The organism is Citrobacter sp. MGH105 (assembly GCF_001037485.2).
Classification (GTDB): Bacteria; Pseudomonadota; Gammaproteobacteria; order Enterobacterales; family Enterobacteriaceae; genus Citrobacter; species Citrobacter portucalensis.
Map to the genome: position 1 here is coordinate 4017700 of NZ_CP073048.1, position 230686 is coordinate 4248385.

Annotated in this window: 201 protein-coding genes, 4 tRNA genes, 3 rRNA genes and 1 pseudogene (2 of these 209 running past the window's edge); 88 read left to right on the top strand and 121 right to left on the bottom strand. The window is 52.0% G+C overall.

The window, feature by feature from the left end:
* Positions 1-928 carry the 3' end of an EAL domain-containing protein gene (locus SK35_RS19390; protein WP_048214850.1) on the top strand. 1295 nt of this gene lie to the left of the window's left edge, so only the last 928 of its 2223 coding nucleotides appear in the window; its start codon lies off the left edge, out of view; it ends in the stop codon at positions 926-928.
* Positions 929-1113: 185 nt separating this feature from the next.
* On the opposite strand, the gene SK35_RS19395 is transcribed toward SK35_RS19390, so the two are convergent.
* Together SK35_RS19395 and SK35_RS19400 are read right to left on the bottom strand one after the other, a co-directional pair.
* Positions 1114-2502, bottom strand: a complete 1389-nt coding sequence (locus SK35_RS19395; protein WP_048214851.1) for an APC family permease — start codon at positions 2500-2502, stop codon at positions 1114-1116.
* A gap of 343 nt (positions 2503-2845) precedes the next feature.
* Entirely contained in the window at positions 2846-4264 is a 1419-nt protein-coding gene (locus SK35_RS19400) for a glutamine synthetase family protein (protein ID WP_003830879.1), read from the bottom strand.
* Between the two features lie 212 nt (positions 4265-4476).
* Here SK35_RS19400 and puuD point away from each other — a divergent pair, with 212 nt between their 5' ends.
* From puuD to cbdX, 13 genes are all read left to right on the top strand, one after another.
* Positions 4477-5241, top strand: coding sequence for a gamma-glutamyl-gamma-aminobutyrate hydrolase (puuD, locus tag SK35_RS19405; RefSeq protein ID WP_043015313.1), 765 nt, complete (start codon positions 4477-4479; stop codon positions 5239-5241).
* Positions 5242-5266: 25 nt separating this feature from the next.
* Positions 5267-5824, top strand: coding sequence for an HTH-type transcriptional regulator PuuR (gene puuR, locus SK35_RS19410; protein ID WP_003830877.1), 558 nt, complete (start codon positions 5267-5269; stop codon positions 5822-5824).
* Between the two features lie 138 nt (positions 5825-5962).
* Positions 5963-7450 carry an aldehyde dehydrogenase PuuC gene (puuC, locus tag SK35_RS19415; protein WP_048214852.1) on the top strand — a complete coding sequence of 496 codons (1488 nt, stop codon included), beginning with the start codon at positions 5963-5965 and terminating at the stop codon, positions 7448-7450.
* Positions 7451-7452: 2 nt separating this feature from the next.
* Positions 7453-8733, top strand: a complete 1281-nt coding sequence (locus SK35_RS19420; protein WP_048214853.1) for an NAD(P)/FAD-dependent oxidoreductase — start codon at positions 7453-7455, stop codon at positions 8731-8733.
* 208 nt (positions 8734-8941) lie between these two features.
* Positions 8942-10069: a hydrogenase 1 small subunit gene (hyaA, locus tag SK35_RS19425; RefSeq protein ID WP_156174772.1), complete on the top strand. Its 1128-nt coding sequence runs from the start codon at positions 8942-8944 to the stop codon at positions 10067-10069.
* Positions 10066-11859, top strand: coding sequence for a Ni/Fe-hydrogenase large subunit (hyaB, locus tag SK35_RS19430; protein ID WP_048214855.1), 1794 nt, complete (start codon positions 10066-10068; stop codon positions 11857-11859). The genes hyaA and hyaB overlap by 4 nt, the downstream gene beginning before the upstream one ends.
* A gap of 18 nt (positions 11860-11877) precedes the next feature.
* Positions 11878-12612 carry a Ni/Fe-hydrogenase b-type cytochrome subunit gene (gene hyaC / locus SK35_RS19435; RefSeq protein ID WP_048214856.1) on the top strand — a complete coding sequence of 245 codons (735 nt, stop codon included), beginning with the start codon at positions 11878-11880 and terminating at the stop codon, positions 12610-12612.
* The gene (gene hyaD / locus SK35_RS19440; protein WP_048214857.1) at positions 12609-13190 is read left to right on the top strand and encodes a hydrogenase 1 maturation protease; all 582 of its coding nucleotides are present in this window, start codon (positions 12609-12611) and stop codon (positions 13188-13190) included. The genes hyaC and hyaD overlap by 4 nt, the downstream gene beginning before the upstream one ends.
* 5 nt (positions 13191-13195) lie before the next feature.
* Positions 13196-13597 carry a hydrogenase-1 operon protein HyaE gene (gene hyaE / locus SK35_RS19445; protein WP_032942446.1) on the top strand — a complete coding sequence of 134 codons (402 nt, stop codon included), beginning with the start codon at positions 13196-13198 and terminating at the stop codon, positions 13595-13597.
* The gene (locus SK35_RS19450; RefSeq protein ID WP_048216354.1) at positions 13597-14454 is read left to right on the top strand and encodes a hydrogenase expression/formation protein; all 858 of its coding nucleotides are present in this window, start codon (positions 13597-13599) and stop codon (positions 14452-14454) included. Before hyaE ends, SK35_RS19450 begins: the two co-directional genes overlap by 1 nt.
* An 89-nt stretch (positions 14455-14543) precedes the next feature.
* The gene (gene appC, locus SK35_RS19455; RefSeq protein WP_048214858.1) at positions 14544-16088 is read left to right on the top strand and encodes a cytochrome bd-II oxidase subunit 1; all 1545 of its coding nucleotides are present in this window, start codon (positions 14544-14546) and stop codon (positions 16086-16088) included.
* Between the two features lie 11 nt (positions 16089-16099).
* Positions 16100-17236 carry a cytochrome d ubiquinol oxidase subunit II gene (gene appB / locus SK35_RS19460; protein ID WP_048214859.1) on the top strand — a complete coding sequence of 379 codons (1137 nt, stop codon included), beginning with the start codon at positions 16100-16102 and terminating at the stop codon, positions 17234-17236.
* 13 nt (positions 17237-17249) lie between these two features.
* Positions 17250-17339, top strand: a complete 90-nt coding sequence (gene cbdX, locus SK35_RS19465; RefSeq protein WP_003830863.1) for a cytochrome bd-II oxidase subunit CbdX — start codon at positions 17250-17252, stop codon at positions 17337-17339.
* Between the two features lie 52 nt (positions 17340-17391).
* Here cbdX and SK35_RS19470 read toward each other — a convergent pair whose 3' ends face one another.
* Together SK35_RS19470 and pdxR are read right to left on the bottom strand one after the other, a co-directional pair.
* On the bottom strand, positions 17392-18105 hold the full coding sequence (locus SK35_RS19470) for a GNAT family N-acetyltransferase (protein ID WP_032942443.1): 714 nt from the start codon (positions 18103-18105) through the stop codon (positions 17392-17394).
* A gap of 192 nt (positions 18106-18297) precedes the next feature.
* Complete coding sequence (gene pdxR, locus SK35_RS19475) at positions 18298-19767, bottom strand: MocR-like pyridoxine biosynthesis transcription factor PdxR (RefSeq protein ID WP_048214860.1); 1470 nt, start codon at positions 19765-19767, stop codon at positions 18298-18300.
* A gap of 124 nt (positions 19768-19891) precedes the next feature.
* Here pdxR and SK35_RS19480 point away from each other — a divergent pair, with 124 nt between their 5' ends.
* The 4 genes from SK35_RS19480 to SK35_RS19495 all read left to right on the top strand — a co-directional run bounded on the left by SK35_RS19480 (position 19892) and on the right by SK35_RS19495 (position 24312).
* Positions 19892-20341, top strand: a complete 450-nt coding sequence (locus SK35_RS19480) for a GNAT family N-acetyltransferase (RefSeq protein ID WP_032942441.1) — start codon at positions 19892-19894, stop codon at positions 20339-20341.
* Between the two features lie 167 nt (positions 20342-20508).
* Positions 20509-21513, top strand: a complete 1005-nt coding sequence (locus SK35_RS19485) for a LacI family DNA-binding transcriptional regulator (RefSeq protein WP_008783828.1) — start codon at positions 20509-20511, stop codon at positions 21511-21513.
* Between the two features lie 153 nt (positions 21514-21666).
* Positions 21667-23118 (top strand): Na+/H+ antiporter NhaC, encoded by a 1452-nt coding sequence (gene nhaC, locus SK35_RS19490; protein WP_008783827.1) that lies wholly within the window; start codon positions 21667-21669, stop codon positions 23116-23118.
* Positions 23119-23130: 12 nt separating this feature from the next.
* Positions 23131-24312: a MalY/PatB family protein gene (locus SK35_RS19495; protein ID WP_048214861.1), complete on the top strand. Its 1182-nt coding sequence runs from the start codon at positions 23131-23133 to the stop codon at positions 24310-24312.
* A 209-nt stretch (positions 24313-24521) separates the two neighbouring features.
* Here the strand turns inward: SK35_RS19495 and SK35_RS19500 are convergent.
* The 11 genes from SK35_RS19500 to proB all read right to left on the bottom strand — a co-directional run bounded on the left by SK35_RS19500 (position 24522) and on the right by proB (position 37599).
* A tRNA-Thr gene (locus SK35_RS19500) sits at positions 24522-24597 on the bottom strand.
* A 165-nt stretch (positions 24598-24762) separates the two neighbouring features.
* Entirely contained in the window at positions 24763-25227 is a 465-nt protein-coding gene (locus SK35_RS19505) for a methyltransferase family protein (protein ID WP_048214862.1), read from the bottom strand.
* A 265-nt stretch (positions 25228-25492) separates the two neighbouring features.
* Positions 25493-26941, bottom strand: a complete 1449-nt coding sequence (locus SK35_RS19510) for an EAL domain-containing protein (protein ID WP_048214863.1) — start codon at positions 26939-26941, stop codon at positions 25493-25495.
* A gap of 517 nt (positions 26942-27458) precedes the next feature.
* Complete coding sequence (locus SK35_RS19515; RefSeq protein WP_048214864.1) at positions 27459-28154, bottom strand: fimbria/pilus periplasmic chaperone; 696 nt, start codon at positions 28152-28154, stop codon at positions 27459-27461.
* Positions 28151-29758 carry a fimbrial protein gene (locus SK35_RS19520; RefSeq protein WP_048214865.1) on the bottom strand — a complete coding sequence of 536 codons (1608 nt, stop codon included), beginning with the start codon at positions 29756-29758 and terminating at the stop codon, positions 28151-28153. The genes SK35_RS19515 and SK35_RS19520 overlap by 4 nt, the downstream gene beginning before the upstream one ends.
* A 10-nt stretch (positions 29759-29768) precedes the next feature.
* Positions 29769-32261, bottom strand: coding sequence for a TcfC E-set like domain-containing protein (locus SK35_RS19525; protein ID WP_048214866.1), 2493 nt, complete (start codon positions 32259-32261; stop codon positions 29769-29771).
* 58 nt (positions 32262-32319) lie between these two features.
* Complete coding sequence (locus tag SK35_RS19530; RefSeq protein ID WP_048214867.1) at positions 32320-32997, bottom strand: hypothetical protein; 678 nt, start codon at positions 32995-32997, stop codon at positions 32320-32322.
* Positions 32998-33049: 52 nt separating this feature from the next.
* Positions 33050-33637: a common pilus major fimbrillin subunit EcpA gene (gene ecpA / locus SK35_RS19535; RefSeq protein ID WP_003830835.1), complete on the bottom strand. Its 588-nt coding sequence runs from the start codon at positions 33635-33637 to the stop codon at positions 33050-33052.
* 598 nt (positions 33638-34235) lie between these two features.
* Entirely contained in the window at positions 34236-34955 is a 720-nt protein-coding gene (locus SK35_RS19540; protein WP_048214868.1) for a Crp/Fnr family transcriptional regulator, read from the bottom strand.
* 278 nt (positions 34956-35233) lie between these two features.
* A complete protein-coding gene (proA, locus tag SK35_RS19545) occupies positions 35234-36484 on the bottom strand; it encodes a glutamate-5-semialdehyde dehydrogenase (RefSeq protein ID WP_048214869.1) in 1251 nt (416 codons plus the stop codon).
* A gap of 11 nt (positions 36485-36495) precedes the next feature.
* A complete protein-coding gene (gene proB / locus SK35_RS19550) occupies positions 36496-37599 on the bottom strand; it encodes a glutamate 5-kinase (RefSeq protein WP_003031373.1) in 1104 nt (367 codons plus the stop codon).
* Between the two features lie 289 nt (positions 37600-37888).
* Here proB and phoE point away from each other — a divergent pair, with 289 nt between their 5' ends.
* Positions 37889-38944, top strand: a complete 1056-nt coding sequence (gene phoE, locus SK35_RS19555; RefSeq protein ID WP_003830831.1) for a phosphoporin PhoE — start codon at positions 37889-37891, stop codon at positions 38942-38944.
* Between the two features lie 181 nt (positions 38945-39125).
* On the opposite strand, the gene crl is transcribed toward phoE, so the two are convergent.
* The 3 genes from crl to gpt all read right to left on the bottom strand — a co-directional run bounded on the left by crl (position 39126) and on the right by gpt (position 41388).
* Positions 39126-39527: a sigma factor-binding protein Crl gene (gene crl / locus SK35_RS19560; RefSeq protein WP_008783790.1), complete on the bottom strand. Its 402-nt coding sequence runs from the start codon at positions 39525-39527 to the stop codon at positions 39126-39128.
* A gap of 57 nt (positions 39528-39584) precedes the next feature.
* Positions 39585-40829 (bottom strand): esterase FrsA, encoded by a 1245-nt coding sequence (frsA, locus tag SK35_RS19565; protein ID WP_048214870.1) that lies wholly within the window; start codon positions 40827-40829, stop codon positions 39585-39587.
* A gap of 100 nt (positions 40830-40929) precedes the next feature.
* Complete coding sequence (gene gpt, locus SK35_RS19570; RefSeq protein WP_003031380.1) at positions 40930-41388, bottom strand: xanthine phosphoribosyltransferase; 459 nt, start codon at positions 41386-41388, stop codon at positions 40930-40932.
* Between the two features lie 261 nt (positions 41389-41649).
* On the opposite strand from gpt, the gene pepD reads away from it, so the two are divergent.
* Entirely contained in the window at positions 41650-43107 is a 1458-nt protein-coding gene (gene pepD / locus SK35_RS19575) for a cytosol nonspecific dipeptidase (RefSeq protein ID WP_008783788.1), read from the top strand.
* Positions 43108-43258: 151 nt separating this feature from the next.
* On the opposite strand, the gene dinB is transcribed toward pepD, so the two are convergent.
* Positions 43259-44314: a DNA polymerase IV gene (gene dinB / locus SK35_RS19580; protein ID WP_048214871.1), complete on the bottom strand. Its 1056-nt coding sequence runs from the start codon at positions 44312-44314 to the stop codon at positions 43259-43261.
* A gap of 331 nt (positions 44315-44645) precedes the next feature.
* Here dinB and dpaA point away from each other — a divergent pair, with 331 nt between their 5' ends.
* Positions 44646-45386 carry a peptidoglycan meso-diaminopimelic acid protein amidase gene (dpaA, locus tag SK35_RS19585; RefSeq protein WP_003830823.1) on the top strand — a complete coding sequence of 247 codons (741 nt, stop codon included), beginning with the start codon at positions 44646-44648 and terminating at the stop codon, positions 45384-45386.
* Here the strand turns inward: dpaA and SK35_RS19590 are convergent.
* Together SK35_RS19590 and lpcA are read right to left on the bottom strand one after the other, a co-directional pair.
* Positions 45357-46124, bottom strand: a complete 768-nt coding sequence (locus SK35_RS19590) for a class II glutamine amidotransferase (RefSeq protein WP_003031388.1) — start codon at positions 46122-46124, stop codon at positions 45357-45359. The two genes, dpaA and SK35_RS19590, sit on opposite strands and share 30 nt — an antisense overlap.
* Before the next feature lie 129 nt (positions 46125-46253).
* Positions 46254-46832: a D-sedoheptulose 7-phosphate isomerase gene (gene lpcA / locus SK35_RS19595; protein ID WP_016151815.1), complete on the bottom strand. Its 579-nt coding sequence runs from the start codon at positions 46830-46832 to the stop codon at positions 46254-46256.
* Between the two features lie 239 nt (positions 46833-47071).
* Between lpcA and fadE the strand changes: the two genes are divergently transcribed.
* From fadE to SK35_RS19610, 3 genes are all read left to right on the top strand, one after another.
* Positions 47072-49516: an acyl-CoA dehydrogenase FadE gene (gene fadE, locus SK35_RS19600; RefSeq protein ID WP_003830821.1), complete on the top strand. Its 2445-nt coding sequence runs from the start codon at positions 47072-47074 to the stop codon at positions 49514-49516.
* A 110-nt stretch (positions 49517-49626) separates the two neighbouring features.
* Positions 49627-50394 (top strand): amidohydrolase, encoded by a 768-nt coding sequence (locus SK35_RS19605; RefSeq protein ID WP_048214872.1) that lies wholly within the window; start codon positions 49627-49629, stop codon positions 50392-50394.
* A 179-nt stretch (positions 50395-50573) separates the two neighbouring features.
* Entirely contained in the window at positions 50574-50984 is a 411-nt protein-coding gene (locus tag SK35_RS19610; RefSeq protein WP_003830819.1) for a Spy/CpxP family protein refolding chaperone, read from the top strand.
* Between the two features lie 15 nt (positions 50985-50999).
* Here SK35_RS19610 and SK35_RS19615 read toward each other — a convergent pair whose 3' ends face one another.
* The 9 genes from SK35_RS19615 to SK35_RS19655 form a co-directional block, all read right to left on the bottom strand.
* Positions 51000-51719 (bottom strand): EAL domain-containing protein, encoded by a 720-nt coding sequence (locus SK35_RS19615; RefSeq protein WP_032942423.1) that lies wholly within the window; start codon positions 51717-51719, stop codon positions 51000-51002.
* 1 nt (position 51720) lies between these two features.
* The gene (locus SK35_RS19620) at positions 51721-53388 is read right to left on the bottom strand and encodes an O-antigen ligase family protein (protein ID WP_048214873.1); all 1668 of its coding nucleotides are present in this window, start codon (positions 53386-53388) and stop codon (positions 51721-51723) included.
* Between the two features lies 1 nt (position 53389).
* Complete coding sequence (locus SK35_RS19625; protein ID WP_003830815.1) at positions 53390-53932, bottom strand: fimbrial protein; 543 nt, start codon at positions 53930-53932, stop codon at positions 53390-53392.
* A 9-nt stretch (positions 53933-53941) separates the two neighbouring features.
* Positions 53942-55006 (bottom strand): fimbrial protein, encoded by a 1065-nt coding sequence (locus SK35_RS19630; protein WP_020996610.1) that lies wholly within the window; start codon positions 55004-55006, stop codon positions 53942-53944.
* Positions 55003-55608 carry a fimbrial protein gene (locus SK35_RS19635; RefSeq protein ID WP_048214874.1) on the bottom strand — a complete coding sequence of 202 codons (606 nt, stop codon included), beginning with the start codon at positions 55606-55608 and terminating at the stop codon, positions 55003-55005. The genes SK35_RS19630 and SK35_RS19635 overlap by 4 nt, the downstream gene beginning before the upstream one ends.
* Positions 55609-55620: 12 nt before the next feature.
* Positions 55621-56397, bottom strand: coding sequence for a fimbrial biogenesis chaperone (locus SK35_RS19640; protein ID WP_156174774.1), 777 nt, complete (start codon positions 56395-56397; stop codon positions 55621-55623).
* A gap of 26 nt (positions 56398-56423) precedes the next feature.
* Positions 56424-58895 (bottom strand): fimbria/pilus outer membrane usher protein, encoded by a 2472-nt coding sequence (locus tag SK35_RS19645; protein WP_048214876.1) that lies wholly within the window; start codon positions 58893-58895, stop codon positions 56424-56426.
* 41 nt (positions 58896-58936) lie between these two features.
* Entirely contained in the window at positions 58937-59485 is a 549-nt protein-coding gene (locus SK35_RS19650; RefSeq protein ID WP_020996612.1) for a fimbrial protein, read from the bottom strand.
* Between the two features lie 69 nt (positions 59486-59554).
* Positions 59555-60103: a fimbrial protein gene (locus tag SK35_RS19655; RefSeq protein WP_003830808.1), complete on the bottom strand. Its 549-nt coding sequence runs from the start codon at positions 60101-60103 to the stop codon at positions 59555-59557.
* Positions 60104-60853: 750 nt separating this feature from the next.
* Here SK35_RS19655 and SK35_RS19660 point away from each other — a divergent pair.
* Both SK35_RS19660 and SK35_RS19665 read left to right on the top strand, forming a co-directional pair.
* Entirely contained in the window at positions 60854-61537 is a 684-nt protein-coding gene (locus tag SK35_RS19660; protein WP_228553202.1) for a winged helix-turn-helix domain-containing protein, read from the top strand.
* Between the two features lies 1 nt (position 61538).
* Positions 61539-62057 (top strand): hypothetical protein, encoded by a 519-nt coding sequence (locus tag SK35_RS19665; RefSeq protein WP_003830806.1) that lies wholly within the window; start codon positions 61539-61541, stop codon positions 62055-62057.
* Between the two features lie 155 nt (positions 62058-62212).
* On the opposite strand, the gene SK35_RS19670 is transcribed toward SK35_RS19665, so the two are convergent.
* Together SK35_RS19670 and dnaQ are read right to left on the bottom strand one after the other, a co-directional pair.
* Positions 62213-62289 (bottom strand) — tRNA-Asp (locus SK35_RS19670).
* 133 nt (positions 62290-62422) lie between these two features.
* Positions 62423-63151 (bottom strand): DNA polymerase III subunit epsilon, encoded by a 729-nt coding sequence (dnaQ, locus tag SK35_RS19675; RefSeq protein WP_095533177.1) that lies wholly within the window; start codon positions 63149-63151, stop codon positions 62423-62425.
* Here dnaQ and rnhA point away from each other — a divergent pair.
* A pseudogene (gene rnhA, locus SK35_RS19680) lies at positions 63105-63683 on the top strand (ribonuclease HI). The gene dnaQ and the pseudogene rnhA sit on opposite strands and share 47 nt — an antisense overlap.
* On the opposite strand, the gene SK35_RS19685 reads toward rnhA, so the two are convergent.
* A complete protein-coding gene (locus tag SK35_RS19685; RefSeq protein ID WP_048214878.1) occupies positions 63680-64402 on the bottom strand; it encodes a class I SAM-dependent methyltransferase in 723 nt (240 codons plus the stop codon). The pseudogene rnhA and the gene SK35_RS19685 sit on opposite strands and share 4 nt — an antisense overlap.
* A gap of 33 nt (positions 64403-64435) precedes the next feature.
* Here SK35_RS19685 and gloB point away from each other — a divergent pair, with 33 nt between their 5' ends.
* Both gloB and mltD read left to right on the top strand, forming a co-directional pair.
* Positions 64436-65191 (top strand): hydroxyacylglutathione hydrolase, encoded by a 756-nt coding sequence (gene gloB, locus SK35_RS19690; protein WP_008783773.1) that lies wholly within the window; start codon positions 64436-64438, stop codon positions 65189-65191.
* Between the two features lie 71 nt (positions 65192-65262).
* Positions 65263-66621 carry a murein transglycosylase D gene (gene mltD, locus SK35_RS19695; protein ID WP_048214879.1) on the top strand — a complete coding sequence of 453 codons (1359 nt, stop codon included), beginning with the start codon at positions 65263-65265 and terminating at the stop codon, positions 66619-66621.
* 49 nt (positions 66622-66670) lie between these two features.
* On the opposite strand, the gene SK35_RS19700 is transcribed toward mltD, so the two are convergent.
* The 3 genes from SK35_RS19700 to SK35_RS19710 form a co-directional block, all read right to left on the bottom strand.
* Positions 66671-67441: a class I SAM-dependent methyltransferase gene (locus SK35_RS19700; RefSeq protein WP_048214880.1), complete on the bottom strand. Its 771-nt coding sequence runs from the start codon at positions 67439-67441 to the stop codon at positions 66671-66673.
* A 76-nt stretch (positions 67442-67517) separates the two neighbouring features.
* Positions 67518-68318: an endonuclease/exonuclease/phosphatase family protein gene (locus tag SK35_RS19705; protein ID WP_008783770.1), complete on the bottom strand. Its 801-nt coding sequence runs from the start codon at positions 68316-68318 to the stop codon at positions 67518-67520.
* Between the two features lie 131 nt (positions 68319-68449).
* Entirely contained in the window at positions 68450-69625 is a 1176-nt protein-coding gene (locus SK35_RS19710; RefSeq protein WP_048216355.1) for an MFS transporter, read from the bottom strand.
* Between the two features lie 104 nt (positions 69626-69729).
* Here SK35_RS19710 and yafC point away from each other — a divergent pair, with 104 nt between their 5' ends.
* Positions 69730-70644, top strand: a complete 915-nt coding sequence (yafC, locus tag SK35_RS19715) for a DNA-binding transcriptional regulator YafC (protein ID WP_008783768.1) — start codon at positions 69730-69732, stop codon at positions 70642-70644.
* Positions 70645-70665: 21 nt separating this feature from the next.
* Here the strand turns inward: yafC and dkgB are convergent, their stop codons facing one another.
* The 7 genes from dkgB to gmhB all read right to left on the bottom strand — a co-directional run bounded on the left by dkgB (position 70666) and on the right by gmhB (position 77742).
* On the bottom strand, positions 70666-71469 hold the full coding sequence (gene dkgB, locus SK35_RS19720) for a 2,5-didehydrogluconate reductase DkgB (protein WP_048214881.1): 804 nt from the start codon (positions 71467-71469) through the stop codon (positions 70666-70668).
* Positions 71470-71633: 164 nt separating this feature from the next.
* Positions 71634-71710: transfer RNA gene (locus SK35_RS19725), tRNA-Asp, on the bottom strand.
* 54 nt (positions 71711-71764) lie between these two features.
* Positions 71765-71880, bottom strand: a 5S ribosomal RNA gene (gene rrf / locus SK35_RS19730).
* A 94-nt stretch (positions 71881-71974) separates the two neighbouring features.
* Positions 71975-74882, bottom strand: a 23S ribosomal RNA gene (locus SK35_RS19735).
* 221 nt (positions 74883-75103) lie between these two features.
* A tRNA-Glu gene (locus tag SK35_RS19740) sits at positions 75104-75179 on the bottom strand.
* A gap of 85 nt (positions 75180-75264) precedes the next feature.
* Positions 75265-76806 (bottom strand): 16S ribosomal RNA (locus tag SK35_RS19745).
* Together the 16S, 23S and 5S rRNA genes with 2 tRNA genes alongside form the textbook arrangement of a ribosomal RNA operon.
* 369 nt (positions 76807-77175) lie before the next feature.
* On the bottom strand, positions 77176-77742 hold the full coding sequence (gene gmhB, locus SK35_RS19750; RefSeq protein ID WP_003829138.1) for a D-glycero-beta-D-manno-heptose 1,7-bisphosphate 7-phosphatase: 567 nt from the start codon (positions 77740-77742) through the stop codon (positions 77176-77178).
* A gap of 189 nt (positions 77743-77931) precedes the next feature.
* Here gmhB and metN point away from each other — a divergent pair, with 189 nt between their 5' ends.
* The 6 genes from metN (at position 77932) to proS (ending at position 83526) form a co-directional block, all read left to right on the top strand.
* Complete coding sequence (gene metN, locus SK35_RS19755) at positions 77932-78963, top strand: methionine ABC transporter ATP-binding protein MetN (RefSeq protein ID WP_003829140.1); 1032 nt, start codon at positions 77932-77934, stop codon at positions 78961-78963.
* Positions 78956-79609, top strand: a complete 654-nt coding sequence (locus tag SK35_RS19760) for a methionine ABC transporter permease MetI (RefSeq protein WP_003018471.1) — start codon at positions 78956-78958, stop codon at positions 79607-79609. Before metN ends, SK35_RS19760 begins: the two co-directional genes overlap by 8 nt.
* A 44-nt stretch (positions 79610-79653) precedes the next feature.
* Complete coding sequence (gene metQ, locus SK35_RS19765) at positions 79654-80469, top strand: methionine ABC transporter substrate-binding lipoprotein MetQ (protein WP_003829145.1); 816 nt, start codon at positions 79654-79656, stop codon at positions 80467-80469.
* A 116-nt stretch (positions 80470-80585) separates the two neighbouring features.
* Positions 80586-80990, top strand: coding sequence for an Rcs stress response system protein RcsF (rcsF, locus tag SK35_RS19770; RefSeq protein WP_003018477.1), 405 nt, complete (start codon positions 80586-80588; stop codon positions 80988-80990).
* A complete protein-coding gene (gene tsaA, locus SK35_RS19775; RefSeq protein WP_008786279.1) occupies positions 80987-81694 on the top strand; it encodes a tRNA (N6-threonylcarbamoyladenosine(37)-N6)-methyltransferase TrmO in 708 nt (235 codons plus the stop codon). Before rcsF ends, tsaA begins: the two co-directional genes overlap by 4 nt.
* A 113-nt stretch (positions 81695-81807) precedes the next feature.
* A complete protein-coding gene (proS, locus tag SK35_RS19780; protein ID WP_048214882.1) occupies positions 81808-83526 on the top strand; it encodes a proline--tRNA ligase in 1719 nt (572 codons plus the stop codon).
* 44 nt (positions 83527-83570) lie between these two features.
* On the opposite strand, the gene nlpE is transcribed toward proS, so the two are convergent.
* From nlpE to SK35_RS19795, 3 genes are read right to left on the bottom strand one after another with little or no spacing between them, the layout of a single operon-like run.
* Positions 83571-84269, bottom strand: coding sequence for an envelope stress response activation lipoprotein NlpE (gene nlpE, locus SK35_RS19785; RefSeq protein ID WP_085951559.1), 699 nt, complete (start codon positions 84267-84269; stop codon positions 83571-83573).
* Positions 84270-84299: 30 nt separating this feature from the next.
* A complete protein-coding gene (gene arfB, locus SK35_RS19790; protein ID WP_032942412.1) occupies positions 84300-84722 on the bottom strand; it encodes an alternative ribosome rescue aminoacyl-tRNA hydrolase ArfB in 423 nt (140 codons plus the stop codon).
* Positions 84719-85264, bottom strand: coding sequence for a YaeQ family protein (locus SK35_RS19795; protein ID WP_003018497.1), 546 nt, complete (start codon positions 85262-85264; stop codon positions 84719-84721). Before SK35_RS19795 ends, arfB begins: the two co-directional genes overlap by 4 nt.
* A gap of 188 nt (positions 85265-85452) precedes the next feature.
* On the opposite strand from SK35_RS19795, the gene SK35_RS19800 reads away from it, so the two are divergent.
* Both SK35_RS19800 and rof read left to right on the top strand, forming a co-directional pair.
* On the top strand, positions 85453-85653 hold the full coding sequence (locus SK35_RS19800; protein WP_048214883.1) for a YaeP family protein: 201 nt from the start codon (positions 85453-85455) through the stop codon (positions 85651-85653).
* Positions 85640-85900, top strand: a complete 261-nt coding sequence (rof, locus tag SK35_RS19805) for a Rho-binding antiterminator (protein ID WP_003018503.1) — start codon at positions 85640-85642, stop codon at positions 85898-85900. Before SK35_RS19800 ends, rof begins: the two co-directional genes overlap by 14 nt.
* Positions 85901-85942: 42 nt before the next feature.
* Here the strand turns inward: rof and tilS are convergent, their stop codons facing one another.
* From tilS to rpsB, 20 genes are all read right to left on the bottom strand, one after another.
* Complete coding sequence (gene tilS / locus SK35_RS19810; RefSeq protein ID WP_048214884.1) at positions 85943-87238, bottom strand: tRNA lysidine(34) synthetase TilS; 1296 nt, start codon at positions 87236-87238, stop codon at positions 85943-85945.
* A 61-nt stretch (positions 87239-87299) separates the two neighbouring features.
* Positions 87300-87689 (bottom strand): VOC family protein, encoded by a 390-nt coding sequence (locus tag SK35_RS19815; protein ID WP_048214885.1) that lies wholly within the window; start codon positions 87687-87689, stop codon positions 87300-87302.
* A gap of 66 nt (positions 87690-87755) precedes the next feature.
* Positions 87756-89894 carry a lysine decarboxylase LdcC gene (gene ldcC / locus SK35_RS19820; protein WP_048214886.1) on the bottom strand — a complete coding sequence of 713 codons (2139 nt, stop codon included), beginning with the start codon at positions 89892-89894 and terminating at the stop codon, positions 87756-87758.
* Between the two features lie 99 nt (positions 89895-89993).
* Complete coding sequence (gene accA, locus SK35_RS19825) at positions 89994-90953, bottom strand: acetyl-CoA carboxylase carboxyl transferase subunit alpha (RefSeq protein WP_003829164.1); 960 nt, start codon at positions 90951-90953, stop codon at positions 89994-89996.
* A 12-nt stretch (positions 90954-90965) separates the two neighbouring features.
* Positions 90966-94448: a DNA polymerase III subunit alpha gene (dnaE, locus tag SK35_RS19830; protein WP_032942408.1), complete on the bottom strand. Its 3483-nt coding sequence runs from the start codon at positions 94446-94448 to the stop codon at positions 90966-90968.
* A 24-nt stretch (positions 94449-94472) separates the two neighbouring features.
* Positions 94473-95069, bottom strand: coding sequence for a ribonuclease HII (rnhB, locus tag SK35_RS19835; protein WP_048214887.1), 597 nt, complete (start codon positions 95067-95069; stop codon positions 94473-94475).
* A complete protein-coding gene (gene lpxB, locus SK35_RS19840) occupies positions 95066-96214 on the bottom strand; it encodes a lipid-A-disaccharide synthase (protein WP_003829168.1) in 1149 nt (382 codons plus the stop codon). Before lpxB ends, rnhB begins: the two co-directional genes overlap by 4 nt.
* On the bottom strand, positions 96214-97002 hold the full coding sequence (gene lpxA / locus SK35_RS19845; RefSeq protein WP_003018525.1) for an acyl-ACP--UDP-N-acetylglucosamine O-acyltransferase: 789 nt from the start codon (positions 97000-97002) through the stop codon (positions 96214-96216). The genes lpxB and lpxA overlap by 1 nt, the downstream gene beginning before the upstream one ends.
* A 3-nt stretch (positions 97003-97005) precedes the next feature.
* Positions 97006-97461 carry a 3-hydroxyacyl-ACP dehydratase FabZ gene (gene fabZ / locus SK35_RS19850; protein ID WP_003018528.1) on the bottom strand — a complete coding sequence of 152 codons (456 nt, stop codon included), beginning with the start codon at positions 97459-97461 and terminating at the stop codon, positions 97006-97008.
* Between the two features lie 103 nt (positions 97462-97564).
* Positions 97565-98590: a UDP-3-O-(3-hydroxymyristoyl)glucosamine N-acyltransferase gene (lpxD, locus tag SK35_RS19855; protein ID WP_003018531.1), complete on the bottom strand. Its 1026-nt coding sequence runs from the start codon at positions 98588-98590 to the stop codon at positions 97565-97567.
* 3 nt (positions 98591-98593) lie between these two features.
* Positions 98594-99079, bottom strand: coding sequence for a molecular chaperone Skp (gene skp, locus SK35_RS19860; RefSeq protein ID WP_016151765.1), 486 nt, complete (start codon positions 99077-99079; stop codon positions 98594-98596).
* A gap of 122 nt (positions 99080-99201) precedes the next feature.
* Entirely contained in the window at positions 99202-101619 is a 2418-nt protein-coding gene (gene bamA / locus SK35_RS19865) for an outer membrane protein assembly factor BamA (protein ID WP_048214888.1), read from the bottom strand.
* A 29-nt stretch (positions 101620-101648) separates the two neighbouring features.
* Positions 101649-103001 (bottom strand): sigma E protease regulator RseP, encoded by a 1353-nt coding sequence (gene rseP / locus SK35_RS19870; protein ID WP_048214889.1) that lies wholly within the window; start codon positions 102999-103001, stop codon positions 101649-101651.
* Positions 103002-103012: 11 nt separating this feature from the next.
* The gene (gene cdsA / locus SK35_RS19875; protein WP_003829174.1) at positions 103013-103870 is read right to left on the bottom strand and encodes a phosphatidate cytidylyltransferase; all 858 of its coding nucleotides are present in this window, start codon (positions 103868-103870) and stop codon (positions 103013-103015) included.
* Between the two features lie 12 nt (positions 103871-103882).
* Entirely contained in the window at positions 103883-104641 is a 759-nt protein-coding gene (gene ispU, locus SK35_RS19880; RefSeq protein ID WP_048214890.1) for a (2E,6E)-farnesyl-diphosphate-specific ditrans,polycis-undecaprenyl-diphosphate synthase, read from the bottom strand.
* Between the two features lie 187 nt (positions 104642-104828).
* Entirely contained in the window at positions 104829-106025 is a 1197-nt protein-coding gene (ispC, locus tag SK35_RS19885) for a 1-deoxy-D-xylulose-5-phosphate reductoisomerase (protein WP_003829176.1), read from the bottom strand.
* A gap of 183 nt (positions 106026-106208) precedes the next feature.
* Complete coding sequence (gene frr / locus SK35_RS19890; protein ID WP_003018547.1) at positions 106209-106766, bottom strand: ribosome recycling factor; 558 nt, start codon at positions 106764-106766, stop codon at positions 106209-106211.
* Between the two features lie 139 nt (positions 106767-106905).
* Positions 106906-107631 carry a UMP kinase gene (pyrH, locus tag SK35_RS19895; protein ID WP_003018549.1) on the bottom strand — a complete coding sequence of 242 codons (726 nt, stop codon included), beginning with the start codon at positions 107629-107631 and terminating at the stop codon, positions 106906-106908.
* A gap of 145 nt (positions 107632-107776) precedes the next feature.
* A complete protein-coding gene (gene tsf, locus SK35_RS19900; RefSeq protein ID WP_003018551.1) occupies positions 107777-108628 on the bottom strand; it encodes a translation elongation factor Ts in 852 nt (283 codons plus the stop codon).
* Positions 108629-108764: 136 nt separating this feature from the next.
* A complete protein-coding gene (gene rpsB / locus SK35_RS19905) occupies positions 108765-109490 on the bottom strand; it encodes a 30S ribosomal protein S2 (protein WP_003018553.1) in 726 nt (241 codons plus the stop codon).
* A 449-nt stretch (positions 109491-109939) separates the two neighbouring features.
* Here rpsB and map point away from each other — a divergent pair, with 449 nt between their 5' ends.
* The 4 genes from map (at position 109940) to SK35_RS19925 (ending at position 114872) form a co-directional block, all read left to right on the top strand.
* On the top strand, positions 109940-110734 hold the full coding sequence (map, locus tag SK35_RS19910) for a type I methionyl aminopeptidase (protein ID WP_048214891.1): 795 nt from the start codon (positions 109940-109942) through the stop codon (positions 110732-110734).
* Positions 110735-110847: 113 nt separating this feature from the next.
* A complete protein-coding gene (glnD, locus tag SK35_RS19915) occupies positions 110848-113520 on the top strand; it encodes a bifunctional uridylyltransferase/uridylyl-removing protein GlnD (protein ID WP_048214892.1) in 2673 nt (890 codons plus the stop codon).
* Between the two features lie 31 nt (positions 113521-113551).
* Positions 113552-114376 (top strand): 2,3,4,5-tetrahydropyridine-2,6-dicarboxylate N-succinyltransferase, encoded by an 825-nt coding sequence (gene dapD, locus SK35_RS19920; RefSeq protein ID WP_003829186.1) that lies wholly within the window; start codon positions 113552-113554, stop codon positions 114374-114376.
* A 109-nt stretch (positions 114377-114485) separates the two neighbouring features.
* Positions 114486-114872 (top strand): DUF3461 family protein, encoded by a 387-nt coding sequence (locus SK35_RS19925; protein WP_005132126.1) that lies wholly within the window; start codon positions 114486-114488, stop codon positions 114870-114872.
* A gap of 87 nt (positions 114873-114959) precedes the next feature.
* Here the strand turns inward: SK35_RS19925 and cdaR are convergent, their stop codons facing one another.
* The 3 genes from cdaR to dgt all read right to left on the bottom strand — a co-directional run bounded on the left by cdaR (position 114960) and on the right by dgt (position 119346).
* Entirely contained in the window at positions 114960-116117 is a 1158-nt protein-coding gene (cdaR, locus tag SK35_RS19930; RefSeq protein WP_003018564.1) for a DNA-binding transcriptional regulator CdaR, read from the bottom strand.
* Positions 116118-116265: 148 nt separating this feature from the next.
* Positions 116266-117699, bottom strand: coding sequence for a serine endoprotease DegP (degP, locus tag SK35_RS19935; protein WP_003829191.1), 1434 nt, complete (start codon positions 117697-117699; stop codon positions 116266-116268).
* Positions 117700-117828: 129 nt separating this feature from the next.
* Positions 117829-119346: a dGTPase gene (dgt, locus tag SK35_RS19940; protein WP_048214893.1), complete on the bottom strand. Its 1518-nt coding sequence runs from the start codon at positions 119344-119346 to the stop codon at positions 117829-117831.
* Between the two features lie 83 nt (positions 119347-119429).
* Here dgt and mtnN point away from each other — a divergent pair, with 83 nt between their 5' ends.
* From mtnN to SK35_RS19955, 3 genes are read left to right on the top strand one after another with little or no spacing between them, the layout of a single operon-like run.
* Positions 119430-120128: a 5'-methylthioadenosine/S-adenosylhomocysteine nucleosidase gene (gene mtnN / locus SK35_RS19945; RefSeq protein WP_048214894.1), complete on the top strand. Its 699-nt coding sequence runs from the start codon at positions 119430-119432 to the stop codon at positions 120126-120128.
* Positions 120121-120921, top strand: coding sequence for a vitamin B12 ABC transporter substrate-binding protein BtuF (gene btuF, locus SK35_RS19950; RefSeq protein WP_003829197.1), 801 nt, complete (start codon positions 120121-120123; stop codon positions 120919-120921). Before mtnN ends, btuF begins: the two co-directional genes overlap by 8 nt.
* A 37-nt stretch (positions 120922-120958) precedes the next feature.
* Entirely contained in the window at positions 120959-121582 is a 624-nt protein-coding gene (locus SK35_RS19955) for a TRIC cation channel family protein (protein WP_003829199.1), read from the top strand.
* Between the two features lie 119 nt (positions 121583-121701).
* Here the strand turns inward: SK35_RS19955 and erpA are convergent, their stop codons facing one another.
* The 3 genes from erpA to clcA are packed head-to-tail and all read right to left on the bottom strand — an operon-like array spanning position 121702 to position 123549.
* Complete coding sequence (gene erpA / locus SK35_RS19960) at positions 121702-122046, bottom strand: iron-sulfur cluster insertion protein ErpA (RefSeq protein WP_008786260.1); 345 nt, start codon at positions 122044-122046, stop codon at positions 121702-121704.
* The gene (gene yadW, locus SK35_RS19965; RefSeq protein ID WP_122973801.1) at positions 122039-122104 is read right to left on the bottom strand and encodes a small protein YadW; all 66 of its coding nucleotides are present in this window, start codon (positions 122102-122104) and stop codon (positions 122039-122041) included. Before yadW ends, erpA begins: the two co-directional genes overlap by 8 nt.
* Before the next feature lie 23 nt (positions 122105-122127).
* Complete coding sequence (gene clcA, locus SK35_RS19970; protein WP_048214895.1) at positions 122128-123549, bottom strand: H(+)/Cl(-) exchange transporter ClcA; 1422 nt, start codon at positions 123547-123549, stop codon at positions 122128-122130.
* A gap of 168 nt (positions 123550-123717) precedes the next feature.
* On the opposite strand from clcA, the gene hemL reads away from it, so the two are divergent.
* The gene (gene hemL, locus SK35_RS19975; RefSeq protein ID WP_048214896.1) at positions 123718-124998 is read left to right on the top strand and encodes a glutamate-1-semialdehyde 2,1-aminomutase; all 1281 of its coding nucleotides are present in this window, start codon (positions 123718-123720) and stop codon (positions 124996-124998) included.
* 113 nt (positions 124999-125111) lie between these two features.
* Here hemL and fhuB read toward each other — a convergent pair whose 3' ends face one another.
* From fhuB to hrpB, 6 genes are all read right to left on the bottom strand, one after another.
* On the bottom strand, positions 125112-127151 hold the full coding sequence (fhuB, locus tag SK35_RS19980) for a Fe(3+)-hydroxamate ABC transporter permease FhuB (protein ID WP_156174801.1): 2040 nt from the start codon (positions 127149-127151) through the stop codon (positions 125112-125114).
* A 14-nt stretch (positions 127152-127165) separates the two neighbouring features.
* Positions 127166-128056 (bottom strand): Fe(3+)-hydroxamate ABC transporter substrate-binding protein FhuD, encoded by an 891-nt coding sequence (gene fhuD, locus SK35_RS19985; protein ID WP_048214898.1) that lies wholly within the window; start codon positions 128054-128056, stop codon positions 127166-127168.
* Positions 128056-128853 carry a Fe3+-hydroxamate ABC transporter ATP-binding protein FhuC gene (gene fhuC / locus SK35_RS19990; RefSeq protein WP_003829206.1) on the bottom strand — a complete coding sequence of 266 codons (798 nt, stop codon included), beginning with the start codon at positions 128851-128853 and terminating at the stop codon, positions 128056-128058. The genes fhuD and fhuC overlap by 1 nt, the downstream gene beginning before the upstream one ends.
* Before the next feature lie 47 nt (positions 128854-128900).
* Positions 128901-131159 (bottom strand): ferrichrome porin FhuA, encoded by a 2259-nt coding sequence (fhuA, locus tag SK35_RS19995; RefSeq protein WP_048214899.1) that lies wholly within the window; start codon positions 131157-131159, stop codon positions 128901-128903.
* A gap of 305 nt (positions 131160-131464) precedes the next feature.
* Positions 131465-134005 carry a bifunctional glycosyl transferase/transpeptidase gene (gene mrcB, locus SK35_RS20000; protein WP_048214900.1) on the bottom strand — a complete coding sequence of 847 codons (2541 nt, stop codon included), beginning with the start codon at positions 134003-134005 and terminating at the stop codon, positions 131465-131467.
* Positions 134006-134140: 135 nt separating this feature from the next.
* Positions 134141-136570, bottom strand: coding sequence for an ATP-dependent helicase HrpB (hrpB, locus tag SK35_RS20005; protein WP_048214901.1), 2430 nt, complete (start codon positions 136568-136570; stop codon positions 134141-134143).
* 73 nt (positions 136571-136643) lie between these two features.
* On the opposite strand from hrpB, the gene thpR reads away from it, so the two are divergent.
* The 24 genes from thpR to SK35_RS20125 all read left to right on the top strand — a co-directional run bounded on the left by thpR (position 136644) and on the right by SK35_RS20125 (position 159813).
* Entirely contained in the window at positions 136644-137174 is a 531-nt protein-coding gene (gene thpR, locus SK35_RS20010) for an RNA 2',3'-cyclic phosphodiesterase (protein ID WP_048214902.1), read from the top strand.
* 15 nt (positions 137175-137189) lie between these two features.
* The gene (gene sfsA / locus SK35_RS20015) at positions 137190-137894 is read left to right on the top strand and encodes a DNA/RNA nuclease SfsA (protein WP_048214903.1); all 705 of its coding nucleotides are present in this window, start codon (positions 137190-137192) and stop codon (positions 137892-137894) included.
* A gap of 177 nt (positions 137895-138071) precedes the next feature.
* Positions 138072-138527, top strand: a complete 456-nt coding sequence (gene dksA, locus SK35_RS20020) for an RNA polymerase-binding protein DksA (RefSeq protein WP_003829221.1) — start codon at positions 138072-138074, stop codon at positions 138525-138527.
* A 70-nt stretch (positions 138528-138597) separates the two neighbouring features.
* On the top strand, positions 138598-139494 hold the full coding sequence (gene gluQRS, locus SK35_RS20025; protein ID WP_048214904.1) for a tRNA glutamyl-Q(34) synthetase GluQRS: 897 nt from the start codon (positions 138598-138600) through the stop codon (positions 139492-139494).
* A gap of 71 nt (positions 139495-139565) precedes the next feature.
* Positions 139566-140963, top strand: a complete 1398-nt coding sequence (gene pcnB, locus SK35_RS20030) for a polynucleotide adenylyltransferase PcnB (RefSeq protein WP_204528218.1) — start codon at positions 139566-139568, stop codon at positions 140961-140963.
* A gap of 110 nt (positions 140964-141073) precedes the next feature.
* A complete protein-coding gene (gene folK / locus SK35_RS20035; protein WP_048214906.1) occupies positions 141074-141565 on the top strand; it encodes a 2-amino-4-hydroxy-6-hydroxymethyldihydropteridine diphosphokinase in 492 nt (163 codons plus the stop codon).
* A gap of 591 nt (positions 141566-142156) precedes the next feature.
* Positions 142157-142741, top strand: coding sequence for a fimbrial protein (locus SK35_RS20040; RefSeq protein WP_048214907.1), 585 nt, complete (start codon positions 142157-142159; stop codon positions 142739-142741).
* Positions 142742-143201: 460 nt separating this feature from the next.
* On the top strand, positions 143202-143789 hold the full coding sequence (locus SK35_RS20045) for a fimbrial protein (protein ID WP_048214908.1): 588 nt from the start codon (positions 143202-143204) through the stop codon (positions 143787-143789).
* Between the two features lie 78 nt (positions 143790-143867).
* Positions 143868-144602: a fimbrial chaperone gene (locus SK35_RS20050; protein ID WP_048214909.1), complete on the top strand. Its 735-nt coding sequence runs from the start codon at positions 143868-143870 to the stop codon at positions 144600-144602.
* 29 nt (positions 144603-144631) lie between these two features.
* Complete coding sequence (locus tag SK35_RS20055; RefSeq protein WP_048214910.1) at positions 144632-147235, top strand: outer membrane usher protein; 2604 nt, start codon at positions 144632-144634, stop codon at positions 147233-147235.
* A 16-nt stretch (positions 147236-147251) separates the two neighbouring features.
* Entirely contained in the window at positions 147252-147824 is a 573-nt protein-coding gene (locus tag SK35_RS20060; RefSeq protein ID WP_048214911.1) for a fimbrial protein, read from the top strand.
* Between the two features lie 16 nt (positions 147825-147840).
* The gene (locus SK35_RS20065; protein WP_048216356.1) at positions 147841-148431 is read left to right on the top strand and encodes a fimbrial protein; all 591 of its coding nucleotides are present in this window, start codon (positions 147841-147843) and stop codon (positions 148429-148431) included.
* Positions 148432-148437: 6 nt separating this feature from the next.
* Positions 148438-149013 (top strand): fimbrial-like protein, encoded by a 576-nt coding sequence (locus SK35_RS20070; protein ID WP_048214912.1) that lies wholly within the window; start codon positions 148438-148440, stop codon positions 149011-149013.
* A gap of 19 nt (positions 149014-149032) precedes the next feature.
* Positions 149033-150301 carry a fimbrial protein gene (locus SK35_RS20075; RefSeq protein WP_053071024.1) on the top strand — a complete coding sequence of 423 codons (1269 nt, stop codon included), beginning with the start codon at positions 149033-149035 and terminating at the stop codon, positions 150299-150301.
* A 110-nt stretch (positions 150302-150411) separates the two neighbouring features.
* Positions 150412-151206, top strand: a complete 795-nt coding sequence (gene panB / locus SK35_RS20080) for a 3-methyl-2-oxobutanoate hydroxymethyltransferase (RefSeq protein WP_048214913.1) — start codon at positions 150412-150414, stop codon at positions 151204-151206.
* 11 nt (positions 151207-151217) lie between these two features.
* Complete coding sequence (gene panC / locus SK35_RS20085; protein ID WP_048214914.1) at positions 151218-152072, top strand: pantoate--beta-alanine ligase; 855 nt, start codon at positions 151218-151220, stop codon at positions 152070-152072.
* 95 nt (positions 152073-152167) lie between these two features.
* Positions 152168-152548 (top strand): aspartate 1-decarboxylase, encoded by a 381-nt coding sequence (gene panD / locus SK35_RS20090; protein WP_003018640.1) that lies wholly within the window; start codon positions 152168-152170, stop codon positions 152546-152548.
* Between the two features lie 279 nt (positions 152549-152827).
* Complete coding sequence (locus SK35_RS20095; protein ID WP_048214915.1) at positions 152828-153433, top strand: fimbrial protein; 606 nt, start codon at positions 152828-152830, stop codon at positions 153431-153433.
* Positions 153434-153512: 79 nt separating this feature from the next.
* Positions 153513-154265: a fimbrial chaperone gene (locus SK35_RS20100; protein WP_048214916.1), complete on the top strand. Its 753-nt coding sequence runs from the start codon at positions 153513-153515 to the stop codon at positions 154263-154265.
* A gap of 67 nt (positions 154266-154332) precedes the next feature.
* Complete coding sequence (locus SK35_RS20105; protein ID WP_048214917.1) at positions 154333-156930, top strand: outer membrane usher protein; 2598 nt, start codon at positions 154333-154335, stop codon at positions 156928-156930.
* A gap of 22 nt (positions 156931-156952) precedes the next feature.
* Positions 156953-157537, top strand: coding sequence for a fimbrial protein (locus SK35_RS20110; protein WP_082193789.1), 585 nt, complete (start codon positions 156953-156955; stop codon positions 157535-157537).
* A 26-nt stretch (positions 157538-157563) separates the two neighbouring features.
* Positions 157564-158121: a fimbrial protein gene (locus SK35_RS20115; protein WP_048214919.1), complete on the top strand. Its 558-nt coding sequence runs from the start codon at positions 157564-157566 to the stop codon at positions 158119-158121.
* Between the two features lie 18 nt (positions 158122-158139).
* Positions 158140-158739, top strand: a complete 600-nt coding sequence (locus SK35_RS20120) for a fimbrial-like protein (RefSeq protein ID WP_048214920.1) — start codon at positions 158140-158142, stop codon at positions 158737-158739.
* 12 nt (positions 158740-158751) lie between these two features.
* Positions 158752-159813 carry a fimbrial protein StkG gene (locus SK35_RS20125; protein ID WP_048214921.1) on the top strand — a complete coding sequence of 354 codons (1062 nt, stop codon included), beginning with the start codon at positions 158752-158754 and terminating at the stop codon, positions 159811-159813.
* A 1-nt stretch (position 159814) separates the two neighbouring features.
* On the opposite strand, the gene SK35_RS20130 is transcribed toward SK35_RS20125, so the two are convergent.
* The 4 genes from SK35_RS20130 to SK35_RS20145 all read right to left on the bottom strand — a co-directional run bounded on the left by SK35_RS20130 (position 159815) and on the right by SK35_RS20145 (position 163343).
* Positions 159815-161044, bottom strand: a complete 1230-nt coding sequence (locus SK35_RS20130) for a polysaccharide deacetylase family protein (RefSeq protein ID WP_048214922.1) — start codon at positions 161042-161044, stop codon at positions 159815-159817.
* 61 nt (positions 161045-161105) lie between these two features.
* On the bottom strand, positions 161106-161546 hold the full coding sequence (locus tag SK35_RS20135) for a PTS sugar transporter subunit IIA (protein ID WP_048214923.1): 441 nt from the start codon (positions 161544-161546) through the stop codon (positions 161106-161108).
* A 103-nt stretch (positions 161547-161649) separates the two neighbouring features.
* Positions 161650-162420 (bottom strand): ABC transporter permease, encoded by a 771-nt coding sequence (locus SK35_RS20140; RefSeq protein ID WP_003829467.1) that lies wholly within the window; start codon positions 162418-162420, stop codon positions 161650-161652.
* A complete protein-coding gene (locus SK35_RS20145) occupies positions 162417-163343 on the bottom strand; it encodes an ABC transporter ATP-binding protein (protein ID WP_003829469.1) in 927 nt (308 codons plus the stop codon). Before SK35_RS20145 ends, SK35_RS20140 begins: the two co-directional genes overlap by 4 nt.
* Positions 163344-163451: 108 nt before the next feature.
* On the opposite strand from SK35_RS20145, the gene can reads away from it, so the two are divergent.
* The gene (gene can, locus SK35_RS20150) at positions 163452-164114 is read left to right on the top strand and encodes a carbonate dehydratase (RefSeq protein ID WP_003018654.1); all 663 of its coding nucleotides are present in this window, start codon (positions 163452-163454) and stop codon (positions 164112-164114) included.
* Between the two features lie 70 nt (positions 164115-164184).
* Here can and hpt read toward each other — a convergent pair whose 3' ends face one another.
* The 3 genes from hpt to cueO all read right to left on the bottom strand — a co-directional run bounded on the left by hpt (position 164185) and on the right by cueO (position 168428).
* The gene (gene hpt / locus SK35_RS20155; protein WP_003018658.1) at positions 164185-164721 is read right to left on the bottom strand and encodes a hypoxanthine phosphoribosyltransferase; all 537 of its coding nucleotides are present in this window, start codon (positions 164719-164721) and stop codon (positions 164185-164187) included.
* Positions 164722-164972: 251 nt separating this feature from the next.
* Positions 164973-166628, bottom strand: coding sequence for a methyl-accepting chemotaxis citrate transducer (tcp, locus tag SK35_RS20160; protein WP_048214924.1), 1656 nt, complete (start codon positions 166626-166628; stop codon positions 164973-164975).
* Between the two features lie 183 nt (positions 166629-166811).
* Positions 166812-168428, bottom strand: coding sequence for a multicopper oxidase CueO (gene cueO, locus SK35_RS20165; protein WP_048214925.1), 1617 nt, complete (start codon positions 168426-168428; stop codon positions 166812-166814).
* Between the two features lie 153 nt (positions 168429-168581).
* On the opposite strand from cueO, the gene SK35_RS20170 reads away from it, so the two are divergent.
* Complete coding sequence (locus SK35_RS20170) at positions 168582-168929, top strand: YacC family pilotin-like protein (RefSeq protein WP_032941691.1); 348 nt, start codon at positions 168582-168584, stop codon at positions 168927-168929.
* 30 nt (positions 168930-168959) lie between these two features.
* Here the strand turns inward: SK35_RS20170 and SK35_RS20175 are convergent, their stop codons facing one another.
* The 6 genes from SK35_RS20175 to acnB all read right to left on the bottom strand — a co-directional run bounded on the left by SK35_RS20175 (position 168960) and on the right by acnB (position 176246).
* Entirely contained in the window at positions 168960-169727 is a 768-nt protein-coding gene (locus tag SK35_RS20175; RefSeq protein ID WP_008786221.1) for a DeoR/GlpR family DNA-binding transcription regulator, read from the bottom strand.
* A gap of 9 nt (positions 169728-169736) precedes the next feature.
* Positions 169737-170720, bottom strand: a complete 984-nt coding sequence (locus SK35_RS20180) for a D-threonate 4-phosphate dehydrogenase (RefSeq protein WP_081365281.1) — start codon at positions 170718-170720, stop codon at positions 169737-169739.
* Positions 170710-171981 carry a D-threonate kinase gene (gene dtnK / locus SK35_RS20185; RefSeq protein ID WP_048214927.1) on the bottom strand — a complete coding sequence of 424 codons (1272 nt, stop codon included), beginning with the start codon at positions 171979-171981 and terminating at the stop codon, positions 170710-170712. The genes SK35_RS20180 and dtnK overlap by 11 nt, the downstream gene beginning before the upstream one ends.
* Positions 171978-172931 (bottom strand): 2-keto-3-deoxygluconate permease 1, encoded by a 954-nt coding sequence (locus SK35_RS20190; RefSeq protein WP_048214928.1) that lies wholly within the window; start codon positions 172929-172931, stop codon positions 171978-171980. Before SK35_RS20190 ends, dtnK begins: the two co-directional genes overlap by 4 nt.
* A 180-nt stretch (positions 172932-173111) precedes the next feature.
* Positions 173112-173474 (bottom strand): protein YacL, encoded by a 363-nt coding sequence (yacL, locus tag SK35_RS20195; RefSeq protein ID WP_048214929.1) that lies wholly within the window; start codon positions 173472-173474, stop codon positions 173112-173114.
* A gap of 174 nt (positions 173475-173648) precedes the next feature.
* Positions 173649-176246 carry a bifunctional aconitate hydratase 2/2-methylisocitrate dehydratase gene (gene acnB, locus SK35_RS20200; protein WP_048214930.1) on the bottom strand — a complete coding sequence of 866 codons (2598 nt, stop codon included), beginning with the start codon at positions 176244-176246 and terminating at the stop codon, positions 173649-173651.
* Positions 176247-176694: 448 nt separating this feature from the next.
* Here acnB and SK35_RS20205 point away from each other — a divergent pair, with 448 nt between their 5' ends.
* Together SK35_RS20205 and SK35_RS20210 are read left to right on the top strand one after the other, a co-directional pair.
* Positions 176695-178281, top strand: a complete 1587-nt coding sequence (locus SK35_RS20205; RefSeq protein WP_048214931.1) for a DUF3300 domain-containing protein — start codon at positions 176695-176697, stop codon at positions 178279-178281.
* A gap of 10 nt (positions 178282-178291) precedes the next feature.
* Positions 178292-179086 carry a DUF2950 family protein gene (locus SK35_RS20210; RefSeq protein ID WP_032942377.1) on the top strand — a complete coding sequence of 265 codons (795 nt, stop codon included), beginning with the start codon at positions 178292-178294 and terminating at the stop codon, positions 179084-179086.
* A 120-nt stretch (positions 179087-179206) separates the two neighbouring features.
* On the opposite strand, the gene lpdA is transcribed toward SK35_RS20210, so the two are convergent.
* The 4 genes from lpdA to pdhR all read right to left on the bottom strand — a co-directional run bounded on the left by lpdA (position 179207) and on the right by pdhR (position 186302).
* A complete protein-coding gene (gene lpdA / locus SK35_RS20215) occupies positions 179207-180631 on the bottom strand; it encodes a dihydrolipoyl dehydrogenase (RefSeq protein ID WP_003829486.1) in 1425 nt (474 codons plus the stop codon).
* A gap of 175 nt (positions 180632-180806) precedes the next feature.
* Positions 180807-182696 (bottom strand): pyruvate dehydrogenase complex dihydrolipoyllysine-residue acetyltransferase, encoded by a 1890-nt coding sequence (gene aceF, locus SK35_RS20220; protein WP_003829487.1) that lies wholly within the window; start codon positions 182694-182696, stop codon positions 180807-180809.
* 14 nt (positions 182697-182710) lie between these two features.
* Positions 182711-185374 carry a pyruvate dehydrogenase (acetyl-transferring), homodimeric type gene (gene aceE / locus SK35_RS20225; protein ID WP_048214932.1) on the bottom strand — a complete coding sequence of 888 codons (2664 nt, stop codon included), beginning with the start codon at positions 185372-185374 and terminating at the stop codon, positions 182711-182713.
* 163 nt (positions 185375-185537) lie between these two features.
* A complete protein-coding gene (gene pdhR / locus SK35_RS20230) occupies positions 185538-186302 on the bottom strand; it encodes a pyruvate dehydrogenase complex transcriptional repressor PdhR (protein WP_003018699.1) in 765 nt (254 codons plus the stop codon).
* A 564-nt stretch (positions 186303-186866) separates the two neighbouring features.
* On the opposite strand from pdhR, the gene aroP reads away from it, so the two are divergent.
* The 3 genes from aroP (at position 186867) to SK35_RS20245 (ending at position 190755) form a co-directional block, all read left to right on the top strand.
* Complete coding sequence (aroP, locus tag SK35_RS20235; protein ID WP_103014383.1) at positions 186867-188240, top strand: aromatic amino acid transporter AroP; 1374 nt, start codon at positions 186867-186869, stop codon at positions 188238-188240.
* A 158-nt stretch (positions 188241-188398) separates the two neighbouring features.
* A complete protein-coding gene (locus tag SK35_RS20240) occupies positions 188399-189805 on the top strand; it encodes a glycoside-pentoside-hexuronide (GPH):cation symporter (protein ID WP_003829494.1) in 1407 nt (468 codons plus the stop codon).
* The gene (locus SK35_RS20245; RefSeq protein WP_048214934.1) at positions 189805-190755 is read left to right on the top strand and encodes a glycoside hydrolase family 43 protein; all 951 of its coding nucleotides are present in this window, start codon (positions 189805-189807) and stop codon (positions 190753-190755) included. Before SK35_RS20240 ends, SK35_RS20245 begins: the two co-directional genes overlap by 1 nt.
* A gap of 92 nt (positions 190756-190847) precedes the next feature.
* Here SK35_RS20245 and ampE read toward each other — a convergent pair whose 3' ends face one another.
* Both ampE and ampD read right to left on the bottom strand, forming a co-directional pair.
* On the bottom strand, positions 190848-191702 hold the full coding sequence (gene ampE / locus SK35_RS20250) for a beta-lactamase regulator AmpE (protein ID WP_032942372.1): 855 nt from the start codon (positions 191700-191702) through the stop codon (positions 190848-190850).
* Entirely contained in the window at positions 191699-192262 is a 564-nt protein-coding gene (ampD, locus tag SK35_RS20255) for a 1,6-anhydro-N-acetylmuramyl-L-alanine amidase AmpD (protein ID WP_032942371.1), read from the bottom strand. The genes ampE and ampD overlap by 4 nt, the downstream gene beginning before the upstream one ends.
* An 87-nt stretch (positions 192263-192349) precedes the next feature.
* On the opposite strand from ampD, the gene nadC reads away from it, so the two are divergent.
* From nadC to hofC, 4 genes are all read left to right on the top strand, one after another.
* A complete protein-coding gene (gene nadC / locus SK35_RS20260; protein WP_003837454.1) occupies positions 192350-193243 on the top strand; it encodes a carboxylating nicotinate-nucleotide diphosphorylase in 894 nt (297 codons plus the stop codon).
* A gap of 243 nt (positions 193244-193486) precedes the next feature.
* A complete protein-coding gene (gene ppdD, locus SK35_RS20265) occupies positions 193487-193924 on the top strand; it encodes a prepilin peptidase-dependent pilin (RefSeq protein WP_048214935.1) in 438 nt (145 codons plus the stop codon).
* 9 nt (positions 193925-193933) lie between these two features.
* Complete coding sequence (gene gspE / locus SK35_RS20270) at positions 193934-195319, top strand: type II secretion system protein GspE (protein ID WP_048214936.1); 1386 nt, start codon at positions 193934-193936, stop codon at positions 195317-195319.
* Positions 195309-196511: a protein transport protein HofC gene (hofC, locus tag SK35_RS20275; RefSeq protein ID WP_048214937.1), complete on the top strand. Its 1203-nt coding sequence runs from the start codon at positions 195309-195311 to the stop codon at positions 196509-196511. The genes gspE and hofC overlap by 11 nt, the downstream gene beginning before the upstream one ends.
* 57 nt (positions 196512-196568) lie before the next feature.
* Here the strand turns inward: hofC and SK35_RS20280 are convergent, their stop codons facing one another.
* The gene (locus SK35_RS20280; protein ID WP_003829510.1) at positions 196569-197612 is read right to left on the bottom strand and encodes a GMP reductase; all 1044 of its coding nucleotides are present in this window, start codon (positions 197610-197612) and stop codon (positions 196569-196571) included.
* Between the two features lie 225 nt (positions 197613-197837).
* Here SK35_RS20280 and coaE point away from each other — a divergent pair, with 225 nt between their 5' ends.
* The 3 genes from coaE to yacG are packed head-to-tail and all read left to right on the top strand — an operon-like array spanning position 197838 to position 199405.
* Positions 197838-198458 carry a dephospho-CoA kinase gene (gene coaE / locus SK35_RS20285; RefSeq protein ID WP_048214938.1) on the top strand — a complete coding sequence of 207 codons (621 nt, stop codon included), beginning with the start codon at positions 197838-197840 and terminating at the stop codon, positions 198456-198458.
* Entirely contained in the window at positions 198458-199201 is a 744-nt protein-coding gene (gene zapD / locus SK35_RS20290; protein ID WP_003829513.1) for a cell division protein ZapD, read from the top strand. Before coaE ends, zapD begins: the two co-directional genes overlap by 1 nt.
* A 9-nt stretch (positions 199202-199210) precedes the next feature.
* Positions 199211-199405 carry a DNA gyrase inhibitor YacG gene (yacG, locus tag SK35_RS20295; protein ID WP_003018740.1) on the top strand — a complete coding sequence of 65 codons (195 nt, stop codon included), beginning with the start codon at positions 199211-199213 and terminating at the stop codon, positions 199403-199405.
* A gap of 173 nt (positions 199406-199578) precedes the next feature.
* Here yacG and mutT read toward each other — a convergent pair whose 3' ends face one another.
* From mutT to leuO, 23 genes are all read right to left on the bottom strand, one after another.
* Positions 199579-199968 (bottom strand): 8-oxo-dGTP diphosphatase MutT, encoded by a 390-nt coding sequence (gene mutT, locus SK35_RS20300; RefSeq protein WP_008786200.1) that lies wholly within the window; start codon positions 199966-199968, stop codon positions 199579-199581.
* A gap of 56 nt (positions 199969-200024) precedes the next feature.
* The gene (gene secA / locus SK35_RS20305) at positions 200025-202730 is read right to left on the bottom strand and encodes a preprotein translocase subunit SecA (RefSeq protein ID WP_008786199.1); all 2706 of its coding nucleotides are present in this window, start codon (positions 202728-202730) and stop codon (positions 200025-200027) included.
* A 60-nt stretch (positions 202731-202790) separates the two neighbouring features.
* Positions 202791-203297 (bottom strand): secA translation cis-regulator SecM, encoded by a 507-nt coding sequence (gene secM, locus SK35_RS20310; RefSeq protein WP_003829520.1) that lies wholly within the window; start codon positions 203295-203297, stop codon positions 202791-202793.
* Between the two features lie 283 nt (positions 203298-203580).
* Entirely contained in the window at positions 203581-204498 is a 918-nt protein-coding gene (lpxC, locus tag SK35_RS20315) for a UDP-3-O-acyl-N-acetylglucosamine deacetylase (protein ID WP_006686706.1), read from the bottom strand.
* Positions 204499-204598: 100 nt separating this feature from the next.
* A complete protein-coding gene (gene ftsZ / locus SK35_RS20320; protein WP_003018753.1) occupies positions 204599-205750 on the bottom strand; it encodes a cell division protein FtsZ in 1152 nt (383 codons plus the stop codon).
* 62 nt (positions 205751-205812) lie between these two features.
* Positions 205813-207075 carry a cell division protein FtsA gene (gene ftsA / locus SK35_RS20325; protein ID WP_003018755.1) on the bottom strand — a complete coding sequence of 421 codons (1263 nt, stop codon included), beginning with the start codon at positions 207073-207075 and terminating at the stop codon, positions 205813-205815.
* Entirely contained in the window at positions 207072-207905 is an 834-nt protein-coding gene (gene ftsQ, locus SK35_RS20330) for a cell division protein FtsQ (RefSeq protein ID WP_003018758.1), read from the bottom strand. The genes ftsA and ftsQ overlap by 4 nt, the downstream gene beginning before the upstream one ends.
* 1 nt (position 207906) lies before the next feature.
* Positions 207907-208827, bottom strand: a complete 921-nt coding sequence (locus SK35_RS20335) for a D-alanine--D-alanine ligase (protein WP_048214939.1) — start codon at positions 208825-208827, stop codon at positions 207907-207909.
* A complete protein-coding gene (murC, locus tag SK35_RS20340) occupies positions 208820-210295 on the bottom strand; it encodes a UDP-N-acetylmuramate--L-alanine ligase (protein WP_003018763.1) in 1476 nt (491 codons plus the stop codon). Before murC ends, SK35_RS20335 begins: the two co-directional genes overlap by 8 nt.
* Positions 210296-210346: 51 nt before the next feature.
* Entirely contained in the window at positions 210347-211414 is a 1068-nt protein-coding gene (murG, locus tag SK35_RS20345; RefSeq protein ID WP_048214940.1) for an undecaprenyldiphospho-muramoylpentapeptide beta-N-acetylglucosaminyltransferase, read from the bottom strand.
* Complete coding sequence (ftsW, locus tag SK35_RS20350) at positions 211411-212655, bottom strand: cell division protein FtsW (protein WP_003829529.1); 1245 nt, start codon at positions 212653-212655, stop codon at positions 211411-211413. The genes murG and ftsW overlap by 4 nt, the downstream gene beginning before the upstream one ends.
* A complete protein-coding gene (gene murD / locus SK35_RS20355) occupies positions 212655-213971 on the bottom strand; it encodes a UDP-N-acetylmuramoyl-L-alanine--D-glutamate ligase (RefSeq protein ID WP_048214941.1) in 1317 nt (438 codons plus the stop codon). Before murD ends, ftsW begins: the two co-directional genes overlap by 1 nt.
* A gap of 2 nt (positions 213972-213973) precedes the next feature.
* Positions 213974-215056, bottom strand: coding sequence for a phospho-N-acetylmuramoyl-pentapeptide-transferase (gene mraY / locus SK35_RS20360; RefSeq protein WP_003018774.1), 1083 nt, complete (start codon positions 215054-215056; stop codon positions 213974-213976).
* The gene (gene murF / locus SK35_RS20365) at positions 215050-216408 is read right to left on the bottom strand and encodes a UDP-N-acetylmuramoyl-tripeptide--D-alanyl-D-alanine ligase (protein WP_048214942.1); all 1359 of its coding nucleotides are present in this window, start codon (positions 216406-216408) and stop codon (positions 215050-215052) included. The genes mraY and murF overlap by 7 nt, the downstream gene beginning before the upstream one ends.
* Entirely contained in the window at positions 216405-217892 is a 1488-nt protein-coding gene (murE, locus tag SK35_RS20370) for a UDP-N-acetylmuramoyl-L-alanyl-D-glutamate--2,6-diaminopimelate ligase (protein WP_048214943.1), read from the bottom strand. Before murE ends, murF begins: the two co-directional genes overlap by 4 nt.
* Positions 217879-219645, bottom strand: coding sequence for a peptidoglycan glycosyltransferase FtsI (ftsI, locus tag SK35_RS20375; RefSeq protein ID WP_048214944.1), 1767 nt, complete (start codon positions 219643-219645; stop codon positions 217879-217881). The genes murE and ftsI overlap by 14 nt, the downstream gene beginning before the upstream one ends.
* Positions 219646-219660: 15 nt before the next feature.
* Entirely contained in the window at positions 219661-220026 is a 366-nt protein-coding gene (gene ftsL / locus SK35_RS20380) for a cell division protein FtsL (RefSeq protein ID WP_006686695.1), read from the bottom strand.
* Complete coding sequence (rsmH, locus tag SK35_RS20385) at positions 220023-220964, bottom strand: 16S rRNA (cytosine(1402)-N(4))-methyltransferase RsmH (RefSeq protein WP_003018789.1); 942 nt, start codon at positions 220962-220964, stop codon at positions 220023-220025. Before rsmH ends, ftsL begins: the two co-directional genes overlap by 4 nt.
* 1 nt (position 220965) lies before the next feature.
* Positions 220966-221424 (bottom strand): division/cell wall cluster transcriptional repressor MraZ, encoded by a 459-nt coding sequence (gene mraZ / locus SK35_RS20390; protein ID WP_048214945.1) that lies wholly within the window; start codon positions 221422-221424, stop codon positions 220966-220968.
* A 613-nt stretch (positions 221425-222037) separates the two neighbouring features.
* Complete coding sequence (gene cra / locus SK35_RS20395) at positions 222038-223042, bottom strand: catabolite repressor/activator (protein ID WP_003018794.1); 1005 nt, start codon at positions 223040-223042, stop codon at positions 222038-222040.
* 264 nt (positions 223043-223306) lie between these two features.
* Positions 223307-223798 (bottom strand): acetolactate synthase small subunit, encoded by a 492-nt coding sequence (gene ilvN / locus SK35_RS20400; RefSeq protein WP_003829566.1) that lies wholly within the window; start codon positions 223796-223798, stop codon positions 223307-223309.
* Positions 223799-223800: 2 nt separating this feature from the next.
* The gene (gene ilvI, locus SK35_RS20405; RefSeq protein ID WP_075551215.1) at positions 223801-225525 is read right to left on the bottom strand and encodes an acetolactate synthase 3 large subunit; all 1725 of its coding nucleotides are present in this window, start codon (positions 225523-225525) and stop codon (positions 223801-223803) included.
* 318 nt (positions 225526-225843) lie between these two features.
* Positions 225844-226791, bottom strand: coding sequence for a transcriptional regulator LeuO (leuO, locus tag SK35_RS20410; protein ID WP_020996231.1), 948 nt, complete (start codon positions 226789-226791; stop codon positions 225844-225846).
* A 654-nt stretch (positions 226792-227445) separates the two neighbouring features.
* Between leuO and leuL the strand changes: the two genes are divergently transcribed.
* The 4 genes from leuL to leuC all read left to right on the top strand — a co-directional run.
* Positions 227446-227532: a leu operon leader peptide gene (gene leuL, locus SK35_RS20415; RefSeq protein WP_048998978.1), complete on the top strand. Its 87-nt coding sequence runs from the start codon at positions 227446-227448 to the stop codon at positions 227530-227532.
* A 90-nt stretch (positions 227533-227622) separates the two neighbouring features.
* Positions 227623-229194, top strand: a complete 1572-nt coding sequence (gene leuA / locus SK35_RS20420) for a 2-isopropylmalate synthase (protein ID WP_003829569.1) — start codon at positions 227623-227625, stop codon at positions 229192-229194.
* Positions 229194-230285, top strand: a complete 1092-nt coding sequence (leuB, locus tag SK35_RS20425) for a 3-isopropylmalate dehydrogenase (protein WP_003829570.1) — start codon at positions 229194-229196, stop codon at positions 230283-230285. The genes leuA and leuB overlap by 1 nt, the downstream gene beginning before the upstream one ends.
* Before the next feature lie 2 nt (positions 230286-230287).
* Positions 230288-230686 carry the start of a 3-isopropylmalate dehydratase large subunit gene (gene leuC, locus SK35_RS20430; RefSeq protein ID WP_048214947.1) on the top strand. The gene runs 1002 nt beyond the window's last position, so the window shows 399 of its 1401 coding nt (coding positions 1-399); its start codon is at positions 230288-230290; its stop codon lies off the right edge, out of view.

Here is a 230686-nt window from a genome sequence, read left to right on the forward strand (position 1 = left end):
AGGGCTATCTTGTGGTGTGGCATATACCACCGAGAAAAACCTGATTAAAAATTTATCACAAGCAATTAAGCATCTTAATACCCAAAGCTACATCTCGTTAATGCAGGGGCAACCGTTGTTACTCAGCCCGCAAGTGCCAGGTGATAAAATTGTCAGCCAGGCTGTCATTCGTCATATGTTGCAAAAGGCAATTGACAGAAAGTCGTTTGAGCTTATGGCTCAACCCATCGTATCAACGATGCTGGTTGTTCAGCCGATCGTTTCAACCACGGGACTGACACGTTATCACGAGATACTTATTCGGATAAAAATGGTTGATGGTAAGTTAATCTTTCCAGACACCATCCTACCAGTTGCTCGCGAGGCAGGATTACTTCCTGCGCTGGATATCACTGTTATAGAGCAAACATTTCGTTTTATACAGTCACGGCAGAAATCTGACCCAAACAGTCACTTCTCCATTAATCTGACGCCTGACTCGCTTAATAAAATTGATTTTCTTGATAATGTTTTTACATTGTTTAGAAAATACTCAATAGCACCTGAACGTATAATATTTGAAGTCATTGAATCAGATATTATTGACAACGCTAATGTCACTGATGTTCTGAGAGCGCTACGTAAAGCCGGTTCTAAAATTGCTATTGATGATTTTGGCACAGGAGCATCAAGCTATTCACGACTACGAACGTTAGACGCAGACATTCTGAAAATTGATGGTTCATTCATCCGTAATATATTGACCGATGAATTTAGTCGATGCGCCGTCAGATCCTTCTGCGAAGTAGCAAAACTCAAAAACATGGAAGTAGTCGCTGAGTTTGTTGAAAATGAGGAAATTGAAAAGATGCTAATTACGATGGGTATTGGTTGGTTACAGGGATACCATATAGGGAAACCCGTTCCTATTGAGTTGGCTGAATTATAATTCAGTAATTATAATAATAATTATATTCCTACATTGTTTTACTTACCGGCTCCCGTGCCGGTTTTTTATTCCCTAAAACAAGCGGTATATTAATTAAAGCAGGTATGCCGCGGCCGTTTGCCGCGACATACCGTGTTTCATTTTTAACTCAACTCAGCCGAATGCTACGGCCAATTCAGCTTCCATCACTCCCAGGCGCGCTCAGATTTCGCGGCGTCAAACTGCGGCGGCGGTTTGCGAAAACGTCCGGTCAGCCAGGCAAGATACACCAGCCCAACGCCGGCCCATACCAGACCCAGCGTCAGCGATGTCACCTCAAGATTCACCCACAGTACGGCAACCGTGGCGGCACCGACCATAGGCAATACCAGATAGTGCAGCTTCTCCTGCCAGGTATGCTTGCGTCCTTCACGATGCCAGAAGTGGTTAAACACGGAGAGATTAACGAACGTAAAGGCCACCAGCGCACCAAAGTTAATCAACGCCGTGGCAGTCACCAGGTCAAAAAACAGGGCCGACAGCGCCACAATCCCGACCATGATGACGTTCAACGCGGGAGTACGCCATTTGGGATGGACATAACCAAAGTACTTCTCCGGGAAGACGTTATCGCGGCCCATCACGTACAGCAGACGCGAAACGCTGGCATGCGACGCCAGACCTGAAGCCAGCGTATTCACAAAGGTGGTACACAGGAAAATAGACTGGAACAGCTTGCCGCCGACATACAGCGCAATCTCCGGCAGCGCCGCATCCGGGTCTTTAAAGCGGCTAATGTCCGGGAAGAACAGTTGCATAAAGAACGAGGCGGCAATGAAGATCAGCCCACCGTACAGGGCGGTGAGGAAGATAGCTTTCGGGATGGTGCGCGCAGCATCCGGCGTCTCTTCAGATAGTGTCGTTACCGCATCAAAGCCGAGAAACGAGAAGCAGACGATGGTCGCCCCGGTGATAATCGGGATCAAATGCGCATTCTGGCTGATAAACGGTTGCAGCGACCAGACGGTCCCAACCCCTTCCCCTTTGTGCAGCCCCTGCACCACGAGGAAAATGAACACCACGATGATCGCCACCTGCACCAGTACAAACAGCGCATTGAAGTTGGCTACCAGATTAACGCTTTTCAGATTGGCCGCGGTGAGGATCGCGACGAACATCACCACCCAAATCCATGGCGCAACCCCCGGGAACAGCGCGGAAAGGTAAATTTTCGCCAGCAGGACGTTAATCATCGGCAGGAAAAGGTAGTCAAGCAGTGACGACCAGCCGACCATAAACCCCACGTGCGGATTGATGGCTTTCTGCGCATAGGTATAGGCCGAACCGGCCTGTGGAAACTGGCGCACCAGCTTTCCATAACTGATGGCGGTAAACAGTACTCCCGCCAGGGCCAGCAGGTAGGAGGCCGGAACATGGCCATTGCTGATACCCGAAACAATGCCAAAGGTGTCAAACACCGTCATTGGGGTGAGATAGGCCAACCCCATCACCACCACCTGCCACAGCTTCAGGGATTTACGCAGCTGTGCTTTGCCCGGCTGGGCAGAATGATCAGCAGAAGAGTTAGTCGACATAATTTTCCTCCCCGCTACGAGTCCAGATCTGCGTTCGAAACGTGGGTACAGCAGACCTGGGTCGTGTCGGGGAGGAATGGCATAAAAAAGGCGTCAATGTGGTACGGCGCAGATGCGGTCCGTATTTACTGCGGGAGCCATGAATACTCACGCGGGGCGGGTTTTTAAACATTGGCATCATCACATTTCCTCGTCACAAACTCTGTCGGTTATCTGAAGACCCGTTGTCGCCCGCGCTCCATTACGCGACATCCGGGAAATGGCAGGTATTCCTGCAATTTTTACGGGCTGGCTCCGCTCAGCCCGCATGATGCGACTTCTTTTTCAATGACCTGTACAACGGTCAGGCGTTTTTCAGCATCCACTCAATTTCAGTGTCGGTAATCAGACGTTCAAACTGGATAAGCTCATCGTTTTTACAGGCGTGATACACATGGCTAAACCGCTCACCCAATAGTTCACGCAGACTGTCATTTTGCATAAACTCCCACAGCGCATCGCTCTGGCGAATCGGGAACGGCAGCCCTTCCTGCTCCAGACCGTTACCCTCAACTTCTTCTTGTAACGGCAGTTCGTTATCCAGACCGTGAAGGATCCCCGCCAGAATGGTCGACATCACCAGATACGGGTTGGCATCAGCCCCCGCTACGCGATATTCAACCCGATGGTTATCACGGTCGCCGCAGGGAATCCGCAGCGCTACCGTACGATTGTTGTGCCCCCAGGACGCCTGGGTCGGAACATACATCCCCGGCTGGAAGCGGCGATAGGAGTTCACATTCGGCGCCAGAAGCGCCATTGATGCGGGCATCAGATCAATCATCCCAGCGAGCGCACGCTTTAATAACGCGGAATCATCGCCATTCGCATCAGCCAGCACGTTCTCACCTTTGTTATTCATGACGCTGATGTGGATATGCATCCCGCTACCGGCATGCTCCTCATAAGGTTTTGCCATAAACGTGGCATGCATCTTATGTTTCTCCGCCACCAGCCGTACCAGACGTTTCAGCGCCAGCGCGTCATCGCAGGCGTCGAGCACGTTGTCGGTATGGTAGAGGTTGATTTCAAACTGCCCTGGGGAGGCTTCAGCCACCGCGCCGTCGGCCGGGATCAGCTGCAAACGGGCCAGTTCATCGATATCGTTCAGCACATCAGCAAAGTGGTTCAGGTTATCAACCGAATAAACCTGACTTTGGGTATTTCGATCGTCCGTTCCCGGCGCGCATGGCGGCTGCAGATAACCTTCGGGGTCACGCTTACGATCGAGTAAATAGAACTCCAGCTCTACCGCTACGACGGGGAACAGACCGCGCTGGCGAAGTTTCTGCCAGAGTCGGTTTAGTACGTTCCGCGGCTCAACGTCAAAGGGAGCGCCATCTTCATCCAGCATCGTCAGCATCATCTGCGCAATAAATTCCGGATCGGCAGCCGAAGGGGTTAACGTACCTGCCACGGGTACACAGGTCCGATCGGGTTCGCCAAGCTCCTGGCCTAATCCCGCCTCTTCGACCACATTGCCCAGAATATCCATCGCGAAAACGGATGCCGGGAAATAGCAGCCTTTCTCTAACTTATGCAATCCCGCAACGGGAAGGCGCTTACCGCGAAAACAGCCATTAAGGTCGGTTAACAACACATCCACATACTGCGTATTAGGATAGCGTTCCAGATACTGCTTAACTTCGCGCGCAAACGCGCTACTTCGTCTCTCTTCAGAATGCTGAACAAAATTCTCAACTTCTACGATATTGGTTTCCATGATTCACCGCCGTTGGCCTGGTAAGCTGTTCTGTGATTTGACTGTTAAATATAATGTCCACCATTCGACTCTGGATGCAAACAAATTGTTTGTCAAATGTTAAATTAAGTTTGCTAGAAGGTTATTCCGCTGCTAGATTGAGAAAATAATGAACGGAATGGCACAACAAGGAACCGTTTGGCAATAATTTATTCCAAAACGTGAGGTCGATCATGGGCAATATATTTGACAAGCCAGTTATTGGTGTAGTGATGTGTAGGAACAGGCTTAAGGGTCACCAGACCCAGACTCTGCAAGAAAAGTACCTGAATGCGGTATTAAATGCCGGTGGATTACCGATAGCGCTTCCCCATGCGCTTGCGGAACCCGAATTGTTGAACGCGCTGTTACCGAAACTGGACGGTATCTTCCTGCCAGGAAGCCCAAGCAATGTGCAGCCGCACCTCTATGGTGAAAATGGCGATGAGTCTGACGCCGATCCCGGGCGTGATCTTCTGAGCATGGCGCTAATTACCGCCGGGCTCGAAAGGCGCATTCCCATTTTCGCCATCTGCCGGGGCTTGCAGGAATTAGTTGTCGCCACTGGCGGGACTCTGTATCGTCGCCTGTGCGATCACTCACAGTTCCTGGAACATCGTGAAGATGCGGAACTCCCGGTGGAGCAGCAATATGCACCATCTCATGAAGTCCAGGTTCAACAGGGAGGATTGCTATCTCAGTTAATACCAGGTTGCAGCACGTTTTGGGTTAACTCCTTGCATGGTCAGGGCGCAAAAACCCTTGGCCCGCAGCTGCGCGTGGAAGCACGCTCGCAGGATGGATTAGTGGAAGCTGCCAGCGTCCATGACCATCCTTTCGCGCTCGGCGTGCAGTGGCACCCGGAATGGAACAGTAGCGAATACGCCCTGTCGCGTTTGTTACTTGAAGGTTTTATCACCGCTTGTCAGAACCACCTCGCTGAAAAACAGCGACTCTGACCACTACAGTTAAGGAAATGCAATTATGAGCGATGACGGCCTGGCGCCGGGTAAACGTTTGTCAGAGATCCGCCAGCAATTGGGTCTTTCGCAGCGTCGTGCCGCCGAACTGTCTGGGTTAACGCATAGCGCCATCAGCACCATAGAGCAGGATAAAGTCAGTCCTGCCATCAGTACGCTGCAAAAGCTATTGAAAGTATATGGGCTGTCGCTCTCCGAGTTCTTCGCGGAACCGGAAAAGCCTGACGAACCGCAGGTGGTTATCAATCAGGATGATTTGATTGAGATCGGGAGTCAGGGAGTATCCATGAAGCTGGTACACAACGGAAATCCGAATCGTACGCTGGCAATGATGTTTGAAACCTATCAGCCAGGCACGACAACCGGGGAGAGAATTAAACATCAGGGTGAAGAGATTGGCACAATACTGGAAGGTGAAGTGATACTGACAATCAACGGTCAAACGTATCCTCTTGTTGCAGGGCAAAGCTATGCCATTAACACCGGCATACCACACAGCTTCAGCAACACCTCGGCAGGGATCTGCCGCATCATCAGTGCCCACACTCCCACCACTTTCTAATAAGTAGCGGCCTGAGTTTCTCAGGCCTTCTTAAATAACGCGCATTAACAGGGTACATCCCTGGGGCATCGTGCAGCCTGATTTTGCCTGAAAAAGATCAGCAACGAACTTTATCTTATTGATATAAAAGGAGTAGCTATGAACTTTCAGAATCTTAAATATTGGCGTGAGAAAGCCAGCCATTATTCACCAGAGACCCGTTTATTTATTAACGGCGAATATTGTGCCGCCGCTGATAACGAAACCTTTATTACGCTGGATCCGGCAGGACAACGTCCTCTGGCTAAAGTCGCCCGCGGTAAAAAAGCGGATGTGGACCGCGCGGTCACCGCAGCCCGTACCGTCTTTGAACGCGGAGACTGGTCGCAAGCATCACCCGCAGAGCGCAAAGCGGTACTGCACAAACTCGCCGATTTAATGGAGCAGCATCACGAGGAGCTGGCGCTACTGGAAACGCTCGATACCGGTAAACCGATTCGCCATAGCCTGCGTGATGATATTCCCGGCGCGGCACGCGCCATCCGCTGGTATGCCGAAGCTATAGATAAAGTCTATGGCGAAGTTGCCACTACCTCGGTGAACGATCTGGCACTGATTGTGCGCGAACCGGTGGGCGTGATTGCCGCCATTGTACCGTGGAATTTTCCTCTACTGCTGGCCTGCTGGAAACTCGGCCCGGCACTGGCTGCGGGTAACAGCGTGATCCTCAAGCCTTCCGAAAAATCACCGCTGACCGCCATTCGCCTGGCTGCGCTGGCTAAAAAAGCAGGTTTGCCCGATGGCGTTCTCAGCGTTGTTAGCGGGTATGGTCACGAAGCGGGTCAGGCGTTGTCACAACATCCGGATGTTGATGTGATCACCTTTACCGGCTCGACCCGTACCGGCAAGCAACTGCTCAAAGACGCTGGCGACAGCAACATGAAACGCGTCTGGCTGGAGGCCGGAGGTAAAAGCGCCAATATCGTGTTTGCCGACTGCCCGGATCTGCCGAAAGCCGCCGCTAATGCAGCGGCAGGTATCTTCTATAACCAGGGCCAGGTTTGTATCGCCGGGACGCGTCTGCTACTGGAAGAGAGCATTGCCGACAAGTTCATCGCCCTGCTGAAAGAGCAGGCGAAAAACTGGCAGCCCGGCAACCCGTTGGATCCGGAAACCACGATGGGCACGCTTATCGACAATGCGCATGCCGACACCGTGCACGGTTTTATTCGCGACGGTGAAGCGCAAGGCACGCTGGCGCTGGATGGCCGCAGCCACGTACATCCGGCCGCTATCGGCCCGACTATTTTTGTCGATACCGCGCCGCAAGCCCACGTCAGCCACGATGAGATCTTCGGCCCGGTACTGGTCATCACCCGTTTTAGCAGCGAAGCCGAAGCCCTGGCGCTGGCCAACGACAGCGACTACGGCCTGGGTGCCGCGGTCTGGACCCGCGATTTGTCGCGCGCCCATCGCATGAGTCGTCGCCTGAAGGCCGGTTCGGTCTTCGTGAATAACTACAACGACGGTGATATGACCGTGCCGTTCGGCGGTTATAAGCAAAGCGGCAACGGGCGAGATAAGTCCCTGCATGCGCTGGAAAAATTTAGCGAACTGAAAACCATCTGGATCTCCCTGGAGTCTTAATCATGACTGAACATACCAGCAGTTATTACGCCGCAAGCGCCAATCAGTACGAACCGTTTCCGACCCTTAGCGAATCGGTTAGCTGTGATGTTTGCGTCGTGGGCGGTGGTTATACCGGACTCTCCTCCGCCCTGCATTTAGCGGAAATGGGTTACGACGTGGTGCTACTGGAATCCGCGCGTATTGGTTTCGGGGCCAGCGGACGTAACGGCGGTCAGTTGGTGAACTCCTACAGTCGCGATATCGACGTCATCGAACGTACCTACGGCCCGGACGCCGCTAAAATGCTCGGTGGAATGATGTTTGAAGGCGGCAATATCATCCGCGAACGCATCAAGCGTTATCAGATCGAATGCGACTATCGTCCCGGCGGGCTGTTTGTAGCGCTGAACCACAAACAGATGGAAACTCTGGAAGAGCAGAAGTCGAACTGGGAACGCTACGGCAACACGCAGCTTGAACTGTTAGACAGCAGTGAAATTCGTCGCGAAGTCAGCAGCGATCGTTATGTCGGCGCGCTGCTCGACCACAGCGGTGGTCATATTCACCCGCTGAACCTGGCGATTGGCGAAGCTAACGCCATTCGTCTGAACGGCGGACGCGTCTTTGAGCAGTCGCCAGTCACCCGTATTCAGCACACCAGCCCGGCGGTGGTCAGCACTGAAAAAGGCCAGGTGACGGCCCGCTTTGTGATCGTCGCGGGCAACGCCTATCTCGGAGACAAACTCGAACCTGCGCTGGCAAAAAGCAGCATGCCGTGTGGCACGCAGGTATTAACCACCGAACCGCTGTCGGCGGAGATGGCGCGCTCGCTGATACCGAAAAACTACTGCGTGGAAGATTGTAACTACCTGCTCGATTACTACCGTCTGACCGGCGATAACCGCCTGCTGTACGGCGGTGGCGTAGTCTACGGCGCTCGCGACCCAGACGATATTGAGCGTCTGGTGATGCCGAAACTGCTGAAGACCTTCCCGCAATTGCAGGGGGTAAAAATTGATTACCGCTGGACCGGTAATTTCCTGTTAACGCTGTCTCGTATGCCGCAGTTCGGCCGTCTTGATACCAACATTTACTATATGCAGGGCTACAGCGGCCACGGCGTGACCTGTACTCACCTGGCAGGGCGCCTGATTTCCGAACTGCTGCGCGGGGATGCCGAGCGCTTTGACGCGTTCGCCAAACTGCCGCACTACCCGTTCCCAGGAGGCCGCAGCCTGCGCATTCCGTTTACCGCCATGGGGGCGGCATATTACAGCTTACGCGATCGCCTTGGGGTTTAAGTTCTTCCGCGATAAACCCGACGCACAGGGCGATCCCCCCTGTGCGTTTTTTTATTCCTGGAAAGCGAAAAACAGGTAACAGGTACGAAAATATCGCAATAGGACATAACCACACTCTTTGCATTGTTTCTCCCTTCCGATCGGATACGCTTTTTTAGATATCGCTGGCGGCATGCGCCAGAACTCAACGGGGGAAGAAACGCGTGTTATGAATACGAATAATGAGGAGACCTTTTATCAGGCGATGCGCCGGAAGGGAGTGAGCCGACGCAGTTTTCTTAAATACTGTAGCCTCGCCGCAACATCGCTGGGATTAGGGGCTGGAATGACGCCCCGAATAGCCTGGGCGCTGGAGAACAAACCCCGGATCCCGGTCGTCTGGATCCACGGACTGGAATGCACCTGCTGTACCGAATCGTTTATTCGCTCCTCGCACCCACTCGCCAAAGACGTCATCCTCTCTCTGATTTCCCTCGATTACGACGACACGCTGATGGCCGCCGCCGGAACGCAGGCCGAAGAGGTATTTGAAGACATTCTGAGCCACTACCACGGCCGATATATTCTGGCAGTCGAGGGCAACCCTCCGCTGGGCGAGCAAGGGATGTTTTGCATCAGCAGCGGGCGCCCTTTTATTGAAAAGTTAAAACGAGCCGCAGCAGGAGCCAGCGCGATTATCGCCTGGGGAACCTGCGCCTCCTGGGGCTGCGTACAGGCTGCCCGGCCTAACCCCACCCAGGCTACGCCGATCGATAAGGTGATCACCGATAAGCCGATCGTGAAAGTGCCCGGCTGCCCGCCGATTCCGGATGTCATGAGCGCCATCATTACCTACATGGTGACGTTTGGAAGGTTGCCTGAACTCGACCGTCTTGGGCGTCCGCTGATGTTCTATGGTCAGCGTATTCACGATAAATGCTACCGCCGCGCCCACTTTGACGCCGGGGAGTTCGTTGAGAGTTGGGACGATGACGCCGCCCGCAAAGGCTATTGCCTGTACAAAATGGGCTGCAAAGGGCCAACCACCTATAACGCCTGTTCCACCACCCGTTGGAATGGTGGCGTTTCTTTCCCCATCCAGTCCGGCCACGGTTGTCTGGGATGTTCGGAAAACGGCTTCTGGGATCGCGGTTCGTTCTACAGCCGCGTGGTTGATATTCCACAAATGGGGACGCATTCAACCGCCGATACCGTGGGCCTCACCGCGCTAGGCGTCGTGGCGGCCGGTGTCGGTGTTCACGCAGTCGCCAGCGCCGTCAATCAACACAACCGCCACAAACAGCAACTAGCCGACGCCGGACAACAGTCTCCAGACAATAAGGATAAACAGGCATGAGCAATTCGTATCAAACTCAGGGATATACAGTCAATAATGCCGGTCGCCGTCTGGTTGTGGATCCCATTACGCGCATTGAAGGCCATATGCGTTGTGAAGTGAACATTAATGAGCAAAACATCATCACCAACGCGGTTTCCTGCGGCACCATGTTCCGCGGGCTGGAGATCATTCTACAGGGGCGCGACCCGCGCGATGCCTGGGCATTCGTCGAACGAATTTGCGGAGTGTGCACCGGCGTACATGCGCTCGCCTCGGTCTATGCCATTGAGGACGCTATTGGCATAAAGGTGCCCGACAACGCCAACATCATTCGCAATATTATGCTGGCGACGCTGTGGTGCCACGACCATCTGGTGCACTTTTACCAGCTAGCCGGAATGGACTGGATTGACGTGCTGAATGCCCTGAAAGCAGACCCGCGCGCCACATCGCAGCTGGCACAAAGCCTTTCAGCCTGGCCGATGTCTTCTCCGGGCTACTTTTTTGACGTTCAAAATCGCCTGAAGAAATTTGTCGAAGGTGGTCAACTGGGGATTTTCCGCAATGGTTATTGGGGACATCCGCAGTACAAGCTGTCGCCAGAGGCCAACCTGATGGGCTTTGCCCACTACCTGGAAGCGCTCGATTTTCAGCGCGAGATCATCAAAATCCATACGGTGTTTGGCGGTAAGAATCCGCATCCGAACTGGATTGTCGGCGGGATGCCGTGCGCTATCAATATCGATCAGAGCGGCGCGGTTGGCGCTGTCGATATGGAACGCCTGAACCTGGTGCAGTCAATCATTACCCGCACCGCTGATTTCATCAACAACGTCATGGTACCTGACGCGCTGGCTATCGGCCAGTTCAATAAACCCTGGAGCCAGATTGGCACCGGGCTTTCTGATAAGTGCGTCTTAAGCTACGGCGCGTTCCCGGATATCGCCAATGACTTCAGCGCGAAGAGCCTGTTGATGCCTGGCGGCGCGGTGATTAATGGTGATTTTAACAACGTCATGCCGGTGGACCTGGACGATCAGCAGCAAATTCAGGAGTTTGTCGATCATGCCTGGTATCGTTATCCGAACGATCAATTAGGTCGCCACCCGTTCGAAGGGATTACTGAACCCTGGTACAACCCGGGCGATGTCAAAGGCAGCGATACCGATATCAAGCAGCTCAACGAACAGGAACGCTATTCGTGGATTAAAGCCCCGCGCTGGCGGGGACACGCTATGGAAGTTGGGCCGTTGGCGCGTACGCTGATTGCCTATCACAAAGGGGATGCCGCCACGATTGAATCCGTGGATCGCATGATGTCCGCCCTCAAGCTGCCGCTGTCGGGCATGCAGTCGACGCTGGGCCGTATTCTGTGCCGCGCGCACGAAGCGCAGTGGGCCGTGAGCAAGCTGCAATATTTCTTCGACAAGCTGATGACCAACCTGAAAAACGGCAATCTGGCTACCGCAAATACCGAAAAATGGGAGCCAGCAAGCTGGCCGCAGCACTGCCGCGGGATCGGTTTTACCGAGGCGACGCGCGGAGCATTAGGCCACTGGGCATCGATTCGCGACCAGAAGATCGACCTGTATCAATGCGTGGTGCCGACCACCTGGAATGCCAGCCCGCGCGATCCAAAGGGACAAATTGGCGCTTACGAGGCGGCGCTGATGGGCACCCAAATGGCGATACCGGATCAACCGCTGGAGATCCTGCGCACCTTGCACAGCTTCGACCCCTGCCTGGCATGTTCAACCCACGTACTCGGCGACGACGGCAGTGAACTTATCGCCGTCCAGGTTCGCTAAGCGTTAAGGAACGGAACGATGACTGGAAAAACATCCCTACGCGTCAGGGAGGCGCGTGATACTGCCACCAGCCACTATGTGTTTGAAGCGCCAGTACGCTTGTGGCACTGGCTGACGGTGGGCTGCATGTTGGTGTTGATGGTGACCGGATACTTCATTGGCCGACCGCTGCCGTCGGTCAGCGGTGAGGCCACTTATCTGTTCTACATGGGCGACATCCGGCTGGTGCATTTCGCCGCCGCCATGGTGTTCACGGTGATACTGTTGATGCGCATTTACTGGGCCTTCGTCGGTAACCGCTATTCACGCGAACTGTTTATCGTGCCGGTCTGGCGGCGCAGTTGGTGGCAGGGTGCGTATTCTGTGGTGCGTTGGTATCTATTTCTGGAAAAAAAACCGGGAGATGATATCGGTCATAACCCCATCGCGCAGGCGGCGATGTGCGGTTATTTCCTGCTTTCCGTTTTTATGATCCTCACCGGTTTTGCCTTATACAGCGAACATAGCCAGTACGCCATTTTTATCCCTTTCCGCTATGTGACGGAGTTTTTCTACTGGACCGGCGGGAACTCTCTCGATATCCACAGCTGGCATCGGTTAGGGATGTGGTTCATCGCCGCCTTCATCGTAGGCCATGTGTATATGGCGATTCGTGAGGACATCATGTCTGACGAGACCGTCATCTCAACCATGATTAACGGCTTTCGTAGTCATAAGTTTCCTAAGGGTCAGCACGATAAGGAGGCGTCATGAGCGAACCTAACGTCATCGTGATGGGCTTAGGCAACCTGCTGTGGGCAGATGAAGGGTTTGGTATTCGCCTCGCTGAGCGCCTGTACGCTCATTATCACTGGCCTGAATCGGTAGAGATTGTTGACGGCGGCACGCAGGGACTGAATCTGCTGGGCTACGTTGAGCAGGCCAGCCATTTGCTGCTGCTTGACGCCATCGACTACGGGCTCGCACCAGGCACCCTGCAAACTTACGCCGGAGACAAAGTCCCGAGTTACCTCAGCGCCAAAAAAATGAGTCTGCATCAGAACAGCTTCTCTGAAGTGCTGGCTCTGGCGGATATTCGCGGCCATCTCCCCGCGCACATCGCTCTGGTGGGACTACAGCCGGTACAGCTGGACGACTATGGCGGCAGCCTGACCGACATCGCGCGCGCTCAGCTCCCGGCGGCAGAACAGGCCGCGCTTACGCAACTGGCCGCGTGGGGCATTGCGCCACAGATAAGCGATGAAACGCGTTGCCTGAACTATGACTGCCTGTCGATGGAAAACTATGAAGGCGTGCGTATTCGCCAGTATCGCGTAACGCTGGAGAGATAATTAACATGTTGAATGACCAACCGTTTTCTGCGCTATGGCAGCGAATGCTGGCTAAGGGCTGGCAACCGCTGAGCGCATCTGAATTGGATGACTGGATAACCCGCGTGGGTGATGGCGTGGTCCTGCTCAGTAGCGATCCCCGCCGTACACCGGAAGTCAGCGATAACCCGGTCATGATTGCCGAGTTGCTCCGCGAGTTTCCCCAGTTTGACTGGCACATCGCCATGGCGGATCTTGAACACAGCGAGGCGATCGGCGATCGCTTTGGCGTGTTCCGTTTTCCGGCTACCCTGGTGTTTACCCAGGGTGAGCTGCGCGGCATTCTCAGCGGTATCCACCCGTGGGCCGACCTGCTCAACCTGATGCGTCCCCTCGTTGAACAACGCATACCGCCGGAGTCTGCATGATGAGCGATTCCTTTTTTCATCTGCTGGGGCCGGGAACGCAGCCGGGTGATGACAGCTTCAGCATGAATCCCTTGCCCCTCACCTGCCAGGTCAACAGCGACCCCAGCATGGCAACACTGGAAAACTGTCCGCACAGCCCGGCGGTGATGGCATTGTTAGCCGATGTGCGCCACCAGCTCACCCAGAGAATTCCCGCCAAACAGGATGTGCTGGGATGGGATTTATCCGCGCTCAATGCAGACGATCTCACCTTTCTGAATACGCTACTCGGCGAAGGCGAAGTTTCCGTGCGCATTCAGCATGCTGACGGCAGGGCGAGCGAGATTCAGGAGTCGATTTTCTGCGGTATCTGGCGGGTGCGTTGTCAGAATGACAAGGGGCAATGGCAGGAACATCTGGAAGCAGGTAGCGCGCCACGGGCGCTGTGGCAGGCGGCAACAATCAATACGCTGCCGGACGATAGCCTGCTGCCTCCGCCTATAGATGGGTTGATGAATGGCCTGACGCTGGCCCAGGAACTGCTGGCGCACGTGCGCGATCCGGCAGCGCAACCCCATAGCATTAACCTCACCCAACTGCCGATTAGCGACGCGGATCGCCTGTTCCTCGCCCGCCAGTGCGGCGAAGGACACATTCAAATCCGCACCATCGGCTACGGCGAGAGCCAAATCGACGCCACGGCGCTGCGCCATGTCTGGCATGTTCGCTGTCTGGATACCCTGAAAGGGCTTCTGCTTGAGAGTTATGAGATCTGTCCGTTGCCGGAACTGGTGTTGGCCGCACCGGAAGATCTGCTCGACTCGCTCGAGCGCCTGGATGAAGTCTGCGGCTGGCTGGCATCCGGCCCGCCTGCCTGATCCCCCTCTTTAGACCCGCGTACTTTTCTACTGCGGGTCTGGCGTTTTCTTCCTTACCTATTCACTCTCTAATGCCTGATGGAGTTCGCATGTGGGACGTCATTGACTTATCGCGCTGGCAGTTTGCGCTGACCGCGCTGTACCATTTTCTGTTTGTTCCCCTGACGCTGGGGCTGATTTTTTTGCTGGCCATCATGGAAACCCTGTTCGTGGTGACCGGCAAAACAGTCTACCGCGACATGACGCGTTTCTGGGGAAAGCTATTCGGTATTAACTTTGCGCTCGGCGTGGCAACCGGCCTGACCATGGAGTTTCAGTTCGGCACTAACTGGTCGCTCTATTCCAACTATGTGGGTGATATTTTCGGTGCCCCGCTGGCGATGGAAGCCCTGATGGCTTTCTTTCTTGAATCCACCTTCGTGGGGCTGTTCTTCTTTGGCTGGCAGCGCTTAAACAAGTATCAGCATTTACTGGTGACCTGGCTGGTTGCGTTTGGCTCTAACATCTCGGCCCTGTGGATCCTCAACGCCAACGGCTGGATGCAGTATCCGACAGGCGCTCGCTTTAATATTGATACCCTGCGCATGGAGATGAGCAGCTTTAGCGAGCTGGTCTTTAACCCCGTCAGCCAGGTGAAATTTGTGCATACCGTGATGTCCGGTTATGTCACCGGCGCCATGTTCGTGATGTCTATTAGCGCCTGGTATTTGCTGCGTGGTCGCAATCGCGAGTTCGCCCGGCGCTCCTTCGCGGTGGGTTCCGTCTTTGGCACGCTGGCTATCCTCGGCACGCTACAACTGGGTGATAGCTCAGCCTATGAGGTCGCCCAACTCCAGCCGGTAAAACTGGCGGCAATGGAGGGCGAATGGCAAACCGAACCGGCCCCCGCGCCCTTTCATGTCATCGCATGGCCGCAGCAGGAGAAAGAGCGTAACGCCTTTGCCGTGAAGATACCGGCCCTGCTGGGTATTCTGGCGACCCACTCTTTAGATACCCCAGTTCCAGGACTCAAAAATCTGATGGCGGACGCGTTGCCACGCCTGCAGCGGGGCCTGGAGGCGTGGTTACTGATGCAGGAAATTGCCAAAGGTAACCGCACGCCGCAGGTGCTGAAGGCTTTCCACGCCGTAGAAAATGATCTGGGTTACGGCATCCTGTTGGCGAACTACGCGCCTGATATGAATCATGTGACCCCCGCGCAATATCAGGCCGCGCAACGCGGCGCAATTCCGCAGGTGGCCCCCGTGTTCTGGAGCTTTCGCATCATGATTGCTTGCGGTTCGCTGCTGCTACTGGTGATGGCGATTGCGTTGATACAGACCTTACGCTGGCGTATCGACCAGCATCGCTGGGTACTGCGCATGACACTGTGGAGCCTGCCGCTCCCGTGGATTGCCATCGAAGCTGGCTGGTTTATGACGGAGTTTGGCCGCCAGCCATGGGCGATTCAGGATATTTTGCCGACATGGTACGCCCACTCCGCGCTGAGCGCAGGCCAACTGGCCTTCTCGATGGGGCTAATTCTCACGCTTTACACCCTGTTTTTAATTGCTGAGGTCTACCTGATGCAGAAATACGCGCGCCTTGGTCCAGATGCAATGCATAACCAGCAACCAGCGCAACAACAGGGATAAAGGAGACAATCATGTTGGATTATGAAACGTTGCGGCTCATTTGGTGGCTGCTGATTGGCATCATTCTGGTGGCCTTTATGGTCACTGACGGATTTGATATGGGGGTCGGCTGCCTGTTACCGCTGATCGCGCGAAACGATGACGAGCGACGGGTGTTAATCAATAGCGTCGGGGCGCACTGGGAAGGTAACCAGGTGTGGCTTATTCTGGCGGGTGGTGCATTATTCGCGGCCTGGCCGCGGGTCTATGCCGCCGCATTTTCGGGGTTTTATGTGGCAATGATCCTGGTGCTGTGTGCCCTTTTCTTCCGCCCGTTGGCCTTTGATTATCGCGGCAAAATAGCCAATGCACGCTGGCGTGCTATGTGGGACACCGGGTTGGTTATCGGGAGCCTGGTCCCTCCTGTTATCTTCGGCGTCGCGTTCGGCAACCTGTTCTTGGGCGTGCCTTTTATCTTCACACCACAGCTTCATGTGCAATACCTGGGCACTTTCTGGCAGTTACTCTCCCCCTTTGCGCTGCTGTGCGGCGCATTAAGCCTGATGCTGGTTATTCTGCAAGGGGGCATGTGGATCCAGTTGAAGACCGACGGCATTCTTCACCAACGCGCGCTCTCTGCTACCCGTCGTAGCGCAATGCTGGTCGTGCTCTGCTTTCTGTTAGCCGGTTACTGGCTATGGACGGGGATCGACGGCTATGTGCTACTTAGCCAGGAGCCGAATGGTCCTTCCAACCCGCTATTAAAAATGGTAACGACCTCACCGGGCGCATGGATGGCGCACTTTTATCAGTCACCACTGCTGTTAATTATTCCGCTGCTTGGCATGATTTTCCCGATGCTCGCGATCTATGCCTGCGGGCAACGTCGGGCCGTATGGGGATTTTTGTGCGCTTCACTGACCCAGACCTGCGTGATCTTCACCGCCGGAATCACCCTGTTTCCGTTTGTGATGCCTTCAAGCGCGTATCCGCTCTCCAGCCTGACGGTGTGGGACAGTACCTCCAGCCAGATGACGCTCAGTATCATGCTGGTTATTGTGCTGATTTTTCTACCGATCGTTCTGCTTTATACCGTGTGGAGTTATTACAAAATGCTGGGACGAATCAATGTAGAAACGATCCGCCGCCACAATCACGAACTTTACTAGGGAGGACCGTACGATGTGGTATCTGTTTTGGTTTGTCGGCATTCTGCTGATGTGCGCACTCTCCACGCTGGCGCTGGTCTGGCTGGAGTCGCGGCAGAAATAATTCTGCGCGTACGCTACGCTTTCTGGCTCTCCGGTTTATTCGGGGAGCTTTTTTATCCCCTTTCCATCAGTTCGCCAAGGCGCCGAATCTGCCGTCCCTGGCTATCGAAATTACCCTCATCGAGCCACAGATCGTAGGCAGGTCGAAGTGTCGGGTACTCGCCGTCGATGATTGAGTACCATGCGGTATCACGATTTCGTCCACGGGTAACGATAGCCTGCCGAAATATACCTTCAAAACTGAAGCCAAAGCGCTCTGCCGCCCTACGGGAAGGCGCATTGAAGGCATCACATTTCCATTCAAAGCGGCGATAGCCCAGATCCTCAAAAACGTACTTTAAAAGCAATGAGATGACTTCCGTTGAAATTCGTGTGCGTTTCATGCGTACGGAGTAAGAAACATGCCCTACCTCAATCACACCATTTGCGGGATCAATCCGCATCAGTGCAAACGTACCAACAGGTTTCATACTGGTTAAATCGATCACGGCAAAATGCATCGGATCTGTCTGTTCTTCCATGTTTTTTAAATAAACCAGGAAGGCATCAAAAGTTTCAAAAGGCCCGACCGCCAGATATGTCCAGTCGCGACAATCGCTTGCTTCGCAGTACGCTTCATACAACTCTTTTGCATGGCGTTCGGTGTTAATGCGTTCAAGCTTACAATAGCGACCTGTAATTTGCTGAGCCTGTGGAAAGGGTGCGCCTTTCCAGTCAGACAAAGTCATACCTACGGGTTGTTGGAATTGATTAAAGACGCCCGGCATATCTGTACCTCTTACAAAACAGAACTAAACCAGCGCAGGGTATGATCAAACTGAGCGGCCCAAAAGAACCACAATGCGTGTTTTTAACGGATCCACACTCTTTAATTGTACAAAAAACAAACTCTATATTTTTGCCCGTAGCGAAAGAAACGTATTTACTGCATTAATGCTAAGAGCTGAATAAATTATAATTTAAATAACCTGAGCCAAACGGCGAATCCCATCAACAATTGCCTCTACCGGATGATTTGCAAAACCAATCAAAATCCCCTGTCGTGAGACATCGCTCTGGTAATAACGACTTAGTGATAGTATTCCCATCCCTAGTAATCTGGCTTGCTCCTCAACTTCATTTCCGGTTAATCCGTTTTGTAGCCAGCACACAATATGGACGCCAGAGTCAGAAGGCTGCACAATCATTTTATCAGCCAGGTATTCTTGAATAGCATTGACCAGCGCAGTTCTTCTTTCATAGCATGCCTTACGAATTCGGCGCACATGACTGGCATAGTGACCATCCTCAATAAAATTCGCCATCACAGCCTGTTCAAGATAACTGGTGCCAAGATCGGAAAAATATTTCGTCACCATAATCTGTTCTTGTAAACCCGGCGGGACAACTAAAAAACCTAAACGGAATTCCGGGTACATCATTTTAGAAAATGTTCCGGCGTAGATTACGCGTTGATTCTGATCTAATCCTTGCAGAGCTTGTAAAGAACGGTCGGCATAACGGAACTCGCTATTATAGTCATCTTCAAATATCCATGCCTGATTCGACTTCGCCCATTCCAGCAACTCAAAACGCCGGGATAAACTTAACGTTCCACTTAATGGATATTGATCCGACGGGACGACATAGGCCAGCTTAGCGTCAGGAAAATGATCAATACCATAGCGGACGTTCATTCCCTCGCTATCTACCGGTACCGGCCTCACCATCGCGCCAACTGACATGAAGGCTCCGCGAGCGCCTTTGTAACCCGGGTCGTCCAGCCAAACGTCACTTCCTGCCGACAGCAATGCTCGTGCAGTAATGTTCAATGCCTGTTGAATACCATTTACGATGACTATCTGATCTTCGTTACAGTTCACTCCACGCGTTGTTTTAATGTAGCGGCAAACCGCTTTTCTCAAAGGAAGGTACCCGCAAGGATGAGTGTGAGCGCCCAGTTGATGCCGGGATTGTCTCCAGACACGTTGCAGTAGCTTTCCCCATAACGCATGCGGGAAGAGATCCGTACACCCGACACCAACCGCAAATAGGCGGTTCATGCCGCGCCCTTCATACTCATTTGACCACAAATCGCGAACAGGATTATTTCGGCTGTGAACCTGTTCATCAGGCGAGACGACGCCCCCCGACGCTATCTTTGGATAGCTATTGCTGATACTCCGATCCGGAATATTATGTGAGACATATGTTCCAGACCCTTTACGGGTCTGGATATACCCTTCATCTAATAGCCTGTCATAACCGGCGATCGCTGAGTTTCGTGAAATTGACATCATCTCGGACAATGCCCTGGTTGACGGCATTTTTGTTCCTGGCGGCAATCGCCCTTCGAGGATGTGATCGCGGAGGATGTGGTAAACCTGCTCCTTAACCGCGCCTTTTCCTAAAACAAATCCTTGAAATAAAGGCGCATTGTTTTTCTTCATTGTATTAACCTTTATACTAAAAGTGGATCCTATCAATATATCGAAAGTGTCTCTTTACGAGAATTTATAAAGTTCTTAGTATCATCATACTAACACATTACTCGTATAAAATATCAGGATATATATGACTAACATGAATACCGTTACTATTGAAAGTGCAGAACAAAAAGACTACGCCAGCTGGCTTCCTTTATGGATAAACTATCAAACTTTTTATCGCACTAAAATTTCAGATGAAGTAACAAAATTAACGTGGGAGCGTTTCCTTACCCCGAGCGAACCTGTTTATTGTGCTGTTGCCAAATATGATGGAAAAATAGTGGGACTGGTGCATTATCTCTTTCACCGTTCAACATGGGCAGAATCCAACTATTGCTATCTCGAAGATTTATTTGTTAGCGAAGAGGTACGTGGTCAACATATCGGTAAACAGCTTATCGAGTATGTCCAACAACAAGCCAAAAAACACCACGCGTCAAGATTATACTGGCATACGCATGAAACCAATCTCCGTGGACAACGTCTGTATGACTGGGTGGCCCAAAAGAGCGGGATGATCGAATATCGTATGTAAGGATAATAATACTCAGGATAGTATTTAATTATTCAGTACTAAAAATAAGCCTCTGAGTAGATATACTCAGAGGATGTCTCGGTGACAAATCCCCCCAACCTGAATAAGATAAGGAAAAGGCCCAGCGATAAGCAAATTCTTAAGAATCAAAAAGGTAAAGAGCCAGCATGGCAACGATAAAGGATGTTGCAGAGTTAGCGGGAGTGTCCACCGCAACAGTTTCACGTGTTATTAATCAAACCGCATGGGTTGAACCCGTGACGCGTGAGCGTGTTGAAAAAGCCATGCGCGAACTGAACTATCATCGCAATGCCGCCGCTATTGCATTAGCGAAACGCAGCGGTGACATGCTCGGGTTATTGACCGGCAACCTTGCCGATCCCTTTTTTGCCAGGCTTGCCCGAGGCGTGGAAGAAGTATCACGCCAGCAGCAATTTCGGCTGATGGTATGCAGCGGTGGCCACGATGAAGGAATGGAAAAATCAGGACTCGATTTTCTGATAAACCAGGGCTGTGAAGCTATTGTGGTCCATGCCAGTAGACTGTCTGAAAAGGAACTGTTGCGATATGCCGCTCATTTTCCTGCCATGGTGGTCGTGAACCGCTATATTGCCGGGATGGCCAATCGCTGCGTGTGGCTGGAAAATAGTCAAGCAGCTAAAACAGCCACGCTACATCTCCTGGAACAGGGGCACCGTTGTATTGCCTGCGTGACAAGTGATTTACCGATTATCGATCGCCGTGAGCGGCTGGAAGGCTATCGCCAGGCGCTGGCCGAATATGGCATTACGCCAGATAAAAACTGGGTGATTAGCGTACCCTTCAATGAAGAGGGTGGCGAACGCGCTGCGCATCAGTTGCTTAATTGCGGCATTCCTTTCACCGCAGCGGTGACGTTTAATGATGTAATGGCCGCCGGGATTATGCGCATCCTCCATCAGCAGGGAATTACACTTCCGCAGCAGCTTTCGATCGTTGGATTTGATGATGTGGTGATGGCCCGCTATCTCTACCCCGCACTCACAACAATGCATTATCCCGTTGAGCGCATGGCTCGCTGCGCTTCGCAGCTGGCGATACAGCTTTTTAAGGGCGCAACTCAGCGTCCCAGCGTGAATAGTTTCACTGCGGATTTAGTGATCCGCGATTCTGTTCTTCCCCCCTCTCTCTGAAATCAATGCGTAAATCGTCAAGCCCCTGAATTGTGATCGACTTCAAGTTTAACGTCTTCATGTAATCGCTTACATGAGGGCCAATGAGCGATCACAGTCAGGCAAAAGGGTGTTCTCTACTCTTGAGCGACCTTACAGACTGGAGATTCATGAATGAATGCCTCTCAAAATCAGAAAAAAACACTCTCATTTGGACTGGCAGTGATCCCTATTTTAGCCATGCTACTGCTGCTAATTATTGGCTACGGCATCATGGGGCTACGTATTGAGCCTTTATTGCTATGTTCTGCTGCAGTCGCCGCGGGCATGGCCTGGTGGCAAGGGTATTGCTGGGAAGACATCATTAATTCGGTGGTTGATAAACTCGCCAAAGCAATGCCGGTTATCATGATTCTTATCTGTGTCGGCGGCCTGATTGGTACATGGATGTTCAGCGGCACCATCCCTTACATGGTGTACTGGGGACTTAAACTCATCAGCCCCGAATACATTCTCATCGCCGCCTTCTTTTTGACCAGCGTCGTATCGGTGTGTACCGGAACCTCCTGGGGTTCCGCCGGAACGGTTGGCGTAGCATTGATGGGCGTTGCCGCCGGACTGGATGTTTCGATGGCAGCAGCGGCAGGTGCCGTTGTTTCTGGCGCTTACTTCGGTGACAAGATATCGCCGCTGTCAGACTCCACCAACTTTGCGGCCATTGTTGCAGATACCACCCTTTTCGAGCATATCCAGCACTTATTGTGGACCACTATTCCCAGCTTTCTGCTTGCCGCCGTGGTTTATCTTATTGCCGGCCACAGCAATATGCTCGGCGAGGTCGCCACGCCGCAACGGGTTACCGATATTGTCAACGCTCTGGAGTCGCTATACCACTTCAATATCATTCTGATTTTGCCGCCAGTTATTGTGTTGTGGGGCGCGATTCGTAAAAAGCCAGTCATTCCTTTAATGCTGAGTGCATGCGTATTAGCCCTGATTCTGGGCGTTGTCATGCAAGGACTCAGCATCAAGCAGGGACTGGATGCCTTTATAGATGGATTTAACATTACTATGTTCCCGCAAGGGAGTGAGGGCATTATTGCTGATGTTCCGCGCCTGCTGAACCGCGGCGGAATGTTCTCAATGATGAGCACTATCCTTCTGGTATTTTGCGCATTCTCTTTTGCCGGTGCCTTAACGTTAACCGGCGCGCTCAACATTATCATTAACCGCTTACTGACGGTCATTCACAGTGTCGGTCAGTTAATTGCGGCAACCATTGGTACCACCCTTCTGGTGACCGGAGCAACAAGCGACGGCAAGCTGGCTCTTCTGGTTCCAGCTGAACTGTTTAAAGACGCATATCGTCGTATGGGACTGGATACCAAAAATCTGTCCCGCACCATTGAAGACGCTGGCACCGTCATTGAGCCGTTGTTGCCGTGGACCGCTGCCGGAGTTTATATGGCCACGACATTAGGAGTGAGCACGCTGGATTTATTGCCATGGGCGATTCAGTGCTATGCCGCAATCTTCTTCGCCTTGATTTACGGTTTCACGGGAATCGGTATTGCGAAGGCACCATCAGTGGCAGAAACAGAAAAAAATATCACGGCAACAGAATAGGGAGAGCATGTAATGGATTTTAATAAGATTATCGATCGTCACGATACCGCCTCGCTGAAATGGGACTTTATGGCGCGATATTTCGGCGAGGATACACATCAACTGTTGCCAATGTGGGTGTCTGATTTTGACTTTACTTGCCCGCCCGCTGTTCAGGAAGCTTTAACTCATCGCGTCGGGCACGGTATTTTTGGTTACAGCGAACGACCACAAAGCTACTTTGATTCATTAATTTCATGGTTCTCAACCCGGCATCAGCTGGAAATCAAGCAAGAGTGGATCTGCAGTATTGAAGGTGTTGTCCCGGGATTATCGCTACTCGTACAAATGCTGAGTCAACCCGGTGAAGGCGTGGTCGTTCAGGGGCCTTATTATGGTTCATTCGCTAAAATTATCTCTCTGAACGGCAGACAGCTGCTGGAAAATCCGTTGTATGAGGACCCGGCTACCGGTTATCAAATGGATTTTGCTCACCTGGAAATGTTATTCCGGACTGAACGTCCACCATTAATGATTTTATGTAATCCGCATAACCCAACCGGTCGTTGTTGGTCTGCACAGGAGCTGGAACAGCTACTTACGCTATGCGAGACCTATGATGTGACGTTGCTGTCTGATGAGATATGGGCAGATTTATTGCTTCCTGGAGAACAATTTACTTCAGTTCTGCATCTGGGAGAACGCTGGCATTCGCGTGTAATTTCAGCCACTTCAGCCAGTAAAACGTTTGGTTTGTCGACATTGCGTATTGCTAATTTTCTGATACCGGCACCGGCATTGCGTGAACACTTTTTACGCCGTCTGGATGCGCATGGACTTGATGTATTCAATGCGCTATCCGTCGAGGCGAGTACGGCTGCATGGCAACATGGTGCGTCATGGTTAGACGAGTTACTTGGCTATCTGGCTGAAAATCGACGCTGGTTTATTCAACAAATCGATGAATATCTCCCATGGGCTCGGGTTGTTCCTTCCCAGGCAACGTATCTATTGTGGATAGATTGCAAAGCGCTTGGACTGGATGATGAGCAGCTCAAATGGGTAATGCTTGATGTTGCCGGTATTGCGCCTTCAATGGGAAATGGCTTTGGTCCTGCTGGAAATGGTTTTATCCGGCTGAACATGGGATGTCCACGCGCCTACCTCGAAAAAGCGGTAGAGGGGTTGAAGCGTATTGCATTTACATCCTGCTGAATCTGCTCAGTAAATGAATCGGCCCTGGCACAGGGCCGCTCGATATTATCAGCCATTTCGACGAGGCCTGATTAACGGCCTCTGAACTACCAACCAAGAATGGCGATACGGAGAACGTGGGGCAGGTTACCCGGAAAATAAGATGTGCGCTGAAAACCGCAGTAAACGGGGTTTGCGTTGATTTCGGTAGACCTGGGAAGAGTTTGAAATGGTGCCGATAATAGGAGTCGAACCTACGACCTTCGCATTACGAATGCGCTGCTCTACCAACTGAGCTATATCGGCCCTGATAAGGACATGCCCACGAATGTGAACACGGGGTAGAAGGTTAAAACTAACCGGGCGATGCGTCAATGGCCTTGCGAATCAAACGCCTATTTTTGCATCATCCGGATTCAATTACGCACGAATCGTGTCGTCACTGGCTTCCTTGTACGCGGCAAGGGAATTCTATAACCAGCGGCGAACACGCTGCTCATAGCGTTTCCATTCCAGCCCGAAATGTTTTCGCAGTTGTTCCTCTTCAAAATCAATATGCAATCTGGCAACCACTAGCATAAACAGCGGTGCAGCCAATATTCCAATCAGGCTACCGACGTAAAGAGCAAAAGCTAACTGGAGTCCACTCATTCCAAGATAGATTGGATTGCGGCTCCAAGCATAACATCCGCCAGTAACAAGTGTGGTCGATTTCTCTGCATGCAGTGGGTTTAGCGTCGTACGTTTCTTCCGCATCTGCCACGCGGTATGCAGTATCATCGCCAGACTGACGCTAGCCAACAATGCACTTATTACGATAGTCACCGCGCCAAATGTGAAACGCGGGATCGCCGTCAACGCATCCGCGATGAGGAATAATAATAGGATGAGTGGTGGTGGAAGCCAGACTCTTAATTTTGTCAGGAAAGGACGCATGGCTACGGGCTAACCTCAGTACCTGTTTGATTAACGCTGATATCACTATAAATACCCCGTTTAAGATACATAAACAAACGGTGCATACTTCACTGCAGGACTTTTTACTTAACCAGACAGACAGGCAGCGATGCAAAGACGCCAATACCAGAGGCGTCTGCCCCTGGTGTTCAGGAAAAAATCATGCTGCAGGCCATGTCAGCTCAGAGCACATACTCGTTTAAAGGTTTTACCCTTCATATGTAAAAACCGTGTCAAAAATGAATTACGTAGATAAAGGTGAATCCGACGCTGATTCAAACAAATCTACAGACTGCTGGTAATACCGGATAAAATCATTAAATGTCACTGGCGGTAGAAACTGATACCCCTGCAGATAGTCAACATTATTTTTTCCCAGCCATTGTTGCTGATAGTCATTTTCAACGCCCTCGGCCACCGTACGTAACCCCAGAAGTCCTGAAAGGTGAGTAATTGACTCGAGCATAGGGATATATTGATCAACCTCTTTAATTTCCTTAATGAAGCTTTTATCAATTTTGATTACATCCAGGTCTAACTCATTGAGATAGCAGAGATTAGCGTATCCAGTACCAAAATCATCCAAAGCAAACAACACACCTTTATTTCGTAACGAACGAATAAGTTCTTTGATTGCAGGAGTGATCGTGAACGTTTGGTTCTCTGTTATCTCTATCATCAATTTTATCGGCAGACCTTGCGTTATCTCCATAAAATTAAGGCATTCCCAATAGAATACGGGATTATTTAAACCTGACGGACTGACATTAAAAGAAACGAACAGAGTTTTATTAATGCTTGCGCCTCCAGAGACCAGATTGCGCGCAACAGCGGTCATTAAATAGCTAGTTAACTCATTGATTAAGCCACTTTTTTCAGCCAATGGAATAAACTCTCGCTGAGAAATAGCATAGTTATGTCCCTGTGGCCAACGAGCCAATACCTCAACACCACAAACGTCGCCCCTGATATTCACGATGGGCTGAAAATAAGGAATGATCTCCTCATTCCTTATTGCCATACTCAGTCTACTAGTATCCGAAACATCATATGCGTCAGTGTAAACCGCATCCCCATTCACATTATTATTGATTATAGAGCTTTCATTTAATAAATTATTTCGGGTTAAAAAGATAACAGTTTCATTAAAATTGGAAAAGCCGAGGCGAGCAGTAATTTTATCCCGATATCGATACACTGACTTAATTGTTAGCGAATTAGCAATACAGAAATCATGCAGTTTTTCTTTTGTGAATGATGAATACAGCATTTCTTCTTCAAATTCAGTCAAGTTAAAAGTAAACATCGGTGAATCTTTATTGACTTCCACAACTTTGTTAGGTGCCAATAGACTCTCTTTTAATTGAGCGATCAACTGCTCCGACAATTCCCCCCCATTGATAAAGGAATATTCTTCATATCCCCGATTAACAGGCAGGGTTTCGCACATCCGCAGAACAATACAGTGTATGTTGATGAACTGTGTACTGTTTCTCTGAAGCCATTTTTTGACCAATAATAATGGCAACCGGTTATCGATCACCAGCAAGCAGGACGGATATTGCGACATAACTGACTGCGTGCCAGAAATAAATGTCCGTGCATCGATCAATACCAGATTTGGTAACCATGCTTTTATTCCTGAAAAAAGGAAAGTATCATAACTGAGCAGAAAAATTTTTTTCGTATTCATAGTTATCACCAACTTAAATTTATGGCATAGCAGGTCCCTCGCTCTATTCACGAGAGAATATACAACACCTTCGACCTCCAATAATCATAAGGCGATTCGTGATATAACTTTATCCATAAGCCATATCACGTAAATTCAGAATTTATAATCACAGTTATCCATATGAGTATTCTCATCACACCGTAAGTTCCATTTAAAAATTGAAAAAGAAAAAACTCCATTTCTTAATCAGTACAAATCCCTTTACTCACTTTCACTTCATTACAAAACAAAAAGCTATAAATACAAAATTTACAAAACATATAACTACAGTGACCAACAGAATAACATATTACCGTAGTTTATGCTGACCGACAAACTAAGAGAGGATGTCGTAGATCTTGTATTCATAAACATTTCCGGCAATATGCACGACATATTGTTTCATCGACTCTAAATTTATTGCTACATTTTCTATAGCGAGTGACAGTATAGGTTCAATATATAATCAGGGCATATTGGTTCAGACCCAACACCCTTAATGATTAAGCTTTAAGCAACCCTGACCCACGGGTAGGTATTTCTGCAACGCTACGATAAATTTCCGGTTTTTTGTTTTCAACTCACTACTATGCCAGGTTTCCCCCGGTAACACATAACGCATGGTGGCTTCATCATCAGTTGAGTGACACCCCTGGTGTACGATAATTTTGAAAAAAGTATTCCCTGTGTTTTTCAACGTCCCGTTTATCTCATCAATGGTGTAGCCCAGGTTCATTTTCCTCGGACGAACGACCAATATGGTATCCATAGCGATCACCGGGAGAGCCTGTCCGCCTTTCCCTTGATTACGCTCGGTAAACAGCGTTATCGGCATTTCACGAAACAGTATTCGGTAATAGCGTTCTTTATCATCCTGCGGGCCACGATAGAAAATCTTAAAAAACTCACTTGCCTGCGGTGCCAGTGAAAAACGGAGCGGAGTAAACAAAAGTTCGCCTTCGGCAATAGCACTTCTGTTTTCACCTCCCGGTCCCGGTTTATCTATTTTAACTGCGCTAATACTGTACACGTTCTGTTTCTGGCTATCGTTATAGATTCGTTTACTGATAAATGATTTATCCGATGGCATCTCATAAATAGTCGACTCCAGATAGACGGCCTGTGCGGAGCATGCAGTCAGCCCAAAAAGAAAGACAAATGCCCATCTTAGCGCCAAACGGCAGTGGCTCATGGCGTCACTCCCACCCAGTTCGCCGTCACTTTGATCTCTCCGCTGGCACTGACAACACCTTCCCAATCCGCCCCAGAAACGGTCAACATCGAACGCGAATCATTCATTGGGAAAAGCAATTTCAAATCAGTCGCAAAATAGCTTCCATCATCTGTATTATTTGCGTCCCAGGGCGTCTGTTGCCATTGCGCATCTCTCATGCTGATTGCCGCTTCACTGCAGCTATTTCGTTTTTGCACCACGCCCCCCGACTCACTGTTGTATTGCAGAAAGGCGGGAATTGGGACGGACAGCCCGCCTTGCGCAGACGTAAACAGGCAGTAAGGCACATTGTTTATCGTCGTACTTTCCCCAATAACTTGTGCGGTAATGCTATCAGCCTGACGAGGCCCCGAGACCGTCACGGTGTAATCCATTTCAATCGGAGCGGTCTCGCCAATTGTGCCGCTGCCGCTTGCCGAGGTGCTGTTATCCGATGAGATAATACTGATCCCATATTCCTTTGGCACAATATTGAGCTGTAGCGAAGGAGTAAACTGGTAATACCCCGACTCTGGCGTCACGCTATTTGTAAAAGCAAATGTAAATGGTTGGCTGTTGGTGATACTGACGCCACTGTCCACCATATTTTTCAGGAATGTTTTCGACAAAAAGACATAGACATACTCGCCACCATTACTAAAAATATTATAATAAATCGACGTCGAGCTAAAATTAGTCCAGGATTGACCATCACCAGAATATTTAATTGTGGCAGCTGCCGGTGTAAAACCAAGCAAACCGCTATCCGCATACATACGAATACGTAGTGAAGCCGTCAGGTTGCTGGTTTGATTTAAATTGTATGAAATCATCTTACAGATAACGCCATCTTCACGACTGACCACACCCAGCTCACAATAACCACTGTCTTTAGTGATGCTCGGCGTACCATCACTGGCAACCCATAACTCCTGAAATGCATTGGTAGAAACCAAAGACAAATGACCTATTTTATTTAATGTATAAGGTCTGATGTACCAATTACCGCTGCTCTGGTCTTTACAACGCTGTCCAGCCGCATAATCATAGTCAATCGTGGTTCGACAAAAATTAAGGTTATATGTCTCTGCGCTTCCGACCGACATATTGCGGAAGTATTCATACGCCGAGTCTGTCAGCGATGCAAAACCATAGTATCCACCGGCGATCCCGGATCCGGTTGCTTTAGTGTGATAAAAACCAAATTGATCGGTTAGCTCGGCAGCAATGTAGCCAGATGCTGGGCAATTAGCACCAGTGGTGCAACGAATACCCCGGAATGGTTCACTGATTGGCGAATTATCAATCCACATATCCTTGTAATATGTGGTATTGGCTACCCAACCAACGATCCCCATATATCCCAGGCTATCCTGGTCGTTTCCATATTTTACCCAGGTGTTCGACCCACTAATTCGAGGATCGAGGGAGGACGGGGTAATAAAGTATTCGTTATCAACATTGTTTTCTATAAACAAATAATTGTTATTGACTGCTGCCTGAGTGGATGCCGAGAGCGCCCAGGCAGATGGGGATAACACGGCAAAGGCACACCCAAAAATAAGAGATAGAGATTTATTCATTATTAATACCTTATCGTTGTGCCATCGTGGTTTGCGTTGCACATTTCACATCGCCAACCCACGCCGCGCCGCGTGCTTTTTCCAGATCCAGATCGGCTTCACATACCCCGCCATTGGCAGAAATTAACGTAATAACCGGATACTTTTTATCAATATCGATAGCAAACTCACCTTTTGCATCCGTACGTGTTTTACCGATGTGGTTATGAATATCGGTATTTGCAGCCAACTGTCCATCGGGATAACGAATGCGACCGAATACGGTGACCATGCTTTTCACTTCAGGGTTGATAACGCCAACGTTGCCCGGATAAAGCGTCAGTTCCTGTTTGCGCCCTGAAACAATATCGAAGCTGTCTTCAGAATTTTTATCATTAAGGATCTCCAGCTTGTACTGAGCATAAGGCGGCAACGCAATAAAATTTGATTTACCGCTGAGAAGATAATTGCGGTTATTAATCTTCGCAGCCAGTTTCCCCTCGCCGGTCAAATCTGTTTTTACGATAACGCCAGAACGCTGTCTCTCTTTACTCAGACCGAAGTCTTTACCTGCCCATGCCAGAGAACCTTGGGAAGAGAAGTTCATATTGGTGGAGTTGTCAGCAGAACGTGTTACCGATACGGTGCCAGCGTTATATTTCGTGTCATAACTTAGATTGCCGTTTACCGAATAATTATTGTCGTAATGCTGTTCACCACTCAGACGCGTTGATGCCGATAATCCGACCGATTTAATCGGCCCTTCAGCATACTGTTTTCGTGCACTGAGATTACCCTGGGTGCTGCCATAGCGATCTCGGGAGACGCCCATGCTCAACCAGGTCGCCAACGGCAAGGATAAGTCCAGGCTGACATAACGTTCCTGTCGCCCATCGTCATTTCGGTTGTTGTAGTAATAACGCTGAATTCCTGCACGTAACCCAATCGTGGCATACCTTCCCGAATAGAGAGTCGTATTGTAATCCAGATTACGGTATTTATTGCCTGAGTAACGATTCTCCGTCTGACTAACGGTGAGTGAACCACCATGAGGAATAAACTTTCCGAGGTTAAGAGTTCCGCCAATGGAATAGTTATCACGCTCCTGCATAGGCAAGCGATCGCCAATTTTACTGTCTTCACGAGATGCCCAAAAGGAACCATATCCCTCAGGGACATTGAGATTAATGTTACTGATGTTTCGCCATGATGAATCGTTCGCTACCAACATCTGATTGCCAATACTGACGTATTCATTCACATTCAGCGTGACATCCGTTTCATTAACCGCATTGTTGTCAAAACCGTAGATCGTTGATTTCAGGCCCAGCCCCGACAATATCGTCAGCGTCACCGATGCTGCCCCCCCGGCAATCCAGGTCTGCTCATTACCCAAATCCTGATAGTGGTTACGCTTATAGCTCACCCGATCATAGTCCAGCGAACCACCAAAAAACTGCCATGAGAGCTGATGAATGCCGGCAGTTTGTTGGCGAGCAAAGATCTTATTAACCCGGCTGACACGACTATTAATTGTCCGCCCATTGACCACGATATCTACCGTGACGTCGTAAACACCATACGGAAAGCGACTGGTATCAATTTCATAGCTGCCCATATTAAAGTTCTGCACGCTGAGCAAACGTCCATCGCGGAAGACATGAACCTCACCAGCGGCTGGCAAAAATACGGTAATCGGCGTGAGTGAAAGTGCGGTATTCTCAACAACCGTACTTCCTTTATTCCCGTAGCTCACACCGTAAATTTTCCCACCATTCAGCGCATTCAGGCTGGCAATAGACTGGACATTCCATGTATCAAGCATCCCCAGCGCCAGTCGATACCCTTCATAATCGCGCTCATACATCGCACGATAAAGTTTACTGGTACCATTGCTGTCACCGATGCCGTAAAACGAACCGTTAACATTAATGTGGTGCTCCCGCAGCGATGTTGTATTGTCCATCGTCAGATAGCTGCGGGTACTGCTGCCATTTCGGTAATCGTTATAGTAGGTACCAAAGTTGTAGTTCAGGACGTTAGACAGAGTTTCAACGCTGGAAGGTCCAAGCAAGCTACTGCGCGCGACAATCGCTTCAGTTAACGCATCTTTGCTGACAATCATCTCCAGGTGAAATGATGAGACATTAAGTTGCAGTCGAGCATCATCTGACAGTTCAATATTCGTATTATCGTGAAACTTTACATCACGGATTTTTTCCACTAACGCGCGGGTTTTCTCGGATAACACAGCATTATTGGGCAATTCAGCAAGAGTCAGTGCTTTAACTGTAATATTGCCATCAACAAGCGAAATCACCGCATCGGCAATTTTTTGCTGACTTTTCTCATCAGTCTCGTTGTAACGTATATATACCGGCACCGTCATTCCCTGCTCCAGTGAACGGGCGAAAGCGCTGGGAATAACGTAATTACCCACTTTTACTGGGGCTGCATGTGAAGTTCCTGGTGTCAGCGCAAGAAAAAGACAAATGCTACCGCCAACAATATATGTTGTTGTCATATGCATCCTTACAATCCGGTATTTTTATTTATCCCGTACAGATGGCTGCTATTGACCATCACTTCACTGTAATAAACTGCTTACCATGCCAGATACCGATGCGTGAGCGGCTATTACTAATGTCGGTGAACTGCAGTTTTATTTTTGTACCTGGCATAATGTAATAACGTTCACGACAGCCCCGTCCCTGATCGCGAGCATTATCTTTGCAAGCTCCATAGGCGATTACTCGAAATGAAACATTGCCAGTATTGCTAATAACATCACCATTACGGTTATATTCAAAACGTTCTTTTCGCGGCGCAACGACCAAAATCGTGCCAATTTCTGCTGACGCTGTCGCAACAGCCAATTTATTGGCCCTGGTTTCCGCGCTCTCGGTGACCGGCTCATCTATCCATTGCAGACGATAATAACGCTCGATATCATCAATTGGCCCTTTATAAAAGAAGCGAAAAACATCCTTTGCCTGACCAGGCAGAATTAGATTGGCAGGCGTAGAGAGTAATTCCCCGGAATTAACGGGTTTTATTTCGACTCCGCCCGCTAAAGGTGATGACAGTTTTTTTACCGATACGCTGACATAACGAGCCGAATCTGTCGTATTAGTAATTTCTTTCGATAATGAACTCTCAGCAGAAGTCATTATCGACGTGATATCACCAACGTTAATTGCCCAGCTGGAAAAAGAGATTACCAACCCTACCAACATTGCTGCCGGTAAATATTTATTCATGACACCATTCCTGATAAATTCGGGAGAATTTCTCCTCCCGAAATTTTTTTTCTTAGGCGGACGGAGTCGTCCAGGTTGCATTGAACTGTACTTTTACATCACCAGTCCAATAGCCGTCTGGCAGTGCAGAGTAATCCGTTACCGGCGTGCTACCATCAGAAGTCGCAGACGCAATGGTGAATTTGAAGTTGGATTGATCGCTGACGCGGTCAGCACCGTTGTAAGCGCCATCAGCCATCAGGCTTTCAAGACCAGAAGTCGAGCTGGAATTTACCAGGACAGTATCTGATGAATTAGTCAACGCGGTGCCATTCCATGCCACCCCTACGTTCAGGGTAGACGCATCGCCACTGGCGTTGGTCAGAGTATTGCTAATAATCTGAGCGGTCAGTTCAAAATCAGTTGCCGTTTCCTGGCCCTGAATAGTCACATCAAACGCGCCATCCTGGGAGTTGAAGCCATTCAGACCTTCCGCATACTGGAAAGTCAAAGAGTTTAGCGGAGTGACGACCAACATGCTGGTGGTATCTTTTGTTGCCGTCGCGTCCCACGAGGCCGTTGCAGAAGCAGTGACATCTGCCATTGCATTTGCCGCAACAAATACAGACGCCAGAGAGGTCACTAATAATAATTTTTTCATTTTTATCTTCTCCTAAGAACAAACTCACCACCGAGTCTTATTATTAAGTCACTCCAGCGGTTCCATTAATTGCGAGCCATAATTGCCGCGCCCAAAAATTATCATTTGAATTAAGTAACATCTCAACAAACCCTGAAACGCAAAAATTACAAAAAGACTAAGAATTTTCCCACTAAAACGATAATATAAGAAGTTTCCTAAGTTTAATTTACTTAAATAACACCATGACTCAGAACTATCACCCAAATAAATAAGACAAATCAAACAATTCATCTTTTTTATGTTTTTGATAAATATCAAAAAGATCATACAAATACCACGAGAGTAAAACCCTTACAAAACATAAAGATAATTAACACCTCCATAGTTTCTCTATAATGCTTATTATTTGTTGCAATTATGCTAAATTTTTAACACCGCAAGAAAATTCTCATGATATATCCATTTGCACGGGAATATTCTTATAAATAAATCATTCACCTACAGAAACTACATTCTAATTGATAATTATTTGACAAAATTAAAACCAGGAATTTTCCATATAAAATGAATATTCCTGGCTTATCAGAAGAGATAATAATTATCGTTAAATAGAAAATTAGATAAAACGTTTTAAACCAAGATAACTATTAATTGTTACGGTACGTACCCTATGTAAGGTAATCAAATTCTGCTGTTCAAGTGATTTTAATGAGCGGCTAACGGTTTCAATTTTAAGATCGAGATAACTGGCAATTTCCTCCCGAGAAAATGGCAAGCGAAGCGTCGTTTCTGGCCTGCCGATGCGTAAATGCATCTCGTAAAATTCCACCAGGAAAGCCGCGATCCTGGCCTCAGCATGTTTATTCGCATAGCGCCGCAGTTTTTCAACAATGAATCCATTGTCCCTGCAGAGAAACTTGATGACTGCGGCAGCTACCGAAGGCTCCTTCTCTGCTACCTTGAACAACCGCGCAATATCAATGTGGCAAACCTCTGCAGCCGTTACGGCCTGGATAGTTGTCAGGTACTTCCCCCCTTCGACAGCATCCAGCGCCATGATATCTCCCGGAACATAAAAGCGGCTGATAAAAACGTTATCGCCACATTCCACGCTGGACTTGCAGTACCCCTCATGGATAACAAAAAGCATATCCGCGGTTTCATCCTGCCGAGCGAGTATCTCCCCAGCTTTAAACCGCCTTCTTTTGTCTATTAATTTGTATTGATTATCACGATCAATCGCCGCTCCCTTTGGGCACAGCGAACAATGACGGGGAGGAAACGGGTTGCCAAGCGGCACAACAGGAATGCTTAGTTTGTGAATATCCGATTTCACGCAACAACTCCTCATAAAAATGAGATTGATTCTAATAGATCGGGCCATGGGAACAATACGTGAAACGAAGACCAGGAAAATTCATGCAGGCAGGGAAAATTCTGTGATACGCCGCCTTTCTGACGTCAGAGAATGCATAGGTCAGATCCAGACTGGTGCGGATGATGTTAAAAACGCAGGATAAAAAATGCGGCGGCGGGGTGAAGGTTAGTATTAACTGGGTGATGCCTTAATAGCCTTTTAAATCAGATGGCTATTATTGCATCACCCAGTTTCAATTACGCACGAATCGTGTCGTCACCAAAGCCAACCCACTTGTATGTGGTCAGTGCTTCCAGTCCCATTGGGCCACGAGCGTGCAGTTTTTGCGTGCTCACCGCCACTTCCGCACCCAGTCCGAACTGGCCGCCATCGGTAAAACGAGTAGAGGCGTTTACATACACGGCAGAAGAGTCCACTTCATTCACGAAACGGTTGGCGTTGCTGAGCGTGCGCGTCAGTATGGCGTCCGAGTGCTGGGTACCGTGTTCGCGAATATGGGCGATAGCACCATCCATATTTTCGACCACCACAACGTTCAGATCCAGAGACAGAAACTCGTTATCCAGCTCTTCCGGTTTTAGTGGCACCAGTTTGGCAGGGCCATGCAGAACCTGCATCACGATTTCATCACCGTGCAGCGTAACACCGCTATCCGCCATCTTTTGGCTTAACGCAGGCAGGAAACGCTCAGCAATATCCTGATGCACCAGCAGAGTTTCTACAGTGTTACAGGTGCTTGGACGCTGGGTTTTAGCGTTAACGATAATCTTCAGGGCCGGGGCGATCTCCGCGGTATCATCAACATAAATATGGCATACGCCAATACCGCCGGTGATGACCGGGATGGTCGACTGTTCACGGCACAGCTTATGCAGACCCGCGCCACCGCGAGGGATCAGCATATCGATGTACTTATCCATTCGCAGCATTTCGGCGACCAGCGCGCGGTCCGGGTTATCAATTGACTGTACGGCAGCCGCGGGTAAACCGCAGGCTTCCAGCGCCTTTTGGATAACCGCCACGGTGGCGGCGTTCGTCCGGTAGGTCTCTTTCCCACCGCGCAAAATCACCGCATTGCCGGTTTTCAGGCACAGTGAGGCAACGTCAACGGTGACGTTTGGACGCGCTTCATAAATCACGCCAATCACGCCCAGCGGGACGCGACGACGCTCCAGACGCAGACCGCTATCCAGCAGGCCGCCGTCAATCACCTGCCCTACCGGGTCGGCAAGATTACAGACCTGGCGCACATCGTCAGCAATCGCTTTCAGACGCGTAGGCGTCAGCGCCAGGCGGTCGAGCATCGCTTCGCTCAGGCCGTTGGCTCGCGCCTGCTCAACATCTTGTATGTTCGCGCTGAGGATGCTTTCCGTTTGCGCTTCCAGCTCATCAGCAATGGTTTCCAGTACGCGATTTTTTTCGCGACTGGAGAGCAGCGCCAGCTTGTATGACGCGGCTTTGGCAGCAATGCCCATTTGTTCCAGCATATGCTTGTTCCTTAACGGGTGATCATGTCGTCGCGATGGACAGCAACCGGACCGTATTCGTAGCCCAGGATAGTGTCGATCTGTTGTGAGTGATGTCCGGCAATACGGCGCAGCGCATCGCTGTTATAGCGGGTGACGCCGTGGGCAATATCGCGCCCTTCGAGATTGCAGATGCGGATCACTTCACCACGAGAAAAGTTACCTGTCACGCTTTTAATGCCTTTTGGCAGTAATGAGCTGCCGCGTTCCAGAATTGCTGCGGTCGCGCCCTCATCGACGGTAATCTCCCCGGCAGGCGGCGCGCCAAAGATCCAGCGTTTACGATTCTCCAGCGGAGAGGCCTGAGCATGAAAACGCGTCCCAACGGAAACGCCTTCCATCACGTCGCCAATCACGCCCGGCTTGCTGCCTGCGGCAATAATGGTGTCGATCCCGGCGCGGCACGCGACATCGGCTGCCTGCAGTTTTGTTCCCATGCCGCCGGTTCCCAGACCCGAGACGCTGTCGCCGGCAATGGCGCGCAACGCATCGTCAATACCGTGAACGTCTTTAATCAGCTCCGCCTGCGGATTGGTACGCGGATCGGCGGTGAACAGTCCCTGCTGATCGGTCAGCAGCAGCAGCTTATCGGCTCCGGCCAGAATCGCCGCCAGCGCGGAGAGGTTGTCGTTATCGCCGACTTTAATCTCAGCGGTCGCTACGGCGTCATTCTCATTAATGACAGGAACAATGTTGTTATCCAGCAGCGCGCGGAGTGTATCGCGGGCATTGAGGAAGCGCTCTCTGTCTTCCATATCTGCACGCGTCAGCAGCATCTGCCCGATATGAATACCGTAAATCGAGAATAGCTGTTCCCACAGTTGAATCAGTCGGCTCTGCCCGACCGCCGCCAACAGCTGTTTCGAAGCTATCGTTGCCGGGAGCTCCGGGTAACCAAGATGCTCACGTCCGGCGGCAATCGCACCAGAGGTAACGATAACAATACGATGCCCTGCGGCATGGAGCTGCGCGCACTGGCGAACCAGTTCTACGATGTGGGCGCGGTTCAGGCGGCGGGATCCGCCCGTTAACACACTGGTGCCAAGTTTTACCACCAGCGTCTGGCTGTCACTCATGATTCTCTGCCATTCAAAATTGGGGAAAATGATATCAAACGAACGTTTTAGCAGGACTGGCCCCGGTTGCCAACAACCAGCGCACAAAGCATGAAATTTTATTGCGCAGGATCAGCAAGCGTAGCGGCAGATTTTGACGCATTTATTACAGAAACAAAAAAACATCCTTTTTTAAAAATATTCTTACTTTGTCATAAAACGTTCATTGCCAGACGTTAAAAACCCTCCTGTCTTTTAACGGGGATCACATCCAGTGAATATTAGCGCGTACTTTTAATCAGGAATGAAAATGAAAAAGAGCACTCTGGCATTAGTGGTGATGGGAATTGTTGCGTCGGCATCCGTACAGGCAGCGGAAGTGTATAACAAGAACGGCAATAAGCTGGATTTGTACGGCAAAGTAAAAGCCATGCATTACATGACGGATTATGACAGCAAAGATGGTGACCAAAGCTATATCCGTTTAGGTTTTAAAGGTGAAACGCAAATTAACGATCAACTAACCGGTTATGGTCGTTGGGAAGCAGAGTTTGCCGGCAATAAAGCTGAAAGCGACTCTAACCAACAAAAAACACGTCTGGCCTTCGCCGGTGTGAAATTAAAAGATTTTGGCTCGTTTGATTATGGTCGTAACCTGGGTGCGCTGTATGACGTGGAAGCCTGGACCGATATGTTCCCGGAATTTGGTGGCGACTCCTCCGCACAGACCGATAACTTTATGACCAAACGCGCCAGCGGTCTGGCAACTTACCGTAACACCGACTTCTTCGGCGTCGTGGATGGCCTGGATCTGACCCTGCAATACCAGGGTAAAAACCAGGATCGCGATGTGAAAAAACAGAACGGCGACGGTTTTGGTACTTCTGTTACCTATGACTTTGGCGGCAGCGATTTCGCGGTGAGCGGCGCTTATACCAACTCCGATCGAACCAACCAGCAGAATCTTCAAACTCGCGGTACGGGTGATAAAGCTGAAGCCTGGGCAACCGGCTTAAAATATGATGCTAACGATATTTATATTGCGACGTTCTATTCTGAAACACGCAATATGACGCCAATTTCCGGCGGCTTCGCCAATAAAACACAGAACTTCGAAGCGGTTGTTCAGTACCAGTTTGACTTTGGTCTGCGTCCGTCACTGGGTTATGTGCTTTCTAAAGGGAAAGATATTGAAGGCGTCGGCAATGAAGACCTGGTGAATTATATCGACGTGGGCGCAACGTATTATTTCAACAAAAATATGTCCGCGTTTGTTGATTATAAAATCAACCAGTTGGATAGCGATAATAAACTGGGCATCAACGATGATGACATCGTTGCTGTCGGTATGGTCTACCAGTTCTAATTATACCCGTCATATTTCAAGCTGCATGTGCGTTGGCTTTCCTCGCTCACCCCAGTCACGTACTTATGTACGCTCCTGGGGATTCGCTGCGTCGCCGCCTTCCTGCAACTCGAATTATTTAGGGTATAGCATAAAAAAATGCCGGATGGGGTTGCGCCGCCATCCGGCATTTTACTGTTCATTATGCCGTTAACTTAACCGGTTCATCCTTAAAGTCGTCAGCAGGTTCCAGCGCCAGATTCAGCGTCGTTAACAAGCCACGTAATTTTTCATGGAATTCACGTAAGGTGTATTCCAGTCGCTCTACCACTTCAGTCTCTTTCACCGGCACCGCCGTCCAGTTACCGTCTTTATCAAACAAACCAAACTGATAGCTGTACGTGAAGCGTTTTTCCTGCGCCTCCAGTTCCATCCACCAGCCCCAAAACTCGCGTTTCTCAGGGGCGGGTTTCACGTTGACGCAAACAGCCAGACAATCGAAAAAAAATCGATTATCTTCGCACTGCCCTTCCCGGATATACGGGCCAAGCGCGGTGAATTTCTTGATCAATCTACTTTTCGGATGCCCACTCGGTAACGTCATTACGATCTCCTTAGGTGAAGCACCTGTTTTACCAAATCGCTAAAATTTAGCAAACTTTTAACACAATCTCTGATTGATCCAACCGGTTATTTCCTGCAGCCCTTTGTCAAAATTGCGATACACCGGGTTGAAGGGGATCTCCAGTAGCTTACCGTCTGAAGATGAAGATGTGATTAAACGTGACTCTTCTTCCGGGCTAAACGGGTCGTTCTTCCAGAATCCTGAGAGCATTGGCGTCGGGCAGCGTCGACCCAGCAGGCCCTGCACTTTTAATGAATAGCGATTAAGCTCAACGCGCAGCGCTTCATCGGAGGCGTCGTGCATCCCCAGGCGGCTGGCCAGAACGTCAAGGTACATTTCCGGGACGCTTGCCTGACGCTGCGGATCGCTCAGCAGCGCATGCACGACCGGCCCCAGACAGGCCACCGCCTTCAGCCGTGATGATTCCAGATACGCCAGACGTACCGCTACGTTAGCGCCAAAGCGGAAACCGAAGGCCGCCACGCGGGTGTGATCCACCCAGGGAACATTAGGCAGCGCTTTTAATACATGCTGATGCAGCAGGCTGGAATCCTGAGTCAGTTTCCATTTTGACGAGAAACCAACCGACGGCATATCCAGCGTCAGCATGGCTATACCCCGTGGGGCAAAATAGCGCTCATACAGGGTGTAGTAATCCGTTTGCATGGAATCGAGGCCACCACACATCAGCACCGTCGGGAACGGACCGTCACCTTTTGGCATATGTAAGAAGCCGGTGATCGGCGCGCCGCCAGCGACGGGAAACTCCATCTCACGCAGCGTGCCCGGTAATCGCTGTGCGGCCTCTTCATAGGCACGATTCGCCAAAGCCTGTGCCTGCTCTGCCAGCTCATCGCCTTTCAGGTGTGGGTAAGCGGCAATGTTGTACAACGTAGACGCATGCAGCCAGTGGCGTCCGCTCACCTGCGGATCCTCTTCCATAGACGCTTTCTGTTGCCAGTCCATCGCCTGCTTCGCCCACTCATAGATCCAGTTCCCACCGCGATAGCCGATAACCGTATCGTAGAGTTCTTTATCTGTACGCTCGGCTTCGCTCATCACGATACGTGCCTGCACCTCAAGGATTTCACGCGGGTCGACGCCGCGCCAGATCCACATCAGGCGATTCACCATGCGATACCAGTGCGGAATGGTTTTGCCATCCAGGGCAGATTGTACGGACGGCTGCGCGCCGTGATTAAAACGACGAACCAGTGTTGACGTTTCAGGGTGTTTGAAGCGGGGTTTAAACAGGACTTCGCTGAGGTTAGCCTGTGACATGATTGCAGCCTCCATGAGTACTCACTAAGGCATAGTGTAACCTGACACAGCACAAAAAGAACAACGCCCGGCAGTTGCCAGGCGTTGAAAACTTTTTAGATTAGCGACCAGAGATCGGCGGGACGAACACTACGCCCATATCCCACGGCTGCTCAATCCAGGTATCCTGAGGGATATCAACAACATAATCATTCACCAGCGGGCGACCAGCCGGCTTAGCGAAGATAGTGACGAAATGCGCTTTAGGATACATTTCGCGAATCGCAACGGCTGTACCACCGGTGTCAACCAGGTCATCAATTACGATGAAACCTTCACCGTCGCCTTCGGCACGCTTCAGCACTTTCAGTTCGCGCTGGTTGTCGTGATCGTAGCTGGAGATGCATACGGTATCGACATGACGAATACCCAATTCACGCGCCAGCAATGCGCCCGGCACCAGACCACCACGGCTAACGGCAATAATGCCTTTCCATTGTTCAGAAGGCATCAGGCGGCTTGCCAGTTTACGTGCATGGATCTGCAACATGTCCCAGGTGACGACGTATTTTTCGCTCATGTGAAGTGTCCCAGCCTGTTTATCTACGGCTTAAAAAGTGTTCGAGGGGGAAATAGGTTGCGCGAGATTATAGAGATCTGACGCACTAAAAACCAGTGTTTCGCGGAATCCGCGCCTCTTTTTGCATGCTTTATGCTAGCCGTCAGCGGAGAAAGTGGTATTCTCAATCGCATCGCGCAAGCCTGGCTTGTGGTGTTTTTAATTCTGCTAACCCCGTGGCCTGCAAGCAAGTTTTGTAGGACATCGCCAAGGAGACTCAACGTGTCTGAACTGTCTCAATTATCCCCGCAACCGCTATGGGATATTTTTGCCAAAATCTGTTCTATTCCTCATCCGTCCTATCATGAAGAGCAGCTCGCTGAACACATTCTGAGCTGGGCCCAAGAGAAAGGTTTCCACGTCGAGCGCGATCAAGTCGGTAATATCCTGATTCGCAAACCCGCAACTGCAGGTATGGAAAACCGCAAGCCGGTCGTTCTGCAGGCGCACCTGGATATGGTCCCGCAGAAAAACAACGACACCGTGCACGACTTCACTAAAGATCCTATCCAGCCTTATATTGACGGCGAATGGGTGAAAGCCCGTGGCACCACGCTGGGTGCGGATAACGGCATCGGTATGGCGTCTGCGCTGGCCGTTCTGGCTGATGACAGCGTGGTACACGGTCCGCTGGAAGTGCTGCTGACCATGACCGAAGAAGCGGGTATGGATGGCGCGTTTGGTCTGCAGGCTAACTGGCTGCAGGCAGATATCCTGATCAACACCGACTCAGAAGAAGAAGGTGAGATCTACATGGGTTGCGCAGGCGGTATCGACTTTACCTCTAACCTGCCGCTGTCCCGTGAAGCAATCCCGGCTGGATTCCAGAGCTTTAAGCTGACGTTAAAAGGCCTAAAAGGCGGTCACTCCGGCGGCGAAATCCACGTGGGTCTCGGTAACGCGAACAAACTGCTGGTACGCTTCCTGGCGGGCCACGCTGAAGAGCTGGATCTGCGTCTGGTTGATTTCAACGGCGGTACGCTGCGTAACGCGATTCCGCGTGAAGCCTTTGCCACCCTCGCCGTGGCTGCAGATAAAGTTGATGCGTTAAAAGCGCTGGTCAACACCTATCAGGAAATCCTGAAAAACGAACTGGAAGCCAAAGAGAAGAACCTGGCTCTTCTGCTGGATGCCGTAACTCAAGACAAAGCCGCGCTGACCGCTCAGTCTCGCGACAGCTTTGTGCGTCTGCTGAACGCCACCCCGAACGGCGTAATCCGCAACTCTGACGTCGCCAAAGGCGTGGTTGAGACCTCTCTGAACGTCGGCGTTGTCACAATGACTGACGACAATGTTGAAATTCACTGCCTGATCCGTTCCCTGATCGACAGCGGTAAAGACTACGTGGTGAGCATGCTGGATTCACTGGGTAAACTGGCTGGCGCGAAAACCCAGGCAAAAGGCGGATACCCAGGCTGGCAGCCGGATGCTAACTCTCCGGTTATGCACCTGGTTCGTGAAACCTATCAGCGTCTGTTCAATAAAACGCCGAATATCCAGATCATCCACGCTGGTCTGGAATGTGGTCTGTTCAAGAAACCGTATCCAGATATGGACATGGTTTCCATCGGGCCAACTATCACCGGTCCGCACTCCCCGGATGAGCAGGTTCATATCGAAAGCGTCGGCCATTACTGGACGCTGCTGACTGAACTGCTGAAGTCTATTCCGGCGAAGTAAGATTCTGCGCTAAATGCCGGATGACGCTACGTTTATCTGGCCTACATGCTGGTTTGTAGGCCGGATAAAGTTGTTACGCAGCCATCTGGCCTGCACGCTGGTTTGTAGACCGGATAAGGCGTTTACGCCGACATCCGGCAATTGTTCTGAGTCACAGCCCCAACAGTAGCTGTCTTTCCATTTGTGGATCCAGCAGCGTGACGTGTAATCCCACCAGCCTGACGCCTCGCCCTCCCCTACGCTCGTCCCAGGTCTTGCGCGCTGTCGTAATTAAGTCATCTTTATTTAAGCGCGGCCAGACGTGCTCCTGCGTAGTCTGCTGAAAATCATTAAACTTGAGTTTTATCCCCTGGCGAGCGATCAGCAGATCCGGCTTTACCTTTGCCAGACGCCGTTCCAGCTCAGGATAGAGCCGTTCAATTATCGCCTCACACTCCGACCACTCGTGAATATCTTCCGCCAGCGTACGCTCCACGCCGACGGATTTACGCAGCCTGTCGTTGTTGACGTCCCGTTCGTCAATCCCCTGACTGCGCTCCCACAGCATACGACCAAACTTGCCGAAGCGTTTGAGCAGCATTGCCAGGTCGTATTTTTGAACATCTTCGCAGGTACGTAATCCCATTGATTCCAGCTTAGCGGCGGAGACTTTGCCAACGCCGGGAATTTTGCCTAACGGTAATGTTCTGAGGAATTCAGGAACATCGGCAGGGGTAATCACATATTGCCCATTGGGTTTGTTGAGATCGGAAGCTATTTTTGCCAGAAATTTTACCGGCGCAATTCCGGCAGAGGCGGTTAACTGTAACTCGTTAAAAATTGTCTGGCGGATTTCCTGAGCGATCAGCGTAGCTGAGCCGTGGCAGTGGGTGCTGTCGGTCACATCCAGATAGGCTTCATCCAGCGAAAGTGGTTCTATCAGCGAGGTATAGCGGGAGAAAATAGCCTGAATCTGGCGGGAGGCTTCTTTATAGGCCTCGTAACGACCAGGTAATAAAGTGAGATGCGGACACAGCTTTAATGCCATTCCCGTTGGCATTGCGCTACGCACGCCAAATTTGCGCGCCGGGTAATTGGCCGTGCTGATGACCCCCCGACGTTCTCGACTGCCACCAATAGCAATGGGAATATCACGCAGGGCGGGGTTGTCGCGCATTTCCACCGCCGCGAAAAAGCAGTCCATATCGACATGTATGATTTTACGCATCGTTTGTCTCCCACATTACTGTTTAAGTATACAGTATTTTTATGTTGTGAGAAGTATGGTTGTACCTAATGCTGGGCCGTTCCTGACCCATTATCCATCCAGCACGAATAAGACCCAATGAAGCGCAGTAACCAGCAAAATACGCCAGTGTCTGACTGCCTTTAAGCGCAATTTTCCGTATAAAGAAAAACTAAAGTGTAAACGCCGCACGAGAGACTTGCGAAAAACTCTCTTGGTGCTAATGTGAGCGCTCCAGATCCAGATTTATCCGATTTGGGGATTCTTTTTGCCGTCCTGGCGTGTGTGATCGTTTTATCAAGGAATAAGCAGTATGCGTAAAATCGCATTTTTTCTTGCGATGCTTTTATTGCCGTGCGTTTCATTTGCCGGTTTGCTGAGCAGCAGCAGCCCGACTACGCCTGTCAGCAAAGAATATAAGCAGCAATTAATGGGCTCCCCCGTTTATATCCAGATCTTCAAAGAAGAGCGAACCTTGGATCTGTACGTCAAGATGGGCGAACAGTATCAATTGCTCGACAGCTATAAGATCTGCAATTATTCCGGCGGCTTAGGGCCGAAACAGCGTCAGGGTGATTTCAAAAGTCCGGAAGGATTTTACAGCGTACAGCGTGGACAGCTGAAACCGGATAGCCGCTTCTATAAAGCGATTAACATTGGTTTCCCTAACGCCTACGACCGCGCACACGGTTATGAAGGTAAGTACCTGATGATCCACGGTGCCTGTGTTTCCGTCGGCTGCTACGCAATGACCGACAACGGCATTGATGAGATTTTCCAGTTTGTGACAGGTGCTCTGGTGTTCGGGCAGTCCAGCGTACAGGTTAGCATTTACCCGTTCCGCATGACCGATGCCAACATGCAACGCCATAAGTTCTCGTATTACAAAGATTTCTGGGCCCAGTTAAAGCCGGGATACGATTACTTTGAACAAACACGTAAACCACCGACCGTTTCCGTCGTCGATGGTCGTTACGTCGTCAGCAAGCCGTTGAGTCACGAAGTGGTTCAGCCGCAACTGGCATCAAACTACACGCTCCCCGAGACAAAATAATGCCCACTCGCCTGGCATAATCTTTTGCCAGGTTTCATTGCCGGTTAACGGTTGAGTGGCAATCACGGTGACCACATCATTGGGTGTGGTCTCTGAGCTAAAATCGATTTCCACGTCCTGATCCAGCAATGTCGCCACGCCAAACGGCGCACGACGCGTGATCCAAAACAGGTTGGTCGAACAGAAGGCCATCACATAGCGCCCGTCAGACAACAGCATGTTGAAGACGCCCTTCTCCCGCAGTTCTCCTGCCAGCATCGCGATATATTTAAACACTGCCGTCATATTGCCAGGCGTGCGCGGATAACGCTCCGTCAGCTTGTGGAGCAGCCAGCAGAACGCTTTTTCGCTGTCGGTTTCCCCGACCGGACGGAAATTTCCGGTTTCCAGCGATTTATAGCCACTGAGCTGTCCATTATGAGCATAGGTCCAGTTGCGTCCCCACAGTTCGCGGGTAAAGGGATGGGTATTTTCCAACGCCACTTCGCCACGGTTCGCCTGACGAATATGGGCAATCACGGAACAGGATTTAATGGGGTAGTCTTGTACCAGTTTGGCGATAGGCGAATTAAAGCTGGGTTGCGGATCTTTAAACGTACGGCAGCCCTTACCTTCATAAAACGTAATACCCCAGCCGTCTTTGTGCGGCCCGGTCCCTCCGCCGCGCTGAACCAGCCCGGTGAAGCTAAAGCAGATATCGGTTGGCACATTGGCGCTCATCCCGAGCAGTTCGCACATACATCACCTACCTTAACACGGTGCTCTGCCTGATGGCGCTGCGCTTATCAGGCCTACGTGGAGTTCATGTAGGCCGGATAAGACGTCTTCACGTCGCCATCCGGCAAAAACACAGAATAAATTACCCGCTTACTTAACCATCTCTTTTTCGATCAGCTGGATCAGGATATGGATCACTTTGATATGAATTTCCTGAATACGGTCAGCGTAGCCAAAGTGCGGCACGCGAATTTCGATATCCGCGCTGCCCGCCATTTTTCCGCCATCTTTACCGGTCAGGGTGATCACTTTCATCCCTTTCTCACGCGCTGCGGCAATCGCTTTAATTACGTTACCGGAATTACCCGAAGTCGAGATGCCTAGCAGGACATCACCTTCACGACCCACGGCTTCTACGTAGCGAGAGAACACATAATCGTAACCAAAATCGTTGCTGACGCAGGAGATATGGCTGACGTCAGAGATAGCGATAGCAGGGTAACCAGGACGGTTTTCACGATAGCGTCCGGTCAGCTCTTCGGCAAAGTGCATCGCGTCGCAATGGGAACCGCCGTTACCGCAAGAAAGTACCTTACCGCCCGCTTTAAAGCTGTCTGCCAACAGGACCGCCGCGCGCTGAATGGCGTGAATATTGGCGTCATCTTTAAGAAAATTAGCCAGCGTTTCCGCCGCTTCGCTCAGTTCGTTACGAATAAGATCCTGGTACATGAGGATATCCTTCAGCATGAATGTAAATGACAAGATGCAGTGTACCGGATAGCGCTACCAGCGAGAAGTACAAGCCACAGGAATGGCGGCGGCTTTTGATTTTTTGTGCCGGTTAAAACAGCAACAATGTGAGCTTTGTTGTAATTATTTTGTAAACACATTGCTAAAAGAATTTACATCCACTACAAACATATCATCACAAGTGGTCAGACCTCCTACAAGCAAGGGAGCTTTTCGTTATGATGATTTTGAGTATTATCGCTACGGTTGTTCTGCTCAGCGTTCTGTTTTATCACCGCGTGAGCTTATTCCTCAGCAGTTTAATTTTGCTCGCTTGGACGGCTGCGCTTGGCGTGGCTGGCCTGTGGTCAGTCTGGCTGCTGGTTCCTCTGGCCATTATCCTCGTGCCGTTTAACTTTACGCCGATGCGCAAATCCATGATCTCTGCGCCGGTGTTCCGCGGCTTCCGTAAAGTCATGCCACCGATGTCGCGTACTGAGAAAGAAGCGATTGATGCGGGTACAACCTGGTGGGAAGGTGACCTGTTCCAGGGCAAGCCTGACTGGAAAAAACTGCATAACTATCCTCAACCGCATCTGACCGCTGAAGAACAAGCGTTTATTGATGGTCCAGTGGAAGAAGCGTGCCGCATGGCGAACGACTTCCAGATCACTCACGAACTCGCGGATCTGCCGCCGGAACTGTGGGCATATCTGAAAGAACACCGCTTCTTCGCGATGATCATTAAGAAAGAGTACGGCGGGCTGGAATTCTCAGCATATGCTCAGGCTCGCGTTCTGCAGAAACTCTCCGGCGTTTCCGGGATCCTGGCGATCACCGTTGGCGTACCTAACTCATTAGGCCCAGGCGAACTGCTGCAACATTACGGCACCGAAGAGCAGAAAAATCATTACCTGCCGCGTCTGGCTCGCGGTCAGGAGATCCCATGCTTTGCTCTGACCAGCCCGGAAGCAGGCTCCGACGCAGGGGCGATCCCTGATACCGGCGTGGTTTGTATGGGCGACTGGCAGGGCCAACAGGTGCTGGGTATGCGCCTGACCTGGAACAAACGTTATATTACGCTGGCGCCTATCGCCACGGTACTGGGTCTGGCATTTAAACTCTCTGACCCGGAAAAACTGCTGGGTGGTGAAGAAGATCTCGGCATTACCTGTGCGCTGATCCCAACCTCAACGCCGGGCGTACAAATTGGGCGTCGTCACTTCCCGCTGAACGTGCCGTTCCAGAACGGTCCGACCCTCGGTAAAGATGTGTTTGTACCGATTGATTACATCATCGGTGGTCCGAAAATGGCCGGTCAGGGCTGGCGCATGCTGGTGGAATGTCTGTCTGTGGGACGTGGTATTACCCTGCCGTCTAACTCGACGGGCGGCGTGAAATCAGTCGCAATGGCCACCGGCGCATATGCGCACATTCGTCGCCAGTTCAAAATCTCCATCGGCAAGATGGAAGGTATTGAAGAACCGTTGGCACGTATTGCCGGTAACGCCTACGTGATGGACGCTGCGGCATCACTGATTACCTACGGCATTATGCTGGGTGAAAAACCGGCGGTGCTGTCGGCTATCGTGAAATATCACTGTACCCACCGTGGGCAGCAGTCAATCATCGATGCGATGGATATCACTGGCGGTAAAGGCATTATGCTTGGCGAAAGCAACTTCCTCGCCCGCGCTTATCAAGGTGCGCCAATCGCCATTACCGTTGAAGGTGCCAACATTCTGACCCGTAGCATGATGATCTTCGGTCAGGGTGCGATTCGCTGCCATCCGTATGTTCTGGAAGAGATGGCTGCGGCACAGAGTAACGATGTGAATGCGTTCGACAAGCTGCTGTTCAAACACATCGGTCACGTTGGCAGTAACAAAGTGCGCAGCTTCTGGCTTGGCCTGACACGTGGCTTAACCAGCAGCACGCCAACCGGCGATGCGACCAAACGTTACTACCAGCACCTGAACCGTTTGAGCGCCAACCTGGCCCTGCTTTCAGATGTGTCCATGGCCGTACTGGGCGGTAGTCTGAAGCGCCGTGAACGTATCTCCGCGCGTCTGGGCGATGTGTTAAGCCAGCTGTATCTGGCCTCTGCGGTACTGAAACGTTATGACGATGAAGGCCGTAATGAAGCGGACCTGCCGTTGGTTCACTGGGGCGTTCAGGATGCGTTGTACAAAGCGGAACAGGCGATGGACGATCTGCTGAAAAACTTCCCGAACCGTCTGGTCGCGGGCTTGCTGAACGTGGTTATCTTCCCGACCGGTCGTCACTACGACGCGCCGTCTGACAAGCTGGACCATAAAGTCGCGAAGATTTTGCAGGTTCCGAGTGCTACTCGTTCTCGTATTGGTCGCGGTCAATATCTGACGCCAAGCGAGCATAACCCGGTTGGTTTGCTGGAAGAGGCGCTGCTGGATGTCATTGCAGCCGACCCTATCCACCAGCGGATCTGTAAAGAGTTGGGTAAAAACCTGCCATTTACCCGTCTCGACGAACTGGCGCACAATGCGCTGGCGAAAGGGCTGATTGATAAAGATGAAGCCGCGATTCTGGTGAAAGCCGAAGCGAGTCGCCTGCGCAGTATCAACGTGGATGACTTTGAACCCGAGGAGCTGGCGACTCAGCCGGTAAAGCTGCCAGAGAAAGTGCGTAAAGTCGAAGCCGCATAACGATATACGCACAACGTTTAGCCCCGCTTAATGCGGGGCTTTTTATTGCCACATTTTCATTAATGCTCATGCTACAGTGTCAAAATGTTGTTCAACGAGGAGCCTCGATCGTGCCTGGTTTGAAAATTACTCTGCTGCAACAACCCTTGATCTGGATGGATGGCCCGGCCAACCTGCGCCATTTTGACCGACAACTGGAAACCGTCGCCGGACGTGATGTCATCGTGTTGCCCGAGATGTTTACCAGTGGATTTGCCATGGAAGCGGCAAATAAATCGTTGCCGCAGGAAGAGGTCGTCAGTTGGATGCGCGCCAAGGCGCAACAGACTAACTCCCTGATCGCTGGCAGCGCTGCTATCCAGTCTGAACGCGGCCCGGTAAACCGCTTTTTTCTGGTTGAGCCCGAAGGTAATGTGCATTTCTACGACAAGCGCCATCTGTTCCGCATGGCGGATGAGCATCAGCATTACCAGGCGGGTGACGCGCGCGTTATTGTTGAATGGCGCGGCTGGCGCATTCTGCCGTTGGTCTGTTATGACCTGCGTTTTCCGGTATGGTCGCGCAATCGCAACGATTACGACCTGGCGTTGTATGTTGCCAATTGGCCTGCGCCGCGTTCGCTGCACTGGCAGCTTCTGCTTGCCGCACGGGCGATTGAGAACCAGGCTTATGTAGCAGGATGTAACCGCGTGGGCACAGACGGTAACGGCCATCATTATCGCGGTGACAGCCGGGTGATTAATCCGCAGGGTGAGATTATTGCCACCGCCGAGCCGCATCAGGCCACACGCATTGACGCCGAGCTGTCACTCTCAGCGCTGCGCGAGTATCGCGAGAAGTTTCCCGCCTGGCAGGACGCCGACCCGTTTACGCTATAACTATCGCCTTCACTCCCGCTGCGCTACGTTTCTTGTGGCGGGATTGTTTCACTCCGTAACCAACCGCAAAACAAATTCGCGTGGCGACATGCGGTGAGCATCGTATTCTGCAAAGGATAATCACTCGTAACCAGCGGGTGGCAGACAATGTCGATAATTTCCTTATCAGGATTTCAATAATGAAGAACTTCTTACGCATGACTTTGCTGGCGGCTACCTTAGCGGGCGCTTCTTTTAGTACGCTTGCAGCAAACGTATCCAATGTTCCTGCTCCAGCTCAGGACCCGGTCGTTCAGCATCTTAAGCTGACCAACGACCAGGTGGCGCAGATTAAAAAACTGCACCAGCAACTTGAAACCAACGTAAGCCAGATTTCGGTGAAAGATGTTAAAGACGGCGCGTTGATTGACGTCATCAAGTCCGGGAAATGGGATGAAGCTGCCGTTCAGAAACAGCTTTCTGCGTTCAGCAACATCGAACAGCAGGCGCGTTATTATCGCGTAAAATACTATTTTGACCTGAACAAAGTGCTGACCCCAGAACAGCGCCAGCAGGTGCAAAAAGATATCGCACAGACGCTGAGCGAGTAATTGTCAGAGCCTGAGTCAGCAATGATTCAGGCTTTTCGGTAAAATTTCCTGCTCAAACAGAAAGCCCTGTACAGCATCTGCGCCGCTCATACGGCAAATGGCATAATCCTGTGGCGTTTCTACTCCCTCAATGACAACCCGCTCACCCAGCCCACGAAATTGATTGACCAGAACCCTCAACTGCCACTCCGATGTTCTGAACTGATGAAACATTCCACTTTCAATTTTGATGGCATCGAAACGGATGCCCGACAGCCGCCAGACAAAAAATAGCTCAGGCGAAACATCATCCAGCCACACGCGAAACCCGTGACGCACCAGCGTTTTTACGGCGATGCATACGGCCTGCTGCTCTGCCTTATCCAGGCGCATCATGGAGCCCGGATCCTGAATTTCAATAACAATCCTCCCCTGATGCACCTGCTTTGTGAGACGTGTGATCCATGACAGACTGGTCAGCATCCTGACGGATAAATTCAGCGAATAGCTTCCAGAGAGAGCCAGCACCCGCTGCATTTGCCATAGAAAAAGCTGCTGTTTTGCCGCAATGGAAAGGTGCTTGAAAAACAAATCCAGTGGGAGCGGTGTGCGTACCTGGCTTAACACCTCACAGACATCCAGCGATGCGTCATCAAAAAAATGAATGCGCTGCAAACGGATCCCGGTGATCCGCAGCAGTTCGGCGTTGCGGGGAAGTTCTGGCACATAACGGGCCTGTTCACTGAATCTGTTCATATCATTCCATTATTTTATTAAAAGGACGCCGTGCATCCTGCAGCCACGGGATACGGCGATCGTTTGGGTATATCAGGCAAAAGCGCGTCGCCAGACGATGCGCCTCGACCAGGTCGCGCTGTTGCAACGCCAGTAAGATTTGCGTGAAGGAGACATTAGGGTCTGGGTGAACGCGCACATAGTCAGGCGCCCAGCGGCGAACCTCCTCCAGCCAACGTGCGTCCCGGGAACGCTGATACCGTTGCAGATACCCCATCTGGACATCAAACCGATAGCGACTGGTAAGAAGCCAGCCTCCGACAGGGAGCGGTTCGGCAAGTTGCCACTGCGTTGACTGCCTCTCCGCCAGCGTCAATTGCTGTTGCGTGTGCAGCGTGAGAAGCAGCAATGGCGCGACGGTCAGTAACGAGATAAACCCTGCCGCGCGAATCAGCGACGTCGACGTAAGCGCCAGGCGTATTCCCGTTCGCGCGTTGTCTGCACATCGAAGCAGCAGGATCAACAGCAGCCAGTGTGGCGTTGACTGCCTGACGGGGTATTCCGTCAACATATGAATAACCACCGGCAGTGCCGCCACCAGGCAGGCACGACGCCAGCAATTACCGTGCAGCCAGAGCCATAAACCTCCCGCTATAAAACAGAGTGCCCCCGCCAGCCCAACCAGACCGCCCTCCACCAGCCACAGCACCAGTTCGTTGTGCGGATGCGAAATGCTGCCCAGCCCCAATGGCCCCGCGCATTCGAGAAATACGGCAGCAAAACTGCCCACGCCCCACCCCATCCACGGGCGTTCGGCAAATAATTCCAGCGACATTTTCAGCACCGTCCAGCGCACTTGAGAAGTCGTCAGATGATCGACCGTGACCACTGACAAAAAATGGCGAGCGGCTGCGCCTGTCGCCACGCCTAACGCCAGCGGCAGTAGAAGCAGCAGTAGCGTGCGCCGTTGCGCCGGGAAAACCGCCAGCAGCAGCACTTCACCGACGACCAGAGACAGGTAGCCGGTTTGCGACTGAGATTCATGCAGCACAAATCCCATCAACACCAGGCCCATCCCAATGACAATTCGATACCCGTCGCGTAGCCGTAAAAAGAGCAGTACTGACAGCAGCACGCCGCAGGCCGTGAAGCTGGCCAGCAGATTGACCTGCTGAAAAATCCCGTAGGGCCGCGTGCCGCGTCGCCAGGCAAACTCCCAGTACTCAACGCCCGGCAAATGCCAGTACTGATAGACAAACGCCAGACATTCAATCACGCACGCCCCCCATAACAGAGCCAGCAGCGCCGTCAGGGTGTTTGCCGTGAGCGGAATTTGTAATGTGACCAGATAGACGCTCACACCTCCCAGTAACGTCCCCGCCACCAGCAGTGCCTCGGCCTGCCAGACATCAGGCGTTAGCAGGCAAAGCAACGTCAGGATGAACGCCCCGACTGTAAAACACGCAGCGGGCACAGTGATGCGCCAGCGTTGGCGAGGAACCAGCATCAATACGCTTGCAGCCAGTACAACAGCGTAGATCCAGCTCGTAATATTAAGCGGCAACGACAGGCCGCTGCCGCCGTTGTTCGGCCAGTAGAGATGCATGGCCCCACACCAGAAAAACAGACTAATACCGAGCAATAATTTCTGCGCAGGCAGCGGCGCAATGCGATTCAGTACGTTCATCATGCTACTGGTAGTTCAACGTCCAGGTCCCGCTGGCGCTGAACGGACCGTATTCGAGAGACTGATTTTTTATCGCCGATGGCTCCGCTGCGACCCACGCCAAGAAATTCAGCGTCATCGAACCTTCTGTTATCTCTTTGACTGACGTGCTCTCATCAAGGCGGATTGCCGTGCCGTCCTCTTCGCTCATCCCAATCCCGATCCCTGACGCACCGCCTTGTTCACTACTATCCAGCGCCAGATGATCGGTCAGCTCCGCATCCTCACGACCGCTGAAGGTAACCGAGATCCCACGGAAAACCTCCGGGTTGCAGTCGCGTAACTGGATGCTGAATTTTTCCGGCTTACTGCGCCCCGAGAGATAGAGATCCTGTGTCGCGATTTGCTTGAAATCGACCTCGATTTTGTCGCCTCCCGGTGCAAGGCTGCAGGCCAGGGCTCTGATGGTGCCGTGAAAATACATATCGCCGCCGACCAGTTTGGTGTCGGCCTGCGCCATGCCACCTAGCAGTAACATACTGGTCGCGAATAACGCCGAGAATCTCATGACATCCCCCTACTGAAACTGCGCGACAACGGTGGCAGAGGCTTCAAATTCACCTTCTTTCACACTTCCCACGCCCGGCTTTGCCACCGGTGCGGCGGTGAGATTCCAGTCGCCCTGATTCTGGTAAAACCCCTTCACGTTGTAGAATTGATTGGGCACGACGGTGCCACCACTCTCGTCTTTAAGCATAATGCCGAGATCGTCGCGCTTTTGTCCGCCGCTCAGCGTGCCAAGGAGATTACCGTTAAACCCCGCCGTGCCTGACGCCGTGGTCGTTTGTATACCAAGATTAATGTTCAGCGCACCCTGATCGAAGCTCCCGCCTTCACAGACCACATGTATAGGGACTGACTTGCTGTAGTTAGTGCCGTTGAGCCGGGCAGCGGATCCAGGCAGATCGCCAAACTCAATGCTGATTTTGTCTCCCCGGTTGAAGGTGCATTTGTCCGGGACAGTAATTAGCCCGGATTTAATCACCACGCGAGAAATCGCCGTGGTTGGCGTAGGTCCCGCGCTTCCCATGCGCCCGGCCACCTCCACCAGCGACTGGGAAGTGATATTGATGCCATTGATAATGGGTTTAGTGACAATAAACGTCACTTTCCCTTTTGAACCACTTTCAACGTTAGTCGCTCGCGTGTAGCCCTTACGTTTTTTACAGCTGTTGTTGCTGTTGCGGTTTGAAACGTTGGTAAAAGGCGCCTGCACATATTTTTTATAGCCCCCGGCAACCCACACCTGAACTTCCACATCCAGATACTCGTTTAGCCGAAAACGGTTCGCCCCCTGATTTGAAGGCGGCATCGTGGTTGTGGTGGTGTAGTAAATTGGTGCTCGGGAGATGTCAGCCTGTTCGCAATAGAAATTCACCACATACCAGCCGCCCAGATTCCATGGGAACGGCTCCGTTCTGCCACCCACGTGGTTTTTGCTGACATCCAGCGAGCTCAGTTCAATATCGTACTGATGCGGCGACCCACCTTCCGGCTCACCTTCTCCCTGTGTAAATGCCTGCCCGGCCAACGGACAGCCTGCCAGCACCACCCACAACAGCGTTTTACGTAATACGCTCATAGATACTCCAGCTTAAGTCTGACCAGACCGTTAAATTCTCCGGCGGTCACCTCTCGCCCAAAAGATTCCAGCGCGGCAAGAAAATGAATGGCGTTATCGCCCGGTTTGAGGATCCACATGCGTTGCGGTTGGTTCAGGTGGATTAACTGATTACGTTCAGTCAGTAGTCGGATGCCCGCGCCGCGAACATCGCCACGAATACGCCCCAAATCGCTGTTTTCCGGTGCGCCTTCAGCCATTAGCGTCATCGAAACACCACGCTCCACCGTGCTGTGCGCAAGCTCAGGCATCTCACTGGTCTGCCCAGGGAAATCCCTTAAGGTATGACCGGAGCCCTTTAAACAGCCATTCAGATACAGCGTGACCAATACCGGATCGCTGCGATCGCCGCCCTGGCGAAATCGGCTGGCGGAAATATCACCAAGATCGATAGTCTGATCGCGGGAGGCCATATCCAGCACGCACGGCGAAACGAACACCCGACCATGAAAGCGGACGTTGCCATACTCGCCGGACACGTTGCTCATATCCTGGCGACCGCTTGTGGCCTGAACCGAGCAGGCCATGCCCGCCATCAGCAGAGCGCAAAGCATCTTTTTCATTTACGAATCCTGTTACCGGGGCTGTTGCTCCATCGGCAATGCTTTACACACATTGCCTGTGCAGCTGAATTTCAATTCGGGATGACCGCCAAAATCGTTCACATACATCATGCTGAACTGGCTAACGCTGCCGTCGGCCACGCTGAAATCGAGAGATGACTTTGGTGAAACCATAATCCCAGGGAAGTCAGTCAGCCTGTCGCCGCCCTGCGCCTCAGACTTGCGGCTTAAGCCGATTAAGGTAACGAAGTACGGCGTTGGGTTATCCACACTCCAGCGCTGCCCCTGCTTATGAAAGACCAGTTGGTTTTGCCACACGGCGCCCGGTGTTTCCGGCACGATGGCGGTCGGACGGTAGAACAGTTTGATGCGCGACTGCATCGCCAGTTGCAGCACGTTCGGCTTATCCGGCTTGGGCGGAATTTCACGCACATTCAGGTAGAACAGACTTTCGCGATCCTGCGGCAGAGCGTTAATACCGCTGGTTTTTGTCACACGCGCAATGCCCTTTTGCCCGCCGTTAATCCGTTGCAGCGGCGGTAAAACCATCAACGGCGAGGTAATTTTTGTTCCATTAGCGTCTTCCACCCACGACTGAGCCAGAAACGGAATGCTCGGACTGGTGTTGGTTAAGTTCGCGCTGACAGATCGCGCATCACCAGTGATGATCAGACGGGTACGGTCAAGTGCAATGCCCGCCCATGAGGCGTTGATCTCTGCAATAAAAAGCAGACCGCAGACCACGGGTTTGAGCCAACGCTGCACGGAGTAAAATGCTTGATTTTTCATGACAAAATTCATTCAGGTTATTGATATTATTCACAAGGCAACAGCACGTTACCTTCCGGGTTGATTTGTTGCGGCACCTGTAAGTGACACTGCGCGCGACCGCCCCAGGCAACAGAAAGACGCTCGGCTGGATTCACACCCGCAATCCAGGCCATGCCGTTTTCCATCACCATGGCGACGCTGACACCGTTGGCGTTAAACACTTCGGCACCAAACGGCGGTACCGAACCATCTTTCAGGCGCAGCAGCGCCATCATTTTTTGCCCCTGCGCCACAGCGAAGCGCTGATAACCAATCGCGCCTTCCGTCAGGGTGTTGGTGACGATGGCTTTGGTCGCGGAAATGTCCTCGTCCATTGCGTCCACATCGATACGGGTATCAAAGCTGTGATAGCTGACGACGTCCGGTACGACGGCAATACCGAAGCGGTTTGAGTGCGCCTGTTCGCCGTTCAGCGGTACATTCGCCACACCGTCGGTATCAACCATCACCCTGGCGGTATTCATCGACGCCTGGCTGTTGTGTAGCGCCGCGCCATGACGCGTTGCGGTAAAGCCGCCGCGCATCGTGCCGCCAACGGAGAAATAGCGTGATTGCTGCCAGCTGACGTTAGATTCCAGTTCCGCCATCATGCTGCGATGCTTGTAGTAGCCATCAAACGCGGTGTGCCCTTCACCGGAAACCCCTGCGCGCAGTCGCCATGGATTGTTACGGTCGCGGTTATCGGAATACGAAACCATCTGACTGGTCTGGCTGCCGCTGTTTTGCACTTCATAATCCATTGAGCGGCCATCGCTCCATGGCACCGAAATGGACAGCGAAAGGCTGTCGTCCCGTTTGCCCTGATACTCAGAGCGGTAAGCGGCAAGGTTGGCACTGATCCCCTGAATGCCTGCGAACGAAAAGCTGTGCCCCATCGACATCCCGTAACGATCCTGAGAGCCACGATCCCAGTAATTCTGGTGGGTATAGGTCAGGTACAGCGTGGTCGCTAATTGCGGGTCGTCAGCAAAAAAGGTCTTGTTACCGGTGATGGTGTACATCTCTTTTTCGTTGCCGGCGCTGTTGTTATTTTCATACTGCTCGTCGAGGAACTGCGAGAAGGTGCGGAAGTTACGCTGTGAAAAACGGTAACCGGCAAAGGTGATGGCGCTGTTGTATTCATCAAAGGTTTTGGCATAACTGAGCTTAAAGGACATCCCTTTTTGTTCAGCCTGATGCTTCACCCGGCTCACGGATTGCGTCGCATCAGCCGACAGCGCGCCCAGCCAGCTCAAATCCCGCCCAATCCCCATCGACCAGGCGTTATAGCGATCGCCAGTGAGTAACGCGCCACCGTATAGTGACCACGCATTGCTGACCCCCCATGAAAAATCACCGCTATAAAATGCAGGTCCCTGGACGTCGTGGTTATAACGCGATGGCTTACCGACGGCGGCGTTGTAACGAACATAGCCCGGGCGCGTCAGATAAGGGATATCGGCCGTATTGACCTGAAAGGTTTGTACGCTGCCATCCTGCTCTTCGACGCGAACATCCAGCGTGCCGCGTACCGAGCCGTGTAGATCCTGAATATTAAATGGCCCCGCAGGAACGGTGGTTTGATAGATAACACGCCCTTGCTGACTGACGGTGACCTTCGCATTACTGCGGGCGATGCCGTGCACTTCGGGCGCGTAGCCCTGCAAATTCGGTGGTAGCATGCGCTCGTCGCTGGCGAGGTTAGCCCCGGTAAATCGCACTGAATCAAACACCTGGGAATTCAGATATATTTCACCGACCGTCAGTTTTGCAGCCTGCATCGGTAACGGGCGATAGGCATAGATCTGATCCCAGTCGATACGCCCACGATTTTCATCCGAAGCATAATTGGCCTGATACTGGCCACGAAAGCGCCACGCACCGAGGTTAAAGCCCGTCTGTCCATAACCAGACAGTGAGCGGTAATGATCGCCACCTTGTTCGTAATGTGTGGCCTGGCCCGAAACGCTGTAGTCGAAAATCAGTCCCGCGACGCCGTTATCCCAGCGCTCCGGCGGCGTCCAGTCTGGATCGGTATATTTCATCCATGCCTGAGGCACGGTAATGTCCAGTACGCCTGCGCTATTATTCAGCACCACACCCGGCAGGCGGGAAATGTCATAGCAGGTCGCGCTAATCGGATGAATATAGGTCAGCGCCTCTTCTTTGAGCGCCAGTAATTCGAGCTGTTGCGGCGTCAGGCACGCCATGGATTTATGCGAGTTGGCAGGATCAACGATATAACGGATCGACTGCTGAGGGATCTCCTGGCTGTTAATACGAACATCCAACAGATATTCTCCGGGAGTCACAAAGTTGCCTTCGGAAAAACGCTGTAAATCGACATTTTGTCTGTCACTGGCATCCAGGACGTCAGTATTAAATTCAATAGACTCATCCGCTTCAGCCCATGAAGAGGCACAGACCAGAGCAATTAAAAGCGCCAGACGTTTTTTATCTGTTTTCAGCGTGATCATTTTCGTTCGCAAACCTTCAGATACCCGAATTGCTGTGCAGCTCAGAGATAATTCACAACAAAATGCGTGACTGCAGTAAATTCACCAGACGTCATTCTTCCGTCGCGGGAGATCAAATAAGCCGTAAAATTGAGCGTGTTTTTCCCGGGGTTAAGCGCATAATCCGGTGATGGCTCACCTAAATGAATTTGCTTGCCTTTGCCGTCATATATTTCTATCGCTAAATTTTCAGTTTCCGATTGCACGCTCAGATAATCAGGATTGTCACTATCCGGTGCGCCGGAAAAGGTAATATTGGCGCGTTGGAACAGATTCCCAGGGTGTTGAGAATCCCCTAATGAACATCCCAGCAAATGAATGCTGAAATCATGCGCAGATACTTTTTCAGGTTTTCCGGAAATATCTCTGGCTGAGAGGTCATCAAATTCAACCAGCAGCGACCGGTCGCGTGGATCGACATAACAGGCAGCCTCAATAATATTTCCCCGCATGCGCATTTTGCCGGGCGTACTGACAAGACGATGGGTGTCAGCCAAAACCCATGCAGGCGATATGAAGATAAAAAGCAGTAAAATACGCCATCCAGGCATCACCGCATTTCCTTTCAGTTATTCGCAGGAAGGGTTAAGCAGGCGCATAATTGCGCCCGCAGCAGATCGTTACTGATAATCGATCTGGAAATTAACGGTAGATTCGAAGTCACCCGGGGTTACGGCTGCGGATGCGTTGTTGGCCTGCAGGTAAGCAACGAAATCAATGTCGGTTTCGCCATCGGTAATGTTGACCTGAGATGCGGCTTCGCCCCATTTCACATCCTGATTACCACTGTCAATCATACCGATGCCCGCGCCCTTTGCTGTACCCGAGGTAAATGCAGCCAGCGCATTGTTGTCGGTATCAATCGTTGCCGGGGTGTAGGTTACTGTGGCGGTTTTCGCAACAGTTGTATCGCAGCCCTGCAGAACGATTTTGGCATGCTTAACACCAGCACGTTGGTTGTCTTTTAACTGAGAAGTTGGGATCTCACCAAAATTAACCTGCACCGGGCTGGATTCAGGGGCCAGACCGCATGCGGAATTAACCAGAGAACCAGTGAAGTGAATTTTACCGTTAGTCGGTTCAACATTTTTTGCAGCGAAAGCAGAAGATGCAGTAAAAGTCATTCCCGCCATCAGCGCACAAGCCACAGCCACGTTTTTCATTTTCATATTACTACTTAACCTTATATCTGTTTTTTGGTTATTCCGACGATCTATTTCCACAGACAATTTATGCAAGGGAAACCCTGATCTGCTGGTGGCGGAAGCGCATTTCCTTGCAAACAATCCATCTCAAGCCACCCTGTATTTTGAACTTCATTGGTATTCCATCCGAAATACCGCCCACAGTTGTTTACGCTGTTTCGGGGCTTATATTAAGTCGACGAAAAAATGACACAATGCAAAAATCCGGTATTAATCAAACTCAGGGAATCGTGTTGTAACACTGTCTGTAGAGCGATCGTTTACCTAAAAAACAGCCAAAAAACACGCCAATACCAGTGTTAATGTCTATTATTTATAATTTTTATAGAGTTTTTATCTATCAACTATTTTTTTATTTAGCCAGAAGAACAGGCAAAATGTATTTATGAATGTTTTGTAAAAATGAAATTGGGCATCAAAATCGAGTAATGACAATAAGATAGTGAAAGAGAGGAAGGAGATTGGAGGATTCTATTAGATATATTAAGAGATTGTTATATAAATATTAATAAAGCGATCTATGGTGCAATCATTTTTTATAAATGAATTATGTTATGCTATTGCTTCCCCCACTCGAATGCGAGATATCCTGCTTTAAAGGAGACATCAGTGATTTCTCATATACCAATAAACAAAATTAAATCCGTAATTATTGGTGAAGGCTTAGTTTTCAGACCACATAAAAATACCCTAAAAGACCTGGCATCTGGTGAAATGGCCACATTGAATAATGTGGCAACACAATTACTGCTCTATCTGTTGCAAAATGGTAAAGAGATATCCTCACGCGATGAAATTCTGCGGAATGTTTTCCAGCATAATGGCGCCAGAGCGACGGATGCTAATCTCAATCAGCACATTTCATTTCTGCGCAAAGCAATAACGTCTACGGGCCATCCTGCAGAACTGATCGTCACCATTCCGCGAATAGGATTTCGGATGAGCGACGCCAGTATCAATATTCAGCAACTGGAGGAATCGCAAGCGCCCACCAGAATAGTCAATGTTGCATTGACGCCTAGGAAAAAGAAACGAAACCTGTGGCCTGTCACGATAACAACGTTAATTACCAGCATCGCCGTGCTGGCGACAGCGTGGTTAACATGGATACCCAATGAAATCGCGATGACGGACGCGGCGATCCTGCGGACTATCGACTACGAGCAATGCCGTGTGCATATATTAGGAAACGCCCTCACCGACACCATAACCGAAAAAAAAGCGCTGGATATTTTCAAGTCCGTGGGTATTAACCCCAACTGTTCGTACCCAAAAGATCTGTATCTCAATACCTGGGCGAGCAACCATAATCTGGTTGAGTGGTCGTTTGCCGCTGAATGCGGGCTAAACCTCGGCTATTACCATTGCATCAGCCAGTATCGCCATCATGAGGAATGATATGAAGCAGGAAAGCGATCACTCTCCTTTACTATGGTCAGTCGTGATTGCCATTTTTGGGCTAGCGGCTATCGCTTTTTTTATTATCGCCGGGAATGCGAAAAAACAAGAAATCAGTTTTTCCTGCTCCTCGGAATTCACGTCGATACTCGACATCCAGAATACAAAAAAGGAACTCCACGGAATAATGCTGATAACCAGCTACAACTCCGGACACCTTTCATTGTCAGTCCAGGGGAAACTCAAAAGTGACGACGGCGAGTTCGCTGTTAACCGAAAACTGTTTTTTCGCTATGCCCGTCCACTCGGCCATACCGCAGGCGTTTTTATGCTCACTCCCGATGGTCGGGAAAAATCCCCCGATGATGATGCAACGGACGCTGTCGACTATCTCTTCTTCGACGCTTACGAACGTGCCGACAAGCTGTATATGCTAAAGCACCTGAATGAGGAAACGGTTCTTATTGGCGATAACTTTTCACCCCGCTTCGCCTGCGTGATGAATCACTTCGCGAGTTAATCGCCTTCTGGATATCCGTCGGGTTAAGGATGACCTGATGTGTTGCCCACCCGAAAGCTCGGGCGCGGTCGATAAAGCGTGGTAATGAGAATATTATTTTGGCAGGCTAAAACGACGAAAGCCTGAATCATTTCTGATTCAGGCTTTCTGAATAGTGGCGGAATGGACGGGACTCGAACCCGCGACCCCCTGCGTGACAGGCAGGTATTCTAACCAACTGAACTACCACTCCGCGTTGTGTTCCGCTTGGGAACGAAGCGAATATTACGGATTGCCTCGCGCCTCGTCAACGCTTTTTCTCACGTTTTTAATCGTTTGCTGCAAAAATCACCCGAATGGCCATTTTCATACGGTAAACGTACAAACTATGCCCGCCAGAGGCAACTTCCGCCTTTCTTCTGCACCAGGTCAAGGCGTGACTCATGGGCCGCTAACTCTTCATCAGTGGCGAAAACAACGCGTAGTTTACTGGACTGTCGCACAATACGCTGGATCCCCGTGTCATTCTGCTGCTGGCTGTCGCCTTCCATTGAGAACGCCATCGTGGTCTGCCCGCCGGTCATCATCAGATAAACGTCGGCCAGAATCTGGGCATCGAGCAATGCGCCGTGCAGGGTTCGTTTACTGTTGTCTATCTCATAGCGCGAGCATAACGCATCAAGGCTGTTTCGCTTGCCAGGAAACATTTTCCTCGCCAGCGCCAGGCTATCGGTTATTTTGCAAAATTCATTCGTCTTCGGAATATCACGCTTGAGCTTCGCGAATTCGTAATCCATAAAGCCGATATCGAACGATGCGTTATGAATGACCAGCTCCGCGCCGCGAATGTAGTCGAGAAACTCGTCGGCTACATCGGCAAACGTAGGTTTATCGAGCAGGAATTCGTCTGCGATTCCGTGTACGCCGAACGCTTCCGGGTCCACCAGCCGGTCCGGCTTCAGGTAAACGTGGAAGTTATTGCCGGTCAGGCGGCGGTTCACCACTTCAACCGCACCGATCTCAATGATCTTGTGGCCTTCATAGTGGGCGCCAATCTGGTTCATACCGGTGGTTTCGGTATCGAGGACGATCTGTCGTGTAATTCCAGTGCTCATAACGGTCATTTATGTCAGACTTATCGTTTGATTTCGATTTGCTAAAACAGGAAGTCTACCAGAGATGCTTAAACAGGTAGAAATTTTCACCGATGGTTCTTGCCTGGGAAATCCAGGGCCTGGTGGTTATGGGGCGATTTTACGCTATCGCGGGCGCGAAAAAACCTTTAGCGAGGGCTACAACCTCACCACTAATAATCGCATGGAGCTGATGGCGGCAATCGTTGCGCTGGAAGCCCTGAAAGAACAGTGTGAAGTGATACTCAGCACGGACAGCCAGTATGTGCGTCAAGGCATTACGCAGTGGATCCACAACTGGAAGAAGCGCGGCTGGAAAACAGCAGATAAAAAACCGGTGAAGAACGTCGATCTGTGGAAACGTCTCGATGCCGCGCTGGGGCCGCATCAAATCAAATGGGAATGGGTTAAAGGCCATGCGGGCCATCCGGAAAACGAACGCTGCGATGAGCTTGCGCGCACCGCGGCCATGAGCCCAACTCAGGATGATATTGGGTATCAGACTGAGGCTTAAGCGTCCGGTTTACGGTATTGCCGGGTCGCGCCAACGGCATGACGGATAGGCGTTTTGCTTTTATTTTGTTTCATCGGGTTGAGCGTAAGCGGAATGGTTCGCTTGCGCGCAACCACCAGCTGTAAACAGCCCAGCGCGGGGATATGGGCACTTAACATTTTCCCGCCCTTCTTGTTCCAGGGCAGAACATGAAAACGACTATAGTGCAGCACTTCAAAATTCAGTAATGATAGCCAGTCCAGTTGACGCATGAGGGTAAACATCCGACTGTTATAGGGCGATGTCTTGCGCAATACGGGCACCAGTTTACGCAATCCCATCAAGCTTACCGGGTTAAAACCGCTCAGAATCAACCAGCCGTCATCAATCAACACGCGATCGGCTTCACGCAGTAGGCGATGCGGATCGGAGCACCACGGTAACGTATGGGCCAATAAACAGACATCCACGGACTTATCGGCAAAGGGAAGATGCAAAGGATCGGCCGTCACCTGCATGGGAGATCCCTGCAAAGAAACATTTACCTGATGAGAAACCGCGCACGCTTCAGAATCGATTTCTGCGCTTAAATTACCAACCTTAAGCAGATGAAAACCGTACATTTTTGCAAACCACGGGTTAAGCTGATGCTCCAGCGCCTCACGATAGTGTTCGCCCCAGGGCAAATCATCCCAGCTAACGGGCGCTACGACAGTTTGAGGGATCCTTGCCGGTTTCATCACAACCTTCCGTTACGCATTGAGAGGTAATATATGAATCTTAACAGTATTCCTGCATTTCAGGACAATTACATCTGGGTCCTGTCAAATAATGACCAGCATTGTCTGATTGTGGACCCGGGTGAAGCGGCTCCTGTTTTGAAAGCCATTGCAGAGCATAACTGGGTGCCGGAAGCCATTCTGCTAACCCACCATCATCAGGATCACGTGGGTGGAGTGAAAGAACTCCTGCAACATTTCCCACAAATAGTGGTATACGGACCGGCTGAAACGCAAGATAAGGGAACGACACACGTAGTTGAAGATGGCGATATTGCACTCGTTTTGGGGCATGAATTTAGGGTAATTGCTACTCCGGGTCACACTTTAGGACATATCTGTTACTTTAGCCACCCTTACTTATTTTGTGGTGACACGCTCTTTTCTGGCGGTTGCGGTCGACTTTTCGAAGGTACAGCAACTCAAATGTATCAATCACTTAAAAAAATAAACGAACTTCCTGACGATACATTAATTTGTTGCGCACATGAGTACACATTAGCAAACATGAAGTTTGCCTTAAGCATTCTCCCGCACGATTCGTTCATAAATGAATATTATCGTAAAGTTAATGAGTTACGCGTAAAAAAACAAATGACACTACCCGTAATTCTGAAAAATGAGCGGCGAAATAATCTTTTTTTGAGAACGGAAGATATTGATTTAATTAATGAAATCAACAAAGAAACAATATTGCAACAACCTGAAGAGCGTTTTGCCTGGTTAAGGTCAAAGAAAGATACGTTCTGACAATTCCGGGTTGCCTTTTGAAAACTTCGCCGTTATGATCGGTCGTCTTTTAAGCAACTATTGACACACACATGAAGGCAAAAGCGATATTACTCGCCTCTGTCCTGCTTGTTGGGTGCCAGAATACTGGTAACGTCCAACAACACGCACAGAGCCTTTCTGCAGCTGGTCAAGGGGAAGCAGGAAAGTTTACAAGTCAGGCGCGATGGATGGACGACGGAACATCTATCGCTGCTGATCAAGATTTGTGGGCTTTCATTGGTGACGAGCTAAAGATGGGAATTCCGGAAAACAGCCGGATTCGCGAACAGAAACAGAAGTATTTACGCAATAAGAGCTATCTCCACGATGTAACTTTACGGGCAGAGCCGTATATGTACTGGATAGCCGGGCAGGTTAAGAAACGTAACATGCCTATGGAACTGGTACTACTACCCATAGTGGAGAGCGCTTTTGATCCTCACGCAACGTCTGGCGCCAATGCCGCAGGTATTTGGCAGATCATTCCGAGCACGGGGCGCAATTATGGTTTAAAACAGACCCGCAGTTATGATGCACGTCGCGACGTTGTGGCTTCCACCACCGCCGCGCTGGACATGATGCAGCGTCTGAACAAGATGTTTGATGGCGACTGGCTGCTGACCGTTGCTGCTTATAATAGCGGTGAAGGTCGTGTCATGAAGGCAATCAAAACGAACAAAGCTCGTGGTAAACCCACTGACTTCTGGTCGTTGCCATTGCCTCAGGAAACGAAGCTATACGTGCCCAAAATGCTGGCATTGAGCGATATACTCAAAAACAGCAAACGCTATGGCGTGCGTCTGCCAACAACAGACGAAAGCCGCGCGTTGGCACGTGTTCGCCTGAGTAGCCCGGTTGAGATGGCTCAGGTTGCTGATATGGCGGGTATTTCCGTCAGCAAGCTGAAGACCTTCAATGCAGGCGTGAAAGGCTCCACGTTGGGTGCCAGCGGCCCGCAATATGTGATGGTGCCAAAGAAGCATGCAGAGAAGCTGCGTGAGTCTCTGGCTTCAGGCGAAATTGCAGCCGTGCAGTCAACGCTGGTCGCGGATAACACGCCGCTGAACAGTCGTAGCTACAAAGTTCGCTCTGGCGATACGCTTTCTGGCGTCGCGTCACGCCTTGGCGTGAGCACCAATGACCTTAAGCAGTGGAATAATCTGCGCGGGTCATCCCTGAAAGTGGGTCAAAGCCTGACGGTGGGTGCGGGTACCAGCGCACAGCGTCTGGCGAACAACAGCGATAGCATCACCTATCGTGTGCGTAAAGGCGACTCGCTGTCGAGCATTGCCAAACGTCACGGAGTTAACATCAAAGATGTCATGCGCTGGAACAGCGATACGGACAATCTACAGCCAGGCGATCAGCTCACGTTGTTTGTGAAAAACAACGGTATGCCGGACTCCTGATAGCATTGTAGAAATGAAGGCACTGGATTCCCCCCAGTGCCTTTTTTATTTATCCCGCTTTATGTGCCTCAACCATTATCGTGTCGCTGGTAAACGAGCCATCTTCCTGTAACGCAAAGTAGGCTTTCACGTCTGCAGAAGCACTTTGTTGGTATGCACGAATCGCGTCGCTCAACGCCGCGGGCGTACGCATCCTCGCGACCCACGAACTGAACTCCAGTGGCAGGCGATCGGTTAACAAAGTATCGGCAATCAAATTGGCATCGTTGATTAACGACAGCCACTCTCCACTGGAATAGTTACGAACGTGCGAGGTATCGCGTAACGCCTCCACGGTTTGCAACCAGATATCACGTACTGGGTGGCCTGGCGACATCACATCCATCACAATTAATACACCACCGGGCTTCAGAACGCGGTTCACTTCCCGCAGCGCGCGTCCGACATCATGCCAGTGATGCGCAGAATAGCGGCTAATCACCACGTCAAATTCGCTATCTTCAAATGGCAGACTTTCGGCATAACCCTGGCGTGTGGCGACATTCTCCAGGCCTCTGTCATTTGCCGCCTCAGCGACCACCTCAAGCATCTGCGACGATAAATCATAAGCCACAACCTGCTTTACGTGTTGCGCGGCTACAAAGCTGGCATGCCCCGCTCCACATCCCATATCCAACACACGGGCCTGCGGAAATGCCGACAACCTTTCCCCCAGACGCTGCAAGTCACGGCCAGAGGCGTGCACCGTACTGGTTAAATAGGCATTAGCCTGAGAGCCAAACTGTTTTTCAACGTTGTCATGGTGAGAGCGTGTTGTCATTGTGTTGTCCTTCGGTTGTTGTGAAATAGGAAGGGCAACCATCACAGGCCTGCCCTACGGCAGACCTGACACACCGTTATTGTTCAGGTTTGCCGGGACTGAATTCAACGAGTAGCGGGTTGTGATCGGATGCACGGGTGACCAGCACAGAGGCTTCACTCACGTTCAGACCACGATAGAACACAAAATCGAGAGGGCGACCAAACGCGCGTCGGCGCTGATCGTCAGTAAAACGTACCTGGCGCAGCGACATTTCACGCGCAAAGCGGTACAGCGCATTCATCCGTCGACGACTCCAGGCATTAAAATCACCGGCCATAATAACCGGACCGCTGTGATGAGCAATCTGATCGCCAATGGGAAGTAACTGCTTACTATAAACATCGACGCCGAGGCTAAAGTTAACCGCGTGGATATTCACCACCATTAATAATCGAGAGTCAGGCAGCGGATACACCGTTACCAGAGCCGATTTTGCCAGCCGTAAAATAGGCTCACGCTCGCGCAATGGACAACAGTAAACAGGATGAGCAGCAGAGAGCGTCATGACGCCAGAGGGATGCTGAGGCAGCACAAAGGCAGGAACCTGATCGGCAGCAAGGTAGTTAGCGGTCGCAAACTGCACCAGTTCTGGCGTGGTTTGCGCTTCCTGTAATAATACCAGATGCGCATCTTTGCCAAAATTCTTCAGCACCGACTGCCATTCTGCGCGCTGCTGTTTAAAAATATTCCATACCAGCACGCGAATGCGGTCTTCACTACTTAACGGAACGCCTGCGGGTAATGCCTGGCCAATATGCGCAAACGACCCCGGCGGTAAAATCCGCTCGGCGGGTTGTCCGGCAACATAACGCATGGCATAGGTGTTTTTTCGCACTTTAGACTTTCAAACCTCTGTAACGTCAACCAGTCCGCAGCCGGACTGGTTCTTCTGTTATAGGGATTTTAGCACTCACTTTCAACGAACAATTGCAGTTTGTTTTGTAAGTGGGCGCTTACATCAATGATTTACCCCAGAGCAACACGCACGGGTTTATCAAGACGACCGCTGACACCCATCAGCAGGAAAGCTACCAGAACAATGAGGGCGCCAATCCACGGCGTCTGTGCTAAACCATAATGCTCGACCGTTTGCCCGCCAATCACTGACCCCAGCGCAATCCCAATGTTAAACGCCGCAATGTTTAGCCCTGACGCCACATCTACAGCATTAGGCGTAAATTGCTCAGCTTTCTGTACCACGTAGACCTGCAATCCCGGTACGTTACCAAAGGCAAAGATCCCCATCACCAGAATGGTAGCCAGCGCGGCGTATTGCGTGGAGGCCGTCAGTTGGAAGACCATCAGCAGAACAAACAGCGCGGCGAAAATGAATTTCAGCGCCGGAACCGCACCATGTTTATCCGCCAGCTTACCGCCCCAGATATTACCGATAGCCACTGAAACACCGTAACCCAGTAAGATCCAGCTTACTGCTGCGGGAGAGAATCCCGCCAGATCCTGCATCATCGGTGCAAGGAAGGTGAATGCCGTGAATACACCGCCGTAGCCCAGTGCCGTAACGGCGTAAATCAGCAACAGACGGGGATGAGTCAGCACCTTCACCTGGTCGCGAATGCTGGCGGCAGCACGACCGGGAATGTTGGCAGGGATCAGTAACTGGCTACTGATCAGTGCAATCACGCCTAACATTGATACCGCGAGGAAAGTCTCACGCCAGCCAAAGTGCTGACCGATAAATGTTCCCAGCGGCACGCCGGTGACTAGCGCCACCGTTAAGCCACCAAACATAATGGCAATGGCGGAAGCCGCTTTCTCTTTTGGCACCAGACTTGTCGCGATGGTAGAACCAATCGAGAAGAATACGCCATGTGCCAGCCCAGTCAGCAGACGAGCAACAATGAGTGTCATATACCCGGGTGCCTGCCATGCCAGCATATTCCCCGCCGTAAACAGAACCATCAGCGCAACCAGTAACTGTTTACGTGGCAGGCGTCCGGTCAGAGCGGTCAGTACCGGCGCGCCAATTGCCACACCCAGCGCATAGATTGAAACCAGCATCCCGGCGGAAGGTAACGAGATCGCCAGCTGTTGAGCGATGGTCGGCACCAGACCAACAATCACAAACTCGGTAGTGCCTATAGCGAAGGCACTTATTGTTAGTGCAAATAAAGCGAGAGGCATAAATAACTCCGTAACATCAGTAATCAGATGACACGCAGTATGCCTGGATGTTTTAATGACAAAAATATTCAAAATCTCAATATAATTTTGCGTCAGGTGCAAAAATGAAAGCAACCTCCGAAGAACTTGCAATTTTTGTGGCGGTAGTGGAAAGCGGCAGCTTTAGCCGGGCGGCAGAACAGCTTGGACAAGCCAATTCTGCGGTCAGCCGGGCAGTAAAAAAGCTGGAGATGAAACTGGGCGTCAGTTTGCTTAATCGCACGACCCGACAGCTAAGCCTGACCGAAGAAGGAGAGCGCTACTTCAGGCGGGTGCAGCAGATACTGCAAGAGATGGCTGCAGCAGAAACTGAAATCATGGAGTCGCGTAATACTCCGCGCGGCCTGCTGCGCATCGACGCAGCAACACCGGTGATGTTGCATTTCCTGATGCCACTAATCAAGCCGTTCCGGGAACGGTATCCCGAGATGACGTTGTCTCTCGTCTCCTCAGAAACGTTCATCAATCTTATTGAACGAAAAGTGGATGTTGCTATACGAGCGGGTACACTGACTGACTCGAGTCTACGTGCGCGTCCGCTATTTACCAGCTATCGTAAGATTATTGCCTCACCGGACTACATTGCCCGTTTTGGCAAGCCAGAGAGCGTCGAGGAGTTAAACCAGCATCTGTGTCTGGGGTTTTCCGAACCGGTTTCACTCAATACCTGGCCGATTGCCTGTAGCGACGGACAGCTGCATGAGGTTGAGTGCGGAATTTCTTCCAACAGTGGAGAAACGCTAAAACAGCTTTGCCTGAATGGCAACGGCATCGCATGTCTTTCAGATTATATGATAGATAAAGAGATCGCGCGGGGTGAACTGGTGGAATTATTGGCAGATAAACGTCTGCCGGTAGAGATGCCTTTTAGCGCAGTTTATTACAGCGATCGTGCCGTCAGTACGCGCATCCGGGCATTTATCGACTTTTTAAGTGAATATATAAGAACAGCTCCCGAAGGAGCTGTGAAAGAGGGTTAATGGGTACAGAGGGTCAGGCAATTAATCCCAATCAGGGGCCAGACCTTCCGGGCTGACCAGACGATCGTTGCAGTCCAGTGCCGCGATCGCTTTTTTATCTTCGGCATCCAGATGCAGTTCCAGCGCCAGCAGGTTGCTTGCCAGGTTTTCACGTTTGGTAGAAGAAGGAATTACGGAGTAACCTTCCCCCATTGCCCATGCCAGAATAACCTGCGCCGGGGTCGCGTTATGTTTAGCGGCAATGTGCGCAATCACTTCATCTTTCAGCGCTTTACCGTAAGCCAGCGTCATGTAAGAGGTGATGTGGATACCGTGTGCTTTCGCCCAGTCAACCACCTTACGGCTCTGCAGATACGGAGAAAGCTCAATCTGGTTAGTCGCGATATTCTCTGCACCTACTGCGGCAATGGCTTTTTCCATCAGCGGAATGGTGAAGTTTGAGATACCAATTTCACGAGTCAGTCCCTGCTGTTTTGCTTCGAGCAGCGCCTGCATGAATTCCTCAACAGATACCGCATCACCTGGAGATGGCCAGTGGATCAGCGTCAGATCGACATAATCTGTACGCAACTTCTTCAGGCTTTCTTTCAGGCTTGGGATCAGTTTTTCTTTGCTGAGATTTTCAATCCAGATCTTGGTGGTGATATACAGCTCGTTATGCGGTACGCCACTTTCGGCAATCGCCTGACCAACAGCCGCTTCATTATCATAGATTTGTGCAGTGTCGACAGCACGGTAGCCTAGCTCAAGCGCCGTTTTAACAGAAGCGATAACCACGTCGTCTTTCAGGCGAAAAGTACCTAAACCGAATGCAGGGATAGTCATAGAATTCCTCTTTTTAATCACTATGTTCGTTAACTGAGAGGATTATGAGCTTAAGCTCTTTATAGAAAAAGAGTGAAAAATGCAGAGGATTTTTGCGGATTCAGCAATAATTAAATTGCAAACAAAGAAAAAGCCCTGAGCGTTAGCTCAGGGCTCTTAATAAGTGGCGGAACGGACGGGACTCGAACCCGCGACCCCCTGCGTGACAGGCAGGTATTCTAACCAACTGAACTACCGCTCCACCGAATTTCTTTGTCACCACCCGGATTTTCATCCCGGTTTACTGCAATTTGATGCCTGGCAGTTCCCTACTCTCGCATGGGGAGACCCCACACTACCATCGGCGCTACGGCGTTTCACTTCTGAGTTCGGCATGGGGTCAGGTGGGACCACCGCGCTACAGCCGCCAGGCAAATTCTGTTTATCAACACGCTTTTGCATGTCGATGTAATCTGTAATCAAGCTGAATTTCGACGTCTCTTCGCCAAAACACCTTCGGCGTTGTAAGGTTAAGCCTCACGGTTCATTAGTATCGGTTAGCTCAATGTATCGCTACACTTACACACCCGACCTATCAACGTCGTCGTCTTCAACGTTCCTTCAGGACCCTTAAAGGGTCAGGGAGAACTCATCTCGGGGCAAGTTTCGTGCTTAGATGCTTTCAGCACTTATCTCTTCCGCATTTAGCTACCGGGCAATGCCATTGGCATGACAACCCGAACACCAGTGATGCGTCCACTCCGGTCCTCTCGTACTAGGAGCAGCCCCCCTCAATTCTCCAGCGCCCACGGCAGATAGGGACCGAACTGTCTCACGACGTTCTAAACCCAGCTCGCGTACCACTTTAAATGGCGAACAGCCATACCCTTGGGACCTACTTCAGCCCCAGGATGTGATGAGCCGACATCGAGGTGCCAAACACCGCCGTCGATATGAACTCTTGGGCGGTATCAGCCTGTTATCCCCGGAGTACCTTTTATCCGTTGAGCGATGGCCCTTCCATTCAGAACCACCGGATCACTAAGACCTGCTTTCGCACCTGCTCGAGCCGTCACTCTCGCAGTCAAGCTAGCTTATGCCTTTGCACTAACCTCCTGATGTCCGACCAGGATTAGCTAACCTTCGTGCTCCTCCGTTACTCTTTAGGAGGAGACCGCCCCAGTCAAACTACCCACCAGACACTGTCCGCAACCCGGATTACGGGTCTACGTTAGAACACCAGCCATTAAAGGGTGGTATTTCAAGGATGGCTCCATGCAGACTGGCGTCCACACTTCAAAGCCTCCCACCTATCCTACACATCAAGGACCAGTGTTCAGTGTCAAGCTATAGTAAAGGTTCACGGGGTCTTTCCGTCTTGCCGCGGGTACACTGCATCTTCACAGCGAGTTCAATTTCACTGAGTCTCGGGTGGAGACAGCCTGGCCATCATTACGCCATTCGTGCAGGTCGGAACTTACCCGACAAGGAATTTCGCTACCTTAGGACCGTTATAGTTACGGCCGCCGTTTACCGGGGCTTCGATCAAGAGCTTCTCCTTACGGATAACCCCATCAATTAACCTTCCGGCACCGGGCAGGCGTCACACCGTATACGTCCACTTTCGTGTTTGCACAGTGCTGTGTTTTTAATAAACAGTTGCAGCCAGCTGGTATCTTCGACTGATTTCAGCTCCATGAGTAAATCACTTCACCTACATATCAGCGTGCCTTCTCCCGAAGTTACGGCACCATTTTGCCTAGTTCCTTCACCCGAGTTCTCTCAAGCGCCTTGGTATTCTCTACCTGACCACCTGTGTCGGTTTGGGGTACGATTTCGTGTTACCTGATGCTTAGAGGCTTTTCCTGGAAGCAGGGCATTTGTTACTTCAGCACCGTAGTGCCTCGTCATCACACCTCAGCGTTAATAAGATACCGGATTTACCTGGAACCTCCGCCTACATGCTTAAACCGGGACAACCGTCGCCCGGCTAACATAGCCTTCTCCGTCCCCCCTTCGCAGTAACACCAAGTACAGGAATATTAACCTGTTTCCCATCGACTACGCCTTTCGGCCTCGCCTTAGGGGTCGACTCACCCTGCCCCGATTAACGTTGGACAGGAACCCTTGGTCTTCCGGCGTGCGGGTTTTTCACCCGCATTATCGTTACTTATGTCAGCATTCGCACTTCTGATACCTCCAGCATACCTCACGATACACCTTCAACGGCTTACAGAACGCTCCCCTACCCAACAACACATAGTGTCGCTGCCGCAGCTTCGGTGCATGGTTTAGCCCCGTTACATCTTCCGCGCAGGCCGACTCGACCAGTGAGCTATTACGCTTTCTTTAAATGATGGCTGCTTCTAAGCCAACATCCTGGCTGTCTGTGCCTTCCCACATCGTTTCCCACTTAACCATGACTTTGGGACCTTAGCTGGCGGTCTGGGTTGTTTCCCTCTTCACGACGGACGTTAGCACCCGCCGTGTGTCTCCCGTGATAACATTCTTCGGTATTCGCAGTTTGCATCGGGTTGGTAAGTCGGGATGACCCCCTAGCCGAAACAGTGCTCTACCCCCGAAGATGAATTCACGAGGCGCTACCTAAATAGCTTTCGGGGAGAACCAGCTATCTCCCGGTTTGATTGGCCTTTCACCCCCAGCCACAAGTCATCCGCTAATTTTTCAACATTAGTCGGTTCGGTCCTCCAGTTAGTGTTACCCAACCTTCAACCTGCCCATGGCTAGATCACCGGGTTTCGGGTCTATACCCTGCAACTTAACGCCCAGTTAAGACTCGGTTTCCCTTCGGCTCCCCTATTCGGTTAACCTTGCTACAGAATATAAGTCGCTGACCCATTATACAAAAGGTACGCAGTCACACCCCGAAGGATGCTCCCACTGCTTGTACGTACACGGTTTCAGGTTCTTTTTCACTCCCCTCGCCGGGGTTCTTTTCGCCTTTCCCTCACGGTACTGGTTCACTATCGGTCAGTCAGGAGTATTTAGCCTTGGAGGATGGTCCCCCCATATTCAGACAGGATACCACGTGTCCCGCCCTACTCTTCGAGTTCACAACACATGCACTTTTGTGTACGGGACTTTCACCCTGTATCGTGCGACTTTCCAGACGCTTCCACTAACACACATGCTGATTCAGACTCTGGGCTGCTCCCCGTTCGCTCGCCGCTACTGGGGGAATCTCGGTTGATTTCTTTTCCTCGGGGTACTTAGATGTTTCAGTTCCCCCGGTTCGCTTCATTACGCTATGTATTCACATAATGATAGTGTGACGAATCACACTGGGTTTCCCCATTCGGAAATCGCCGGTTATAACGGTTCATATCACCTTACCGACGCTTATCGCAGATTAGCACGTCCTTCATCGCCTCTGACTGCCAGGGCATCCACCGTGTACGCTTAGTCGCTTAACCTCACAACCCGAAGATGTTTCTTTCGATTCATCATCGGCTTGCAAAAATTTGAGAGACTCGAACACACCGCTTTTCATTTCTTATTACGGAGAAATGAAACAGTGTGTCGTTTCAATTTTCAGCTTGATCCAGATTTTTAAAGAGCAAATATCTCAAACGTGACTCGTAAGTCAGTTTTGAGATACTTCGGTCGGCGACTTTCACTCACACATACCAGCAAGTGGCGTCCCCTAGGGGATTCGAACCCCTGTTACCGCCGTGAAAGGGCGGTGTCCTGGGCCTCTAGACGAAGGGGACACTGAAGTCTCAATCGCAAGACGCCTTGCTATTTACTTTTCATCAGACAATCTGTGTGAGCACTGCAAAGGTCGGTTCTTTAAGGTAAGGAGGTGATCCAACCGCAGGTTCCCCTACGGTTACCTTGTTACGACTTCACCCCAGTCATGAATCACAAAGTGGTAAGCGCCCTCCCGAAGGTTAAGCTACCTACTTCTTTTGCAACCCACTCCCATGGTGTGACGGGCGGTGTGTACAAGGCCCGGGAACGTATTCACCGTGGCATTCTGATCCACGATTACTAGCGATTCCGACTTCATGGAGTCGAGTTGCAGACTCCAATCCGGACTACGACATACTTTATGAGGTCCGCTTGCTCTCGCGAGGTCGCTTCTCTTTGTATATGCCATTGTAGCACGTGTGTAGCCCTACTCGTAAGGGCCATGATGACTTGACGTCATCCCCACCTTCCTCCAGTTTATCACTGGCAGTCTCCTTTGAGTTCCCGGCCTAACCGCTGGCAACAAAGGATAAGGGTTGCGCTCGTTGCGGGACTTAACCCAACATTTCACAACACGAGCTGACGACAGCCATGCAGCACCTGTCTCAGAGTTCCCGAAGGCACCAAAGCATCTCTGCTAAGTTCTCTGGATGTCAAGAGTAGGTAAGGTTCTTCGCGTTGCATCGAATTAAACCACATGCTCCACCGCTTGTGCGGGCCCCCGTCAATTCATTTGAGTTTTAACCTTGCGGCCGTACTCCCCAGGCGGTCGACTTAACGCGTTAGCTCCGGAAGCCACGCCTCAAGGGCACAACCTCCAAGTCGACATCGTTTACGGCGTGGACTACCAGGGTATCTAATCCTGTTTGCTCCCCACGCTTTCGCACCTGAGCGTCAGTCTTTGTCCAGGGGGCCGCCTTCGCCACCGGTATTCCTCCAGATCTCTACGCATTTCACCGCTACACCTGGAATTCTACCCCCCTCTACAAGACTCTAGCCTGCCAGTTTCGGATGCAGTTCCCAGGTTGAGCCCGGGGATTTCACATCCGACTTGACAGACCGCCTGCGTGCGCTTTACGCCCAGTAATTCCGATTAACGCTTGCACCCTCCGTATTACCGCGGCTGCTGGCACGGAGTTAGCCGGTGCTTCTTCTGCGAGTAACGTCAATTGCTGCGGTTATTAACCACAACACCTTCCTCCTCGCTGAAAGTACTTTACAACCCGAAGGCCTTCTTCATACACGCGGCATGGCTGCATCAGGCTTGCGCCCATTGTGCAATATTCCCCACTGCTGCCTCCCGTAGGAGTCTGGACCGTGTCTCAGTTCCAGTGTGGCTGGTCATCCTCTCAGACCAGCTAGGGATCGTCGCCTAGGTGAGCCGTTACCCCACCTACTAGCTAATCCCATCTGGGCACATCCGATGGCAAGAGGCCCGAAGGTCCCCCTCTTTGGTCTTGCGACGTTATGCGGTATTAGCTACCGTTTCCAGTAGTTATCCCCCTCCATCGGGCAGTTTCCCAGACATTACTCACCCGTCCGCCACTCGTCACCCAAGGAGCAAGCTCCTCTGTGCTACCGTTCGACTTGCATGTGTTAGGCCTGCCGCCAGCGTTCAATCTGAGCCATGATCAAACTCTTCAATTTAAAAGTTTGATGCTCAATGAATTAAACTTCGTAATGAATTACGTGTTCACTCGTTGAGACTTGGTATTCATTTTTCGTCTTGCGACGTTAAGAATCCGTATCTTCGAGTGCCCACACAGATTGTCTGATAAATTGTTAAAGAGCAGTTGCGACGCGCTTTAGCGCTCTGTCGCGAGGTGGCGTATATTACGCTTTCCTCTTTCAGAGTCAACCCTCATTTTCAGGTTTTTCTCTTCAACCGAACCGGCTGTTTGTGTGAAGTGATTCACATCCGCCGTGTCGATGGAGGCGCATTATAGGGAGTCGACTCAGGAAGACAAGCGGAAAAATGCATTTTTGTTTCAACCGCTCACCTTTTATCCACAACGCTTACTTTTGCTGCTTTTTTATCGCCATCGGCAGGTCTGCCAGACTATTTATGACCAAATCTGCCGCATTTTCAGCTTCTGGCGTGACGGGTTTGCCTGTGCGCACCAATACCTTCGTGCCAACATTCGCAGCTGCCGCCGCCTGCATATCTTCAATTTTGTCGCCTACCATATAAGAAGCGGCCATATCGATGTGCAAGAAGTCTCGGGCGGAGATAAACATGCCAGGATGTGGTTTACGACAGTCGCAGACCTGACGATACTCTTCTACAGTACCCTGTGGGTGATGCGGGCAGTAGTAGATGCCATCCAGCTCAACGTCGCGATCGGCCAGCGACCAGTCCATCCATTCGGTCAACGTTTCAAACTGCGCCTCAGTAAATTTACCACGCGCGATACCAGACTGGTTCGTCACGATAATAAGCGCGTAACCCATCTTTTTAAGTTCACGCATGGCATCAATAACGCCGTCGATAAACTCAAACTCGTCGATCTCATGTACATAACCGTGGTCCACATTAATGGTACCGTCACGGTCGAGAAAAATTGCGGGTACAGACTTTGCCACCTTTTATAGCTCCTGAATAAGGCATGTGACTCTAGTATCGCATGTTTCAGCGGGCAAGAAAGTGCTCATCGTGCAAAGCCCGATTGATTTAGACGTCTGGATGCCTTAACATCCATCTTGTTGACGGCTTCGACCGTACCTGACAGACGAAAATGCCACGGCTAACTTAATTACGATAATAAATAACCAATGATTAAACTTTCGAATATCACCAAAGTGTTCCAGCAGGGGACTCGCACCATTCAGGCGCTAAATAATGTCAGCCTGCATGTTCCTGCCGGGCAGATTTATGGCGTTATTGGCGCCTCCGGCGCCGGTAAAAGTACGCTCATCCGCTGCGTTAACCTACTCGAACGCCCTACCGAAGGCAGCGTTCAGGTTGGCGGTCAGGAGCTGACCACGCTTTCTGAGTCGGAGTTGACTAAAGCTCGCCGTCAAATCGGTATGATTTTTCAGCACTTTAACCTGCTCTCTTCCCGTACGGTGTTCGGTAACGTCGCACTACCGCTGGAACTGGATAATACGCCAAAAGAAGAGATCAAACGCCGCGTAACAGAACTGTTGGATTTGGTTGGTCTTGGAGACAAGCACGATAGCTACCCGGCCAACCTTTCCGGTGGACAAAAACAGCGTGTGGCGATCGCCCGTGCGCTGGCAAGTAATCCCAAAGTGTTGCTGTGCGATGAAGCCACCAGCGCACTCGATCCGGCAACGACCCGCTCGATTCTGGAATTATTGAAAGATATTAATCGTCGTCTGGGACTCACCATTCTGCTGATTACCCACGAAATGGACGTTGTAAAACGTATTTGTGACTGCGTGGCGGTCATCAGCAATGGTGAACTGATTGAGCAAGACACCGTTAGTGAAGTGTTCTCACATCCGAAAACGCCGCTGGCACAGAAATTTATCCAGTCCACGCTGCACCTGGATATTCCGGAAGATTATCTGGAACGTTTGAAAGCGGAGCCGGAAGCCGACAGCGTGCCGATGCTGCGTATGGAATTCACCGGCCATTCGGTCGATGCACCGCTACTTTCTGAGACGGCCCGTCGGTTTAATGTGAATAACAACATTATTAGCGCGCAGATGGATTACGCCGGCGGTGTGAAGTTCGGCATCATGCTGACTGAAATGCACGGCACACAGGAAGATACACAAGCAGCCATCAGTTGGTTGCAGGAACACCATGTAAAAGTAGAGGTACTGGGTTATGTCTGAGCCGATGATGTGGCTGCTGGTTCGCGGCGTATGGGAAACGCTGGCAATGACCTTTGTGTCCGGTTTTTTTGGCTTTGTGATTGGTCTGCCGGTTGGCGTGTTGCTGTACGTAACACGTCCGGGGCAAATTATTGAGAACGCGAAGCTCTACCGTACGCTCTCTGCGCTGGTGAACATTTTCCGTTCCATCCCGTTCATCATCTTACTGGTGTGGATGATTCCGTTCACCCGCATGATCGTAGGCACCTCTATCGGACTGCAGGCAGCTATCGTTCCGCTGACCGTCGGTGCCGCGCCGTTTATCGCCCGTATGGTGGAAAACGCGCTGCTCGAAATCCCGACCGGGCTGATAGAAGCCTCTCGTGCGATGGGCGCCACGCCGCTGCAAATTGTACGTAAGGTATTACTGCCAGAAGCACTGCCAGGACTGGTCAATGCGGCCACCATCACCCTTATCACGCTGGTTGGTTACTCCGCGATGGGCGGTGCCGTCGGTGCCGGTGGTCTTGGACAGATTGGCTATCAGTACGGCTATATTGGTTACAACGCTACCGTAATGAATACAGTACTGGTATTGCTCGTCGTTCTGGTTTATTTAATTCAGTTATCCGGCGATCGCATCGTCCGGGCTGTCACGCACAAATAACGTTGCACACAACACTAAAAACTCATTAAGAAAAGGAAATAAGCATGGCGTTCAAATTCAAAACCTTTGCGGCAGTTGGAGCCCTGATCGGTTCTCTGGCACTTGTGGGTTGCGGTCAGGATGAAAAAGATCCTAATCACATCAAAGTGGGCGTTATTGTTGGCGCAGAGCAGCAGGTTGCAGAAGTCGCGCAGAAAGTGGCAAAAGAAAAATACGGTCTGGACGTTGAGCTGGTCACGTTTAACGATTACGTTCTGCCTAACGAAGCGCTGAGCAAAGGCGATATCGATGCTAACGCCTTCCAGCACAAACCGTACCTGGACCAGCAGATCAAAGATCGCGGTTATAAGCTGGTTGCTGTAGGCAATACTTTTGTTTACCCGATTGCGGGCTACTCCAAAAAAATCAAATCACTGGATGAGCTGCAGGACGGTTCCCAGGTCGCGATTCCAAACGACCCGACTAACCTTGGTCGTTCCTTGCTGCTGCTGCAAAAAGTGGGCTTAATCAAACTGAAAGACGGTGTTGGCTTGCTGCCGACCGCGCTGGACGTGATTGAAAACCCGAAAAACCTGAAGCTGGTTGAACTGGAAGCACCGCAGCTGCCGCGTTCCCTGGACGATGCACAAATCGCACTGGCGGTCATCAACACCACCTACGCCAGCCAGATCGGCCTGACTCCGGCAAAAGACGGTATCTTTGTTGAAGATAAAGATTCCCCGTACGTAAACCTGATTGTAACTCGTGAAGACAATAAAGATGCTGAGAACGTGAAGAAATTCGTTGAAGCATACCAGTCTGACGAAGTGTACGAAGCAGCAAACAAAGTCTTCAACGGCGGTGCTGTTAAGGGCTGGTAATTTTAGGCTGTTTACAGAATCTGTAATATCATCAGGACGGGCGCTTGCCCGTCTTGTCATTTATGCAAGCACCTGATTCAATATCTGACGTTTAGATCATTCATTGAGGAAATATTATGCGTGCTTTACCGATCTGTTTAGTAGCACTCTTGCTGAGCGGCTGTTCTATGTTAAGCAGATCCCCTGTTGAACCCGTTCAAAGCACCGCAACCCCGCCGAAAGCGGAGCCGGAAAAACCGAAAGCACCGCGCGCTACGCCGGTAAGAATCATTACTAACGCTGAAGATTTAGTAGGCAAACCGTTCCGCGATCTTGGCGAAGTTAGCGGTGAATCCTGCCAGGCTTCAAACCAGGATTCCCCTCCGAGCATTCCAACCGCACGCAAACGCATGCAGATTAACGCATCAAAAATGAAAGCTAATGCGGTATTGCTGCACAGTTGCGAAGTGACCAGCGGAACGCCGGGTTGCTATCGTCAGGCGGTTTGCATCGGTTCTGCACTGAACATTTCGGCGAAATGAGCCATTTTCAGTTCGAGCAAATAGGCGTTATCCGCTCACCTTATAAAGAAAAGTTCGCCGTTCCACGCCAGCCCGGTCTGGTGAAAAGCGCCAGCGGTGAACTGCATTTGCTCGCACCTTATAACCAGGCCGATGCCGTTCGCGGCCTGGAAGCCTTCAGTCATTTGTGGGTGATTTTTGTTTTTCACCAGACAATGGAAGGTGGATGGCGTCCAACCGTGCGCCCTCCCCGCCTTGGCGGCAACGCCAGAATGGGTGTCTTTGCCACGCGTTCAACGTTTCGTCCTAACCCTGTTGGCATGTCGTTGGTTGAGCTACGGGGCATCCGCTGCCATAAAGAGCACGTGATCCTCGAACTCGGTGGGCTGGATCTTGTTGATGGCACGCCAGTCGTAGATATAAAACCGTATCTGCCGTTTGCCGAATCGTTACCCGATGCTCGCGCCAGCTATGCTCAGGATGCCCCCAAGGCCAGCATAGACGTGACGTTCAGTGAAGATCTCGCGGAGCAGCTACCGAAGCTCGAACAACGTTACCCGCATCTTCGTCAGTTTATTGCCGAAGTGCTGGCGCAGGATCCGCGTCCTGCCTATCGTAAAAACGAGGAAGAAGGCAAAACCTACGCCGTCTGGCTGCTGGACTTTAACGTCCGCTGGCGCGTCACGCCGTCAGGATTTGAGGTCTTTGCTCTGGAAGCCCGCTAATTTGCGTCGCGTACTCTTTTGACATCCCTTTCTCGCTGGTAAACTAAACCACTTTTGTTTTGTGCCAGGCTCGTTTTGAGCCTGTTCGATCGTTCAACTGGAACCGTAACAACATGCGTACTAGCCAATATCTGCTCTCCACTCTGAAGGAGACACCTGCCGACGCCGAAGTCATCAGCCACCAGCTGATGCTGCGCGCCGGGATGATCCGCAAGCTGGCCTCCGGGTTATATACCTGGCTGCCGACCGGCGTGCGCGTCCTGAAAAAAGTCGAAAACATCGTGCGTGAAGAGATGAACAACGCCGGTGCGATCGAGGTGTTGATGCCGGTCGTTCAGCCTTCTGAACTGTGGGAAGAGAGCGGCCGTTGGGAACAATACGGCCCGGAACTGCTGCGAATTGCTGACCGTGGCGATCGTTCGTTCGTCCTCGGCCCAACGCATGAAGAAGTGATCACCGACCTGATCCGTAACGAGCTGAGCTCTTACAAACAGCTGCCGCTGAACTTCTATCAGATTCAGACCAAATTCCGTGACGAAGTCCGTCCACGCTTCGGCGTGATGCGCTCCCGCGAATTCCTGATGAAAGATGCATACTCTTTCCACACCTCTCAGGAATCCCTGCAGGAAACCTACGACGCGATGTACGCTGCGTATAGCAAAATCTTCAGCCGTATGGGACTGGATTTCCGTGCAGTACAAGCGGATACCGGTTCTATCGGCGGCAGCGCCTCTCACGAATTCCAGGTGCTGGCGCAGAGCGGCGAAGACGATGTGATCTTCTCCGACTCCTCTGACTATGCGGCGAACATCGAATTTGCCGAAGCCGTTGCGCCGAAAGAGCCGCGCGGGGCAGCAACCCAGGAAATGACGTTGGTAGATACGCCGAACGCTAAAACCATCGCCGAACTGGTTGAGCAGTTCAACCTGCCTATCGAAAAAACCGTGAAAACCCTGCTGGTGAAAGCGGTTGAAGGCAGCAGCTACCCGCTGGTCGCCCTGCTGGTTCGTGGCGATCACGAGCTGAACGAAGTCAAAGCGGAAAAACTGCCGCAGGTTGCCAGCCCGCTGACCTTTGCCACCGAAGAAGAAATTCGTGCGCTGGTAAAAGCAGGTCCTGGCTCGCTCGGTCCGGTGAATATGCCAATTCCGGTGGTTATCGACCGTACCGTTGCAGTAATGAGCGATTTCGCTGCCGGTGCCAACATCGACGGTAAACACTATTTCGGTATCAACTGGGATCGCGACGTGGCCACCCCGGAAGTTGCTGACATCCGTAACGTGGTCGCCGGCGACCCTAGCCCGGACGGCAAAGGTACGCTGATGATCAAACGCGGTATCGAAGTCGGCCACATCTTCCAGTTGGGTACCAAGTACTCTGAAGCGATGAAAGCCGCTGTTCAGGGCGAAGATGGCCGTAACCAGACGCTGACTATGGGCTGCTACGGTATCGGGGTCACTCGCGTAGTCGCTGCTGCTATTGAACAGAACTTTGACGATCGTGGCATCGTATGGCCAGATGCCATTGCCCCGTTCCAGGTCGCCATTCTGCCGATGAACATGCACAAATCCTACCGTGTGCAGGAGTTGGCTGAAAAGCTGTACACTGAGCTGCGCGCGCAGGGTATCGAAGTGCTGATGGACGATCGTAAAGAGCGTCCGGGCGTGATGTTTGCCGATATGGAACTGATCGGTATCCCACACACCATCGTGCTGGGCGACCGTAACCTCGACAACGACGATATCGAATACAAATACCGTCGTAACGGCGAGAAAGAGCTGATTAAAACCGGCGACATCGTCGACTTCCTGGTCAAAGCCATTAAAGGCTAATACCAACAAAAAGGCCCTGATTATCAGGGCCTTTTTTCTATCGATTAATTACACGCTTTACCAGGGATAAATTTCGCGTCTTTATCCGCCATCAACGTTTTCACTTTCTCACCCGTATCCGGGTTTGACTCCAGCGTGAAATGCGCCTCAAGCGTCAGCAGTACGGACTGTCCGTTTTCCGCACGAGCGGCTAAATAGTCGCGTTCAAGCTGAGCGTTATTCGCCACCGGCATCCGTTTACCCGTTGCGCAGTCGGTAAAGATTGCCGCGTCAGCCATGTAGAAATACATGCCTCGCATCGGCATTGGCGTCACCGGTAAGCTGGCGGAAACCGGCTGGAGCGTGTAGTTAAACTGTGACTCAATCGGGTTACCTTCACGATCGAGCATTTCCAGCGCCTCGCCTTTAGCCCGGTAGTACGATTTTTCACCTTTACTGTCGGTCAGCACCAGTTTGTCGGCTGTACGCGCCCATGTGCCATAAGAGGCAAACGAAGACGGTTCATCCCGCACGCCCTGATAGCGTTCGTTCATCACCCATGTGCCGTCTTTTTCCAGAAACAGAGAGGTTTCAATCCCTTCGCAGTCCGCGCAAGGTAAGATGCCACGCCAGCTTTGCTGCATCGGTTTTAATTCTGCCGCCCGCGTCGGCTGTAGTACTTCAACTTCAGTACGGTTATTACAGCCGATCAAGGAAAAAAGCGTGCATGCAGCGACCACGGACAATATTGCTGTTTTCACTATCAATTCCTTATTAATTTTTATTCCCGCTCGTCAGTCTTGCGTTCGACGAACTCTCCCGCGCAGTGCTTTCACTGTGGATTTTTGCGCCTTCGATGACAACCTGCGCTCTTTCGAGGCGCGCGTAGGGCGAGTTGCCTGTCGGCTTTTTTGCACCGCGGTTAATTCTTTTATCACCGCCACCAGTCGGGAGATTGCCGCTTCCCGATTGAGCTCCTGGCTACGGTATTCCTGCGCCTTAATGATAATAATGCCATCGCCGCTAATCAGATGATGGCTGGCGGCCAGCAGGCGTTCCTTGTAATACTCTGGCAGGCTCGAGGCCCGAATGTCAAAGCGCAAATGGATAGCCGTCGAGGTCTTGTTAACGTGCTGACCACCCGCGCCTTGTGCCCGAATCGCCGTGATTTCCAGCTCATTATCAGGGATAGAGACGTTTCGGGAGAGAACAATCATGAACGCGGCTGCCACGCAGTCAGATGAATTTCCAGATTGTTCTGAGAATCGGACAGCCAAATAGCGCCGTCCTGAATAGTCGCCTGCAGCGCCATTGTACGACCAGCAAAATCACTCAGTTGCGCCAGCTGTTCATCATCCAGATACCACACGGTGAGATTTTTAAACTGCGCACATTTGTTCTGGTTTTGCTGCCACCAGATCTGAGCCGCACGGCTGTTGTAGGCAAACAGAGCAACCTCACCAGACTGGGTACAGGCTTTCTTGATACGGCGCTCATCCGGCAGACCCAGCTCAATCCAAAGATCGATGCCCAGATGGTCGTTACGCAGCCATGCTTCAGGCTCGTCTTCCGCGCTCAGGCCACGCGTGAACTGCAGCCGTTCATCGGCATATTTAATCCAGGCCAGCAGGCGCAGCATCATGCGCTCCTGGGTTTCAGAGGGGTGACGCGCCAGCGTCAAGGCCGCGTCAAGAAACTGGTTGCGGTCAAGATCCGCTACGTTGACGACGGCTTTATAAATTGTCGCTTTAAGCGCCATGGGAGAACTCCTTTCGAATCAGGCGCACATTGTAGCGAAAACTGCGGCAAAAGGCTGCTAACTGCTCACCTATCAAGGCGCTGATATTGCTTGAATGAGTATGGTATAGTCACCTTGCTAAACAGAGTTTATCTTCGTAGGCTTAGACTTGCATCCACGGTTAAGTCAGAGTGCTGACAGGAGGGCATGTGGAAAAATATTGTGAGTTAATACGCAAGCGGTACGCGGAAATCGCCAGCGGAGACTTAGGGTATATCCCGGATGCGCTGGGTTGCGTATTGAAGGTGCTTAATGAAGTGGCGACAGACAGCGCCCTTCCAGAGTCGGTCAGGGAAAAAGCGGCCTATGCTGCCGCGAACTTACTGGTGAGCGATTATGTCAATGAATGAAACGTATCAACCCATCAACTGCGATGATTACGACAATCTTGAACTCGCCTGCCAGCACCATTTGTTACTGACGCTGGCGTTAAAAGATGGCGAAGTTTTGCAGGCGAAAGCGAACGACCTGGTTTCACGCAAAAACGTGGAGTATCTGGTCGCAGATGTCGCAGGTGAAACCCGGGAGCTTCGTCTCGACAAAATTGCCAGCTTCAGCCACCCGCAAATCGGTACCGTGGTGGTCAGCGAATCCTGATTATTTTGGTGCCGGATAACGGTGCAAAGCACCTTATCCGGCCTACTTTCCACACCAAATCAGACTCACGCCTTCTTCATCATCCGCCGCTCCCTCACGCGTCACGAAAACACCCGCAGCCGCAATCAACGTTTCGCCGTAAAACAGCAGCGGTGTGGTATCTCGTCGCCAGGGCGGGATCCCCTGCTCCTGCCAGATTTTCTTTAATTTCCGTCCACCGTTACGCCCGACAATATGCAATAACCCTGGTGCTTTGAAACGAATGCTGACAGCTTCATCCGCTTGCGGCATGCGCAATTCACCCGCAGAGATTAACTGAACCGAACCCAATCCGGCAGGCAGCGCCAACGGTGTTTTCCACTCTAGCCATGGGATAACGGTTTCGCTTTGCCCATCGACTGACTTCACCCACCACAGCTGTGACTGATAACGGCGGACCTCGTACTCCCCGAGGCGAAAACAGGGTGAGGCATCTTCCCGCGCCAGCGCCACTTCCTGCCAGATACGTTCCAGTCCATCACGAGAAGGCATCGGCGCATTTAACCCCGCCAGCCAGCGACGAAGCAGCGCGGCACGACGCACGTCGCTCATCATCATTAACGGTGCCAGTAACAGTGTGCCGTGGGCTGTGATGCAATTGGCTAAATCGCTGGCCAGCAGTTCATCCAGTAAACTCTCCTGCTCAGCACACAGCGCGGCGCTGCGGGCTACGGCTTGCGCGAAGTGCGGCCAGCGCTGTTGCAGCAATGGGGTAACGCACAATCTGAGGAAATTGCGATCGTAGGTATCATCCTGATTGCTTTCATCTTCAATCCAGCATAATTCATGCTGCCGCGCCCATGCTTCAAGCGCCTCTCGCGTTTGCGCCAGCAGCGGTCGAATCAGCTGGGTTCCGGCGAACGGTGAGTTTTCGCCCATGGCGGAAAGTCCGGCAGGGCCGCTGCCGCGCTTAAGCGCCAGCAAAAAGGTTTCACACTGGTCATCGAGATGCTGGGCGGTCATCAGCACCTCGCCCGGTAGTAAGGTCTGCGCAAATGCCTGATAGCGCGCGCGTCGTGCCTGAGCTTCGATGCCCAGGCCATCGTCCTCAAGGTGTACCCGCTCAACCACTAGCGGCACCTGCCACTGCATACATACTGACTCACAGTGCTGCACCCAACTGTCTGCATGTGGGCTTAATCCGTGATGAATATGGATTGCGCGTAAAGCGACCTCAGGATGCTGCGCTCGCCACTGCACCAGCTGATGCAGGAGTACGGTTGAGTCCAGCCCGCCGCTAAAGGCGACCAAAATCGATTGAGAATTCAGCAGTGAAGTGTTCAGCGTGAGTGTCGTCATGATGGTTACTTACAATGGCATTGCCCGGCACGTTACCGGGCTAACGCCACAATGACAAGCCTTACAGCTCGTACAGTTCGAGGGGCAATCCGTCCGGATCGTTGAAAAACGTAAAGCGTTTACCGGTAAATGGATCGATACGTATGGATTCACACTTCACGTGGTGTGCTTCCAGATGCGCGATCGACTTTTCCACATCCTCCACGCTGAACGCCAGATGACGCAAACCGCAGGCTTCCGGTCGGCTCGGACGGCAAGGTGGAAACGGGAAAGAAAAAAGCTCAATCACATACTGGCCGTTCAATGCCAGATCGCCTTTCCACGAGTCTCTCTCTTCCCTATAGGCTTCGCTCATCAGTGTAAAGCCAAGCACATCGCAGTAAAATGCCTTACTTGCCGCGTAGTCCGTCGCAATAATGGCAATATGGTGAACCTGTTTTAATCTCAGCATAGCGTCATCGCCTCTTTCATTTTTCTGTCAGAACGTTACTCGTACGTCTTAGGGTCAGGCAAGTCGTTATGCCATTTTTAAGACTCTCACGCGATACACACCATCCTCGCCCAGTTTAGCGCCATGGATATCGGTTTCAAATCCCGGGTAGCGCTGCCCCACCGAACACAGCATCAGAAGAAAATCGAGGACAGCCCGGCTTTTGGCAGTGATCATTTCCCCGGGCATCAAGAGCGGCACGCCGGGAGGATAAGGCAGGATCATATTGGCGGACACGCGTCCTACCAGTTGATCAAGTGCCACGGTTTCCACCTCACCTTTGATCTGCCGCTGCCAGGCCTGGTGCGGTGTCATTTTCATTTCCGGCAAGGTATCAAATGCCCGCAGCATCAGTCCGGAGAGATCGTGCTGGCGGATCAGCTTATGGATCCCCTGTGCCAGATCCTGAATACGCATATTGCGATAGAAATCGGGATCTTCAGCATACAGATCCGGCAGCATATTTTTCACGCGTAAATTCAGATCGTACGAGCGCTTAAATTCCGTCAGGCCACGTAGCAGCCCCATCGCCCGGGTTTTATCTATGCCAATACTGAACAGGAACAACAGGTTATACGGTCCCGTTTTTTCGACGACGACGCCGCGTTCATCAAGGAATTTCGCCACCAACGCCGCGGGGATCCCCTCTTCGCTCATATTTCCCTGTTCATCCATTCCCGGCGTCAGAATCGTGACCTTCACCGGGTCGAGGAACATGTGGTCGGCATCAGCATCAACAAATCCGTGCCAGTCTTCACCTGGCGCTACCGGCCAACATTCTGCTTCATCGACCTTTTCCGGCTGCCAGATATCAAAGAACCAGCCATCCGACTCTTCGCGCAGACGCTGCACTTCTTTACGGAAATGCAACGCCCGTTCCACCGAACGATTGATTAACCGCTTGCCGGAATTACTACGCAGCATTGCCGCCGCCGTTTCTATCGACGCCACAATCGGGTAGCTCGGAGACGTGGAGGTGTGCATCATAAAGGCTTCGTTGAACGTGTCTTCATCATAGTCACCCTTAATGTGGATCAGCGAAGCCTGTGACAACGCCGCCAGCATCTTGTGGGTGGACTGGGTTTCAAATATCACCTTTCCCGGTACCCGTTCGCCGCTCATCCCGCTTTTCCCCTGATATATCGGATGAAAATGGGTATACGGCACCCAGGCTGAATCAAAATGGATGGAGGGCACATCCAAGGTTTGCTTGATCCAGTTGGTGTTATAAAGCAGCCCGTCATAGGTGGAGTTGGTGATCACCGCGTGTACCGGCCATTGCGCCTGAGTCGTCTCTTCTACCTTGCGTTCAATACTTGCATGGGTAAATTCCCGACGGGGTATACCGCCGAGGATCCCCAACGCGTTACGCGTAGGCTTCAACCAGATTGGCACCACATCGCTCATCATCAGCAAATGCGCCAGCGACTTATGGCAGTTGCGGTCAATCAGTAGCGTACTGCCTGCAGGCGCAGCATACATACCGACAATCTTGTTCGATGTCGAGGTGCCGTTAGTCACCATATAGCTCTGTTCGGCACCAAAGGTGCGAGCGATGTACTCCTCCGCTTCAAGGTGCGGACCGGTATGATCAAGCAATGAGCCCAGTTCGGTTACGGAAATGGACACGTCGGCTTTCAGCGTATTGCCGCCAAAGAAATCATAGAACAGGCAGCCGACCGGGCTTTTCTGGTACGCCGTACCCGCCATATGTCCAGGCGTACAAAAGGTATACTTCCCTTCCTTCACATAGGTAAACAGCGCCTTGGTGAACGGAGGCGTAATGTTATCGAGGTATTCGCTGGTGTACTGGCGAATGCGGGTGGCAATGTCTTCAGACTGACCCAGCGCATACTCAAAAAACCACAGCGCCATGCGCAGGTCGTGCGCACTGACATCCATCGTCGAATGGGTATTAATAAAGGCATAGAGCGGGAGATACTCGTTGAGCTGGTTGATGTCACTGCACAGCTCAAGGCTATATTCATCCCAGTCAAAAATGACGCCGCAAATTCGCGGGTTGTGTTCGATAAACTTCAGCAGGTCGACACTATTCTGCGGCCAGATAATCTGAAATCCCTGCTGTTGCAGCGCACGCTCAAGTTCCTTGATGGGCTCATCTTTATAAAAGACGCCATGCGGTCCCATGATGGCAATGATATTCATGCGTTCCTCCTGGAAAAACCTTAGTTAATCATAGCCTGGTCAAACCGCAGGTAAAAAAAAGGGCCACAACGTAGTGGCCCTTTTCAGAATAAATGCAGTTTACGCGTAACCGTAGCTCATCAGACGCTGGTAACGACGGTTTTTCAGATCGTCTTTGCTTAACACGTCGAGATCGGCGAGATCGGCCAGCAGCTGTGCTTTCAGGGACGCAGCCATCACTTCTGGATTGCGGTGTGCACCGCCTAACGGTTCCGGAATGATAGAGTCGATAAGCTTCAGCTCTTTCAGACGCGGGGCAACAATTCCCATCGCTTCTGCGGCCAGCGGTGCTTTGTCGGCGCTTTTCCACAGAATGGAAGCACAACCTTCCGGGGAGATAACGGAATAGGTGCTGTATTGCAGCATATTCACTTTATCGCCTACACCGATCGCCAGCGCGCCACCGGAACCACCTTCACCGATAACGGTGCAGATTACCGGTACGCTCAGACGCGACATTTCACGCAGGTTGCGCGCGATCGCTTCTGACTGACCACGCTCTTCCGCGCCCACGCCCGGGTAAGCCCCTGGGGTGTCGATGAAGGTAATGATCGGCATGTTGAAACGCTCGGCCATTTCCATCAGACGCAGCGCTTTGCGATAGCCTTCCGGCGCTGGCATGCCGAAATTACGGCGAATCTTTTCTTTGGTCTCACGGCCTTTCTGATGACCAATGATCATCACCGGACGGCCATCCAGACGCGCGATACCGCCAACAATAGCTTTATCATCCGCATAGGCACGATCGCCCGCCAGCTCATCAAATTCATCAAACGCCAGGCGGACATAATCCAGGGTGTACGGACGCTGTGGATGGCGCGCCAGTTGGGCTACCTGCCATGCGCCAAGATCGGCGAAGATTTTACGCGTCAGTTCTACGCTTTTTTCACGCAGACGATGCACTTCTTCATCGATGTTAATATCCAGTTTCTCATCCTGACGGCTAACCGCAGTCAAAGAATCGATTTTTGCTTCCAGCTCTGCAATCGGCTGTTCAAAATCAAGGAAATTCAGACTCATAGTATTCCTGTATTAGTCAAACTCCAGTTCCACCTGCTCCGAACCAATAAGGCCACGGAGATCGTTTAGCAAACGATCGCTCGGAGAGACACGCCACGTCGCGCCAAAACGCAACCGCGCACGTGCATCCGCCCTCTGATAGTAGAGATGTACTGGAATTGTCCCCGAGCGGTGGGGTTCCAGAGACTGACGGAGTCGGTTTAAAAGCTGGTCATCAATTTGCCTGTCCGTCAGCGAGATAGCAAGCCCGCGAGCATATTTTTCCCGGGCTTCGTCAATATCCATGACTTCACGGGCCATCATTTTAAGCCCGCCGCTGAAGTCATCAAAGCTGACCTGTCCGCTGACGATAAGTATGCGGTCTTTTTCCAGCAATTGCTGGTATTTATCCAGAGCATCGGTAAACAACATAACTTCCAGACGTCCGGAACGGTCATCCAGTGTACAGATGCCGATACGATTGCCGCGCTTGGTGACCATTACCCGCGCAGCAATGACGAGCCCCGCAGCCGTGGTGACTTTACCACGTTCTGTCGGATGCATGTCTTTCAGCCTGTAGCCTCCGACATAGCGCTCAATTTCTTTTAAATACTGGTTGATGGGGTGTCCCGTCAGGTAAAGCCCCAACGTTTCACGCTCACCATCTAATACCACCTGCTCCGGCCACGGTTGGCAACTGGCATAGGATTGTTCAATTTGCTCCGGTTCTTCCGCCAGCACGCCAAACATATCGGCCTGACCGATGGCTTCGGCTTTTGCATGCTGATCGGCGGCTTTTAGCGCATCGTTGAGCGAATTCATCAACGCCGCGCGATGCGGGCCAAGGCGATCAAACGCCCCGGACATGATTAGCTTTTCCAGCACCCGGCGGTTAAGTTTTTTGATATCCGTGCGCGCACAGAGATCAAACAACTCACGGAAGTAACCACCTTCGTTACGCGCCTCAATAATAGCTTCAATTGGTCCTTCACCCACGCCTTTTATCGCGCCGATGCCATAAACAATCTCGCCATCATCATTCACGTGAAAATGGTAAAGACCGGAGTTGATGTCCGGCGGCAGGATTTTGAGCCCCATACGCCAGCATTCATCTACCAGCCCGACCACTTTCTCGGTGTTATCCATATCGGCGGTCATTACCGCCGCCATAAACTCAGCAGGATAATGCGCCTTCAGCCACAGCGTCTGGTAAGAGACCAGCGCATAGGCTGCGGAGTGCGATTTGTTAAATCCGTAACCGGCGAATTTCTCCACCAGGTCAAAGATTTTCATCGCCAGTTCGCCGTCTACGCCGCGCTTTTTCGCCCCTTCTTCAAAGGTGCCGCGCTGCTTAGCCATCTCTTCCGGCTTTTTCTTACCCATCGCACGACGCAGCATATCCGCGCCGCCAAGGGTGTACCCGGACAACTCCTGGGCAATCTGCATAACCTGTTCCTGATACAGGATAATGCCGTAGGTCGGCTCCAGTACCGGTTTCAGACACTCATGCTGCCATTGTACGTCCGGGTAGGAAATCTCTTCGCGACCATGCTTACGGTCGATAAAGTTATCTACCATCCCCGACTGTAGCGGACCTGGGCGGAACAGAGCCACCAGTGCGATCATGTCTTCGAAGCAGTCAGGCTGCAGACGTTTGATCAGGTCTTTCATACCGCGGGATTCAAGCTGGAAGACCGCCGTGGTCTCCGAGCGTTGCAGCATATCGAAGCTTTTCTTATCATCCAGCGGGATAGCCGCAATATCCAGCGGTGGCTCACCGTTCTTTTCACGGCGCGCGTTGATCATTTCCAGCGCCCAGTTGATGATGGTGAGCGTACGCAGGCCGAGGAAGTCGAACTTCACAAGACCGGCATATTCCACGTCGTTCTTATCAAACTGAGTAACCGGGTGCAGCCCCTGCTCATCGCAGTACAGAGGCGCAAAATCAGTAATTTTTGTCGGTGCGATAACCACACCACCGGCGTGCTTACCGGCGTTACGCGTGACGCCTTCCAGCTTACGCGCCATATCGATCAGCGCTTTAACCTCTTCATCTGCCTCATAGATTTCCGGCAGTTGGGGTTCGGCTTCAAAGGCTTTTGCCAGCGTCATGCCCGGATCGGGCGGCACCAGTTTCGAAATACGGTCAACGAAACCGTACGGATGTCCCAGCACGCGGCCCACGTCGCGGATAACCGCTTTTGCAGCCATTGTACCAAAGGTAATAATCTGCGAAACCGCATCACGACCGTACATTTCCGCCACGTGCTCGATGACCTGGTCGCGTTTCTCCATGCAGAAGTCAACGTCGAAGTCGGGCATTGAGACACGTTCCGGGTTAAGGAAACGTTCGAACAGCAGGTCAAACTCCAGCGGATCGAGATCGGTAATTTTCAGCGCATAGGCGACAAGTGAGCCAGCGCCGGAACCACGTCCCGGGCCTACCGGTACGCCGTTATCTTTCGACCACTGGATAAATTCCATAACGATCAGGAAGTAGCCTGGGAATCCCATCTGGTTGATAACTTTAAGTTCAACTTCCAGACGTTCATCGTAAGGCGGGCGCTTCTGCGCACGAACTTCAGGGTCAGGGAACAAAAATTCGAGACGTTCTTCCAGCCCTTCGCGTGATTTCGCCACGAGGAAATCCTCGGTGGTCATATCGCCGGTCGGGAACTGCGGCAGGAAGTATTCGCCCAGACGCACCGTCACGTTGCAGCGTTTGGCTATCTCGACGGTGTTTTGCAGCGCTTCCGGAATATCCGAGAACAGCTCGCACATCTCATCTTCGCTGCGCATGTACTGCTGCGGCGAATAGTTGCGCGGGCGTTTCGGGTCATCAAGGGTAAACCCGTCGTGGATTGCCACGCGGATTTCATGCGCATCGAAATCTCCGGTTTCAAGGAAGCGGACATCGTTAGTCGCTACCACCGGTAGACCACGCGTTTCGGCCAGTTCTACGGCTGCGTGCAGATAATTTTCTTCATCTTGCCTGCCGGTGCGAATCAGTTCGAGGAAATAGCAATTGGGAAAATGTTCTTCGTAAAACGCCACGCACTCGTCAACCAGTGCGCTATTGCCGCGCAGCAGGCTGCGTCCGACATCGCCCATACGACCGCCGGAGAGCAAAATCAAACCTTCTTTTAGCTCAACCAACCAGTCCCGGTCGATAACCGGTCCTTCTGCGCCATAGCCGCGCTGATAGGCTTTCGAAATCAACAACGTCAGGTTCTGATAGCCGGTATTATTTGCGGCCAGCACGGTGAGCTGCGTGAGTTCATCGCCCAACAGCTCACTGCGGACATGAAAATCTGCGCCAACTATCGGCTTAATACCCGCACCGTGACCCGCTCCGTAAAACTTCACCAGACCACACAGGTTGGTAAAATCGGTGATCGCCAGCGCAGGCATGCCTAACGCGGCCGCCTTTTTCACCAGCGGTCCGGTTTTCGCCAGCCCATCGATCATGGAGTAGTCGCTGTGCACCCGTAGGTGGACGAAACGTGGTTCAGACATCTTCAGATTCCTTCGACACAAGAATCAGGACGAGAGTCCCAGTGCGCGTTTGACGGGGCCAAAGCTGCGGCGATGGTGCTCAGTCGCACCATGCAGTGCCAATTTTTCCAGATGAAATGCGGTTGGATAGCCTTTGTGCTGTGCAAAACCATACTGTGGAAAAACCGTATCCAGCGCCGCCATTTCAGCGTCACGGGTCACTTTTGCCAGAATCGATGCGGCGCTAATCTCCGCCACGCGGCTATCACCTTTGACCACCGCCATCGACGGTACCGGTAATGCCGGGCAACGATTGCCGTCAATCAGCACGTATTCGGGCGCAATATGTAGACTCGCAACAGCACGCTGCATGGCCAGCATGGTGGCATGCAAAATGTTCAGCTCGTCGATTTCATGCGGTTCCGCCCGACCAAGGCTCCAGCTTAACGCTTTTTCTTTAATTTCATCAAACAGCGCCAGGCGACGTTTTTCTGACAGTTTCTTTGAATCGTTAAGACCGATAATAGGGCGAGCCGGATCCAGAATGACGGCAGCTGTGACGACTGCGCCAACCAAAGGGCCGCGCCCGACTTCATCCACACCCGCTACTAAATGCGTATGCGGATACACAAATTCAATCATTGCGCTAACTCCAGGACCGCATCCGCTGCCTGCTCATCAGCATTGCAACGGATCTGCTGGTGCAGTTCACGGAATGTGTCGTGCATCGCATGGCTGGTTTTACCATTCGCCAGCAACGGCAATAGCGCTTGCGACAGCGCCTGCGGTTCACACTCTTCCTGCAACAGCTCTTTAACCAGTTCTCTTCCCGCCAGCAGGTTAGGTAGCGAAACGTAATCAGTCTTCACCAGACGCTTCGCCAGCCAGAAGGTGAAGGGTTTCATACGGTAGCCAACCACCATAGGGCATTTTGCCAGCATACATTCCAGCGCGGCGGTACCTGAAGCCAGCAGTGCGGCATCGCTGGCCACCATTGCTTCACGTCCCATCCCATTGAGCAGATGTACAGAAAGCTCCGGTGCAACTTCAGCTTTGATTCGCTCAAACTGCTCGCGGCGTTTGGCATTCACCAACGGCACCACCACTTCGAGATCCGGATAATGCTGGCGTAATAGCTGCGCCGTTTTCAGAAAATCGGCGCTGAGCATCTCCACTTCTGCACCACGGCTTCCTGGCAGTAGTGCCAGGCAGTGAGCGTCATGGGGAATGCCCAGAACATCACGCGCCGCATTTTTATCCGGGTCCAACGGCATGGCATCTGCCATGGTATGACCGATAAAGCGGCACGGGACGTTAAATTTGTCATAAAACGCTTTTTCGAAAGGCAGAAAGGCCAGCACCATGTTGGTGGATCTGCCTATTTTGAAAACGCGTTTCTGTCGCCACGCCCAGACGGACGGACTGACATAATGAATGGTTTTAATGCCCTGTTTTTTCAAGTTCCCTTCGAGGGTAATATTGAAATCAGGCGCATCAATGCCGACGAAAACATCCGGCTTTAAGTCGGTGAATCGGCGAGTGAGGTCGGCACGAATATGCAGTAAACGGCGCAGGCGTCCGAGCACTTCAACAATGCCCATGACCGCCAGCTCTTCCATTTCGTACCAGGCTTCACAGCCTTCGGCCTGCATCAGCGGACCCGCCACGCCAACAAAGCGCGCATTGGGAACGCGAGCCTTGAGTGCACGGATTAACCCTGCACCAAGAATATCGCCGGAGGTTTCTCCGGCGACGAGGGCAATCGTTAAAGGACGCTGTTCAGTCATTAACGAATCAGGCCACGCGTTGAGCGCTCAAAGAAGTCGCTGAAAGCCTGAACTTCGGGGTACTGTTTCGCCAGTTCCGCGATTTCGGGTTTCACTTCTTCCAGCGTTTTACCGCTACGGTACAACGCTTTGTAGGCGTTACGAATCGCGGTAATCGCTTCGCGGGTGAATCCACGACGCTTCAAACCTTCGATATTGACGCCAAACGGCGTCGCGTGGTTGCCCTGGGCGATAACGTACGGAGGCACATCCTGGGCCACACCAGAACAGCCACCAACCATCACATGCGCACCGATGATGCAGAACTGATGCACCGCGGTCATGCCGCCGATGATAACAAAATCATCAAGCGAAACATGTCCGGCAAGCGTGGCGTTATTCGCCAGAATACAGCGGTTGCCTACCGTACAATCATGCGCGACGTGCGCATTAATCATCAGTAAGTTATCGCTGCCCACCTTCGTCACTCCACCGCCCTGCACTGTGCCACGATGAATGGTGACGCTTTCGCGGATGCGGTTGCGATCGCCAATTTCCACACGGGTCGGTTCACCAGCATATTTAAGATCCTGGTTAACTTCACCGATGGAGGCAAACTGATAGATCTCGTTATCGCGACCAATTTTTGTATGGCCATTCACGACAACGTGAGACTTCAGTACGGTACCCTCACCAATTTCAACATGGGGTCCAACAATACAAAATGGGCCAATGTGAGCATTGGCACCAATGCTGGCGCCCTCTTCTACAATGGCGGTCGGGTGAATAAAGGCGGATTTATCAATCACGTATCAGGCCTCCCGGCTACGGGCACACATCATCGTTGCTTCGCACACAACTTTACCGTCGACCAGCGCAACCCCTTTAAAACGGGTCAGGCCACGGCGCGTTTTCTCGAAAGTCACTTCCATGATCATCTGATCGCCAGGCACGACAGGACGCTTAAAGCGTGCTTCATCAATACCCGCGAAATAATACAGTTCGCCTGGTTCCAGTTTTCCTACGCTTTTAAACGCGAGGATACCGGTAGCCTGTGCCATCGCTTCCAGAATCAATACGCCAGGGAAAATAGGTTTACCCGGGAAGTGGCCCTGAAAGAAAGGCTCATTAACGGATACATTTTTCACTGCGCGCAGAAAACGACCTTCTTCAAAATCCAGCACGCGGTCAACCAGCAAAAACGGAAAACGGTGCGGCAGAAGCTCTAAAATCTCTTCAATATGCAGAGTATGAGTGTTAGTAGTCAAAATACTCTTCCTGTCAAAATATACTAAAAGGCAATAATAACACGGCCTGTCGCAATCGTATGAATGGGACAGGCCGAAAAGTCAGACATGCAAAAACGGTGCTTTAGTCTTGTTGATTAACCTTGCGCTCAATCGCTTTGAGGCGCTTGCTCATATCATCAATATTCATCACCAGTGCAGCTGTTTTACGCCATACCTTGTTGGGTTGTAGCGGAATGCCTGAGGAGTAGACGCCAGGTTCAGTGATAGGACGCATCACCATACCCATGCCAGTTACCGTAACTTTGTCGCATATTTCCATATGCCCATTGATCACGCTGGCACCGCCAATCATGCAATAACGGCCAATCTTCAGGCTACCCGCCATAATGACGCCACCGGCTACCGCCGTATTGTCGCCAATCACAACGTTATGCGCAATCTGGCACTGGTTATCAATGATAACACCATTACCGATCACAGTATCGTCCAGAGCACCACGGTCAATGGTGGTACAAGCGCCGATCTCGACGCGATCGCCGATAATCACGCGACCAAGCTGGGGGATCTTCACCCAGTTACCACGATCGTTCGCGTAACCAAATCCATCAGATCCAACGACGGTGCTGGACTGGATCAGGCAATTTTCACCGATCTGGATGTCGTGGTAAATCGTCACATTCGCCCACAAGCGTGAACCTGCACCGATTTTGGTATTTTTTCCGACGAAGCAACCTGCACCGATAACCACGTTATCGCCCAGTTCTACGCCAGACTCAATGACCGCATTTGCGCCCACAGAGACATTATTACCCAGCTTCGCCGTTGCATCGATCACTGCACTGGGTGCAATGTTCTGTGCAGGCTGAGGCGTGGTATCTAAAATTTGCGCCATACGTGCATAGGTCAGGTAGGGATTCTTCACTACCAGCGCCGCACTCTTAGCAAAAGGAAGATCGTCCTGCGTCATCACAACGGCAGACGCCTGGCATACGCCTAAATGTTCACGGTATTTAGGATTCACCATGAACGTGATATTGCCAGTTTGCGCAGATTGCATGGACGCTACGCCGGTGATGACGATATCGCCATCACCGTGTAATTCTGCATCCAACTGCTCTGCTAAATCAGCCAGTCGAATTGAAGGCATTACTTATTTAACCTGTTTCAGTACGTCAGCGGTGATGTCTTTTACATCGCTGCTGTTGTATGCAACGGTGTTTGCGTCAACGACCAGATCGATGCTCTGGCTGTTAGCAACAGATTTCACAGCTGTCTGGATACGAGTAACCAGTTTGCCACGTTCTTCGTTGGAACGACGTGCACGATCCTGCTCGAAAGCCTGAGCTTTCTGAGAGAAAGTCTGGCGCTGAGCCATGACGTCTTTTTCCAGCTTGGTACGATCGCTACCTGCTTTCATTGATTGCAGACGCTGCATTTTAGATTGCAGATCGGATTCCATACGCTGCAGTTCGCTGGCTCGGCCTTTGAACTCGTTTTCCAGCGTAGCAGAAACACCCGTCTTCTGTGCAACCTGTTGGAACAGGCTACCCATATTGACGATTGCAATTTTGTCAGCAGCCTGTGCGGACGTTGCCATCGCTAAACCGAGACCTGCAGCTAATAACCACTTTTTCACAATTAACTCCTTACCATCCCATTTGCACCCGAAGGTGCAGTTCTTTGCGTGGCCAGGCGATCCCATGCAAGATCGCCTAAAGTCATCGCTACACTACCACTACATTCCTTTGCGAAGAACAGTTACCAGGTTTTACCAATGTTAAACTGGAACTGTTCCGCTTTGTCTCCATCGTACTTCTTGAACGGCTGGGCGTAGGAGAAAACCAACGGCCCCAATGGGGACATCCATTGTAACGCGATACCCGCTGACATACGGATATTGCTCGGATCGCTGTAGTCAGGCACACCGACAGCTCGTGTTTCTGCGCTATCCTGCCAGTTAGTATCCCAAACGGTACCCATATCCCAGAAGAAGGAGGTACGGACCGAGTTAGCATACTTATCGCTGATAAACGGCGTCGGGGTAATAAACTCCAGGCTGGCGACAGCCATGGCGTTACCACCGACCGCATCGTCTGATTTACAGTCTTTATTGTCCTTGTTCGTGCACTCTTCGTAGTTGTCAGGGTCCCCTGCATAAGCCCCTGATTTATAGACTGCTTTTGGACCGATGGTATTCGACTGGAAGCCACGCACGGTGCTGGAGCCACCGGCATAGAAGTTCTCGTAGAACGGCATTTCTTTACTGCCAATACCGTCGCCATAGCCTACCTTCGTACGTCCTAACACTACCCACTTATGATCGTCATCGATCGGCACATAGGTCGCGGTATCCATCGACACTTTGTAGTATTCGTTATCAGAACCCGGAATGGTCACTTTGCCGTTCAGGTTGACGCGAGTACCTTCCGTTGGGAAGTAGCCACGGTCAAGCTTGTTATAGGTCCAACCATAGTTAAAGGTGAAGTCATCGGCAGCAAAGCTGTTGGTGTTGGTCTCACCCATTGACTCAAGATAACGATCCATCGCAACCTGCGGCTGCATATTGGACAGTTTGTTATGTACATAACCCAGGCCCGCACGCAACGTGTTGTATTCGTTGACCGGGAAGCCCAGCGTCACGTCTGTACCATAACTTTTGTTGGTATAGTCGGACAGGTCTGCATCATCCGCTTCAAAGTCGTTATAGAAGACTCGGCCACCAAGGCTCACACCATCAACAGTGAAGTACGGGTTAGTGACAGACAACTCAGTATAGGTTTGGTAGTCGTTTTTGGTGCCGTTAATCCCAACAGAATAACCGGTACCTAACCAGTTATCCTGCTGAACACCAGCCTGGAAGCTCACGCCGCTCTCGGTACCGTAACCGACGCCGAAGTTAAAGCTACCGGTGTTACGCTCTTTAACCTTGTAGACAACATCAACCTGATCTGGACGGCCTGGAACACGCTGAGTATCAGTATCAACGGTTTCAAAGTAACCCAGACGGTTCAGACGCTCTTTACCCTGGTCGACCAAATCGCTGCCCAACCATGCGCCTTCCATCTGACGCATTTCGCGACGCAGAACGGAGTCTTTAGAAGTGTCATTACCTTCAAAACGGATCTTACGCACATAGAAACGGTTACCCGCATCCACGTTTACACGCAATTTAACGGTTTTGTCAGCGTCGTTGATTTCAGGCTGCGACTGTACGCGCGGATAGGCATAGCCATAGCGACCCAGAAGCTTCTTGATGTCATCTTCCATTTTGGTCACTTTGGTGCCGTTATAGAGTTCACCTGGCTCGATCTTCGTCAGGGTCTCAATTTCGGCGGAGTGCCCGGCCAGGTTACCGCTCACCTGAACCCCAGAAAGCTTGTACTGCTCGCCTTCAGTGATGTTAACGGTGATGTAGATGCCTTTTTTATCCGGCGTCAGGCTGACCTGAGTGGAATCAATATTGAAGCGAGCATAACCGCGATCCAGATAGTAGCTACGCAGGGTTTCAAGGTCGCCCGCCAGCTTCTGTTTCTGGTATTTACGATCGCCCACCACGTTCCACCACGGCACTTCGTCACGCAACTGGAAGTGAGAGATAAGTTCGTCAGTCGAGAAGGCATGGTTGCCGACGATATTGATCTGTTGGATCTTCGCCGAAACACCTTCCTGGAAGACCAGCTTGAGGTCAACGCGGTTACGCGGCAACGGCGTCACCACCGCTTTCACACTGGCGCTGTACTTACCGACGCTATAGTAGAAATCTTCCAGGCCCTTTTCGATATCGGCAAGCGTTGTGCGATCCAGAGACTCGCCAACACGCACGCCAGACGCCTCGAGGTTTTGCTTCAGCATGTCATCTTTCACCGATTTGTTACCGGAGAAAGTGATGCTGGCAATCGTCGGGCGTTCTTTTACCTGAACCAGAAGGGTATCACCATCGCGCAGGACGCGGACATCCTCAAAGTTTCCGGTGGCGAACAGAGCACGAATGGTATTACTGATGTCTTCATCATTAACCGTGTCGCCTGTGCGCACCGGCATACTGAGGAGAGCCGCACCAACGGCGACTCGCTGTAGGCCTTCGAAATGAATGTCCTTCACTACGAACCCTTCAGCACCGTATACGGTGGCGCTGCTAAACAGCAGCGACGCTATGAGCAACTTTTTCATCGCCATCGTTATTATGCGTTCTTCCTAACACTCTCTTACAACCGAGAGAAATCATTGAAAAGTGCAAGCCCCATTAACAACACCAGCAAGATTGAGCCAATGCGATAACTAAAGTCTTGAACCCGCTCGGATACCGGACCGCCCTTCAGCTTTTCAATCGCCAGGAACAGCAGATGCCCCCCGTCAAGAACGGGCAACGGAAACAGGTTGATTATCCCTAAGTTCACGCTGATAAGCGCAAGGAACATCAGGTAATAAATAATCCCGAACTCCGCTGACATCCCAGCCCCCTGGGCGATAGAAATCGGCCCACTGAGGTTGTTCAGTTTTACATCACCGGTAATCAATTTTCCCAGCATACTGACCGTCAGCTTCATCAACTGCCACGTTTTATCCGAGGCTTCGAGGATGGCGCTGAATGGTCCATACTGGCGTACAGTCTTATACTCATCAGGCAGAGGAATAACTTTAGGCACCACGCCCGCAAACCCTTCTGCCTTACCGTTAACCTGTTTTGAATCTGGGGTTAACGTTAAAGACAAGGAACTTCCTTGTCTTTCAATATCTAGCGCTAACGGCGTATCCGGATTATCGCGCACCAGCGTCACGAACGTCATCCATTGCGTCAGCGACTGACCATTGACTTTAACGATCCTGTCGCCAGCTTGCAAACCTGCCTTACTTGCAGCGGAGTTAACCTGCACTTCTGACAGTACCGGTTCAATCTGCGGACCACGCGGACGCATGCCCAAACTAGAGACAGGATCCTCTTTGTCTGGCTCAAATGCCCAATGGCGTAAATCCAGCGTTTTGTCCTGTCGCTGGTTACTGCCAAATTGCGCCACGCTGAGGGTCGTATGCTCATCGCCAATTTTGGATACCAGTTGCAATCGCACGGCATCCCAATCAGGGGTTTCGATGCCATCAACCGCTTTTAGTTCCGTACCCGGCTGAATTTGCGCCTGTGCAGCAATCGAGTTGGGTGTTATTTCACCAATAACCGGACGAACGCCAGGGACGCCAATGATAAACACCAGCCAATAAGCAAAAATAGCAAAAAGGAAGTTTGCAATCGGACCTGCGGCGATAATAGCAGCACGTTGTCCAACCGTTTTATTGTTGAAGGCGTAATGGCGCAATTCCGGTGCGACCGGTTCAGCGCGCTCATCCAGCATTTTGACGTAACCGCCGAGGGGAATCATGGCGATGACGTATTCCGTACCTGATTTATCGGTACGCCGCCAAAGCGCTTTTCCAAAGCCAATGGAAAAGCGTTCGACGCTGACTCCGCAGCGCCGCGCAACCCAGAAATGACCAAATTCATGCACGGTGATAAGCACACCAAGTGCGATGATGAATGCAGCCAAATTCCAGAGAATACTCAGCATAAGACCATCCGTTAGAGCGTCCTGAACACCAGTAACAACAGGCAGGCAAAGACCGGTACCGCAGCCGTCAGGCTATCAATACGATCCAGAATACCGCCGTGTCCTGGAATTAAGTGACCACTGTCCTTAATACCTGCTTCACGCTTAAACATACTCTCGGTCAGGTCACCCAGCACGGAGGCCAGGGCTGCAACGATGGAGCAAATGAGCAAGGTGACAGGCGCAACTTCAAGATTCGCCCACATGCCATAACCCCATGAGATCACGGCCGCAGTGGCGAGTCCGCCAATAAAACCCTGCCAGGTTTTACCAGGAGAAACCTTCGGTGCCAGCTTATGTTTGCCAAACAGCTTACCAAACATATACGCACCAGAGTCCGCTCCCCAAACGAGGATCATGACATACAGCAGCCATAGCGCGCCACTATAATGATTCTCATCATAGTGCCATGCACGTAGCGCCAGCATTCCCCAAAAGAACGGGACAATGGTTAACACGCCGAAAATTATGCGTAATGTTTTGGAATTACGCCAGACCGACGCAGAACCTGGGTAAAACAATACCAGTAACAGCGCTACGACCCACCAGCCCAGCGACGCCCACAGCGATACTTCAACCAGCGGTTGATGGATATCGCGATGGTATTCTGGCAGCAAAAATAGCATCAGTGCCAGCAATAGCCCGCACAAAACCGCCAGCCAGACTCGCTGCGTACGCGTGGTAAAACCGCTTAACTGTCCCCACTCCCAGGCGGCCAACATACAGACGACCAACGTAACAATGGCGAACCCCACCGGCGGCAGCAAAAACAGCGCCGCGATGACAACGGGTATTAAAACAAAAGCAGAAATCAGGCGATACTTCAGCAAAAGCGACCCCCATCAGGCTTTTTCATCACCGGGTTCGGTGCCGCCGAAACGACGCTCACGATTAGCAAAGGCATGCAGCGCACCTTCAAAGTCTTGTTCATCGAAATCGGGCCAGAGAACATCGGTAAAGTAAAGTTCGGCGTAGGCAATTTGCCACAACAGAAAATTACTAATTCGGTGCTCTCCCCCAGTCCTTATCACTAAATCCACAGGAGCCAGCTCATGCATACAAATTTGCTGCCCAAGCATCTCTTCATCGATTTGCTCAGGATGCAGCGCACCGTCCTGCACCTGTTGTGCCAGTTGCCTGACTCCCTGGACAATATCCCACCGTCCACCGTAATTCGCTGCAATATTCAGCGTCAACCCGGTATTCTGGGCGGTAATCGCTTCTGATTTGCGAATCCGTTCTTGCAAACGTGAGTTAAATCGACTGATATCCCCGATAATACGCAGGCGTACGTTATGGCGATGTAGGTTTTTCACTTCGCTATCAAGTGCCCACACAAACAGTTCCATTAACGCGCTCACTTCCTGCGCAGGTCGGTTCCAGTTCTCACTGCTAAAGGCATACAGCGTTAACGCATCAATACCGTTATTTGCAGCAAAAGAGACAGCCCGGCGGACGGATTTTGCTCCAGCCTTATGCCCAAAGGCGCGAATCTTCCCTTGCTTTTTCGCCCAGCGGCCATTGCCATCCATGATAATTGCGACATGGCGACAACCATGTGCTGGCAAATTTTCGCTTAATGGTTTAGTTGCAGACAACATAACGCGTTATTAGTCCCTGAAAGGATTTACGGTACTCAGGAATACTGAAGCCTATCCACAAAAAAGCCGTGTCAAACCACGGCTTACCCGACCGAAAAAAAGCAAATACCCGCGATCGGGTGGCGCAGACTATATCACTGAAGCCCAACGCTAACAAATAGCACGATTCTCCGTAGAGGGATTATCATCAGCTTGAGAGTCGCATCACTTCTTTTCTGGCGACTTCCCGCGCGATGGCATCGACCTTCAACACGTCGTCAACGCTCTGCGGTTCCTGCAAATCCATCTTATCCAGTACAGATAAATTGAGATCGGCAATATCGGTAAATCGGATCTGCTGCGCCAGGAATGCGGCAACGGTAATTTCATTCGCGGCATTGAGTGCGGTCGTCGCCGCCTGACCTTGCTCAAACGCGTCCATCGCCAGTTTCAGGCACGGATAACGCTGGTAATCAGGTGCGGAAAACGTCAACGCACTGAGTTTGCAAAAGTCGACAGGCTTAACACCGGACGTCACACGTTCTGGCCATGCCATCGTATGGGCAATAGGTGTACGCATATCAGGTTCACCCAACTGCGCCAGAACACTACCATCCTGATAACGGACCATCGAATGAATAACCGACTGCGGGTGAATCAGCACTTCCATCTGGCTTGCACTGGCATTAAATAACCAACGCGCTTCAATGTATTCCAGACCTTTGTTCATCATGGTGGCGGAATCGACAGAGATTTTTCGTCCCATCGACCAATTCGGATGACGGCATGCCTGATCGGGGGTCATAGAGACCAGATCGCGCAATGGCGTTTCACGGAATGGGCCACCAGACCCGGTAAGCAGAACTGACATGACGCCGTTTTGCTCAAGGTCAGCGTATCCCAGATTGTGTTGGATTGGTTGCGGTAAACTCTGAAAAATCGCGTTATGCTCGCTATCTACCGGCAAAAGCTGCGCTTTGTGGCGTTTCACGTCGTCCATAAACAGACGGCCGCAGGTCACCAGCGATTCTTTATTCGCCAGCAAAATGCTTTTGCTCGCACGAATTGCCGCCAGCGTCGGCAGCAAACCCGCTGCGCCGACAATCGCCGCCATGACCTGATCAACATCATCCAGCGCAGCCATATCACAGGCAGCCTGCTGCCCGCTCATCACCTCGGTACGGCTACCCTGTGCCAAAAGAGCAGCTTTTACCTGTGCCGCGCTTTTTTCATCATCCATTACCGCATAGCGAGGTGCAAACTCCAGGCATTGCTCTACCATACGGGCAACATTTTTACCCGCCACCAACGCAGCAACACGAAATTTTTCCGGGTTATGGCGTACTACATCCAGCGTACTGCAACCAATGGAACCGGTTGATCCCAGGATGGTTAATTGCTTCATCGGACATCCAGAAGAATTTTACTCGTCATACTTCAAGTTGCATGTACGTTGGCTTTACTCGGCCTTTGGCGTCACCGCCTTCCTGCAACTTGAATTATTTAGAGTATGTAGACAGAAAAAAGCAAAACGCCGCCATCCAGCCTTCTCAGGCCTTCTAAGCGGCGTTTTTAGCGTACAGGCGAATCAGAACTGCATCAGTTCTGCTTCTTTCTCTGCCAGCGCCGCATCAACTTTCTTGATTGCTGCGTCAGTCAGTTTCTGTACGTCGTCCTGAGAACGGCGATCGTCATCTTCGCTGATCTCTTTTTCTTTCAACAACGCTTTCACTTTGTCGTTTGCATCGCGGCGTACGTTACGTACCGCAACACGCGCGCCTTCAGCTTCACCACGTACGATCTTGGTCAGATCTTTACGACGTTCTTCGGTCAGCGGCGGCAGCGGAACGCGGATGTCAGAGCCCGCAGAGCTTGGATTCAGACCGAGGTCGGAAGCCATGATTGCTTTCTCAACGGCTGGACCCATAGAACGGTCAAATACGTTGATTTTCAGGGTACGGGAATCTTCAACCGTTACGCTTGCCAGCTGGCGCAGCGGAGTCGGCGTGCCGTAATATTCCACGACAATACCATCCAGCAGGCTAGGAGAAGCACGACCCGTGCGAATTTTGCTGATTTGGTTTTTGAATGCTTCGACGCATTTGTCCATGCGTACTTCAGCATCTTTTCTGATATCGTTGATCACGTTACGAATCCTTGAAAGCTTGTTTCAGTCAGACCATACCCGCCACGCAAGATGTGACAAGTATAGTCTTGATTAATTTTGAGGGACGTATCCCGCGACATTAAAGCGGAATATTACCTGCATTTAGCCGCAACGGGAATTATTCCGTGATTAACGTGCCTTCTTTTTCACCCATAACAACACGGCGCAGTGCACCTGGTTTGTTCATGTTAAAGACACGAATCGGTAATTTGTGGTCACGAGCCAGCGTGAACGCGGCAAGATCCATTACTTTCAGCTCTTTATCCAGTACTTCAGTGTAGGTCAACTGTTCGTACATAGTCGCCGTTGGATCTTTAGCCGGGTCGGCAGTAAATACGCCATCGACTTTGGTGGCTTTCAGAACCACATCCGCTTCAATTTCAATACCGCGCAGGCAGGCTGCAGAATCGGTGGTGAAGAACGGATTGCCGGTACCCGCAGACAAAATAACAACGCGGTTGTTACGCAGCAGGCTGATAGCTTCGGCCCAGCTGTAGTTATCACACACGCCGTTCAGAGGAATTGCGGACATCAAGCGAGCGTTCACATAGGCGCGGTGAAGCGCATCGCGCATCGCCAGACCGTTCATTACGGTGGCTAACATGCCCATGTGGTCGCCCACAACGCGGTTCATCCCCGCTTTCGCCAGACCAGCGCCACGGAACAGGTTACCACCACCAATCACTACGCCAACCTGAATACCCAGCTCAACCAGCTCTTTGATTTCCTGAGCCATGCGGTCGAGGATGCTTGCATCAATACCGAAGCCTTCTGAACCTTGCAGAGCTTCGCCACTTAACTTAAGCAGAATACGTTTGTAGACGGGTTTTGCATTGGTAGCCATGTTTCTTTCCTGAGACTGTCAACGAATGAGATGAGTTAATTCCAGCGACATTGTATGTCGCTTTTCAGCATGACCACTATAGCGGTTCGCTGAATTTACAAGCCAGACACAAAAAGAAGCCGCCCTCAGGCGGCTCCTTTAAAAATTAAGACTGCTTGGACATCGCAGCAACTTCTGCTGCAAAGTCAGTCTCAACTTTCTCGATGCCTTCACCCACTTCAAAGCGGATGAAACCAGTTACGTCAGCGTTATGCTCTTTCAGCAGCTGACCAACAGATTTGCTCGGTTCCATGACGAAAGGCTGACCGGTCAGAGAAACTTCGCCGGTGAATTTCTTCATGCGGCCTTCAACCATTTTCTCTGCGATTTCTTTCGGCTTGCCAGACTGCATAGCGATGTCCAGCTGAACCTGGTATTCTTTTTCTACCACTTCAGCGGAAACGTCTTCCGGCTTAACGAATTCTGGTTTGCTTGCAGCAACGTGCATTGCCAGCTGTTTAACCAGTTCTTCGTCAGCGCCAGTTGCAGCAACCAGAACACCGATACGAGCACCGTGCTGGTAGTTACCCAGAACTTCGCCTTCCAGGGAAGCAACGCGACGGATGTTGATGTTCTCACCGATTTTAGCAACCAGAGCAACACGTTCTTCTTCGAACTGTGCTTTCAGAACTTCAACATCAGTGATTTTGCCAGCAACGGCAGCGTCCAGTACTTTGTCAGCAAATGCCTGGAAACCAGCATCTTTAGCAACGAAGTCAGTCTGGCAGTTAACTTCCAGAATGAAAGCGATGTTGCCGTCGATTTTGGTTTTGATTACGCCGTCAGCAGCAACGTTGCCTGCTTTTTTCGCCGCTTTGATTGCACCGGACTTACGCATGTTTTCGATTGCCAGCTCGATGTCGCCATTAGCTTCAGTCAGTGCTTTTTTGCAATCCATCATGCCTGCGCCAGTACGCTCACGCAGCTCTTTTACCAGGGATGCGGTAATTTCAGCCATTCTAAAATCCTCGGAAGATTTGATCTGCCCGGCATGAAACCGCACAGATTTAAAAGTGAAAAAGGGGGCCATATACAGGCCCCCTAACCAAACGTGATACTACCTGGTCTATAAGGGCTCTAACGAGCGTGCCTTATTATTCAGCTTCTACGAAGCTTTCTTCCGCCTGGGAAGCCAGATCCTGAGAACGGCCTTCACGAACGGTAGTAGCTACAGCGCCCAGGTACAGGGTCACAGCACGGATTGCGTCGTCGTTACCCGGGATAACGAAGTCAACACCGTCCGGATCAGAGTTGGTATCAACGATAGCAAATACTGGGATACCCAGGTTGTTTGCTTCTTTGATAGCAATGTGCTCGTGGTCAGCATCGATTACGAACAGAGCGTCCGGCAGACCGCCCATGTCTTTGATACCGCCCAGGCTGTTTTCCAGTTTCTCAAGCTCACGAGTACGCATCAGCGCTTCTTTCTTGGTCAGCTTTTCGAAAGTACCGTCCTGAGACTGAGTTTCCAGATCTTTCAGACGTTTGATAGACTGACGAACGGTTTTCCAGTTAGTCAGCATACCGCCCAGCCAGCGATGGTTCACGAAGAACTGGTCGCAGCTGTTAGCAGCTTCTTTCACCGCTTCGCTTGCAGCGCGTTTAGTACCAACGAAAAGGATTTTACCTTTACGAGCAGAGATCTTGTTCAGTTCAGCCAGAGCTTCGTTGAACATCGGTACAGTTTTCTCAAGGTTGATGATGTGAACTTTGTTACGCGCACCGAAGATGAACGGCTTCATTTTCGGGTTCCAGTAACGGGTCTGGTGACCGAAGTGAACACCAGCCTTGAGCATGTCGCGCATGGAAACAGTTGCCATGATTAAAACCTCTATATATAAAAGTTGGGGTTAAGCCTCCACGCATCCCATATTACCGACCCCAAAGGGCACCCCGGAATATGTGCCGATACGTGTGTGTTGTTACACAAAGTGAGATTTGTCGCTCCCGTCCATCGTGTGTAGTCTTCGAATGGATCGGAAGTCCGGCGCGCTTTATACCACAAATACGCCACCGACACCAATAATTGTTGGCGGTCTGTGCTGAATGAACGATGAATTTCGTGTTACAGGAAGGCGGCAAATTTTTGAATCCCCGGGAGCTTACAACCAGTAAGTGACTGGGGTGAAAAAATGTAGCCAACGCATCTGTGGCACGAAAGGCGAAGTTCAGAATGATTCTCAATTTGGCAGCATGTATGCGGGACTGATACCATTGGCAGCACTTAAACAATTATTGCCGATATCATCGGCACTGATGGACAGAATTTATGGCTATCTCAATCAAGACCCCTGAAGAAATCGAAAAAATGCGCGTCGCTGGCCGCCTGGCCGCTGATGTACTGGAAATGATCGAACCGTTTGTTAAACCGGGCGTCAGCACCGGCGAGCTGGATCGCCTCTGTAATGACTACATCGTGAATGAGCAGCAGGCCATTTCCGCCTGCCTGGGCTATCACGGCTATCCGAAATCCGTATGTATCTCTATTAATGAAGTGGTGTGTCACGGGATCCCGGACGACGCGAAGCACCTGAAAGATGGTGATATCGTTAACATCGACGTGACCGTGATTAAAGACGAATTCCACGGCGATACCTCTAAAATGTTTATCGTCGGCAAGCCCACCATTCTTGGCGAACGTCTGTGCCGTGTAACGCAGGAAAGCCTGTATCTGGCGCTGCGGATGGTTAAACCGGGCATTCGCCTGCGCACGCTGGGCGCTGCAATTCAGAAATACGCGGAAGGCGAAGGTTTCTCTGTTGTTCGTGAATACTGCGGTCACGGTATCGGTCGCGGCTTCCATGAAGAGCCACAGGTTCTGCACTACGATGCAGACGACGGTGGTGTGGTACTGCAGCCTGGCATGACGTTCACCATAGAACCGATGCTGAATGCCGGTGATTACCGCATCCGCACCATGAAAGACGGCTGGACGGTGAAAACCAAAGACCGGAGCTTGTCTGCACAGTACGAGCATACTATTGTAGTGACGGAAAACGGCTGTGAAATTCTGACGTTACGCAAGGATGACACTATCCCAGCGATCATCACACACGGCGAATAATGTTTTGCCTGATGGCGATGCATTCGCATCTTATCAGGCCTACAAATTGTACTACTTAGTAGGCCGGATAAGGCGTTCACGCCATCATCTGGCTTTTTAATGGGTGGCGCATAATGAATACTCTTCCTGAACAGCACGCAAATACTGCCCTCCCCACCCTGCCTGGCCAACCGCAAAACCCAGGGACATGGCCACAGCAAGATCTCAACTGCTCCGGCATTAAAGCGCATATCGACACCTTCCAGAACTGGTTAGGCGAAGCGTTTGACAGTGGAATTTCCGCAGAACAGCTCATTGAGGCCCGCACCGAATTTATTGACCAACTGCTACAGCGTTTGTGGATAGAAGCTGGGTTCGGGCAAATAGCCGATCTGGCGCTGGTTGCCGTTGGTGGCTACGGACGAGGCGAATTGCACCCGCTTTCCGATATTGACCTGCTGATCCTGAGTCGTAAAAAGCTGCCTGATGCGCAGGCCGAGAAAGTCGGTGAGCTGTTAACGCTGCTATGGGACGTGAGGCTGGAGGTTGGGCATAGCGTGCGTACGCTGGAAGAGTGTCTGCTGGAAGGATTGTCAGATTTAACCGTCGCCACCAACCTGATTGAAACTCGCCTGCTGATCGGCGATGTGGCGCTGTTTCTGGAGCTGCAAAAGCATATTTTTAGCGAAGGTTTCTGGCCTTCCGACAAGTTTTACGCCGCTAAAGTGGAAGAGCAGAATCAGCGCCATCAGCGCTATCACGGCACTAGCTACAACCTGGAGCCGGATATCAAAAGCAGTCCCGGCGGCCTGCGCGATATCCATACCCTGCAATGGGTGGCCCGCCGCCATTTTGGCGCCACCTCACTGGACGAAATGGTCGGCTTCGGCTTTTTGACACTGGCTGAACGCGCCGAGCTGAATGAATGTTTGCATATCCTGTGGCGGATTCGCTTCGCCCTGCATCTGGTCGTTAGTCGTTACGACAACCGCCTGCTGTTTGACCGCCAGCTCAGCGTGGCGCAACGGCTAAACTACGGCGGCGAAGGCAACGAGCCTATCGAGCGGATGATGAAAGACTATTTCCGCGTCACCCGACGGGTCAGCGAACTGAATCACATGCTGTTGCAACTGTTCGACGAGGCGATCCTCGCCATGCCCGCCGATGAAAAACCGCGCCCGATTGATGACGACTTCCAACTGCGCGGCACGTTGATCGATCTGCGCAACGACGATCTGTTTATCCGCAAACCAGAAGCGATACTGCGGATGTTTTACATCATGGTGCGTAACAGCGCGATCAGCGGGATTTACTCCACCACGCTGCGCCATTTGCGTCATGCCCGCCGTCATTTAACGCAGCCGCTGTGCTACATCCCGGAAGCGCGATCGCTGTTTCTCAGCATGTTACGCCATCCGGGCGCGGTGAGCCGCGGTCTGCTGCCGATGCATCGCCACAGCGTGTTGTGGGCCTATATGCCGCAATGGTCGCATATTGTCGGCCAAATGCAGTTTGACCTGTTTCATGCCTATACGGTGGATGAACACACCATCCGCGTAATGCTCAAGCTGGAAAGTTTTGCTAACGAAGAGACCCGTCAGCGCCATCCGCTGTGTGTGGATCTATGGCCGCGTCTGCGACAGCCGGAGTTGATTCTGATTGCCGCGCTGTTCCACGATATCGCCAAAGGTCGCGGCGGCGATCACTCGGTACTCGGCGCTCAGGATGTGCTCAAGTTCGCCGAACTGCACGGCCTGAATTCCCGCGAAACGCAGCTGATCGTGTGGCTGGTGCGCCAGCATTTGCTGATGTCGGTGACCGCTCAGCGCCGCGATATTCAGGATCCCGAAGTAATTAAGCAATTCGCCGAAGAGGTACAAACGGAACACCGTCTGCGCTTTTTGGTGTGTCTGACCGTCGCGGATATTTGCGCCACCAACGAAACGCTGTGGAATAGCTGGAAGCAAAGCCTGCTACGCGAGCTGTACTTCGCAACGGAAAAACAACTCCGTCGTGGCATGCAAAATACGCCGGATATGCGTGAGCGTGTACGCCATCATCAGCTTCAGGCGCTGGCGCTACTGCGAATGGACAGCATTGATGAAGAAGCGTTGCACCACATCTGGTCACGCTGTCGCGCCAACTACTTCGTGCGTCACAGCCCAAATCAGCTGGCCTGGCATGCGCGCCATCTGCTGCAACACGATCTCAGCAAGCCGCTGATCCTGCTCAGCCCACAGGCCACGCGCGGCGGGACAGAAATTTTCATCTGGAGCCCTGACCGCCCTTACCTGTTTGCCGCCGTCTGCGCCGAACTGGACAGGCGTAATCTTAGCGTCCACGATGCGCAGATTTTCACTACCCGCGATGGGATGGCGATGGATACGTTCATCGTGCTGGAACCGGACGGCAGCCCGCTGTCTTCAGACCGACATGAAGCGATCCGTTTTGGACTGGAACAGGCCATCACGCAGCGCAGTTGGCAGCCACCGCAACCGCGTCGCCAGCCGGCAAAATTACGCCACTTTACCGTCGATACTGAGGTCACCTTTTTGCCGACCCATACCGACCGAAAATCATTCCTGGAGCTTATCGCTCTCGACCAGCCCGGCCTGCTGGCGCGGGTCGGGCAGATTTTTGCCGATCTGGGAATTTCGCTGCATGGCGCCCGAATTACAACCATTGGCGAGCGAGTAGAAGATTTATTCATAATCGCCACCGCCGACCGGCGCGCCCTTAATAATGAGCTGCAGCAGGAAGTGCATCAACGGTTGACAGAGGCCCTCAATCCAAACGATAAAGGGTGATGTTTTTATTTATTATGGAAAGAGTTTAACAATGCAGCAGTTACAGAACGTTATTGAGTCCGCTTTCGAGCGCCGTGCCGACATTACTCCGGCAAATGTAGATACCGTAACCCGCGAAGCGGTGAATCAGGTTATTTCTTTACTGGATTCCGGTGCACTGCGCGTCGCAGAGAAGATTGAGGGTCAGTGGGTCACGCATCAGTGGCTGAAAAAGGCGGTCCTGCTCTCTTTCCGTATTAACGATAATCAGGTCATCGAAGGTGCGGAAAGCCGTTACTTCGATAAAGTACCGATGAAATTCGCCAACTACGACGAAGCGCGCTTCCAGAAGGAAGGTTTCCGCGTGGTTCCGCCTGCGGCCGTGCGTCAGGGTGCGTTTATCGCCCGTAACACCGTGCTGATGCCATCTTACGTAAACATCGGCGCTTATGTTGATGAAGGTACGATGGTTGATACCTGGGCGACAGTCGGTTCCTGTGCGCAAATCGGTAAAAACGTACACCTGTCCGGCGGCGTTGGCATCGGCGGTGTACTGGAGCCGTTGCAGGCTAACCCAACCATCATCGAAGACAACTGCTTCATCGGCGCACGCTCTGAAGTGGTTGAAGGCGTGATCGTCGAAGAAGGTTCTGTTATCTCCATGGGCGTGTACATCGGTCAGAGCACCCGTATTTACGATCGCGAAACTGGCGAAGTACATTATGGTCGCGTTCCGGCAGGCTCCGTGGTCGTCTCCGGCAACCTGCCGTCGAAAGATGGTAAATACAGCCTGTACTGCGCGGTGATTGTGAAGAAAGTCGATGCCAAAACGCGTGGCAAAGTGGGAATCAACGAACTGTTGCGCACTATCGACTAACAGCGATTTGAAAAAGCGGGCTTAGCCCGCTTTTTTTACATCTGCGAGTGGCATAAACAAGGCTTTTCGTTAATTATTCAATGGTTATAGTGAGCTTAAGGGTACCGCTATGTATGACAATCTGAAAAGTCTGGGCATTACTAATCCTGAAGAAATCGATCGTTACAGCCTGCGGCAAGAAGCCAACAACGATATCCTGAAAATCTATTTCCAAAAGGATAAAGGCGAGTTTTTTGCCAAGAGCGTGAAGTTCAAATATCCCCGTCAGCGCAAAACGGTGGTAGCTGATGGCATCGGCCAGGGTTACAAAGAAGTGCAGGAGATCAGTCCCAACCTGCGCTATGTGATCGATGAACTGGATCAGATCTGCCAGCGCGATCGCAGCGAAGTCGATCTTAAACGCAAGATCCTTGATGATTTACGCCATCTCGAAAGCGTCGTGACCAACAAGATCAGCGAAATTGAAGCCGATCTGGAAAAACTGACGCGTAAATAACCGCACGTGAATGTATTCGTAGGCCGGGTAAGGCGAAGCCGCCACCCGGCATTTTGCCTGATAAGCGTAGCGCCATCAGGCAATTAATCAATGCTGCTCATCTAACTGTAACGCCACATACAGCAGCAGTCGGTCGTCAAAATTCCCCAGATCCAGCCCGGTCAGTTCTGAAATACGATTCAGGCGATATTCCAGCGTATTACGATGAATAAACAGTGCCTTTGAGGTCGCCAGCGGCTGGACGTTATGACGAAACCATGCCGCCAATGTCCGACGCAGCAACCCATTGTTATCCATCGCTTTCAGCCTCACCAACGGACGCGCCAGCTCATTGGCCTGCCAGCCGCCGCGCAGGCTGTCCAGCAGTACTGGCAGCATCAAATCCTGATAGAAATAGCTACGGCTTTCCGGCATCCGCTGTTTACCGACCATCATGGTGGTGCGCGCCGTACGATACGAACGGGCAATGCTACCAGGCCCGGTAAAATAGTTGCCCAGCGACACGCGAAAACGCAGCTGTCCGTTCTCTTTCATGCGGGCAATAAGCTGCTCAACGCGCTTGCGATGATCTTCAGCGTCCCAGCGGCCAAACTGATTGAGCGCCGGTTTCAGCACCACCATCTCAGTCAGGGAAACAATCGCAATCAGATTATTACGCTCTGGCGTGGTCAACGCATTCTGTAATTGCTGTAGTTCAGCCATCGCGCTGTCAACACCAAGCTGACCGCTGTCGACCTCCACTACCGCCACCACGCGCGGCTGGTTCAGATCAATGCCCAGGCGCTGGGCCCATTCCATCAGCGCTGGCGTATTCTCTTCCGCCTGAATCAGGTTCATCACCAGCTCTTCACGCAGACGGCTATCCTGCGCTAACAGATGCATCAAGCGCGACTGTTCCAGCATCATTTCGGCGGTCATGCACACTAACTCGCCGTATTTGCGCAGATGCTCCGGTTCGCCGGTAAGACCGATAACGCCAACGATTTCGCCTTCCAGACGCAGCGGCAGGTTTATCCCCTGACGCACACCGTGTAAATGCCGGGCCACCGCATCGTCAATATCGACCACCCGACCTTGCGAAAGTACCAGCAGCGCCCCTTCGTGCAATTCACCAATACGTTCGCGATCGCCGCTGCCGATTATCCGCCCACGGGCATCCATTACGTTGATATTGGTATCAATGATGCGCATGGTGCGCGCCACGATATCCTGCGCCATTTTGGTATCAAGATGCCAGCCAGCCATAAACCCCTCCTGTGAGCAGAGCTCAAGCATAGGGAAGATAATAAGCGGCGACATTGTGCAAATGCACAAAGCGGAAGGGAGAAGTATGGAGTTGTGGGAAGTATCACAAAAAGAAACCCCTTCCTGTGCAGGAAGGGGTTGAGGGAGATTACTGCATCAACAGATAGATGGAGCTGTCACCACGCTGAATGTTCAGCGCCAGTACGGCTGGTTTGCTGTCGAGGATTTTGCGCAGTTCAGCGATGTTTTTCACCGGCTGCTGGTTCGCACCGATAATCACATCCCCTTTCTTCAGGCCAATCTGTGCAGCCGGAGAATTCGGTTTCACGTCGCTTACCACGACACCTTTGTCCTGTCCTTTATTGCTCATATCGGCACCTTCAATGCCTTTAAAGATAGAGCTGGAGTCAACCTGAGTCTGGCTGCTCTGCTGCAATTCCAGGTTCACGGTGACCGGCTTACCGTCACGCAGCAGACCCAGGGTGATTTTGCTGCCAACCGGCATCGTACCGACCTGCGCACGCAGGGCGGCGAAGCTGCTAATAGGTTTGCCGTTCAGGGAGGTAATCACATCCCCAGCTTTAATCCCCGCTTTCGCTGCAGAAGAGTTCGGCATCACCTGGCTGACGAATGCGCCACGCTGGGCGTCAACTTTCATCGCTTTCGCCAGCTCAGAGCTCAGTTCGGTACCCATAATACCCAGCTCGCCGCGTTTAACCTGGCCGAACTCAACCATCTGTGAAGTCAGGTTTTTCACCATGTTGCTTGGGATCGCAAAACCGATACCGATGTTACCGCCGTCCGGCGCGAGGATCGCGGTGTTAATACCGATCAGCTCACCGTTCAGGTTGACCAGCGCACCACCGGAGTTACCCCGGTTGATCGCAGCATCCGTCTGGATAAAGTTCTCGTAGTTTTCCGCATTCAGGCCGCTACGGCCCAGTGCAGAAACGATACCGGAAGTCACCGTTTCACCGAGGCCAAACGGGTTACCAATTGCCACGGTGTAATCACCCACGCGCAGCGCATCGGAATCTGCCAGCTTAATCGCCGTCAGGTTTTTCGGATCCTGAATTTGGATCAGCGCGATATCGGAGCGCGGATCTTTACCCACGATCTTCGCGTCAAATTTACGACCATCGCTCAACTGAACTTTAATCACCGTGGCGTTATCTACCACGTGGTTATTGGTCACGACATACCCTTTCGCGGCATCAATAATTACGCCGGAACCGAGTGCCATAAATTTCTGCTGCTGGCCGCCGCCATTGTCAGCGCCCGGTGCGCCGCCCTGGCAGAACGGCGAACTCTGGAACGGAGAACCGTCCTGGCAGAACGGTGAATTATCACCGAAGAACTGCTGGAAATTACGCGGCATGCGCGGCGTATTTACCGTCGTGCTCCCCTCGACGTTAATACTTACCACCGATGGCATCACTTTTTCGAGCATCGGGGCCAGGCTTGGCATCTGTTGGGCGGTCATTGCTGAAGACGACGTCTCAGCCGCTGTAGCAGACAGGGGGGACAACGCCAAACCTAAACTCAGAGCCAGTGCACTCATTGCTAATGTGGTTTTTTTCATGTGTTTCGTTCTCGATTAACAGGTAACGCAAAATTGCTGTATACGTCAGAGTCGTTTTATAGCGCTAAGTTCCAGAATTAAGTTTAAGGAAAAAGTAAAATTTTATTGTCCGTCTTTACAAATGAGTATTTATTGTTCTACGGCCATCAAGCGACGATATTCATCCCAGGCATACAAATCCGTCATCCCGCTGATATAATCCTGGATCAACCGGCAGCGATAATAATATTCCAGAACCGAATACTCAGCGCACCCCGTCGATATTTTACTAACCGCCTCAACATACGCAAGACGATGGCGGGTAGACAACTTCTGAAATAAACGGGACTCGATAGGAAAACGTTTTACTCTTTCATTGTCGACCAGTTCAGAAAAATCTGACTGAGACATTTTTAATAACGGCTGATAGATCTCCAGCAACCCGCTGATCACCCGATAGCCCTGTAATTCCAGTTGTTCAACATCCGGATGGCTAAACACATGTTTTACTGCCACATTTTTATAAACGCCCAGTAGCTGGCTGAAGCTACTGGCATCTTCTAGCAGCGCATGATTAAAGCTGCCTTCATAAATCTGCGGCAAATTATCAATAAACCGCTGGGCCGCATACGGCACCAGTTTATTCAGCGTATTGACGCGTAAATACATAAAGAACTGATCTTCGGTACTCCGGCTTAATGTATTTGAACGTGATTTTTCCCAGGCGTTCTCAACAACCTGGATAAACAGGGAACCTTTTTCATGTTGCCCCCACGCCTCATGCAGATGGTGATAAAGCTGCTCGACGCTAAAGATTCTTTTCTCAACGGCATCTTCCAGATCCGCTACGCAATAAGAGATATCATCGGCAGCTTCCATAATCCAGGTTAATGGAAAGCGACTGTAAGGCGCTAATGATAATTCTTTACGCAACCGCTCAATATACGGTTCTTCAGAAAGGTAATAACCCGGCTTCTTCATTAAATAATTGTGTGTTTCGGGTGCACTGCCGCGCCACCACGCTGGACGGGTATATTTTAAAATACCGCCAACCTGCGCCCAGGTAAGGTTCATACGCATCAACGTATGCACAAGCCGAATACCCTGCGCATTGCCTTCAAAATGGCACAGGTCCTGGCGTACCTTACGGCGAATATCATTCAGCGACTCCTCGCCTTCACGCAACCGTAATGCCGCCACCTGGCAGCGGTCATCACTTAGGGGCTGACTTTCTGCGTCTGCGGGATACAGCCGCTGGCGGAACCAGTCATTAATCGCCGCTTCCCCAAAATGGCCAAACGGCGGATTGCCAATGTCATGCATCAGGCAGGACATTTCGACAATACTTTCAAACGGCCCCGTCAGTTCATCCAGGCCATACTGCTCCAGCAACTTTTGCTCTTTTAGTCGGCTGAGGATCTCTTTCGCGATATAGCGGCCAACCTGCTGAACTTCCATTGAGTGCGTTAAACGCGTGCGCACCGCCGCATTACGTTCCAGCGGAAAGACCTGGGTCTTTTGTTGCAGTCGGCGAATTGCCGGTGAATTGATAATACGTCCGCGATCGCTTTCGAAAATACGCAGGATCTCATGCTCAGTCTTCACGCCCTGCGGCGAACGGTAACGACGATGCCAGTTTATTTTTTTTCGGAAATCGATCTGTGCCATGTCCTCTCCCGCCTGAGAAATGCGCTACCCCTTAAGCGCATGATAGACTATGCCCTCAAATCTGGCTTATCGCGAGTAAATCTATGAAAATCGGCATCATTGGTGCAATGGAAGAAGAAGTTACGCTGCTGCGTGACAAAATCGAAAACCGTCAGACCATCGCGCTCGGCGGTTGTGAAATTTACACCGGCCAACTGAACGGTACAGAGGTTGCGCTGCTGAAATCGGGTATCGGTAAAGTGGCTGCGGCACTGGGCGCTACGCTGCTGCTTGAACGCTGCAAGCCGGACGCCATCATTAATACCGGTTCTGCGGGTGGCCTGGCCTCTACGCTGAAAGTCGGGGATATCGTAGTTTCTGACGAAGCGCGCTATCACGACGCCGACGTCACTGCCTTTGGTTATGAATTTGGTCAGCTACCGGGCTGCCCGGCTGGTTTTAAAGCCGATCCTACGTTGATTGCTGCCGCAGAGTCTTGCATCGCCGAACTCAATCTGAACGCCGTTCGCGGACTTATCGTCAGCGGCGACGCCTTCATTAATGGTTCCGTGGGGCTGGCTAAAATTAAGCATAACTTCCCGCAGGCGATTGCCGTTGAGATGGAAGCGACCGCAATTGCGCACGTTTGCCACAACTTTAACGTGCCATTTGTCGTGGTTCGCGCTATCTCTGACGTTGCCGATCAGCAGTCCCATCTCAGCTTTGACGAATTCCTGGTGGTTGCCGCGAAGCAGTCAAGCCTGATGGTTGAAACGCTGGTACAGAAACTGGCGCATGGCTAAATTACTCTCCAGGGCGCTGGTCGCCCTGCTTTTCACTCTCCCGGCGTTCCTTTACGCCGCACCGCGTGTTGTGACGCTTTCTCCTGCCAATACTGAACTCGCTTTTGCCGCTGGCATTACCCCCGTTGGCGTCAGCAGCTATTCAAACTACCCGCCAGAAGCCAAAAATATTGAGGAAGTCTCAACCTGGCAAGGGATGAATCTTGAACGTATTGTGGCGCTGAAACCTGATTTGGTTGTCGCCTGGCGCGGGGGAAATGCTGAGCGGCAGGTGAATCAACTAACCTCTCTGGGTATTAAGGTCATCTGGGTGGACGCCGTTACCATTGAGCAGGTTGCCGATGCGCTACGCCAATTAGCGGCATGGAGCCCCAAGCCTGAACAAGCTAAACAGGCGGCGCAAACCATGCTTGATGACTATGCTTTACTTAAATCTCAGTATGCCAACAAACCGAAAAAACGCGTGTTTCTCCAGTTTGGTGCCAATCCTCTGTTTACCAGTGGAAAAGGTTCTATTCAGCACGAAGTTCTTGAGGTATGCGGCGGAGAAAACATCTTTGCCGGTAGTCGGGTTCCCTGGCCGCAGGTTAGCCGTGAGCAGGTCCTGGCACGAGCCCCCCAGGCTATTGTTGCCACAGGCGGTCCGGGCGAAACTCTGAAAATTGAGCAATACTGGGGAAACCAGCTAAAAATACCCATTATTACACTTAATAGTGACTGGTTCGAACGCGCGAGCCCGCGTATTATCCTCGCCGCAAAACAACTCTGTAATGCGCTTTCACAGATAAATTAGCGCCTGCCCCCACCAGGTCTGTTGTGAGGATTTAAAAATGCTCGTCTATTGGCTTGATATTGTCGGCACCGCAGTATTTGCAATCTCTGGCGTATTACTGGCCGGAAAATTACGTATGGATCCGTTTGGCGTCCTGGTACTCGGCGTGGTTACCGCCGTTGGTGGTGGCACGATCCGCGATATGGCGCTGGATAATGGACCGGTTTTTTGGGTTAAGGATCCGACCGATCTGGTGGTGGCGATGATCACCAGCATGCTGACGATCCTGTTGGTACGTCAACCAAGACGCATACCGAAATGGATCCTTCCGGTGCTGGATGCCGTTGGTCTGGCGGTGTTCGTGGGTATTGGGGTCAACAAGGCATTTCTCGCAGGAACAGGGCCGCTGGTGGCGATTTGTATGGGGGTGATTACCGGCGTTGGTGGTGGGATCATTCGCGATGTGTTAGCTCGTGAAGTCCCGATGATTTTGCGCACCGAGATCTACGCCACAGCCTGTATTATCGGCGGGATCGTGCATGCGACAGCGTTTTATACCTTTGATGTTTCACTGGAAAACGCCAGTATGATGGGGATGATTGTCACGCTGCTGATTCGGCTTGCCGCCATTCGCTGGCATCTGAAATTGCCGACGTTTGCGCTGGATGATAACGGGCGTTGATATGACGATACAGAACATGTAGGCCGGATAAGGCGTTTACGCCGCCATCCGGCACATTGCCCGGTGGCGCTACGCTTACCGGGCCTACAACATCAGACCATCAGTATTACAGACAGCAATCAGATGCTGAAAGAAGAACCACACCCGCAGGTGCTTTTCGCATTCGGGTTAGTCACAACGAAGCGGGAACCTTCCAGACCTTCGGTATAGTCAACCGCGCCGCCCACCAGATATTGCAGACTCATCGGATCAACGACCAGACCAACACCTTGTTTCTCGATGGTCATATCACCTTCATTGACCTGATCATCAAAGGTGAAACCGTACTGGAAACCGCTGCAACCACCGCCAGTGATATACACGCGTAATTTCAGATTCGGGTTATCTTCGTCAGCGATCAGGCTTTTAACTTTATTGGCTGCTGCTTCAGTAAATTGCAGTGGCAGCGCTACGTCATCACTCATATTTTGCTCCAAACGACATCGGCAATTGGGTAAATTTCAACCCAATATTTTGGGCCATTATCTAATACCCTGGTATTTCGTTCAAGTATTCTCGCCAGCGGCAGTCCCCTGGCTTTTTGCCGCCTGCTCCGCTTCCTGTTTTGCCAGCGTACGAGCCAGGATAGTCGAGTATAGCGGCTTTCCGCCCATAAATTGGGCTAATAGTGTTGCGCCAAGACAGGTAATAATCATTGGCAAAATGAGCTGATAGTTATCGGTCATCTCCAGCACCAGTACAATACCCGTTAGCGGCGCACGCACCGAAGCAGCCAACAAAGCCCCCATTCCGGCAATGGCAAAGGTTCCGGCCTCCAGGTGATACTGCGGAAAAGAGGCTGCCGCAGCCATACCGAACGCCGTACCAAGCAACGTCCCCAACGCCAGCATCGGGGCGAAGATCCCACCGGGCGCACCGGATGAGAAGCACAGCAGTGTGGTGACGACCCGGGTGATAAATATAAACAGCAGTAGACCGACGCTAAAATTGCCTGCTGCGGCAATCGGGATCAGGTTAAAGCCACCGCCTGCCGCTTCAGGTTGAATTAATCCCAGGATCCCACACAGACCGCCGATCGCGCCGCCCATCAGCACCCATTTTTTAATTTCACCACCGTGAAAGCGCTGGAACATATCCTGAGTGCGCAACACCATGGTATTGAACAATGGCCCGACACAGCCAAAAATAAGCCCGAGCACGAGATACAGCCACAGCGTATTCACCGGCGCATTAGACAGTTTCCCGACTTCAATTATCGGGGCTTCACCGTTGAAAATACGAAACACAATGCTCGACATAATAACGCCGGTAAACACGGCTTTGATCGACACTAGGTTATAGCGAAACTGCGGGCGCATCTCTTCAATAATGAACAGGATCCCCGCCAGCGGAGCGTTAAACGCCGCCGAAAGGCCCGCTGCGGCACCGGTAGCCAGCAGGGTATGCCGCGCTTCGGCGCTGCGCATACGGAAAATATCCAGCACCATGCGTCCAATGTTGCCGCCAATCTGCACGGTCGGCCCTTCTCGCCCGAGCACCATGCCAGCACCCAGCGTGCCCATGCCGCCGATAAATTTCACCGGCAGGACACGCCACCAACGCACAGGTCGCAGCTCTTCCAGCGCACCTTCAATCTCAGGGATCCCCGAACCACCGGCTTCCGGCGCAAATTTACGCACCAGGAAATAGCCGACCATCGCCAGCAACGCCGAGAGAATAAACGCCAGCGGCCACAGCAGAATGTCATGGTCCGCAACCTGAGCCAGCGCGCCAATGCGCTGATTCTGCACCCAGGTCACCGCTTTCTCAAATGCCACGCCAACAAGCCCTGTCACAGTACCCACTACTGCAGCCATCAACAGGATCGCCAACGGCGTTTTGTCTCGTTCCAGGAGACGACGAATTTGATCCCTGCGGCGTAAACGCACAATTTGCTGTGCTTCAAAAGAGGGAGTGTCTGTCTTCATCAGATGATCATTAATTGGTAATACAAATACGGAATCGGCATTCTACTCGCACATTTCGCGAAAATCCCCTGCAAATCGCATTGTTTCAAATGCGTAAAACTTTCATAACCTTCTCTGAATAACTAGAATAGCGGGCATTTACTTTTTCTACGAACCAGGACCCCATCCATGAGTAAGTCTGAAAATCTCTACAGCGCAGCACGCGAACTTATCCCAGGCGGCGTTAACTCCCCCGTTCGCGCCTTTACTGGCGTGGGTGGTACTCCGCTGTTTATCGAAAAAGCGGACGGCGCGTATCTGTACGATGTCGATGGTAAAGCCTATGTCGATTACGTCGGTTCCTGGGGACCGATGGTACTGGGTCACAACCACCCGGCAATCCGTAATGCGGTGATTGAAGCTGCGGAACGCGGTTTAAGCTTCGGTGCACCGACCGAGATGGAAGTGAAAATGGCGGAGCTGGTCACCGAATTAGTGCCGACCATGGACATGGTGCGCATGGTGAACTCCGGTACGGAAGCGACAATGAGCGCAATCCGTCTGGCGCGCGGTTTCACCGGTCGTGATAAAATCATCAAATTTGAAGGCTGCTACCACGGCCATGCTGACTGCCTGCTGGTCAAAGCCGGTTCCGGCGCGTTAACGCTGGGCCAGCCGAACTCCCCTGGCGTTCCAGCTGATTTCGCGAAACACACCCTGACCTGCACCTATAACGATCTCTCTTCAGTGCGTGCAGCGTTTGAACAGTACCCGCAGGAGATCGCCTGTATCATCGTTGAGCCGGTCGCCGGCAACATGAACTGCATCCCGCCGCTGCCAGAATTCCTGCCAGGCCTGCGTGCATTGTGCGATGAGTTTGGCGCGCTGTTGATTATCGATGAAGTGATGACCGGTTTCCGCGTGGCACTGGCCGGTGCGCAGGATTATTACGGCGTTGTTCCGGACCTGACCTGCCTGGGTAAAATCATCGGTGGCGGGATGCCCGTTGGCGCATTCGGTGGCCGTCGTGATGTGATGGACGCGCTGGCGCCGACCGGTCCGGTTTACCAGGCGGGTACGCTGTCCGGTAACCCGATTGCAATGGCGGCGGGCTTTGCTTGTCTGACCGAAGTGACCCAACCGGGTATTCATGAAACGCTGAACGAACTGACAACGCGTCTGGCGGAAGGTCTGTTGGAAGCTGCCGAAGAAGCGAATATTCCGCTGGTGGTTAACCATGTGGGCGGGATGTTCGGGATTTTCTTCACCGATGCAGAAACCGTAACCTGCTATCAGGATGTGATGGCATGCGACGTCGAACGCTTCAAGCGCTTCTTCCACATGATGCTGGATGAAGGAATTTATCTGGCGCCGTCTGCCTTCGAAGCGGGCTTTATGTCCGTGGCGCACAGTGAAGACGATATCAATAACACCATCGACGCCGCGCGCCGGGTGTTTGCGAAATTGTAAACAAGAGAACGTGCAGAAATGTAGGCCGGGTAAGGCGAAGCCGCCACCCGGCTTTTTTATTGCCGGATGTCGACTAAAAGTGTCTTATCCGGCCTACATGAAAGGGGTCAGCCTCAGCGACTCTGCTTTCTCAGCAGATAGATAAAGTACGGCGCACCAATAAACGTCGACAATAATCCCGCCGGGATCTGATACGGAAACAGCACCATCCTGCCGCACCAGTCAGCAAAGACCAGCAACACGCCACCCGCCAGCGCCGAAATCAGCATATGCGGCATCGCCCGGCGAAAACCCATCATACGGGCAATATGCGGAGCCATCAGCCCGACAAAGCTCAACGGTCCAATAGTCATGGTGGCTGTCGCCGTCAGCCCTGCCGCCAGCAGCAGTAACCCCACGCGTGATGGCGTGATAGCCATACCGACAGCCCGCGCCGTATCGCCGCCTAGCGGTAAAATTGTTAGCCAACGGCGGCACAGTGGCGTCATCGCCAGCAGAATCACCATCACAATCCCGGTACGCAGTACCTGCTCTCCGCTCGCGTTATAGGTTGAACCAGAAATCCAGGTCAACACGCCCGCCATGCGCGGATCGCCGCTGGCTTGCAGCATCATCAGCAGCATAGTAAAGGCCGTACTGAGCGCCATACCGGCCAACAGCATACGGTGCGGTGAAAAACCACCGCGCCCGGCAGCTATCATAATGATAAGCAGAGTAGCCGCGGCCCCGAGGCTTCCGGCAGGCAGCAGCCAGCCAAAAGCATTTCCGGGGACCAAAAACAGCATGAGCACCACGCCAAATGCCGCACCGGAGCTAATGCCCAGCACTTCCGGGCTGGCCATCGGGTTGCCCGTCAGACGTTGAATAATACAGCCCGCTACCGCCAGCATCACCCCGGCAATCAGGGCCGCCAGAATGCGAGGCCAGCGCCAGGGCATCAGCTCATCCAGCATCGCGCCGCTAGCCCATGTCCAGCCATGTGCGTCGCGGCCAAACGACAGCGCCACCACGAGGGTTAGCAGCAAGATTACGCCACCCGCCAGCGCAAACATCAGCACATTCTGACGCTCAGCGGCGATGCGATTACTGACGTTCATATCCGGGGCGCTCATACTCCTCAAGCGCGGCAACAACCACAGTAGCAACGGTGCGCCAATCAACGCCGTCACTGAACCGGTGGAGACTTCCATCCATACGCGGGTCAGCCACAGAATGATTTGGTCGGAGAGCCAGAGGATCAACGCACCAATCAGCGGGGCCAGTACCAGACGTGCCAGCAAACGACGCGCACCGAGCATTTTCGCCAGCAGCGGTGCAAACAGGCCAATAAAGCCGATAATCCCAACCGCGTTAACCAGTAAGGCGCTGATGACAATGGCCAGCGATAACGCCGCCAGACGTGCCAGCGACAGCGCCAGACCGAGGTTGCGCGCCACGCCGTCATCCAGTCCCATCAGCGTCATTGGGCGTAATAACAACAGAGTCAGCATCACACCGCCCAACAGCTGCGGCCACAGACGCTGTACGCCGCTCCAGTCGGTTTGCGTTAACGTGCCGCTGCTCCATAAAAACATGCTTTGCAGCTGATCGTGATGGAAGATAACCATCAACTGGTTAATCGCCCCGCAGTACAGGCTGACCACCAGCCCGGCAAGGATTAACGTCACCGGAGAAAGACGCTTGCCCCAGGCAACGCCAAACACCAGCGCCCCAACGACACATGCTCCCGCCAGCGCCGCAAATTGCGTGGTCAGCGCACCAGGAATAGCCCACAGCGTGGTGACCGTAATGCCCAACTGCGCACCGGTCGCAACGCCCAGCGTGGTTGGCTCCGCCAGCGGGTTACGCAACACCTGCTGAAACAACACGCCGACCAGACCCAGCCCGGCGCCGACCAGTAGCGATATCGCCAGCCTCGGCAGCAGGCTATAGTGAAAAACCATCTGCTCAATGATGTCGATATCCGGTGACCAGATAGCCTGTTGCCACTGACTGCGCGGTAGCGCAACGGAGAAGTTAACCCATGTCAGCCAGCAGGCAGCAACAAACAGCACCAACAACAGCAACGCCGGATGGCGGCTTCGCCTTATCCGGCCTACAAAGCGCCCAAACCGTAGGTCGGATAAGGCGCTTTTCGCGCCGCCATCCGGCATTTCAAGTTTCCTGTTCACGCTTTGCCTCCCAATGCATTATCCAGAATGCGGGCAAAATGCATGGCCGATAGCGTTGCGCCATAAAACCAAACGGCAGGCACACGTTGAAAACGTCCGCCACGGACAAACGGCATCGCCTGCCATAATGGCGTAGACATCAGCGCAGCCATCTCTTTATCGTTGCCGTGATCAAAGCACAGCACATCGACATCCTTATAAGCAGCCAGACGGTCAATACTCACGGCAGTACTGCCCCAGAAGTTTGTTTCTCCCTGCCAGGCGTTAGGGATCCCATATTCGTCCAGTACGTCCTGGAACAGGCTGTTTGAACCAAACACCAGCATATGCCGCGAATCAAGCAGGGATGTCAGGAGCACGGGACGCGCGCCGCGTTGCATAAAGCGCGGTTTCAGGCTGGCAATAAAACGATCGTACTCAGTCAAATGGCGTTCAGCAGAGGCTTGCAGATTGAACAATTGCGCCATTTCCTGCAGCGACTGTCGCGCAACGGCCAGCGGCTTTTTGCCATCGCTGAAATTAAATCCCCGGCCTGGTGCAATCCGCGCCAGCTTTTCAGGGGAAGGACCATAGCCTGCCGACCAGAGCAGAAATGAGGGCTTCATTTCGGTCAGCAGTTCGAGATTGGGCTCCGTACGTAGCCCGACGTCAATTACCGAGTCCGGCAGAGGAGGCTCACTGACCCACAGCTTGTAGTTAGGGATATCTGCGATGCCGTACGGCGTAATACCCAGCGCCAGCAGCAGCTCTACCGGCAGCCATTCCAGCGCTACAATGCGCTGTGGATCAACCGCCGCGGCGTGCGCCGTATTCATCCGCCACAGCAGAGGCGACAGCGCCATCGCCGTAAGCAGCCGCCGACGGGTAATATGATGTAATCCGATCATTAATAGACAAAACTCACGGGTGCGGCACCGGCCGGATGCGGCAAAATGCCCATCGGGATACCGTAAATTTGTTCCAGAGTTTCACTGCGCATCAGTTCAGCAGGCGTTCCTTGAGAAATCATCTCACCGCCGCGCAGCGCAACGAGGTAATCGCAATAGCGGGCCGCCATGTTGATATCGTGTAGCACCGCTACCACCGTCAGCCCACGCTGCTGGCTTAAGCGGTGCACCAGCGCCAGCACGTCAACCTGATGGGCAATATCCAGCGCGGAAGTTGGTTCATCAAGCAGCAGACAACGGCTGTCCTGTGCCACCAGCATGGCAATCCACGCGCGTTGGCGTTCCCCACCGGACAGGCTATCGACCAGACGGTGCGCCAGCGGCTTTAAACCTACCAGCGAAATGGCTTCTTCTACCTTCTCTCTGTCGGCAACGCCAAAACGCCCCAGCGCCCCGTGCCACGGATAACGACCAATCGCCACCAGTTCGCGTACGGTCATCCCTTCTGCCTGCGGCAGCTGTTGCGGCAGATAGGCGACCTTGCGGGCAAACGCTTTACTACTCCAGCTCTCCAGCGGCTGTTCGTCGAGCAGGATTTCACCTTCTGACGGCGGCTGATGACGTCCCAGCATTTTCAATAATGTCGATTTACCGGAACCGTTGTGGCCGATAAGACCCGTCACTTTCCCTACAGGAAAAGTTAATGAGAGAGGATGCAAAAGCGTGCGGCCAGGCACACGAAAGGAGACATTACGCAACGCAAAAGTGGTGTCGGGATGGGATCTGTTTTCCTGCATAGCAGCCAACTTGTAAAACGGGCACGCAAAGCGTGCCCAAAGAGAAATTAGAAACGGAAGGTTGCAGTTGCAACGACCTGACGTTCTGCGCCCCAGAAGCAGCCATAAGTATTGAAGCAGCTGGCGACGTATTCACGGTCAAACAGGTTGTTCACATGCAGCGCCACGTTGGAGCCAGCCATACCAACACGCGCCAGATCGTAACGTACTAACGCATCTACCAGCGTGTAGCTTCCCACTTTGAAGGAGTTTGCCGGATCGCCATAGCTGGAACTAGTATAACGAACACCCGTACCCAACGTCAGCCCGGAAAGCGCGCCATCATAGAGGGTGTAATCCCCCCACAGTGATGCCATATGTTTTGGCACCTGAGCAGGCGTGTTGCCTTTGTAGGTAGTGTCGGTGGTGTATTCCGCGTTGGTGTAGGTATAAGAACCAACCACGTTAACGCTGGCTGACAGCGCCGCTTTCGCTTCAATTTCCACACCACGTGAGCGAATTTCACCGCCTTCAACTGACCAGATCGATCCATTCGGGTCGGCCATCAGGTTGTTGGTTTTGGTCAACTGGTAAACGGCACCGGTCAACACGATCGGACGATCGCTCGGTACGTACTTCACGCCCGCTTCGTACTGCTTACCTTTAGATGGCGCAAAGATATTGCCGCTTTCCCCAACCTGAGAATTAGGTTCAAACGATTCGCTGTAGCTGAAATACGGGGTTACACCGTTATCGAACAGGTAGTTAACACCGCCACGCCAGGTGAACTGTCTGTCATCACGGGAGTCCAGCACGCCAGAAACGCGGTTCAATGAGTCCTGCTTAGCCCAGTCGTAACGGCCGCCCAGAGTGACCAGCACCTTATCCCACTGCATCTGATCCTGAGCGTACAGGCCAGTTTGTTCCTGTTTATTCAGGACACGATAAGGTGCGCCTGGTCCATTATGCGCCCCAAAATCAAAGTCGCTACGGTCAAGGTTATAGATATCAGACGGCGCTACCGAACCAGCCCAACCGAACCAGGAGTTGATATCATTACGCATACGCATATAGTCAACGCCGGTCAGCAATGTGTGATCCAGGGTACCGGTGGCGAATGTGCTCTGCAACTGGGTATCAACAGAGAAATTCTGCAATTTTTCATTATCGTCAACGTACTGACGAGTCAGCGTGTGATCCCAATCTGACTGAGGGATGCTTTTACATGGACTAGCGTTGAGTGCTGCCTGGTTTTTTGTATACAGCGGATCGGAGCACATGCCGTAGCCGTACACGCTTTTCTGCGACACTTTGTTTTGCGCATAACGCAGGTTCTGACGTACGGTAAAGGTGTCGTTAAATTCGTGGTCGAAGCTGTAGCCCACCATCTTCTCGTTACGAGAGTAGGTATTGTTGTCCGCACCTTCGTTGAAATCGGTCGGCAGACGTGAACCATTTGGCAGCTTAGACACGGTCCCCTCTTTCGGCAACCAGCCGTAATAACCGGTTTCCGGCTCGTTCTGGAAGTAGGAGAGGAAGGTGAAATTCGTCTTATCATCCGGACGCCATGTGAAAGATGGCGCGATGGCATAACGCTGTTCTTCTGCGCCTTGCTGCTGCGCATTCGCGGAACGCGCCAGGCCAGTCAGGCGGTATGAGTACACACCATCGTCATCCAGCGCATCGCTGAAGTCAAAACCGGTCTGGAACAGGCTGTCAGTGCCCATTTTGAACTGAACTTCTTTCAGGGGCTCTGTTGTCGGACGTTTGCTGACCATATTCAACAACCCACCCGGGTTGCTCTTTCCGTACAGAACGGAAACCGGACCGCGCATCACTTCGGCGCGCTCCAGCATATAAGGGTCGATGACCGCATCATTGTAGAAGTTGCCCTGCATCTTCAGGCCATTCAGATAGTTATTCTGACTTTGGCCGTCGGCGGCAAATCCGCGAATAATCAGGTAGTCATAGGTATTGGACGCGCCACGTGTACCCACGGCAACGCCCGGGGTGTAGCTGAGCGCCTCTTTGACCGATTTTGGTTGATGCAACGCCATCTCTTCGGCGGTGACCACTGAAATAGACTGAGGAACTTTTTGAATCGGAGTGTCGGTTTTGGTCGCCGTAGCAGACTGTCGTGCAGCGATGGTTGCCGCAGGCCCCCATGCGCTTTCCTGCGGAGCAGGTGCTGCAGTTACGGTGATGGTTTCTTCTTTCGGGTCAACCGCCGCCTGTGCATAGACAGACATGCCGCTAACCGCTGTGGCTACCACTACTGCGATTTTACGCAGTGATGAACTTGGCTGAGCAGTTTTAAGACGCGCCATTGGTATTTCTCTGATGAAAGTGAATGATAACGTAAACGAGAATTATTATTATAACGGCAGCATAATATTCGAAACTCTGGCGAGATAGCAAGCAATACGCGTCCCTACTAAAACTGAGGGGTTAAGAAATAACCAGATGAAAAGAAAGGGTTAATAAATTAGGCTGAAATGTTTTAACGGATAACGTACCGGATGGCTACCTTAATTCCGTAGGCCTGATAAGCGCAGCGCCGTCAGGCAAGGCAAACTAAAACCATATAGCGCAAAAAATGAAAAACCCGCCGAAGCGGGTTTTGAGGCAGGCATTAGTTACCGCCAAACATCTCTTTAATCCAACCGGCTACGCCATCGCCGTCCTTCTTCTCCTGCTGCGGCGGTTGCTGCTGTTGAGGCTGCTGTTGCTGCGGCTGCTGAGAAGATTGATCGAACGGATTACCCGACTGCTGCAACATCTCACCTTGTTGACACAGTGAATCCGGATCGGTGGTCCATACCGGAAGCGTGCGCATACCCCCGCTACAAACGAAGTTACCGTCGTAGTCTACGCCCATATCCACCACATCCTCCGGTGGCGTCAGCACCAGCGGTGTTGGCGTCTGGTTGGCCAGATAACGCTGATAAATCGACATCGCGCCGCTGGCACCGTACAGCTTGGTTGGCTGGTTGTTATCGCGGCCCACCCAGGTGATGGTCACCTGGCTGCCGTCGATCCCGGCAAACCAGGTATCCACGTTGTTGTTGGTGGTCCCGGTTTTCCCTGCCAGATGCAGACCCGGATACTTCGCGCCAAGCTGGCGACCCGTACCACGCTGAACCACCTGCTGCATAGTCCACAGCGTCATATACGCCGCCTGCGCCGGAACAGCACGCTCGGCCTGTGGGAAGCTCTGGTACAGCACGGTACCATCTTCGGCAATCACCGAACGCAGCGCCGACAGCGGCGCGCGGTTCCCACCGCTGGCGATAGTCTGGAACGCCTGCGCCACTTCGATTGGCGTCAGGTTTAACGCACCCAGCAGCATGGCCGGAACCGGGTTAAGCTGATCTTTCGGCGCACCCAGCTTCAACCAGGTATCGGTTACAGCAGGCAGGCCCAGCGCCATCCCCAGATTTACCGTTGGCACGTTCATTGAACGCGTTAACGCATCCACCAGCATTACTTTGCCGCTTTCGCTATAGCGACGGTCATCGTTCTGCGGTGACCACACCTGGCCGTTCGGCTGACGCAGCGCAATCGGCGCATCGGCAATCCAGGTATTCAGGCGGTACAACTTCGGCTGGCTGAGCGCGGTCAGATAGGTTGCAGGCTTGGCCAGAGAACCAATCGAACGACGCGCCTGCATCGCACGGTTATAGCCCGCAAACTGCGGTTCTGCTCCGCCGACCATGGCGCGAACTTCACCACTAAAGCGGTCAACGACCACAATCGCGGTTTCCAGATCGCTCAGCTTACGCTGTTTCTTCAATACCGGAATGCCTTCCACCGCCGCTTTTTCTGCGGCGTCCTGCGCCACGGAATCAAAGGTGGTGAAAATCTTCACGCCGGAGAGATCTTTAACTTTATCGCCCAGCTTCGCCTGGAGCTCCTGACGCACCATCTGCATAAAGGCAGGCTGCGGGGAGATCACCCCACCACGCGGCTGTACGCCTAGCGGACGCGCGCTCAGCATGTCATACAGATCCTGGTCGATAATCTGCTGCTGCTGCAGAAGACGCAGAACCAGGTTACGACGCTCCAGCGCCAGCTTCGGGTTACGCCACGGGTTGTAGATCGACGCCCCTTTAACCATCCCCACCAGCAGCGCCTGCTGGTCGAGGCTCAGCTCTTCTACCGGACGACCGAAATAATAGAGGCTCGCCAGCGGGAAGCCGCGAATCTCGTTATCACCGCTTTGGCCGAGATAGACTTCGTTCATGTACAGCTCAAGAATGCGGTCTTTGCTGTAACGCGCATCCATGATCAGCGCCATATAGGCTTCGTTGGCCTTACGCCAGTAGGAACGTTCGCTGGACAGGAACAGGTTTTTCACCAGCTGCTGAGTCAGCGTACTGGCCCCCTGTACCGTACGACCCGCCGTCAGGTTCGCCAGCACCGCACGACCAATGGAATAGAGGCTGATACCGTCATGTTCATAGAAGTGACGGTCTTCGGTCGCCAGCAGCGTATCCACCAGCAGATCCGGGAAGCCGCTACGCGGAACAAACAGGCGCTGCTCACCGTTAGGTGAAGAGAGCATGGTGATCAAACGCGGATCAAGACGGAAAAAACCGAACTGGCGGTTGTTATCCATATTCTCGATGGTGTCCAGATGATCGCCGTCAAAGGTCAGACGCGCACGCACCTGCCCTTCTTTGCTGTCCGGGAAGTCAAACGGACGACGAATCATCTCAATGCTCTTCGCCTGCACGGTAAATTCGCCCGGACGCGTCATCTTCGTCACCTGACGGTACTGCGTGGCCTCCAGCAGCTTCACCATCTCGTTCTTGCCGATAGGCATTTCTGGCTCAAGGTTAACCATACGGCCATAAACTGCCGCAGGAAGCTGCCAGACTTTGCCATCAATACGGCTACGAATTTTTTGGTCCAGATAAACGCCGTAAATGGCGATCAGCACCAAAAAGACAATCGACAGTTTTACCAGCAGCCAGAACCAGCCGCGCTTACCACGAGGCTTACGCCCTTTGCCTTTACCCTTACGCGGCATCGGTTCTTCATCCTCATAGTCATCATCATCATAATCGTCGTCATACTCTTCATCTCTGAGTTGACGACGGCTCACCTTTTGTTTCACCGGACGCGAGGGTTTCCCTTTACGTCCAATTGGCTCGCGGTCATTCCCCGCCATGCTTTTTCTCCGCAACATTCAGGCGCAAGGGCCCGATTCTCTGTTCTTCCGTCCTGCGACAGAAGAAGAAATCTCTCAATTATTACCGCTCTTTCGCCGGATGCGGCATAACGCCTTATCCGGCCTACAGTTACATTACGAATACTTTTTGGTGCGCCGCGTTGGCGCAGTATTCGCCGGATCGTCCGGCCAGACATGTTTGGGATAACGCCCTTTCATCTCTTTTTGCACCTCGCGGTACGATCCCTGCCAGAACGCGCTCAGATCGCTGGTCACCTGTAGCGGTCTTTGGGCCGGAGACAGCAACTCCAGCACCAGCGGCACGCGCCCCTGGGCAATGGTTGGGGTCTTTGCTTCACCAAACATTTCCTGCATCCGAACCGCCAATACTGGAGGATTATCCTCATGATAGCGAATGGCAATCCGGCTTCCCGTCGGCACAGTGTAATGCGCAGGCAGCTCACTATCCAGACGTTGCAACATTGACCAGTCCAGTAAACCGCGCAACGCCTGTCCCACATTGAGTGCTTTTAATGCGCGTAACGAGTGCACACCGCTCATGTGCGGCAGCAGCCAGGTCTCCAGCGACGCCAGCAGAGAATCCTCATCTACCGCGGGCCAGTCATACTCTGGCAACCAGTTTGCCGCACATTGCAGACGCAGTCGAAACTGCTCGGCTTCCGACGTCCAGTTGAGCACACTTAGCCCTTTATCGCGAATGCCATTCAACATCGCCTGATGCAACTCCTCTTCCGAGGGTTTGGCTAATGGCTGTACTTTTACCGTGAGCTGACCAATGCGCGACCGACGCAATGCCTTTAACGTTCCCTGAGTCTCATCCCATTCGATGGTGTCGGACTGTTGCAGCAGCTCAGGACATGCCTGCATCAGCGCCTCAATATCCAGCGGCAGAGCCAGCAAAATACGCGCGTCTGGCGCAGCGCTACCCTGCAACAAAAGTGGCGCTATCAGCCATTCATGGCGTCCTGAAGCGTCATCAGCATCCAGCATTGCGCCCATGCCATTCGCCAGTTGATAGCGCCCTTCCTGCCCGCGTCGACGCGCGATCCGATCGGTAAACGCCCGCGCCAGCAATGAGGGGAGCAACGTGCTGTCGGGCTGTCCGCTGCTAACGTTAAGCCGTTTCAGCAACTGTTGACTGCGCTGCTGCCAGGCGGGCTGATTTCGTGAAAACGCCACGGTCAGATCGGTACTTCCGCCGCGCGGCGGCTCTTCCAGAATCGCAGCCAGTTTTGCCGCCGTAGCCGCTTCGGTATTATTTTTGGCACCGACCAGCATCGCCGCTAAACGAGGATCGTTACCCAATGCCGCCATTTTCTGTCCGCGAGCACTGAGCCTGTCGCCCTCAAGCGCGCCCAGCATCTGCAACAGCCGTTTTGCCGCCTGCAGATTGATGGCGGGCGGCGTATCCAGCCAGTTCAGTTGTTCAGGTTCGGTACATCCCCATTGCAGCAACTCCATCAGTAGCCCGGACAGATCGCTCTGCAATATCTCCGCTTCCCCCTGCGCTGCCGCTCTTTCTGCCTGCTCTTTGGCAAGCAGATGCACGCAAATACCGGGCTCCAGACGACCCGCACGTCCCGCGCGCTGAGTCATCGAAGCCTGGCTGATGCGCTGGGTAATCAGTCGCGTCAGACCGGTACGCACGTCATAGCGCGCCACGCGTTCCTGGGCGCAGTCCACCACCAGTCGGATGCCTTCGATCGTTAAGCTGGTTTCAGCAATATTGGTGGCCAGCACCACTTTGCGTTTGCCTTGCGGCGCGGGCACAATCGCCTGACGCTGCTCGGAAAGCGTTAACGCGCCGTACAGTGGACACAGCACAACATCGCTGCCTACACGCGTAGCCAGCTGCTCCTGTACACGCAGGATTTCGCCCACACCCGGTAAAAACAGCAGCAGTGACCCACCTTCATGGCGCAATAGCTCCGCCGTCGCTATCGCTACCGCTTCATCAAAACGCAAATGCGCCGCCAACGGCTGATACCGCCGCTCAACGGGAAATGCGCGGCCTTCAGAAACGATCGTCGGCGCATCGGGCAACATCTGCTGCAAACGCCCGTTATCCAAAGTGGCGGACATAATCAACAGTTTCAGATCGTCCCGCAGCCCTTGCTGCACATCCAGCAATAGCGCCAGCGCCAGATCAGCCTGTAAACTCCGTTCGTGAAATTCGTCGAGGATCACCAGCCCGACGCCTGTCAGTTCAGGATCGCGTTGGATCATCCGCGTCAGGACGCCCTCTGTTACCACTTCCAGCCGGGTCTGCGGCCCTACGCAACTTTGTGCGCGCATGCGATAACCCACGGTTTCACCCGGCTTTTCGTTCAGCAATTCCGCTAATCGTTGCGCCACATTGCGCGCTGCCAGGCGGCGCGGCTCCAGCAAAATAATCCGCCCCGTAATACCGCGATGCTCAAGAAGTCGCAACGGCAGCCAGGTCGATTTCCCGGCACCGGTCGGCGCCGTCAGCAGAACCTGCGGCGAGGCATCAAGGGCGGTAAGCAGTTCAGGCACTACGGCGGCAACGGGCAACGACGTCACAAATGGCTCCAGAGGGTTAACATTCTTCGCGCTGCATTGTAGCATCGCGTTAATTCATAACCGAGTATCCATCATGTCTGAGCCAAAAAGGCTGTTCTTTGCGATTGAATTGCCAGCCGGGGTTCGGGAGCAGCTAATCCACTGGCGGGCCGCGCAGTTCCCCCCTGAAGCGGGTCGCCCCGTCGCGGCTGATAATCTGCATCTGACGCTGGCCTTTTTAGGCGACGTCAGCGCTGAGAAGCAACAGGCGCTGTCGCAGCTCGCGGGGCGTATTCGCCAGCCGGGTTTTACGCTCAAACTCGATGATGCCGGGCAATGGTTGCGATCCCGGGTTGTGTGGCTGGGAATGCGTCAGCCGCCGCGCGGATTGCTGCAACTGGCGAATATGCTGCGGGCACAGGCCGCACGCAGCGGTTGCTACCAAAGCCCGCAGCCGTTTCATCCACATATCACGCTGCTGCGCGATGCCGGCCACGCGGTGCCAATCCCGCCACCGGGCTTTGGCTGGTCGTTTCCAGTCACGGAATTTGCGCTTTATTCCTCCTCATTTGCGCGAGGACGCACGCGTTACACGCAGTTGCAACGCTGGACGCTGACTGAATAATCAAAGGGACTGTTTATGCAATTTTCTCCACCTTTACAACCAGCAACGCTCATCCAGCGCTATAAGCGCTTTTTAGCGGATGTGATCACACCAGATGGCACAGAGTTAACGTTACACTGCCCAAATACCGGTGCGATGACTGGATGCGCAATGCCAGGTGACACCGTTTGGTATTCGACATCAGAAAATACTAAACGCAAATATCCACATACCTGGGAATTAACGCAAACTCAATCCGGTGAATTTATTTGTGTTAACACGCTGTGGGCCAACAGATTAACGAAAGAGGCGATTCAGCAGGCGTTAATTTCAGAAGTTTCAGGCTACAGCACTTTGAAAAGTGAAGTAAAATACGGCGCCGAAGGGAGCCGCATCGACTTTTTGTTACAGGCAGATTCCCGACCTGACTGCTATATTGAAGTGAAATCAGTCACGTTGGCGGAAAAAGAGCAGGGTTATTTTCCCGATGCCATCACTGAACGAGGTCAGAAGCATCTTCGGGAATTGATGAGCGTAGCGGCTGAAGGCAAGCGGGCAGTGATATTTTTCGCCGTGCTACATTCAGCCATTACACGGTTTTCACCCGCGCGCCATATCGATGCAAAATATGCGCAATTATTAGTTGAAGCACAGCTTAAGGGGGTTGAAATTCTGGTTTATAAAGCGGAACTTTCTGCCCACGGTATGACTCTTAAAGAGCCGTTGCCCATTACCTTGTAATGGTGTAAATATCTGGTCAATTAGTATTCTGGGCGCGTGGGCAAATACGCTTTTCCTCACAGGGTTGTCAAGTGTTACGTTTAGATAATTGCTATCCGGAAAAGCATCTGCTATTTATAGCGACCTGATTTTTCCCCCGAACATGGGGATCGATAGTGCGTGTTAAGGAGAAGCAACATGCAAGAAGGGCAAAACCGTAAAACATCGTCCCTGAGTATTCTCGCCATCGCTGGGGTGGAGCCGTACCAGGAGAAACCGGGCGAAGAGTATATGAACGAAGCCCAGCTGTCGCACTTCAGGCGTATTCTTGAGGCATGGCGCAATCAACTTAGGGATGAAGTCGATCGCACCGTAACTCATATGCAAGACGAAGCGGCTAACTTCCCTGATCCGGTGGACCGCGCCGCACAGGAAGAAGAATTCAGCCTTGAGCTGCGTAACCGTGACCGTGAGCGCAAACTGATCAAAAAGATCGAGAAGACGCTGAAGAAAGTAGAAGACGAAGATTTCGGCTACTGCGAATCATGCGGCGTAGAAATTGGTATTCGCCGTCTGGAAGCGCGTCCTACAGCCGATCTGTGCATCGACTGTAAAACGCTGGCAGAAATCCGCGAAAAACAAATGGCAGGTTAATTCCGGTCATTTTTACCACGTTTACTACAGGCGGGAGCTTCTCCCGCCTTATTATTTGTTAGTCCGCAAAATGAGCGATTCACACTATATAGGCCGCTTCGCCCCTTCCCCTTCTGGCGAACTGCATTTCGGTTCACTAATTGCCGCCCTCGGGAGTTACCTGCAGGCCCGCTCACAGCGCGGAATCTGGCGAGTGCGCATTGAAGATATTGACCCCCCTCGTGAAGTTCCCGGTGCTGCAGATACGATTCTGCGTCAGCTGGAACATTACGGACTGCACTGGGATGGCGATATTTTATGGCAATCCCAACGTCATGATGCCTACCGCGAGGCGCTCGCCTGGTTACATCAACAGGATCTGAGCTATTACTGCACCTGTACGCGGGCGCGTATTCAAAGCGTCGGCGGTATTTATGACGGCCACTGCCGTGAGTTACGCCTCGGACCAGAGCAGGCGGCTGTCCGCATAAAGCAACGCCATCCGGTGATGCAGTTTACTGACCAACTGCGCGGTGAGATTCAGGCTGACCCGCAGCTTGCGAGGGAAGATTTTATTATCCACCGACGCGACGGGCTGTTTGCCTATAACCTCGCTGTGGTGGTTGATGACCACTTTCAGGGCGTAACGGAGATTGTACGCGGCGCCGATCTTATCGAACCCACGGTGCGGCAAATCTCTTTGTATCAGCAGTTTGGCTGGCAAGCGCCTGACTATATTCATCTTCCGCTGGCGCTCAACGAACAAGGCGCTAAACTTTCAAAACAAAATCATGCACCTGCGCTGCCGCAAGGCGATCCGCGTCCGGTGATTATTGCCGCGCTGCGCTTTCTCGGCCAGCGTGCCGATATCCCGTGGCAGGATATGCAGGTTGATCAGATCCTGGAGTTTGCCGTTGAGAATTGGCGTCTGACAGCGGTGCCTGATTCGGCGATCTTAAATCCGGCATTCTCAAATGCATCATGCTGAGCTATGATTAGCCGCTATTTTTACACAGCAACACTTGTTCTGATTGAAGTTTGACACTACCGAGGTGCACTATTTTTACCCGAGTCGCTAATTTTTGCCGCAAGGTGCTAAGCCGCGAGGAGCGCGAGGCTGAGCTCGCCGTCGCCCGTCCACATATGACGGTAATTCCGCGTGAGCAGCACTCTATCTCCCGCAAAGATATCAGTGAAAATGCCCTGAAGGTAATGTACAGGCTCAATAAGGCCGGATACGAGGCATGGCTGGTTGGCGGTGGTGTACGCGATCTTTTGCTGGGCAAAAAACCGAAAGATTTTGATGTCACCACTAACGCAACGCCGGATCAGGTGCGCAAACTGTTTCGTAACTGTCGCCTGGTCGGTCGCCGTTTCCGTCTGGCCCATGTCATGTTCGGCCCAGAAATTATCGAAGTGGCGACTTTCCGCGGTCATCATGAAGGCAGCGAATCCGATCGCACAACATCGCAGCGTGGGCAAAACGGTATGCTGCTGCGTGACAACATCTTCGGCTCCATCGAAGAAGATGCCCAGCGTCGCGACTTCACGATCAACAGCCTGTATTACAGCGTGGCCGATTTCACCGTACGTGATTACGTCGGGGGAATGCAGGATCTCGAAGAGGGCATCATTCGCCTGATCGGTAATCCGGAAACGCGCTACCGCGAAGATCCTGTACGTATGCTGCGCGCCGTGCGCTTTGCCGCCAAGCTCGACATGCGTATCAGCCCGGAAACCGCGGAGCCTATCCCGCGTCTGGCTACCTTGCTTAACGATATTCCTCCTGCACGCCTGTTTGAAGAAGCGCTCAAGCTGTTACAGGCAGGCTATGGGTACGAAACCTATAAAAAACTGCGTGAGTACAGCCTGTTCCAACCGCTGTTCCCAACCATTACGCGCTACTTCACCGAAGACGGTGACAGCCCGATGGAACGCATCATTGCCCAGGTACTGAAGAATACCGATAACCGCATTCACAATGATATGCGCGTTAACCCGGCGTTCTTGTTTGCTGCCATGTTCTGGTATCCGTTACTGGAAGCCGCACAGAAAATTGCGCAAGAAAGCGGTCTGGCCTATTACGACGCTTTCGCGCTGGCAATGAACGACGTGCTGGACGAAGCCTGCCGCTCGCTGGCGATCCCGAAACGTCTGACCTCACTGACCCGCGATATCTGGCAGTTGCAGTTACGTATGTCCCGTCGCCAGGGCAAACGCGCCTGGAAGCTGATGGAGCATCCAAAGTTCCGCGCAGCTTACGACCTGTTAGCGCTGCGTGCTGAAGTCGAACACAACGCGGAATTGCAGCGACTGGCGAAATGGTGGGGTGAATTCCAGGTTTCAGCGCCGCCGGAACAAAAAGGCATGCTGAACGAGCTGGATGAAGAGCCAGACGTACGCCGTCGCCATCGTCGCCCGCGTAAACGCGCGCCACGCCGCGAAGGTTCCGCGTGACCAATCGCGTATACCCAATGGATTTCGGGTTGCATCAAGGCGGCGACACAGCGAACTCCCGGGAGCGTACATCAGTACGTGACTGGGATGAGCGAGGAAAGCCAACACAGATGCAGCCTGAAAGACGACGGGTATATATCGCTATTGGCAGCAACCTCGCCTCCCCGCTGGAACAGGTGAATGCTGCCATACAGGCGATCGGTGAAATTCCCGACAGCCGCATTATGGCCGTCTCTTCATTTTACCGCACACCGCCATTAGGCCCACAGGATCAGCCCGATTACCTGAACGCCGCCGTGGCGCTGGAAACCACCCTCGCCCCCGAAGCGTTGCTGGACCATACCCAGCGTATTGAACTGCAACAGGGCCGCGTGCGCAAAGCTGAACGCTGGGGGCCGCGAACGCTGGACCTCGACATTATGCTGTTTGGCGATGAAGTGATTAACACCGAACGTCTGACCGTGCCGCACTACGACATGAAAAACCGGGGCTTTATGCTGTGGCCGTTAGTTGAAATCGCGCCAGAACTGCTCTTCCCTGGCAATACTCCGCTCCGTACTTATCTCGCCCAGAATTACCCTCAACGTCCTGCTCTCTGGTAATAGCACTGATTTCCGGAACACTGCGTGAAGAGGCGCGGCACGATTTATGCCCGTATAACCATTCAACGTTAACCACGCAATCACAACATGGTCATAACCATTTGATATAACATTCAATATTATATTTTTCGACAATCATACAAAGCGTTAATATTTTAAATCACCAATTAACATTGCCCTTGTTATTTTTTTTACAACAATATTGTATTTTTTCTAATCAATAAAAAAACATCAATCACAGTGATATAAAAGATAAACCATATCCAAGCATTCTTTTTTTCTCTACATAAAAACTGTCACAGAATCAATACGTCTAATACAAACATCAACAAGATAAATGCTATAAATGCAAATATCTCCATCCTCTCAACAATCTACGCTTAAAAATCTTACAGAAACAATAATCAGTTGAAAAAATCAACCTCCAATAAATATGAAATTCAAATATCATTTGCGTTAAAAATAATAACATCAAAACAAATAGATTTTATGAATTTTACATTTCATGCTGATATTTGCTTTAATCCACTCGCAATAATTTATTCACCAGTTATTTTTAAAGACATTAAGTTCTAATAAGGACATTACGAAATGAATAAGACGCTACTCGCTATAGCATTCTCTACAGCGCTGCTCTCCTCTTCCGCTTTTGCCCTCGATGGTGGTCAGGTAGACTTTGCCGGTCTGGTCAGCGACAACACCTGTACGCCGCACGTGAATGGCGGCAGCCAGGACGGTCAGGTTCAGTTGAACACGGCTGTCACGGCGGATGTTGCGAGCGACAAGGGCGTTCAGGGCAGTGAGCCTGGCGTACAACCTGAACCGTTCTACATCACCGTAGATTGCGGCTCCAGCAACACCAACTCGAAAGCGCACCTGAGCATGGCTTCAACGTTCTTCAGCAACAGCCTCGGTACGCTGAACAACGATGACTCTATCTCCAACCCGGCTACCGGCGTTAACCTGGCCATCCATGCGATCGATGCTTCCGGATCTGCACTGGCCTATACCCAGGTCAAAGTAAACGACGCTGCCGATATTCACGATGCATCTTTTGATGCTGACGGCGTCGCCAAATTCAACTTTGTCGTCTCATATGTAAGGCAGTCCAGCGCCGTTCCGGTGACAGCAGGCTATGTGAAGTCTAATACGGCCTATACTTTAACCTATAATTAATTGTTAATATTCATGGGGTTATCGAAAGCAACAAGATAACTCCATCATTTACCCCTGAAAACCAAATACAGCCGATGATATTAAATTGCTATTGAGCAGAATATTTTAAGATTTAATTAAACATGCTTTTATTTTTTTTCATCATACATGATGAATGTCAAATAAAAACAAATACACCAAATATATACATGATAACAATAAACCAAAAGAAAACAATAAACCAAAAATATAAAACACGGTTATTTTTATCGCAAACATAATATAAGCAGCATAAATATCATGGTATTTTTAGAGGGTCGGTCATGGCAGAACAAAAGCGAAACCAATACATAAACAAAATATTCATTCCGTGAATATCATAATGAGAAACATCCTTGCTCGGTATTTTTCTATTTCCAGCGCGAGTTTTATAATCTCGGCGGTCTGAAATGACATTTATTTTTAATAAGGATATTTCAACATGAAATTAAAGTTAATTGCTTTATCACTGGTGCTGTCTGCCGCCTCTACAACATCTGCATTCGCCCTTGATGGCGGCCAGGTAGACTTTGCCGGTCTGGTCAGCGATAACACCTGCACGCCGCACGTGAACGGCGGTAGCCAGGACGGCCAGGTTCAGTTGAACACGGCTGTCACGGCGAATGTTGCAAGCGACCCAGGTGTACAGGGCAGTGAGCCTGGCGTACAACCTGAACCATTCTACATTACCGTAGACTGCGGCTCCAGCAACGCCAACACGAAAGCGCACCTGAGCATGGCTTCAACGTTCTTCAGCAACAGCCTCGGTACGCTGAACAACGATGACTCTATCTCCAACCCGGCTACCGGCGTTAACCTGGCCATCCACCAGGTCGATGATTCTGGCTCCGCGCTGGCCTATACCCAGGTCAAAGTAAACGACGCTGCCGATATTCACGATGCATCTTTTAATGCTGACGGTGTGGCAAAGTTCAACTTCGTCGTTTCTTACGTTAAGCAGTCTGATGCTGTCCCTGTAACCGCGGGCTACGTGAAATCCAACACAGCGTATACCGTAACCTACGAATAATCATTCGTATTTGGCAGGAGGGGCATCGTGTGCTTTATCACAATTTCCCTCCTTATATACCAACATGGAGGAATAACTATGACCAGGATGTGTCGCTCCCTTTCTTTTGCTATTACTGCACTATTGGCTGTCCAACCGGCATTTGCAGATATTGTCCTTTCCGGCACGCGTATTATTTATAAAGCCGCACAAAAGGACACCACCATTCGACTGGAAAATAAAGGCTCGACACCAGCGCTAGTACAAAGCTGGCTGGATGACGGCGATCCAAACGCTGATCCCAGTACCATCAATGTACCCTTTAACGCCACACCACCGGTTTCCCGTATCGAACCGGGACGGGGACAAACGGTAAAATTGACCTATACAAGCAACAGCACATTACCTAATGATCGCGAAAGCATCTATTGGTTTAACGTGCTGGAAGTTCCCCCCAAAATGAAAGATGCAGAGGTAAAAGATAAAAATATCCTGCAATTGGCTTTCCGCACGCGTATCAAAATGTTTTACCGCCCGGACGGACTGGCAGGTATCGCATCAGAAGCCCCGCAGAAATTGCAGTGGCGCATCCAGCAAAAAGCAGGGAAACCCGTCATTCATGTGACTAACCCTACCGGCTATTTTGTCTCGTTTAATAAAATTGAAGCCGTTGTTGGCGGACGAAAATATGCTGTTTCCGCTTCAATGGTTGCCCCCAAAGGCGAATCCGATTTCACCATTTCTGGCTTAACCGGCACACCCACCAAAACCAGCATTAACTATATTGCGATCAGTGATTTTGGCGGCGCAATTAACGGCAAGGTGAATATTTAACGCTTACCTTTACTCTTTGGGATGCGCCAATGAAACTGCTGTCGAAAAATTTCAGGGTTACTTTCCTGGCCCGCTTTATTGTCTGTACTCTATTACCCGGCAGCTTTTGCGCATGGGCTGAAAATGAAACGATGGAGTTTGACAGCTCGTTTTTAATGGGACCGGGATCAAGCCAGGTCGATCTTAGTCGTTATTCCGACGGTAATGCGATCTCCCCTGGCGTCTACGATGCCAGCGGCTACGTTAATAACGATCTGGTCACCACGCTGAAGGTCGAGTTCATCGATATCGCGCATAACGGTAAAACACAGGCATGCATTACGCCCAAGATGCTCAGCCAGTTACATATTCGTTTGCCTGACGATATACCCGAAAAAGCCGTACTGGTGAAACGTGAGGAAAGCATTAACAACTGCCTTGATCTCGCGCTCGCTATTCCCCAGTCAACCAACCACTTTGACGGCGGCGACCAGCGTCTGGATATCGGCGTACCACAAATGTGGGTGCAAAAAGGTTTCGCCAACTATGTTGATCCTTCGCTGTGGGATGACGGCATCCCTGCCGCCATGTTGTCGTACAACGTCAGTGCGTGGAAAAATGAGAACGACTACGGTACTGAAGACAGCGTCTATGCTGGCTTTAATGGCGGTGTAAACCTGGGCGCATGGCATTTCCGCGCACAAGGCAACTACTCAAGGCAAAAGGACGGCGGCAGCAATATTGACTATCAAAACCGCTATATGCAGCGAGATATCGCCGCGCTACGCTCCCAGTTGATCATTGGTGAATCCGGCACCAGCGGTGAGGCTTTCGACACCGTCAACCTACGCGGTATTCGCCTTTATAGCGAATCACAAATGCTGCCACCGCAGCTTGCCAGCTATGCGCCAACAATTCGGGGCGTGGCCAACAGTAACGCCAAAGTCACCATTACACAGAACGGCTACAAAATTTATGAGACCACGGTCCCGCCAGGGCCGTTTGCGATTGATGACCTCTCGCCATCCGGGTATGGCGCCGATTTAGAGGTCACCATTACCGAAGCCGACGGCTCGAAGCATAGCTTTAGTCAGGCGTTTTCATCTCTGGTACAAATGATGCACCCTGGTGTTGGCAAATGGGATCTCAGTGTGGGCCAGGTCAACGACGATAGCTTACGTGATGAGCCGGGATTGGCACAGGGCACGTTCTATTACGGTTTTAACAACACATTCACCGGTTTTAGCGGTATTCAGGCCACAGACAACGGCTATCTTGCTGGGTTATTGGGGTTGGGGATGAACACCCTAATCGGTGCTGTCTCCTTTGACGTCACCCAATCACAGACTAACGTTCCTGACGATAAAACATACAGCGGTCAGAGCTACCGCGTGTCGTGGAATAAATTCTTCGCACCGGCGGACACCTCATTGAACATCGCCGCCTACCGCTATTCGACGAAAGACTATTTGGGTCTGAGCGATGCGCTGAGCATTATTGATGATGCCAAACACAGCGACAGTGACACTGCCCACGGCATGAACAACTATTCGCGGATGAAAAACCAGTTCACCATCAGCCTGAATCAAAGTCTGAAAAACGGGTATATCAACTACGGTTCGCTCTATCTGAACGGCAGTTGGGCCGACTACTGGGTAACCAATGATTCCCGCAGCAGTTTCTCTGCAGGCTACAGCAATAGCCTGGGCTGGGCCAGCTACAGCATCAACGTGCAACGCACCTATGACGAAGACAATCACCGCGATGACTCGGTCTACCTGAGCGTGACAATCCCACTGGATAAATTGCTGGGCACCGACCGGGACAGCGGCGGCTTCCGCACACTGAACAGCAGCGTCAGCAGCGATTTCGACGGTAGCAATCAATTCAACACCAGCGCCAGCGGATACAGCGCCGATAGCCGCTGGAACTACAGCATCAGTACCGCCTACGACATGGAAAAAGAGGACAAAGATCTCTCCACCATTAGTTCCTACGTAAGCTACGACTCCAACTACGGCAATATCACCGCGTCCGCATCGGCCAGCAATGACAGCTCGCGTCAGTATTCATTAAATACCGATGGCGCCTTTGTGCTGCACAGCGGCGGGCTGACCTTCAGCAACCAGAGCTTTAGCGACGGCGATACGCTAGTGCTTATTGATGCCCCTGGCGCGAAGGGCGCGCGTATTGATTACGGCAACAGCACAATCGACCGCTTCGGCTACGGTATCGGCAATTCATTAACGCCGTACCGAGAAAATATCGTCTCACTCGATATTAACGAACTGGATAACGATATCGAAATGAAAAGCACCAGCGCAACCGTGATCCCACGGCGCGGGGCCGTAGTAATGAGCCAGTTCGCAACCGATCAGGGGCGTTCCGCGATTATTAACCTGGTCCGCAGCGATGGTCAGCCGATTCCGTTCACCGCTGAAGTCTTCGACCAGAATAATAATATGCTCGGCACTGTTGGCCAGGGCAGCCAGGCGTTTGTCCGTGGTATCGATGACAGCGGCGAGCTGGAAGTGCGCTGGAGCTTACAGAACCAGGCACAGCGCTGCCGTTTGCATTATCAGGTTGCTTCAGGCAATGAAGACGCGCCAGGTAAGACCCTCGTCCTCAACGCCGTTCCTTGCAAGATGCAATAGATTACGAGGATAAAGGATGAGAAAACACCACGTAGTCAACGTACTGGCGCTCACTTACGCACTGCTGGCGTCGCCAGGCTTTGCCAGTACTCAGGGACTGAGCCTTAACTTCACCGCAGTCATTGAAGAGACCACCTGTGTGATGAAAGTCACCAGCCTCAATAACTCGTCTCTCAGCGGCAGCGACACTCAGTATGCGCTCACCATCCCGAATATCGGGATTTCTGAGCTGCTTAACGTTACCGCCAATACAGAAGGTAGCTTCAGGCTCAAGCCACAAGAGTGTAATAACGACATAGCCTCAATCACGATGACCGTGAAAGGAACAACGCTTTCAAACAGCAACTACATGCTGCAAAACGCGCTGACCAGCGGAAATGCCGAAAACGTCGGTCTTGGCTTTAAGCCGGACGGCGAAGATGACACGGCCCGTCTGAAACTCGACGGCACGGAAAAAACGACCTGGAAACAAAGCCAGATCGCTGACGGTATGGATCTAAGCGCCTTTTTTCGTCGTGCCAGTACCTCATTAATCCCAACGGCTGGAGACTTTCAGGCCAAGGTCACCTTTACTTTTACCTATCAATAGCAGGGAGGCTATGTTGATGCGATATTTATTTCGGCTATGTGGCGCACTGTCGGTTCTCCTCCCCGCATTGCCGGGCTACGCGGGCACAAACTCGCTGGAGATGACGGTTTCCACCACGATTACACCATCAACCTGTCAGGCAGCGCTACACGACAACACCGGCAAAGTAAATGGCATTGTCGATATTGGCGATGTCTATATTCCACAAATCGTGAATAAAACCAACTCACAGGCTTTTTCACTGGTATTCAGCAACTGCGTGGGGCTGGCCAAAAAACAGGCTACCGTCACCCTAACGGCGAAAACCGGTTGCGATGGCGCTTCTGGCGGTGGCAACGGCTTTCGCAACGCGCTAAACGGTAGCGACGACGCTGCCAACGTGTCCGCGGAAATCTGGACGACGTCAACACCAGCCAGCAGCGGCAGCAAACAGCTAAGTTGCGCCAGCCCGGTACAGCAACTGGTCGATCTGGCCCAGGCCAGCGATGAAACCACGGTCGCCATACCGCTCAGCGCCCGCATCGTGCTGTCCTCTGGCAGCACCGTCGCGGATTTACACACTGGCGCCTTCTCTACCCAGGGCCTGTTCACCATTACCTATGAGTAAGACACGATGAGCAAACTATTGCGCAGCGCCATCACCATTGGCTTTTTGTTACTGGCCCCCGTGCTCGAGGCCGACACCGATGTAGAAATTAGAGCCAATGTAGTTAATACCAGCTGTGAAGTCTCAGTCGACGATAACGGTCTGGTGGATTTAGGTACAAAAAGCTACGACTATTTTGCCAGCGGTGTAACTGCGGAAGATCCCTACCAGGGCGGCAGCACCTTTTATATCCACGTTAAAGACTGTATGCCGGTCAGCGGCAAAGATCCGTCGAAACTCACCATTCATTTTTCGCCACTATCCGGTAGCTTCGCCCCCGGCTCCGCACAGATTTTTGCCAACGACGCCAGCGACGGCGCGAAAAATGTTGGGGTGGTGATTTTTTCCGTCAACGATGCCAACAATATCTATAACGTAATGAACACCGACGGTACACCGCGTAGCCAATATGACGTCACCGCCGCCGACTACGCCGATAGCCGCTATTCGTTTTACGCCCGGATGCAGAAAGTACAGTCCGGCCAGGCCATCGTCAGCGGCGCGGTGAAGTCCAGCGTGCTGGTGTCAGTGTATTACGAATAAAAATTACAAGGAGATAGCAATGAGAGGGAACACACCTGCGCAATATCGTAAATTTAAAGGACGGCAGACGGTACTTTCCGTTGTTGTGTCTACTTTATTGGTCATATTGTTATCTTTTCCCGCAGCGGGTTATGCGCAGACAGATACCTTTGTATTAGGCAACGGGGAACATAACTATGAGTATGGTGGCCCATCAAGCGATGGTACTAACCAGTTAATTTATCCGAGCGGGCGCACCGTCTATTTCAGCCGCACAAATGCGCTGGCACCCGCGAACGTCACCATCAACTGGAACGGTGCCCATGGCTCATCATCGGCAAATAACAGTCTTTATTGCTACGTTTCAGATCAAGGTCAGAGCACTATGGGTACCTTATCAGTGGAGTCCGGCCTCGTTTCTGCGGGTAGCTACGGCGGAGTCGATATTTTTAAAACAAACATTACCGGGCTCTATTTCTCGCTGGAGTTACGTAGCTTTGGTTCATATACCCTCAAAGTCAGTGCCCCAAATTTGCAGATACAGAACGGTATTATGCACAACGTGATTTCAGTCAGCGATAATGGCGGCTGTAAGGGCCCGACTCAATCAGGACCAGGATATTACTATACCTGGGGTGGGCTGGGTTACTATGCCGCGGTAACATTTTACACCGATCAAACTTATACTCCGGGCAACTCAACGATCACGCTGCTCAAAAATGGCGATTATCATGTGCGCTTCTGGAACGAGAACGTAGGGGCCGGTATTAAGAGTTATTATCTGAATGCTACCTTTGATATAAGCGCAGTAACCGTCGCAGAACCCACCTGCACCACACAACCGGTGGCCAGCGGCAGCAGCGTTAGCGGTACTACCGTCGATCTTGGCCACTACAGCCCGAACGACATTATTAACGGCGCTACGGCGGTGCCGTTTTCAATCAAGCTGGCGGGTTGTAGGGGCCTGCGCAATATCAACGTGACGCTCACCTCCACCACTGTCGCTAAAACCCCCACTCTGCTGGGTAATATACTGACCAGCAACAAAGCCACTGGCGTGGGTCTGGAAATCAGCGGCGCGGCCAATAGCTATAGCCAGCAGATGGTGATGATCCCCAACGATACCACCTCGATCTATAACGATCAGCGCGATACTTCCAGTGATGACAATATCTACGGTAGCAGTGAAAATGGTGTCGTCCAGTCGCAAACCCTCAATTTTTTGGCGACGCTCAAACGTGACGGCACCCAGCAAATCGGGTCAGGGAATTTCAAAGCGAACGGCATATTCACCATCGACTACCCCTAATGTCTGTTTAAGTGGTGGTCGATAAGTTTCCCACAAAGGGCTAACGCTTTTCTGATTCATTCCCCTACAATGCGGCCATTCTATTCATCAATATTATGGCCGGAGAGGTTATGAGCAAACCCACTACTATCGCTGTGCTGCAGAAATGCAAACAAGAGAAAAAGCGCTTCGCCACCATTACCGCGTACGATTACAGCTTCGCCAAATTATTCGCCGATGAAGGCATCAATGTGATGCTGGTCGGTGATTCGCTGGGCATGACGGTACAGGGACACGACTCCACCCTGCCCGTCACCGTTGAAGACATTGCTTACCACACCCGGGCTGTACGTCGCGGCGCGCCCAACTGTCTGCTGCTCTCCGACCTGCCGTTTATGGCTTACGCCACCCCGGAACAGGCATTTGAAAACGCTGCTGTCGCCATGCGTGCGGGCGCAAATATGGTCAAAATTGAAGGCGGTGCCTGGTTGGTAGATACGGTGAAAATGCTCACCGAACGCGCCGTACCGGTTTGTGGTCATCTGGGATTAACGCCTCAGTCAGTGAATATCTTCGGCGGCTATAAAATTCAGGGCCGAGGCGATGCCGGACAGGTACTGCTGGATGACGCACTGGCCTTAGAAGCAGCGGGCGCTCAACTGCTGGTGCTGGAGTGCGTACCGGTTGAGCTGGCGAAGCGCGTCACTGAAGCGCTGACGATTCCGGTGATTGGAATTGGCGCCGGTAACGTCACCGACGGGCAAATCCTCGTCATGCATGATGCGTTTGGTATTACCGGCGGCCACATCCCGAAATTTGCGAAGAATTTCCTCAATGAAGCAGGCGACATGCGCGCCGCAGTGCGGCAGTATATGGCTGAAGTGGAGTCCGGCGTTTATCCGGGCGAAGAGCACAGTTTCCATTAAGGAGTCTTGTCGTGTTAATCATTGAAACCCTACCGCTGCTGCGCCAGCATATTCGTCGTCTGCGTCAGGAAGGCAAACGCGTAGCACTGGTTCCCACCATGGGCAACCTGCACGACGGCCATATGAAACTGGTCGATGAAGCAAAAGCCCGGGCTGATGTGGTGGTAGTGAGCATTTTCGTTAACCCGATGCAGTTCGACCGACCGGATGATCTGGTGCGTTATCCGCGCACACTGCAGGAAGATTGCGAAAAGCTGAACAAACGCAAAGTTGATTATGTCTTTGCACCAGCCGTTGAGGAAATCTACCCGCAGGGTCTGGAAGGTCAGACTTTCGTTGATGTTCCCGGCCTCTCTACCATGCTGGAAGGTGCCAGTCGTCCAGGTCACTTCCGTGGCGTTGCCACCATCGTCAGCAAGTTGTTTAACCTGATCCAACCCGATATCGCCTGCTTTGGTGAAAAAGATTTCCAGCAACTGGCGCTGATCCGCAAAATGGTAGCGGACATGGGTTATGACATTGAAATCGTTGGCGTACCGATTATTCGTGCCAAAGACGGTCTGGCCCTCAGCTCACGTAACGGTTATCTGACGGCAGAACAGCGTAAAATCGCGCCGGGCCTGCACAACGTGATGAACGGTATCGCTGAAAAGCTGATTGCGGGTAATCGTGAGCTGCAAGAAATTATTGCCATTGCGGAACAAGAGCTGAATGAAAAAGGCTTTCGCGCCGACGATATTCAGATCCGCGATGCCGACACGCTGCTGGAGTTGACTGAAACCAGTAAACGCGCCGTAATTCTTGCTGCCGCCTGGCTGGGTCAGGCGCGTCTGATCGATAATCAAAGCGTTACATTAGCCCAGTAGACAGGGGTTAAAAATCGGGCAATACTGCCTGAAGATTTCTCAAAGCAGGCCAGTCACGCCTGCTTAGCCAAGGTAAACGACAGGGTATAGACGTTATGATTCGCACCATGCTGCAAGGCAAGCTCCACCGCGTAAAAGTCACGCAGGCGGACCTGCACTACGAAGGCTCCTGCGCCATCGACCAGGATTTCCTTGATGCCTCAGGTATTCTGGAAAACGAAGCTATTGATATCTGGAACGTGACCAACGGTAAACGTTTCTCAACCTATGCGATTGCTGCTGAACGCGGCTCCAGAATCATTTCAGTGAACGGTGCAGCGGCGCATTGCGCTGATGTTGGCGATATTGTAATTATCGCCAGCTTCGTCACCATGTCTGACGAAGAAGCCCGTACATGGCGTCCGAAAGTGGCCTATTTTGAAGGCGACAACGAAATGAAGCGCACAGCGAAAGCTATTCCGGTACAGGTTGCCTAAACTTCAATAATAGGACAACCCTTCCAGAAAACATATTTTGGGGTGGGTTGTCTTTAATTTAATATTACGAATAAATAATATTATTTATTATTTATACCATCATTTAAATAAGGCACTTTAATTTTACTTAAAAGAACGTGAAGTATTTCTAATAAATAACACTATTCCCTTTCACCTTCCCCCTCTATAAAATGCGTTTGAAATATAATATTTCAACAAATAAGATATATGAAAACATATCTTATATTTATGCTTAATACCTAAATATGGACATTAGAAATGTTTTTTAGAAAATATGGCGTAGCAGCTTTTATTGCAATGACTTTGAGTGCGGGTTCTGCAATGGCTGCAGAGCCTGATACAGGTACCATTACTTTCCACGGTCTGGTTTCTAACAATACCTGTAAAATCTCTCTTGATCATAAAATCGATCAAGATGGTAATGATTTTGACGTTACTCTGGATACCGTTTTTGTTAAAAACTTCGCTACCGCACTGGGTGAAAACAGCACTCTGGGCGAAAAACAGTTCACTCTGAATCTGAGTGAATGTGATAACGCAACGGTAAAAGATGCCTCCGCTCAGTTTGATTCCTGGGGCGGTTCCAGCTCAACCTCCGGTGGCCTGTTAGTACCACCGGCGAATCTGCAGGGTGCCGCAGAAAACGTTAACCTGGTGCTGGCTAACAACGGCAACGGCGCTACCGATCTGATCAAAGTTGACCAGACTAACAACACCCAGAAAGCCACTATTTCCGCTGATGGCACCGGTGACCTGTTCTACCGCGTAGCCTACACCCAAGGCCAGAAGTGGAATGCAGACAGCAGTCCGGTAACGGCAGGAACCGTACAGGCGCAAGTTGCCTTCACCGTTATTTATAACTAATCCTTTTATTTAAAAAGATTAGCCAATCCCTCAGCGGCTGTGCTGGGGGATTTTAAAGTGTGCCTACAGGGAGGGTAAAATGGTCAATATGGTTATTACAAAGGGATTTAAAGCCACCTGCTTCGCTGCTGCGGCCTTCGCGGCATTTACAACATTCCAGGTAAACGCGGATATCGTCATTTCCGGAACACGTATTGTGTACCCGCAGTCATCAAAAGACGTGATTGTGAATCTGGATAACCGAGGCAATAAACCGCTACTGGTGCAAACCTGGCTGGATGACGGGCGTGACGGTGTTAATCCGCAGGAGCTAAAACTGCCATTTGTCATTACGCCTCCGGTATCTCGTATCGATCCACAAAAAGGGCAATCCTTACGTATTACGTATATGGGTAGCGCATTACCTCAGGATCGAGAATCGCTGTTTTGGTTTAACGTGCTGGAAATCCCGCCAAAATCAAAAGCGAAAGAAGGCGAAAGTTTAAATCAACTTCAACTCGCCTTTCGCACCCGGATCAAACTATTTTTCCGCCCGGATGGTCTGAAGGGCACGCCTGGCGATGCGGCTACAAACCTGAAATGGTCGCAGAAAAAAGAAGGCAATACGCTTTCGTTGTTTGCCCAAAATGACAGCCCGTACAACGTTTCCGTTTCCAACGTAAAATTAAAAATGGGCGGTAAAGAATATACTGTCGACAGCAAATCCGTTTTGCCCTTTAGCGGAGTCAGCATGCCCGTAAAAGGTCTTTCGAATAATATTAGCGGTACCGTTATCTATAACACCATTAATGATAATGGTGGCACAGATAAGCGAGAAGCAAAAATCGACTAATCACTTATAACAATTACGTACCAATATAGCGGGCAATTATTGCTCGCATTAATTACTCGGAAAAACAATGCTATTTCAACGCTCATTATTATGTCTTGCTATTGGCACAGCACTCCCTTTTTCTGTTTCTGCAGCAAATTCAGAAGCCGAAAAAACCGTTGTTGAGTCGGACGAAGCCGTAGAATTTAACGAGCAATTTTTACTTAATAGCGGTGCGAATATCGATATTAGTCGCTATGCGTATGGCAACCCGGTACTTGCCGGAACCTATCGTGTTAAAGTGAATCTTAACAATGCATTGAAATCCACCTCTGAAATTACCTTTAATGAAAACGGTACGCCACGCGCCAGTGCATGTCTGACACCGCTTTTACTCACCAAGGCAGGCGTTGACCCCGCAGCAATGCGCGATGACGTCGAGCTCGACGACAACACCACGTGTCTGGATATAAAAAAATACTACCCCGGAGCAACGGCGAATTACGATTCCGGCAAACAGGCTATGGATCTCAACTTCCCGCAGATTTATATCCTGAAGCGCCCCGCCGGGTACGTTGACCCATCACTGTGGGAAGATGGAGTTCCGGCAGCCATCGTCTCTTATGATATGAACGCCTGGCACAGTGAAGGCAATGGCACAACATCCGATACCGCCTACATGGGTCTGCGTTACGGTTTAAATATGGGGCCGTGGCGTTTGCGTTCCCGAGGTAGCCTTAACTGGAACAAAGATACTGGTAGTGAATACAACAATCAGGACGTTTATTTACAGCGAGATATCACAGCGCTGAAAGCACAAATGGTAATAGGCGATTCCTACACCCGTGGCGATGCGTTTGACTCCTTCAGCCTGCGCGGGGCGCGCATGTATAACGATGACCGCATGTTACCGATGGGATCCAGCAACTACGCGCCCGTCATCCGCGGCGTAGCCAACAGCAACGCCAAAGTCACGGTGATGCAAAGTGGCAATAAAATCTACGAAACGACCGTACCACCGGGTGCATTTGAGATTAACGACCTCAGCACCACGGGTTACGGTAACGATCTGCTGGTCACCGTAGAAGAAACCGACGGCAGCAAACGGAGCTTTACCGTCCCCTTTTCTTCTGTCACCCAAATGTTGCGCCCTGGCGCGACACGTTGGGATATCGGCGTCGGCGAGCTAAACGATGATTCTTTGCATGATAAACCGCAGGTGGGTTATGCGCAGTTTTACTATGGCCTAAACAACACCTTTACCGGCTATATCGGCGCGCAATATACCGATATGGATTTCTATGCTGGGTTATTAGGCCTGGCAATGAACACCGGCATTGGCGCATTCGCCTTTGATGTGACGCAATCTCACGCCAGTATTGATGATCTCGGCACGCTCAGTGGGCAAAGCTACCGGCTGACCTACAGCAAAATGATCGAGGCGACCAATACCTCATTTAACGTCGCCGCTTATCGTTTTTCTACTGAAGACTACCTCAGCCTCAATGACGCCGCGTCTCTGCAAGACAGCGTTAAGCACCAGCAATATGCCCAGCAAAGTTATCGCTCAGGTGATGAGCTTTATGCTGATTACCAACGTACCAAAAATCAGGTACAGCTCAGCATCAACCAACCCTTAAACCAGGGAGAAACAACCTGGGGTTCTGTATATGTCAGCGGAACATGGCAGGACTACTGGAATGATGCAGGATCAACGGCCAACTATAGCGTGGGTTACAACAACAGTTTTGCCTACGGCAGCTATAGCGTGTCATTACAACGCGCCTATAACCAGAACGGCAGTAAAGACGACAGTATCTATCTCAGTTTCAGTATTCCGTTGAGTATGTTTTCCCACAGTGGGGAACGTTCGGACAGCTTCTCCAATATCAATATGGGCCTGCGTTCTGACATGAAGGGCGGAACTAACGTCAACTCCACCGCCAGTGGCAATACCAAAGATAATGACATCAGCTACTCCGTGAGCGCCGCGTCAAGCAGCGGTAATTACGGCAACCTGAATCAGGTGAGTGGTTTTGGCTCCCTCAACAGCAGCTATGGCCCATTAGGACTTTCCGCCTCGTTTGGTGACGACAATAGCCGGCAATATTCCGCCAGCTACAGCGGAGGTATGGTGCTGCATTCTGGCGGCGTGGCGTTCGCGCCGGGCAGCATTGGCGAAACCGATGCCGTCGCGCTGGTGAAAGCCAGCGGCGCACAGGGCGCAGGACTAGGCTACAGCAGCAGCGAAATCGGCAGCTCGGGATATGGCATTTTGCCGTATATGTCAGCCTACCGCGAAAACCGGGTTTCTCTGGATATCAGCTCGCTGGAGAACGATGTTGAAGTCAAAAGCACCAGTACGGTTACCGTACCGCGCAGCGGTGCCGTTGTGCTGGTGAATTTTGAAACCGATGAAGGCCGCTCACTGATTCTGGAATTACAGCGCAGCGATAAAGGCTTCATTCCTTTAGGCGCAGATGTCCTTAACGAGAAAAATGAAACTGTCGGTACCGTCGGCCAGGCCGGGCAAGCCTACGTGCGCGGCGTGGAACCACAGGGAGAACTTCGCGTGGTGTGGGGCAGTGGCAAAGAAAGCACCTGTACGGTGCGTTACCAGATAACTGAAACCACGGCAAAAGCGGGGCTAACCCCAGTACTGAACAATCAACTTTGCCACATGTAATTACCTGTTTAGGGAAAAACTAATGAGAGTTTATATGAAAAGAAACCGCCTCACTCTTCCCATTGCGGCATTTGTCGCAATGGCAGCCTCTGGAAGCGCGCTTGCCGCTAATTCCACAAACCTTGATGTTAACTTCACGGCCACAATTAAAGAAACCACCTGCGATATGAAACTGGTCGGTGGTACAGGCTCCGATACGATACAAGAATTAATCATTGGTAATAGTAGCGGTGAAGTTCGTATTGATGATGTAAGGGCGGGGACGGCAACGGCAGATTTTAAATTAGTGATTGTTGAATGCCCTGCGTCTCTTCAATCGTTAAAGACATCAATCAACGGAACGCCATCCGGGTATTCAACAAAAATATTAACGAATGGAACTAAAGGCTCAGCCGACTACACAGGGGTGTCAGTAGCGCGCTCATCCAAACCTGATGAACCTTTTGTTATTAATTCCACCGTCGATTCAGAACGTCTGGTCTGGAGTGAGGCAGAAATTAACAGTAAAGAGGTTCCGCTGATCGCCATCATGAAAGAGACCAATGCTAATTCGGCCACAACAGGGGCTTTCTCAGCCGTTGCGACATTCGTATTTACCTACGAGTAATTAACGCGGAACTACGGAGCATCACTATGAAATTTAAATCAGCTTTAATCGCATTATCCGTTTCTGCCGTCTTATTCTCAGGAATGGTCAGAGCCGCTATTACCGGTACCGACAGTGTACAAATGACCTTTAGGACCACAATTACAACCGGTACCTGTAAAGCTATCGTCGTTAATGGTGAGGGCCAAAATGTCAGCACTATTGGCTATGGTGAGACATATAAATCGGATCTTAACAAGAAAGCGATGCCGCTGAGCATTGCCTTCAGCAACTGCTCCGGCGTAACAATCGCAGAAGTAGAAGCTAAAGCGGGCACAGGTGGTACCTGCTCCGGTGATAATTTAGACGGAGACTCTTATGCGGCTGGCTTTAATACCGCTTTCGAAATTTGGGGCGGTGATGCAGATACGGGTGTGCAACTGTCTTGTAAAACGCCACCAACTGCACAAGAGGTGACTATTACCAACGGTGCCGGTACCTACCCAATGACGTCACGTATTGTCGTGGCAAACGGTAAAACCCTGAGCGACGTCACCGCCGGTAATGTCACGGCTCCGGTCACCTTTGTTGTGACATACCCTTAATTTTCAGGTGTTTTTCTCATGCAACTATTACCGTTTCTTTTACGCCAGCCCGGTCTTGTGTTGCTTATGGGTCTGACGGGCTGGCTTTGGTCTGGCATCAGCCAGGCGGGTTCCAATTTAGATATCAATCTGACCGCCAGTATTGTTAACAGCACTTGCAAACTCAGTCTGGAAAATGGGGGGGAAGTCTACCTCCCCAACGTCACGCGGGCATGGTTTTATAATAGCGACGGCAGCAGTAAATATGCGCCTACCGACGAGGCGGGTGGCACGCCTTTTAACGTGCGTCTCGAAGACTGTGCAGATAACGGTAGCATCAAGCAATTGATATTCAGCTTTACGCCGCAATCTGGTTTTTGGAGCAATCAAAACCAGGTATTCAAAAATGATGCCACGACAGGTGCTGCACAAAACGTTGGTATCGTCATATTCTCTGCGGACCATAAAACTAACGTCTTAAACAGCGATGGCAGTTCTAACGTGATTTACGACGTCAGCGGGAAAAGTAGTTCTCTGTATTTAACGGATTATCAGTTTTACGCGCGCTATCAGAATACGGGCGCAGTTGTCAGCGGCGTTGTCACCAGTAACGTGCTGGTGGATGTGAACTACGAATAAAAGGAATTATTGATGAGACTGAAACACTTTTGGCTCGCGCTTATCGCAATTGGTGCATCGGGCGCAGCGCATGCCGCCATGGAGTGTAAATTTAATGACGGCAACACCCGGACAATTATGCCGGGCATGTCAACGATGATCGTCCCGCTTCCGCCAGGAACCATTTCGGTCCCCACACAGATCAGCCCCACGATCCTTCTTGAATTTGACACGCCTCTGCAGTCCTCCTGTAACGTTGGTAACGACGGTGAAAGTGTCTGGCAAATGACCGATAACGCATTGCTGTGGGGAAACGTAAACGGTCACGCAACGTTTCGTACCAACGTGGAGGGAATTTACTACACCCTAGCGATTTACCCGGACGCCAATACCGTCACTGCATGGTTTCCCCCGCAAGCGGGCAGTTACTATGAAACAGGCGATGCGAATAACGACGAGGGCGTCGTCAATGCCAGATACTGGCACGCCCGGATGGATATTTATCAGGACCCCACATTTAAAGGGCTTCCTACAAACGTGGAGTTTTTAACGGCAGCAGGCGGCATGCTAGGGCATGCGGTGATTGGCGACCCTCATACCGGAACCGAGAGCGATCACCCCCGCGTGCCGATCAATATCAATGATATGTCGTTCCAGCTCCCGCTGCATGCACCTTCCTGCGTGCTTCGTGCGCCGACCACCGTAGACCTTGGGGACTGGTATCGCTCCGATCTGGAAAACGATAACACAACAGAGGTGTCGTTTAAAATTGAGGGTTCCTGCGCAAACGTCATTGAGGTCGATGCGAAAGTGGTATCGGAACACACCACGTCAGATGGGGCATTATTTACCAATTCCATTACCAGTAATTCCAGCGTTACCGCGGCAAAAGGTGTAGGTGTAAAACTGCGCACTCCCGCATATTCACAGATCCACAATAACCAGTCAGAGACTATCGCTGCGGGCAACCCGATAGGTGCGCCTGTTTATCAGGTTAGCGCCACTTATAACGCAAAGCTGGTGAAAACCAACACCGAAGCCGTAACGCCTGGCGTTTTCGGAACGACCATCACCTTCCAGGTGACCTACCAGTAAATTACCCCTGCGGCTGGTTGCTGATCAGCCGCGACATGGTCTCCAACGAATCCGTGCGCAGAATATACAGCCTTTTGAGCAACATCGGGTTATCGCCAGGCTTCACCTTCCCTTTCACCGTCGTCACCGCCAAGTGAAAACCGGCATTATGCGCCGCTTTCACCGCCGTCGCGTTATAACCGCCAAACGGATAGGAAAGATAGAGCACATGCGGATTAAACTGCCCGAGCGCCCGACGAGAGTGTTCAAAATCAAACAGAATATTGTGATAGTTACGGCTGAGTAAAATTGGCCGCCTTTGGCCATCCACCCGATGCAGGAAATGGGTGTGCGACTGGAAATCGAATACGTCTTTGATCCCTTCCATCTCGGAAATACTCATAAACTGCAGCGATTTCGGATCCCACTTTTGCGGGTGACGCTTGATACGTGAGCTAATGATAAACGCCGTCGCCTTAAAGCCATATTGCTTGAGGACGGGATGCGCATAGCGGCTAACGGACTTCAGACCATCATCAAACGTAATAACGACCGAACGCGCCGGAAGGTTCGCGCGATTATTGAGGTAGTCTTCCAACTGATACATCGTCAGCGTGGTATAGCCCATATCGCGCAGCCAGGTCATCTGGTTACTGAACGCGCGCACTGAGGTGGTGGTTGAGGTATGACGAAAACGCGTGTTCTCTTCATCGCGCAGAATATGATGATAGGTCAGAATCGGGATACCGTTATCCTGCTGGGCATCCAGCGCGCTGATATAGGCCAGCCGCTCGCCGATGCGAATCTGATACCAGGTCTGATTCAGTCTGTCTTTCAACCGACTGAGCACCGGATAACGTAGATTCTCTGCCAGCGTACCAAACGGTGCGCTGCCAACGTCCGGTGCGTTATAGACCGGAGTATCTTTCCACGTGATCAGGTTCTGGTTACTCAACGGTTTATTTAAGTCACCCAGGCCGTCTTCCACACGCTGACGCCCCTGCACAGGTTCCAGGTGCCCTTTGTCGATGTAGCCTTTGCCAAAACCGAAGTTGAAGGTGTAGTAATCCTTTGCATCCGGTTCAACGGCAATAATCTGTCCGGCGCGTAAATTACCGACAGTCTCCGTCTTATTGCCAACATGCGCCCAGATCACCGCATCCTCCGTGGTTTGCATATAGCGAGCGGGCAAGGCCGCACCTACGCCACCAGAGAACAGGAGCAACAAAACAAACAGAACGCGCATAACCATATGAGATAACCGAGGCGAGAAACCTCGGCTATTGTAGCAAAAGCATCATCAATACCAATGATTAATACTCATACAAATCATGCTTCAACACGAAGGGGGGATTTTTTTGTTGTTGATGCCAGAGGCTGGAGACTTCGGGGCCGCCAAGCGCGACGATGCAATCGCGAAACGCAGAACTGCTCAGTAATTCCCGCGACGAAAGCATTCGTTCAAGCAATGGATAGCTGATACCTGAAATCACTTCACACTGGGGATGTTTATGACTCATTAACGAGGCTACACGGTATGGCGCAGCCCCGGCCATATCCGTCAGGAATACTACCCCTTCACCAGAGTCTGTGGCATGCAGGGCATGGCACATCATGCGGCTTAACATATTCGAGCTGAGCCCACGCCAGAAACTTACCGCCTGACATTGCTCCAACGGACCGTACTTTTTCTCCAGACGATGCAGCATATCCTGTGCCTTATCGTCATGACAGGTAATTACCCAACCTAACATTGCCTACCTCCTTAGCAGGCAAGTAGTTTATCAGGGTGATAAATCGGTAATGGTGATAAGCATCAAAAGTCTTCCTCTCCCGAGTCAGGAGAGGAAGAAAGAATTAGCTACGTAGGCCGCGTCCGCGCTGAATCAGGTACCAGCACAGCAAGTAAAATGCCGCAATGAACACCACCAGCACGCCAAACGTGGTGACCAGCGGAACATCATGAATACCCAGGAAGCCGTAGCGGAAGCCGCTAATCATGTAGACAATTGGGTTCAGATGCGAAAGTCCCTGCCAGAACGGCGGCAGCAGCGTTAACGAATAAAATACGCCACCCAGATAGGTCAGCGGCGTCAGCACGAAAGTTGGGATCAGGCTGATATCGTCAAAGGTTTTAGCAAAGACTGCGTTCAGCAAACCTGCCAGCGAGAACAGTACCGCCGTTAACACCAGCGTGAGCGCCACAAAGACCCAGGAATGCACCTGGAACGGTACGAAGAACAGTGAAATAGCCGTGACCAGAATGCCTACGCACAGGCCACGCGCCACGCCGCCGCCGACGAAACCGGCGATAATCACGTGCGTCGGCACCGGGGCGACCAGCAGCTCTTCAATATTGCGTTGAAACTTGGCGCTAAAGAACGACGAGGCCACGTTGGCATACGAGTTGGTGATCACTGCCATCATAATCAGCCCCGGCACAATAAACTGCATGTAGCTAAAGCCATGCATTTCGCCGATACGCGAGCCGATCAGGTTACCAAAGATAATAAAATAGAGCGTCATGGTGATGACGGGAGGCACCAAAGTCTGGACCCAGATACGCATAAAGCGGTGGATCTCTTTCGCCCAGATGCTTTTCAGCGCAACCCAGTAAAGCTGCATCATGCGCGATCTCCTTGTTTTTCATGCACCAGAGAAACAAACAGTTCTTCCAGTCGGTTGGCTTTGTTACGCATACTCAATACCTGAATGCCCTGCGCGCTCAGCTGAGAGAAGACGCTGTTGACCCCTTGTTCACGCAGAACCTCCACTTCCAGCGTGGAAGTGTCGACCAGTCGGTACTGATAACCTTCCAGTTTCGGCAGCGGACTTTTTGGTGCCAGATCGAGGATAAAGGTCTCAGATTTCAGCTTGGAGAGCAGACTCTTCATCGAGGTGTTTTCCACCAGCTCGCCGTGCTGAATAATGCCGATATTACGACACAGCATTTCCGCTTCTTCGAGATAGTGAGTGGTCAGAATAATGGTGGTGCCTTTGTCGTTTAAATCCTTTAAAAAGCCCCACATTGAACGACGCAGCTCAATGTCGACGCCCGCCGTTGGTTCATCCAGAATGAGTAATTTCGGCTCGTGCATCAGCGCACGGGCAATCATCAGACGACGTTTCATCCCACCAGACAGCATGCGCGCGCGCTCGTTACGTTTTTCCCATAAATCGAGCTGCTTTAAATATAGTTCGCTGCGTTTGACCGCTTCTTTATGCTCAACACCGTAGTAACCCGCCTGGTTGACCACGATCTGCTGCACGGTTTCAAACGGGTTAAAGTTAAACTCCTGCGGTACCAGTCCAAGCTGGCGTTTCGCGTTAACCGTATCTTTTTCAAGATCGTATCCGAAGACACTCACCCGCCCGGAGGTTTTATTCACCAGCGAGCTGATTATTCCAATGGTGGTGGATTTTCCTGCGCCATTCGGTCCCAAAAGCGCATAAAAATCACCCGCTTCGACTTGCAAATCTATCCCGCGTAACGCCTGAACGCCACCGGGGTAAGTTTTTTTAAGTTGTTGAAGTTCCAGAGCAATGGTCATGTTTTTATACTTACCTTACGTTCTGACATTTTATATATAGTTTAAATAATGATGGAGTTACCCTATATTAGCCCATCGAATTTATCTGGCTTCGGGTCGTGCTACTCCATGAAAGACATAGATACACTCATCAGCAACAATGCACTATGGTCAAAGATGCTGGTAGAAGAAGATCCCGGATTTTTTGAAACGCTGACGCATGCCCAGAATCCGCGTTTTCTATGGATTGGATGTTCCGATAGCCGCGTTCCCGCTGAACGATTAACCGGTCTTGAACCGGGCGAATTATTTGTTCACCGCAATGTTGCCAATCTGGTTATTCACACCGACCTGAACTGTCTCTCAGTGGTTCAGTATGCGGTGGATGTGCTGGAAGTGGAACATATTATTATATGCGGCCACTATGGATGCGGCGGCGTCCAGGCGGCGATTGAAAATAAAGAACAGGGGCTGATTGATAACTGGTTACTGCACATCCGCGATATCTGGTTCAAACACAGCTCACTGTTGGGCGAAATGCCGCAGGAACGTCGTATGGACACCCTGTGCGAACTGAATGTCATGGAACAGGTCTATAACCTGGGCCACTCAACCATTATGCGTTCAGCCTGGAAGCGCGGTCAGAAAGTTACCATTCACGGCTGGGCTTACGGTATTCATGATGGCCTGCTGCGCGATCTCGACGTCACCGCCACCAGCCGCGAAACGCTGGAACAGCGCTATCGCCAGGGGTTGTCTAACCTGAGTCAGAAACACAGCAACCATAAATAATGTGACATTGCCGGGAGGCGGCGACGCCTTACCCGGCCTACAAACCCGCGCCATCAGGCGCTCCAGCCAATTACTCGTCCAGCAGCACTACTTTGCCAACATACGGCAGATGGCGATAACGCTGGGCATAGTCAATGCCGTAACCGACCACAAACTCATCAGGAATTGAGAAGCCGATAAACTCGACCGGAACATTCACTTCACGACGAGAAGGTTTGTCCAGCAGCGTACAAATAGCCAGGGATTTCGGCTCACGCAGGCTCAGAATTTCACGCACTTTGGACAGCGTATTGCCGGAGTCGATGATGTCTTCGACAATCAGCACGTCCTTGCCACGAATGTCTTCATCCAGGTCTTTCAAGATTTTAACATCACGCGTGGTAGACATTCCGCTACCGTAGCTGGATGCCGTCATGAAATCGACTTCGTGAGAGACATGCACTTCACGGCACAGATCCGCCATAAACATAAATGAGCCACGTAACAGACCAACCAGCACCATATCGCTGCCGCTGTCCTTGTAACGTTCGTTAATCTGGCGCCCCAGTTCAGCAATACGCGCTTTGATCTCCGCTTCCGGGATCATCACTTCAACAGTATGTTTCATAAACCCTATAACTCACTGATTTTTATCAGTTGACACATCATGCAGATCGAAAGAAAGCGCTTACGTTGATACACCGACTGACAGACGGCGACCCGCTCTAACCACAAAACTTGCGACAGCATACAAACAATTCAGTTGATGAAGTATACCAGTAAAGAGAGCGGGTTCCTCTGATAGTTCACAGGAGAACCCGTTTGCGTCGTTTTTTGTACGCTTATTAATCAAAACCAGGAGCGCACGGCAGCCTGTGGCTAAAACGTTTCCCAGTGCGGGTCTTGTGGCGAACTCCCCGCGGAGGTCGATCGTGGAGTATCCTTAGGTGGTTTTCGATGCTCACTGTTGGAGGCATCGCGAGTGATGCGAAATGCCGCCACGGCCAGGCGTAACTGTTCAGCTTGTTGTTCCAACGAAGCGGCGGCGGCAGCAGACTCTTCTACCAGCGCGGCGTTTTGTTGTGTGACACTGTCCATCTGCGAGACCGCGAGGCTCACCTGCTCAATCCCCCGACTCTGTTCCTCCGAGGCTGAGGCGATTTCCCCCATGATGTCCGTCACGCGGGTGACCGCTGCGACAATCTCTTTCATCGTTTTACCCGCGTCCGACACCTGCTGAGATCCCATCCCCACGCTGTGGGTTGAGTTATCAATCAACGCTTTGATCTCTTTGGCTGCCTGAGCGCTACGGCTTGCCAGGGTACGGACCTCCCCCGCCACAACAGCAAATCCGCGTCCCTGCTCTCCTGCCCTGGCAGCCTCAACTGCCGCGTTGAGCGCCAGGATATTGGTCTGGAAAGCAATACTGTCGATGACGCTGGTGATCTGCGCAATTTGCTGTGAACTACCGGCAATTTCACTCATCGTGTGCACGACAGTATCAACAACCCGCCCACCACGTGCGGCAGTATCAGACGCATTCTTAGCCAGTTGAGTCGCCTGTTTCGCATTGTCCGTATTTTGCTTCACGGTCGCGGTAAGCTGTTCCATGCTGGCGGCAGTCTCTTCAAGTGAAGCAGCCTGCTGCTCAGTACGCGAAGACAGATCGTTGTTACCTGATGAGATTTCCGTTGCGCCGCTATGAATCGTTTCTGAGCTGTTACGCACCGACGTGACTGTCGAAATCAGCGACTGTCGCATTTCATCTAAGCCCGTCGCCAAACGTCCCATTTCATTACGTCCCTGGACGTCGAGTTGATGGGTCAGATCACCACGGGTAATAATACGGATATGCTCCATGATCTGCGCCAGGGGTTTTAGCAGCATATGCTGCAACCCACTCCAGATCATGCCCAGAACGATGAGCACAGCGATGACAATTGCCCCTAACGTCCATTGCATGCGGGTAAAGCTGTGCTGATTTTCCGCCGCCGCGTGCTGGAGCAACGCGTTGTTTTCGTTACGCCACTGGTCATAGCTGGCTTCCATTTCATCCTGCACCTTCTGAGCATCAAGATCGCCATAGGCCTGATAGTTATTCGCGCGCAGATACTCTATCGATAACGCCATCACGTCGTGCATCTGCCGATACTGTTTTTCCATTTCAGATGCAATTTGCGGATTCTGCCCCGACACCTGCGGCAATGACTGATAATGCGCGAAGTATCCCTCAGCCTTCTTCATCGACTCACTCGCCGTTTTTAGCAAAGTATCAATGGCCGCCAGTGAGGCCGGATCGCGTTGATTCTTTAAGAAACGAATTGCTACGCGGGTTACCGTTACTCGGGTTTTAATCAGCGTATTGACGCTATCACTCAGATTTTCCTGTTGGGCATTCAGGGTGCCTGAGTTCTGGAAATTATGGCGATCATTGTTTACCGCAGAATAAAAAAAGCTTCCTGTCACGACCTGTAGCAAACAGAAAATGGCGAGAACCAGAAGAATGCCGGTAATAACACGCACATTTTTAATCATAGTATTTCATCCATTGAACTCACATTGGGTACCCAATGATTATCGGCTTCAAAGGCGATTACTTTATGTGCAATAGAAGAATTTGCAGGAGGAGGGAGTCGTGCGGTGAAACGCTGTAAAGAGACTGTGTCTTATCCGGCCTACGAGAGATTTCTGCAGGCCGGATAAGCTCAGCGTAATATTTTAGACGGTGAAGCCGAGCATCATCCCGGTATCTTCATGCTCTAACAGATGGCAGTGCGCCATATAGGCATGCTCTTTTGGCGCGTCGTGGTCAAACTTCACCAAAACCTCGCTCACGCCGCCTTCTACCCGCACAGTGTCCTTCCATCCCGCGCGGTGTGCGGCAGGCGCTTTGCCATTCTCAGACAGAATGCGGAACTGCGTGCCGTGAATGTGGAACGGGTGCAGCATCATGTCGCCCTGCCCGGAAATCACCCAGCGTTCGTGCTGACCTTTCGCCGCGGCAAACATCGGTTTATTCATATCAAATGCCTGACCATTAATCCGGTTGGCATTATGGAAGTCGAATGATCCATGCTTCATGTTGCCCATGTCGCCATGCTGCATATTCCCCATCTCACCGTGGTTCATATTGCCATGATTCATATTGCCGTGGCCCATATTGTCATTATTCATATGGCCCATCATCTTCCCATGATCCATACCCGCCATGGCCTGACCGCCGTATTTCTTCATCAGCATTTGCATGCCCATCATATCGAGCATCGGATCCATCGACAGCTGCAGCTTGCGCACCGTCAGACCTTCCAGTGATGGCAGCGATGGCATGGATGTCAGCGAATCTGGCAGCGTGCCGGAAGCGGTAATCAGCAACGGTTGAACGCGCATCACCGGGTGCGGCTTATCGAATGGCGCAATCGCCATCCCCATCTGGCTGACTGGTAGAGTGACCAGATCAAAAGCTTTGCCGTCACTGACATCCACCAGCACTTCAAAGCGCTCGCCCATCAGCATAGGAAGCTCGGTCACTTTTACCGGCTCCGCCAACAGTCCGCCGTCGCTGGCAATGACGTACAAAGGACGATTGTCGCTGGCCGCAATGTTCAATGAGCGTGCGTTACAACCATTCAACAGGCGTAGACGCAACCAGCCACGCGGTGCGGCATGCTGAGGATAAATCGCCCCGTTGGTCAGCAGCGTATCGCCAAACCAGCCGACTGCGGCGGTCATGATGTCCAGTTGATAATCAACCTGCCCATCAGCAGAGAACTGTTTGTCCTGAATAATCACCGGCACATCATCAATGCCCCACTGCTTAGGCAGCATCAGCTTGCGAATCTCTTCATCTTCAATCAGCACCAGTCCGGCCAGTCCCATCGCTACCTGACGGCCGGTCTTTCCATGCTGATGCGGGTGGAACCAGCAGGTTGCCGCGCGCTGATCCGGCGTGAAGGTCACTGAACGTTTCCCGCCCGCCGGGATAATGCCTTGCGGCCCACCGTCGACTTCACCGGGGATTTCCAGACCGTGCCAGTGCAACGTCGTCTCTTCGGCAAGCTGGTTATGGATATCCACAGTCACCGACTGCCCTTTGTTCAGCTTGACCGCAGGTCCGAGTAAATTGCCGTTATATCCCCAGGTCGTCGCTGTTTTACCAGCAAAGCTCGATTTTCCGGCTTGCACCACCAATTGCATACGGTTTGAGGCATCCGCGGTTAGCAGGTCAGGAATGGGCAATGCAGGGCGGTCTGCGGCAAATACGCTCCGGCTCCACAGAGGTAACGCTGACGCGACGCCCAGCGCCACGGAGTACTTTAAAAAGTCACGACGTTGCATAATCACTTCCTTATATTCAGCAGCTTAAGCAGGCTATCTTTTAAGCATAAGCCTTCCCCTTACGGGAAGGTCAAGTGAACGGCTAATAATAAAGGTCGTCGCTTCGCTCGCAGTATGCTAACGTTTAAATTCCGTGATGCAGTGGTAGAAGCAATGAAGACGTTTTTCAGAACAGTTTTGTTCGGCACCCTGATGGCCGTATGCGCAAATAGCTACGCGCTCAGCGAGTCCGAAGCCGAAGATATGGCCGATTTAACGGCAGTTTTTGTTTTTCTGAAAAATGACTGTGGATACCAGAATTTGCCTAATGGGCAGATTCGTCGCGCACTGGTCTTTTTTGCCCAGCAAAACCAGTGGGACCTGAGTAATTACGACACCTTCAATATGAAAGCGCTGGGTGAAGACAGCTACCGCGATCTCAGCGGTATCGGCATCCCTACAGCAAAGAAATGCAAAGCGCTGGCGCGTGACTCCCTGAGCCTGTTGGCCTACGTTAAATAACCTCCGGCGCAATAAGTGTTGAGAGTGCCGTTACTCTGGCTGTACCAGCGTCAGGGCAACGGATTGCGCTTTTAATTCAGTCTGCGCGTTTGGCGGTAGATTCACATCGGTAACAACATCGGTAAAGCAACTAAGCGGCGCGACGTTAAATAATGAATGTGCGCCGTACTTACTGCTATCCGCCAGCAATACCTTACGTTGGGCATTCGCAATAATTTCCTGCTTTAATCCCGCTTTGTCTTCCGTTGGCGTGGTTACACCCTTTTCCATACTCCAGGTGTTACAGCTCATAAAAGCAATATCAGGATAGACGCTGCGCAACATTTTCCGGCCAAACTCACCAATACAGGACTGGCTGCTGTCATCGATGCGTCCACCGACGATCGTCACCTCTATCTGACGGAATTCTGACAAAAACAGGGCAATGTGCAGATCAACGGTAATCACTCGCAGCGGCAAATGCGTCAGACATTTTGCCAGCTCCAGCATTGTGGTACCGGCATCAAGCACCACGGCATCGCCCGCACGCACCATTGAGGCGGCAAAACGCGCAATCGCCCGTTTCTCAGCAGGCGATCGCAGTTGCTTTTCGTTTGTGGTTGGCTGCGCCGCTTCAAAGCGTCGTAACGCAACACCGCCGTGGCTGCGGCTGATCACACCCTGTTCATCCAGCTTGATGAGATCGCGCCTGATCGTTGCTGGAGAGGCGTCAACCGCGTCAACCAACTGTTCCACGGTAACCAGCGTATGATTTTTCAAATACGCCACAATCTTATCCAGACGGTGTTGCCCTTTCATAACAGTAAATTACGCCAGTTGCATTGCCAGTTTGATCGATACGGCCATGCTCTCAGATTTTGCTTTTCCCGTCCAGGCGATATCAAATGCCGTACCGTGATCGGCAGAGGTACGAATAAACGGTAAACCTGCTGTGATATTTACACCATCATAGAAACCCAGCAATTTCAGCGGGATATGCCCCTGATCGTGGTACATCGCCACCACCATGTCATACTGACCTTCATAAGCCTGTAAAAACACGGTATCCGGCGGGCACGGACCGTAAACATCCATCCCCTTCGCTTTCATATTCTCAATCGCGGGTCCGACAATACGAATTTCCTCATCGCCAAACAGGCCATTCTCTCCGGCATGTGGATTCACCCCCGCAACGGCAATACGCGGGTGTGCAAAGCCTACGCGCTTCAGGAAGGTATCCGCGATACTAATCACCGTTTCGACACGTTGCCCATTGAGCGTATCAAGGAATTTGCGCAGTGCGATATGCGTCGAAACATGGATAACTTTCAGCTTATCGGTGTACAGCACCATCGCATAGTCACGGCTTTCGGTTAGCGTTGCCAGCAGTTCGGTATGTCCAGGATAATTGTGTCCGCCGAGATGCAGCGCTTCTTTGTTCAACGGCGCGGTCGCGATGGCATGTACATCCCCCTTCATCGCCAGTTCAGTCGCCCGCTTCACACAGCGATAGGCCAGATCTCCCGCCTGTGCCTGCACTGTACCAGGGACCAGTTCGTCAGGCTGCGCCAGCGGTTCATCAATCACATGAATCGTATCTGGCGTGAATCTGGCATCGGCGACCTGTTCAATAGCGCGAAATGTTACTCCGTCAGCCAGCCCCTGAGCCTGTAACCGCTGCAGCGTTTTTAGGCACCCGACCACCACCAGCGGTGCACCATTAAGTTCATCTTCGCGTAGCGCTTTAACAATAATTTCCGGACCAATCCCCGCCGGATCTCCCATCGTAATCGCAATTGTTTTAGTTACCACGGTACATCTCCTCAATAAAATACAGCGCATCGCAAAGGGTCGTATCAGAACCGAATCCACCCGCTTTGGTAATAACCGGCAAGTCGTCAATCTCGCTATTCACAAACGTTCCGCACGGAATACAGGGGGCGACCTCACTGTGGATGCGATACCCTTCAGCACCCAACGCACTGGCGACCGCCGTGGCAATATCGCCTCCGGTCAGGAACAAACCGCCGATACGTGCTTGTTCAATAATGCGCAGCGTTATCTCCCCTAGACGCTGGCTCAGCAGTTCTCCCAACTGCTGGCGGCTCATCCCCACGTTGAAACACAGCGTGTCGATCATGTCCCGGTCTTCTGCACATCGACTGGTGCGTAAGATCGTGTGCTGCTGCTGGCTCAGTTGAGCGCAAGCCTGTTCAATAACTGAGTCCATTTCCTGTGCAAATGACGGTGCAACCAACCGCGCGGCATCGATATCAACGACTTTTGCCCGGCCCTGACATACTGCTTTTTCCACCTGACGTCGCGTTGCCTCACTCATTGAGCCAGCCACAACCAACACCGGTAATTCCTGCTTTTCTTGCATAAACGTTGCGGCCGGTAGCGCATTGGCCAGCCCTGCCGCCCCTACGAGCAGCGGCATCTGTTTTTGCTCACAAACCGCCTGTGCAATGAGCGCGAGATCTCGCTCTTCCATGGCATCCACCACCACCATACATTCGCCGGCTTTTGCAAAAGCACCCAGCAGCGCACTCAAACTTCCCCGACGCACATCCACCAGCGACACCTCATGTACAGGGACATCGCTTTGCAGTGCGACCAGTTCAGCAATACGCGAAGAGTGAATAGGCGTTTTTGGATCGCTGGCGAATTCCGTTTCCAGCAGCGGCACACCATGGACCAGGCACAAACCATCCTGCGTAGTGCGCCCGGCAGCAGGAATTGCCGCCGCAATCACGGCCAGCGTCCGACCGGCTGTACGCATGGCGGCAGTGACTTCAGCCCCCACATTGCCACGAAATGTTGAGTCTATTTTTTTGTATACCAGCGGTGTTGCTTCGCCCTCACACCATGGCGCTAACGCTTGTTGTACAGCCGCGGCGGCCTGCGTTGCCGGCATCGCCCGGCTTTCCGTATTGATGACCAGAACATCGGCGCGGCGCGACGGTTTCTGCGCTGGGGTCAGCATTACTTCGGTACGCGCCCCTTTTTTCGCCAACTGTACGCCGGTATCGTTAGAGCCCGTAAAGTCATCGGCGATAACGATCATTTTCATGCTTTCTTCTCCTGCACGGTCTGACGAGACTGCCTTTTCGCGACCCACGACGTAAGAATTGGCGTCAGAATGGCGGTTGTAATGACCGACGCAGCAATCAGCGGCGCTGCCGCAGCGGCAACCTCTGCCAGCGAGGGATCGGCCTGTGCTATGGCCAGTGGCGTCGCGACGGCGTTCCCCGCCGTACTGGATGCCGCAGCACCAGCAATACCACTCCCGCCTACCAGACGATCGGCACGAATGTTAAAGAAGCCGCCCACAAAGGTGGTCAGCACACCCAGCAGAATGCCCGCCAGACCACCTTGCAGCAGCATTTCCAGGTTAATACCGGCTCCAAGTGCAAACGCAAAGAAAGGAATGAGCAGTGGACCGCCTTTCGTCAGGAAGTCACGCATATTAGCGTCGAGGTTACCGAGGATCATGCCAACCACCAGCGGAACAAGAACCGCCACCAGCGCCATGATAGGAATATTTGCCATACCCGCCGCGCCCAGCGCGATCATGGTAAAGAAAGGTCCGTCATTCAGAGACAAAATGGAGATCGCGCCAACATCGCGTTCATTGCCAAACTCGCCAACCAGCGCCGCGTAAAGCCCGCCATTGGAGTTACTCATTGCCGCAATAATGGCAACACCGCTTAAGCCAAAGATGCCTTCCGCGCCAAACAGGTGTTCAACCCCGAGACCAATTGCAATCGCGACCAATAACTTGGTCAGCGTAATCGTGCCGCCTTGTAGCAAAGCTTGCGGCGCCGCCTTTACGCTAATTCCCGCGCCCATACAGAGCAGGAACGCGCCAATCAAGGGAGCCGCGCCATTTTTAAATAAAGCAGTGGTGAATCCACCGATCTGCAACGCCTGCGGGGCAAAAGTGTTGATAATGGCACCGATAACCAACGGCACAACCATCATGCCGCCGGGTACGCGTTCTATTGCCTTCTTGATGTTCATGGTCTTCCCGCCTGTTGTTATGTTGTGATTAAATAAAATCACAACGATTATATTCAATCAAAATCAGATCACAAACGCGGCAGATCACAGTTTTTGAATGATTAATAAAAATCAAATAATCATTCGGATGAAAAAAAAGCCGGGTTTGTCTCACCCGGCTTCATTGATATCTGAAATATCTCAGGATTGATGCACAAATTCGCGGTATGCCGCCACAACCTGAAGAAAGTCCTCTACACCACAGAGCGAAAAACTTTCTTCGTCGTAGTAGCTCATCCCCTCTTCCATCTCATCGCCAGAGAACTCCAGCTGATTAGCGCGAACCATCACTTCTTCGCCATCCAGCCAGAGCGTGTATTCATGCCCTGCTCGCTGCCAGGAGCGCTCACTGCCCTTAACCGCACGCGCTGCCTGTTCCACTTCATCAAGTAAGGCCAGGTTTTCTTTCACTTCCTCATTAAACCAGTGCCCCACCACCTCGTGGCCCATGGACATACGCACTTTTACCCCCCCGGTAATATCGCGCAGAAATTCGTAATCCATAATGTCTTCCTCTACTCCCGGCAATGCGCCAATACCGCATTGCGCCTTGCTGTAATTATCGCAGCAGCGCGGCAGAAAAAAAGCGTAGTGGGTATAAGGAATAGAAATAAAAATGCCCGGAGAAGCAGACTTCTCCGGGCATTGATGGGTTTTTACACAAAATGCTTTAGGGCATTACACCGCAGTCTGGAAAATCACACCATCGGCTTTCTCGGTATACTGAGACAGCTGGTCGAAGTTCAGATAACGGTAAGTATCTACGGCCGTTTTATCTACCTGCGCCACATAGGTCTGGTACTCTTCCGCCGTCGGCAGTTTGCCGATCAGCGCCGCAACCGCCGCCAGCTCCGCAGAAGCCAGGTAGACGTTCGCCCCGGTACCTAAACGGTTCGGGAAGTTACGGGTAGAGGTCGACACCACCGTTGCGCCGTCGGCTACACGCGCCTGGTTACCCATGCACAGAGAGCAGCCTGGAATTTCGATACGCGCACCGCTCTTACCGAACACGCTGTAATAACCTTCTTCGGTCAGCTGTGCCGCATCCATACGGGTTGGCGGAGCCACCCACAGACGCGTTGGCAGTTGGCCTTTGTGCGCATCCAGCAGCTTACCAGCGGCACGGAAGTGGCCGATGTTAGTCATGCAGGAGCCGATGAACACTTCGTCGATCTTCTCGCCCTGTACGTCAGACAGCAGACGCGCATCGTCCGGATCGTTCGGTGCACACAGGATTGGCTCTTTGATATCCGCCAGATCGATGTCGATCACTGCCGCGTATTCTGCGTCAGCGTCGGCTTCCAGCAACTGCGGATCCGCCAGCCATTTTTCCATGCCCTGCACACGACGTTCCAGCGTACGGCGATCGCCGTAACCTTCTGCGATCATCCACTTCAGCAGAACGATGTTAGAGCTCAGATACTCAACGATCGGCTCTTTGTTCAGCTTAATGGTACAACCGGCAGCAGAACGTTCAGCGGAGGCGTCGGTTAATTCGAACGCCTGCTCCACTTTGAGATCCGGCAGACCTTCGATTTCAAGAATGCGACCAGAGAAGATGTTCTTCTTACCTTTCTTCTCAACGGTCAGCAGACCCTGTTTGATCGCGTACAGCGGGATGGCGTGTACCAGATCGCGCAGGGTGATACCCGGCTGCATTTTGCCTTTGAAACGCACCAGAACGGATTCCGGCATATCCAGCGGCATCACGCCGGTCGCAGCAGCAAACGCCACCAGACCAGAACCTGCCGGGAAGGAAATCCCGATAGGGAAACGGGTATGGGAGTCACCACCGGTACCTACGGTATCCGGCAGCAGCATGCGGTTCAGCCAGGAGTGAATAACGCCGTCGCCCGGACGCAGCGACACACCGCCGCGGTTCATGATGAAGTCTGGCAGCGTGTGATGCGTGTTCACGTCAACCGGCTTCGGATACGCCGCAGTGTGGCAGAAGGACTGCATCACCAGGTCAGACGAGAAGCCCAGGCACGCCAGGTCTTTCAGTTCGTCACGGGTCATAGGGCCAGTAGTATCCTGAGAACCGACGGAGGTCATCTTCGGTTCGCAGTACGCGCCCGGACGGATGCCTTTCACGCCGCAGGCACGGCCAACCATTTTTTGTGCCAGGGAGAAGCCACGGCTGCTTTCCGCCACGTCTTTCGCCTGACGGAATACGTCACTGTGCGGCAGGCCCAGCGCTTCGCGCGCCTTGGTAGTCAGGCCACGACCGATGATCAGCGGGATACGGCCACCGGCGCGTACTTCGTCGATCAGGACTTCGGTTTTCAGCTCAAAGCTTGCCAGCAGTTCGCCGGTTACGTGGTTGCGTACTTCGCCTTTGAACGGGTAAACGTCAATCACGTCGCCCATGTTCATGTTCGACACGTCCACTTCAATCGGCAGTGCGCCCGCATCTTCCATGGTGTTGAAGAAGATAGGTGCAATTTTGCCGCCGAGGCACAGGCCGCCGCCGCGCTTGTTCGGCACATGAGGAATGTCGTCACCCATGAACCACAGCACGGAGTTGGTTGCGGATTTACGCGAAGAACCGGTACCGACAACATCACCCACATAAGCCAGCGGGTAACCTTTTTTCTGCAATTCTTCGATCTGTTTGATCGGGCCAACCACGCCAGGCTGATCCGGTTCGATACCTTCACGGGCGTTTTTCAGCATCGCCAGAGCGTGCAGAGGGATATCCGGGCGAGACCATGCATCCGGTGCCGGAGAAAGGTCATCGGTGTTGGTTTCACCCGTCACTTTAAAGACGGTAACGGTGATTTTTTCAGCCAGAGCTGGACGGTTCAGGAACCATTCGGCATCAGCCCAGGATTGCATTACCTGCTTCGCATATTCGTTGCCCGCTTTGGCTTTTTCTTCTACATCGTAGAAGTTATCGAACATCAGCAGCGTTGAAGAGAGCGCTTTGGCGGCAATCGGCGCCAGTTTTGCATCGTCCAGCGCGTCGATCAGCGGATGAATGTTGTAGCCACCCTGCATGGTGCCCAGCAGTTCAATGGCTTTTTCTGGGGTAACCAGCGGGGAGGTGGTGTCGCCTTTTGCGACAGCGGCGAGAAAACCAGCTTTAACATAAGCGGCTTCATCTACGCCAGGAGGAACACGGTTGATCAACAGGTCTAACAGGAATTCTTCTTCGCCCACAGGCGGGGTCTTCAGCAGCTCGACAAGTGCAGCCATTTGGGTTGCGTCTAAAGGTTTTGGCACAATCCCCTGGGCAGCACGCTCAGCTACGTGCTTACGGTATTCTTCTAGCACGACGATATCTCCTCGCTCTCATTGTCATAATGCGGCGCTTTTGTAGATGGGCGATTCTCTTCACGCTCCTGTGAGACAGTAGTTAGTAGGGTAAATGCCCGGTACCGCATAAGGCACAATAACAGGATTTTCATTAAGTGTTAATCCGTTTACAAAAAAGCAACATAAAAAATTGGCTGAATCGTTAAGAATGGTATAGCGACAAGGTGAGGCGAAATTAAGTCAGCTTAAAACCGCCCATAAACGGTTAATTTTCAAGCGCGATCGGCTGAATATTCCAGCGATTTTTCCGCCATCACATATAATTGTGTAATAAATACTCACACTCTTTTTCCGGACGTATCTGGTGAATCAACCATAAAAGTCAAAACTGTCTAACACGGGTGAATAATACTCGCGGCAACAGGAACGCCTCACGGCACAGCGCTCGTCTCGTTGGAGTCATTTTATGAAGTTGCCCCTTAAGCCACATCTGCTTGTCCTTTTGTGCAGTGCCGGGCTGTTTGCCGCCTCTGGCGTGATGTTTGTTAAAAGTCGCACAACGGAGCCTGCTGCTCCGGCCCCCGTTGCGCAGCAACCGTCAACACCGGCCCCAGCTCCCGTAGCGGCCCCCGCCCCGGTAGAGCAAACTGCACCCGCCGTGGCACCAACCTACTCAGCAGCACAAATCGATCAGTGGGTTGCACCTATCGCGCTCTATCCAGACTCGCTGCTGTCGCAAATTTTGATGGCCTCAACCTATCCGGCGAACGTCATCCAGGCCGCACAGTGGTCAAAAGACAATCCCAAAATGCAGGGCGATGCCGCCATTCAGGCCGTTGCCAGCCAGCCCTGGGATCCCAGCGTGAAATCGCTGGTCGCTTTTCCTCAGTTGATGTCACTGATGGGTGAAAATCCGCCGTGGGTACAAAGCCTGGGCGATGCTTTCCTCGCACAGCCGAAGGACGTCATGGATTCCGTTCAACGTCTGCGTGTACTGGCGCAACAAACCGGCGCGCTGCAATCAACACCGCAACAGACCGTCACCACCGTGACCAAAGCGGCACCGGCGAAAACCGCCACCAGCACGTCGACGACCAGCACTACCACCACGACAAGCCCTACTGTCATCAAGATTGAATCCGCCGATCCGCAGGTGGTGTACGTTCCAACCTATAACCCGAACACGGTTTACGGTACCTGGCCGAATACCGCCTATCCGCCAACCTATCTGCCACCAACGCCCGGTGAGCAATTTGGTAACAGCTTCGTCAATGGTTTAGGCTTCAGCCTTGGTGTCGCCACAACCTATGCCATCTTCAGCAACATCGACTGGGATGACGACGACGACCACCATCATAATGATGACTGGGATAACCATGGCGGCTATAACCGCAACGGTGATAACAACATCAACATTAACGTTGATAACTTCAATAAAATCAGTGGTCAGCGCCTGACAGATGCCAACCGTACCTGGCAGCATAACCCGGCCTACCGTGAGGGTGTGCCTTACCCAAATAGCCAGCTCAATAACCGCTTCCACTCCACTAACACGGCAACCGGGTTAAGTTCGACCCAGCAAAGACCGGTCAACCGTGATAGCCAGCGTCAGGCAGCCCTGAGCCAGATGGAAAAATCGACGGGGAAAACATTCCCGCAAACGGCGCGTACGGGCACGAGAGACGCCCAGCGTCAGGCATCGAATCAACAACTGAAGCAAATTTCCCAACGTAATAACTACCGCGGTTACGATACCAAACCGCAAACCGCGAAGCGGACGAGCACTCAGCAGCGGGAGAATCGCCAGGCAGTCGCCCAGCGACAGGAGAAACGGGTCACGCAACCGGCGCAGCAACGCAATGTACAACAACGCAATCTTCAACAGCGAACCAGCCAGCCACGCGCCAATGCGCTGAGCGGTAACGACAGTCGCTCCGCCAACTGGCAGGCACAGCAACAGCGAGGTGCCCAGAGCCGGCAGGTCGCCCGTAATCAGCCATCGCGCCAGCCTTCTGGCGGGCGTGCTGAACACCGTGAATTCCGTCATCGTTAAGGGAACCGACATGAAAAATAAACTACTCAGTGGAATGGTGTTGTTCATGGTTTCGGCCACCGCGATGGCACAACAATCCTTCAGCACACCAGACCAGGCAACAGATGCGCTGGCAAACGCTATCAGTGAGCAAAATGAAAGTGCAATGAGCAACCTGCTCGGGGAAAACTGGCGTGATTTTCTGCCGCCAGAAGGCGTCGATCCTGATGCAGTTGATCGCTTCCTGCGTGACTGGAAGGTACGCCATAGCACTGTCATCGACGGCAATACGGCGCATCTTGTGGTTGGGGACAGCGACTGGCAACTGCCAATCCCGGTCGTCAAAAACGCTTCAGGCTGGCAATTTGATATCAAGGAAGCGGCCGAAGAGATCCTGACCCGTGAGATTGGACGCAACGAACTTGCTGCCATCGAGGCGTTGCACGCCTACGTGGATGCTCAGCAGAGCTATTTTGCGATGAACCAGAAATACGCGCAAAAGATTGTCAGTTCTGAAGGGAAAAAGGATGGTCTGTACTGGCCTGTTTCGCCGGGCGAAGCGCCAAGCCCTCTTGGCCCAGCCTTCAGTCCACAGGAGCCGGGCATGGGCTATCACGGCTATCGCTTCCGGATCCTTCCCGATAAAACCAGCGGTTTTGCCATGGTAGCCTGGCCCGTTAGCTACGATCACACCGGCGTGATGAGTTTTATCATTAACGGTGAAGACAAAGTCTACCAGGCCGATCTCGGTGTTGAATCACAGCAGAAAGCGCAAGCGTTAACCACATTCCATCCGGATAAAAACTGGCAACCTGTAGCACCGTAAAGCGAGGTTAAGCCGTAGGCCGGGTTAGCACTAGCGCCACCCGGCATGTTGCCCGAAATAACGGGTAGCTTCAGGCAAAAAAAACGCCTCCGAAGAGGCGTTTTCACAAAAGCGGGAAGATTACTTTTTCTTCGCTTTCGGGTTTGGCAGGTCGGTAATGCTACCTTCAAAGATTTCTGCCGCCAGGCCCACGGACTCGTGCAGAGTCGGGTGCGCGTGGATGGTCAGCGCGATATCTTCTGCGTCACAACCCATTTCGATCGCCAGACCGATTTCGCCCAGCAGCTCGCCGCCGTTGGTACCGACAATCGCACCACCGATAACACGGTGAGATTCTTTGTCGAAAATCAGTTTGGTCATACCGTCTGCGCAATCGGAAGCGATAGCACGGCCAGAAGCAGCCCACGGGAAGGTGGCGGTTTCGTAGCTAATGCCTTTTTCTTTCGCTTCTTTCTCGGTCAGACCAACCCATGCAACTTCTGGTTCAGTGTATGCAATGGATGGGATAACTTTCGGATCGAAGTAGTGTTTCTTACCGGCGATAACTTCAGCGGCAACGTGACCTTCATGAACACCTTTGTGTGCCAGCATCGGCTGACCGACGATATCGCCGATAGCAAAGATGTGCGGCACGTTGGTGCGCAGCTGTTTGTCAACGCGGATGAAGCCACGGTCGTCAACTTCCACGCCAGCTTTGCCCGCGTCGAGGTTTTTACCGTTCGGTACACGACCGATAGCGACCAGCACAGCATCGTAACGCTGAGCTTCGGCAGGGGCTTTTTTGCCTTCCATGGAAACGTAGATACCGTCTTCTTTCGCTTCAACGGCGGTCACTTTGGTTTCCAGCATCAGGTTGAATTTCTTGCTGATACGCTTGGTGAAGACTTTAACCACGTCTTTGTCGGCAGCCGGGATAACCTGGTCGAACATTTCAACCACGTCGATCTCTGAACCCAGCGCATGGTACACGGTACCCATTTCCAGACCGATGATACCGCCGCCCATTACCAGCAGGCGCTTAGGAACAGTTTTGAGTTCCAGTGCATCGGTGGAATCCCACACGCGCGGATCTTCATGCGGAATAAACGGCAGTTCGATCGGACGGGAACCCGCCGCGATGATTGCGTTGTCGAAGTTGATCACGGTTTTGCCGTTTTCGCCTTCAACTTCCAGGGTGTTTGCCCCGGTAAATTTACCCAGACCGTTAACCACTTTCACTTTACGGCCTTTGGCCATACCCGCCAGACCGCCGGTCAGCTGAGTGATAACTTTTTCTTTCCAGGTACGAATCTTGTCGATATCGGTTTTCGGCTCGCCAAAAACGATACCGTGTTCAGCCAGCGCTTTGGCTTCTTCGATAACTTTTGCTACGTGCAGCAGCGCTTTAGAAGGGATACAGCCGACGTTCAGACAAACACCGCCAAGGGTGCTGTAACGTTCTACGATGACGGTCTCCAGACCTAAATCTGCGCAACGGAAGGCAGCAGAGTAACCTGCAGGGCCTGCCCCAAGTACCACGACCTGAGTTTTGATTTCAGTGCTCATCATGACCTCTTAATTTATACCCGTCGTCCAGCGGGTCGTTCTATCCGCCCGTATTTTACAAAATTGTTAACAATTTTGAAACAACAAACGGCAACCGATTTGTCTTTCGCACAATAACCTCACTGACTTCATGAGATTACCAGAAAAAAGCCGGCCGTCGGGCCGGCTTTTTCGCTTACATCACCAGGCGGCGAATGTCAGACAGCATGTTGTTGATGATGGTGATAAAGCGCGCACCATCCGCACCGTCAATTACACGGTGGTCGAAGGAGAGCGAAATCGGCATCATCAGACGCGGCATAAACTCTTTACCGTTCCACACTGGCTCCATAGAGGACTTGGAGACACCGAGGATAGCCACTTCCGGCGCGTTCACAATCGGCGCGAAGTGGGTAGTACCCAGGCCACCGATGCTGGAGATGGTGAAGCAACCGCCCTGCATTTCGCCAGCGGTCAGCTTGCCATCACGCGCTTTCTTGGAGATCACGGTCAGTTCACGAGACAGCTCGGTAATGCTCTTCTTGTTCACGTCTTTGAAGACCGGAACAACCAGACCATTCGGAGTATCAACCGCTACACCGATGTTGATGTATTTCTTCAGGGTCAGGCGCTGACCGTCTTCAGACAGGGAGCTGTTGAAGCGCGGCATCTGTTCCAGAGCTGCGGCAACGGCTTTCATGATGAAGACTACTGGGGTGAATTTCACGTCCAGTTTACGTTTTTCAGCTTCGGCGTTCTGCTGTTTACGGAACGCTTCCAGATCGGTGATATCGGTCTTATCGAAGTGAGTAACGTGCGGGATCATCACCCAGTTACGGCTCAGGTTAGCACCAGAGATTTTCTGGATACGGCCCAGTTCCACTTCTTCGATTTCACCAAACTTGCTGAAGTCCACTTTCGGCCAAGGCAGCATGCCCGGGATACCGCCACCTGCTGCTGCAGCCGGAGCCGCTTCAGCACGCTTGATAGCATCTTTCACGTAAGCCTGAACGTCTTCACGCAGGATACGACCTTTACGGCCAGAACCTTTCACTTTTGCCAGGTTCACACCGAATTCGCGCGCCAGGCGACGAATCAGCGGCGTTGCATGAACGTAAGCGTCGTTTTCAGCAAACTCAGATTTGCCTTCCGCTTTTGCGGCCGGAGCTGCGGCTTGCGCAGGCGCTGGTGCAGCGGCCGGAGCCGGAGCAGCTGCTTGTGCAGGAGCGGCTGCAGGTGCTGCGCCTTCGACTTCGAAGACCATAATCAGAGAACCGGTTTTAACTTTGTCGCCGGTGCTGATTTTGATTTCTTTCACGGTACCCGCGAACGGTGCCGGAACTTCCATCGACGCTTTATCGCCTTCAACGGTGATCAGTGACTGCTCAGCGGCAATTTTATCGCCCACTTTAACCATCACTTCAGTGACTTCAACTTCGTCACCACCGATATCCGGTACGTTAACTTCTTTAGAGCCGGAAGCAGCCGGAGCCGCCGCTGCTGCTGGAGCAGCAGCCTGAGCCGGTGCAGCAGCAGGCGCTGCGCCCGCCACTTCGAAGACCATAATCAGGGAACCGGTAGACACTTTGTCACCTGTGTTGATTTTGATCTCTTTAACGGTACCGGCGAACGGCGCCGGAACTTCCATAGAGGCTTTGTCACCTTCAACGGTGATCAGAGACTGTTCAGCCGCAACGGTGTCGCCCACTTTAACCATGATCTCGGTAACTTCTACTTCGTCGCCGCCGATGTCAGGTACGTGTACGTCTTTCGCCGCAGAGGCAGCAGGTGCTGCTGCCGGAGCTGCTTCTTTCTTCTCTTCTGCCTGAGCAGGTGCAGCTGCTGCTGCACCGTCGGCGGAATCGAAAATCATGATCAGTTTGCCGGTCTCAGTTTTGTCGCCAACAGAGACTTTGATCTCTTTAACGATACCCGCCTGAGGGGACGGAACTTCCATAGAGGCTTTGTCGCCTTCTACGGTGATCAGCGACTGTTCAGCTTCAACTTTGTCGCCTACTTTGACCAGGATCTCGGTGATTTCAACTTCATCAGCCCCGATGTCCGGTACATTGATTTCGATAGCCATTATTCTTTTACCTCTTACGCCAGACGCGGGTTAACTTTATCTGCATCGATGTTGAATTTGATGATTGCATCTGCAACCACTTTCTTATCGATTTCGCCACGTTTAGCCAGTTCGCCCAGGGCCGCTACAACCACGTAGGAAGCATCAACTTCGAAGTGGTGACGCAGGTTTTCACGGCTGTCAGAGCGACCGAAACCGTCAGTACCCAGTACGCGATAATCATCAGCCGGTACATAAGTACGAACCTGTTCGGCAAACAGTTTCATATAGTCAGTAGATGCTACTGCCGGAGCGTCGTTCATCACCTGAGCGATGTACGGAACGCGCGGAGTTTCCATCGGGTGCAGCATGTTCCAGCGCTCACAATCCTGGCCATCACGCGCCAGTTCAGTGAAGGAGGTTACGCTGTAAACGTCAGAACCTACACCGTAGTCGTTCGCCAGGATCTGTGCTGCTTCACGCACGTGACGCAGGATAGAACCGGAGCCCAGTAGCTGAACTTTACCTTTCTTACCTTCGAGGGTTTCGAGTTTGTAGATACCTTTACGGATACCTTCCTCGGCACCTGCTGGCATTGCCGGCATGTGGTAGTTTTCGTTCAGCGTAGTGATGTAGTAGTAAACGTTCTCTTGTTTCTCACCGTACATACGCTCCAGACCATCGTGCATGATGACCGCAACTTCGTACGCGTAAGACGGATCGTAAGAGATACAGTTCGGGATAGTCAGAGACTGAATATGGCTGTGACCATCTTCGTGCTGCAGACCTTCACCGTTCAGCGTCGTACGACCGGAAGTACCACCAATCAGGAAGCCACGAGCCTGTTGGTCGCCTGCCTGCCAGCACAGGTCACCAATACGCTGGAACCCGAACATGGAGTAGTAGATGTAGAACGGGATCATCGGCAGATCGTTGGTGCTGTAAGAAGTCGCAGCAGCCAGCCAGGATGCGCCTGCACCCAGTTCGTTGATACCTTCCTGCAGGATCTGACCTTTCTCGTCTTCTTTATAGTAAGCAACCTGCTCACGGTCCTGCGGGGTGTACTGCTGACCGTTCGGGCTGTAGATACCAATCTGACGGAACAGCCCTTCCATACCGAAAGTACGCGCTTCGTCAGCGATGATCGGAACCAGACGATCTTTGATCGACTTGTTCTTCAGCATCACGTTCAGGGCACGAACGAAAGCGATAGTGGTGGAGATTTCTTTGTTCTGCTCTTCCAGCAGCGCACCGAAGTCTTCCAGAGCTGGCAGTTCCAGCTTCTCGGTGAAGTTCGGCTGACGAGCTGGCAGGTAGCCATGCAGTTTCTGACGCTGAGCGTGCAGATAAGTGTGCTCTTCAGAACCTTCCGGGAAGGTGATGTAAGACAGGTTTTCAACCTGCTCATCGGTCACAGGAACGTTGAAGCGGTCGCGGATATAACGCACGCCGTCCATGTTCATTTTCTTAACCTGGTGAGCGATGTTTTTACCTTCAGCGGTGTCACCCATGCCGTAACCTTTGATGGTATGGGCCAGGATTACAGTTGCTCTGCCTTTGGTTTCCTGCGCTTTTTTCAGTGCAGCGTAGACTTTCTTCGGATCGTGACCACCACGGTTCAGAGCCCAAATCTGCTCGTCAGTCCAGTCAGCAACCAGTGCTGCGGTTTCCGGGTATTTACCGAAGAAGTGCTCACGTACGTATGCGCCATCTTTGGATTTGAAGGTCTGGTAGTCGCCGTCAACGGTTTCGTTCATCAGCTGGATCAGTTTACCGCTGGTGTCTTTACGCAGCAGCTCATCCCAACGACCGCCCCACATGACTTTGATAACGTTCCAGCCAGCGCCCGCGAAGATGCCTTCCAGTTCGTTAACAATCTTGCCGTTACCGGTTACCGGGCCGTCAAGACGCTGCAGGTTACAGTTGATAACAAAGACCAGGTTGTCCAGTTTTTCACGGGTCGCGATGGTGATCGCACCTTTAGATTCTGGCTCATCCATCTCGCCGTCGCCCAGGAAGGCGTAAACGGTCTGTTTAGAGGTATCTTTCAGGCCACGGTGTTCCAGATATTTCAGGAATTTAGCCTGGTAGATAGCACCGATTGGGCCCAGACCCATAGATACGGTCGGGAACTGCCAGAATTCTGGCATCAGTTTCGGGTGCGGGTAGGAAGACAGGCCTTTGCCATGTACTTCCTGACGGAAGTTGTTCATCTGCTCTTCAGTCAGACGACCTTCCAGGAATGCGCGTGCGTAGATGCCCGGAGAGATGTGACCCTGGAAGTACACCAGATCGCCGCCATCTTGCTCGTTGCGTGCGCGGAAGAAGTGGTTGAAGCAAACATCATATACCGTTGCGGAGGACTGGAAGGATGCCATGTGGCCACCCAGCTCGAGGTCCTTTTTAGACGCGCGCAGTACGGTCATGATGGCGTTCCAGCGGATAGCAGAACGAATACGACGTTCCAGCTCCAGATTGCCCGGGTATTCCGGTTCATCTTCAACGGCAATAGTGTTTACATAATTGCTGGCCCCTGCACCTGCCGCTACTTTCACGCCGCCTTTGCGAGCTTCTGAAAGCAGTTGGTCGATCAGATACTGAGCACGCTCAACACCTTCTTCACGGATGACCGATTCGATCGCCTGTAGCCAGTCGCGAGTTTCGATCGGATCCACGTCATTTGGGAAACGTTCTGACATGGGGGTATTCCTTATCTATCTAATACGTTGAGTTATCTGGAACCTGTCCCATTACGTTCTCGCCAGAGAGCGTAATAAGACAGGTTCTGCGTTTAGTTGCCGCGCACTTTATATGGCGCTTGATTTACAACATCTTCTGGTTAACGTTCTACCAGAAAAATCACTAATTCTTTCGTTGCTCCAGACGGCGTAAGGCGCGTTCACGACGGCTTTCCTCACGGCTTCTGTCCAGCAGGATCTCTTCGATAAACGCCAGGTGACGGTGGGACGCTTCACGCGCCTCTTCCGGCTTCCCGGCAATAATTGCTTCAAAAATACGGGTACGGTGACTGCTAACCAGTGGCAGCATTTCACGACGCGCATACAGCAATTCGAAGTTTTGCCGAACGTTCTGGGCCAGCATCGGCTCCATACACCTTAGCAAATGGAGCAGCACCACATTGTGTGCCGCTTCGGTGACAGCAATTTGATACTGGAGTACCGCATCAGATTCGCCGTCAAGATCGCCGGACTGTTGAGCAAGCTCGATCGCATGGTGGAGTTCACGGATACGCGTTTTGTCTTCATCCGTGCTGCGCAGTGCAGCGTAATAAGCCGCAATACCTTCCAGCGCATGGCGCGTCTCAAGCAGGTCAAACTGGGATTCAGGATGGTCGGAGAGCAGCTCTACCAGTGGGTCGCTAAAGCTCTGCCACAGGCTGCTCTGAACAAAAGTGCCACCGCCCTGACGACGAAGCAGTAAGCCCTTCGCTTCAAGGCGTTGGATCGCCTCGCGTAAGGAGGGGCGGGAGACGTCGAACTGTTTTGCCAGCTCGCGTTCCGGTGGGAGTTTTTCTCCGGGGCGAAGTGTCCCCTCAAGAATTAAAAACTCCAGCTGCTGCTCAATCACATCGGAGAGTTTTGGTTGGCGGATTTTGCTGTAGGCCATGATTTCCTGTCTTAAGCCATTTGCCCGGAGTCAATTGGTCTTACCAATTTCATGTTCTTGACGCTAAAGTAACAAAGTATTCACCTTCTGTCCATACAGGTTTTGATTGAAATCAGTAAAGGAGGCATATTTTAACAACATTACAGAAATAACGTTTCAAACATGTAACTATGCACAAATGTTAAATTTACCCACCTCGTGGTAGTTTTAACGGAATTGAAACGAAAAATTATCTCATCTGAACCGATTCACCTGCTTATTTATCGACATATCAACCACTATTAATGAATAGAAATTCAAAATGGAAATTTTGTGGTATATAAACTCGCATTTACAAATGGTTTCTTTTTATTCAAGTCGTCATCTTCCCCGCATAAAGCAGGTGCATTCGCGTTCGCATATCATTATTCTGTTCAAGACAAAAGCATTAAGGCAACATTTTATCAAAAGCATCTGTAAACAAATTAATACAACAAACGGAATTGCAAACTTACACACGCATTGCTGCGTAGTTCAAAAAATAAGCACTCGAAATATGAAGAGTAAAACCACACACGAGGTTTCATGATGGAAAGTCAACAGCATGGCGATCAGCTCAAGCGCGGCCTTAAGAACCGCCATATACAGCTAATCGCGCTGGGTGGCGCGATTGGTACCGGGTTATTCCTCGGTAGCGCATCCGTTATCCAGTCTGCAGGACCGGGTATTATTCTGGGTTACGCTATTGCCGGCTTTATCGCCTTTTTGATTATGCGTCAGTTAGGTGAAATGGTGGTTGAAGAGCCCGTTGCAGGCTCATTTAGTCACTTTGCTTATAAATACTGGGGCGGTTTCGCGGGGTTCTCTTCCGGCTGGAACTATTGGGTGCTGTACGTGCTGGTTGCCATGGCTGAGCTAACTGCCGTGGGTAAATACATCCAGTTCTGGTACCCGGAGATCCCAACATGGGTGTCTGCGGCTGCCTTCTTTGTGCTGATCAACGCCATCAACCTGACCAACGTGAAAGTGTTTGGTGAGATGGAGTTCTGGTTCGCCATTATTAAAGTCATTGCCGTCGTAGCGATGATCCTGTTCGGCGGCTGGTTACTGTTTAGCGGTAACGGCGGCCCGCAGGCCAGCGTCAGCAACCTGTGGAGCCAGGGTGGCTTCCTGCCGCACGGCTTCACCGGACTGGTGATGATGATGGCTATTATTATGTTCTCTTTCGGTGGGCTGGAGCTGGTCGGGATCACCGCAGCAGAAGCGGATAACCCGGAGCAAAGCATTCCCAAAGCGACCAACCAGGTTATCTACCGTATCCTGATTTTCTATGTGGGTTCGCTGGCGGTTCTGCTTTCCCTGATGCCGTGGACGCGTGTCACGGCCGATACCAGCCCGTTTGTCCTTATTTTCCACGAGCTGGGAGACACCTTTGTTGCTAATGCCCTGAACATCGTAGTGCTGACTGCCGCCCTTTCTGTCTATAACAGCTGCGTATACTGCAACAGCCGTATGCTGTTCGGTCTGGCACAGCAGGGCAATGCACCGAAAGCGCTGATGAACGTCGACAAACGCGGTGTACCGGTGAACACCATTCTGGTTTCCGCACTGGTGACGGCTCTGTGTGTGCTGATCAACTACCTGGCACCGGAATCCGCCTTTGGCCTGCTGATGGCGCTGGTGGTTTCCGCACTGGTGATCAACTGGGCAATGATTAGCCTGGCACACATGAAGTTCCGCAAAGCCAAACAGCAGCAGGGTGTTACCACCCGCTTCCCGGCGCTGCTCTATCCGCTGGGTAACTGGGTGTGCCTGATTTTCATGGCTGCAGTACTGGTGATTATGCTGATGACGCCGGGTATGGCGATCTCGGTGTACTTAATCCCTGTATGGATTGCCATTCTTGGCATCGGCTACCTGTGTAAACAGAAAACGGCCGGCGCGGTTAAAGCGCATTAATCCCCCCTCCCCCCACCTGCGTCAGGTGGGGGTTGTTACCTGTCTCACACTTTCCCACTCACGACTGTTTAGTCCATATCAGCGGCGTTATCCTGCAACGCAAAAACACCGGTGTCGGACAATAATTCTCTCCATATCTCATTAATGGAGTGCAGTTGATGGAAACCAGTAAGCTCACGGTGAAAGAAAAGATCGGCTATGGAATGGGCGACGCCGGATGCAACATCATCTTTGGCGCCATCATGTTGTTTGTTAACTATTTTTACACAGACATTTTTGGTCTGGCACCTGCACTGGTCGGCGTATTACTTCTCTCAGTACGCGTTATCGACGCCGTTACCGACCCTATAATGGGCGCGATGGCCGACCGCACTCGTAGTAAATATGGTCGATTTCGTCCATGGCTTTTATGGATGGCTTTCCCGTACGCATTATTCAGCGTACTGATGTTTACCACCCCTGAGTGGACCTATAACAGCAAAGTTATCTATGCGTTCGTTACCTACTTCCTGCTATCTATTACTTATACAGCGATCAACATTCCCTACTGCTCGCTCGGCAGCGTCATCACCAACGATCCGAAGGAACGCGTCGCCTGCCAGTCATATCGCTTTGTGTTGGTAGGCATTGCAACCCTGCTGCTGTCCCTCACCTTGCTGCCAATGGCCGACTGGTTCGGCGGGGAAGACAAAGCCAAAGGGTATCAGATGGCGATGGCGGTTCTGGCTTTCATCGGCATGTGTATGTTCCTGTTTTGCTTCGCTACGGTCCGTGAACGCGTACGCCCTGCTGTCCAGACCAATGACGATTTAAAAGCCGATCTGAAAGACGTGTGGAAGAACGATCAGTGGGTAAAAATTCTGCTGTTAACATTGTGTAACGTCTGCCCTGGCTTTATTCGCATGGCTGCCACCATGTACTACGTGACATGGGTTATGCAGCAAAGCACGCAGTTCGCAACGCTGTTTATCAGTCTTGGTGTGGTCGGCATGATGATCGGCAGTATGTTGGCGAAGGTATTAACTGATCGCTGGTGCAAACTTAAAGTCTTCTTCTGGACCAATATTATCCTGGCGATTTTCTCTGCCGCGTTTTACTTCTTCGATCCGAAAGCCACCATGATGATTATGGTGCTCTACTTCCTGCTCAACATCCTGCATCAAATTCCTTCTCCGCTGCACTGGTCGCTGATGGCGGATGTCGATGACTATGGCGAGTGGAAAACCGGTAAACGCATCACCGGGATCAGCTTCTCCGGTAACCTGTTCTTCCTGAAACTGGGCCTGGCGATTGCCGGAGCGATGGTCGGCTTCCTGCTATCCTGGTACGGCTACGACGCAGGGGCGAAAGCGCAAAGCGACTCTGCCATTAACGGTATTATGCTGCTGTTTACCATCATACCGGGCGTAGGCTACCTGATTACCGCAGGCGTGGTTCGTCTGCTGAAAGTTGACCGCGAGTTTATGCAGCAAATCCAGACAGACTTAGAAAAGCGCCGCGCTAACTACCGTGAACTAAATGAATACCACGATATAAAAACGACTGAAACCGTAAGGAAAGCCTAATGAATCAGTGGCCAAATCCCTTTATTGAACAGCGTGCCGATCCGTTTATCTTACGTGACGGTAGCCACTATTATTTCATTGCTTCAGTACCCGAATATGACCGACTGGAGATACGCCGGGCCGACTCGCTGGAAGGGCTACGCACCGCCGCCCCAGTTGTCGTCTGGCACAAACCAGAAAGCGGCCCCATGAGCCAACTCATCTGGGCACCCGAAATCCATCATCTGGCAGGCAAGTGGTACATCTATTTTGCTGCCACTCACACACAGTCGCTCGACAAGCTGGGGATGTTCCAGCATCGCATGTTTGCGCTCGAATGTGCCGACGCCGATCCGCTGACCGGGCAGTGGACGGAGAAAGGTCAGATTAAAACGCAGTTTGATGCCTTTGCGCTTGATGCCACCACCTTTAACCATCAGGGAAAACAGTGGTACCTCTGGGCGCAGAAGTCGCCCGATATCGCCGGAAACTCCAATATCTATCTCGCTGAGCTGGAAAATCCATGGACGATTAAAGGCGAGCCGGTCATGCTAAGTCACCCTGAGTATGACTGGGAATGCCGGGGTTTTTGGGTCAATGAAGGTCCTGCCGTCATGGTTCACGGCGATAAGCTGTTTATCAGCTATTCCGCCAGCGCCACCGATGAGAACTACTGTATGGGATTATTGTGGATTGACCTCAACGCCGATCCGCTCAACCCGCAGAACTGGCACAAATCACCGCGCCCGGTCTTTACCACCAGTTATGAAAACCACCAGTTTGGGCCAGGACACAACAGCTTTACACAAACGCCGGAAGGTGAAGATGTACTGGTGTATCACGCGAGAAACTACACCGAAATCGAGGGCGATCCGCTGTACGACCCAAACCGCCACACTCGTCTGAAGCTCGTGCGTTGGGACGAAAACGGCATGCCAGATTTTGGCATCCCGCCTGCTGATACGAACTAAACCGCTGCACTGCCCGGTGGCGCTAACGCTTACCGGGCCTACACGTTTTTTCATTGTAGGCCGGATAAGCATTAGCGCCATCCGGCACAACGCTATACTAATGCCCCATAAATGGTGAGCACCGCAATAACCACCACCACCACAAACGAGGTTTTCTTCGCCAGCGAAACGGCGGCTTTTGGCGTTTCGACTTTATCGGTGTGCGGTTCACGCGCCAGCGAGAACTGCGCCAGACGCGTAAGCACCTGATATTGCGACGTGTGCAGATCCGCAAGCGAGGCAAGCCAGGCCGGCAGCGCCTTCTCGCCATGTCCCAATAGCGCATAGACCACGCCCGCCAGACGCACCGGGATCCAATCCAGCACATGCAGGATCGCATCAATACCTGATTGCAGACGCTGGTGCGGTGTCTGATAGCGCGCCAGCCAGGACTGCCAGGCACGTAAAAAAGCATAACCAACCAGCGTCACAGGTCCCCATGGACCACCGACAATCAGCCAAAATAACGGCGCCAGATAAAAGCGGAAGTTGTTCCATAACAACGCGTTCTGCAGTTCGCGCAAGAATTCACGCTCATCGCAGTCCGGCGGAACCCCATGGATAAGCGTCAGCTCGCTGGCCATAGCATCACGGGCGTGAGCATCATCGCGAGCAGCCGCGTTCAGGTAAGCGTGATAGTGAAGGCGTGCCTTGCCAGCACCGATGCACAGCAAGCCAATTAAGATCCACGCCACCAGCAACGGAACATTAAACAACAGCCCATGAAGTGCGCGCAGTAGCAGAAACGTCACTCCCATCGCAATCAGAGTCATGCCTACCGTACGCATCATCGAAAAATGCTTAATCCGGCGGAAAAAAGCTTCAATCCGGTGATCAAGCTGCCAGTGCTCACCCAGCTTAAACAGGCGTTCAACAATCAACACCAATAATGTTGTAAACAGCGTCATGTCATCTCCTTGTGCGACGAGGGGGTGACCAGGGCGCGGAACCTTGCCCAGTCAAAGGACGACCCGGGATCGGTCTTACGCTCGGGCGCAATATTGCAATGTCCTGTCATGTTGTTAGCAATGGCCGGATAACGCGTAATCAGAGTATTCGTCACGGCAGCCAGTTGCTGATACTGCGCATCGGTATAGGCCAGCGTATCCGTCCCTTCCAACTCAATACCAATTGAAAAATCATTACAGCGTTCTCGCCCTTGATAGCTCGACACACCCGCATGCCAGGCGCGTTTATCAAAAGGCACATATTGCACGATTTCACCGTCACGGCGAATCAAACAATGGGCTGAAACACGCAGATGGGCGATCCCAGCAAAATAAGGATGGGCGTTGGGATCAATCGTGCCTGTAAACAGCGCGTCTATCCACGGGCCGCCAAACTCGCCGGGCGGCAGGCTGATATTATGCACCACCAGCAGAGAAGGGTTTTCGTCATCCGGGCGGCAATCGTAATGCGGAGAGGGGACGCGTCGCGCCTCTGCCAGCCAGCCCTCGTCTAACAACATGCAGAATCTCCTTATTGGTGGTACTCATATCAGGTTCAGGGTAGCATGTTTCCACCTTATGATTCGTTAGCAATTTGGAGTTTTATCATGCCGCCTCGCCGCTATAACCCTGACTACCGACGTGACGCGCTGTTGGAACGCATAAATCTGGATATCCCTGCCGCTGTAGCTCAGGCGCTGCGTGAAGATTTAGGCGGAGAAGTTGATGCCAATAACGATATCACCGCACAGCTTTTACCCGAAGACATGCGCTCCCATGCCACCGTAATCACCCGCGAAGATGGCGTTTTTTGTGGAAAACGTTGGGTGGAAGAGGTCTTTATTCAGCTGGCTGGCGATGATGTCAACATCACCTGGCATGTTGAAGATGGCGACAGCATAAAGGCCAATCAGCCGCTGTTTGAACTGGACGGCCCTTCCCGCGTTTTACTGACCGGTGAACGTACTGCGCTGAATTTTGTGCAGACGCTTTCAGGTGTAGCGAGCGAAGTGCGTAAATACGTCGACCTGTTAGCGGGAACCAAGACCCAACTGCTGGATACGCGTAAAACCCTGCCGGGACTGCGTACTGCGCTAAAATACGCCGTATTGTGCGGCGGCGGCGCGAATCATCGTTTGGGGCTGTCCGACGCCTTCCTGATTAAAGAAAACCACATTATTGCTTCCGGCTCGGTACGTCAGGCCGTCGAAAAAGCCTTCTGGTTGCACCCGGATGTGCCGGTTGAAGTCGAAGTAGAAAGCCTGGATGAGCTGGACGACGCGCTGAAAGCCGGGGCCGACATCATCATGCTCGATAACTTCGAAACTGACCAAATGCGCGAAGCGGTAAAACGCACCAACGGCCAGGCGCGTCTGGAAGTGTCGGGCAACGTCACCCATGAAACGCTGCGCGAATTTGCCGAAACCGGTGTGGACTTTATCTCCGTTGGCGCGCTGACCAAACATGTTCGCGCACTCGATCTCTCCATGCGATTTCGCTAATTGCTGATTGTATTGCCCGATGACGCTTCGCGTATCGGGCCTACTACACAGGTTTATTCTGTAATCCTGATACGGCATTTACACCACCATCCGGCAGTTTCTTCGAGTCTCTTCGCAAATACATTGTCTGACTCTGTAATTTCGTAAAAATCCTCTGAACCCGCTTTCCCGTTTTGTTTTTTGTCCCTCGCCGTCCTCCCGTGGGTTTGCCAAAGTAGCGCCAGCAAACTCAAGGAGCGAACGATGAACAAGCAACGAGGATTTACGCTTATCGAACTCATGGTGGTGATTGGCATTATTGCCATCCTTAGCGCCATCGGCATTCCGGCATATCAAAACTATCTGCGCAAAGCCGCGCTGACGGACATGCTGCAAACCTTTGTCCCCTATCGCACGGCGGTTGAGCTCTGTGCACTGGAGCATGGCGGAACAAATACCTGCGATGCCGGAACGAATGGTATCCCCTCTCCAACAACTACCCGTTACGTCTCAGCCATGAGCGTTGAAAAGGGAATTGTCAGTCTTAGTGGGCAGGAAAGCCTGAACGGGCTAAGCATCACCATGACGCCAGGTTGGGACAATGCCAACGGCATTACCGGCTGGAACCGAAACTGCGTCATCCAGAACGACAGCGCATTGCAGCAGGCCTGTGAAGACGTTTTCCGCTTTGATACCCACTAAGGAACAGAGATGAATACCACCCAACTTACGGCACTATGCCAACGTTATCAGGCAATATTACTGGATGCAGACAATGAAGTGGTGCATATCGCCGTCGTAGACGCCCCATCACACGAACTGCTGGATGCACTGCATTTTGCCACCACCCGACACATCGACATTGTCTGCTGGACACGTCAGCAAATGGAAGGCCACACGCATACACCACAGAAAATGCTCCCGGCAGTAGTCACGAAAAGCAGCGCCAGCGCAGCAGACTTGCTGAATCAGACGTTTCATTCCGCTCTGACGCAACGGGCTTCTGATATTCATTTTGAACCCGAGGAAAATCACTATCGAATCAGATTACGCGTAGATGGCGTGCTTCACGCTTTACCGGAAGTCACGACCGAGATGGGCATTGCCATCACCGCAAGGTTAAAAGTATTAGGCAGCCTGGATATCGCCGAGCATCGGCTTCCACAAGACGGACAATTTACCGTTGAGATTTCAGGAGAGCCGGTCTCGTTTCGCATCGCCACCCTGCCCTGTCGCTACGGCGAAAAATTCGTGTTACGGCTACTTCATCAGGTCGATCAGTCACTGGAGATCACGGCGCTGGGAATGCAAGACGCGCAGCTGGCCGCATTTTCGCAAGCCTTGCAGCAGCCTCAGGGGCTGATTCTGGTTACCGGACCTACCGGAAGCGGCAAAACGGTCACGCTGTACAGTGCGCTGCAAACCCGAAACACCCCGGATGTGAATCTTTGTAGCGTGGAAGATCCGGTAGAGATCCCGATCGCAGGTCTCAACCAGACGCAAATTCACCCACGCGCCGGCCTGACTTTTCAGGGAGTCTTACGTGCTCTGCTGCGCCAGGATCCCGACATTATCATGGTGGGTGAAATCCGCGATGGCGAAACGGCCGAAATAGCCCTTAAAGCAGCGCAAACCGGCCATCTGGTTCTTTCTACGCTGCATACCAATTCTACCAGTGAAACGCTGGTGCGCCTGCAACAAATGGGTGTCGCACGCTGGATGATCGCCTCCGCGCTGACGCTCGTTATTGCACAGCGGTTGGTCAGAAAGTTGTGCCCCCATTGCCGACAACGTCAGAGTACGCCTATCACGCTCCCGAAAACTGTCTGGCCTACACCACTACCGAATTGGCAGGCCCCTGGCTGCAAACATTGTTATCACGGATTTTATGGCCGTACGGCATTGTTTGAAGTCCTCCCGGTTACTCCGGCATTACGTCAGAGTATTGCCAGTGGCACATCCGTAGACGAAGTGGAATCTGATGCTCAGCAATCAGGAATGAGAACGCTTTTCGAGAATGGCTGTCAGGCCGTCGAGCAAGGGTTAACGACATTTGAAGAGCTGATTCGTGTACTGGGCATGCCCCATGTCCGCTAAACAGCTTTGGCGCTGGCAAGGCATTAACAACGAAGGTAAATCTCTGGAAGGAACGCTATGGGCCGATACCCGACCGTCATTGATGCTGGCTCTTGAGGAACAACAGATTACGCCGCTGCGCATTAAACGTATGCGTGTCAAAATCTCGCACTGGAGCCGTACAAGAAGTGCCGAAACCATACACCAGTTGGCGACATTGCTAAAGGCAGGGTTAACGCTCTCAACAGGTCTAGCTCTGCTTGCTGAACAGCATCCCAGCAGTCAATGGCAGGCGCTACTGCGTACGCTGGCTGACGATATGAAACAGGGCATTACCCTCTCCGCCTCGTTATCACAATGGCAACACGTTTTTCCGCCCCTTTACCAGGCAATGATCCGTACCGGAGAACTTACGGGTAAGCTGGACGACTGCTGTTTTGAACTCGCCTACCAGCAAAAGAAACAACAGCAACTTTCTGATAAAGTTAAAAAAGCCCTGCGCTATCCGATCATCATCATAACAATGGCGGTGATGGTCGTATTTGCGATGCTGCAGTTTGTACTCCCTGAGTTTGCCGCTATCTACCAGACGTTCAACACCCCGCTACCGGCGCTCACTCAGTGGATTATTACCATCGCACACTCTAGCAGCCAATGGGGATGGCTGGCGGTAGCGCTTGGCCTGGTAGCAGTTGCCACACATCATTTGATAAAGAAGAAACCGTACTGGCTCATTCTGCGCCAGAAATTGCTGCTCAGCCTCCCGGTCATAGGGCCGATGGTGAGAGGGCAAAAACTCACGCAGATATTCACTGTTCTGGCGTTAACGCAAAATGCGGGCATTCCCTTTTTGCAGGGTCTTGAGAGCGTTACCGATACGCTGGCTAACCCTTTCTGGTCGCAACGTTTAGCACTGGTTCAGCAGGACATCAACTCTGGAAAACCGATCTGGTTAGCGCTTAAAAATAGCTGTGAATTCAGCCCATTGTGTATACAGCTGGTCAGAACTGGTGAAGCTTCCGGCTCGCTGGATGCAATGCTGTGCAATCTTGCTCATCACCATGGCGAGAAAACCCTGGCTCAGGCTGAGAATTTGGCTGCATTACTTGAGCCTGCGTTGCTGGTCATTACGGGGCTTATCATCGGTACGCTGGTCGTCGCGATGTATTTACCGATTTTCCATTTGGGAGATGCGATGAGCGGGGTGGGATAGATTCAAATGCCGGATGGCGGCGTAACGCCATCAGGCATTTCACAGAACTAGCTGTTCTTACAGGCTATTGAAAACACGGTTTTCTTGTTCCTGTACACGAATAAACGTTGTACGTTTGGTCAGCTCTTTCAGACGGGATGCGCCCACATAGGTACAAGCAGAACGCAAACCGCCGAGGATATCGCGAGCGGTATTATCAACCGGGCCGCGCAGTGGCAGCTTGACGGTTTTACCTTCTGCAGCGCGGTACTGTGCAACACCACCTACGTGACGCGTCATGGCAGATTCAGAGCTCATACCGTAGAACAGCATGAATTTCTCACCGTTCTCTTCAACAATTTTGCCGCCACTTTCTTCATGACCAGCCAGCATGCCGCCGAGCATCACGAAGTCTGCGCCGCCACCGAACGCTTTTGCCACATCACCCGGCATTGTGCAGCCGCCGTCGCTGACAATCATGCCACCCAGACCGTGGGCTGCATCGGCGCATTCAATAACCGCAGAAAGCTGTGGATAGCCAACGCCGGTTTTTACACGCGTGGTACATACAGAACCTGGGCCAATGCCAACTTTAACAATATCAGCACCGGAGAGCACCAGCTCTTCGCACATTTCACCGGTGACCACATTGCCCGCACAGATCGTTTTTGTCGGCCATGCTTCACGCGCTTTTGACACGAACTGAACAAAATGCTCTGAGTAGCCATTGGCCACATCAATGCAGATAAAGTTCAACGCGGGGTTGAGCGCCAGAATCTGTTTAGTTTTTTCGAAATCTGCATCAGACGTACCGGTTGAAACCATTACGTGTTTAAGCACATCGGCAGAGCTCTCTGCGATGAAGGCGGCCCAGTCTTCAACAGAATAGTGTTTGTGCACGGCGGTCAGGATGTCGAAGGATGCCAGTGCCGTTGCCATGGCAAACGTCCCGACAGTGTCCATGTTCGCGGCAATAATAGGTACGCCGGACCAGGTCTGACCTGAATGCTTAAAGGTAAATTGACGTTCCAGCTCAACATCGGAACGGCTTTTGAGAGTAGAACGCTTAGGGCGGATAAGAACGTCTTTGAAACCTAACTTCAGATCTTCTTCGATACGCATGTGCGGATTCCTGGGGTTAATGGCGAAAAATCGAAACTCACAACTCCAGTGACGCTATCATACGCACTAATCAATGCCGCGCAAGACTGCGAAATTCTCTTTTTTTACGCTACAATCCCATAAATTTACCTGGCGAATAGTAGGTTAATCCTGCAGCAGCCTCGCCTTCGCACGCATAACTTTTAACTGTTTGATAATCAAACTTAAACTCCAGGATCGGCATCTATGAGGTATACGGTAGCCTTAACCGGCGGCATTGGCAGTGGTAAAAGCACCGTTGCAAATGCGTTCGCTGACCTCGGAATAAACGTCATTGATGCAGATATTATTGCGCGCCAGGTGGTTGAACCCGGCACACCTGCTCTTAAGGCGATCGAAGAACATTTTGGTTCCGACGTTATAGCCGCAGATGGATCGTTGCAGCGACGCATTTTACGCGAACGCATTTTTTCCAATCCTGAGGAGAAAAGCTGGCTGAATGCTCTGCTTCATCCGCTTATTCAGCAGGAAACCCAGCGTCAGTTTCAGCAAGCAACCTCTCCTTATCTGATATGGGTTGTCCCTTTGCTGGTGGAAAATTCGCTGTATAAAAAAGCCGACCGCGTACTCGTGGTGGATGTCACCCCCGAAACCCAGCTCAGACGCACCATGCAGCGTGATGACGTCACGCGTGAGCATGTTGAACAAATTCTTGCTGCCCAGGCAACGCGTGAAGCGCGGCTGGCCGTGGCAGACGATGTTATTGATAATAATGGCGCACCGGAAGCCATCGCCTCGGATGTCGCCCGCCTGCACGCGCTCTATTTGCAATGCGCGTCGCAGTTTGTCTCACAGGAAAAACCGTAATGCACACCCAGGTCCTTTTTGAACACCCTCTCAATGAGAAGATGCGTACATGGCTGCGCATTGAGTTTTTAATCCAACAGCTCTCCGTTAATTTGCCCATTGCTGACCATGCCGGCGCTCTGCATTTTTTCCGCAATATCGGTGATTTACTGGATGTATTTGAACGCGGCGAAGTCCGTACCGAACTCCTCAAAGAACTGGAGCGACAGCAGCGTAAACTCCAGGCCTGGGTCGAAGTTCCCGGCGTCGATCAAAGCAGAATAGACTCTTTGCGTCAGCAGCTAAAAAGTGCAGGTAGCATTCTGATTTCTGCCCCGCGTATTGGACAGACGCTGCGCGAAGATCGTCTGATTGGTCTCGTACGTCAGCGTTTAAGTATTCCTGGCGGGTGCTGCAGTTTCGATCTGCCGACCCTGCATATCTGGTTACACCTGGCACAGTCGCATCGTGACGCGCAGGTTGAAACCTGGCTTGCCAGCCTGAATCCGCTCAATCAGGCGCTGTCGCTGGTACTGGATTTAATTCGCAACTCAGCGCCGTTTCGTAAGCAAACCAGCCTGAATGGTTTTTATCAGGACAACGGCGAAGATGCAGATCTGCTGCGCTTACAGCTGCCGCTTGATTCGCTGCTTTATCCGCAAATTTCTGGTCATAAGAGCCGTTTTGCCATCCGCTTTATGCCGCTGGATAGCGAGAATGGTCAGGTGCCTGAGCGCCTCGATTTTGAACTGGCGTGCTGTTAAGGAGTCAACATGTCTGAACAAACCATCGTCAACTGCCCAACCTGCGGCAAGCCTGTAGTATGGGCTGAGGTCAGTCCGTTTCGCCCATTCTGCAGCAAGCGCTGCCAGTTAATCGATCTGGGAGAGTGGGCCGCAGAAGAGAAACGCATCCCAAGCTCAGGTGATCTGTCAGAAAGCGACGACTGGAGTGAAGAGCAGAAGTAATTCTGCTAAAACGGTGGGTCGGATAAGGCAATGCCGCATCCGACATTTTATGTTGCTTTGCCTGATGGCGCTGCGCTTATCAGGCCTACGAACTAAAACGTAGGGCGGGCAAGCGTAGCGCCCCCGCCATAATTTGCCGGATGCGGCGTTGCCTTATCCGGCCTATAGCACCATTAGCCAGCTATCAGCTTTTCAATGACCGGTGCATTCGCGGGCGGGAAATCCTGCGCATTCAGAGCATCTTGGGCAATCCACTGCGCCGGTTGCCCCTCTTTTCCCCACGGCTCGCCTTCCCAGCTTTCAACCAGCCAGAACCACAGAGTGATATGCCTGTCCGGAAACTGATACTCCAGCTTTTCGAACAATGAGCTTTGAGTCGGCGTGATCCCCACTTCTTCCTGTAGCTCGCGAATCAGCGCCTGCTCCGGCGTTTCGCCCGCTTCAATTTTCCCGCCGGGGAACTCCAGCTTATTGGCCATGTGGGCATCAGCCGCACGCTGGGTGATAAAAATTTCATGTTGCTGATTACGAATAATCCCGACGGCGATTTGCAGTATTTTCATCTTTATCGTCCATAAAAAAGGCGCAGAATTCTGCGCCTTTTCAGTAAGTTATTTTCTTAGCTCAGACGGCCGTGGCACTGTTTGTATTTTTTGCCAGAGCCGCAAGGACACGGATCGTTACGACCCACTTTACGATCGCCGGTTTGTGCTGCCAGCTCTTCTGCCGCGGCAGAATCGTCGCCTTTATGACTCAACTGCTGCATCTGCGCTAAGCGCTCAGCTTCTTCACGACGCTGCTGCTCCATGGCTTCGACTTCTTCAGGCATACGCACCTGAACTTTGCTCAGGGTGCTGATCACTTCATATTTCAGTGATTCCAGCATTGACGCAAACATAGAGAAGGATTCACGCTTGTATTCCTGCTTCGGATCTTTTTGCGCATAACCACGCAGGTGGATACCCTGGCGCAGATAGTCCATCGCAGCAAGGTGCTCTTTCCACAGGGAGTCGAGAGTTTGCAGCATCACGCCTTTTTCGAAGTGACGCATCATCTCCGCGCCCACAACTTCTTCTTTACGCTGATAAACTTCGATGGCGTTTGCCAGGATACGTTCACGCAGCGTTTCTTCGTGCAGCTCAGGCTCTTTATCCAGCCACTCTGAAATCGGCATCTCAAGATCGAAGTCGTTTTTCAGACGTTCCTGCAGACCCGGGATATCCCACATTTCTTCCAGAGACTGCGGCGGAATATAGGCATCAATAGTTGCTTTGAAGACATCTTCACGGATGCTGTTGATGGTTTCGCTAACGTCAGTTACGTCCAGCAGTTCATTACGCTGGGTGTAGATAGCACGGCGCTGATCGTTGGCAACGTCATCATATTCCAGCAGCTGCTTACGAATATCGAAGTTGCGGCTTTCCACTTTACGCTGTGCGTTAGCAATTGCTTTGGTCACCCATGGGTGTTCAATGGCTTCGCCAGGCTTCATACCCAGTTTACGCATCATGCCTGACACGCGGTCAGAGGCAAAAATACGCATCAGCGCATCTTCCATCGACAGATAGAAACGGGAAGAGCCCGCATCACCCTGACGACCCGAACGACCACGCAGCTGGTTATCGATACGGCGAGATTCGTGACGCTCGGTACCGATAATATGCAAGCCACCGGCAGCTAATACCGCGTCATGGCGAACCTGCCAATCGGCTTTAATCTGCGCGATTTGTTCCGGAGTTGGGTTTTCCAGCTCGGCAACTTCCGCCTGCCAGCTACCGCCCAGTACGATATCGGTACCACGACCGGCCATGTTCGTCGCGATAGTCACGGCTGACGGGTAACCCGCCTGGGCGACGATTGCAGCTTCGTTGGCGTGGAACTTGGCGTTCAGAACATTGTGTTTGATACCCGCTTTGCTCAGCTCGTTAGACACTACTTCCGATTTTTCAATGGAGATAGTACCTACCAGCACCGGCTGGCCATTTGCAGTACGTTCTTTAATATCTTCAATGATCGCCTGAATTTTTTCCGCTTCGGTCATGTACACCAGATCCGGTAAATCCTTACGGATCATCGGACGGTTGGTCGGCACAACCACGGTATCCAGTTTGTAGATGGAGCTAAATTCAAACGCTTCAGTGTCGGCTGTACCGGTCATACCGGCCAGTTTTTCGTACAAACGGAAGTAGTTCTGGAAGGTAATAGATGCCAGCGTCTGGTTCTCGTTCTGGATCTCTACGCCTTCTTTAGCTTCAACAGCCTGGTGCAGACCATCGGACCAGCGACGCCCCTGCATGGTACGACCGGTGTGTTCATCGACGATGATAACTTCGCCGTCTTTCACGATGTAGTCTACGTCGCGGGTAAACAGCACGTGCGCACGCAGTGCGGCAGTCACGTGGTGCATCAGCATAATGTTGCCTGGAGAGTACAGTGACTCGCCCTCGTCCATAATGCCTTCGTTAACCAGCAGCTCTTCAATCAGTACCAGACCACGTTCGGTCAGGTTAACCTGGCGCGCTTTCTCATCAACTGAGAAGTGGCCTTCGCCCTGGAACGTGTCGGAATCTTCCTTCTCCTGACGGATCAGGTGCGGGATGATTTTATTAACTTTTTTGTACATTTCCGAGCTGTCTTCAGCCGGGCCGGAAATGATCAGCGGCGTACGCGCTTCATCGATCAGGATGGAGTCGACTTCATCGACCAGCGCATAGTGCAGTTTACGTTGAACACGCTCTTCCGGACTAAACGCCATGTTGTCACGCAGGTAGTCAAAGCCGTATTCGTTGTTGGTACCGTAAGTAATATCGGCGTTGTAGGCTTCACGCTTGGCTGGTGCAGGCAGGCCAGACATGTTGATACCAACGGTCATGCCGAGGAATTCAAACAGCGGGCGGTTATTTTCGGCATCACGCTGAGCCAGATAGTCGTTCACGGTAACCACGTGTACGCCCTTCCCGCTTAATGCGTTCAGGTAGGCTGGCAGCGTCGCGGTAAGGGTTTTACCTTCACCAGTACGCATTTCCGCGATGCAGCGATCGTTAAGCACCATACCGCCCAGCAGCTGAACGTCGAAGTGACGCATACCGAACACGCGTTTACTCGCTTCACGCACTACTGCGAACGCTTCCGGGATCAGGCTCTCAACGCTGGCACCTTTTTCCAGACGGGCGCGGAATTCAGCGGTCTTCGCTTTCAGTTCATCATCGGAGAGTTTTTCCATCTCCGGTTCCATCGCGTTGATGACATTGACCACTTTACGCATACGACGCAGCGTACGCTCGTTACGGCTACCGAATACTTTCGTTAATAATTTGATTAGCATAATAAAATCTCAAACGCCCCGCGGTGCGGAGTCAAAAATTATAAGTTGGAAGGTTCTTTTTTAGCTGAGGCGTTGAGGACCAGCGCGGATACCCTGCAGCTGGCTGATCCAGACCGGAACGCTAAACGCGGCCTGAGAGGTAAAGTGTGCGTATGTCACGCGACTTACTGTCGCGGGCGGAGTGCCTTCTTGCGTCAGCATCGCGCTGAGCGTATTCAGTAACGCAAGATGGTGCGCCTGAATTGGCAATGGCTCTTCGGCAACGGGCAACGCCTGAGGTGCCATGGCAAAAGAAAGATGGCGGATAACCGTACGAATGGCATGTTGATGCCAGTAATCGACGGTAAAATTTGGGCGGCGATTAGTCGCTTCCAGCAAAGCAAGCTGGCTAAAGTTAACTTTAGCGCCTTGATCGTGATTGCTGGCGGTCGCCTTCGCGGGGGTATTAGGTTCAGCAGCATTACCGAGCGCGGGCAGGCCAAAACTAGCCGCGACCATCCCCAACAGGAGATGCGGCCAGAAGTACCGTCTGCCTAACTGTCGCCAGCGCGTCAGTATTCCACTCACGTTATTGCCACCTGATATACCCTGCGTTTGGGGTTACAAATGCAAAACCATTTTTTGCGCACAAATCTTACCATTAATGCGTTCGCACCACAGCAGTAATGACAGCAAGTCGCGGGTAAATATGCTTAAGAAAGCAGCGATCGAACGGTATTTTAATCTACCTGTGGGGAAAAAGTCGCTTCAGATAAGGTGGTTTGCACTCGGAAGATAAAAAAACGACTGGTTCACCTGGCCGGAGAGAGTGCCAGATTTACCAGTCGAATTTATGCGACAGCGTATGTCGTTATGCCAGTACGGTCGATGGTGCTTTGAACGCCAACGGCAGTTCTGCATCGTCCTGGAAGGTCACATATTCCCAGGCTTCCTGTTTTGCCAGGACCGCCTGTAACAGTTTGTTATTCAATGCATGACCGGATTTATACGCGGTAAATGCACCAATAATGTTGTGACCACACATGAACAAGTCACCGATCGCGTCGAGCATTTTGTGACGAACGAATTCATCTTCAAAACGCAGGCCGTCTTCGTTCAATACGCGATAATCGTCAACAACGATGGCACAATCGAAGCTGCCGCCCAGGCACAGGCCGCGGGACTGCAGATATTCGATATCACGCATGAAGCCGAAAGTACGCGCACGGCTGATCTGACGCATGAACGCATCCGCAGAGAAGTTCATCGCGTAGCGCTGCGTGCTGGAGTCGATCGCCGGATGGTTAAAGTCGATGGTGAAATCCAACGTAAAACCATTATACGGCTTAAACTCAGCCCACTTATCGCCATCTTCGACACGAACGGTCTCTTTGATGCGAACAAATTTTTTGGCGCTGCTCAGTTCTTCAATACCTGCATCAAGCAGCAGATAAACGAACGGAGCGGCACTGCCATCCATGATCGGGATTTCCGGTGCGTTAACTTCAATAACGATGTTATCGATACCTAAACCCGCCAGAGCAGCATTAAGGTGCTCTACGGTTGAAATCCGTACATCATGCTCATTGACCAGACACGTACAGAGCATGGTATCACGCACAGATTTGGCATCGGCCGGGAAATCTACCGGAGGATTCAAGTCGGTGCGACGATAGATGACCCCGGTGTTGGCCGGCGCAGGGCGTAATGTCAGGGTGACTTTTTTGCCGGTATGCAAACCGACGCCAGTCGCCTGAACGATACGTTTAAGAGTCCTTTGTTTGATCATCGTATAATCTCGCCAAATTACCTATCCAACCGAAGTGTACTATACATTCGGTGGGCCAGTTTAGCACAAAGAGCCACAATTCCCAAATTCCAGCTAATTCTTAATCAGCTTGCTTACGCAGGAATGCTGGGATATCCAGATAATCCGGCTCTTTGGTGGTTTGCGGCGTATTGTCGTTAACCACTTTCGCTACCGGTTTCTGCTCTTGCGTCAACGGCGCCATGCCGTGCTGCTGGTAACGATCCATTACCGGCTGCTGTACCTGCTTGTTGGTCACCAGAGTGATTTCAGGACGTTTGTCCATACCAATTCCAGTTGCAACAACGGTGACGCGCAGTTCGTCGTTCATATCCGGGTCCAGGGAGGTACCGATAACCACGGTCGCATTATCCGATGCAAAGGCACGAATCGTGTTACCGACGGTTTCGAACTCATCCAGACGCAGGTCGAAGCCCGCAGTAATGTTGACCAGCACGCCGCGCGCACCAGACAGATCGATGTCTTCCAGCAGCGGAGAAGAGATAGCCATTTCAGCCGCTTCTTCTGCACGGTCTTCACCGCTTGCCACGCCTGAACCCATCATCGCGTAGCCCATTTCGGACATCACGGTGCGCACGTCTGCAAAGTCGACGTTCATCAGGCCCGGACGAGTAATCAGTTCAGCGATACCCTGGACTGCGCCTTTCAGCACGTCGTTCGCTGCGCCAAACGCATCCAGCAGGGAGATACCGCGACCCAGCACTTTCAGCAGCTTGTCATTCGGAATAGTGATCAGAGAGTCCACATGTTTGGACAGCTCGGTGATACCCTGTTCCGCGAATGCCATACGCTTCTTACCTTCAAAGTTGAAAGGCTTAGTCACGACAGCAACGGTCAGAATACCTAAATCTTTTGCTACTTCAGCAACCACTGGCGCGGCACCGGTACCGGTACCGCCGCCCATGCCAGCTGCGATAAACACCATGTCTGCGCCGTCAAGCGCTGCACGCAGAGCTTCACGATCTTCGTCTGCCGCATTACGGCCTACTTCCGGGTTTGCACCCGCGCCCAGACCTTTGGTGATGCCGCTACCAATCTGAATGGTCTGTCCAACCGCCGTTTTACGCAACGCCTGAGCGTCGGTATTCACCGCGAAGAATTCAACACCTTCGATGCGCTCGCGCACCATGTGTTCAACGGCATTACCGCCGCCGCCGCCGACGCCGATGACTTTAATCACCGCGTCATTGGTAAGTTCCATAGGTTCAAACATAGTTTCTCTCTCCGTTGTGCCTGTCGCCTGAGACCGTTAATGTGCGTTGGTCTCTTTAAAAATTAAAACTCTTTTCGCAGCCAGCTATTGAGTCGTTTGATCCACGAGCCAACTGATGCCGTAACGCGTTTTTCAACTTCAGCCTCACCACTCAAATGGGATTCTTTCCCGTAGTGAAGCAGCCCCACTGCCGTTGAATAATACGGCTCCTGGGCATAATCCGTCAGACCAGTGATATTCAGCGGTGCGCCAATACGTACTTGCGTATGGAACACGCGCTGTGCGCAGGCCGCAAGACCTTCAATTTGCGCAGCGCCACCGGTTAACACAATCCCCGCCGCCAGATGATGTTTCACACCCTGCTGGCGAAGCTGTTCTTGTAATTGCAAAATTTCTTCGTTGACCAGGTTGAGCAGCTCGGTATAACGCGGCTCAATGACCTCTGCCAGGGTCTGACGTTGCAGGCTACGCGGTGGACGACCACCTACGCTTGGCACTTCAACGCTTTCGTCTTTACCCACGATGGAGCCCAGCGCGCAACCATGGCGCACTTTGATGGCTTCAGCATCGCTCGGCGGCGTACCAAAGGCATACGCGATATCGCTGGTCACTACATTCCCTGCATAAGGGATAACTTTAGTGTGGCGCAACGCCCCGCCAGTATAAACGGCGATGTCCATTGTACCACCACCAATATCCACCACGCAGACACCCAGCTCACGTTCATCTTCCGTCAACACGGAATAACTGGCTGCCAACCCGGCAAAAATCAGTTGGTCAACTTTCAGACCACAACGTTCAACGGCTTTGACAATGTTCTTTGCCATGTCGTTGTGGCAGGTAATAAGATGGACTTTTGCCTGCATACGCACGCCGGAAAGACCGACCGGATTTTTAATGCCTTCCTGGTAGTCGATGGCGTATTCCTGCGGAATAACGTGCAGAACACGATGTTCATCGCGAACACGTACGGATTTTGCCGTATGTACCACGTTTTCCACATCTTCCTGCGTCACTTCCTCTTCGGAAATGGGCACCATACCAATTTCATTTTGACAGCTAATATGTTTACCGGAAAGTGCCAGATACACCGAGGAAATCTGGCAATCTGCCATCAGTTCAGCCTGGTCAATGGCGCGCTGTACGCACTTCACCACTGACTCAAGGTCATTCACCCCGCCTTTATCCATACCTCGCGATGGGCAACTGCCCACGCCAATGATATTGACCATACCGTCGGGCAGAACTTCCCCTACTAAAGCGGCTACCTTCGCGGTGCCAATCTCCAGTCCAACTACCAGTTTTCTGTCCGTCGCCTTGATCATTGTTGTTCTGCCTGTGCCTGATTCTGTTGCTGATTAGATTCCTCAGGAGGCAAGGGAACCCAGCCTACTGCCGCTCCTGAGTCATAACGCAAATCAACGTAGCTAATCCGTTTGCCATCGGTTTGCGCCTGCTGCTGTAAAACCGGGTAGAGTTCCACAAAGCGAGCCAAACGTTTTATCGTATCGCCCCTGCCCAGATTCAGCTTAATATCGTTATTCAGCGTCAACTGCCAGGAACGACGAGCGGTCATCGCCGCTTCCTTCAGGGTGAATCTATCCTTAGCCAGCACCTGCCCCATATCGCGGAACCCTTGCAACACTTCACTTGCGCTGCCTTCCGGCCCATACAACATGGGTAATACCTGCTTATTGGCCCGACCGGTTGGAACACTGAACGTATTTCCTTCAGCATCCACCATATGTTGGTCATTCCAACGCGCAATGGGCACATATTCAACCAGATGAATCTTCAATTCATCGGGCCATTGCTTTCTGACGCTCGCCTGTTTAATCCAGGGGAGGCGTTCAATTTGACTCTGAATGATGTTCACATCCTGAGTCATAAAGGTTCCCGGAGCGCCCAGCGCCAAAATGGACTGACGAATATCGTCATTGCGCGTGTAATGTCGTTCGCCGGTTAACACCAGTTTCGATAAAGGCAAACGTTGCGCATCTTCCATCCATCCCAACACTACCCAGCCGCTGACAAACACGGTGCACAGCACTGTCAGCAGGAACAATATTCCTGCAAGACGCGTTCCATTATTGCGGCGTGAGGAGTTTACTTCTTCTTCATCACCGTTTCGCGTGTTCAGCGCAGCCTGCGACATATCAGTCCGCCAACTCCAGAATTCTTACCACCAACTGCGAGAAGCTCAGGCCCGCCTGACGCGCCGCCATCGGCACCAGACTGTGGCTGGTCATACCCGGAGAGGTATTCGCTTCCAGCAGATAAAACTGGCCATCGCTGTCCAGCATGACGTCAATGCGACCCCAACCTTTACAGCCCAATGTGGTCCACGCTTTCAGGACTAATTCCTGTAAACGGGCCTCTTGTTCGACTTCCAGACCGGCAGGGCAGAAATATTGTGTCTCATCAGAGAGATACTTCGCCTCATAATCATAGAAGGTTCCCGCGGGTTGGATACGTATTGACGGTAAAATTTCTTCACCAAGTATCGCAACTGTAAATTCCGGTCCACTGAGCCATTTTTCGATCAGTACTTCTTCATCATGCTGAAAAGCCAATGCTAATGCACCATGCAAAGCATTTTCTTCTTCAACTTTTGACATCCCTACGCTTGAGCCTTCACGGCTTGGCTTCACAATTAGCGGCAAACCTAACGCAGAAATCTCCGTAACCACCTCATCGCTAAGACCTTTTTCGAACTCAGCGCGAGTCAATGCGACCCAAGGCGCGACCGGTAAACCTGCCCCCTGCCACAACAGTTTGCTGCGCAGTTTGTCCATCGAAATCGCAGAAGCCATGACGCCACTACCGGTGTACGGCAGACCAACCAGCTCCAGCATGCCCTGCAACGTGCCATCTTCACCACCACGACCGTGCAGCGCAATAAACACCTTTTGAAAACCCATCGATTTCAAAAGCGTGACATCAACCTCTTTTGGGTCAATTGGATGAGCATCCACACCACCTTCGCGTAACCCTGCCAGTACGGCCGCGCCGGAATTCAGCGAAACGTCACGCTCTGCGGAGGTTCCCCCTAACAGGACCGCGATTTTATCAGCCATGTTGTTCTTCCTCCGGGTTTTGCGGCTTCAGTTTGATTTCAGCTAAGGAACGCGCGATTTTGCCGATATTTCCAGCGCCCTGCACCAAAATCAGATCGTTGCCGGTTAATACCGGCGCCAGCATATCTGCCACCTGAGCCGGATCGGAAACCAGAATCGGGTCGATCTTACCGCGACCACGGATCGTACGGCACAGCGAGCGGCTGTCGGCTCCTGGAATCGCGGCTTCACCCGCGGCGTACACATCCAGCATCAACAGTGCATCGACCTGAGTCAGCACGTTGGCAAAGTCGTCATACAGATCGCGAGTACGCGTAAAGCGGTGCGGCTGGAACAGCATCACCAAATTTTTGTCCGGCCAGCCCGCGCGTGCAGCTTTAATCGTGGCATCCACTTCCGTAGGGTGATGACCATAATCATCCACCAGCATCGCCGTCCCGGCTTTACCGTTTACCGGCTCAAGCGGGAATTCGCCAAGGAAGTCAAAACGTCGTCCGGTGCCCTGGAAACTTTCCAGCGCGCGCAGAATTGCGTCGTCTTCAATGCCTTCTTCTGTTGCAACTGCTACCGCCGCCGCCGCGTTCAGCGCATTGTGACGGCCCGGTGCGTTCAACGTCACGCGTAAATCGGCCATCCCCTGACGCAGCAGCGTGAAGTGCCCTTGTGGACCAATCTGCTGGTAATCTTCGACGCGCACATCAGCATCATCGCTGAAACCATAGGTTGTGGTTTGACGACCAACTCGCGGCAACAACTCGCGGATCACCGGATCGTCAACGCACATCACCGCACGACCATAAAACGGCAAGTTATGCAGGAAATTAATAAACGTCTGCTTTAAATTTTCGAAGTCGCCATGGTAGGTATCCATATGATCGGCTTCGATATTGGTAACAATCGCCACCATCGGCTGCAAATGCAGGAACGACGCATCGCTCTCATCCGCCTCCGCAATTAAATAACGGCTATGACCCAGACGCGCATGGACGCCTGCGGCCTTCACCAGACCGCCGTTGACAAACGTCGGATCCAGCCCCGCTTCCGCGTAGATACTGGAGACCATCGCTGTGGTCGTGGTTTTACCGTGCGTCCCGGCAATGGCGATACCGTGACGAAAACGCATTAACTCCGCCAGCATTTCAGCACGACGGATCACCGGAATGCGCGCTTCATGCGCCGCAACAATTTCCGGGTTATCCGCAGAAATGGCGCTGGATACCACCACCACGCTCGCATCGCGCACGTTTTCCGGGCGATGGTTGAAGAAAATCGTGGCGCCCAGATTCGTCAACTGCTGCGTCACCGGGTTCGGCGCTAAGTCAGAACCGCTGATCTGATAACCTTCGTTGGCCAAAACTTCGGCAATACCGCCCATACCAGCACCACCGATGCCGACAAAGTGAATGTGCCGAACGCGACGCATTTCGGGCACGATGGAACGCAGTTTTGCCAGTTGTTGTGTATTCATTCTTTAGCCATTAACTTCTTAGTTCATGCGATGCAAAAGGCATCACCACAATTACGCCCGGGCAGCCCGGCTCACTTCATTAGCAACACGCTCTGTAGCATCCGGAATGGAAGCGGCGCGCGCACGTTCTGCCATGGTTAATAAAGTTTCTCGCGACCACCCGGAAAGGGTGTTAGCGACGGCATCCACAGTAAACTGCGGCTGCTCAAGAATTTTGGCGGCGCCCGCTTTCTCCAGCGGCAGCGCATTCCAGTACTGCTGTCGGTCTTTATGCTGAAAAGGCACAAACAGCGCAGGCAAACCTGCGGCGGCAATTTCGCTTACCGTCAGCGCACCGGAGCGACAAACTACGACATCTGCCCACGCGTAGGCGGCTGCCATATCATCAATAAACTCAGTGACCTTGTGCTGCGGTTGTCCCGCGTCGGCATACGCCTGTTCAACGGTTTGCTGCGCGCCTTTGCCACTCTGATGCCAGATAGTCACCGCGTCACCAAGCTTTGCGGCAACCTGCGGCATCGTCTGGTTCAATACGCGTGCGCCCTGAGATCCCCCGACGACCAGCACGCGAACCGGGCCTTCACGCCCCGTCAGACGCGCTTCTGGCAACGGCAGCGCCAGAACGTCGGTGCGTACCGGGTTCCCCACCACTTCCGCATTCGGGAAAGCGCCAGGAAAAGCCTGCATCACCTTCGTTGCAATCTTCGCCAGCCACTTGTTGGTTAATCCCGCAATGCCGTTCTGCTCATGCAGGACAACCGGGATGCCTAATGACCAGGCAGCCAGACCGCCAGGGCCGGACACATAGCCGCCCATCCCCAGCACCACATCAGGCTTAAACTGCTTCATAATGGCGCGCGCCTGACGCCAGGCATTAAAAATACGCACGGGGGCGGCAAGCAGCGCGTTGACACCTTTGCCACGCAAACCGGAGATGCGAATAAAGTCAATTTCGATGCCATGCTTCGGCACTAAGTCCGCTTCCATACGATCGGCGGTGCCCAGCCAACGAACCTGCCAGCCCTGGGCCATTAAATGGTGCGCGACCGCCAGCCCCGGGAACACATGCCCGCCGGTACCGCCTGCCATCACCATTAACCGCTTCGGTTGACCACTCATCGTGCACCTCGTGTAAACGCCTGGGCTTTTTCCAGACGCGTTTCATAATCAATACGTAACAAAAACATGATGGCCGTCGACATAATCAACAAACTGGAACCACCATAACTGATCAGCGGTAACGTCAGACCTTTGGTTGGCAGCATGCCTGCTGCCGCGCCGACGTTTACCAGCGCCTGGAAGCTAAACCAAATCCCGATGGAGCAGGCTAAAAAGCCTGAAAAACGGTGGTCAATTTCCAGCGCTTTGCGGCCAATCGACATCGCGCGAAAAGCGACGAAGAATACCATTAAAAGTGCCAATACCACACCGATATAACCCAGCTCTTCCCCAATGATGGCGAAGATGAAGTCGGTGTGCGCTTCCGGTAAATACTCCAGTTTTTGCACTGAATTACCTAACCCCTGACCCCAAACCTCACCGCGACCAAAAGCCATCAGCGATTGCGTTAACTGATAGCCGCTGCCAAACGGATCTTCCCATGGGTTCCAGAAGGAGGTTACGCGGCGAATACGATACGGTTCGGCAAGGATCAGCAGCACCACCGCCGAAATCCCCATGCCGATAATGGCAATGAACTGCCACAGTTTCGCGCCAGCGAGAAACAGCATCGCCAGCGTCGTGACAAACAGCACCACCACCGTACCAAGGTCAGGCTGCGCCAGCAGTAAGACTGCCAGCACCAGAATCACACCCATCGGTTTTAAGAAGCCGCGCAGGTTATTACGCACTTCATCGACTTTACGCACCAGGTAGTTAGCGAGATAACAGAACAGCGACAGCTTGGTGAATTCCGCAGGCTGAATACGCAGTGGACCCAGCGCGATCCAGCGCGATGCCCCGTTAACTGAGCTCCCCACCACCAGCACGATCAACAACATGATGATCGAGGCGATCAGCATCGTCGTGCTGTACTTTTGCCAGAACTCCATCGGCAGACGCAGCGTCACCATCGCCAGACAGAACGCGAGGAAGATATACAGCGCGTCACGCTTAGCAAACAGGAAAGGATCGCCTGCCAGGCGTTGCCCTACGGGCATCGATGCCGATGTCACCATCACAAAACCGATCGCTGCCAGACCAAAAGTCAGCCACAGCAGCATGCGGTCATACATGATCAGGCTGTCCGCGTCTTTATCACGCGAAGCCATCACCCAGCCTTTAAGTGCCGCGAAGATCCACGCCAGGACACCCAGTCCCGGTACGCGCGGCATTTTCAGACGAGGGAGAGAGAATCGCATCAACCCAACTCCTTCGCTAAACGGGTAAAGACGTCACCGCGTTGCTCAAAGTTCTTGAACTGGTCAAGGCTGGCGCAGGCTGGCGACAGCAGCACCATATCGCCCGACTTCACACGCGGTGCGAGCAGACGCATTGCCTGCTCCATGGTTTCAGTGTGTTCCGCAACCTCAGGACGCAGAGCGGCAAGCTGCGCGCCATCGCGACCAAAGCAGTACAGACGAATGTTGTCGCCAGTCAGGTAGCGTTGCAGCGGCATAAAGTCGGCGGATTTCCCATCGCCGCCCAGCAGCAGGTGCAACGTACCGTCAACGTGCAGACCATTCAGCGCCGCTTCGGTGCTACCAACGTTGGTAGCTTTTGAATCGTTGATCCAACGCACACCGTTATGATTCAGTACCAACTGGAAACGATGCGCCAGACCGGTAAAGGTAGTCAGCGCTTTCAGGCTGGATGCCCGCGGCAGACCCGCAGCATCCGCCAGCGCCAGCGCCGCCAGGGCGTTGGTATAGTTATGCTGGCCGGTAAGCGTCATCTCTTTCACGTTCAGGACTTTTTCGCCCTTCACCCGCAGCCAGGTTTCACCCTGCTGACGATTGAGATGATAGTCACCCATGTTGATGCCAAAGCTCACGCAGCGCTCATCCGCCCCGCGAATCGGCATGGTCAACGCATCATCGGCATTAACCACACACACTTTCGCATTCTCATAGACGCGCAGTTTGGCTGCACGGTACTGCTGCAAGCCAAACGGATACCTGTCCATATGATCTTCAGTGACGTTCAAAATGGTGGCGGCTACGGCCTGTAAGCTGGAGGTTGTCTCCAGCTGGAAGCTCGACAACTCCAGTACATACAGCTCACGTTCGTCATCCAGCAACATCAGCGCGGGCAGGCCGATATTTCCGCCAACACCCACGTTCACACCAGCCGCTTTCGCCATTTCTCCCACCAACGTGGTGACGGTGCTTTTCCCGTTGGAACCGGTGATCGCGACGATCGGCGCCTGCGCTTCACGACAGAACAGCTCGATGTCACCGACAATTTCGATCCCTACATCAGCAGCGGCGCTCAGCGAAGGATGCGCCAGGGCAATACCAGGGCTGGCGACGATAAGATCGGCGGCCAGCAGCCAATCATCATTCAGGCTGCCAACATGACGCTCAACCGCTTCCGGCAATTTATCCAGGCCAGGTGGCGTTGCGCGGGTATCCATCACACGCGGCGTCACGCCGCGCGCCAGAAAGAAATCCACGCAGGACAGCCCGGTCAATCCCAGACCGATAATGACGACTTTTTTACCCTGGTAATCAGCCATGATTAACGTACCTTCAGCGTTGCCAGGCCAATCAGCACCAGCATCAGCGAAATAATCCAGAAGCGCACAATTACGCGCGGTTCCGGCCAGCCTTTCAGTTCATAGTGATGGTGAATCGGCGCCATACGGAAGATGCGCTGCCCGCGCAGCTTAAAGGAGCCAACCTGCAGAATGACCGACAGCGTTTCCACAACAAATACGCCGCCCATGATTACCAGCAGGAACTCCTGACGCAGCAGCACGGCAATAATGCCCAGCGCGCCGCCCAGCGCCAGCGAACCGACGTCTCCCATAAAGACCTGCGCCGGATAGGTGTTAAACCACAGGAAGCCTAACCCCGCACCAACAATCGCCGTACAGACGATCACCAGTTCGCCGGCATGGCGTAAATAGGGAATGTGCAGGTAGTTGGCAAAGTTCATGTTACCGGTCGCCCACGCCACCAGCGCAAAACCTGCAGCCACGAACACGGTCGGCATAATCGCCAGACCATCCAGGCCATCGGTGAGGTTTACCGCGTTGCCAGTGCCCACAATCACGAAGTACGCCAGCAGCACGTAGAACAGCCCCAATTGCGGCATGACATCTTTAAAGAACGGCACCACCAGCTCGGTAGCTGGGGTGTCTTTACCGGCGAGGTACAGCGCAAAGGCTACACCCAGCGCAATCACCGACATCCAGAAGTACTTCCAGCGGGCAATCAACCCCTTGGTATCTTTGCGCACCACTTTGCGGTAGTCATCGACAAAACCGATAATGCCGTAGCCAATCAATACCACCAGCACGCACCATACGTACGGGTTCGACGGATATGCCCACAACAGAACGGAGATAACAATCGCGGTGAGGATCATGATCCCGCCCATGGTTGGCGTACCACGTTTACTAAAGTGCGATTCAGGACCGTCGTTACGTACGACCTGTCCAAAGGACATTTTTTGCAAGCGGGCAATCATGCGCGGGCCCATCCACAAAGAGATGAACAGCGCGGTCAGCAGGCTGACGATGGCGCGAAACGTCAGATAGGAAAAGACGTTAAAGCCGGAATAATATTTGACCAAATGTTCGGCCAGCCAAACTAACATGTCCCATTCTCCTGTAATGCGCGTACTACCTCTTCCATGGCGGCACTACGTGAACCCTTCACTAAAATCGTCATGACCTGATGTTCTGCAATCAATGCTTTAAGTTGCGCGGCCAGCGCGCTTTTATCCGCAAAATGTTCGCCAACGCCGCTGGCGTCGCTAATTGCCTGACTCAGTTTTCCTGTACTCAGTACACGGTCGATACCTGCTGCTTTCGCAGCAACACCTACCTGTACATGGCATGCTTCACTTTCTGCGCCAAGCTCTGCCATATCGCCAACGACCAGTACGCGATAGCCCGGCATTTCAGACAGCACCTGCACCGCTGCGGTCATCGAACCGACGTTCGCGTTATAGGAGTCGTCAAGCAGCAGCTGATTTTCTGCGAGTTGAATCGGGAACAGACGTCCTGGTACCGCTTGCAGATCCTTCAGGCCCGCTTTGATCGCCTCAGGCGTCGCGCCTACCGCCATAGAGAGCGCAGCCGCCGCCAGGGCGTTGGCTATGTTGTGACGACCCGGCAGCGGCAGCAGAACATCAATGCTTCCGGTTGGCGTTTGCAATGAAAACTCCGTGCCGTGTGAGGTCACGTGAACGTTGGTCGCCGAAAAGTCGCTGTTGGCCGCATTCGGGGAGAAGCGCCAGACTTTGCGATCGCCGATGATGCTTTGCCAGTTCAACCAGTCGTTGTTGTCGGCATTCATAATGGCGATACCGTTCGCAGACAGGCCGGTAAAAATCTCACCTTTTGCCTTCGCAACGCCCGCCAGAGAGCCGAAACCTTCCAGGTGCGCGGCGGCCAGATTGTTCACCAGCGCCGCTTCCGGACGCGTCAGGCCGACGGTCCAGGCGATTTCGCCCTGATGGTTGGCGCCGAGCTCAATCACGGCATAGTCGTAATCGTTGTTTAAGCGCAGCAGCGTCATCGGTACGCCGATGTCGTTATTCAGATTGCCCGCGGTATATAGGGTGTTACCACACTGGCTCAGAATGGCAGCCGTCATCTCTTTGACGGACGTTTTACCGGATGAGCCGGTCAGCGCGACAACGCGCGCCGGAACCTGAGCGCGAACCCACGCCGCCAGTTCACCAAACGCCAGACGCGTATCTTTAACAATCAGCTGCGGCAGGTTGGTGTCCAACGGGCGGCTGACCAGCAGCGCACCCGCCCCGCTCTCTTGCGCTTTGTCTGCAAAATCGTGGGCGTCAAAGCGTTCGCCTTTCAGCGCCACAAACAGGCAGCCCGGCGTCACTTTACGCGTATCGGTTGTTACGGCATCAAGGGTCAGATCGGCCCCTTTCAGTTCGCCACGGAGGATCTCCGCCAGTTGGCTGAGCGTTACGCTAATCATGCGATAACCCCCAGCAGACGCGCTGCGGTCACGCGGTCAGAATAGTCGAGACGCTGAGAGCCGACGATCTGGTAATCTTCGTGACCTTTCCCGGCCACCAGCACCACGTCGTTTTCTTTCGCCTGCATAATGGCGTTTGTCACGGCTTCTGCGCGCCCTTCCATCACCTTCGCCTGTCCGGCATCCAGCATACCCGCCAGAATGTCGTTAATAATGGCGCGCGGCTCTTCGGTACGCGGGTTGTCATCAGTCACCACGACAACATCTGCAAACTGCTCGGCGATTGCGCCCATCAACGGACGTTTGCCTTTATCGCGATCGCCGCCGCAGCCAAAGACGCACCACAGTTTGCCAGTACAGTGCAGACGTGCCGCCTGCAGCGCTTTTTCCAGCGCATCTGGCGTATGGGCGTAATCAACCACCACGGTGGTTTTACCCGGCGCGCTGAACACTTCCATACGTCCGCAAACCGGCTGCAATTGTGTCGCCGTTTTCAGTAAATCAGCTAACGGATAGCCCAGTGCCAACAGCGTTGCCAGCGCCAGCAAAAGATTGCTGACGTTAAACGCCCCCATCAGGCGGCTTTCTATTTCGCCCTCACCCCATGAAGAGGTAAAGCGAATCGTTGCCCCGCTGTCGTGATACTTCACGTCAACCGCTTTTAACCAACGACCATGACAGTTCGGGTTGATGTGGTCTTCCATCGAAACGGCAACCGCATCAGGGAGTTTCGCCAGCCAGCGACGACCGACTTCATCATCCGCATTGACAATGGCCTGACCGCAATGGTGCGTGGAATACAGCAGCCATTTCGCGGCTTCGTAATGTTCCATGTCGCCGTGGTAGTCGAGATGGTCGCGGCTTAAGTTAGTAAATACTGATGCGGCAAACTTCAGCGCCGCGACGCGATGCTGAACCAGGCCGTGTGAAGAGACTTCCATCGCGCCAACCGTTGCGCCCTGCGCAGCCAGCCCCGCCAGCACATGCTGGACATCAACAGCTGAACCGGTGGTATTTTCCGTTGGGATCACTTTGCCCAGCAGGCCATTGCCTACTGTTCCCATTACCGCGCTGGTTTCGCCAAGCAATTGGCTCCACTGGGCCAGCAATTGGGTGGTGGTGGTTTTACCGTTAGTCCCGGTTACGCCGACCAGACGCATTTTCTCAGAAGGCTCGTGGTAAAAACGGCCCGCCAGTGCAGATAAACGTTCGTTAAGCTGACTGAGATAGATGACCGGAACGCCATGCATTTCACGGATTTCACCATCAGTAGCTTCATCTTTTGCTTCTGCAATAATGGCAGCCACACCTTGCGCTATCGCCTGCGGGATATACCGACGCCCGTCCGCCTGATGACCCAATACTGCGACAAAGAGATCGCCTGATGCAGCCACACGGCTGTCAAGCGTCATCTCCCGCAGTGCTCGCTCCGGTGCACCCGGCACCCATGGAGCAAGAAGGTCGCGCAAATTACGATCTGCCACCTGTTGCCTCGCCTTGATTATTCACAAATTCATTTTTATCGCCCGTTGTCAGCGCATCCGGCTCGATGTTCATGGTGCGCAGTACGCCGCCCATGATGGCACCAAAGACCGGCGCGGAAACGGCGCCACCGTAGTATTTACCCGCCTGCGGATCGTTGATAACAACAACCAGCGCGAAGCGCGGCTGACTCGCAGGCGCAACGCCTGCGGTATAAGCAATGTATTTGTTGATGTAACGGCCATCCGGCCCTACTTTTTTCGCTGTACCGGTTTTAATAGCGACGCGATAGCCTTTAATCGCCGCCTTCACGCCGCCGCCGCCCGGCAGCGCCACGCTTTCCATCATATGCACGACGGTACGCACGGTATCTTCCGGGAAGATACGCTCACCCGGAACAGGAGGGTCAACTTTGGTAATCGACAGTGGACGATAAACGCCGTAGCTGCCGATCGTTGCATAGACTCGCGCTAACTGTAACGGCGTTACCATTAGCCCGTAGCCGAAAGAGAAGGTGGCCCTCTCTATGTCAGACCACCGTTGTTTTTGAGGATATAAGCCACTGCGTTCTCCGACCAACCCCAAATTGGTCGCTTTTCCCAGCCCAAAACGTGAGTAAGTATCTACTAACGCTGAGGACGGCATCGCTAACGCCAGCTTGGAAACACCGACGTTACTCGACTTCTGCAAAACCCCGGTAAGGGTCAATTCGCTATAACGCGCCACGTCTTTGATTTCGTGGCCATTAATTCGGTAAGGAATCGTATTAAGTACGGTATTTTCGCGTACCACGCCACGCTGCAGCGCGGTCATCACCACCATCGGTTTAACGGTAGAACCCGGTTCAAACACGTCGGTGATGGTACGGTTACGCATCGCGTCTTTTGGCGTACCGGTGAGATTGTTCGGGTTGTAGGACGGACTGTTGGCCATCGCCAGCACTTCACCGGTGTTTACATCCACCAGTACCGCACTGCCTGACTCCGCCTTGTTGAACGCCACGGCGTTATTCAGTTCACGGTAGACCAGTGCCTGTAAACGCTCATCAATGCTCAACGCGAGGTTATGCGCCGCCTGGCTGTCGGTAGAGGAGATATCTTCAATGACGCGGCCATAACGGTCTTTACGTACAATACGTTCGCCCGGTTGTCCGGTGAGCCACTTGTCGAAGCTCTTCTCAACGCCTTCAATCCCCTGGCTGTCGACGTTAGTAAAGCCGATGAGGTGAGCAGTCACTTCTCCGGAAGGATAGTAACGGCGGGATTCTTCGCGCAGGTGGATACCTGGCAGCTTCAGTTTTTTGATGTAGTCGGCCATGTCAGGGTTAACCTGACGCGCCAGATAGATGAAGCGCCCTTTCGGGTTGGCGTTAATGCGGGAAGCCAGCTGGTCGAGCGGGAGATTCAGCGCGGTTGACAGCGCTCTCCAGCGTTCGCCAACGCTCACGCCGCCTGCATCATGTACTTCTTTCGGGTCGGCCCATATAGCTTTAACCGGAACGCTCACCGCCAGCGGACGACCGGAACGGTCGGTAATCATCCCGCGCGATGTGGAGACTTCCTGGACGCGCAGGGAACGCATGTCACCCTGACGCACCAGCATATCCGGCGCAATGATTTGCAGCCAGGCAACGCGCCCCAGCAGGAAACCCAATGCCAGCAAAATACAGCCGCACAGTAACGCAAAACGCCAACTGACAAAGTTGGCTTGTTCTTCCTGGCGTTTTGGTTTGTGCGTTTTTGCCGCTGCTTTCATGCGTCGCGTTTATCCTTATTTTTGTACTACGATATTTTCTTGTGAGGGATCGACATGCTGCATTTGCAGCTTTTCCGTTGCGATCCGTTCAACACGGCTATGGTCGCCGAGCGCGTTCTCCTCAAGGATCAAGTTGCGCCATTCGATATCCAGCGCATCTCGCTCCAGAACCAGCTGCTCACGCTGCGCAGTCAGTAACCGCGTATGGTGTGCTGTTGTCACGACGGTAACCGCCGTCAAAATAATGCAAATGAACAGGCAGAGTGGCAGCTTCCCATACCGCAAAAGATCGTCACCGATCACGCCAGGCAAGGCATGGCGCTCGTTGCTTCCTATCGATCCTTTAACTTTGCTGAGGGCTTCTGTCACTCTGCTGATCATGCGTTCGTCCTCTCTGCAATACGCAGAACTGAACTACGGGCACGAGGATTCTCAGCTACCTCTTCTTCACCCGGCATCATCTTGCCTAGTGCTCTTAACTCACGGCCGCCCAGCTTTTTGATCTGCGCTTCGGTCATCGGTATTCCAGCCGGTACCTGAGGACCACGGCTTTGTTCACGCATAAAGCGTTTCACAATGCGGTCTTCAAGCGAATGGAAACTGATGATCGAAAGGCGACCACCTGGAGCCAGCACGCTGAGCGAGCTTTTTAGCGCCTGCTCTATCTCCTCCAGTTCACTGTTCACCCAAATGCGCACCGCCTGGAAGGTACGGGTCGCGGGATGTTTGAATTTGTCCTTCACCGGCATTGCCGCTGCAATAACTTCCGCCAGCTCTTTGGTGCGGGTCATCGGTTCGATGCGGTTGCGCTCCACGATGGCGCGCGCAATGCGTTTGCCGAAGCGCTCTTCGCCAAAGGTTTTAATCACCCAGGCAATGTCTGCTTCATCAGCGGTTTGCAGCCATTCGGCCGCTGACTGACCGCGTGTTGGGTCCATACGCATGTCTAACGGACCGTCACGCATAAACGAGAAACCGCGCTCTGCGTCATCGAGCTGCGGTGAAGAAACGCCGAGATCGAGAAGAATCCCGTCGATCTTACCGGTCAGTCCACGCTCGGCGACATAGTCAGCCAGCGCAGAGAAAGGTCCGTGTACGATGGAGAAACGGGGATCGGTAATCGTTTTTGCAACGGCAATAGCCTGCGGATCGCGATCGATTGCCAGTAAACGTCCCTCTTCGCCAAGCTGAGAGAGGATCAGACGTGAGTGACCGCCGCGACCAAATGTCCCGTCAATGTAGATGCCGTCTGGACGAATATTCAGGCCGTTTACGGCTTCATCCAGCAACACCGTTGTATGTTTATAATTTTCCGTCATTTTATAGAGACAAATCCTGCAATCGTTCCGACAACGCGCCAGTAACAGACTGCTCAGCGTCGATATCTTCCTTGACCTGTTGATACCAGGTCGTTTCATCCCACAGCTCAAACTTATTGAACTGCCCAACCAGCATCACTTCTTTCGTTAGCCCTGCGTGTTGCCGCAGAATGGGTGCTATCAGTAATCGACCAGCGTTATCCATCTGACATTCGCTGGCATGACCCAACAATAAGCGCTGTACGCGACGCTCAACTGGATTCATGTTCGACAGACGCGATAGCTTCTGCTCGATTATTTCCCATTCAGGCAGGGGGTACAGCAGCAGGCACGGGTGATGGATGTCAATGGTGCAAACCATTTGACCGGTAGCGCTCTCAAGCAGTTGATCCCGATAACGGGTAGGCACGGATAAGCGCCCTTTACTGTCGAGATTAACTAACGTTGCTCCCCGGAACATGCCAGTCTCACCCCCAATTACCACTTTATCCCACAAATTCCCACTTAAAGGAGTTTACGGAGCGGAGGAAAACCTTGTCAAGCAAGTCGCGGCGCTTAGCGGAGCAAAAAACCCATTGTTTACGGCTAATATCAGCGTTGAACAAATTCCGTACAGCAAACGAAGCAAATTAACGTCATGAATATTTGTAAGAAAAAAATCCAACAACTCATCATTGTTTAAAACAACTGAATATCATCCAAAGAAAATATAAAGTGTCAGTTTGCGACGCGAGCGGCATTTTAGGACAATATGCAGCGAGTTAACAGTACCAGTTAATCGCTCTGTACGCCGCGCAGAGCCGAGGTAAGCACCAGATGGCCGCAATACGAGAGCAAAGTGTTTGTTAATTCGGCAAATCCATACAAGCATGTAACAAAATAATACAAGCGTAACGCGTCGTTACGTATCAATAACCCAAAAATGGATAGTTGCATTTTTAATTCGGGGTATTTCAAGAATGAATTTCAGATAATTCTAAAGAATATTCTTAAATATAATGCGGTTATTTCTGAGAATAGAAAAATTGAAGACGTCAGAGGCTTATCCCACCGACGTCATCAATTGAGGAAACTTAGTTACGGCTGAGAATACCGCGACGGTACAGATTACGCCGTATACGCGTTAAACCTGGTTTTGGTTTACGCGGTTCGTCCAGACTTGCCAGTACAATCTCCAGCACGCGTTCTGCGACATCACGATGGCGCTGTGCCACTGCCAGTACCGGGCACTGCAGGAAGTCGAGCAGTTCGTGATCGCCAAAAGTCGCAATCGCTAAATCAGACGGCAGTTGCCCGTCACGACGCAGGGTCACATCCATCACGCCCTGCAACAGGGCAAACGACGTGGTAAACAACGCCTGAGGCATTGGGTGCGTTTCCAGCCATTTATCAAACAGCTGCGCAGCCGCTTCCCGCTCATAGCTGTTGGCGTACAGGAAATGGACTTCACGCGGATCGTCCTTCCACGCGGTACGAAAACCCTGTTCGCGCAGGAAGCTGACGGATAATTCAGGAAGCGCGCCCAGATAGAGAACGGTTTCAGCAGGGAATTTGCGTAACTCCTCTGCCAGCATTTCCGCATCATCCTGATCCGCACCCACAACGCTGGTAAAATGTTCGCGATCCAGTGCACGGTCCAGCGCCACAATCGGGAATGAACTGTTTGCCCAGCGTTGGTAGAACGGATGCTCAGGCGGCAAAGAAGTCGACACAATAATGGCATCGACCTGGCGCTGTAAAAGATGCTCAATACAGCGCATTTCGTTATCCGGCTGATCTTCAGAGCAGGCAATCAACAGCTGATACCCACGCTGACGCGCCTGGCGTTCCAGATAGTTTGCGATCCGGGTATAGCTTGTGTTCTCAAGATCCGGGATCACCAGCCCGATAGAACGTGTGCGTCCAGCACGCAGCCCGGCCGCCACGGCATTCGGGTGGTAATTATGCTCACGCACCACCGCCATGACTTTTTCAACCGTTTTGTCGCTTACGCGATATTGCTTTGCTTTGCCATTAATAACGTAGCTTGCAGTCGTTCGCGAAACGCCGGCCAACCGAGCGATTTCATCCAGTTTCACAATTGCCCCTTGCGTAAAATGTACAAACCATAACCTTTTAGATGGCATGGGTTAAACTTCTTAACATCTAAGCGCAGAATAATGACTGCGGCAACCGCTTTTGTCTCTGGTTACTGCTGATTTCGCAAAAAAAAGCGCAGCAGGTAGCATCAGCGAAAGCGGGTTCGTTACCTGCAGGCAGGATAAGGCGTTTATGCCGCTATCCGGCATGACCTCCACGATGAGGCCTGATAGCGCTTTGCTTACCAGGCCTACGGTTGACGATTAGCGCATAATTTTATCGCCACGGGAGAGTCCCACCACACCGGAACGAGCAACTTCCACAATTTTGGCGACTTCACGTAGGGTTGCCAGAAACGCATCCAGCTTGTCGCTGGTGCCCGCCAGTTGTACGGTGTAGATAGACGGCGTCACGTCGATGATTTGCCCACGGAAAATCTCCGTGTTGCGTTTCACCTCCTCCCGGCCATAACCGCTGGCCTGGATTTTCACCAGCATGATTTCTCGTTCAACGTGGGCACCCTGCCCCAGCTCGCTAACGCGCAGAACATCCACCAGTTTGTGGAGCTGCTTTTCGATCTGCTCAAGGACTTTCTCATCCCCTACCGTCTGAATCGTCATCCGCGATAAGGTCGGGTCGTCGGTCGGCGCGACGGTCAGGCTTTCAATGTTGTATCCACGCTGGGCGAAGAGGCCAATCACCCGCGATAATGCACCCGACTCATTTTCCAGTAATACTGATAATATCCGGCGCATAATCAGGTCCTCTCCGTTTTGCTTAGCCACATTTCATCCATCCCGCCCCCACGAATCTGCATCGGGTAGACATGCTCACTGCCGTCGACGGTGACGTCGACAAACACCAGGCGATGGTTACGCACATGCTCCAGCGCTTCACCCAGCTTGCTCTCCAGTTCATCTGGATGATTAATCTGGATACCGATATGCCCATAAGCCTCAGCAAGGCGCACAAAATCGGGCAGCGACTGCATGTAAGACTGGGAGTGACGCCCGGAGTAGATCATGTCCTGCCATTGTTTGACCATGCCGAGATAACGGTTGTTAAGGTTGAGCACCAGCACCGGCAGTTCATACTGCAGCGCCGTCGACAGCTCCTGGATATTCATCTGAATGCTGCCATCCCCGGTCACGCACACTACCGTTTCATCCGGCAACGCCATTTTCACCCCTAACGCCGCGGGTAAACCGAATCCCATCGTGCCGAGGCCGCCTGAGTTAATCCAGCGACGCGGTTTATCGAACGGATAATAAAGTGCGGCAAACATCTGATGCTGGCCAACGTCAGAGGTCACATACGCCTCCCCTTTCGTCAGACGCCAGATGGTTTCAATCACCGCCTGCGGCTTAATGCTTTCGCTTTGCGTGTCGTATTTCAGACACTGACGGGCGCGCCAGTGCTCAATCTGTTGCCACCAGTCACGGTTATCATCCAGTGGCTGCTGTGATTTCTCCTGCTCCAGCAGTTCGAGCATTTGATCCAGCACCAGACGGGCATCACCCACAATCGGAATATCCGCAGTAACGGTTTTAGAAATAGAGGTCGGATCGATGTCGATATGCAGCACGGTCGCATTCGGACAATATTTTGCCAGGTTATTTGTTGTTCGATCGTCAAAGCGAACGCCGACAGCAAAGATCACATCGGAATGATGCATGGTCATATTCGCTTCGTAGGTACCGTGCATCCCTAACATGCCCAGCGCCTGACGATGCGTGGCCGGAAACGCGCCCAACCCCATTAGCGAGGAGACAACCGGCAGATTCAGCGCTTCAGCAATCTGAGCTAACTGCTCATGGCAAGCAGCATTGACCGCGCCACCGCCCACATAGACAACCGGTTTCTTCGCCGCGACCAGCGTCTGTAGCGCCCGTTTGATCTGTCCTTTATGCCCCGTCGTCGTCGGATTATACGAGCGCATACTCACCGAGTCCGGCCAGCTATAAGGCAGTTTCTTCGCCGGATTCAGAATATCCTTCGGCAAATCCACCACCACCGGCCCAGGACGACCGCTTGCTGCCAGCCAGAAGGCTTTTTTCAGCACCTGCGGAATATCTTCCGTTTGTTTGACCAGGAAGCTGTGTTTTACCACCGGGCGGGATATACCTACCATGTCGCACTCCTGGAAGGCATCGTAGCCAATCAGCGACGTTGCGACCTGTCCAGAGAGGATCACCAGCGGAATGGAATCCATGTAAGCCGTTGCGATTCCGGTAATCGCGTTGGTCGCCCCCGGTCCGGAGGTAACTAATACGACCCCCACTTCTCCCGTGCCACGCGCAAGGCCATCAGCCATATGTACCGCCGCTTGTTCATGGCGAACCAGCACATGATCAATACCGCCGACCGTATGCAGCGCATCATAAATATCGAGAACGGCCCCCCCGGGATAACCGAATACCTGCTTCACACCCTGATCGATGAGCGATCGGACGACCATCTCGGCTCCAGACAACATCTCCATGGCTTGCCTCACTCTTATAATGAATTACGGTTTAACAACACATTAACCGCTGACGATGACGCATGGCAATTGACTCCGAAGGGGTGTCACTGGAGTAAATAAGAATAAAAAGGAGGAAAGACGCGAATAAACGGAGAATTAAACCAGCATAAGCAATCAGTATGATAAATAATCGCTTAAAAATGGGAACTTACAGCAATTACTCTATTTTTTGACACTTTTGGACAGACGTAAAAAATAGAGTTCAGCATAAAATTTCAGTTATAAAGACAAAAGCAGAATAAACAGGATGTATTGTCCGGTTTACTCTGCCAAGTGCTACTGCTTACAAACGGAGACTAACAGCTCTTCCATCCATTGATGTCCTTTATCTCGGCCCGCGGCTTCATGCCAGGAAAGATAGCATGTGCGGCTGTTCAATTTTAACGGTAAAGGTAAGATCTGTAGTTCTAAAGAATCGGCAAATTCTTCTGCTAACCAACGCGGCGCAATAGAGACCAAATGCGTTTGCGACACAATATTAAGAACGCTAATTAATGCCATGCCCTGATAAGCTACGCAGGATTGTTTATCCGGTGTGTCATACCATGGTTGGCTGAATGATGCGAAGCGATCAAGTGACACCACCGCATGCTGTTCATTATAGACATCGCTTTCCAGTAACGGACCACTAATGCGCGGATGCTTTTTACTTGCGACTAACACCATTTCGTCATTGAATAACGGAATACTGGTAAATTCAGGACGACGGAATTCTTCATAGCTAATAACGAATTCTGTTTCCTGGTAACGTAATTGATGCTCTGTATTTTGATTGAGTGAAGATTTAAATACGACATGAATGTTTGGCGCTACTTGCTCAACCCGATTATAAATCAACGACGTCAGGATATTATCCAATGGGCTGCATACGCAAAGATTGAATACGCGCTCGCTGCTGGCTGGCTCAAAACCCGATCCAGGCAGTTCATTTTGCACTAATTGCAATGCCTGGCGAACAGAACCAAATAGCTGGAAGGCTCTTGCTGTCGGCTGGATACCGCGTCCATAACGAACAAAAAGCTCATCATTAAACATCACTTTCAGGCGCGCGACCGCATTACTGACAGCGGGTTGGGACATTCCCAAAGTATGCGCGGCACGGGTAATGTTTTGTTCTTGCATCACCGCATCAAAGACGGTTAATAAATTAAGATCAACCATGCGAAGCTGTGGCTTCCCCATATCTATAATATTTGTTTTATCTATTATTTTTACTTCTGGCATATTTAACTCCACTGTCACTCTAAACTCCCTTTTCCCAGACGGAGTGAAGAAATAATCTCCGTTAATATGATTTACCATACATATAAGATGAGAAAAAGAAAAAACATTAAAATTAGGAAAACATAAAGGCACAAACCTAAATGAACAAAAGACCAATGCGAGCGCAGTGTGGCAGGTGTCACTGCACGGTGATTCATATGTTTAAATTTCAAAAACAATATAACCATAAGCATGGCGAATATACAATCATACGTATCGTGAATACGTATTTAAGTTTTAATTAAATGTTTATATTATTAATGCATTAAAAGTTAACATTAATTTATCAATTATGTGGTGTTACACTGTCCATAGCCATTCACGATTACTATAAAAACAGATAAATCATAAAGATATGAAATCCCAAGAGCGACCTTTTCTTCAGTTCGCCGTTACAATAAATGCAAATAATTATGCTCAAATATGTCAAACCATGAAAAGTATGTACAACCATCAACTGATTAATTTTATGTACTCCGAAAAATTCAGCACAATTCGCTTAAGTTTTGCAGAAACTTCTCCCCTTAAGTAAGGCATTTGCTGGGGTGAGGGTTGACATCAGTCTTCATATCCAGTACCACTAAAAGCATATCGCATTCGCCTGGAGCTTAATTGATGACTTACATTGCTCGTTTTAACGGTCTACTACTACTAAACGCATCTTCATTGCGCGGTAGACTGGTGGACGACATTCAGCATTAAGTCAGCTCCAGTTAAGACAAAAACCCGCGCCGTTGCGCGGGTTTTTTTATGCTCGAAGCAAGGCGCCCTAAGAAACCAAGGACCTAAACCATGAGCCAGCAAGTCATTATTTTCGATACCACCTTACGCGATGGTGAACAGGCGTTACAGGCAAGCCTGAGTGTGAAAGAAAAACTGCAGATTGCGCTGGCCCTTGAGCGTATGGGCGTTGACGTGATGGAAGTAGGTTTCCCCGTTTCTTCACCGGGCGACTTTGAGTCAGTTCAGACCATTGCTCGTCAGGTTAAAAACAGCCGCGTTTGCGCCTTAGCCCGCTGCGTAGAAAAAGATATCGACGTCGCTGCAGAATCGCTGAAAGTCGCTGAAGCTTTCCGTATTCATACGTTTATCGCCACCTCGCCGATGCACATCGCGACGAAATTACGCAGTACGCTGGATGAGGTCATTGAGCGCGCGGTCTACATGGTTAAGCGTGCGCGTAATTATACCGATGACGTGGAGTTCTCCTGCGAAGATGCAGGCCGTACCCCTATCGCCGATCTGGCTCGCGTGGTTGAAGCAGCCATTAACGCGGGTGCTAAAACCATTAACATCCCTGATACCGTCGGTTACACCATGCCTTTCGAATTTGGGGCAATCATTTCTGGCTTGTATGAACGCGTACCAAATATCGATAAAGCCATCATCTCCGTACACACCCATGATGATTTAGGTTTGGGCGTCGGCAACGCGCTGGCAGCAGTTCACGCCGGAGCGCGTCAGGTGGAAGGCGCGATGAACGGTATCGGCGAACGCGCCGGTAACTGCTCACTGGAAGAAGTGATCATGGCGATCAAAGTGCGTAAAGATATCCTGAATGTACAGACCCGCATCAATCACCAGGAGATCTGGCGTACCAGTCAGTTAGTCAGCCAAATCTGCAACATGCCTATTCCGGCAAACAAAGCCATTGTCGGTAGCGGCGCCTTTGCCCACTCCTCCGGCATCCATCAGGACGGCGTACTGAAAAACCGTGAAAACTACGAAATCATGACGCCTGAATCCATTGGTCTGAACCAGGTACAGTTGAACCTGACCTCCCGTTCCGGACGCGCCGCGGTGAAACACCGTATGGACGAGATGGGATATAAAGAAAATGAATATAGCCTGGACAACCTGTACGACGCATTCCTGAAACTGGCGGACAAAAAAGGTCAGGTATTTGATTACGACCTGGAAGCGCTGGCCTTCATTAATAAACAGCAGGAAGAACCGGAGCATTTCCGTCTGGATTACTTCAGCGTGCAGTCCGGCTCCAATGACATCGCCACCGCCTCCGTCAAGCTGGCCTGCGGTGAAGAAGTTAAAGCCGAAGCGGCGAACGGTAACGGTCCGGTCGATGCTATTTATCAGGCCATCAACCGTGTAACTGAATACAACATCGAACTGGTGAAATACAGCCTGACCGCCAAAGGGCACGGTAAAGATGCGCTGGGTCAGGTGGATATCGTTGCCAACTATAACGGTCGTCGTTTCCACGGCGTCGGTCTGGCGACAGATATCGTCGAATCTTCTGCTAAAGCGATGGTGCATGTGCTGAACAACATCTGGCGCGCCGAAGAAGTCGAAAAAGAATTGCAACGCAAAGCTCAGAACAACGAGAACAACAAGGAAACCGTGTGATGTCGAAGAATTATCATATTGCTGTTTTGCCGGGTGACGGTATTGGCCCGGAAGTGATGGCGCAAGCCCTGAAGGTACTGGACGCAATCCGTAACCGTTTTAACATGCGCATTACCACCAGCCACTACGACGTGGGTGGTGCCGCGATCGATAACCACGGTCAGCCGCTGCCACCTGCAACAGTTGAAGGCTGTGAACAAGCTGACGCCATTCTGTTTGGCTCCGTTGGCGGCCCGAAATGGGAAAACTTACCGCCAAACCAGCAGCCAGAGCGTGGCGCACTGCTGCCATTGCGTAAGCACTTCAAATTATTCAGCAACCTGCGCCCGGCTAAGCTCTACCAGGGGCTGGAAGCGTTTTGCCCTCTGCGCGCAGATATTGCCGCGAACGGTTTCGACATCCTGTGCGTACGCGAACTGACTGGCGGGATTTACTTCGGTCAACCAAAAGGCCGCGAAGGCAGCGGACAACATGAAAAAGCCTTTGATACCGAGGTTTATCACCGTTTCGAGATCGAACGTATTGCGCGTATCGCGTTTGAATCCGCTCGCAAACGTCGCCGTAAAGTTACGTCGATTGATAAAGCTAACGTACTGCAAACGTCTATTCTGTGGCGCGAAATCGTCAATGAAATTGCTAATGAATATCCAGACGTTGAACTGGCGCATATGTACATCGACAACGCGACAATGCAGTTAATTAAAGATCCATCCCAGTTCGACGTGTTGCTGTGCTCTAACCTGTTTGGTGACATTCTGTCTGATGAGTGCGCCATGATCACCGGTTCAATGGGCATGTTACCGTCCGCCAGCCTGAATGAGCAGGGCTTCGGTTTGTACGAACCTGCTGGCGGCTCCGCTCCGGACATCGCCGGGAAAAACATTGCCAACCCTATCGCCCAGATCCTGTCGCTGGCGCTGCTGCTGCGCTACAGCCTGGATGCCAATGATGCGGCAACCGCAATTGAGAGCGCCATCAATCGCGCATTAGAAGAAGGCATTCGCACCGGAGACTTAGCCCGTGGCGCTGCCGCAGTCAGTACCGATGAAATGGGCGACATCATTGCCCGTTACGTCGCAGAAGGGGTGTAATCATGGCCAAAACGTTATACGAAAAATTGTTTGATGCGCACGTCGTCTTTGAGGCGCAAAACGAAACCCCACTGTTGTACATCGACAGACATCTGGTGCATGAAGTGACCTCTCCGCAGGCGTTTGATGGTCTGCGCGCGCATGGCCGTCAGGTGCGCCAGCCGGGTAAAACCTTTGCCACCATGGATCACAACGTCTCTACCCAGACCAAAGATATCAACGCGTCGGGTGAGATGGCGCGCATCCAGATGCAGGAGCTGATTAAGAACTGTAACGAATTTGGCGTCGAGCTCTACGATCTGAACCATCCGTATCAGGGTATCGTTCACGTGATGGGGCCAGAACAAGGTGTGACGTTGCCGGGTATGACCATCGTCTGCGGCGATTCCCACACCGCTACA

What these genes read in the sequence shown, in the direction of transcription:
- SK35_RS20100 (WP_048214916.1), top strand. Translation starts at nt 153,513, where the DNA reads ATGGTCAATATGGTTATTACAAAGGGATTTAAAGCCACCTGCTTCGCT.
- SK35_RS19485 (WP_008783828.1), top strand. Translation starts at nt 20,509, where the DNA reads ATGGCAACGATAAAGGATGTTGCAGAGTTAGCGGGAGTGTCCACCGCA.
- arfB (WP_032942412.1), bottom strand. Translation starts at nt 84,722, where the DNA reads ATGATTGTTCTCTCCCGAAACGTCTCTATCCCTGATAATGAGCTGGAA.
- gluQRS (WP_048214904.1), top strand. Translation starts at nt 138,598, where the DNA reads ATGAGCGATTCACACTATATAGGCCGCTTCGCCCCTTCCCCTTCTGGC.
- can (WP_003018654.1), top strand. Translation starts at nt 163,452, where the DNA reads ATGAAAGACATAGATACACTCATCAGCAACAATGCACTATGGTCAAAG.
- SK35_RS19630 (WP_020996610.1), bottom strand. Translation starts at nt 55,006, where the DNA reads ATGAGCGTATTACGTAAAACGCTGTTGTGGGTGGTGCTGGCAGGCTGT.
- degP (WP_003829191.1), bottom strand. Translation starts at nt 117,699, where the DNA reads ATGAAAAAAACCACATTAGCAATGAGTGCACTGGCTCTGAGTTTAGGT.
- ftsI (WP_048214944.1), bottom strand. Translation starts at nt 219,645, where the DNA reads ATGAAAGCAGCGGCAAAAACGCACAAACCAAAACGCCAGGAAGAACAA.
- mraY (WP_003018774.1), bottom strand. Translation starts at nt 215,056, where the DNA reads ATGTTAGTTTGGCTGGCCGAACATTTGGTCAAATATTATTCCGGCTTT.
- SK35_RS20105 (WP_048214917.1), top strand. Translation starts at nt 154,333, where the DNA reads ATGCTATTTCAACGCTCATTATTATGTCTTGCTATTGGCACAGCACTC.
- SK35_RS20280 (WP_003829510.1), bottom strand. Translation starts at nt 197,612, where the DNA reads ATGCGTATCGAAGAAGATCTGAAGTTAGGTTTCAAAGACGTTCTTATC.
- lpxB (WP_003829168.1), bottom strand. Translation starts at nt 96,214, where the DNA reads ATGACTGAACAGCGTCCTTTAACGATTGCCCTCGTCGCCGGAGAAACC.
- lpxD (WP_003018531.1), bottom strand. Translation starts at nt 98,590, where the DNA reads ATGCCTTCAATTCGACTGGCTGATTTAGCAGAGCAGTTGGATGCAGAA.
- hyaE (WP_032942446.1), top strand. Translation starts at nt 13,196, where the DNA reads ATGTTGAATGACCAACCGTTTTCTGCGCTATGGCAGCGAATGCTGGCT.
- ispC (WP_003829176.1), bottom strand. Translation starts at nt 106,025, where the DNA reads ATGAAGCAATTAACCATCCTGGGATCAACCGGTTCCATTGGTTGCAGT.
- SK35_RS20135 (WP_048214923.1), bottom strand. Translation starts at nt 161,546, where the DNA reads ATGTTAGGTTGGGTAATTACCTGTCATGACGATAAGGCACAGGATATG.
- appB (WP_048214859.1), top strand. Translation starts at nt 16,100, where the DNA reads ATGTTGGATTATGAAACGTTGCGGCTCATTTGGTGGCTGCTGATTGGC.
- SK35_RS20060 (WP_048214911.1), top strand. Translation starts at nt 147,252, where the DNA reads ATGAGAAAACACCACGTAGTCAACGTACTGGCGCTCACTTACGCACTG.
- lpdA (WP_003829486.1), bottom strand. Translation starts at nt 180,631, where the DNA reads ATGAGCACTGAAATCAAAACTCAGGTCGTGGTACTTGGGGCAGGCCCT.
- SK35_RS19795 (WP_003018497.1), bottom strand. Translation starts at nt 85,264, where the DNA reads ATGGCGCTTAAAGCGACAATTTATAAAGCCGTCGTCAACGTAGCGGAT.
- dkgB (WP_048214881.1), bottom strand. Translation starts at nt 71,469, where the DNA reads ATGACTATCCCTGCATTCGGTTTAGGTACTTTTCGCCTGAAAGACGAC.
- SK35_RS19665 (WP_003830806.1), top strand. Translation starts at nt 61,539, where the DNA reads ATGAAGCAGGAAAGCGATCACTCTCCTTTACTATGGTCAGTCGTGATT.
- secA (WP_008786199.1), bottom strand. Translation starts at nt 202,730, where the DNA reads ATGCTAATCAAATTATTAACGAAAGTATTCGGTAGCCGTAACGAGCGT.
- murF (WP_048214942.1), bottom strand. Translation starts at nt 216,408, where the DNA reads ATGATTAGCGTAACGCTCAGCCAACTGGCGGAGATCCTCCGTGGCGAA.
- SK35_RS19520 (WP_048214865.1), bottom strand. Translation starts at nt 29,758, where the DNA reads ATGAATAAATCTCTATCTCTTATTTTTGGGTGTGCCTTTGCCGTGTTA.
- yacL (WP_048214929.1), bottom strand. Translation starts at nt 173,474, where the DNA reads ATGGATTACGAATTTCTGCGCGATATTACCGGGGGGGTAAAAGTGCGT.
- zapD (WP_003829513.1), top strand. Translation starts at nt 198,458, where the DNA reads ATGCACACCCAGGTCCTTTTTGAACACCCTCTCAATGAGAAGATGCGT.
- puuC (WP_048214852.1), top strand. Translation starts at nt 5,963, where the DNA reads ATGAACTTTCAGAATCTTAAATATTGGCGTGAGAAAGCCAGCCATTAT.
- tsaA (WP_008786279.1), top strand. Translation starts at nt 80,987, where the DNA reads ATGAGCCATTTTCAGTTCGAGCAAATAGGCGTTATCCGCTCACCTTAT.
- btuF (WP_003829197.1), top strand. Translation starts at nt 120,121, where the DNA reads ATGGCTAAATTACTCTCCAGGGCGCTGGTCGCCCTGCTTTTCACTCTC.
- murC (WP_003018763.1), bottom strand. Translation starts at nt 210,295, where the DNA reads ATGAATACACAACAACTGGCAAAACTGCGTTCCATCGTGCCCGAAATG.
- SK35_RS20245 (WP_048214934.1), top strand. Translation starts at nt 189,805, where the DNA reads ATGAATCAGTGGCCAAATCCCTTTATTGAACAGCGTGCCGATCCGTTT.
- pdxR (WP_048214860.1), bottom strand. Translation starts at nt 19,767, where the DNA reads ATGAAGAAAAACAATGCGCCTTTATTTCAAGGATTTGTTTTAGGAAAA.
- fhuC (WP_003829206.1), bottom strand. Translation starts at nt 128,853, where the DNA reads ATGCAGGAAAACAGATCCCATCCCGACACCACTTTTGCGTTGCGTAAT.
- ldcC (WP_048214886.1), bottom strand. Translation starts at nt 89,894, where the DNA reads ATGAATATCATTGCCATCATGGGACCGCATGGCGTCTTTTATAAAGAT.
- SK35_RS19685 (WP_048214878.1), bottom strand. Translation starts at nt 64,402, where the DNA reads ATGAAACCGGCAAGGATCCCTCAAACTGTCGTAGCGCCCGTTAGCTGG.
- leuL (WP_048998978.1), top strand. Translation starts at nt 227,446, where the DNA reads ATGACTTACATTGCTCGTTTTAACGGTCTACTACTACTAAACGCATCT.
- ispU (WP_048214890.1), bottom strand. Translation starts at nt 104,641, where the DNA reads ATGTTGTCTGCAACTAAACCATTAAGCGAAAATTTGCCAGCACATGGT.
- panB (WP_048214913.1), top strand. Translation starts at nt 150,412, where the DNA reads ATGAGCAAACCCACTACTATCGCTGTGCTGCAGAAATGCAAACAAGAG.
- SK35_RS19925 (WP_005132126.1), top strand. Translation starts at nt 114,486, where the DNA reads ATGTATGACAATCTGAAAAGTCTGGGCATTACTAATCCTGAAGAAATC.
- SK35_RS19530 (WP_048214867.1), bottom strand. Translation starts at nt 32,997, where the DNA reads ATGAATAAATATTTACCGGCAGCAATGTTGGTAGGGTTGGTAATCTCT.
- appC (WP_048214858.1), top strand. Translation starts at nt 14,544, where the DNA reads ATGTGGGACGTCATTGACTTATCGCGCTGGCAGTTTGCGCTGACCGCG.
- ftsW (WP_003829529.1), bottom strand. Translation starts at nt 212,655, where the DNA reads ATGCGATTCTCTCTCCCTCGTCTGAAAATGCCGCGCGTACCGGGACTG.
- fhuB (WP_156174801.1), bottom strand. Translation starts at nt 127,151, where the DNA reads ATGCCGGATGGCGGCGCGAAAAGCGCCTTATCCGACCTACGGTTTGGG.
- rof (WP_003018503.1), top strand. Translation starts at nt 85,640, where the DNA reads ATGTCAATGAATGAAACGTATCAACCCATCAACTGCGATGATTACGAC.
- pyrH (WP_003018549.1), bottom strand. Translation starts at nt 107,631, where the DNA reads ATGGCTACCAATGCAAAACCCGTCTACAAACGTATTCTGCTTAAGTTA.
- SK35_RS19495 (WP_048214861.1), top strand. Translation starts at nt 23,131, where the DNA reads ATGGATTTTAATAAGATTATCGATCGTCACGATACCGCCTCGCTGAAA.
- erpA (WP_008786260.1), bottom strand. Translation starts at nt 122,046, where the DNA reads ATGAGTGATGACGTAGCGCTGCCACTGCAATTTACTGAAGCAGCAGCC.
- coaE (WP_048214938.1), top strand. Translation starts at nt 197,838, where the DNA reads ATGAGGTATACGGTAGCCTTAACCGGCGGCATTGGCAGTGGTAAAAGC.
- accA (WP_003829164.1), bottom strand. Translation starts at nt 90,953, where the DNA reads ATGAGTCTGAATTTCCTTGATTTTGAACAGCCGATTGCAGAGCTGGAA.
- panD (WP_003018640.1), top strand. Translation starts at nt 152,168, where the DNA reads ATGATTCGCACCATGCTGCAAGGCAAGCTCCACCGCGTAAAAGTCACG.
- SK35_RS19815 (WP_048214885.1), bottom strand. Translation starts at nt 87,689, where the DNA reads ATGCTGAGATTAAAACAGGTTCACCATATTGCCATTATTGCGACGGAC.
- sfsA (WP_048214903.1), top strand. Translation starts at nt 137,190, where the DNA reads ATGCAATTTTCTCCACCTTTACAACCAGCAACGCTCATCCAGCGCTAT.
- SK35_RS20115 (WP_048214919.1), top strand. Translation starts at nt 157,564, where the DNA reads ATGAAATTTAAATCAGCTTTAATCGCATTATCCGTTTCTGCCGTCTTA.
- glnD (WP_048214892.1), top strand. Translation starts at nt 110,848, where the DNA reads ATGAATACTCTTCCTGAACAGCACGCAAATACTGCCCTCCCCACCCTG.
- SK35_RS19625 (WP_003830815.1), bottom strand. Translation starts at nt 53,932, where the DNA reads ATGAGATTCTCGGCGTTATTCGCGACCAGTATGTTACTGCTAGGTGGC.
- SK35_RS19510 (WP_048214863.1), bottom strand. Translation starts at nt 26,941, where the DNA reads ATGAATACGAAAAAAATTTTTCTGCTCAGTTATGATACTTTCCTTTTT.
- SK35_RS20045 (WP_048214908.1), top strand. Translation starts at nt 143,202, where the DNA reads ATGAAATTAAAGTTAATTGCTTTATCACTGGTGCTGTCTGCCGCCTCT.
- murD (WP_048214941.1), bottom strand. Translation starts at nt 213,971, where the DNA reads ATGGCTGATTACCAGGGTAAAAAAGTCGTCATTATCGGTCTGGGATTG.
- SK35_RS19655 (WP_003830808.1), bottom strand. Translation starts at nt 60,103, where the DNA reads ATGAAAATGAAAAACGTGGCTGTGGCTTGTGCGCTGATGGCGGGAATG.
- pdhR (WP_003018699.1), bottom strand. Translation starts at nt 186,302, where the DNA reads ATGGCCTACAGCAAAATCCGCCAACCAAAACTCTCCGATGTGATTGAG.
- SK35_RS19760 (WP_003018471.1), top strand. Translation starts at nt 78,956, where the DNA reads ATGTCTGAGCCGATGATGTGGCTGCTGGTTCGCGGCGTATGGGAAACG.
- SK35_RS20130 (WP_048214922.1), bottom strand. Translation starts at nt 161,044, where the DNA reads ATGGTTATGCGCGTTCTGTTTGTTTTGTTGCTCCTGTTCTCTGGTGGC.
- yafC (WP_008783768.1), top strand. Translation starts at nt 69,730, where the DNA reads ATGAAAGCAACCTCCGAAGAACTTGCAATTTTTGTGGCGGTAGTGGAA.
- SK35_RS19420 (WP_048214853.1), top strand. Translation starts at nt 7,453, where the DNA reads ATGACTGAACATACCAGCAGTTATTACGCCGCAAGCGCCAATCAGTAC.
- rcsF (WP_003018477.1), top strand. Translation starts at nt 80,586, where the DNA reads ATGCGTGCTTTACCGATCTGTTTAGTAGCACTCTTGCTGAGCGGCTGT.
- ecpA (WP_003830835.1), bottom strand. Translation starts at nt 33,637, where the DNA reads ATGAAAAAATTATTATTAGTGACCTCTCTGGCGTCTGTATTTGTTGCG.
- SK35_RS19590 (WP_003031388.1), bottom strand. Translation starts at nt 46,124, where the DNA reads ATGTGCGAACTGCTCGGGATGAGCGCCAATGTGCCAACCGATATCTGC.
- SK35_RS19470 (WP_032942443.1), bottom strand. Translation starts at nt 18,105, where the DNA reads ATGCCGGGCGTCTTTAATCAATTCCAACAACCCGTAGGTATGACTTTG.
- SK35_RS19710 (WP_048216355.1), bottom strand. Translation starts at nt 69,625, where the DNA reads ATGCCTCTCGCTTTATTTGCACTAACAATAAGTGCCTTCGCTATAGGC.
- SK35_RS19515 (WP_048214864.1), bottom strand. Translation starts at nt 28,154, where the DNA reads ATGAGCCACTGCCGTTTGGCGCTAAGATGGGCATTTGTCTTTCTTTTT.
- proS (WP_048214882.1), top strand. Translation starts at nt 81,808, where the DNA reads ATGCGTACTAGCCAATATCTGCTCTCCACTCTGAAGGAGACACCTGCC.
- cbdX (WP_003830863.1), top strand. Translation starts at nt 17,250, where the DNA reads ATGTGGTATCTGTTTTGGTTTGTCGGCATTCTGCTGATGTGCGCACTC.
- SK35_RS20170 (WP_032941691.1), top strand. Translation starts at nt 168,582, where the DNA reads ATGAAGACGTTTTTCAGAACAGTTTTGTTCGGCACCCTGATGGCCGTA.
- crl (WP_008783790.1), bottom strand. Translation starts at nt 39,527, where the DNA reads ATGACGTTACCGAGTGGGCATCCGAAAAGTAGATTGATCAAGAAATTC.
- hemL (WP_048214896.1), top strand. Translation starts at nt 123,718, where the DNA reads ATGAGTAAGTCTGAAAATCTCTACAGCGCAGCACGCGAACTTATCCCA.
- dtnK (WP_048214927.1), bottom strand. Translation starts at nt 171,981, where the DNA reads ATGAAAATGATCGTTATCGCCGATGACTTTACGGGCTCTAACGATACC.
- mrcB (WP_048214900.1), bottom strand. Translation starts at nt 134,005, where the DNA reads ATGGCGGGGAATGACCGCGAGCCAATTGGACGTAAAGGGAAACCCTCG.
- dapD (WP_003829186.1), top strand. Translation starts at nt 113,552, where the DNA reads ATGCAGCAGTTACAGAACGTTATTGAGTCCGCTTTCGAGCGCCGTGCC.
- SK35_RS20125 (WP_048214921.1), top strand. Translation starts at nt 158,752, where the DNA reads ATGAGACTGAAACACTTTTGGCTCGCGCTTATCGCAATTGGTGCATCG.
- SK35_RS19645 (WP_048214876.1), bottom strand. Translation starts at nt 58,895, where the DNA reads ATGATCACGCTGAAAACAGATAAAAAACGTCTGGCGCTTTTAATTGCT.
- SK35_RS20065 (WP_048216356.1), top strand. Translation starts at nt 147,841, where the DNA reads ATGCGATATTTATTTCGGCTATGTGGCGCACTGTCGGTTCTCCTCCCC.
- ampD (WP_032942371.1), bottom strand. Translation starts at nt 192,262, where the DNA reads ATGTTGTTAGACGAGGGCTGGCTGGCAGAGGCGCGACGCGTCCCCTCT.
- yacG (WP_003018740.1), top strand. Translation starts at nt 199,211, where the DNA reads ATGTCTGAACAAACCATCGTCAACTGCCCAACCTGCGGCAAGCCTGTA.
- ftsQ (WP_003018758.1), bottom strand. Translation starts at nt 207,905, where the DNA reads ATGTCGCAGGCTGCGCTGAACACGCGAAACGGTGATGAAGAAGAAGTA.
- SK35_RS20210 (WP_032942377.1), top strand. Translation starts at nt 178,292, where the DNA reads ATGAAAAATAAACTACTCAGTGGAATGGTGTTGTTCATGGTTTCGGCC.
- dksA (WP_003829221.1), top strand. Translation starts at nt 138,072, where the DNA reads ATGCAAGAAGGGCAAAACCGTAAAACATCGTCCCTGAGTATTCTCGCC.
- dinB (WP_048214871.1), bottom strand. Translation starts at nt 44,314, where the DNA reads ATGCGTAAAATCATACATGTCGATATGGACTGCTTTTTCGCGGCGGTG.
- SK35_RS19395 (WP_048214851.1), bottom strand. Translation starts at nt 2,502, where the DNA reads ATGTCGACTAACTCTTCTGCTGATCATTCTGCCCAGCCGGGCAAAGCA.
- SK35_RS20120 (WP_048214920.1), top strand. Translation starts at nt 158,140, where the DNA reads ATGCAACTATTACCGTTTCTTTTACGCCAGCCCGGTCTTGTGTTGCTT.
- aceF (WP_003829487.1), bottom strand. Translation starts at nt 182,696, where the DNA reads ATGGCTATCGAAATCAATGTACCGGACATCGGGGCTGATGAAGTTGAA.
- rnhB (WP_048214887.1), bottom strand. Translation starts at nt 95,069, where the DNA reads ATGATTGAATTTGTGTATCCGCATACGCATTTAGTAGCGGGTGTGGAT.
- metQ (WP_003829145.1), top strand. Translation starts at nt 79,654, where the DNA reads ATGGCGTTCAAATTCAAAACCTTTGCGGCAGTTGGAGCCCTGATCGGT.
- SK35_RS20050 (WP_048214909.1), top strand. Translation starts at nt 143,868, where the DNA reads ATGACCAGGATGTGTCGCTCCCTTTCTTTTGCTATTACTGCACTATTG.
- dnaQ (WP_095533177.1), bottom strand. Translation starts at nt 63,151, where the DNA reads ATGAGCACTGGAATTACACGACAGATCGTCCTCGATACCGAAACCACC.
- tilS (WP_048214884.1), bottom strand. Translation starts at nt 87,238, where the DNA reads ATGACGACACTCACGCTGAACACTTCACTGCTGAATTCTCAATCGATT.
- cdaR (WP_003018564.1), bottom strand. Translation starts at nt 116,117, where the DNA reads ATGGCTGGCTGGCATCTTGATACCAAAATGGCGCAGGATATCGTGGCG.
- aceE (WP_048214932.1), bottom strand. Translation starts at nt 185,374, where the DNA reads ATGTCAGAACGTTTCCCAAATGACGTGGATCCGATCGAAACTCGCGAC.
- bamA (WP_048214888.1), bottom strand. Translation starts at nt 101,619, where the DNA reads ATGGCGATGAAAAAGTTGCTCATAGCGTCGCTGCTGTTTAGCAGCGCC.
- phoE (WP_003830831.1), top strand. Translation starts at nt 37,889, where the DNA reads ATGAAAAAGAGCACTCTGGCATTAGTGGTGATGGGAATTGTTGCGTCG.
- SK35_RS19640 (WP_156174774.1), bottom strand. Translation starts at nt 56,397, where the DNA reads ATGAAAAATCAAGCATTTTACTCCGTGCAGCGTTGGCTCAAACCCGTG.
- rpsB (WP_003018553.1), bottom strand. Translation starts at nt 109,490, where the DNA reads ATGGCAACTGTTTCCATGCGCGACATGCTCAAGGCTGGTGTTCACTTC.
- leuA (WP_003829569.1), top strand. Translation starts at nt 227,623, where the DNA reads ATGAGCCAGCAAGTCATTATTTTCGATACCACCTTACGCGATGGTGAA.
- gloB (WP_008783773.1), top strand. Translation starts at nt 64,436, where the DNA reads ATGAATCTTAACAGTATTCCTGCATTTCAGGACAATTACATCTGGGTC.
- puuR (WP_003830877.1), top strand. Translation starts at nt 5,267, where the DNA reads ATGAGCGATGACGGCCTGGCGCCGGGTAAACGTTTGTCAGAGATCCGC.
- nadC (WP_003837454.1), top strand. Translation starts at nt 192,350, where the DNA reads ATGCCGCCTCGCCGCTATAACCCTGACTACCGACGTGACGCGCTGTTG.
- lpxC (WP_006686706.1), bottom strand. Translation starts at nt 204,498, where the DNA reads ATGATCAAACAAAGGACTCTTAAACGTATCGTTCAGGCGACTGGCGTC.
- SK35_RS19635 (WP_048214874.1), bottom strand. Translation starts at nt 55,608, where the DNA reads ATGAAAAAGATGCTTTGCGCTCTGCTGATGGCGGGCATGGCCTGCTCG.
- hofC (WP_048214937.1), top strand. Translation starts at nt 195,309, where the DNA reads ATGTCCGCTAAACAGCTTTGGCGCTGGCAAGGCATTAACAACGAAGGT.
- SK35_RS19955 (WP_003829199.1), top strand. Translation starts at nt 120,959, where the DNA reads ATGCTCGTCTATTGGCTTGATATTGTCGGCACCGCAGTATTTGCAATC.
- SK35_RS19480 (WP_032942441.1), top strand. Translation starts at nt 19,892, where the DNA reads ATGACTAACATGAATACCGTTACTATTGAAAGTGCAGAACAAAAAGAC.
- SK35_RS20205 (WP_048214931.1), top strand. Translation starts at nt 176,695, where the DNA reads ATGAAGTTGCCCCTTAAGCCACATCTGCTTGTCCTTTTGTGCAGTGCC.
- hyaB (WP_048214855.1), top strand. Translation starts at nt 10,066, where the DNA reads ATGAGCAATTCGTATCAAACTCAGGGATATACAGTCAATAATGCCGGT.
- gspE (WP_048214936.1), top strand. Translation starts at nt 193,934, where the DNA reads ATGAATACCACCCAACTTACGGCACTATGCCAACGTTATCAGGCAATA.
- SK35_RS20335 (WP_048214939.1), bottom strand. Translation starts at nt 208,827, where the DNA reads ATGGCTGATAAAATCGCGGTCCTGTTAGGGGGAACCTCCGCAGAGCGT.
- mutT (WP_008786200.1), bottom strand. Translation starts at nt 199,968, where the DNA reads ATGAAAATACTGCAAATCGCCGTCGGGATTATTCGTAATCAGCAACAT.
- ilvN (WP_003829566.1), bottom strand. Translation starts at nt 223,798, where the DNA reads ATGCGCCGGATATTATCAGTATTACTGGAAAATGAGTCGGGTGCATTA.
- cueO (WP_048214925.1), bottom strand. Translation starts at nt 168,428, where the DNA reads ATGCAACGTCGTGACTTTTTAAAGTACTCCGTGGCGCTGGGCGTCGCG.
- SK35_RS19620 (WP_048214873.1), bottom strand. Translation starts at nt 53,388, where the DNA reads ATGATGAACGTACTGAATCGCATTGCGCCGCTGCCTGCGCAGAAATTA.
- nhaC (WP_008783827.1), top strand. Translation starts at nt 21,667, where the DNA reads ATGAATGCCTCTCAAAATCAGAAAAAAACACTCTCATTTGGACTGGCA.
- SK35_RS19505 (WP_048214862.1), bottom strand. Translation starts at nt 25,227, where the DNA reads ATGCGTCCTTTCCTGACAAAATTAAGAGTCTGGCTTCCACCACCACTC.
- aroP (WP_103014383.1), top strand. Translation starts at nt 186,867, where the DNA reads ATGATGGAAAGTCAACAGCATGGCGATCAGCTCAAGCGCGGCCTTAAG.
- metN (WP_003829140.1), top strand. Translation starts at nt 77,932, where the DNA reads ATGATTAAACTTTCGAATATCACCAAAGTGTTCCAGCAGGGGACTCGC.
- SK35_RS19450 (WP_048216354.1), top strand. Translation starts at nt 13,597, where the DNA reads ATGAGCGATTCCTTTTTTCATCTGCTGGGGCCGGGAACGCAGCCGGGT.
- SK35_RS19400 (WP_003830879.1), bottom strand. Translation starts at nt 4,264, where the DNA reads ATGGAAACCAATATCGTAGAAGTTGAGAATTTTGTTCAGCATTCTGAA.
- gpt (WP_003031380.1), bottom strand. Translation starts at nt 41,388, where the DNA reads ATGAGCGAAAAATACGTCGTCACCTGGGACATGTTGCAGATCCATGCA.
- mraZ (WP_048214945.1), bottom strand. Translation starts at nt 221,424, where the DNA reads ATGTTCCGGGGAGCAACGTTAGTTAATCTCGACAGTAAAGGGCGCTTA.
- SK35_RS19525 (WP_048214866.1), bottom strand. Translation starts at nt 32,261, where the DNA reads ATGACAACAACATATATTGTTGGCGGTAGCATTTGTCTTTTTCTTGCG.
- ftsZ (WP_003018753.1), bottom strand. Translation starts at nt 205,750, where the DNA reads ATGTTTGAACCTATGGAACTTACCAATGACGCGGTGATTAAAGTCATC.
- SK35_RS19650 (WP_020996612.1), bottom strand. Translation starts at nt 59,485, where the DNA reads ATGCCTGGATGGCGTATTTTACTGCTTTTTATCTTCATATCGCCTGCA.
- tsf (WP_003018551.1), bottom strand. Translation starts at nt 108,628, where the DNA reads ATGGCTGAAATTACCGCATCCCTGGTAAAAGAGCTGCGTGAGCGTACT.
- dnaE (WP_032942408.1), bottom strand. Translation starts at nt 94,448, where the DNA reads ATGTCTGAACCACGTTTCGTCCACCTACGGGTGCACAGCGACTACTCC.
- fadE (WP_003830821.1), top strand. Translation starts at nt 47,072, where the DNA reads ATGATGATTTTGAGTATTATCGCTACGGTTGTTCTGCTCAGCGTTCTG.
- hyaC (WP_048214856.1), top strand. Translation starts at nt 11,878, where the DNA reads ATGACTGGAAAAACATCCCTACGCGTCAGGGAGGCGCGTGATACTGCC.
- SK35_RS20070 (WP_048214912.1), top strand. Translation starts at nt 148,438, where the DNA reads ATGAGCAAACTATTGCGCAGCGCCATCACCATTGGCTTTTTGTTACTG.
- clcA (WP_048214895.1), bottom strand. Translation starts at nt 123,549, where the DNA reads ATGAAGACAGACACTCCCTCTTTTGAAGCACAGCAAATTGTGCGTTTA.
- dpaA (WP_003830823.1), top strand. Translation starts at nt 44,646, where the DNA reads ATGCGTAAAATCGCATTTTTTCTTGCGATGCTTTTATTGCCGTGCGTT.
- fhuA (WP_048214899.1), bottom strand. Translation starts at nt 131,159, where the DNA reads ATGGCGCGTCTTAAAACTGCTCAGCCAAGTTCATCACTGCGTAAAATC.
- ilvI (WP_075551215.1), bottom strand. Translation starts at nt 225,525, where the DNA reads ATGGAGATGTTGTCTGGAGCCGAGATGGTCGTCCGATCGCTCATCGAT.
- SK35_RS20140 (WP_003829467.1), bottom strand. Translation starts at nt 162,420, where the DNA reads ATGATGCAGCTTTACTGGGTTGCGCTGAAAAGCATCTGGGCGAAAGAG.
- puuD (WP_043015313.1), top strand. Translation starts at nt 4,477, where the DNA reads ATGGGCAATATATTTGACAAGCCAGTTATTGGTGTAGTGATGTGTAGG.
- ppdD (WP_048214935.1), top strand. Translation starts at nt 193,487, where the DNA reads ATGAACAAGCAACGAGGATTTACGCTTATCGAACTCATGGTGGTGATT.
- frsA (WP_048214870.1), bottom strand. Translation starts at nt 40,829, where the DNA reads ATGTCACAGGCTAACCTCAGCGAAGTCCTGTTTAAACCCCGCTTCAAA.
- rsmH (WP_003018789.1), bottom strand. Translation starts at nt 220,964, where the DNA reads ATGACGGAAAATTATAAACATACAACGGTGTTGCTGGATGAAGCCGTA.
- proA (WP_048214869.1), bottom strand. Translation starts at nt 36,484, where the DNA reads ATGCTGGAACAAATGGGCATTGCTGCCAAAGCCGCGTCATACAAGCTG.
- SK35_RS20075 (WP_053071024.1), top strand. Translation starts at nt 149,033, where the DNA reads ATGAGAGGGAACACACCTGCGCAATATCGTAAATTTAAAGGACGGCAG.
- ftsA (WP_003018755.1), bottom strand. Translation starts at nt 207,075, where the DNA reads ATGATCAAGGCGACGGACAGAAAACTGGTAGTTGGACTGGAGATTGGC.
- fhuD (WP_048214898.1), bottom strand. Translation starts at nt 128,056, where the DNA reads ATGATCGGATTACATCATATTACCCGTCGGCGGCTGCTTACGGCGATG.
- ampE (WP_032942372.1), bottom strand. Translation starts at nt 191,702, where the DNA reads ATGACGCTGTTTACAACATTATTGGTGTTGATTGTTGAACGCCTGTTT.
- rseP (WP_048214889.1), bottom strand. Translation starts at nt 103,001, where the DNA reads ATGCTGAGTATTCTCTGGAATTTGGCTGCATTCATCATCGCACTTGGT.
- hyaA (WP_156174772.1), top strand. Translation starts at nt 8,942, where the DNA reads ATGAATACGAATAATGAGGAGACCTTTTATCAGGCGATGCGCCGGAAG.
- folK (WP_048214906.1), top strand. Translation starts at nt 141,074, where the DNA reads ATGCAGCCTGAAAGACGACGGGTATATATCGCTATTGGCAGCAACCTC.
- ftsL (WP_006686695.1), bottom strand. Translation starts at nt 220,026, where the DNA reads ATGATCAGCAGAGTGACAGAAGCCCTCAGCAAAGTTAAAGGATCGATA.
- SK35_RS20190 (WP_048214928.1), bottom strand. Translation starts at nt 172,931, where the DNA reads ATGAACATCAAGAAGGCAATAGAACGCGTACCCGGCGGCATGATGGTT.
- map (WP_048214891.1), top strand. Translation starts at nt 109,940, where the DNA reads ATGGCTATCTCAATCAAGACCCCTGAAGAAATCGAAAAAATGCGCGTC.
- SK35_RS20110 (WP_082193789.1), top strand. Translation starts at nt 156,953, where the DNA reads ATGAGAGTTTATATGAAAAGAAACCGCCTCACTCTTCCCATTGCGGCA.
- SK35_RS20145 (WP_003829469.1), bottom strand. Translation starts at nt 163,343, where the DNA reads ATGACCATTGCTCTGGAACTTCAACAACTTAAAAAAACTTACCCCGGT.
- leuO (WP_020996231.1), bottom strand. Translation starts at nt 226,791, where the DNA reads ATGCCAGAAGTAAAAATAATAGATAAAACAAATATTATAGATATGGGG.
- mtnN (WP_048214894.1), top strand. Translation starts at nt 119,430, where the DNA reads ATGAAAATCGGCATCATTGGTGCAATGGAAGAAGAAGTTACGCTGCTG.
- thpR (WP_048214902.1), top strand. Translation starts at nt 136,644, where the DNA reads ATGTCTGAGCCAAAAAGGCTGTTCTTTGCGATTGAATTGCCAGCCGGG.
- hpt (WP_003018658.1), bottom strand. Translation starts at nt 164,721, where the DNA reads ATGAAACATACTGTTGAAGTGATGATCCCGGAAGCGGAGATCAAAGCG.
- SK35_RS19700 (WP_048214880.1), bottom strand. Translation starts at nt 67,441, where the DNA reads ATGACAACACGCTCTCACCATGACAACGTTGAAAAACAGTTTGGCTCT.
- SK35_RS19615 (WP_032942423.1), bottom strand. Translation starts at nt 51,719, where the DNA reads ATGAACAGATTCAGTGAACAGGCCCGTTATGTGCCAGAACTTCCCCGC.
- leuB (WP_003829570.1), top strand. Translation starts at nt 229,194, where the DNA reads ATGTCGAAGAATTATCATATTGCTGTTTTGCCGGGTGACGGTATTGGC.
- dgt (WP_048214893.1), bottom strand. Translation starts at nt 119,346, where the DNA reads ATGGCACAGATCGATTTCCGAAAAAAAATAAACTGGCATCGTCGTTAC.
- SK35_RS20095 (WP_048214915.1), top strand. Translation starts at nt 152,828, where the DNA reads ATGTTTTTTAGAAAATATGGCGTAGCAGCTTTTATTGCAATGACTTTG.
- tcp (WP_048214924.1), bottom strand. Translation starts at nt 166,628, where the DNA reads ATGATTAAAAATGTGCGTGTTATTACCGGCATTCTTCTGGTTCTCGCC.
- SK35_RS19660 (WP_228553202.1), top strand. Translation starts at nt 60,854, where the DNA reads ATGGCCACATTGAATAATGTGGCAACACAATTACTGCTCTATCTGTTG.
- mltD (WP_048214879.1), top strand. Translation starts at nt 65,263, where the DNA reads ATGAAGGCAAAAGCGATATTACTCGCCTCTGTCCTGCTTGTTGGGTGC.
- hyaD (WP_048214857.1), top strand. Translation starts at nt 12,609, where the DNA reads ATGAGCGAACCTAACGTCATCGTGATGGGCTTAGGCAACCTGCTGTGG.
- murG (WP_048214940.1), bottom strand. Translation starts at nt 211,414, where the DNA reads ATGAGTGGTCAACCGAAGCGGTTAATGGTGATGGCAGGCGGTACCGGC.
- SK35_RS19610 (WP_003830819.1), top strand. Translation starts at nt 50,574, where the DNA reads ATGAAGAACTTCTTACGCATGACTTTGCTGGCGGCTACCTTAGCGGGC.
- SK35_RS20240 (WP_003829494.1), top strand. Translation starts at nt 188,399, where the DNA reads ATGGAAACCAGTAAGCTCACGGTGAAAGAAAAGATCGGCTATGGAATG.
- proB (WP_003031373.1), bottom strand. Translation starts at nt 37,599, where the DNA reads ATGAGTGACAGCCAGACGCTGGTGGTAAAACTTGGCACCAGTGTGTTA.
- lpcA (WP_016151815.1), bottom strand. Translation starts at nt 46,832, where the DNA reads ATGTACCAGGATCTTATTCGTAACGAACTGAGCGAAGCGGCGGAAACG.
- SK35_RS20040 (WP_048214907.1), top strand. Translation starts at nt 142,157, where the DNA reads ATGAATAAGACGCTACTCGCTATAGCATTCTCTACAGCGCTGCTCTCC.
- SK35_RS20175 (WP_008786221.1), bottom strand. Translation starts at nt 169,727, where the DNA reads ATGAAAGGGCAACACCGTCTGGATAAGATTGTGGCGTATTTGAAAAAT.
- SK35_RS20055 (WP_048214910.1), top strand. Translation starts at nt 144,632, where the DNA reads ATGAAACTGCTGTCGAAAAATTTCAGGGTTACTTTCCTGGCCCGCTTT.